General features: G+C 72.3%; 150 protein-coding genes, 1 rRNA gene, 3 pseudogenes and 2 riboswitches. Of the genes and pseudogenes, 78 read left to right on the top strand and 76 right to left on the bottom strand.

The features are described from left to right. The first annotated feature begins 164 nt into the window (after positions 1-164). Positions 165-806, top strand: coding sequence for a DUF6328 family protein (locus tag ACZ3I3_RS30635; RefSeq protein ID WP_467370369.1), 642 nt, complete (start codon positions 165-167; stop codon positions 804-806). Here ACZ3I3_RS30635 and ACZ3I3_RS30630 read toward each other — a convergent pair. Further along, positions 742-1,362 (bottom strand): LysE family translocator, encoded by a 621-nt coding sequence (locus ACZ3I3_RS30630; protein WP_467370367.1) that lies wholly within the window; start codon positions 1,360-1,362, stop codon positions 742-744. The genes ACZ3I3_RS30635 and ACZ3I3_RS30630 overlap by 65 nt on opposite strands. 92 nt (positions 1,363-1,454) lie before the next feature. On the opposite strand from ACZ3I3_RS30630, the pseudogene ACZ3I3_RS30625 reads away from it, so the two are divergent. After that, positions 1,455-2,382, top strand: a pseudogene (locus tag ACZ3I3_RS30625) (LysR family transcriptional regulator). Between the two features lie 2 nt (positions 2,383-2,384). On the opposite strand, the gene ACZ3I3_RS30620 reads toward ACZ3I3_RS30625, so the two are convergent. Beyond that, complete coding sequence (locus ACZ3I3_RS30620; RefSeq protein ID WP_467370366.1) at positions 2,385-2,843, bottom strand: ATP-binding protein; 459 nt, start codon at positions 2,841-2,843, stop codon at positions 2,385-2,387. A gap of 213 nt (positions 2,844-3,056) precedes the next feature. Here ACZ3I3_RS30620 and ACZ3I3_RS30615 point away from each other — a divergent pair, with 213 nt between their 5' ends. Together ACZ3I3_RS30615 and ACZ3I3_RS30610 are read left to right on the top strand one after the other, a co-directional pair. Further along, positions 3,057-3,917 carry a helix-turn-helix domain-containing protein gene (locus tag ACZ3I3_RS30615; RefSeq protein WP_020270790.1) on the top strand — a complete coding sequence of 287 codons (861 nt, stop codon included), beginning with the start codon at positions 3,057-3,059 and terminating at the stop codon, positions 3,915-3,917. Between the two features lie 9 nt (positions 3,918-3,926). Then, complete coding sequence (locus tag ACZ3I3_RS30610) at positions 3,927-4,157, top strand: DUF397 domain-containing protein (RefSeq protein ID WP_467370364.1); 231 nt, start codon at positions 3,927-3,929, stop codon at positions 4,155-4,157. 74 nt (positions 4,158-4,231) lie between these two features. Here the strand turns inward: ACZ3I3_RS30610 and ACZ3I3_RS30605 are convergent, their stop codons facing one another. Next, positions 4,232-5,359: an 8-amino-7-oxononanoate synthase gene (locus ACZ3I3_RS30605; RefSeq protein ID WP_467370363.1), complete on the bottom strand. Its 1,128-nt coding sequence runs from the start codon at positions 5,357-5,359 to the stop codon at positions 4,232-4,234. Positions 5,360-5,509: 150 nt separating this feature from the next. Between ACZ3I3_RS30605 and bioB the strand changes: the two genes are divergently transcribed. The 6 genes from bioB to ACZ3I3_RS30575 all read left to right on the top strand — a co-directional run bounded on the left by bioB (position 5,510) and on the right by ACZ3I3_RS30575 (position 11,421). After that, positions 5,510-6,706 carry a biotin synthase BioB gene (gene bioB / locus ACZ3I3_RS30600; RefSeq protein WP_467370361.1) on the top strand — a complete coding sequence of 399 codons (1,197 nt, stop codon included), beginning with the start codon at positions 5,510-5,512 and terminating at the stop codon, positions 6,704-6,706. Then, entirely contained in the window at positions 6,699-7,994 is a 1,296-nt protein-coding gene (locus tag ACZ3I3_RS30595) for an adenosylmethionine--8-amino-7-oxononanoate transaminase (protein WP_467370360.1), read from the top strand. Before bioB ends, ACZ3I3_RS30595 begins: the two co-directional genes overlap by 8 nt. 1 nt (position 7,995) lies before the next feature. Further along, complete coding sequence (gene bioD / locus ACZ3I3_RS30590) at positions 7,996-8,721, top strand: dethiobiotin synthase (protein ID WP_467370359.1); 726 nt, start codon at positions 7,996-7,998, stop codon at positions 8,719-8,721. Between the two features lie 107 nt (positions 8,722-8,828). Further along, the gene (bla, locus tag ACZ3I3_RS30585) at positions 8,829-9,728 is read left to right on the top strand and encodes a class A beta-lactamase (RefSeq protein WP_467370357.1); all 900 of its coding nucleotides are present in this window, start codon (positions 8,829-8,831) and stop codon (positions 9,726-9,728) included. A gap of 10 nt (positions 9,729-9,738) precedes the next feature. Next, positions 9,739-10,668: an endonuclease/exonuclease/phosphatase family protein gene (locus ACZ3I3_RS30580; protein WP_467370356.1), complete on the top strand. Its 930-nt coding sequence runs from the start codon at positions 9,739-9,741 to the stop codon at positions 10,666-10,668. Positions 10,669-10,737: 69 nt separating this feature from the next. Then, positions 10,738-11,421: a class I SAM-dependent methyltransferase gene (locus tag ACZ3I3_RS30575; protein ID WP_467370354.1), complete on the top strand. Its 684-nt coding sequence runs from the start codon at positions 10,738-10,740 to the stop codon at positions 11,419-11,421. Positions 11,422-11,430: 9 nt separating this feature from the next. Here ACZ3I3_RS30575 and ACZ3I3_RS30570 read toward each other — a convergent pair whose 3' ends face one another. After that, positions 11,431-11,805 (bottom strand): hypothetical protein, encoded by a 375-nt coding sequence (locus tag ACZ3I3_RS30570; protein ID WP_010041116.1) that lies wholly within the window; start codon positions 11,803-11,805, stop codon positions 11,431-11,433. 4 nt (positions 11,806-11,809) lie between these two features. Then, complete coding sequence (locus ACZ3I3_RS30565; RefSeq protein ID WP_003988727.1) at positions 11,810-12,049, bottom strand: hypothetical protein; 240 nt, start codon at positions 12,047-12,049, stop codon at positions 11,810-11,812. Positions 12,050-12,183: 134 nt separating this feature from the next. Between ACZ3I3_RS30565 and ACZ3I3_RS30560 the strand changes: the two genes are divergently transcribed. The 3 genes from ACZ3I3_RS30560 (at position 12,184) to ACZ3I3_RS30550 (ending at position 16,079) form a co-directional block, all read left to right on the top strand. Further along, entirely contained in the window at positions 12,184-12,999 is an 816-nt protein-coding gene (locus tag ACZ3I3_RS30560) for an ABC transporter ATP-binding protein (protein WP_467370379.1), read from the top strand. A gap of 3 nt (positions 13,000-13,002) precedes the next feature. Continuing rightward, the gene (locus tag ACZ3I3_RS30555; protein ID WP_467370352.1) at positions 13,003-15,570 is read left to right on the top strand and encodes an ABC transporter permease; all 2,568 of its coding nucleotides are present in this window, start codon (positions 13,003-13,005) and stop codon (positions 15,568-15,570) included. Positions 15,571-15,653: 83 nt separating this feature from the next. Next, positions 15,654-16,079, top strand: a complete 426-nt coding sequence (locus ACZ3I3_RS30550; protein WP_467370351.1) for a GNAT family N-acetyltransferase — start codon at positions 15,654-15,656, stop codon at positions 16,077-16,079. On the opposite strand, the gene ACZ3I3_RS30545 is transcribed toward ACZ3I3_RS30550, so the two are convergent. The 3 genes from ACZ3I3_RS30545 to ACZ3I3_RS30535 all read right to left on the bottom strand — a co-directional run bounded on the left by ACZ3I3_RS30545 (position 16,069) and on the right by ACZ3I3_RS30535 (position 18,496). Continuing rightward, positions 16,069-16,611, bottom strand: a complete 543-nt coding sequence (locus tag ACZ3I3_RS30545; protein ID WP_467370378.1) for a TetR/AcrR family transcriptional regulator — start codon at positions 16,609-16,611, stop codon at positions 16,069-16,071. The genes ACZ3I3_RS30550 and ACZ3I3_RS30545 overlap by 11 nt on opposite strands. Before the next feature lie 267 nt (positions 16,612-16,878). Next, positions 16,879-18,270: an amidase gene (locus ACZ3I3_RS30540; RefSeq protein WP_467370350.1), complete on the bottom strand. Its 1,392-nt coding sequence runs from the start codon at positions 18,268-18,270 to the stop codon at positions 16,879-16,881. Then, the gene (locus ACZ3I3_RS30535; RefSeq protein WP_467370348.1) at positions 18,257-18,496 is read right to left on the bottom strand and encodes a hypothetical protein; all 240 of its coding nucleotides are present in this window, start codon (positions 18,494-18,496) and stop codon (positions 18,257-18,259) included. The genes ACZ3I3_RS30540 and ACZ3I3_RS30535 overlap by 14 nt, the downstream gene beginning before the upstream one ends. Before the next feature lie 102 nt (positions 18,497-18,598). Between ACZ3I3_RS30535 and ACZ3I3_RS30530 the strand changes: the two genes are divergently transcribed. From ACZ3I3_RS30530 to mug, 6 genes are all read left to right on the top strand, one after another. Next, complete coding sequence (locus tag ACZ3I3_RS30530) at positions 18,599-19,489, top strand: MBL fold metallo-hydrolase (RefSeq protein ID WP_467370346.1); 891 nt, start codon at positions 18,599-18,601, stop codon at positions 19,487-19,489. A 156-nt stretch (positions 19,490-19,645) separates the two neighbouring features. Continuing rightward, complete coding sequence (locus ACZ3I3_RS30525) at positions 19,646-20,986, top strand: hemolysin family protein (RefSeq protein ID WP_467370345.1); 1,341 nt, start codon at positions 19,646-19,648, stop codon at positions 20,984-20,986. Then, on the top strand, positions 20,983-21,996 hold the full coding sequence (locus tag ACZ3I3_RS30520) for a hemolysin family protein (protein ID WP_467370343.1): 1,014 nt from the start codon (positions 20,983-20,985) through the stop codon (positions 21,994-21,996). Before ACZ3I3_RS30525 ends, ACZ3I3_RS30520 begins: the two co-directional genes overlap by 4 nt. 88 nt (positions 21,997-22,084) lie before the next feature. Further along, positions 22,085-22,864, top strand: coding sequence for an SGNH/GDSL hydrolase family protein (locus ACZ3I3_RS30515; RefSeq protein WP_467370341.1), 780 nt, complete (start codon positions 22,085-22,087; stop codon positions 22,862-22,864). 156 nt (positions 22,865-23,020) lie between these two features. Further along, positions 23,021-24,463, top strand: coding sequence for an adenylosuccinate lyase (gene purB, locus ACZ3I3_RS30510; protein WP_467370340.1), 1,443 nt, complete (start codon positions 23,021-23,023; stop codon positions 24,461-24,463). Between the two features lie 13 nt (positions 24,464-24,476). Continuing rightward, entirely contained in the window at positions 24,477-25,022 is a 546-nt protein-coding gene (gene mug, locus ACZ3I3_RS30505; protein ID WP_399414949.1) for a G/U mismatch-specific DNA glycosylase, read from the top strand. Between the two features lie 85 nt (positions 25,023-25,107). Here mug and ACZ3I3_RS30500 read toward each other — a convergent pair whose 3' ends face one another. The 3 genes from ACZ3I3_RS30500 to ACZ3I3_RS30490 all read right to left on the bottom strand — a co-directional run bounded on the left by ACZ3I3_RS30500 (position 25,108) and on the right by ACZ3I3_RS30490 (position 27,253). After that, positions 25,108-25,539, bottom strand: a complete 432-nt coding sequence (locus tag ACZ3I3_RS30500; RefSeq protein WP_467370338.1) for a hypothetical protein — start codon at positions 25,537-25,539, stop codon at positions 25,108-25,110. A gap of 65 nt (positions 25,540-25,604) precedes the next feature. After that, positions 25,605-26,330, bottom strand: coding sequence for an ABC transporter permease (locus ACZ3I3_RS30495; RefSeq protein WP_467370336.1), 726 nt, complete (start codon positions 26,328-26,330; stop codon positions 25,605-25,607). Between the two features lie 2 nt (positions 26,331-26,332). After that, complete coding sequence (locus ACZ3I3_RS30490; protein ID WP_467370334.1) at positions 26,333-27,253, bottom strand: ABC transporter ATP-binding protein; 921 nt, start codon at positions 27,251-27,253, stop codon at positions 26,333-26,335. A 108-nt stretch (positions 27,254-27,361) separates the two neighbouring features. Between ACZ3I3_RS30490 and ACZ3I3_RS30485 the strand changes: the two genes are divergently transcribed. The 3 genes from ACZ3I3_RS30485 (at position 27,362) to ACZ3I3_RS30475 (ending at position 30,453) form a co-directional block, all read left to right on the top strand. Continuing rightward, positions 27,362-28,531, top strand: coding sequence for a sensor histidine kinase (locus ACZ3I3_RS30485; protein ID WP_467370333.1), 1,170 nt, complete (start codon positions 27,362-27,364; stop codon positions 28,529-28,531). A gap of 14 nt (positions 28,532-28,545) precedes the next feature. Then, positions 28,546-29,208, top strand: a complete 663-nt coding sequence (locus tag ACZ3I3_RS30480; protein WP_467370332.1) for a response regulator transcription factor — start codon at positions 28,546-28,548, stop codon at positions 29,206-29,208. Positions 29,209-29,295: 87 nt separating this feature from the next. After that, positions 29,296-30,453, top strand: a complete 1,158-nt coding sequence (locus ACZ3I3_RS30475; RefSeq protein ID WP_467370330.1) for an ROK family transcriptional regulator — start codon at positions 29,296-29,298, stop codon at positions 30,451-30,453. A gap of 91 nt (positions 30,454-30,544) precedes the next feature. Here the strand turns inward: ACZ3I3_RS30475 and ACZ3I3_RS30470 are convergent, their stop codons facing one another. Together ACZ3I3_RS30470 and ACZ3I3_RS30465 are read right to left on the bottom strand one after the other, a co-directional pair. Continuing rightward, positions 30,545-31,306 carry a GntR family transcriptional regulator gene (locus tag ACZ3I3_RS30470; RefSeq protein WP_467370329.1) on the bottom strand — a complete coding sequence of 254 codons (762 nt, stop codon included), beginning with the start codon at positions 31,304-31,306 and terminating at the stop codon, positions 30,545-30,547. A gap of 169 nt (positions 31,307-31,475) precedes the next feature. Further along, positions 31,476-32,360, bottom strand: a complete 885-nt coding sequence (locus ACZ3I3_RS30465) for an RNA polymerase sigma-70 factor (RefSeq protein ID WP_467370327.1) — start codon at positions 32,358-32,360, stop codon at positions 31,476-31,478. Between the two features lie 164 nt (positions 32,361-32,524). On the opposite strand from ACZ3I3_RS30465, the gene ACZ3I3_RS30460 reads away from it, so the two are divergent. The 4 genes from ACZ3I3_RS30460 to ACZ3I3_RS30445 all read left to right on the top strand — a co-directional run bounded on the left by ACZ3I3_RS30460 (position 32,525) and on the right by ACZ3I3_RS30445 (position 37,995). Beyond that, the gene (locus ACZ3I3_RS30460; RefSeq protein ID WP_467370325.1) at positions 32,525-33,355 is read left to right on the top strand and encodes an alpha/beta fold hydrolase; all 831 of its coding nucleotides are present in this window, start codon (positions 32,525-32,527) and stop codon (positions 33,353-33,355) included. Between the two features lie 57 nt (positions 33,356-33,412). Continuing rightward, a complete protein-coding gene (gene pdxR / locus ACZ3I3_RS30455) occupies positions 33,413-34,870 on the top strand; it encodes a MocR-like pyridoxine biosynthesis transcription factor PdxR (RefSeq protein ID WP_467370323.1) in 1,458 nt (485 codons plus the stop codon). Positions 34,871-35,011: 141 nt separating this feature from the next. Beyond that, positions 35,012-36,586 (top strand): alkaline phosphatase D family protein, encoded by a 1,575-nt coding sequence (locus ACZ3I3_RS30450; protein WP_467370321.1) that lies wholly within the window; start codon positions 35,012-35,014, stop codon positions 36,584-36,586. A 107-nt stretch (positions 36,587-36,693) separates the two neighbouring features. Then, positions 36,694-37,995: a GNAT family N-acetyltransferase gene (locus tag ACZ3I3_RS30445; protein WP_467370320.1), complete on the top strand. Its 1,302-nt coding sequence runs from the start codon at positions 36,694-36,696 to the stop codon at positions 37,993-37,995. 9 nt (positions 37,996-38,004) lie between these two features. Here ACZ3I3_RS30445 and ACZ3I3_RS30440 read toward each other — a convergent pair whose 3' ends face one another. Then, the gene (locus ACZ3I3_RS30440) at positions 38,005-39,216 is read right to left on the bottom strand and encodes a trans-sulfuration enzyme family protein (RefSeq protein WP_467370318.1); all 1,212 of its coding nucleotides are present in this window, start codon (positions 39,214-39,216) and stop codon (positions 38,005-38,007) included. 59 nt (positions 39,217-39,275) lie between these two features. Between ACZ3I3_RS30440 and ACZ3I3_RS30435 the strand changes: the two genes are divergently transcribed. Then, entirely contained in the window at positions 39,276-39,767 is a 492-nt protein-coding gene (locus tag ACZ3I3_RS30435; protein ID WP_391107621.1) for an Lrp/AsnC family transcriptional regulator, read from the top strand. A 32-nt stretch (positions 39,768-39,799) separates the two neighbouring features. Beyond that, positions 39,800-41,491 carry a DUF885 domain-containing protein gene (locus tag ACZ3I3_RS30430; RefSeq protein WP_467370316.1) on the top strand — a complete coding sequence of 564 codons (1,692 nt, stop codon included), beginning with the start codon at positions 39,800-39,802 and terminating at the stop codon, positions 41,489-41,491. 23 nt (positions 41,492-41,514) lie between these two features. Here ACZ3I3_RS30430 and ACZ3I3_RS30425 read toward each other — a convergent pair whose 3' ends face one another. From ACZ3I3_RS30425 to asnB, 5 genes are all read right to left on the bottom strand, one after another. Beyond that, on the bottom strand, positions 41,515-42,360 hold the full coding sequence (locus ACZ3I3_RS30425; RefSeq protein ID WP_467370314.1) for an SDR family oxidoreductase: 846 nt from the start codon (positions 42,358-42,360) through the stop codon (positions 41,515-41,517). Positions 42,361-42,482: 122 nt separating this feature from the next. Then, positions 42,483-42,995, bottom strand: coding sequence for an immunity 21 family protein (locus ACZ3I3_RS30420; protein ID WP_467370313.1), 513 nt, complete (start codon positions 42,993-42,995; stop codon positions 42,483-42,485). Between the two features lie 58 nt (positions 42,996-43,053). Further along, positions 43,054-46,050 carry an AAA family ATPase gene (locus ACZ3I3_RS30415; RefSeq protein ID WP_467370312.1) on the bottom strand — a complete coding sequence of 999 codons (2,997 nt, stop codon included), beginning with the start codon at positions 46,048-46,050 and terminating at the stop codon, positions 43,054-43,056. Continuing rightward, the gene (locus ACZ3I3_RS30410) at positions 46,047-47,210 is read right to left on the bottom strand and encodes an exonuclease SbcCD subunit D (RefSeq protein WP_467370310.1); all 1,164 of its coding nucleotides are present in this window, start codon (positions 47,208-47,210) and stop codon (positions 46,047-46,049) included. The genes ACZ3I3_RS30415 and ACZ3I3_RS30410 overlap by 4 nt, the downstream gene beginning before the upstream one ends. A gap of 185 nt (positions 47,211-47,395) precedes the next feature. Further along, the gene (gene asnB, locus ACZ3I3_RS30405; protein WP_467370309.1) at positions 47,396-49,249 is read right to left on the bottom strand and encodes an asparagine synthase (glutamine-hydrolyzing); all 1,854 of its coding nucleotides are present in this window, start codon (positions 49,247-49,249) and stop codon (positions 47,396-47,398) included. Between the two features lie 437 nt (positions 49,250-49,686). Here asnB and ACZ3I3_RS30400 point away from each other — a divergent pair, with 437 nt between their 5' ends. The 10 genes from ACZ3I3_RS30400 to ACZ3I3_RS30355 all read left to right on the top strand — a co-directional run bounded on the left by ACZ3I3_RS30400 (position 49,687) and on the right by ACZ3I3_RS30355 (position 61,091). After that, complete coding sequence (locus ACZ3I3_RS30400) at positions 49,687-51,042, top strand: phenylacetate--CoA ligase family protein (RefSeq protein ID WP_467370308.1); 1,356 nt, start codon at positions 49,687-49,689, stop codon at positions 51,040-51,042. Next, on the top strand, positions 51,039-52,823 hold the full coding sequence (locus tag ACZ3I3_RS30395) for a prenyltransferase/squalene oxidase repeat-containing protein (protein ID WP_467370307.1): 1,785 nt from the start codon (positions 51,039-51,041) through the stop codon (positions 52,821-52,823). The genes ACZ3I3_RS30400 and ACZ3I3_RS30395 overlap by 4 nt, the downstream gene beginning before the upstream one ends. 78 nt (positions 52,824-52,901) lie before the next feature. Next, positions 52,902-53,330 (top strand): hypothetical protein, encoded by a 429-nt coding sequence (locus ACZ3I3_RS30390; protein ID WP_467370305.1) that lies wholly within the window; start codon positions 52,902-52,904, stop codon positions 53,328-53,330. Between the two features lie 56 nt (positions 53,331-53,386). Further along, entirely contained in the window at positions 53,387-53,698 is a 312-nt protein-coding gene (locus ACZ3I3_RS30385; protein WP_467370304.1) for an acyl carrier protein, read from the top strand. Positions 53,699-53,700: 2 nt separating this feature from the next. Next, on the top strand, positions 53,701-54,717 hold the full coding sequence (locus ACZ3I3_RS30380; protein ID WP_467370302.1) for a class I adenylate-forming enzyme family protein: 1,017 nt from the start codon (positions 53,701-53,703) through the stop codon (positions 54,715-54,717). Beyond that, complete coding sequence (locus tag ACZ3I3_RS30375) at positions 54,710-56,104, top strand: amidase (RefSeq protein ID WP_467370301.1); 1,395 nt, start codon at positions 54,710-54,712, stop codon at positions 56,102-56,104. Before ACZ3I3_RS30380 ends, ACZ3I3_RS30375 begins: the two co-directional genes overlap by 8 nt. A gap of 57 nt (positions 56,105-56,161) precedes the next feature. Then, a complete protein-coding gene (locus ACZ3I3_RS30370) occupies positions 56,162-57,829 on the top strand; it encodes an aromatic amino acid lyase (RefSeq protein ID WP_467370299.1) in 1,668 nt (555 codons plus the stop codon). Between the two features lie 125 nt (positions 57,830-57,954). Beyond that, the gene (locus ACZ3I3_RS30365) at positions 57,955-59,142 is read left to right on the top strand and encodes a 3-deoxy-7-phosphoheptulonate synthase (RefSeq protein WP_467370297.1); all 1,188 of its coding nucleotides are present in this window, start codon (positions 57,955-57,957) and stop codon (positions 59,140-59,142) included. Between the two features lie 83 nt (positions 59,143-59,225). Further along, entirely contained in the window at positions 59,226-60,218 is a 993-nt protein-coding gene (locus tag ACZ3I3_RS30360; protein WP_467370295.1) for an aldo/keto reductase family protein, read from the top strand. A gap of 57 nt (positions 60,219-60,275) precedes the next feature. Continuing rightward, entirely contained in the window at positions 60,276-61,091 is an 816-nt protein-coding gene (locus ACZ3I3_RS30355; RefSeq protein ID WP_467370293.1) for an SDR family NAD(P)-dependent oxidoreductase, read from the top strand. A gap of 89 nt (positions 61,092-61,180) precedes the next feature. Here ACZ3I3_RS30355 and ACZ3I3_RS30350 read toward each other — a convergent pair whose 3' ends face one another. After that, complete coding sequence (locus tag ACZ3I3_RS30350; protein ID WP_467370291.1) at positions 61,181-61,768, bottom strand: MarR family winged helix-turn-helix transcriptional regulator; 588 nt, start codon at positions 61,766-61,768, stop codon at positions 61,181-61,183. A gap of 92 nt (positions 61,769-61,860) precedes the next feature. Between ACZ3I3_RS30350 and ACZ3I3_RS30345 the strand changes: the two genes are divergently transcribed. Beyond that, on the top strand, positions 61,861-63,525 hold the full coding sequence (locus tag ACZ3I3_RS30345; RefSeq protein WP_467370289.1) for an MFS transporter: 1,665 nt from the start codon (positions 61,861-61,863) through the stop codon (positions 63,523-63,525). 73 nt (positions 63,526-63,598) lie between these two features. On the opposite strand, the gene ACZ3I3_RS30340 is transcribed toward ACZ3I3_RS30345, so the two are convergent. The 6 genes from ACZ3I3_RS30340 to ACZ3I3_RS30315 form a co-directional block, all read right to left on the bottom strand. Beyond that, positions 63,599-64,225, bottom strand: coding sequence for a YigZ family protein (locus ACZ3I3_RS30340; protein ID WP_467370287.1), 627 nt, complete (start codon positions 64,223-64,225; stop codon positions 63,599-63,601). A gap of 48 nt (positions 64,226-64,273) precedes the next feature. Continuing rightward, a complete protein-coding gene (locus tag ACZ3I3_RS30335) occupies positions 64,274-64,816 on the bottom strand; it encodes a SixA phosphatase family protein (protein WP_467370286.1) in 543 nt (180 codons plus the stop codon). After that, on the bottom strand, positions 64,813-65,718 hold the full coding sequence (locus tag ACZ3I3_RS30330) for a hypothetical protein (RefSeq protein WP_467370285.1): 906 nt from the start codon (positions 65,716-65,718) through the stop codon (positions 64,813-64,815). Before ACZ3I3_RS30330 ends, ACZ3I3_RS30335 begins: the two co-directional genes overlap by 4 nt. A gap of 495 nt (positions 65,719-66,213) precedes the next feature. Continuing rightward, positions 66,214-67,014, bottom strand: a complete 801-nt coding sequence (locus ACZ3I3_RS30325) for an ABC transporter ATP-binding protein (protein ID WP_467370283.1) — start codon at positions 67,012-67,014, stop codon at positions 66,214-66,216. Next, a complete protein-coding gene (locus tag ACZ3I3_RS30320) occupies positions 67,011-68,024 on the bottom strand; it encodes a FecCD family ABC transporter permease (protein WP_467370281.1) in 1,014 nt (337 codons plus the stop codon). The genes ACZ3I3_RS30325 and ACZ3I3_RS30320 overlap by 4 nt, the downstream gene beginning before the upstream one ends. Further along, on the bottom strand, positions 68,021-69,037 hold the full coding sequence (locus tag ACZ3I3_RS30315; RefSeq protein WP_467370279.1) for an ABC transporter substrate-binding protein: 1,017 nt from the start codon (positions 69,035-69,037) through the stop codon (positions 68,021-68,023). Before ACZ3I3_RS30315 ends, ACZ3I3_RS30320 begins: the two co-directional genes overlap by 4 nt. A gap of 70 nt (positions 69,038-69,107) precedes the next feature. Then, a riboswitch (cobalamin riboswitch) is annotated at positions 69,108-69,297 on the bottom strand. An 81-nt stretch (positions 69,298-69,378) separates the two neighbouring features. On the opposite strand from ACZ3I3_RS30315, the gene ACZ3I3_RS30310 reads away from it, so the two are divergent. Together ACZ3I3_RS30310 and ACZ3I3_RS30305 are read left to right on the top strand one after the other, a co-directional pair. Further along, a complete protein-coding gene (locus ACZ3I3_RS30310; RefSeq protein ID WP_467370278.1) occupies positions 69,379-69,807 on the top strand; it encodes a CoA-binding protein in 429 nt (142 codons plus the stop codon). Between the two features lie 134 nt (positions 69,808-69,941). Next, on the top strand, positions 69,942-71,582 hold the full coding sequence (locus ACZ3I3_RS30305; protein WP_467370276.1) for an APC family permease: 1,641 nt from the start codon (positions 69,942-69,944) through the stop codon (positions 71,580-71,582). A 12-nt stretch (positions 71,583-71,594) separates the two neighbouring features. Here ACZ3I3_RS30305 and ACZ3I3_RS30300 read toward each other — a convergent pair whose 3' ends face one another. Both ACZ3I3_RS30300 and ACZ3I3_RS30295 read right to left on the bottom strand, forming a co-directional pair. After that, the gene (locus ACZ3I3_RS30300) at positions 71,595-75,935 is read right to left on the bottom strand and encodes a hypothetical protein (RefSeq protein ID WP_467370274.1); all 4,341 of its coding nucleotides are present in this window, start codon (positions 75,933-75,935) and stop codon (positions 71,595-71,597) included. Then, complete coding sequence (locus tag ACZ3I3_RS30295; RefSeq protein ID WP_467370273.1) at positions 75,932-76,462, bottom strand: hypothetical protein; 531 nt, start codon at positions 76,460-76,462, stop codon at positions 75,932-75,934. The genes ACZ3I3_RS30300 and ACZ3I3_RS30295 overlap by 4 nt, the downstream gene beginning before the upstream one ends. Before the next feature lie 91 nt (positions 76,463-76,553). On the opposite strand from ACZ3I3_RS30295, the gene ACZ3I3_RS30290 reads away from it, so the two are divergent. Next, a complete protein-coding gene (locus tag ACZ3I3_RS30290) occupies positions 76,554-77,777 on the top strand; it encodes a 4-hydroxybenzoate 3-monooxygenase (RefSeq protein ID WP_467370272.1) in 1,224 nt (407 codons plus the stop codon). A gap of 1 nt (position 77,778) precedes the next feature. Here ACZ3I3_RS30290 and ACZ3I3_RS30285 read toward each other — a convergent pair whose 3' ends face one another. After that, positions 77,779-78,138, bottom strand: a complete 360-nt coding sequence (locus tag ACZ3I3_RS30285; protein WP_467370270.1) for an ArsR/SmtB family transcription factor — start codon at positions 78,136-78,138, stop codon at positions 77,779-77,781. A 62-nt stretch (positions 78,139-78,200) separates the two neighbouring features. Here ACZ3I3_RS30285 and ACZ3I3_RS30280 point away from each other — a divergent pair, with 62 nt between their 5' ends. Further along, positions 78,201-79,307 (top strand): cation diffusion facilitator family transporter, encoded by a 1,107-nt coding sequence (locus tag ACZ3I3_RS30280; protein ID WP_467370269.1) that lies wholly within the window; start codon positions 78,201-78,203, stop codon positions 79,305-79,307. A 9-nt stretch (positions 79,308-79,316) separates the two neighbouring features. On the opposite strand, the gene ACZ3I3_RS30275 is transcribed toward ACZ3I3_RS30280, so the two are convergent. Then, positions 79,317-79,874: a YbaK/EbsC family protein gene (locus ACZ3I3_RS30275; RefSeq protein WP_467370267.1), complete on the bottom strand. Its 558-nt coding sequence runs from the start codon at positions 79,872-79,874 to the stop codon at positions 79,317-79,319. 42 nt (positions 79,875-79,916) lie between these two features. Beyond that, positions 79,917-80,489 carry a helix-turn-helix domain-containing protein gene (locus tag ACZ3I3_RS30270; RefSeq protein WP_086602319.1) on the bottom strand — a complete coding sequence of 191 codons (573 nt, stop codon included), beginning with the start codon at positions 80,487-80,489 and terminating at the stop codon, positions 79,917-79,919. A gap of 97 nt (positions 80,490-80,586) precedes the next feature. Here ACZ3I3_RS30270 and ACZ3I3_RS30265 point away from each other — a divergent pair, with 97 nt between their 5' ends. Beyond that, entirely contained in the window at positions 80,587-81,444 is an 858-nt protein-coding gene (locus ACZ3I3_RS30265; RefSeq protein WP_467370265.1) for an EamA family transporter, read from the top strand. Positions 81,445-81,459: 15 nt separating this feature from the next. Here ACZ3I3_RS30265 and ACZ3I3_RS30260 read toward each other — a convergent pair whose 3' ends face one another. Further along, a complete protein-coding gene (locus ACZ3I3_RS30260; RefSeq protein WP_467370263.1) occupies positions 81,460-82,257 on the bottom strand; it encodes an acyltransferase in 798 nt (265 codons plus the stop codon). Between the two features lie 113 nt (positions 82,258-82,370). On the opposite strand from ACZ3I3_RS30260, the gene ACZ3I3_RS30255 reads away from it, so the two are divergent. The 4 genes and pseudogenes from ACZ3I3_RS30255 to ACZ3I3_RS30240 all read left to right on the top strand — a co-directional run bounded on the left by ACZ3I3_RS30255 (position 82,371) and on the right by ACZ3I3_RS30240 (position 87,678). Next, positions 82,371-82,898: a gamma carbonic anhydrase family protein gene (locus tag ACZ3I3_RS30255; RefSeq protein ID WP_467370261.1), complete on the top strand. Its 528-nt coding sequence runs from the start codon at positions 82,371-82,373 to the stop codon at positions 82,896-82,898. Between the two features lie 131 nt (positions 82,899-83,029). Continuing rightward, entirely contained in the window at positions 83,030-83,335 is a 306-nt protein-coding gene (locus tag ACZ3I3_RS30250) for a trypco2 family protein (protein WP_467370259.1), read from the top strand. Next, positions 83,332-83,865: pseudogene (locus tag ACZ3I3_RS30245) on the top strand (trypsin-like peptidase domain-containing protein); the annotation flags it as partial. The gene ACZ3I3_RS30250 and the pseudogene ACZ3I3_RS30245, both read left to right, overlap by 4 nt. Before the next feature lie 93 nt (positions 83,866-83,958). After that, positions 83,959-87,678 (top strand): NB-ARC domain-containing protein, encoded by a 3,720-nt coding sequence (locus ACZ3I3_RS30240; RefSeq protein ID WP_467370376.1) that lies wholly within the window; start codon positions 83,959-83,961, stop codon positions 87,676-87,678. A gap of 32 nt (positions 87,679-87,710) precedes the next feature. On the opposite strand, the gene ACZ3I3_RS30235 is transcribed toward ACZ3I3_RS30240, so the two are convergent. The 5 genes from ACZ3I3_RS30235 to ACZ3I3_RS30215 form a co-directional block, all read right to left on the bottom strand. Next, complete coding sequence (locus ACZ3I3_RS30235) at positions 87,711-88,349, bottom strand: DedA family protein (protein WP_467370258.1); 639 nt, start codon at positions 88,347-88,349, stop codon at positions 87,711-87,713. Positions 88,350-88,419: 70 nt separating this feature from the next. Beyond that, the gene (locus ACZ3I3_RS30230) at positions 88,420-90,807 is read right to left on the bottom strand and encodes a phosphoketolase family protein (RefSeq protein ID WP_467370256.1); all 2,388 of its coding nucleotides are present in this window, start codon (positions 90,805-90,807) and stop codon (positions 88,420-88,422) included. Positions 90,808-90,917: 110 nt separating this feature from the next. Continuing rightward, the gene (locus tag ACZ3I3_RS30225) at positions 90,918-93,428 is read right to left on the bottom strand and encodes a beta-glucosidase (RefSeq protein WP_467370254.1); all 2,511 of its coding nucleotides are present in this window, start codon (positions 93,426-93,428) and stop codon (positions 90,918-90,920) included. Between the two features lie 156 nt (positions 93,429-93,584). After that, positions 93,585-95,447, bottom strand: a complete 1,863-nt coding sequence (locus ACZ3I3_RS30220; RefSeq protein ID WP_467370252.1) for an RICIN domain-containing protein — start codon at positions 95,445-95,447, stop codon at positions 93,585-93,587. A 309-nt stretch (positions 95,448-95,756) separates the two neighbouring features. Next, positions 95,757-96,209: a DUF4442 domain-containing protein gene (locus tag ACZ3I3_RS30215; protein ID WP_236711722.1), complete on the bottom strand. Its 453-nt coding sequence runs from the start codon at positions 96,207-96,209 to the stop codon at positions 95,757-95,759. 151 nt (positions 96,210-96,360) lie between these two features. On the opposite strand from ACZ3I3_RS30215, the gene ACZ3I3_RS30210 reads away from it, so the two are divergent. Further along, positions 96,361-97,374, top strand: a complete 1,014-nt coding sequence (locus tag ACZ3I3_RS30210; RefSeq protein ID WP_467370251.1) for a DUF8017 domain-containing protein — start codon at positions 96,361-96,363, stop codon at positions 97,372-97,374. A 112-nt stretch (positions 97,375-97,486) separates the two neighbouring features. Continuing rightward, positions 97,487-98,800: an MFS transporter gene (locus tag ACZ3I3_RS30205; RefSeq protein WP_467370250.1), complete on the top strand. Its 1,314-nt coding sequence runs from the start codon at positions 97,487-97,489 to the stop codon at positions 98,798-98,800. Here the strand turns inward: ACZ3I3_RS30205 and ACZ3I3_RS30200 are convergent. Together ACZ3I3_RS30200 and tuf are read right to left on the bottom strand one after the other, a co-directional pair. Beyond that, positions 98,762-99,607: a spermidine synthase gene (locus ACZ3I3_RS30200; RefSeq protein WP_467370248.1), complete on the bottom strand. Its 846-nt coding sequence runs from the start codon at positions 99,605-99,607 to the stop codon at positions 98,762-98,764. The genes ACZ3I3_RS30205 and ACZ3I3_RS30200 overlap by 39 nt on opposite strands. Positions 99,608-99,694: 87 nt before the next feature. Then, positions 99,695-100,864, bottom strand: a complete 1,170-nt coding sequence (tuf, locus tag ACZ3I3_RS30195) for an elongation factor Tu (protein ID WP_467370246.1) — start codon at positions 100,862-100,864, stop codon at positions 99,695-99,697. Between the two features lie 352 nt (positions 100,865-101,216). Here tuf and ACZ3I3_RS30190 point away from each other — a divergent pair, with 352 nt between their 5' ends. Next, positions 101,217-102,008, top strand: a complete 792-nt coding sequence (locus tag ACZ3I3_RS30190) for a TVP38/TMEM64 family protein (RefSeq protein WP_467370245.1) — start codon at positions 101,217-101,219, stop codon at positions 102,006-102,008. A 71-nt stretch (positions 102,009-102,079) separates the two neighbouring features. Here ACZ3I3_RS30190 and ACZ3I3_RS30185 read toward each other — a convergent pair whose 3' ends face one another. Further along, positions 102,080-103,249 (bottom strand): thiolase family protein, encoded by a 1,170-nt coding sequence (locus ACZ3I3_RS30185; protein ID WP_467370243.1) that lies wholly within the window; start codon positions 103,247-103,249, stop codon positions 102,080-102,082. Positions 103,250-103,342: 93 nt separating this feature from the next. On the opposite strand from ACZ3I3_RS30185, the gene ACZ3I3_RS30180 reads away from it, so the two are divergent. The 5 genes from ACZ3I3_RS30180 to lnt all read left to right on the top strand — a co-directional run bounded on the left by ACZ3I3_RS30180 (position 103,343) and on the right by lnt (position 107,285). Further along, a complete protein-coding gene (locus ACZ3I3_RS30180) occupies positions 103,343-103,813 on the top strand; it encodes a winged helix-turn-helix transcriptional regulator (protein WP_399414904.1) in 471 nt (156 codons plus the stop codon). A gap of 162 nt (positions 103,814-103,975) precedes the next feature. Then, positions 103,976-104,851 (top strand): undecaprenyl-diphosphate phosphatase, encoded by an 876-nt coding sequence (locus ACZ3I3_RS30175; protein ID WP_467370241.1) that lies wholly within the window; start codon positions 103,976-103,978, stop codon positions 104,849-104,851. 97 nt (positions 104,852-104,948) lie between these two features. Beyond that, positions 104,949-105,128, top strand: a complete 180-nt coding sequence (locus ACZ3I3_RS30170; RefSeq protein WP_082319952.1) for a hypothetical protein — start codon at positions 104,949-104,951, stop codon at positions 105,126-105,128. Positions 105,129-105,180: 52 nt separating this feature from the next. After that, positions 105,181-105,651, top strand: a complete 471-nt coding sequence (locus ACZ3I3_RS30165) for a nuclear transport factor 2 family protein (protein WP_467370240.1) — start codon at positions 105,181-105,183, stop codon at positions 105,649-105,651. A gap of 68 nt (positions 105,652-105,719) precedes the next feature. After that, positions 105,720-107,285 carry an apolipoprotein N-acyltransferase gene (gene lnt / locus ACZ3I3_RS30160; protein WP_467370238.1) on the top strand — a complete coding sequence of 522 codons (1,566 nt, stop codon included), beginning with the start codon at positions 105,720-105,722 and terminating at the stop codon, positions 107,283-107,285. Here the strand turns inward: lnt and ACZ3I3_RS30155 are convergent. Both ACZ3I3_RS30155 and ACZ3I3_RS30150 read right to left on the bottom strand, forming a co-directional pair. Beyond that, positions 107,209-108,114 (bottom strand): Gfo/Idh/MocA family protein, encoded by a 906-nt coding sequence (locus ACZ3I3_RS30155; protein WP_467370237.1) that lies wholly within the window; start codon positions 108,112-108,114, stop codon positions 107,209-107,211. The two genes, lnt and ACZ3I3_RS30155, sit on opposite strands and share 77 nt — an antisense overlap. 13 nt (positions 108,115-108,127) lie before the next feature. After that, positions 108,128-109,312, bottom strand: coding sequence for an FAD-dependent oxidoreductase (locus ACZ3I3_RS30150; RefSeq protein ID WP_467370236.1), 1,185 nt, complete (start codon positions 109,310-109,312; stop codon positions 108,128-108,130). Positions 109,313-109,417: 105 nt separating this feature from the next. On the opposite strand from ACZ3I3_RS30150, the gene ACZ3I3_RS30145 reads away from it, so the two are divergent. From ACZ3I3_RS30145 to ACZ3I3_RS30135, 3 genes are all read left to right on the top strand, one after another. Further along, complete coding sequence (locus tag ACZ3I3_RS30145; protein ID WP_467370234.1) at positions 109,418-110,008, top strand: TetR/AcrR family transcriptional regulator; 591 nt, start codon at positions 109,418-109,420, stop codon at positions 110,006-110,008. A gap of 43 nt (positions 110,009-110,051) precedes the next feature. Next, complete coding sequence (locus tag ACZ3I3_RS30140) at positions 110,052-110,564, top strand: DinB family protein (protein ID WP_467370233.1); 513 nt, start codon at positions 110,052-110,054, stop codon at positions 110,562-110,564. A 294-nt stretch (positions 110,565-110,858) separates the two neighbouring features. Further along, positions 110,859-111,218: a hypothetical protein gene (locus ACZ3I3_RS30135; protein WP_467370231.1), complete on the top strand. Its 360-nt coding sequence runs from the start codon at positions 110,859-110,861 to the stop codon at positions 111,216-111,218. A gap of 545 nt (positions 111,219-111,763) precedes the next feature. Here ACZ3I3_RS30135 and ACZ3I3_RS30130 read toward each other — a convergent pair. The 5 genes from ACZ3I3_RS30130 to fabG form a co-directional block, all read right to left on the bottom strand. Then, on the bottom strand, positions 111,764-112,279 hold the full coding sequence (locus ACZ3I3_RS30130; protein WP_467370230.1) for a hypothetical protein: 516 nt from the start codon (positions 112,277-112,279) through the stop codon (positions 111,764-111,766). A 97-nt stretch (positions 112,280-112,376) separates the two neighbouring features. After that, positions 112,377-113,060: a uracil-DNA glycosylase gene (gene ung, locus ACZ3I3_RS30125; RefSeq protein ID WP_356923864.1), complete on the bottom strand. Its 684-nt coding sequence runs from the start codon at positions 113,058-113,060 to the stop codon at positions 112,377-112,379. A 135-nt stretch (positions 113,061-113,195) separates the two neighbouring features. After that, on the bottom strand, positions 113,196-114,782 hold the full coding sequence (locus tag ACZ3I3_RS30120; RefSeq protein ID WP_467370228.1) for an ABC transporter substrate-binding protein: 1,587 nt from the start codon (positions 114,780-114,782) through the stop codon (positions 113,196-113,198). A gap of 200 nt (positions 114,783-114,982) precedes the next feature. Continuing rightward, a complete protein-coding gene (locus tag ACZ3I3_RS30115; protein WP_467370227.1) occupies positions 114,983-115,735 on the bottom strand; it encodes an SDR family oxidoreductase in 753 nt (250 codons plus the stop codon). 21 nt (positions 115,736-115,756) lie between these two features. After that, positions 115,757-116,518 carry a 3-oxoacyl-ACP reductase FabG gene (fabG, locus tag ACZ3I3_RS30110; protein ID WP_020270157.1) on the bottom strand — a complete coding sequence of 254 codons (762 nt, stop codon included), beginning with the start codon at positions 116,516-116,518 and terminating at the stop codon, positions 115,757-115,759. A 230-nt stretch (positions 116,519-116,748) separates the two neighbouring features. On the opposite strand from fabG, the gene ACZ3I3_RS30105 reads away from it, so the two are divergent. Next, positions 116,749-117,207: an excalibur calcium-binding protein gene (locus ACZ3I3_RS30105; protein ID WP_467370225.1), complete on the top strand. Its 459-nt coding sequence runs from the start codon at positions 116,749-116,751 to the stop codon at positions 117,205-117,207. Between the two features lie 17 nt (positions 117,208-117,224). Here the strand turns inward: ACZ3I3_RS30105 and ACZ3I3_RS30100 are convergent, their stop codons facing one another. Together ACZ3I3_RS30100 and ACZ3I3_RS30095 are read right to left on the bottom strand one after the other, a co-directional pair. Further along, positions 117,225-117,638, bottom strand: coding sequence for a DUF3037 domain-containing protein (locus ACZ3I3_RS30100; protein ID WP_467370224.1), 414 nt, complete (start codon positions 117,636-117,638; stop codon positions 117,225-117,227). Then, entirely contained in the window at positions 117,635-118,390 is a 756-nt protein-coding gene (locus ACZ3I3_RS30095; RefSeq protein ID WP_467370223.1) for a HipA family kinase, read from the bottom strand. Before ACZ3I3_RS30095 ends, ACZ3I3_RS30100 begins: the two co-directional genes overlap by 4 nt. A 196-nt stretch (positions 118,391-118,586) precedes the next feature. Between ACZ3I3_RS30095 and ACZ3I3_RS30090 the strand changes: the two genes are divergently transcribed. Further along, a complete protein-coding gene (locus tag ACZ3I3_RS30090) occupies positions 118,587-119,048 on the top strand; it encodes a Rieske (2Fe-2S) protein (protein ID WP_467370221.1) in 462 nt (153 codons plus the stop codon). Here ACZ3I3_RS30090 and ACZ3I3_RS30085 read toward each other — a convergent pair. Further along, entirely contained in the window at positions 119,035-119,685 is a 651-nt protein-coding gene (locus ACZ3I3_RS30085) for a cysteine hydrolase family protein (RefSeq protein WP_467370220.1), read from the bottom strand. The genes ACZ3I3_RS30090 and ACZ3I3_RS30085 overlap by 14 nt on opposite strands. 140 nt (positions 119,686-119,825) lie before the next feature. On the opposite strand from ACZ3I3_RS30085, the gene ACZ3I3_RS30080 reads away from it, so the two are divergent. Then, positions 119,826-120,296, top strand: a complete 471-nt coding sequence (locus ACZ3I3_RS30080) for a pyridoxamine 5'-phosphate oxidase family protein (RefSeq protein ID WP_467370218.1) — start codon at positions 119,826-119,828, stop codon at positions 120,294-120,296. Positions 120,297-120,311: 15 nt separating this feature from the next. Here ACZ3I3_RS30080 and ACZ3I3_RS30075 read toward each other — a convergent pair whose 3' ends face one another. Next, the gene (locus tag ACZ3I3_RS30075; RefSeq protein ID WP_436727707.1) at positions 120,312-121,214 is read right to left on the bottom strand and encodes a LysR family transcriptional regulator; all 903 of its coding nucleotides are present in this window, start codon (positions 121,212-121,214) and stop codon (positions 120,312-120,314) included. A gap of 75 nt (positions 121,215-121,289) precedes the next feature. Here ACZ3I3_RS30075 and ACZ3I3_RS30070 point away from each other — a divergent pair, with 75 nt between their 5' ends. Then, positions 121,290-122,228, top strand: coding sequence for a DMT family transporter (locus ACZ3I3_RS30070; RefSeq protein ID WP_467370217.1), 939 nt, complete (start codon positions 121,290-121,292; stop codon positions 122,226-122,228). Positions 122,229-122,258: 30 nt separating this feature from the next. On the opposite strand, the gene ACZ3I3_RS30065 is transcribed toward ACZ3I3_RS30070, so the two are convergent. Beyond that, on the bottom strand, positions 122,259-123,590 hold the full coding sequence (locus tag ACZ3I3_RS30065) for an aminotransferase class I/II-fold pyridoxal phosphate-dependent enzyme (RefSeq protein ID WP_467370215.1): 1,332 nt from the start codon (positions 123,588-123,590) through the stop codon (positions 122,259-122,261). A gap of 35 nt (positions 123,591-123,625) precedes the next feature. On the opposite strand from ACZ3I3_RS30065, the gene ACZ3I3_RS30060 reads away from it, so the two are divergent. Next, a complete protein-coding gene (locus ACZ3I3_RS30060; RefSeq protein ID WP_467370213.1) occupies positions 123,626-124,309 on the top strand; it encodes a pyridoxamine 5'-phosphate oxidase family protein in 684 nt (227 codons plus the stop codon). Between the two features lie 45 nt (positions 124,310-124,354). On the opposite strand, the gene ACZ3I3_RS30055 is transcribed toward ACZ3I3_RS30060, so the two are convergent. The 3 genes from ACZ3I3_RS30055 to ACZ3I3_RS30045 all read right to left on the bottom strand — a co-directional run bounded on the left by ACZ3I3_RS30055 (position 124,355) and on the right by ACZ3I3_RS30045 (position 127,249). Then, the gene (locus ACZ3I3_RS30055) at positions 124,355-125,302 is read right to left on the bottom strand and encodes a DMT family transporter (RefSeq protein WP_467370212.1); all 948 of its coding nucleotides are present in this window, start codon (positions 125,300-125,302) and stop codon (positions 124,355-124,357) included. 262 nt (positions 125,303-125,564) lie between these two features. After that, positions 125,565-126,578 carry an EamA family transporter gene (locus ACZ3I3_RS30050; protein WP_467370374.1) on the bottom strand — a complete coding sequence of 338 codons (1,014 nt, stop codon included), beginning with the start codon at positions 126,576-126,578 and terminating at the stop codon, positions 125,565-125,567. An 86-nt stretch (positions 126,579-126,664) separates the two neighbouring features. Beyond that, positions 126,665-127,249 (bottom strand): Clp protease N-terminal domain-containing protein, encoded by a 585-nt coding sequence (locus ACZ3I3_RS30045; protein ID WP_467370211.1) that lies wholly within the window; start codon positions 127,247-127,249, stop codon positions 126,665-126,667. 223 nt (positions 127,250-127,472) lie between these two features. Here ACZ3I3_RS30045 and ACZ3I3_RS30040 point away from each other — a divergent pair, with 223 nt between their 5' ends. Then, the gene (locus ACZ3I3_RS30040; protein ID WP_467370209.1) at positions 127,473-127,901 is read left to right on the top strand and encodes a type II toxin-antitoxin system Rv0910 family toxin; all 429 of its coding nucleotides are present in this window, start codon (positions 127,473-127,475) and stop codon (positions 127,899-127,901) included. Between the two features lie 82 nt (positions 127,902-127,983). Here the strand turns inward: ACZ3I3_RS30040 and ACZ3I3_RS30035 are convergent, their stop codons facing one another. Continuing rightward, on the bottom strand, positions 127,984-128,613 hold the full coding sequence (locus ACZ3I3_RS30035; protein WP_467370208.1) for a PadR family transcriptional regulator: 630 nt from the start codon (positions 128,611-128,613) through the stop codon (positions 127,984-127,986). 100 nt (positions 128,614-128,713) lie between these two features. On the opposite strand from ACZ3I3_RS30035, the gene ACZ3I3_RS30030 reads away from it, so the two are divergent. Beyond that, the gene (locus ACZ3I3_RS30030; RefSeq protein WP_467370207.1) at positions 128,714-129,685 is read left to right on the top strand and encodes a S66 peptidase family protein; all 972 of its coding nucleotides are present in this window, start codon (positions 128,714-128,716) and stop codon (positions 129,683-129,685) included. A 114-nt stretch (positions 129,686-129,799) separates the two neighbouring features. On the opposite strand, the gene ACZ3I3_RS30025 is transcribed toward ACZ3I3_RS30030, so the two are convergent. Then, positions 129,800-130,255: a winged helix-turn-helix transcriptional regulator gene (locus ACZ3I3_RS30025; RefSeq protein WP_467370205.1), complete on the bottom strand. Its 456-nt coding sequence runs from the start codon at positions 130,253-130,255 to the stop codon at positions 129,800-129,802. Positions 130,256-130,342: 87 nt separating this feature from the next. Between ACZ3I3_RS30025 and ACZ3I3_RS30020 the strand changes: the two genes are divergently transcribed. Further along, entirely contained in the window at positions 130,343-131,539 is a 1,197-nt protein-coding gene (locus tag ACZ3I3_RS30020; protein ID WP_467370204.1) for an MFS transporter, read from the top strand. A 63-nt stretch (positions 131,540-131,602) separates the two neighbouring features. Continuing rightward, positions 131,603-132,421: a PhzF family phenazine biosynthesis protein gene (locus tag ACZ3I3_RS30015; protein WP_467370202.1), complete on the top strand. Its 819-nt coding sequence runs from the start codon at positions 131,603-131,605 to the stop codon at positions 132,419-132,421. Between the two features lie 18 nt (positions 132,422-132,439). Here ACZ3I3_RS30015 and ACZ3I3_RS30010 read toward each other — a convergent pair whose 3' ends face one another. Further along, the gene (locus ACZ3I3_RS30010) at positions 132,440-133,243 is read right to left on the bottom strand and encodes a CPBP family intramembrane glutamic endopeptidase (RefSeq protein WP_467370373.1); all 804 of its coding nucleotides are present in this window, start codon (positions 133,241-133,243) and stop codon (positions 132,440-132,442) included. A gap of 222 nt (positions 133,244-133,465) precedes the next feature. Beyond that, positions 133,466-134,983, bottom strand: a complete 1,518-nt coding sequence (locus ACZ3I3_RS30005; RefSeq protein WP_467370201.1) for a glutamate-cysteine ligase family protein — start codon at positions 134,981-134,983, stop codon at positions 133,466-133,468. 554 nt (positions 134,984-135,537) lie between these two features. Between ACZ3I3_RS30005 and ACZ3I3_RS30000 the strand changes: the two genes are divergently transcribed. From ACZ3I3_RS30000 to ACZ3I3_RS29990, 3 genes are all read left to right on the top strand, one after another. After that, positions 135,538-136,122, top strand: a complete 585-nt coding sequence (locus tag ACZ3I3_RS30000) for a hypothetical protein (RefSeq protein WP_467370199.1) — start codon at positions 135,538-135,540, stop codon at positions 136,120-136,122. A gap of 397 nt (positions 136,123-136,519) precedes the next feature. Further along, positions 136,520-136,726 (top strand): DUF5999 family protein, encoded by a 207-nt coding sequence (locus tag ACZ3I3_RS29995; RefSeq protein ID WP_467370198.1) that lies wholly within the window; start codon positions 136,520-136,522, stop codon positions 136,724-136,726. A 200-nt stretch (positions 136,727-136,926) separates the two neighbouring features. Beyond that, complete coding sequence (locus tag ACZ3I3_RS29990; protein ID WP_467370196.1) at positions 136,927-137,961, top strand: LacI family DNA-binding transcriptional regulator; 1,035 nt, start codon at positions 136,927-136,929, stop codon at positions 137,959-137,961. 441 nt (positions 137,962-138,402) lie between these two features. Here the strand turns inward: ACZ3I3_RS29990 and ACZ3I3_RS29985 are convergent, their stop codons facing one another. The 4 genes from ACZ3I3_RS29985 to ACZ3I3_RS29970 form a co-directional block, all read right to left on the bottom strand. Continuing rightward, positions 138,403-139,467 carry an endo-1,4-beta-xylanase gene (locus ACZ3I3_RS29985; protein WP_467370195.1) on the bottom strand — a complete coding sequence of 355 codons (1,065 nt, stop codon included), beginning with the start codon at positions 139,465-139,467 and terminating at the stop codon, positions 138,403-138,405. Positions 139,468-139,520: 53 nt separating this feature from the next. Next, positions 139,521-140,285, bottom strand: a complete 765-nt coding sequence (locus ACZ3I3_RS29980; RefSeq protein ID WP_467370371.1) for a carbohydrate ABC transporter permease — start codon at positions 140,283-140,285, stop codon at positions 139,521-139,523. A 71-nt stretch (positions 140,286-140,356) separates the two neighbouring features. After that, positions 140,357-141,355, bottom strand: coding sequence for a carbohydrate ABC transporter permease (locus ACZ3I3_RS29975; protein ID WP_467370193.1), 999 nt, complete (start codon positions 141,353-141,355; stop codon positions 140,357-140,359). Between the two features lie 6 nt (positions 141,356-141,361). Continuing rightward, positions 141,362-142,654, bottom strand: coding sequence for an extracellular solute-binding protein (locus ACZ3I3_RS29970; protein ID WP_467370192.1), 1,293 nt, complete (start codon positions 142,652-142,654; stop codon positions 141,362-141,364). A gap of 586 nt (positions 142,655-143,240) precedes the next feature. Between ACZ3I3_RS29970 and ACZ3I3_RS29965 the strand changes: the two genes are divergently transcribed. Further along, on the top strand, positions 143,241-145,220 hold the full coding sequence (locus ACZ3I3_RS29965; protein WP_467370190.1) for an APC family permease: 1,980 nt from the start codon (positions 143,241-143,243) through the stop codon (positions 145,218-145,220). 1 nt (position 145,221) lies between these two features. Here ACZ3I3_RS29965 and ACZ3I3_RS29960 read toward each other — a convergent pair whose 3' ends face one another. Next, a complete protein-coding gene (locus tag ACZ3I3_RS29960) occupies positions 145,222-145,818 on the bottom strand; it encodes a DUF1707 SHOCT-like domain-containing protein (protein ID WP_467370189.1) in 597 nt (198 codons plus the stop codon). Positions 145,819-145,946: 128 nt separating this feature from the next. Here ACZ3I3_RS29960 and ACZ3I3_RS29955 point away from each other — a divergent pair, with 128 nt between their 5' ends. From ACZ3I3_RS29955 to ACZ3I3_RS29935, 5 genes are all read left to right on the top strand, one after another. Next, a complete protein-coding gene (locus tag ACZ3I3_RS29955) occupies positions 145,947-146,342 on the top strand; it encodes a TOBE domain-containing protein (protein ID WP_467370187.1) in 396 nt (131 codons plus the stop codon). Positions 146,343-146,534: 192 nt separating this feature from the next. Further along, positions 146,535-147,338 (top strand): molybdate ABC transporter substrate-binding protein, encoded by an 804-nt coding sequence (gene modA, locus ACZ3I3_RS29950; RefSeq protein ID WP_467370186.1) that lies wholly within the window; start codon positions 146,535-146,537, stop codon positions 147,336-147,338. Further along, complete coding sequence (locus ACZ3I3_RS29945) at positions 147,335-148,165, top strand: ABC transporter permease (protein WP_467370184.1); 831 nt, start codon at positions 147,335-147,337, stop codon at positions 148,163-148,165. The genes modA and ACZ3I3_RS29945 overlap by 4 nt, the downstream gene beginning before the upstream one ends. Positions 148,166-148,205: 40 nt before the next feature. Then, on the top strand, positions 148,206-149,291 hold the full coding sequence (locus ACZ3I3_RS29940; protein ID WP_467370183.1) for an ABC transporter ATP-binding protein: 1,086 nt from the start codon (positions 148,206-148,208) through the stop codon (positions 149,289-149,291). Positions 149,292-149,317: 26 nt separating this feature from the next. Continuing rightward, a complete protein-coding gene (locus tag ACZ3I3_RS29935; protein WP_467370181.1) occupies positions 149,318-149,737 on the top strand; it encodes a TOBE domain-containing protein in 420 nt (139 codons plus the stop codon). Between the two features lie 51 nt (positions 149,738-149,788). Here ACZ3I3_RS29935 and gcvP read toward each other — a convergent pair whose 3' ends face one another. Further along, positions 149,789-152,674 carry an aminomethyl-transferring glycine dehydrogenase gene (gcvP, locus tag ACZ3I3_RS29930; protein WP_467370180.1) on the bottom strand — a complete coding sequence of 962 codons (2,886 nt, stop codon included), beginning with the start codon at positions 152,672-152,674 and terminating at the stop codon, positions 149,789-149,791. A 177-nt stretch (positions 152,675-152,851) separates the two neighbouring features. Further along, a riboswitch (glycine riboswitch) is annotated at positions 152,852-152,947 on the bottom strand. Between the two features lie 113 nt (positions 152,948-153,060). Here gcvP and ACZ3I3_RS29925 point away from each other — a divergent pair. Continuing rightward, positions 153,061-153,435 carry a PRC-barrel domain-containing protein gene (locus ACZ3I3_RS29925; protein ID WP_467370178.1) on the top strand — a complete coding sequence of 125 codons (375 nt, stop codon included), beginning with the start codon at positions 153,061-153,063 and terminating at the stop codon, positions 153,433-153,435. On the opposite strand, the pseudogene ACZ3I3_RS29920 reads toward ACZ3I3_RS29925, so the two are convergent. The 11 genes and pseudogenes from ACZ3I3_RS29920 to rrf form a co-directional block, all read right to left on the bottom strand. After that, positions 153,354-154,859 (bottom strand): annotated as a pseudogene (locus ACZ3I3_RS29920) (DNA polymerase IV). The gene ACZ3I3_RS29925 and the pseudogene ACZ3I3_RS29920 sit on opposite strands and share 82 nt — an antisense overlap. Before the next feature lie 134 nt (positions 154,860-154,993). Next, complete coding sequence (locus ACZ3I3_RS29915; RefSeq protein WP_467370176.1) at positions 154,994-155,677, bottom strand: MerR family transcriptional regulator; 684 nt, start codon at positions 155,675-155,677, stop codon at positions 154,994-154,996. A gap of 316 nt (positions 155,678-155,993) precedes the next feature. Next, positions 155,994-156,467 (bottom strand): bifunctional nuclease family protein, encoded by a 474-nt coding sequence (locus ACZ3I3_RS29910; RefSeq protein WP_003988851.1) that lies wholly within the window; start codon positions 156,465-156,467, stop codon positions 155,994-155,996. An 84-nt stretch (positions 156,468-156,551) separates the two neighbouring features. Further along, entirely contained in the window at positions 156,552-157,286 is a 735-nt protein-coding gene (gene ftsR / locus ACZ3I3_RS29905) for a transcriptional regulator FtsR (protein ID WP_467370175.1), read from the bottom strand. Between the two features lie 51 nt (positions 157,287-157,337). Next, positions 157,338-158,285 carry an FHA domain-containing protein gene (locus tag ACZ3I3_RS29900; protein ID WP_467370174.1) on the bottom strand — a complete coding sequence of 316 codons (948 nt, stop codon included), beginning with the start codon at positions 158,283-158,285 and terminating at the stop codon, positions 157,338-157,340. A 61-nt stretch (positions 158,286-158,346) separates the two neighbouring features. Continuing rightward, positions 158,347-159,327, bottom strand: a complete 981-nt coding sequence (locus tag ACZ3I3_RS29895) for a DUF881 domain-containing protein (RefSeq protein ID WP_467370172.1) — start codon at positions 159,325-159,327, stop codon at positions 158,347-158,349. 5 nt (positions 159,328-159,332) lie between these two features. Continuing rightward, positions 159,333-159,665: a small basic family protein gene (locus ACZ3I3_RS29890; RefSeq protein ID WP_003988855.1), complete on the bottom strand. Its 333-nt coding sequence runs from the start codon at positions 159,663-159,665 to the stop codon at positions 159,333-159,335. Then, complete coding sequence (locus tag ACZ3I3_RS29885; protein WP_399414858.1) at positions 159,662-160,576, bottom strand: DUF881 domain-containing protein; 915 nt, start codon at positions 160,574-160,576, stop codon at positions 159,662-159,664. The genes ACZ3I3_RS29890 and ACZ3I3_RS29885 overlap by 4 nt, the downstream gene beginning before the upstream one ends. A 97-nt stretch (positions 160,577-160,673) precedes the next feature. After that, positions 160,674-163,169: a sugar phosphate nucleotidyltransferase gene (locus ACZ3I3_RS29880; protein WP_467370170.1), complete on the bottom strand. Its 2,496-nt coding sequence runs from the start codon at positions 163,167-163,169 to the stop codon at positions 160,674-160,676. Between the two features lie 115 nt (positions 163,170-163,284). After that, positions 163,285-163,893, bottom strand: a complete 609-nt coding sequence (locus ACZ3I3_RS29875; RefSeq protein WP_037668019.1) for a CDP-alcohol phosphatidyltransferase family protein — start codon at positions 163,891-163,893, stop codon at positions 163,285-163,287. Between the two features lie 109 nt (positions 163,894-164,002). Further along, a 5S ribosomal RNA gene (gene rrf / locus ACZ3I3_RS29870) occupies positions 164,003-164,097 on the bottom strand; the annotation flags it as partial.

The raw sequence follows: 164,097 nt of genomic DNA, 5'->3' as shown, positions 1-164,097 counted from the left end.
CTCCCTCCCGGCGGCAGCGGCGGGGGGGGGGGGGGGGGGGGGGGGGCCCCCCGGGGGGGGGCCGGGGGGGGGGGGGGGGGGCCCCCCGGGGGGGGGGGGGCCCCCCCCCCCCCCCCCCCCCCACGCCGGAGCGTGACACGGCCTCAAGTGGTTACCCGTCCCCCATGGCCGAGCACCGTCCCTGCACCGCACGCGGCGAGACCCCGCTGCAACGCGCCGACCGGAACTTCGTCGAGCTGCTCCAGGAGCTCCGGGTCACCCAGACGGGCGTACAGATCCTGTTCGCGTTCCTGTTGTCGCTCGCGTTCACCTCGCGCTTCACGTCCCTCGACACGGTCCAGCGCGTCACCTACGTCATCACGCTGCTCCTTGCGGTCCTGGCCGCGGCGCTGTTCACCGCGCCGGCCGCGCTGCACCGCTCGCTCTTCCAGCAGGGCGCCAAGCCGCGCATCGTGCAGGTCTCCTCACGACTGGCCACGACCGGCCTGGTCGTGCTGGTGTTCGCCTTCAGCGGTTCCGTGCTGCTGGTGGTGGATGTGACGACCAGTCGGGCCGGTGGCATCGCCGCGAGCGCGGCGACGTTCGTGGTCTGCGTCGGCCTGTGGGGGCTGCTCCCCCGGCTGGTGCGGCGGGCGGGGCTGCGCGAGGAGACGGACGCCGGCCCCGAGCGATCTGAAGCCACCGTCGAGGAGCCCGCGCCCCAGGGCGCCGTCCGGATCCCCGCGCCGCTGCGCGGCACCATCAGGCAGCCCTCAGGGGCTCGAGAAGGAGCAGCACACCGAGAAGCGTCAGCGCGGCGCCGGTGACCCCCTCGACGGCCCGCGCGGCACGCGGCTCCCGCAGCCACCGGCCGAGCCGGTCCACCAGCAGTGCCACGGCCGGGAACCACAGCAGGGCCAGGACCACCACGATCAGCGCCAGCAGCAGCGTCCGGGACAGCGCCGGACTGCCCGCGGGCACGAACTGCGGCAGCAGGCTGAGGAAGGTGATCGGCGCCTTCGGGTTCAGGGCGTTCGTGACGAAGCCCTGCCGCAGGGGACGCGCGGCGGACGCGGCGGTCCCGGCGGCCACGGCACGGGGCCGCCGCAGCGACCACAGCGTCCGCATTCCCAGGTACAGGACATAGCCGCCGCCCACCAGCTGGAGCGCGCGGAACAGCGCGGGCACGGCGGCCAGGACCGCGGCGACCCCCGCCACGGCCAGCGCGGTGTGCAGCAGCAGCCCGCCGGCGACACCGAGGGCGCAGGCGATGCCGGCCCGGCGGGAGACCAGGGCGTTGCGCACGACGACGGTGAAGTCGGCGCCCGGCATGGCGACCATGCCCGCGGCCACCCCGGTGAAGGCGATGAGTTGTCCGTCCATGCGGCCAGCCTGCCGATCCGGAGCCTTCAGCAGGTACTTCGAATATCCTGGGTCGGCCTTAAGCATCTCTTTGGTCTGCGGAGGTCAGCGGCATGTACGACCCGACCCGGCTCGCGGCGCTCGTCGCCGTCGCGGAGGCCGGGTCCATCACCCGGGCCGCCGAGCGCCTCGGCTACACCCCGCCCGCGCTCTCCCAGCAACTGGCGAAGCTGGAGCGGGAGGCGGGCTCGGCGCTGCTGGTCCGGCACCACCGCGGGGCACGGCTGACGGCCGCGGGAGAGCTGCTGGTGGCACGGGCCCGGCGCGTGCTCGACGAGCTGGAGCAGGCCCGTCACGAACTGGCCCGGCTGGCCGGCCTGTCGGGCGGCGTCCTCAGGCTCGGCACGTTCCAGACGGCGGGCATCCATCTGCTGCCGCCGGTGCTCAGCGCGTTCCGCCGGGCTCATCCGGATGTGGAGCTGTCCGTCGCCGACTACGAACCGCCGAAGGGTGTCACGGCCGTGGCCGCCGGTGAGGTCGACCTGACGCTGACGCACACGTACGAGCCCGCCGGCGCCATGGCGCTCCCCGCCTCCGTGCGCATGGAGCCGGTCCTGATCGAGGAACTGGTGCCGGGTGACCGCCCCGGGTCATGCCCTCGCCGACGGCGTGTCCAGGCTTCCCCTGACGGAACTGGCGGGTCAGCCGCTTATCAGCATGGCGCCGGAGCATCCGTCCCGGCAGGGTGTGGAGGCGGTGCTGGCCGGGGCAGGGGCCGGCCCGTCGGTCCTGGTGGCGACACCCGGATACGCGCTGGTGTGCGCGCTGGCCAGCGCGGGGCTCGGAGTGGGCGTCGTACCGGAGATGGTGGCGCGGACGTCGGTCACGCCGGTCGGGGTGCGTCCGCTCGGTACGGGCGAGCTGCGTCGTACGATCTCGGTCGCCTACCGGGGGGACGAGGCGGCGCCGGCCGTGGAGGCCTTCCGGGCCTTGCTGCGCGGAACATTCGGCCGCACGCGGCACACGTCAGAGACGCGGTGAGCTCACGGCTCCTGCTGTCCCGCCGCCGTCACGGGCTGGGCCGGGACGGTCCACGGGAGTTCGATCGAGATGGTCTTGCCGCCCTCGCGGGTGGGGCGGATCCGGAGCCTGCCGCCGCATTCCGCGGTCAGCCAGCGGATGATGACGAGGCCGCGGCCGTTGTCCTGCTGGACGGCGGCGGGCAGGCGTCTGGGGAACCGCGGGTGGCTGTCCGTGACACCGATGCGCAGGTGTTCGTCGCGGTCGAGTGCGACGTCCACCGTGAAGGTGGGGGACTGTCCGAAGGTGTGCTGGACGGCATTGGTGGCGAGTTCGGAGATGATGAGCCGGATGGAGTCGGACACGTCCGTGTCCGCCGGCAGGCCCCACTCCGCCAGCGTGCCCACGACGTAGGCGCGCGCCGCGGAGACCGAGGCGGGATCGCTCGGCAGAGTGACGGATGCTTCCAGATGGTCTGCCATGGCGACGTCGTCCCTTTCCCACGGGACCGCAGTCCGACACGGAGCGGAAGGTTCGAGTACGGTCCCGGACTGGTGCTTCGTCGCCAGAGTGCCACCAGAACACCCCTCAAGGGCGGCGATCCACCAAGATATGCATATATCTGTCGCTCAAAGCGGTGAACTCTACGACGCGAGACCGTATTTGGGTGGCTCGGAAGGAGTAAGGAGTAGCCCATGCAGCACGGTCCCGCGGTGCGCCGCCGGAAACTGGGCGCCGAACTTCGCGCGCTGCGCACCTCGGCGGGGCTCACCAGTGGTGAGGCGGCCCGGCTGGTGGGCTGGCACCAGTCGAAGGTCAGCCGTATCGAGACGGGCACGAGCGGGGTGAAACCGGCCGATGTGCGGTTACTTCTCGACGCGTACGCCGTGGCGGACAGACAGCTGCGCGAGTTGCTCATGGTGCTGGCGGGGTCCGAGGACAGCGGCGGCCGGACCCACTGGTGGCACGCCTACCGCGGGGTGCTGCCGCCCACCTACCGGGACTTCATCAGCCTGGAGTCGCAGGCCGGCGCGATGCGCACGCTGGAGACCACCGTCGTCCCGGGGCTGCTCCAGACACCCGAGTACGCGCGCGCGGTGACGAAGGCCGCGGTGGAGGGCCTGCCGGAGGACCGGCTCGACACGCTGGTCGAGGTGCGGCTGGCCCGGCAGGACGTGCTGCGCGCGGATCCGCCGCTGGAACTGAGCGCCGTCCTGGACGAGGCGGTGCTGCGGAGGGAGGTGGGCGGGCCGGGGGTCATGGCCCGGCAGCTGGAGAGGCTGGTCGAGGCGGCGCGGCTGCCCCAAGTGCGGCTCCAGGTGCTGCCGTTCGCCGCCGGGGCGCACATCGGCGTTACCGGCCCTTTCGTTATCTTCTCATTTTCGAGCACATCTGATCTGGATGTGGTTGTTCTCGACCACTTGACGAGTAGCCTCTACCTCGAACGGAAAGAAGACCTCCAGGCCTACACGGAGGCCTTCAACGCCCTTCAGATCCACGCCCTTTCGCCCGAGGACTCGTTGGATTTCATCGCCGGGACAGCCGCCGGCGCGTAAGGAGGCACCATGCGTGCACTGCCTCGTCACGTCCCCTCAAGCATCGAACTGCACGGTGTGCGGTGGTTGCGCAGCAGCTACAGCACCGGCGCGAACAACTGCGTCGAGACCGCGCGTCCGGACGTCCCGCCCTGGGCCGGACTGCTCGCCGTGCGGGACTCCAAGGACCCGGCCGGGCCCGCGCTGCTCTTCTCCGCGAGGAGCTGGGCGCAGTTCACGGCCGCTGTCGACCGCATCTGAGCCGCAGCCGAGCCCCGTCCGAACCACCCCCGATCAGTCCCTTGTCGAGCGACGCACGGCCGTGTCACGCCGACTCATGGCCGCGTCTCGCCGATCAGTCGTACAGCGCGTTCGATCTGTTCACCGGTCAGGTCCGCGCGGGCGGTCAGCCGGAGCCGTGAGATGCCGTCGGGTACGGAAGGAGGACGGAAGCAGCCCACGGCCAGGCCCGCCGCGCGGCACTCGGCCGCCCAGCGCACGGCGTCCTCGGGGGAGGGCGCCCGCACCGAGACCACCGCGGCGTCCGGACGTACCGCTTCCAGACCCGCGGCGGTCAGGCGTGCGTACAACTCGCCCGCCACCGCGCGGGCCCGCGCCGCGCGCTCCGGCTCGCGGCGCAGCAGCCGCAGGGCCGACAGGGCCGCCCCCGCCGCCGCGGGGGCGAGCCCCGTGTCGAAGATGAACGTCCGTGCCGCGTTGACCAGGTGGTCGATCACCCGGGCGGGGCCGAGGACGGCTCCGCCCTGGCTGCCGAGCGACTTGGACAGCGTGACCGTCACGACGACGTCGTCGGCGCCGGCGAGTCCCGCCGCGTGCGGGGCGCCGCGGCCGCCGTCGCCGAGGACGCCCAGGCCGTGGGCGTCGTCGACCACCAGTCCGGCGCCGTGCTCCCGGCACGCCTCGGCGAGCGCGGCGAGCGGGGCCGCGTCACCGTCGACCGAGAAGACCGTGTCGGACACGGTGATCGCCGGGCCTTCGTGCGTGTGCAGCGCCTTGCGCACGGCGTCCGGCTCGGCGTGCGCCACCACCTGGGTCGTGCCGCGGGCCAGCCGGCAACCGTCGATGAGCGAGGCGTGGTTGCCCGCGTCGGAGACGATGAGGGAGCCGTGCGGGGCCAGCGCGGTGACCGCCGCGAGGTTGGCCGCGTAGCCGGAGGAGAAGACGAGGGCCGCCTCGGCACCGCAGAAATCTGCCAGTTCCTGTTCGAGTTCGGCGTGCAGTTCGGTGCTGCCGGTCACCAGCCGGGAGCCGGTCGAGCCGCCGCCCCAGAGCCGCGCGGCACGGGCCGCGCCCTCGGTGACCTCGGGGTGGTGGGCCAGTCCCAGGTAGTCGTTGCTCGCCAGATCCAGGAGCGGGGAAACGGCCGGACGGGGGCGCAGAGTCCGTACGAGTCCGGCGTGGCGGCGCAGCCGCGCCTGCTCGTCGATCCAGCCGAACGCCATGGGTGGTCCTCCGGGGAATTTGTAGGCAGTGCACAGACACTAGCGGGAGCTCCAGCAGGTCAGTGTGTGGCAATACCCACACCTCGAAGCGACTCTGTTGTCCGAAGTCTCCTTGGCCCGGGGCACCTCCGTAGGACAGGATCGGCTCCCATGGACCTGCTGAACACGCTGGTGGACAAGGGGCTTCGGCGCGAGCTGCCGAGCCGAGAAGAGGCACTGGCCGTCCTCGCGACATCCGACGACGACCTGCTCGATGTGGTGGCCGCGGCCGGGAAGGTGCGCCGGCACTGGTTCGGCCGGCGGGTGAAACTCAACTATCTCGTCAACCTCAAGTCCGGCCTGTGTCCCGAGGACTGCTCCTACTGTTCGCAGCGGCTCGGCTCCCAGGCCGGGATCCTGAAGTACACGTGGCTCAAACCGGACCAGGCCTCCGACGCCGCGGCGGCCGGGGTGGCCGGAGGCGCCAAGCGGGTGTGCCTGGTGGCCAGCGGGCGCGGTCCGACGGACCGGGACGTGGACCGGGTCTCCGAGACGATCAGGGCGATCAAGGAGAACAACGAGGGCGTCGAGGTGTGCGCCTGTCTCGGGCTGCTCTCCGACGGACAGGCCGAGCGGCTGCGCGAGGCCGGCGCCGACGCCTACAACCACAACCTCAACACCTCCGAGGCGACGTACGGGGAGATCACCACCACGCACACCTACGCCGACCGCGTGGACACCGTCGAGAAGGCCCACGCGGCAGGGCTGTCCGCCTGCTCCGGGCTGATCGCCGGCATGGGCGAGACGGACGAGGACCTGGTCGACGTCGTCTACTCGCTGCGCGAACTGGACCCGGACTCGGTTCCGGTCAACTTCCTGATCCCGGTCGAGGGCACCCCGCTGGCCAAGGAGTGGAACCTCACCCCGCAGCGCTGTCTGAGGATCCTGGCCATGGTGCGCTTCGTGTGCCCGGACGTCGAGGTGCGCATCGCGGGCGGCCGGGAGGTCCATCTGCGCTCGATGCAGCCGCTCGCCCTGCACCTGGCCAACTCGATCTTCCTCGGCGACTACCTCACCACCGAGGGCCAGGCGGGCAAGGCCGACCTGGAGATGATCGCGGACGCCGGGTTCGAGGTGGAGGGCACCGACCAGGTGACGCTGCCGGAGCACCGGGCGGCCGGGGGCTGCCACGACGGCGGTGGAGTGTGCGGTTCCGAGGGAGGTGGCGGCGTCTGCGGTTCCACCGCCGCTCCGGAGGCCGCCGAGCCCCCCACGGCCGCCGAGCCCCGCACCGCCGCGGAGCCCCGTACCGACCTGGTCGCCGTCCGCCGCCGGGGCGCCGGAACGGACCTCGCGCCCAATGCCTGACGTGACCGTACCCGAGCTCACGGTGCCCGAGTTGCTGGAGCTCGACCGGCGGCATGTGTGGCATCCGTACGGCCCGATGCCCGGTCGGCAGGAACCGCTCGTCGTGGAGTCGGCGAGCGGCGTGCGGCTGCGGCTCGCCGACGGCTCGGGAGAGCTGGTCGACGGCATGTCGTCCTGGTGGTCGGCGATCCACGGCTACAACCACCCGGTGCTCAACGAGGCGGCGCGCGGGCAGCTGGAGCGGATGAGCCACGTGATGTTCGGCGGGCTCACCCACGAGCCCGCCGTGCGGCTGGCGAAGCTCCTTGTCGACATGTCGCCCGAAGGTCTGGAGCATGTGTTCCTCGCCGACTCCGGGTCCGTGTCGGTCGAGGTCGCGGTCAAGATGTGCCTCCAGTACTGGCGCTCGCTGGGCCGCCCGGGCAAGCAGCGGTTGCTGACCTGGCGCGGCGGCTACCACGGCGACACCTGGCAGCCGATGTCGGTGTGCGATCCCGAGGGCGGGATGCACGAGCTGTGGAGCGGGGTGCTGCCGCGTCAGGTGTTCGTCGGTCCGCCTCCGGCCGCGTACGACGAGTCGTACGCCGAGCAGCTGCGCGCGGCGGTCGAGCGGCATGCCGACGAGCTGGCCGCGGTGATCGTGGAGCCGGTGGTGCAGGGCGCGGGCGGGATGCGGTTCCACTCCCCCGCCTATCTGCGGGTGCTGCGCGAGGCGTGCGACGCGCACGACGTGCTGCTGGTGTTCGACGAGATCGCGACCGGCTTCGGCCGCACGGGCGCGCTGTTCGCGGCGGAGCACGCGGCCGTGACACCGGACGTGATGTGCGTGGGCAAGGCGCTGACCGGCGGTTACCTGACCATGGCGGCGACGCTGTGCACCCCGCGGGTGGCGGACGGCATCTCGCGCGGCGAGGTGCCGGTGCTCGCGCACGGCCCGACCTTCATGGGCAATCCGCTGGCGGCTGCGGTGGCCTGCGCCTCGATCGAGCTGCTGCTGGGCCAGGACTGGCGTACCGAGGTCAAGCGGATCGAGACGGGGCTGCGGGACGGGCTCGCGGCCGCCTGTGACCTGCCGGGCGTGAAGGACGTGCGGGTCCTCGGCGCCATCGGGGTCGTCCAGCTCGACCACGAGGTGGACATGAAGGCGGCCACGGCGGCGGCCGTACGCGAGGGCGTGTGGCTGCGGCCGTTCCGCGATCTGATCTACACCATGCCGCCGTACGTCACGGGCGACGCGGACGTGGCGCGGATCGCGCGGGCGGTGTGCGCGGCGGCGCGGGAGGGATGACATGTCGGTACTGGTGATCACGGGCACGGGCACGGAGGTCGGCAAGACGGTCGTGACCGCCGCGGTGGCCGCGACGGCGCTGGCGTCCGGCCGTTCGGTGGCCGTGCTGAAGGCCGCGCAGACGGGTGTCCGGCCGGACGAGCCGGGTGACGCCGCCGAGGTCGCGCGGCTCGCGGGTGCCGTGACGACGGCGGAACTCGCCCGCTATCCCGAGCCGTTGGCGCCCGCCACGGCCGCCCGCCGGGCCGGTCGCGCCCCCGTGCACCCGCAGGAGGTCGCGGAGGCCGCCGCCAAGCTGGCCACCGAGCACGACCTGGTGCTCGTCGAGGGCGCGGGCGGACTGCTCGTACGGTTCGACCCGGCCGGCGGCACCCTGGCGGACGCGGCCCGCCTGCTGTCGGCGCCGGTGCTGGTGGTGGTGTCGGCGGGGCTCGGCACCCTGAACACGACGGAGCTGACGGCGCGTGAGCTCCGCTCCCGGGGCCTGCAGCCGGCGGGGATCGTGATCGGGAGCTGGCCCGCCGCGCCGGATCTCGCCTCGCGCTGCAATCTCGCGGACCTGCCGGACGTGGCCGGGGCGCCGCTGCTGGGTTCCGTTCCCGCCGGGTCGGGAGCCCTCGCCCCCGCCGCCTTCCGGGCGGCCGCGCCGCACTGGCTGGCGCCGCGCCTGGACGGTATGTGGGACGCGGAGGCGTTCCAGGTCCGTCAGGCGCCCCCGGCGTTCTGAGGGTTCCGGGCGGGAGTTCTGAGAGTTCCGGGCGGGCGCGCGGTGAAACCGCCGCGGACGTGATCGCGTGTTGAACTACGTATGTGATCACCTCCGAAGGGAACACCGTGCACAGCACACACCCACGCCCGTCCCGCCGCACGGCCCTCGCGCTGGGCGCCGCCGCCGCTCTCTCGCTGGGCGGCGGCACGGCCCACGCCTTACCGGCTACGGGCGGCGTCACCGCCCGGCTGAGGGAACTGGAGCGGGAGCACACCGCCCGGCTCGGCGTGTACGCGCGGAACACGCGTACGGGCCGGACGGTGGCCTACCGGGCCGACGAACGCTTCCCGATGGCCTCGGTGTTCAAGACGCTCGCCGCCGCGGCAGTCCTGCGCGACCTCGACCGCGACGGCGAGTTCCTGGCCCGGCGCATCCGGTACACCCAGGACTACGTCACGAAGTCGGGGCACTCCCCCGTCACCAAGGACCACGTCGCGACCGGCATGACGGTCGGCGAGCTGTGCGACGCCACCATCCGCTTCAGCGACAACACCGCGGGCAACCTGCTGCTGAAGGAGTTGGGCGGACCGACCGCCATCACGCGTTTCGCCCGCTCGGTCGGTGACGGTGTCACCCGGCTCGACCGGTGGGAGCCCGAGCTCAACTCCGCGGAGCCCTGGCGCGTCACCGACACGACGTCTCCCCGCGCGATCGGCCTGATCTACGCCCGTCTCGTGCTCGGCAACGCGCTGGAGCCCCGGGACCGGGCACGGCTCACGGACTGGCTGCTGCGGAACACCACGAGCGACGACAGGTTCCGCAAGGGCCTGCCCGCCGACTGGCTGGTCGCCGACAAGACGGGCGGCGGACAATACGGCGGCTCCAATGACGTGGGCCTCACCTGGCCGCCGGACGGCGCCCCGATCGTGCTGTCGGTCCTGACGACCCAGCCCGAGGAGGACGCCCCGGCCGACAACGCGCTGGTGGCGAAGACGGCCGAGTTGCTGGCCGCGGAACTCGGCTAGGCCGGTGCGGGTGAGGGGCGGACGGTCGTGGGACGCCTGGCTCGTCGCGGGCGGCCTCGGTGTCGCCGGTCTGCTCGCCCTGCACTCCGCCGTGCCGGGCGGTGCCGGGCGTCTCGGGAGCCTGCTGGAGACGTTCCTGCCGTGGCTGGGGGTGGCCGTGCCTCTCCTCACCTGCCTCGCCGTGCTCAGACGGTCGGCGGCGGGGCTGCTCGCCTGCCTGGTGCCCGTGGCCGTCTGGCTCTGGATGTTCGGCGGGCTGTGGTTCTCCCCGTCGCCGGAGTCGTACGACCTGACCGTCGTCCAGCACAACGTGGCCGACGACAACGCCGACCCGGCGGGCACCGCGCGGGCGCTGCGAGCGGCTCGCGCGGACCTGGTGGCCGTGCAGGAGCTGACGCCCGCGCTGCGGCCCGGGTTCGAGGACGTCCTGGGGGCCTCCCACCCGCACCGGGCGCTCCACGGCACGGTCGGGCTCTGGTCGGCCCACCCCTTCTCGGACGTGCGGCCCGTGGACATCCGGCCCGAGGGGTTCCCGGGAAGCTGGCAGCGCGGTCTGCGGGCCACGGTGTCCGCGCCCGGCGGGGAGATCGCGGTGTACGTGGTCCATCTGCCGTCCGTCCGGCTGGGTCCGACGGGGTTCGCCTCGGCGGCCCGCGACGAGAGCGCGGCACTGCTCGGGGCCCGGGTCGCGGACGACCCGGCGGGCCGGCTCCTGGTCGTGGGCGACCTCAACGGCACCGTGCAGGACCGGGGGCTCGGGCCGCTCACCTCCCGGCTCGACGCTCCGGTCTCGGGGTTCGCGTTCAGCTGGCCGGCCGCCCTGCCGGTGGCGAGGATCGACCAGGTGCTGGGGCGGGGTGTCGAGGTGACGGAGGTGTCGGCACTGGAGGCGACGGGGAGTGACCATCGGCCCGTGCTGGGCCGCGTACTCCTGCGGTAGACGGCAGGGGTGGGCCGGGCTCTGCGGGGGGACAATCGCCGTAAGGCCCGCCTCGTCAGGAGGTCTCTCATGCCGCTCAGGCCCGCCCGCTCCGGCAGGGTGCCACGGGATGCCGTGCACCATCCGGTGTTCGCCCGTTGCTACGCCCGGGTCAGTGCCACCGCCGAGACACGGATGGGCGTGGGCAGAGTCCGCGAGAGGCTGCTCGGCGGGCTCTCGGGGCGGGTGATCGAGATCGGCGCGGGCAACGGGCTGAACTTCGCGCACTACCCGGGCACCGTCTCCGAGGTCGTGGCCATCGAGCCGGAGCGGCGGCTGCGGCAGCTGGCCGTGGAGGCCGCCCTGCGCGCGGAGGTGCCGGTCGACGTGGTGCCGGGCGCGGCTGAGGCACTGCCGGTGAAGAGTGAGGGCTTCGACGCGGCCGTGGTGTCGCTGGTGCTGTGCAGTGTGCGGGACGTGCCCCGGGCGCTCGGGGAGCTCCGGCGGGTACTGCGGCCGGGCGGTGAGGTGCGGTTCTTCGAGCACGGCCGGGGCGGCGGCCGGGTGATGACCTTCAGCCAGCGCGCCCTGGACCGGACGGTGTGGCCGCTGGTGAGCGGGGGCTGCCATCTGGCGCGGGAGCCGGTGCGGGCGCTGCGGGACGCCGGGTTCGAACTCGGCCCCTACCGGCAGGTGATGATGCCGGAGGAGGGGCCGGCGCTGCCCATCTCGTTCTGCGTGCTGGGCACGGCGTGGCGCCCGGTCAGTTCGTAGTCCGCGAGGTCACAGGCTCCACTGCCGCAGTTCCTGCTCGATGTCACGTACGGACGCCTCGCCGCTCTTGACCAGCCGGGCGAGGTCGCGGACCTGCTCGGGTGAGGTGACGACCTTGGCGCCGCTGGCGACGAGGTACGCATAGGCGACGGCGGAGGCGAACAGGGCATTGGAGCGTTCCAGCGCGGGGACGTGGATCAGGAGCTGGAGGAGCGCGGCGGCGCGGGCGTGCGGGCTGTCGTAGACGGGGACGTCGAATATGGCGGCCTGGTGGCGTGCGACGGCGGCGACGAGCGCTCCCCAGTCGGTGACCTGGGGGTCTCCCGGGGTTTTCTGCTCGGCGAGCATCAGCAGCCAGGCGAGGTCGATCTCAAGGTTGTTCAAGGGTTCAGTGGCGACCTTCGCGCGTGCCCTCACGGTCCGGGCCGAACTCCTCGGCGAAGACGGACTCGTACTGCTTCATGAAGTCGGCGGCGGCCTCCACGAACGTGTGGCCCACCTCGCCGGTGTCCTGTCTGACCAGCTCCTCGATGTAGCGGTTGACGCTCATGCCGCGGGCCAGGGCGCGCTCGCGGGCGGCTCGGGCGGTGCCCTCGTCGACTCGCACGTTCAGCTGGGTCTTCGCCATACCTCGAAGCTAGCGCGGAGGTGCTAGCACCGGCAAGGGCGGAACTCCGACCCGAGGAGGATACGAGTGTGGGCCGCGTCACATTACCCTCGGGCAAGGTGACGAAATCCGGCGTCCACCACGAGGAGGCGGCCTTGTCCACACCTGCTGCGCAGCACGTCCCCGGCCTCGCGCCGGCCGACGGGATCGCGGCCCGGGCCCGCGGTCTGACCAAGGCGTACGGCTCGGGCGAGACGACCGTGCTCGCGCTCGACGCGGTGGACGTCGACATCGTCCGCGGCCGGTTCACCGCCGTGATGGGGCCGTCGGGTTCCGGGAAGTCCACGCTGATGCACTGCCTGGCGGGGCTCGACACCGTCTCGGCCGGCCAGGTGTGGCTCGGCGACACGGAGATCACAGGTCTGAGGGAGCGCGACCTGACGCGGCTGCGCCGCGACCGGATCGGGTTCATGTTCCAGTCGTTCAACCTCATCCCGACCCTGAACGCTCTGGAGAACATCACCCTGCCCATGGACATCGCGGGCAAGAAGCCCGACGAGAAGTGGCTGGACCAGGTGATCGACACCCTCGGCCTCAGGGACCGCCTCGGGCACCGGCCGTCGCAGCTCTCCGGCGGCCAGCAGCAGCGGGTGGCCTGTGCGCGGGCGCTGGCCTCCCGGCCCGAGCTGATCTTCGCGGACGAGCCGACCGGCAACCTCGACTCGCGCGCCGGCCTGGAGGTGCTCGGCTTCCTGCGCGAGGCGGTGGACCAGCTCGGGCAGACCGTCGTCATGGTCACCCACGACCCGGGCGCCGCCGCCCACTCCGACCTGGTGCTCTTCCTCGGGGACGGCCGGATCGTCGACGAGATGCGGCGGCCGACGGCGGAGTCCGTCCTGGAACGCATGAAGCGGTTCGACGTGACCCGGACCCGCTTCGACGACGCCCCGGCGGCGTCCGAGGAGAACTGACCCGTGCTCAAGGCGACCCTGAGGAGCTTCCTGGCGCACAAGGGGCGGCTGCTGCTCTCGGCACTCGCCGTCCTGCTGTCCGTCGCGTTCGTCACGGGCAGTCTGATCTTCTCGGACACCGTCAGCCGTACGTTCGACCGGCTGTTCGCCTCCACCGCGGCCGATGTCACCGTCAGCCCGAAGGAGGACCTCGACGAGGCCGTCCCCTCCGGCCGGACGGCCACCCTGCCGGCCGCGCTCGCCGAACGCGTGCGGCGGGTCGACGGGGTCGCGGCGGCACGCGCCGAGGTGGACGTAGACGGCCTCACCGTCGTCGACGAGGACAACGAACCGGTCGGCCCGACCACCGGCGCTCCCACGCTCGGCACCGCCTGGAACCCCAACGAGCGCAGCCCCGTCGAACTGACCTCCGGTCACGCCCCGCACGGCGACGGGCAGGCGCTGCTCGACTCGGAGACCGCCGACCGCAAGGACGTGACGATCGGCGACACCCTCACCGTGATCGCACCGCCCGGGTCGTTCAAGGTCCGGGTCGTCGGCATCGCCACGTTCACGACCACCAACCCCGGCGCCGCACTGGTCTTCCTCGACCCCCGCACCGCGCGGACGCAACTGCTGGACAGCCCGCGGGCCGCCACCAGCATCTCGGTCGACGCCGCCGACGGGGTCAGCGACGAGCAGCTCAAGCAGCGCGTGGGCGCGGCGCTCGGCGCCCGCACCTACGACTTCAGGACCGCCGACGAGCAGGCGAAGTCGGACGTCGAGCAGCTGGGCGGATTCCTCGACGTCATCAAGTACGTGATGGTCGGCTTCGCCGGGGTCGCCGTGCTGGTCGGGGTGTTCCTGATCGTCAACACCTTCTCCATGCTGATCGCCCAGCGCACCCGCGAGCTGGGGCTGCTGCGCGCGCTCGGTGCCGACCGGCGCCAGGTCCGCCGCTCGGTGCTCACCGAGGCGCTCCTGCTCGGTCTGGCCGGCTCCACGCTGGGACTCGCCGCCGGCGTCGGACTCGCGGCCGGGCTCATCGAGCTGATGGGCCTGCTCGGCATGAACATCGCCGCCGGCGAGATGGTCATCGGCTGGGTGACGCCCGTGACGGCGTACGTCGTCGGTCTCGGGGTCACCTTCGTCGCCGCGTACCTGCCGGCACGGCGGGCCGCCGGGGTGTCACCGATGGCCGCGCTCTCGGACGCCGAGGTCGCCGGAGTGGGCCGGCCCCTGCGGGTGCGCGCGGTGGCGGGCGCTGTCGTCGGGGCGGCCGGTGCGGCGGCGCTCGTGGGCTGCGTGGTGGCGGAGCGGACGTCGTCGGCGGCGTCCCTGCTGGGGCTCGGCATCCTGCTCACCCTGATCGCGACCGTGATCGCGGGGCCGCTGCTGGTGCGACCGGTGATCCGCGTCCTAGGCGGGGCCTTCCCCGCCCTGTTCGGGTCGATCGGCCGGATGAGCCAGCGCAACGCCCTGCGCAATCCCCGCCGTACCGGAGCCACCGCGGCCGCGCTCATGGTGGGCCTCGCCCTGGTCGGCGGGATGTCGGTGGCGAGCGAGTCGATGACCGCCTCGTTCGACCAGCAGATCGACAAGACGCTGGGTGCCGACTTCGTGATCCAGAACACCAACTTCCTGCCGTTCCCGAAGGAGGTCACCGACAAGGTGCGCGGCACCGAGGGCGCGGGCCTCGTCGTGCGGGGGCGGTTCACGCCCGTCGGGGTGCGGCTCCCGGACGGCGACCGCGTGGAGACGACCGCCGCGGGTTACGATCCGCGGCTCGACGAGGTCGCCAACATCACGTACGTCCAAGGGGATTCGGCGGCGGCACTCGCGGACGGGCGTCTCGCCATGGACCGGGACTTCGCGCGCGACCACGGCGTGCGGGTGGGCAGCACGGTCCCGGTGGAGTTCCCGGGCGGACGCAGGGCCGAGATGACCGTCGGCGCCCTCACCGACCAGGACTCCGCCGAGGGGTTCGGTACACAGGGCGGGCTCTACTTCGGGCTCGCCACCCTGGAGCGGTACGCGCCGGGCGGGCAGGACTCCGCGCTGTACGTCAACGCCGCCACCGGCACCGGCGACGACGACCTGCGCGCGAACCTGGAGCGGACCCTGGACCCCTACCCGCAGGTGCAGGTGCGGGACCTGGCCGACTACAAGCAGCTGGTGCACGACCAGATCGCCGTCCTGCTGTACCTCGTGTACGCGCTGCTGGGGCTGGCGATCATCATCGCGGTCCTCGGCGTGGTCAACACCCTGGCGCTGTCGGTCGTCGAACGCACCCGGGAGATCGGGCTGCTGCGGGCGATCGGGCTGGCCCGGCGGCAGCTGCGGCGGATGATCCGGCTGGAGTCGGTGGTGATCGCCGTGTTCGGGGCGGTCCTCGGGCTCGCGCTGGGGCTGGTGTGGGGCGTGTGCACCCACGAGGTGCTGGCCCTCCAGGGCATGACGGCCCTCGCGATCCCGTGGACCACGATCGTCGCGGTCGTGATCGGCTCGGCGGTGGTGGGGGTCGTCGCGGCGCTGCTCCCGGCGTTGCGCGCCTCCCGCATGAACGTACTGGCGGCCATCGCGCACGAGTGAGGGTGACCGGCACCGCGCGGGGTCTGAGGTCCGGATACTGAAATCCGTGCGCCCAGGGTGACCGTATGTGATGTGATCATGGCATGACCGAGCTGCGCATCCGGGCCGCGACGCCCGAGGACCTGGACACCGTGCTGGCCTTCTGGAAGGTGGCCGCCGAGGGCACGAGCATCAGCGACGACCGCGGTGGCGTGGAGCGCCTGGTCGCACGCGACCCCGAGGCCCTGATCCTCGCCGAGCGCGGCGGCGAGCTGGTGGGCACGGTGATCGCGGGGTTCGACGGCTGGCGCTGCCACCTCTACCGGCTGGCCGTGCATCCGGACCACCGCCGCCAGGGCATCGCCTCCGCGCTGCTCGCCGCGGCCGAGGAGCGGTTCGTCACGCTCGGCGGGCGGCGCGCGGACGCGATGGTGCTCACGCGCAACGAGACCGCGCACCACGCGTGGGGAGCCGCCGGGTACGCGCCCGAGGAGCGGTGGCGACGCTGGGTGAAGCCCCTCACCGACTGAGGACTCCTGCCGCGAGCCGGTGGGCATAGGCGGTGTCGAGTCCGTCCGGGCGGAACAGGATGCGGTACATCAAGGGCGCGACGACCTCGTCGACGACCGTCTCGACATCGGGTGCCGGTTCCCCCCGCTCGGACGCGCGACGGACGATGACGTCGATCTGGTCGGCGGCGTAGGCGGAGCACTGGCCCGCGTTGCTGCCGTCGGGGTCGCCGAGCAGGGCGTCGCGGATGTAGGCGCGACCGGCCGGCGAGGCCATCTCGTCGAGGAACTCCTCGGCCCAGGCCGTCAGGTCGGACGCCAGGGTGCCGTGATCGGCGGGCTCGGTGTCGGGCCGCAGCCGCTCCACCGCCACGTCCGACAGCAGCGCCTGCAGGTCTCCCCAGCGGCGGTAGATCGTGGACGGCGTCACGCCCGCGCGCTGGGCGACCATCGGCACGGTCAGGGCGTCCCGGCCGACCTCCGAGGCGAGTTCGCGCACGGCGGTGTGCACCGCCTCCTGGACCCGCGCACTGCGCCCACCGGGGCGCACCATCTGCCTGCTCACGGAACCCACCTTAAAGCGAACCCGTTGCTTCTAGGCCCTGTCGTCAAATTCCCGTCGTCCGCCCGAAGGGCGGGCCCCGCGGCGTCAGGTGCGTGCTCTCGCCGTGCCGGGCGCAGGCCCGCGTACTGGTTGTACGTGGGTCTGTGCCCGGTGCGGCGAGTGGGGGCACCTCCCACGCCCTTAAGGCAGTGGGGGAGCGTGCATGGCGTCGCGGGGCAGACGGGAATTTGACGACAGGGCCTAGCGCCGGGCCGCTCAGGCCGCGGGCGCGAGAGCGCGGGCCGGCCGGGTCTGTTCGTCGGCGTGTCCGACCCGCAGCAGCAGGCTCTCCCCGAGCGGCGGGCCGATGAGCTGCATGCCGATCGGCAGGCCCGCCGTGTCGTGGCCGACCGGGACGGACAGGGAGGGCAGGCCGGTGATGTTGGCCGGGGCCGAGAGCCGCACATAGGCGTCGGAGACGCCCTCGACGGTGCCGTCGGCCCAGGTGACCGTGGACTGACCGGCCGGGACGGCGGTCATCGGCACGGTGGGGGCGGCGATCAGGTCGACCTCCCGCAGCAGGCTCGCCCATTCCCGCCGCATGAGGGTGCGCGAGCGCTGGGCGCGCAGGTAGTCCCCCGCGGGCATCAGCTCACCGGCTTCGAGGAGGATCCGGACGTCCGCCTGGTAGAGCTCGGGGACCGTGCGCAGGCTGCTCTCGTGGTAGGCGGTGGCCTCCGGCACCATCAGGCCCCACTGGGTGGCCTGGATGTAGCGGGTCATGGGGATCTCGACGTCGACGAGGCGGGCACCGAGTGCCTGGAGCCGGCCGGTCGCGCTCCGGACGGCGGCCGCCACCTCCGGGTCGACGTGGTCGAAGTAGTAGGTGCGCGGCACACCAATCCGCAGGCCGGTCAGGTCCGGGTCCGGGCCCGGCCGGTAGTGCGCCGGGGGTGCGGTCAGTGACGCGGGGTCGCGGGGGTCGTGGCCGGCCAGGGCCGCGAGGACCAGGGCCGCGTCCTCGGTGGTGCGGGCGATCGGGCCGACATGGTCCAGGGACCAGGACAGGGAGGTGACGCCGTGGCGCGGGACGAGGCCGTAGGTCGGCTTGAGGCCGACGACCCCGTTCAGCGCGGCGGGTACCCGGATGGATCCGCCGGTGTCGGTGCCCAGGGCGAAGGTGGCGGCGCCGGCGGCGACGGCGACGGCCGATCCGCCGCTGGAGCCGCCCGCGACCCGGCCGGGGTCCCAGGCGTTGTGGGTCTGCGGGGTGGTCAGCCCGTACGCGAACTCGTGCGTGTGGGTCTTGCCGAGCAGGATCGCTCCGGCCGCCGACAGGCGTGCGGCGACGGTGCTGTCGGTCTGCGCGCGGTGGCCGGACCGTACCCGGGAACTGGCCGACGTGGTCGCACCGGCGACATCGATGAGGTCCTTCAGGCCCATCGGGATGCCGTGCAGCGGACCGCGGTGGCGGCCGGCCGCGATGTCGTTCTCGGCACGGCGCGCGGCACGGCGCGCGCCCTCGGCGTCGACGGTGACGTAGGCCCGCAGGTGCGGCTCCACCTGCTCGATGCGCTCCAGTACGGAGTCGGTCAGTTCGACGGGGGACAACTCACGTGCCCCGATCGCGTCGGCGGCGGCAGCGAGCGTCAGTTCACAGGGCTCCATCGTGCGTCTCCTTCGCGGCTGCGTCGTGCGTGTCCTGCACGGCTGCCATGCGGTAGGCCGGGGCGGGCGGGGTGTCTCCGAAGTCCAGTTCCCTCAGGACCGCCACGACGGAGTGGATGTGGTCGGCGGTGGCCGCGACCGCCGCGTGACGGTCGGCGGGCAGGTCGAGCCCGGCGCGGTGGGCCCAGCGGGCCGCTTCGGACGGGGTGAGTGCGGGGTGGGACATGGGGCTCCCCAATAAAAGCTAACTGTTTGCGTTAGTGGGACCCTAGGGTCTACCGTCGCCTTAACGCAAACGGATTGCTTTAAGCATGCCGAGGAGGACCCCTTGACCACACCCGTTTCCTGGACCGTGGGCGACATCACCGTCCACCGCATCGACGAGATCCCCCTGCCGCCCGCCATCGGAGCCTGGCTGCTGCCCGACGCCACCCCCGAGGTCGTCGCCGGGCAGGACTGGCTGCGGCCCCACTTCGCCGACGACGAAGGCGTCCTGCGCGCCGACAGCCACAGCTTCGCCTTCACGGCCGGCGGGCTGCGCGTCCTGGTGGACACCGGCATCGGCAACGGCAAGGAGCGGGCCGATCCCGCCTGGCACGGCCTGGACACCGACTACCTTCAGCGCCTCACCGCCGCCGGTTTCCCCCCGGACTCCGTCGACCTGGTGATCCTCACCCACCTGCACGCCGACCACGTCGGCTGGAACACCCGGAAGGTGAACGGCGCGTGGGTGCCCACCTTCCCGAACGCCCGGTACCTAACCTCCCGGACCGAGCGGGAGTTCTGGGCCGGGTACGCCATGGACGAGGCGCGTCGGCAGATGTTCCGCGACTCCGTGGTCCCGGTGGAGGAGGCGGGGCTGCTCGACCTCCTCGACGTCCCCGCCGAGGGCCTCGACGTCGCCCCGGGACTGCGTCTGGTGCCGACCCCCGGGCACACCCCCGGCCATGTCGCCGTCGAGCTGACCAGCCGGGGGCGGACGGCGCTGATCACCGGCGACTGTGTCCACCACCCCGTCCAGCTCGCCCACCCCGGTATCGGCGCCTGCGTCGACATCGACTCCGGACAGGCGGAAGCCTCGCGCCGCGAACTGCTCGGCGCGCTCGCCGGTACGGACACCCTCCTCCTGGGCACCCACTTCGCACCGCCCACCGCCGGCCGAGTCGTCGCACACGAGGGCGCGTACCGGCTCGCTCCCGTGCCCGCCGAGCCCCGCTGAGCACCCGAGCCACAGGACTTTGCCCATCCTTTACCCTTGGATGGCCACTCGGTTCTGCATGAAAGGTTGTGAGCGTCCGCCCATGGGCGAGCCTCCCAGTACGCGACACCGCGCGTTCCGCCCCGTCCTGGAGAACCATGGAACGGGGGTGAACCGATGACCGAAGTGCTCCTCCTCCTGGCGGCGATCCTGCTCTCGCTCGCCTGTGGCGCCTTCGTGGCGGCCGAGTTCTCCCTCACCACGGTCGAGCGCGCCGAACTGGAGCAGGCGGTGGCGCGCGGCGATCGGGGCGCGCAGGGCGCCCTGAAGGCCGTACGGAACCTGACGTTCCAGCTCTCCGGTGCGCAGCTCGGCATCACGGTGACGAACCTGGTCGTCGGCATGCTCGCCGAGCCGTCGATCGCCGCCCTGATCGCCGGGCCGCTGGAGGACATCGGTGTGTCACGGTCGGCGTCGCACAGCTTGGCGCTGGTGCTGGGCACGGCGCTGTCGACGGTGTTCCTGATGGTCGTCGGCGAGCTGGTGCCCAAGAACTGGGCGATCTCGTCGCCGCTGGCGGTCGCCAAGACCGTGGGCAACGCCCAGCGCTGGTTCAGCGCCGCGTTCCGGCCGTTCATCACGCACCTCAACAACACGGCCAACCGGATCGTGCGCCGGATCGGTGTGGAGCCCGCCGAGGAGCTGGCGTCCGCGCGCGGGCCGCAGGAGCTGGCGGCGCTCGCCCGGCACTCCGCCAAGGAGGGCGTCCTGGAGGCCGACACCGCCGAGCTGTTCGTACGGACACTGAACCTCGCCGACCTGACCGCGGAGAACGTCATGACGCCCCGGGTGCAGGTCGTCGCCCTGGAAGTGCAGGCGACCCTGGAGGACGTGGCGAACGCGACCCGGGCGACCGGCCTGTCCCGGTTCCCCGTCTACCGCGACACCCTCGACTCGGTCGTCGGGACGGCACACGTCAAGGACGTGCTGACGGTCCCGGCGGAGCGCCGGACCCGGATCTTCGTCTCCGAGCTGATGCGTGAGCCGCTGCTGGTCCCGGAGACCCTCACCGTCGACCGGCTCCTGGACCGGCTCTCCGGCAAGCGCACGATGGCCGTGGTGATCGACGAGTACGGCGGCACGGCGGGCGTGGCCACCCTGGAGGACATCGTCGAGGAGGTCGTCGGCGAGGTGCGCGACGAGCACGACCCGCACGAACTGCCCGACCTCGCACCGGCCGGCACGGACGAAGCCGGGCACGCCCTGTACTCGGCCGACGGCTCCGCGCGCGTGGACCACCTCGAACGCGTCGGGCTGCGTGCCCCGGAGGGGCCGTACGAGACGCTCGCCGGGCTCGTGGCGACGGTGCTCGGCCGGATACCGGCCGCCGGTGACACCCTCGAGGTCGCCGGCTGGCGGATGGAGGTCCTGGACGCCACCGGACGGCGGGCCGCCCGCGTCCGGCTGCGCGCGCCCCTCCACGACGAGAAGCCCGACGAGAAGGGAGCGGAGCTGTGACCGCCGTCCAGCTGCTGATCGGTCTGGCGACGCTCGTCGTCAACGCCTTCTTCGTCGGCGCCGAGTTCGCGCTGATCTCGGTGCGCCGCAGCCAGATCGAGCCCTACGCCGACCGGGGCGACCGGCGCGCCAAGAGCGTGCTGTGGGGCCTGGAGCACGTGTCCGCGCTGATGGCGGCCGCCCAGCTCGGCATCACGCTGTGCACGCTGGTGCTGGGTGTGGTGGCCGAGCCGGCGATCGCGCACCTGCTGGAGCCGGTGTTCCACGCGATGGGCGTGCCCGAGGGCGCGGGACACGCGGTGTCCTTCGTGATCGCGCTGGCCCTGGCCACCTATCTGCACATGCTGCTCGGCGAGATGGTGCCGAAGAACATCGCGCTCGCCGAGCCGGTGCGCAGCGCGCTGACGCTCGGCCCGCCCCTGGTGGCGCTGTCCCGGGCGCTGCGCCCGGTGATCTTCACGGTGAACGCGTTCGCCAACACCCTGCTGAAGCTGCTGCGCGTGGAGGCGCGCGAAGAGGTCGCCGCGTCGTACTCGGACGCCGAGATCGCGCAGATCGTGAAGGACTCCAGCGAGGCCGGGCTCATCGACGACCGCGCCCAGGAGCGGCTGCACGACGCGCTGGAGTTGGGCCGCCGGCCGGTGCGCGACGTGGTGCTGCCGCTGGAACGCGTGGTGGTGGCGCGCGTGGGCGTCACTCCGGACGAGCTGGAGCGGCTGTCGGCGGAGTCCGGGTTCTCCCGCTTCCCGGTGGTGGACGAGGGGCGGCGGATCGTCGGCTATCTGCATGTGAAGGACGCGCTGGAGGCCGCCGGGCGCGATGTGCCGTTCCGGCTGCGGGACATGCGGCCCATCGCGCGCGTGCGGGAGCACACGCCGCTGGACGACGTCCTCACGGCGATGCGGGGCAGCCGTACGCACCTGGCGGCCGTCCTCGGAGCGGACGGCCGGATGGCCGGCCTCGTGACCATGGAGGACGTCCTGCGGGAGCTGTTCGGCCAGCGGGCGTGAGGGAGCGGGCAGGAAGTCGCCGGTCGTCGATGCTTCGGGACGGGTGACCGACTGCTGGGTATGTGCACGGGATACTATTTCCGCCGCCATGGACACGAACCCCACCTACAGCAGCCTCGTCGCGGTCGGCGACTCCTTCACCGAGGGCATGTCGGACCTGTTGCCCGACGGCACCTACCGGGGCTGGGCCGATCTCCTCGCCGCGCGGATGGCGGCCCGCACGCCCGGCTTCCGCTACGCCAACCTCGCCGTGCGCGGCAAGCTGATCCGGCAGATCGTCGACGAGCAGGTGGACGTGGCGGCGGCCATGGAGGCCGATGTCGTCACCCTGGTCGGCGGGCTCAACGACACGCTGCGGCCGAAGTGCGACATGGGCCGGGTGCGCGGACTCCTGGAGGAGGCCGTGGAGCGGCTGGCCCCGTCCTGCAAGCAGCTCGTGCTGATGCGCAGCCCGGGCCGCCACGGTCCCGTCCTGGAGCGGTTCCGGCCACGCATGGAGGAGCTGTTCGTCTGCGTCGACGAGCTCGCTGCCCGGCACGACGCGATCGTCGTCGACCTGTACGGCGCCCCCTCGCTCTCCGACCCGCGCATGTGGGACGTGGACCGGCTGCACCTGACGGGCGAAGGCCACCGCCGGGTCGCGGAAGCGGTGTGGCAGGCGCTCGGCCACGAGCCCGAGGACACCGAGTGGCGCACCCCGATGCCGACGACGCTGCCGCCCGGCTGGGTCATGCGCCGGGCGGCGGACCTGCGGTTCGCCCGGCAGCACCTGCTGCCCTGGATAGGCCGCCGCCTGACCGGCCGCTCCTCGGGCGACGGCCTCCCACCGAAGCGGCCCGAGCTGCTGCCGTACGAGGACCGGCCGTAGGCGGTTCCCGCGGTGACGCGAACCGGCAGTAGGCGGTCCCCGCGGCGGCGCGCGTGAGCTGCGGGCCCGCGGCGGGGGCGCCGACACACTCTTGTAGGTTCCCACGAACGTACCCGTCGCGCCGGCCTGCAGGAACCGCCAGTAGAATCCGTCCACGTGACTTCCGCTCCCGCCAAGCCCCGCATCCCGAACGTCCTCGCCGGACGCTACGCCTCCGCCGAGCTCGCCACGCTCTGGTCGCCCGAGCAGAAGGTGAGGCTGGAGCGGCAGCTCTGGCTCGCCGTGCTGCGGGCGCAGAAGGACCTCGGGATCGAGGTGCCGGACGCGGCGCTCGCCGACTACGAGCGTGTGCTCGACACCGTCGACCTGGCCTCCATCGCCGAGCGCGAGAAGGTCACGCGGCACGATGTGAAGGCGCGGATCGAGGAGTTCAACGCTCTCGCCGGGCACGAGCACGTGCACAAGGGCATGACCTCCCGCGACCTCACCGAGAACGTCGAGCAGCTCCAGATCCGCCTCTCGCTGGAGCTGATGCGCGACCGCACGGTGGCGGTCCTGGCCCGCCTGGGCAAGCTGGCCGGTGAGTACGGCGAGCTGGTCATGGCCGGCCGTTCGCACAACGTGGCCGCACAGGCCACGACCCTCGGCAAGCGCTTCGCGACCGCCACCGACGAGCTGCTCGTCGCCTACGGCCGGATCGAGGAGCTGCTGGGCCGCTACCCGCTGCGCGGCATCAAGGGCCCGGTCGGCACCGCGCAGGACATGCTGGACCTGCTGGGCGGCGACGCCGCGAAGCTCGCGGAGCTGGAACAGCGGATCGCCACGCACCTGGGCTTCTCGCAGGCGTTCACGTCGGTCGGCCAGGTCTACCCGCGCTCGCTCGACTACGAGGTCGTGACGGCGCTGGTGCAGGTGGCGGCGGCGCCGTCGTCGCTGGCGAAGACGATCCGGCTGATGGCCGGGCACGAGCTGGTCACCGAGGGCTTCAAGCCCGGTCAGGTCGGCTCCTCCGCGATGCCGCACAAGATGAACACCCGCTCCTGCGAGCGCGTCAACGGCCTGATGGTGATCCTGCGCGGCTACGCCTCGATGACCGGCGAGCTGGCGGGCGACCAGTGGAACGAGGGCGACGTGTCCTGCTCGGTGGTGCGCCGGGTCGCGCTGCCGGACGCGTTCTTCGCGCTGGACGGTCTGCTGGAGACGTTCCTGACGGTGCTCGACGAGTTCGGCGCGTTCCCGGCGGTCGTGGCGCGGGAGCTGGACCGCTACCTGCCGTTCCTCGCGACCACCAAGGTGCTGATGGGCGCCGTGCGCGCGGGCGTGGGCCGGGAGCTCGCCCACGAGGCGATCAAGGAGAACGCCGTCGCCTCCGCGCTCGCGATGCGCGAGCAGGGCGCCGAGCGCAACGAGCTGCTCGACAAGCTGGCCGCCGATGCGCGCATTCCGCTCGACCGCGCCGGGCTGGACGCGCTGATGGCCGACAAGCTGTCCTTCACGGGTGCCGCGGGTGACCAGGTCGCCGCCGTCGTCGCCCGGGTCGAGGAGATCGTGAAGCAGCACCCCCAGGCCGCGGGGTACACGCCCGGCGCGATCCTCTGACGCGCCGCACCCGATGCCCCGTTTCACGCCCGAGGAGTTGGAGGCCGCCCGCGACCGTGTCGTACCGGACGTGGTCGCGGACGGTCTGCGGGTGCTGTTCTGCGGCATAAACCCCGGGCTGATGACGGCCGCGACGGGCCATCACTTCGCCCGCCCGGGCAACCGCTTCTGGCCGGTACTGCACCGCTCCGGCTTCACGCCGCGGCTGCTGAAGCCGTCCGAGCAGCAGGAACTGCTGTCGTACGGGCTCGGCATCACCAACGTCGTGGCCAGGCCGACCGCTCGGGCCGACGAGCTGAGCGCCGAGGAGTACCGCGAGGGCGGGCGGCTGCTCGCGCTGAAGGTGGGGCGGCTGCGGCCGCGCTGGCTGGCCGTGGTCGGAGTGACCGCCTACCGCGCCGCGTTCGACGACCGGAAAGCCCGGGTCGGGCCGCAGTCGCGGTTGATCGGGGACACACGGGTGTGGGTGCTGCCCAATCCGAGCGGGCTGAACGCGCACTGGACGGCCGAGACGATGGCCGAGGAATTCGCACGGCTGCGGGAAGCCGCCGAGAGTTGATCGCTCACAGGGGATCCGTCTTCGTTACGGCGGGCTCGTCTTCGGTACGGCGGGCTCGTCTCCGTTACGGCGGCCCCTCTCCGCGTTACGGCGGGTCCGACTCCGTGACCAGGGCCAGCAGCCGCACCCCGCGCGAGGTGTCGCGGTCGGTGACCGCCACGGCGACCCAGCGGCCGGTGCCCTCCACCTCCCACACGTACGCGACGCTCGCGCACGCGCTCAACTCGGCCCACGGCCGGGGTACCTCCTCGCTCTCGGTGCGCAGCAGGACGGTCTGCAGGTTGTAGGGGGGCGTGTCGCCCCAGCGTGAGGCGAGAAGTTCGTAGACGGCGTCCCGGTCCTTCTCGTACTGGTCGATCGTCACCGCGTGGAGCGCCGGGTCGTCGTCGGGCGCGGCCTCTAACACCGCGGTGTGCCGGCCGGGCCCGGAGACGCCGACGTCCGACGGGCCGTGCTCCGCCGGAAAGGGGCGGTAGCACAGCTCGTCGATGAGGGCGATGTGCTGTGCGATGTTCATGCGTCCAGTAAACCCGGCGCCACTGACACTTGGCGGGGCGTCAACCTGTTCCCGCCGTTTCGCCGTCAGGCATCGCGGCGGCGCAGGCTCCACCCTCCGGCCAGCAGCGCGGCCGCCGCCCAGAGCGCGGTCACCGCGAGCCCCGACCACGGGCCGAGGGTGCCGTCGTAGGTCTCCCTCAGGACCAGTTGTCCCGCCTTGTCGGGAAGGAAGTCGGCGACGGTGCCCGTCGCGTCGCCGATCACGAACGACACGACGAGGATGAACGGGATCAGCAGCGACAGCGTGGCCACGCCACTGCGCAGCAGGGCGGCGAGTCCGGCGGCGAACAGGGCCATCAGCATGAGGTAGACACCGCAGCCCACGACGCCGCGCACCTGCTCGCCGGTGTCGAGTCCGTCGGCCGCCGGGCCGAGCCCCGCCCGGGCCACGAGGAGGGCCGCGAGGGCGGTCACCAGCCCTGTCAGCAGGGCCGGTACGGCGATGACGGCCGCCTTGGCCGCGAACCACCGGCCGCGCCGCGGAACCGCGGCCAGCGAGAGCCGCAGCGCGCCCGACTGGAACTCCGACGACACGGCCATGGCCCCGAAGGAGACGGCCGCGATCTGCCCCGGCACGACACCCGACAGGGCCATGAACAGAGGGTCGAAACCGGGGTCCGACGTCTCGGAGACACCGGCGATCGCGGAGAACGCCGTGGTCGAGGCGAACAGGGCCAGGAGGGCTCCCGGCAGCGAGCGGAGCGTACGGATCTTCAGCCACTCGGAGCGGAGAACGGGGGCGAGTTCCATGGTCAGGCCTCCTGGGGCTGGGTGGTGAATTCCGCTTCGGCCGACGTGAGGTCGAAGTAGGCCTGTTCCAATGTGCCTTCCTCGGCGGCGAGTTCGAGGACCGGCACACGTGCTTCGGAGGCGATGCGGCCGACGTCGTCCACGCGTGCGTGGTGCACGGTCCAGTGACCGTCCACGTGTTCCACGGCGTCATGGCCGTGCCGGGCCAGGGCGCTGCGGAGGGCGGCGGGGTCGGAGGTGCGGATGCGGACGCTGGGCTGCACGCGCGCGTGGATGAAGTCCCGCATCGGGGTGTCGGCCAGCAGCCGGCCCCGGCCGAGGACGACGAGGTGGTCCGCGAAGGACGCGGTCTCGTTCATCAGGTGGCTGGAGACCAGGACGGTGCGGCCCTCCCCCGCGAGCCGGCGCAGCAACTGCCGGATCCACACGATGCCCTCGGGGTCGAGTCCGTTGGACGGCTCGTCCAGCATGACCACTTCGGGGTCGCCCAGCAGGGCGGCGGCGATGCCGAGGCGCTGGCGCATGCCCAGGGAGTACGTCCGCACCCGGCGCCGGGACACCGACGCCAGGCCCGTTTCCTCCAGTACCTCGTCGACCCGCCGGTCCGGGATGCGGTTGCTGCTCGCCAGGACACGGAGGTGATCGCGGGCGGTGCGGGAACCGTGCGCGGCCTGCGCGTCGAGCAGCGCGCCCACATGGCGCAGGGGTTCGCGCAGCGTCGTGTAGGAACGGCCGCCGAGGGTGGCGGAACCGGCGGTCGGCCGGTCGAGGCCGAGCACCAGCCGCATCGTGGTGGACTTCCCGGCGCCGTTGGGGCCGAGGAAGCCGGTGACGCGGCCGGGCAGCACGCGGAAGGTGAGGCCGTCCACGGCCCGTTTGCCGCCGTACTCCTTGGTGAGGTCCTGGACTTCGATGCTGGTCATGGCAACAGCGTGGCCGGTCGGCCGGGGTGCGGGCCTCCCCCGGCGGTGGAGATCGTCTCCCCCGTGCGGGGGAGGCCCGCTGTCAGTGGCGGCTGGCACGATGACGCCATGGTCCGCATGCTGCGCCCGTTGACGCGGGCGGTGACGTACAAGCGGTGGCTGCACATCGTCGTGGCCGTCGTGTGGCCGTCGCTGTGGATTTTCATCGAGCAGGCGTGGTGGACACAGGCCACGGCCGCGGTGCTGCTCGGATTCGCGGGCCTCGTACCGGTCACGCGAGTCGTGGAGGGGTTTCAGGCCCGGCTGCTGCTGACCGGCCCTCGGCAAGGCGGTGCGGCCGCGGAGATCGTGACCACCCCGTCGGCCACCTGGGCCGATCGCGGCCGGACGGTGGTGTGGCTGGAGGCGCGGCTGGTCCTCGGCTGGGTCGTGGCCCACCTCTCCGCCCAATTACCTCTCCTCGCGGTCGACTTGCTGACGACGGGGCTGGGTCACGAGCCGGCCGCCGACGGATACGTGAGCGTCGAGGAGCACCACTGGTGGCACACCCTGCTCGCACCCGTGCCGCTCCTGCTGTTGGCCGTGGTCGTGGTCTGGTCCGGCCACCTCGTCACCGCGCTGGCCGTGCGGCTCCTCGGCCCGTCATCCGCGGAGCGTCTCGCGGCCATGGAGGAGCGCACCGAACAGCTTCTGGAACGCACGCGCATCGCCCGCGAGTTGCACGACTCCATCGGCCACGCGCTCACGGTCGCCGTCGTGCAGGCGGGCGCCGCGCGGGCGGCCGGTGACCCGGAGTTCACGGACCGGGCGCTCGTCGCCATCGAGGAGACCGGCCGGGCCGCCCTGGAGGACCTGGAGCGGGTGCTGGGCGTGCTGCGTGAGTCGCGGAAACCCGTGAGCAGCGGACCCACCCTGGTGGACGCCGACCGGCTGCTGGAGTCCGCGCGTGCCTCCGGGGCGAAGGTCGACGCCGAGGTGACCGGCCCCGTGGACACCCTGCCCGGGCCGGTGTCCCGGGAGGGTTACCGGATCCTCCAGGAGGCGCTGACCAATGTGCTGCGGCACGCCGGAGCCGTACCCGTCCGGGTCCGCGTGGACGTCACCGGCCCCATGCTCGTCCTCGCGATACGCAACCCGCTGACGGAGCCGGTACCCGGCCCCGGGCGGGGCAGCGGCCTGCGCGGCATACGCGAGCGCGCCGCCCTGCTCGGCGGGCTGTCCCGGACCGGCCCCGACGAAGGCGACTGGCAGGTTCATGTCGAGCTGCCGTTGAGTTGATCTACGCTGGTCCGATGCCGATCACCGTCCTCCTCGTCGACGACGAACCCCTGGTGCGCGCGGGTCTGCGGGCCGTGCTGGAGGCCCAGCCCGACATCGAGGTGGTCGGGGAGGCCGCGGACGGGGCGGCGGTGATCCCGCTCGTGCGGCAACTGCGGCCCGACGTGGTCGCCATGGACGTACGGATGCCGCTGCTGGACGGTATCGAGGCCACCCGGTCGCTGCTGCGGACGGTCGACGAGCCGCCGCGGATCCTCGTGGTGACGACGTTCGAGAACGACGAGTACGTCTACGAGGCGCTGCGGGCGGGCGCCGACGGGTTCCTGCTGAAGCGGGCCCGGCCGGCCGAGATCGTGCACGCGGTGCGGCTGATCGCCGAGGGCGAGTCGCTGCTGTTCCCGGCCTCGGTACGCCAGTTGGCCGCCGAGTACGGCGACGACGGCGGGAACCGGGCCGCGCGGGCGGCGATGGAGCGGGCCCAGCTGACCGAGCGGGAGGGCGAGGTCCTGCGGCTGATGGCGCGGGGCCTGTCGAACGCGGAGATCGCCACCCGGCTGGTCGTGGGCACCGAGACCGTGAAGTCGCATGTGAGCGCCGTACTGGCGAAGCTGGGAGCCAGGGACCGCACGCAGGCGGTGATCGCGGCGTACGAGTCGGGGTTCGTGGCGCCGGGGTGATCGGCGGGGCCCGTGCCGGCCCTCGCCGGGGTCCGCCGCGCCGAGTACGATCCGGCCAGACACGCGCACGAGCTGGGAGGACGGACGGTGGGGCGGCTGACCGGCGGGGATCCCTCGCTGCTGCGCAGGATCAACTCCGCGGTGGTGCTGCACGCGCTGCGTGCCACGGACGGCGCGACGCTGACCGAGATCACCCGGGTGACGGGGCTGTCCCGGCCGACCGTCGAGGGCGTCGTCGAAGGGCTCATCGAGGCCGGTCTCGTCGTCGAGAAGGCGGCCGAGGAGGGTGCCGCCCGCAAGCAGGGGCGGCCGGCGCGGCGGTTCCGGTTCCGGGCGGAGGCCGGGCATCTGCTGGGGCTGGAGATCGGCGCGCACCGGGTGGCCGCGCTGCTGGCCGACCTGGACGGCCGGGTGATCGGCTCCCAGGCCAAGGACGTGCCCGAGACGGCGGAGGCCGACGAGCGGCTGGAGCGGCTGCGGGGAACCGTCGCCGAGCTGCTGCGCCGGGCCGGTGTGGCACGCGGCTCGCTGCGGGCGGTGGGCGTGGCGACGCCCGGGATCGTCGAGGCCGACGGCACGGTACGGCTGGGCACGGCGCTGCCCGGGTGGACGGGGCTGCGGCTGGGCGAGCGGCTCAGCCGGTCGTTCAAGTGCCCGGTCCTGGTCGAGAACGACGCCAACGCGGCGGCCGTCGCCGAGCACTGGAAGGGCGCGGCCACCGAGTCGGACGACGTGGTGTTCGTGCTGGCGGGGCTCAGCCCGGGCGCCGGTTCACTGATCGGGGGCCGGCTGCACCGGGGCTACGGCGGGGCGGCCGGGGAGATCGGCGCACTGCATCTCCTCGGCCGGGAGGTGACGCCGGAGACTCTGCTGTCCACCACGAACGAGCCCCTTCACCCTCTCGACGAACAGGCCGTCGCCGAGGTCTTCGCGCGGGCCCGCGAGGGCGACCAGCGGGCCCGCGCGGCCGTCGACCGCTTCCTCCAGCGCCTGGTCCACGACGTGGCGGCCCTGGTCCTCGCCCTCGACCCGGAACTGGTCGTCATCGGCGGGTGGGCAGCGGGCCTGGACGGCGTCCTGGACCCCCTGCGCCAGGAGCTGGCCCGCTACTGCCTGCGTCCCCCGCAGGTCACCCTCTCCCGCCTGGGAGACGCGGCAGTGGCCACGGGGGCCCTGCGCCTGGCCCTGGACCACGTGGAGGAGCAGCTTTTCAGCGTGGAAGGCACGACCACATCACGCCGCTGAGTTCAACGCCCCTCAAGGGGCGCGGGGAACTGCGCGCTCAGCCACAACGCACCCGCAGCCCCCCATGCACCACACCCCTACGGCGCCAGGCTCAAGACGCCTGCCGCTCCGGCCCGTCGTGGATCTCCACACCCCCCGCATCCCCGAAGGTCAACCGACACGTGTCAGCGCGATACGTCGCGACGGACAACGCCGCCACACGCCCCGCGGCCACGAACCGCGTCGTCACCACCAGCACGGGCGCCCCCGGCAGCCGGTCCAGTTCCTTCGCGTCGTCGGCCCCGGCGGAGCCGAGCTCCACCGCGTTCTCCTGCCGGTCCAGCTCCAGCCGCTGCAGCTCGCGCAGCACCGCACGCGCGCGTGCCGACCCGGACGGCGCGTCGATGCCGGAGAGCTCGTGCACCGAGGACCGCGGGATGTAGAGCAGCTCGGCGGCGACGGGCCGGCCCTGCGAGACCCGGGAGCGCCGCACGATGTGCACGGACTCCTCCGGGCCGGTCTCGAGCGCCTCGGCGACCGCCGCGGGCGGCACCGCCGCCGTGCAGTCGACGGGCTGCCAGGCGTCCTCGGGGCCGCCCGGCCAGGTGTGCGGGCCGGTGCCGAGGGAGACGCCCATGCGGGGCGGCGCGACGGTCGTGCCGACACCGCGGCGGCGCTGCAGCCTGCCCTCCAGTTCGAGCTGCTCCAGGGCCTGGCGGAGCGTGGCCCGGGCGACGCCGAAGCGGGCCGCGAGGTCGCGCTCGTTGGGCAGGATCTCCCCCACGGAGAACTCCGAGTCGAGCGCTTCACTGAGCACGGTCTTGAGATGCCAGTACTTCGGTTCCGGCACCGATTCCAGCTGCGTGGTCCCCACCCTGTCCTCCGCGATCGCCGTGGTCGGCAGCGTTTTAGCGCCCTTGTTTTTTAAAGGTTGTTTCACTTCTCTGCGACCATAGGGCGGCCCTGATTCTTGGTCAAGACCAATGGCCGGGAACGTTCACGGGACGTTCATGCGAGGCCGTGGCAGGCTCCTGCGGCGCCGTCTAGAGGGCGGCCAGCGAGCGCAGCTTGTCGGGGTTGCGGACGATGTAGACCGCCTGGACGCGGCCGTCGGCGACGTCCAGCTGGAAGACGGAGTCGAGCTTGTCGCCGGACAGGACCAGCACGGCCGGGCCCCCGTTGAGCTCCACGAAGCGCAGGGAGAAGTCGGGGACGCCCTTCTGCGCGGCGCCGACGAGGAAGCGGCCCACCTTGTCCGCGGTCTGCAGGACCCGCAGCGGCGCCCGCGACTTGCCGCCGCTGTCGCCGACGAGCCGGACGTCCGGGGCGAGCAGCTCCATCAGCCCTTCGAGGTCGCCGTCCGCGGCGGCGGCGAGGAACCGTTCGGTGAGGTCGCGCCGCTGGACCGGGTCGACCTCGTAGCGCGGCCGCCGCTCCTCCACGTGCTTGCGCGCCCGCCCGGCCAGCTGGCGCACCGCCGGTTCGCCGCGGTCGAGCATGGCGGCGATGTCGGCGTACGGGAAGCCGAAGGCCTCGCGCAGCACGAACACCGCACGCTCCAGCGGCGACAGCGACTCCAGCACGACGAGGACGGCGAGCGAGACGGAGTCCGCGAGCACGGCCCGCTCGGCGGTGTCCGGCACGGTGTCACCGAAGTCGGTGAGGTACGGCTCGGGCAGCCAGGGGCCGACGTAGGTCTCCCCGCGGGCCTTGATCTGGCGCAGCCGGTCGATGGCGAGGCGGGTGGTGATCCGTACGAGGTAGCCGCGCGGCTCGCGCACGTCGCCGCGGTCGCTGCCCGACCAACGCAGCCAGGCCTCCTGGACCACGTCCTCGGCGTCGGCGACGCGGCCCAGCATGCGGTAGGCGACGCCCAGCAGGACGGGGCGGTGCGCTTCGAAGACGTCGGTCGCGGTCTCGGTGGTCACGGGTTCCATCCCAGCCCACCGGTCCGGCCCTGTCCAGGCGAAATCGCCCGTCCTCCGGCCGGCCGTGGCCGGGAAAGTGGCGCCGACTCGGGGCTACCCGCCGGTAGCAATTGCTGACAAGCTGTCTATCGCGTCCGTCAGCGAGTACAGCCTAGGAGCACCGCATGTCCGCCACCGTCTCCTTCAACGTCGCCTCCGCACACGGCGAGCAGAGCGTGACCCTGTCCTACACGCGTCAGGGCAGCGGCGAACCGTTGCTCCTGCTGCACGGCATCGGCCACCACCGGCAGGTGTGGGACCCGGTGATACCGGCGCTGGCCGCCGAGCGGGACGTGATCGCCGTGGACCTGCCGGGGTGCGGCGAGTCACCGGCGCTCCCGGACGGCATGGCTCACGACCTGCCGACCATGAACACCGTCCTCGCGGCGCTGTTCGGGGCGCTCCGGATCGAACGGCCGCACGTGGCGGGCAACTCGCTGGGCGGCCTGCTGGCCCTGGACCTGGCCCGGGCGCAGCTCGTCCGCTCCGTCACCGCCCTGTCCCCCGCGGGGTTCTGGAACGATGTCGAGCGCCGTTACGCCTTCACGGTGCTGATGACGATGCGGCAGATAGCCCAGCGGATGCCGGTGCCCGTCGTCGAACGGCTGGCCCGCCCGGCGATCGGCCGCACCCTGCTGACGAGCACCATCTACGCCCGCCCGGGCCGCCGTTCGCCCGAGGCCGTGGTCGCCGAGACGCTCGCGCTGGCCCGGGCGCAGGGGTTCTCCGAGACCCTCCGCTCCGGCAGGACCGTGCAGTTCACCGACGACATCGTCGGCACGCCGGTCACCGTGGCGTGGGGCAGCCGGGACCGGTTGCTGATCCCCCGTCAGGGCGTGCGGGCCAAGAGCATCATCCCCCGCGCCCGGCTGGTACGGCTGCCCGGCTGCGGCCACGTCCCGATGAACGACGACCCGGCACTGGTCGCCCGGGTCGTCCTCGACGGCAGCCGCTGACCAGCGGGACACCCGGGCCGACCGAAAAGCCGGCCGCGGATCCGGCAGACTGACCGCATGGAGCGCATCGAGCGCGTGGACCGCGTGGACCGCGACGAGCCTGTGTCGCCCGCCTGGGAGCTGCTGCTTCCGGCCGCCTCCGCTCCGGCCCGCACCCGTGGCCGTTCCCTGCAGGCGGCGCTGCGCGAGGCGGTCCGCTCGGGCCGGCTCGCGCCGGGCACGCGGCTGCCGTCGAGCCGGGATCTCGCGGCGGACCTGGGGGTGTCGCGCGGGCTCATCACGGAGGCCTACGAGCAGTTGACGGCGGAGGGTTATCTGCGCAGCGGCCGGGGCGCCGGGACGTGGGTGGGCTCGGCCGTACGGGCCGCCCGGGCGCGGGCGCACGACCTCGCTCCCCGCTCCCGCGGTGCCCGGGCGGACTTCGTGCCCGGGACGCCGGACCTGTCGCTGTTCCCGCGCTCGGCGTGGGCCGCCGCGCAGCGCGGTGTGCTGGCGGAACTGCCGCACCAGGAGCTGGGGTACCCCGATCCGCGCGGGCTGCCCCGGCTGCGTACCGCGCTGGCCGGACTGCTCGCCCGCCGGCGGGGCGTGGTGGCCGACCCGGAGCGGATCGTGGTGGTCTCGGGGGTGACCCAGGCGGCGACGCTGCTGGGATTCGCGCTGCACGCGCGCGGGGTGCGCTCGGTGGGTGTGGAGGACCCGGGCAGCCCCCAGCACGACGCGCTGTACGCCTCGGCCGGGGTCACCGCCGTGCCGCTGCCCGTGGAGGGCGGGGGAATCGCCCTGGAGCCGCTGCGGGCGTCGGGCGTACGGGCGGTGGTGACGACACCGGCCCACCAGTTCCCCACCGGCATCGCCTACTCGGCCCGCCGTCGCGCCGAACTGCTGGACTGGGCGCGGTCCGTGGACGGCATCGTCGTGGAGGACGACTACGACGGCGACTTCCGCTACGACCGCGCTCCCGTCGGCGCGCTCCAGGGCCTCGACCCGGACCACGTCGCCTACACCGGCTCGGTCAGCAAGTCCCTCGCGCCGGGACTGCGGCTGGGCTGGCTGCTGGTGCCCGAGTCCTGGGCCGAGGAGATCGTCGAACGCAAGCGCACCATGGACCTCGGCCATCCGACCCTGGACCAGGCGATTTTCGCCCGGTTCCTGGAACGCGGCGACTACGACCGCCAGTTGCGCCGCTCCCAGCGCGCCTACCGCGAGCGCCGTGACGCCCTGACCGCCGCCCTCGACGAGCACTTCCCCGGCTCCCGGGTCTCGGGCATCGCCGCGGGCCTGCACATGATCGCCACGCTGCCCGAGCGCTACGGCCCCGAGGACCGTTTCCTCACCCGCGTGACAGCGGCCGGGGTGGCCGTACACCCCCTGTCGGCCTACGCGCACCCCGGCCCGGCGCGGGAGGAGCCCGACGGACCGAAGCGGGTGCGGCTCGTGCTGGGCTACGCCCACGTCCCTGCGGCCCGGATCCACGAGGGCGTACGCCTGATGGCGGAGGCGGCCACGAGGTGACGCCCCGGCGCAGTTCACGGGTTCCCGCCGGTTCCCCTCCCCCTGCGGTCAGTTGTTCACTTGGGGTTCGTGTGTGCGCCGCGGCGTGCCAGTAGGTGTGGCTGTGCACACTGGCCGGATCCCGTCCCTGGAGGCGCATCCATGTCACACCGTCCGTTCCCCGCGCGCCGCAGCGTCCTGCGGGGCTCCCTCGCCGCGTCGGCGGCCCTCACCCTGCCCACCGCTCTCGGCGCGGCACCCGCCTTCGCACGGTCGGGGCGTCCCCAGGCGGGGTGGGGTGTGCAGGCGGGAGACGTGACCCGCGACTCCGGGCTGGTGTGGGTGCGGTCCGACCGGCCCGCCCGGATGATCGTCGAGACGTCGGCGACCGAGTCGTTCCGCAACCCGCGCAGATGGCACGGCCCGCTGCTGGGCCCGGGCACCGACTTCACCGGCACGACCCGGCTGCACGGCCTGCCGTCCGGCGAGCAGATCCACTACCGGGTGCTGCTCGCCGACCCGGACGACCCGCGCCGCACCGGCGAACCGGTCACCGGCACCTTCCGCACGGCGTCCGACAAGCGCCGTGACGGCGTGCGGTTCGTCTGGTCCGGTGACCTGGCCGGCCAGGGCTGGGGTATCAACCCGGAACTCGGCGGCTACCGGATCTACGACGCGATGGCCGCCCTCGACCCGGACTTCTTCCTCTGCAGCGGCGACAACATCTACGCCGACGGCCCCCTCACCGAGACCGTGGCCCTGCCCGGCGGGCGCACCTGGCGGAACATCACCACCGAGGAGAAGGCGAAGGTCGCCGAGACCCTGACGGAGTTCCGCGGCAACTTCCGGTACAACCTGCTGGACGAGAACCTGCGGGCCTTCAACGCCCGGGTCCCCTCCATCATCCAGTGGGACGACCACGAGGTCACCAACAACTGGTACCCGGGCGAGATCCTCGGCGACACCCGGTACACCGAGAAGAACGTCGACGTGCTCGCCGCCCGCGCCCGCCGCGCCTTCTCGGAGTACTTCCCGATCTCCACGCTGCGCCGCCCCGACGGCCGCGTCTACCGCGTGCAGCACCACGGCCCGCTGCTGGACGTCTTCGTCCTGGACATGCGCACCTACCGCAACGCCAACTCGCCGGACGACCAGCCCACCGACCCGCAGGGCATCCTCGGCCGCGAGCAACTGGAGTGGCTCAAGCGCGAGCTGTCCCGCTCCCGCGCGGTGTGGAAGGTGATCGCCTCCGACATGCCGATCGGCCTGGTCGTCCCGGACACCGGCGACGGCAAGCCCAACATCGAGGCCGTCGCCCAGGGCGACCCCGGTGCCCCGCTGGGCCGTGAGCTCCAGATCGCCGAGCTGCTGCGTTTCGTGAAGCACCGCCGGATCACCGGCACGGTGTGGCTCACGGCCGATGTCCACTACACCTCGGCACAGCACTACCAGCCGTCGCGGGCCGCGTTCACCGACTTCGAGCCGTTCTGGGAGTTCGTGTCGGGCCCTCTCAACGCCGGTGCGTTTCCCGCGAACGCGCTCGACGGCACCTTCGGTCCCGACCGTGTGTTCCTGAAGGCGCCGACGACCGCCAACGTCTCCCCCGCCGACGGCTACCAGTTCTTCGGCGAGGTCGACATCGACGGCGGCAGCGGAGAGCTGACGGTCCGTCTGCGCGAGCAGGACGGCACCGTGCTGTTCACCAAGGTGCTCCAGCCGGGCCTGGTCGGCCAGTAGTCCGTAGCGCAACGTTTGAAGCGTCGATAAAGGGGGCAGACTGCCCCTTTACCCGCCGGTCACAAAGCGTTCGCGATCACGCAACACCATTCCGTCACAGTGGGTGCATGACGCGAAAAGTGACTGCAGCGACCGACCTGAAGAACGACTGCCGCTCCGCCACCTCCTGGCAGCGGGTCACGGCGGCCTTCCGGACCTGGCGAACACGACGCCACGAACACGCGCCGCCGTCGGGCGATACCGGGTCCCCGGCATCGGAGCCGGTGCCGGGGGCGAACACGCACGGGGCGAAAACGTCCGGGACGAACACGTCCGGGACGAACACGCTGTGGCGGATGCGGACCACGGTGAAGGACGAGCCGGGGTCGCTGGCGGCCCTGTGCACGGCACTCGCCGGGCAGCGGGTCGACATCCTCAGCCTCCAGACGCATCCGCTGGCCGAGGGCACGGTGGACGAGTTCCTGCTGCGCGGCCCGGGCGAGCTGCCGGCCTCCGGGATCGCCGCGGCGGTCCGGACGGCCGGCGGCACCGACACCTGGATCGAGCGGGCCGACGCCCACGACCTGGTGGACGCGCCGACCCGGATCCTCGGACTCGCCGCCCGGACCGCCCTGGACGCCGCGGAACTGCCCCTGGCGCTGCGCCAGTTGCTGGGCCGGTGCACGATCCGTTCCCAGCCCGCACCGGCCGGCGGCGGCCGGGCCTCCTTCGGTGTCCCGGTGGAGGGAGCCCTCGACGACACGGTGATGCGCCTGCGCGCCCCGGAGGGCGGCGTGATCACCGTGGAGCGGCCGTATCTGCCCTTCACACCGACCGAGTTCGCCCGGGCCAGGGCCCTGGTCGAACTGGACGCGCGGCTCGGGCCGCGCGTCCCGCACGGCCGGGACGTGCTCACGCTGGCCGAGGGCAGCGACATCACCGTGCGCCGCGCCGACACGCGTGACCTGGAGGCGGCCAGGGCGATGCACGAGCGGTGCTCGGACCGCACGCTCCGGCTGCGCTACCACGGGCCGGTCGGTGACGCCGACCGCTATCTCAACCACCTGCTCAGTCCGCGCTTCGGCCGGACCCTCGCCGTGCAGACGGCCTCCGGGCGGCTCGTCGGCCTCGGTCATCTGCTCTGGGACGGGGACGAGACGGAGGTCGCGGTGATCGTCGAGGACGCGTGGCAGCGGCGCGGTGTCGGCGGGGAGTTGCTGGGGCGGCTCGTCGCGATGGCCGCGGAGGGGGGTTGCAGGAGTGTGTATGCCGTGACGCAGTCGTCCAACACGGGGATGGTTGCGGCGATGCGAGGGCTGGGGCTTCCTCTTGACTACCAGGTCGAGGAAGGGACCCTGGTGATCACTGCGCGGCTGGGTGAGTCCGTTTCTGCAGGTGCGGGTGAGTTGGGGAGCGCCTCAGCGCCGTAGGGTCCGCGATCAGACGGCGGGTGCGGGTGCGTTGTGGCTTGTCGCGCAGTTCCCCGCGCCCCTGAAGCTCAGCGCCTGGTCGAGGTCTGACCAGAGGTCGTCCACGTCCTCCAAGCCCACCGACATCCTGAGCAAACGGTCGCTCACCCCGGCCCCCCTGCGGTCGTCCGCGTCCACGATGCGGTGGCTGATGGAGGCCGGGTGCTGGATGAGGGTGTCCACGCTGCCGAGGCTCACCGCCGGGGTGATGAGGCGGACGCCGGCGATGACCTCGTGGGGGTCGCCGTGTATCTCGAAGGAGACCATCGCGCCGCCGATGCGCGGGTAGTGCACGCGGGCCACGCGCGGGTCGGCGGCGAGACGGTGGGCGAGTTCGGCGGCGTTGGCGGAGGCGGCCCGTACCCGGACGGGGAGGGTGGACAGGCCGCGCAGCAGCAGATAGCCGGCCAGGGGGTGCAGGACACCGCCCGTGGCGAAGCGGACCTGCCGCAGCCGGCCCGCGAACTCCTCGTCGCAGGCGACCACGCCCGCCAGGACGTCCCCGTGGCCGCCGAGGTACTTGGTGGCGCTGTGCAGCACCAGCCGTGCGCCCTGTTCGGCAGGGCGCTGGAGCACCGGCGTGGCGAAGGTGTTGTCCACGAGCAGTGGCACCGAGCCGCAGGCGTGTGCGACGGCCCGGAGGTCGACCTCGGCGAGGGTGGGGTTGGCCGGGGACTCCACGATGACCAGCCCGGTGTCCGGACGCAGTGCCTCGGCGATGCCGGCCGGGTCGGTCCAGGTCACCTCCGAGCCCAGCAGCCCGGCGGTCAGCAGATGGTCGCTGCACCCGTAGAGGGGACGTACGGCCACCACGTGCCGCAGCCCCATGGAGGCGCGCACGAGCAGGACGGCGCTCAGGGCGGCCATGCCGCTGGCGAATGCGACCGCCGCCCCGGTGCCCTCCAGGCGGGCCAGCGCGGTCTCGAAACGGGCGACGGTCGGGTTGCCCAGCCGTCCGTAGACGGGCGGGCCGTCCGGGTCCGCGCCGGTGGCCGCGAACGCGTCGATCCGGGCCGCCTCGCCCTGGCTGTCGTACGACGGGTAGGTGGTGGACAGGTCGATCGGCGGGGCGTGCAGACCCTGCCGGGCGAGGTCGTCCCGCCCGGCGTGGACGGCCTCGGTGGCGAGTGCTCTCGGTGCGGTGCGTACGTCGGCGTGGGCGCCCATGCTCGCTGTGTCCATGACGGAAGGGTGAACAGCGGCCGGGCTCATGGGCGAGAACCCCGTGTTATGTTCGGCCGATGGCCGAATCTGTCGTACTGGACCCGGTGGATCTCCACCTGCTGCGGCTGTTGCAGAACGACGCCCGGGCGACGTACCGGGACCTCGCCGCGCAGGTCGGGGTGGCGCCGTCGACCTGTCTGGACCGGGTGACCCGGCTGCGCCGCTCGGGCGTCATCCTCGGGCACCGGCTGGAGCTGGACCCGGCGAAGCTGGGGCGGGGTCTGGAAGCGCTGCTGTCGGTCCAGGTCAGGCCGCACCGGCGGGAGCTGGTGGGGCCGTTCGTGGAACGGATTCGCGCCCTGCCCGAGTCGCGGACGGTCTTCCACCTGACCGGGCCGGACGACTACCTCGTCCATGTCGCGGTCGCCGACATGACCGACCTCCAGCGGCTCGTGCTGGACGAGTTCACCTCGCGGCGGGAGGTGGCGCGGGTGGAGACCCGGCTGATCTTCCAGCAGTGGGAGTGCGGGCCGCTGCTGCCGCCTTCGCCCTCGGCTCAATCCGCGTGACGTGCGCCGCACGTCGTACCAGGATGGACCGCATGTCTGAGATCAAGAGCCCGCTGCCCCGTGAGGTCGCCGACGCGTACGTCGACGAGCTCGTCGCCCTCGACCCGATCACCGGTACGTTCCTCGGCGTCGAGGAGAGTTCGAGCAGGCTGCCCGACACCTCTCCCGCGGGCCAGGAGGCGTTCGCGGAGCTGGCGCGCCGGACGCTGGCCCGGCTGGACGAGGCGGAGCGGCTGCCCGGCGCGGACAGTGACATCGAGCGGCGCTGCGGGCGGCTGCTGCGTGAGCGGCTCAACGCCGAACTCGGCGTGCACGAGGCCGAGGAGAGTCTGCGGTCCGTCAGCAACCTGAGCTCCATCGCCCATGCGGTGCGGCAGGTGTTCACCGTGACGCCGGCGCAGTCCGAGGAGGACTGGGCGGCGATCGCCGAGCGGCTGCGCGCGGTCCCGGCCGCGCTGGAGGGGTACCGCGAGTCCTTGGCGCTCGGCCTGGAGCGGAAGCTGTACGGCGGGCCGCGCGCCACGGCCACGTTCGTGGAGCAGCTCGGCGAGTGGGCGGACGCCGACGGCGAGGGCCGCGGCTGGTTCGAGACCTACGCGGCCGCCGGCCCCGAGGCGCTGCGGTCCGAGCTGGACACGGCGGCCCGCTCGGCCACCGAGGCGGTTCTGCGGCTGCGCGACTGGATGCGGGACGTGTACGCACCGGCGGTCGAGGGCGCGCCGGACGTGGTGGGCCGGGAGCGGTACGCGCGCTGGGTGCGCTACTACAACGGCACGGACCTCGACCTGGACGAGGCGTACGCGTACGGCTGGTCCGAGTACCACCGCCTCCTGGGCGAGATGAAGGCGGAGGCCGAGAAGATCCTGCCGGGTGCCGCCACGCCGTGGGTCGCGCTGGCGCACCTGGACGAGCACGGCACGCACATCGAGGGCGTCGACGAGGTCCGCGACTGGCTGCAGTCCCTGATGGACGAGGCGATCGACGCGCTCGACGGCACCCACTTCGACCTGGCCGAGCGGGTACGCCGGGTGGAGTCGCGCATCGCCCCTCCGGGCAGCGCCGCAGCCCCGTACTACACGCCGCCGTCGGACGACTTCACACGCCCGGGCTGCACCTGGCTGCCGACCATGGGCGAGACGCGCTTCCCCGTCTACGACCTGGTGTCGACCTGGTACCACGAGGGCGTGCCCGGCCACCACCTCCAGCTGGCCCAGTGGAAGCACGTGGCGCAGAACCTCTCCCGCTACCAGGCGAGTGTCGGCATGGTGAGCGCCAACGCCGAGGGCTGGGCCCTGTACGCCGAGCGGCTGATGGACGAACTGGGCTTCCTCACCGACCCGGAGCGCCGGCTCGGCTACCTGGACGCGCAGATGATGCGTGCCGTGCGCGTCATCATCGACATCGGCATGCACCTGGAGCTGACGATCCCGGACGACTCGCCCTTCCACCCGGGCGAGCGCTGGACGCCCGAGCTGGCGCAGGAGTTCTTCGGCTCGCACAGCAGCCGACCCGCGGACTTCGTGGAGAGCGAGCTGACCCGCTACCTCTCCATGCCGGGCCAGGCCATCGGCTACAAGCTCGGCGAGCGGGCCTGGCTGCTGGGCCGCGAGAAGGCCCGCGCCCGGCGCGGTGACGCCTTCGACCCGAAGGCCTGGCACATGGCGGCCCTCTCGCAGGGCTCCCTGGGTCTGGACGACCTGGTCGACGAACTGTCCCAGCTCTAGGGGAAGTCAGTCTCCAGGGGCAGTCAACGGCGGAAGCCGCCCTCGGAGTCGATGACCTGCCCGCTGACCCACTCCGCCTCGTCCGTGGCGAGCCATGCGATGAGGCGGGCCGGGTCGTCGGGCATACCCCACCGCCCGGCCGGGAAGCGCTCCGCGACGGCCTCGTAGTCCTCGCCGGTCATGTAGTCCGTGTCGACGGGTCCCGGGTTGACGGTGTTCACGGTGACGGCGTGGTCGGCGAGCGCCGTCGCCAGGGAGCGGGTGACGGAGGCGAGGGCACCCTTCTGGAGGGCGTAGGCGAGCTCCCAGGGCATGCCGCCCGCGATGTCCTGGCCGGAGGTCATCATCATCACGCGTCCGCCCGGGCTGCGCGGCGGCAGTGCGGACCGCAGTCGCGCATAGGCCTGGATCAGCAGGATGACGGAGCGGGTGTCGACCGCCCAGTGCCGGTCCAGCATCTCCGTGTCGATCTCGTCCAGGGAGCCGTCGAACCCGCTCTGCGCGTGGTTGGCGACGAGGATGTCGAGCCGCCCGCCGAGCGCCTCGGCGGCCCGGCCGACGAGTTCACCGGCCACAGCTGGATCGCCCAGATCCCCGGGCCCGGCGACGACCCGGGCCTCCGGATCCCCGAGCACCTCCCGCACGGACGCGACCACGTCCTCGGGGCGATCAGCGCCCCAGGGCTGACCGGCATCGTGCGGCACATGATGATGCAGATAGACACTGGCGCCATAGGCGGCAAGCCGCCGGGCCACGGCATGACCGATACCGCCGCGCCGGCTGGCACCGGTGACCAGGGCTGTGCGGCCGCGCAGGGGCAGGGGGTCGCGGCGCAGCTCTTCCGGGGTGGGGTGGGGAAGTAGAGGCATACCGATCATGGTGGCCCGGGCTTCTTGACCGACGCACGCGAATATCGCCCTCCAGGGGCGCGGGGAACTGCGCGATCAGCCACAAACAACCCGCACACGCCGACCGGTCGACAGCCCCACGGTCATCGAGGCGCAAGGAGCCTCAGTTGCACCAAGCCCAGCCACGTTTCGGGCCCGGGCTGCACCCGAGCCGCCCGAACCGCGTAGCGCCCCGGCTCCAGCCCCACCCGAACCCGCTCGCTCCCCGAAGACCCAGGCCACGCCGCATCGAACAGCAGCACAGCGCCCGGTACCTCCCAGACAACCTCCGGCTCCCACTCCGCCGCATCGACAGCCACCGGCACACTCGCCAGCAGCTCGTCCTCGGAATTCCCCGCGCACCACCGGACGAACATCCCCTGGTCGGGCAGATACGCCGTCGAGGCAGGCTCGTCGCCCAGCACCAGCGCCGTGCAGTCGCCGACCGGCAGGAGCCCGACGTGCCCGTCCACTTCACAGGCCCGGTCGTAGTCCGACGCCGTTTCCTCGCCGTCGGCACCCGCCCAGAACGGCAGAACCGTCTCCGGCACCGCTATCAGCGGCCCGCCGCCCGACTCCACCCACTCCACGACGCCCGGCTCCGCGTATCGCACCATGGCGCAAGAACCTACAGGGTCAACTTCCGCAAAAGTCCGGGGGGTCGGCAGGCTGATCTCAGCTCACGCCGCGCTGCCGCAGCACCGACCCCGACCTGCCCTTGACGACCTCCAGTTGCGCGTGGATCCGCCGCCGCAGGTCGGGCACGTGGCTGACGATGCCGACGCTGCGGTCGCGTTCGCGCAGGGAGTCGAGGACGTCGAGGACCTCGTCGAGGGTCTGGTCGTCGAGGCTGCCGAAGCCCTCGTCGATGAAGAGGGTGTCGAGGCGCACCCCGCCCGCCTCGTCCGTGACGACGTCCGCGAGGCCGAGGGCGAGGGCGAGCGAGGCGAAGAAGGTCTCGCCGCCCGACAGCGTCGCCGTGTCCCGCTCGCGGCCGGTCCAGGCGTCGACGACGTGCAGTCCGAGCCCGCTGCGGCCTCGTCCGGTGCGGTCGTCGGAGTGGACCAGGGTGTAGCGGCCGGACGACATGCGCCGCAGCCGTACGGTCGCGGCGGCGGCGACCTGTTCGAGTCGGGCCGCGAGCACGTACGACTCCAGGCGCATCCGGCGTTCGTTGTCGGCCGAGGTGCCCGCGGTGAGGCCGGCCATGCGGGCGACCCGGTCGTACTCCTCGCGCAGCGGCGCCAGCCGGCGGACGGAGGCGGTCGCCCGGGCGGAGAGCCGGTCGAGTTCGGCGCAGCGCCGGGCGGCGGCGTCGTGCGCGGAGGCGGCCTCGCTCAGCCGGCGGGCCGCGGTGTCGGCGGCGAGCTGCGCCGACGCGAGGTCGGCGGGCTGCTGCCGGGCTGCGGCCGCGGTGTCGGCCTCGGCGAGGACGGCCCGGACGGCGGCCTCCTCGTTCTGCCAGGCGTCCAGGCGGCGTTGCAGTTGGCGGTGGGCGGTGGCGTCGAGGAGGGCGGCGGCCGCGTCCCGGGGGGTGTCGAAGCCGGCGCGGAAGGCGGCGTCGGCGAGGCGGGCGTCGGCGTCCTTGAGCCGTTGGGCGGTGTCCTCGGCGGCGCGAGCGGCGTCGGAGGCGTCCGTGAGCAGCGCGGTCCGGCGTTCCAGTTGCGCGGCCCGGGCGGCGACGCTGTCCAGGGCGCCCCTCGCCCGGTTCAGTTCCTCCTCCAGGGCGGTGCGTTCGCTCTCCAGCCGCTCCCGGTGGCCGACCCGGGCGGCGCTGCGCACGGCGGCCTCCTGCCGGGCGGCGACGCGCCGTTCGTGTTCGTGCCCGGCCTGCCGCAGCCGCTCCTGCGCGGCGTGCAGCTCGGCGGCGCCCCGGCGGGCCTGCGCGTACTGCTCCTCCAACTCCTCGGCCTCACGGGCGAGTTGTTCGGTGGGGGTGTCACCGGCCTCGGCGGTGGCGGCGGCCAGGGCCTCCCGGACGACGCCGAGGTTCCGCTCGGCCTCGGCGCGCTGTTCGTCGGCGCGCTGGTAGGCGGCCAGGGCGTGTTCCTCGGCCTCGCGGTCGACGTGCCCCGCGACCTTGCGGGCAGGTGCGGGGTGTTCGGTGGCGCCGCAGACGGCGCAGGGCTCGCCGTCGGTGAGGTGCGCGGCCAGTTCGGCGGCGATGCCGGTCAGGCGCTGTTCCTTGAGGTCGAGCCAGTGCTGCCGGGCGCGCAGCGCCTCCTCCTTCGCGGTACGGACCTGCTCGACGGCCTGGTTCGTGTCCTCGGCGAGCTGGTCGCGCAGCCGGGCCGCCTTCAGCCGCTGCCGCGCGGGCTCCCGGCGCACGGCGAGCTGCTCGGCGAGGGAGGCGGCCTGCTGCGCGGAGTCGACACGAGACTGGAGGGCGGTGCGCGTCTCCTCCCAGCCGTCGAGCCAGGCGTCCGCCTCCTGAAGGACGTCGGCGTCGGCGCGTTCCTGGCGGTCCAGGCCGGCGCGTTCGTCGAGGAGTTCGGCCAGCCGCCGTTCGGCGCGGCGGGCCGAGTCCAGTCCGCCCAGTTCCTCGGCGGCCCGGCGAGCGGCGGCCGCGAGACCGGCCGCGCCCGCGTCGGAGTAGCTCTCGGGCAGCAGGGCACGCGCGCGTGACTCGGCGTCGGCCGCGCGCCGGTGTTCGGCCTCGGCGGTCTCCCGCAGGTCGAGGGCGGGCGCGACCGCCTCGGCCTTGCGGGCCCGCTCCATGAGCGCCTGCGCTTCCCGGTAGGCCCCGGCTCCCTCCTCCAGACGCGCCGCCCGCTCCCGCGCCTCCGTGAACCGCCGCTGGAGCCGGGCGAGTTCGCGTGCGTCGTCGAGCGCGCGGCCGACGGCGGCCTGCGCGGACTCGGCGGCGACGAGCGTGCACTCGGCGACGGTGAGCTGTTCGCGGGCGGCGCTGCGGGCGACGGCGGCGGCGCCCAGCACGGCCTCGGCGAGTCCCGGTTCGCCGGGGGCCAGGTCCGGCAGGCGCATGGCGTCGCCCGCGGCCTGCTGCATGCGGTGGGCGTCGGCCAGCAGTGCGGCGTCCCCGTCCCGGACCTGGGCCTCGGTGGCGCGGCGGCGCTCGGCCAGGCGCTTCTCGACGTCGGCGAAGCGGCGGGTGTCGAACAGGCGGCCCAGCAGCTTGCCGCGGGCCTCGGCGTCGGCGCGCAGGAACCGCGCGAAGTCGCCCTGCGGCAACAGCACGACCTGGCAGAACTGCTCCCGGCTCATGCCGAGCAGCTGGGTGATCTCCTCGCCGATCTCCTGGTGGGAGCGGCTGAGGTCCTTCCAGGTCCCGGCCGTGGTGTCGTACGCGCGGAGCCAGGTCTGGGCCTTGTCGAGGGTCGTGCCGGTGCCGCGTTTCTTGGGGCGTTCCCAGGGCGGCTGCCGGGTGATCTCCAGGCGGCGTCCGGCCACGGTGAGGTCGAGGGTGACCTCCGTGCGGGTCGTCGGCGCGGCGTGGTCGCTGCGCAGGGCCGCGCCTTGCCCGCCGCCCTGCCGGGCGCCGGGCACCGAGCCGTACAGGGCGTAGCACACGGCGTCGAGGACGGAGGTCTTGCCCGCGCCGGTGGGTCCGTGCAGCAGGAACAGCCCGGCCGCGGACAACTCGTCGAAGTCGACGGTCTGGGTGCCTCCGAAGGGACCGAAGGCGGTGACCGTCAGCCGGTGGAGCCTCACCCGGCGACCTCCCGTACGGTCTCGTCGGCCCGCACCGCGTCGAACGCGTCCCGCAGTACGCCCTGTTCGTGCGCGTCGGGTCCGGCGCCGCGCACGTGGGCGACGAAGTCCTCCGCGATCTGCTGGTCGCTGCGGCCGGCCAGGCGCCGGGCGTACGACACCTCGGGGTCGTCCTCGGCCCGGTCGGGGTCGAAGACGAGGCTGAGGGTGTGCGGGAAGCGCTCGGTGAGCCGGGCCATGGGGTCGGCCGGGCGGACCGGGTCGGTGAGCGTCGCCTCGACCCAGGCCTCCTCGTGCCGTGCCAGCTCCGGGTCGGCGAGCAGGTCCTCCAGGGTGCCCCGGATCCGGGCCAGGGCGCGCGGCACCGGGCAGTCGAGGCGCTCGGCGTCGACGGTGCCGTCGGCGGCCAGGTCGACGAGCCACATGCTCTTGCGGTGGGCGGCCTCGGAGAAGGAGTAGGGCAGCGGGGAGCCGGAGTAGCGGATGCGGTCGGTGAGGGTCTGGCAGCCGTGCAGATGCCCGAGCGCCACGTAGTCGACGCCATCGAAGACGCCGGAGGGCACCGCGGCCACGCCGCCGACGGTGATGTCCCGTTCGCTGTCGCTGGGTTCGCCGCCGGTGACGAAGGCGTGCGCGAGGACGACGGAGCGCGTGCCGGGCGCTCGCGCGGCGAGGTCGGCGCGGACCCGGTCCATGGCGGCGGCGAGCACGGCCTCGTGCCCGGCCTTGTCCACGCCGAACTCGTCCTTCACCAGGGCCGGTTCGAGGTAGGGCAGGCCGTAGAAGGCGACGTCCCCGTGGGCGTCGGCCAGCACCACGGGGGTGCCGGCCGCCGACGGCTCGGTCCGCAGGTGGATGCCGGCCCGTCCGATGAGGCCCGCGCCGACGCCCAGCCGGCGGGCCGAGTCGTGGTTCCCGGAGATCATCACGGTCGGCACGCCGAGGTCGGCGAGGCGGTGCAGGGTGTCGTCGAACAGCTCGACCGCGGCGAGCGGCGGAACGGCCCGGTCGTAGACGTCCCCCGACACGACCACCGCGTCCACGGCCCGCTCCCGCACGGTCGTGACGAGATGACCGATGAACTCGGCCTGGGCGGCGAGCATGTTCACCCGGTGGAACGACCGGCCCAGGTGCCAGTCGGACGTGTGCAGCAGTCTCACGACGCCGCTCCGACCCGCATGACTCCCCCTGCTACCGCTCCACGACCCGCACGAGCCGGCCCGGCTCGCTGTCAGCACCCACCACGCTAACCCGTGCGGGCCCCTGGTCCCTCACGAACCTCGGGATGGACCACGCATCGGGCGTCGATTCAGGGGAAATGTCCGTACGAATGCCATGGAAAAGGTCACTCCGGTGCGATGTCGTACTCCCGCATCCACCGGTCCAGGTACAGCGCGGTCTCCAGGCCGTTGCGGTGCAGCTGGGTGTGGTAGTGGCCCTGCGGGAGGTCGAGCATGCGGGCGAGCTCGCCCGCGTCGACGACGTCGAAGGCGGGTGAGGAGCGGTCGGCGAGCAGCGCCTGGGTGCGGGCCCGCAGGTCCTTCTCGTAGAGCTGGTCGGCGGTGGTCGGGTAGGGGCTCTTGCGCCGCTCCAGCACGGACCTGGGCACGATGTCGCGAGTGGCCCGCTTGAGGAGGCCCTTGGGGTCCCCGTCGGGTGTCTTGAGGTCCCAGGGCGTGTTGTGCACGTACTCGACGAGCCGGTGGTCGCAGAAGGGCACGCGGACCTCGAGACCGGCGGCCATGCTGAGCCGGTCCTTGCGGTCGAGCAGGGCGGGCAGCCAGCGGGTGAGGTGCAGGTGGCTGATCTCGCGCATGCGGCGTTCCCGCGGGGAGTCGCCGGGCAGGTGCTCGACCTCGCGGAGGGCCTCCTGGTAGCGGTCCACGCGGTACTGCTCGAAGCGGGTGGCCGTGCGGAAGGCCGGGGCGAGCAGCTCGGGGGTGATGAGCTGCATGCGGCTGAGCCAGGGGAACGCCGCCGCCTCGATGACCGCCGGGTCGTGGAACCAGGCGTAGCCGCCGAACACCTCGTCGGCCGACTCCCCGGACAGGGCGACCGTGGAGTGCTCGCGTATCCCGCGGAACAGCAGGTGCAGGGAGGTGTCCACGTCGCCGAAGGTGTACGGCAGGTCGTGGGCGCGCAGGACGGCGTCGCGGTTGGCGTCCCGGGTGAGCTCATCGGCGGAGAGTTCGATGAGGCGGTGGTCGGTGCCGATGTGCCGGGCGGCTTCGAGGGCGTAGGGGGAGTCGCGCTCGGGCCGGAACTCGCTGGCCTTGAAGTCGGCTTCGCTGCCGGTGAAGTCCACCGCGAAGGACCGTACGGGGGGTTCGCCGGCGCGGGCCTGCACCCGGGCGGCGAGCGCGGTGAGCACGGTGGAGTCCAGTCCGCCGGAGAGCAGGGTGCACAGCGGTACGTCGGTGACCATCTGGCGGGAGACGGTGTCCTCCAGCAGGGCCCGGACGGTGTCCGCCGTGGTGCCGGCGTCGTCCTCGTGCGGCTGCCGCCCGAGGCTCCAGTACCGCTCGACCCTGAGCCCGTCGCGGTCGTAGGCGGCGACGCAGCCCGGCGGCACTTCCTCGACGTCCCGGTAGGGGGTGACGCCCGGCGACTTCATCAGGCCGAGGAGGTCGGCGAGTCCCTGGCTGTCGAGCCGGGCCCGGAAGCGCGGGTGGGCGAGGATCGCCTTGGGTTCGGAGCCGAACAGGACACCGCTGCCGAGGCGCGCGACGTAGAGGGGCTTGATGCCGAGGCGGTCGCGGACCAGGAGGAGACGCTGGGCGCGCTCGTCCCACAGGGCGAAGGCGAACATGCCGTTGAGGCGCCCGACGAAGTCCTGGCCCCACTGGAGGTAGGCGCGCAGGACGACCTCGGTGTCCGAGCGGGTGCGGAAGGTGTGACCCAACCCACGGAGTTCTTCGCGGAGTTCGCGGAAGTTGTACACCTCGCCGCTGTAGCTGAGCACGACGGCCGGGCCTTCCCCGGCGGCCCGGTCCGCCTCCGCGGGGGCCGTCATCGGCTGCCGGCCGCCTTCGAGATCGATGATCGCCAGCCGGCGGTGTCCGAGGACCGCGTGCGTACCGGCGTGGATTCCGGCGGCGTCGGGGCCTCGGCAGGCCATGGTCCGCACCATGGGTTCGACGCCGTCCACCTCCGAAGTGAGGTCCTGGCCGACGTCGGCCCAGCCTGCGATTCCGCACATGAGAAAGCTCCAACCGGATTCGGATGAGGGTTGCGGACTGCCGGGGAAAACGGCGTGCGGTATGCGCTCCAACAGGGCACGAAACCCGCTGTTCGGGTTCGATTAACCGCGACTTCAAAACGCTGCCGGATTCACCTCGGCGCTCGTAGAGACTAGGCCCGGAAATCAACTCGGGCAACGTACTGAGGAGTAGGCGCATTACCTCACCACCGTGGCCGTCGATTTTCGGTCGCATATGGCTAGTTGAGCCCCCCAGGGGCGGTTGCACCGCCCACCTTTAGTGCTATACGTTCGCTGTGGGTCGGGCTTCCGGGCCCCGCCACAGAGCCTTGAGCTGTGGCTTCCCGACCCCTCGCAGGGCCGCCCGTCGAGACCTACGTCACGGGCCGCGCACGGTCCCCGTCCCCTCCCGGCTGTGCGCAAGCGATAAGCGATTAATGAGCGAGGTTCGTGTGATCCTGCACACCGAAAAACGCCAGGCATTACTCCGTGAGGCACAGGCCGAGATACGGGAGAACCAAGGCCGCATCCCGGTCGGCGACTTCTACGCCAGAAAGCTCTCCGCAGCCTGGCGACGCGCGCGCGGAACAAGGGCATACGGCCCCGGTGAGGACCGGGACGATATCGGGGAGTTCTCCCTGGAGCGTTTCCGGGACCTGCCCGTGACGCCGCGTGAGTCGCTCAAGGCGCAGCCCCTGCGCTATGCGGCCGTGTCGCCGACCGAGGCCTCGAAGTACTACGAGACCACCGGCACGACGGGACAGCCCACGCCCACCCCGCGCCTGGCCGAGGACACCATCTGGAACACCGTCTCGGTCGCCGAGGCCTGGCGTCCGCTCCTGGGAGCCGACGAGCGGGTGGTGATCCTCCTGCCGTCCGACGTCGTTCCGGTGGCGGATCTGGTCTCCGGGGTCTGCGAGTACCTGGACCTCGCGCACATCCGGGCCTACCCGTTCGCCACCGGCATCACCGGCTGGGACCGGCTGGAGGCGATGTGGCGGACCTTCCGCCCCACGACCGTCTTCGTCGCCCCCGGCGTGGCCCTGCAGTTCACCCGGCTGCTGGCGCAGCGCGGGCAGCTGGACGAGCTCAGCTCCTCGGTCGACCGGCTGATGCTGCTCGGCGAGGTCAACACCCCGCCCTTCCGCACCCGGCTGGGCCAGTGGTGGAACGCCGACGCCCACGACGCCAGTTACGGCAGCACGGAGACCGGCACGCTGGCCGCCGCCTGCGCGCACGGCCGCCAGCACCTGCTGCCGGCCGCCACCTACTTCGAACTCGCCACGCCCGAGGGCGTCGTCCCGCTGCACGACCGGGGCGGCCACGACCAGGGGCGGCTCGTCGTCACCCCCCTCAACGCACACGCCCGGCCCCTGCTGCGGCTCGACACCGGCGACGAGGTGTCCGTCGCGACGGACTGCCCGTGCGGCAGCGCGGCGCCCCGGATCACCGTCCACGGACGCGCCAGCGACGGCCTCCGGGTGCGCGGCGCACCGCTGTCGGTGCGCGCCGTGGAGGAGGTCGTCTACGGCGTCACCGACGCCACCGGCTACCTGCTGGAGGTGGACAGCGAGGGCACCTACGCCCGGCTCCTGCTGGAGCGCGGGGTCGGCACCGGGCGCGACCGCGAGCCCGAGGAGTGCCGGCGCGTCCAGGCCCGGTCCGAGGAACTGCTCGGACTGCGCTGGGACGGGGTGGTGTTCGTCAACTCCCTGCCCGCCAACACCAAGAGCGGCGCCTCGCAGAAGAGCTGGAAGCGGTCCAACATCCGGGAAGTGGAGGCCGTGCGATGACCGCCACCGTGACGACCGCCCCGCGCGCCCCGCAGGGCGAGGGCGTGTCCGGCGGGGAACCCGACCTGTGGTGCACCTACGCCGCCGTGCGGACCCTGGCCTGGCTGGACCGCACCGACAGCGTCGCCGACCCGGACGGCACGGCCGCCTACCTGAGCGGCCGGCGCAACGCCGACGGCGGGTACGCCTGGAGCCGGGGCATGCTCTCCGACGCGTGGGCCACCTTCTACTGCACCCAGGCGCTGCGCGACATGGGCCGCCCGGTGCCCGCCGTCGAGGCCACGGCCCGCTGGGTGGAGCGCACCTGGTCCGGCGAGGCGTACGCGATGCTCCCGGGACAGGCCCCGGACGTGTGGGCCACCCACTTCTCCGCCCGCACGGCCGTCGAGCTGTGCGGCGGCCCGGTGCCCGACCGTGCCCGCCTGCTGGACTGGCTGAGCCGGCTCCAGTGCGCCGAGGGCGGTCTGAGCTGGTCCCCGGAGGACGCACGGCGCGGCAAGGCCGACGTACGGGCCTGCTACTACGGGGTGATGGCCTGGCGGGCCGCCACGGACAACGGTGCCTCGGGAGCACCCCCGTGGGACGTGGAGGCGCTCGCCGCCTGGCTGCGTGACCGCCAGGGCGAGGAGGGCGGCTTCCGTTTCGCGCCCGCCGCCGAGGTGCCCTGCCTGTGGGCCACGTACCGGGCCGTGGGCGCGCTCGCGGCGCTCGGCCGGGCGCCGCGCGATCCCGACGGCTGCCAGGCGTGGGTCATGGGCCTGCGCGGTCCCTCCGGCGCCTTCGTGCGCTGGGAGGGGTACGACGTCGAGGACGTGTGGGCCTCCTTCTGTGCCGTGGGCACGCTCAAGGCGCTCGGCGCGCCGCTCGCCCCGGTCGCCGACGCCGTCACGTCCCGCATCGCCGAACTCGCCTGTTCCGGGGGCGGCTACACCTACCGGGAGCCGCGGGACGCGGCGGACGCACTGTCCACCGCCGCCGCCGTGCTCTCGGCCGGCCCCGCGGACCCGCACCCGGACGGGGTGCGCTGGCTGGAGGGCTGCCAACTGCCCAACGAGGGCGGCGTGATGTACATGCCGGGCCGGGGCAGCGAGGTGCGCTGCACCCTGTGGGCCCTCGCGGCCGGGGCGTTCGCCGGCGACCGTGCCGCCCGGCACCGGATCGCCGACTGGCTGGCCGACCTCCAGAACGGCGACGGCGGGTTCGGCTACTGGGAGGGGCGCGGGTCCGACATGGTGTCCACAGCTGCGGCCGTGGAGACGGCGGCCCTCCTCGGCGGAGCGGACGAGGCCGGTCTCGACGGGCTCGGCCTGGACCTCGCCGGCGTCCTCTCCTTCGTCGAATCCTGCCGCAGCACCGGGGGCGAGCCGTTCACGCACGGCAACGTGCCGGGCGCCGAACCGGGCCTGCGCCCGGCGCTCCAGGCCCAGCGCGTCCGGCTGCTCCTGGGCCCCGGCTTCGCCCCGCGCGCCGAGGCCCAAGAGGCCGTCGGCGCCCTGCTAGACCGGCATCGCGTGCGCGGCGGCGGCTACGCGGGCGAGGGCAACCGGGTGCCCGACCTGCTGTCCACCTACGAGGCGGTCCTGGCGGCCGACCGGGCCGGACTCGCCCTCGACACCGGGCACGTCTCCGCGTTCCTCGACCGGGTGCGCGGCGCCGACGGCACCGCGTGGAGCCCGCTGGCACCCGGCAGCGGCGGACCGCTCGCCGACTGTCTCGGCAACCTGCTCGCCCGGCGCCTGACCGCGGGCCCCGGCGCGCTGCCGGCCCTCGCCCTGTCCTGAACGCCGAACCGGCCGAACCGCCGAACCGCCGAACCGGCCGAACCGGCCGAACCGGCCGAACCGCCAACCGGAGGCCTCGTGCCCACCATCACCATCCGTACCCCCGAACTCCCCGTCCCCCGCCGTCGCGCCGTGGCGCTGCGTCTCACCCGCTGGCTCACCGCCGAGGGCGTCCAGGCCGGTCATGTCGTCGTGCGCTTCGAGCCCACCGAGGACGGCACCGTCTTCTCGGGCGGGATGCCGGTCGAGGCCCTGCCGCACGAGACGGACGGCAGTGGCCCGCGCCACGCGTCCGTGACGGTCTGTGTGGGCCCCGACCGCGACGACGCCTTCCGCGACGGGCTCGCCCGGTGCATCACCGAGGCGCTCGGCGCCGACGCCCGAACTCCCTTCTGCTACCTGGAGTTCCGCCCCACCTCCCCCTCCGACGTCTACCTCGGCGCCGGCGAACGGATGCGCCGGGCCGACGGCACGGCCGTGGAGCCCGCGCCGGCCGCCGCCGTCTGACCACCCCGGGACGACACCGCACACCGCACCCCGCACCACCGGCAAGGAGTACGACCATGACCACGACCACGACCACGACCGTCCCCTCCCCCGAAGAGATCCACGACCGCACGCGCTCCGTCCTGGCCACGCGTATCGGCGACGCCTTCACCGACGTCCCCTCCGACGCCGACCTCCAGCAGGCCCTCGGCGAGCGCTACGACAGCCTCACCGCCATGGAGTGCATCTCCGCCGTGGAGAGCGAGTTCGGGATCGAGGTGGACTTCGTCGCCGACGACGTCCGCTTCTGGTTCTCCAGCGTGGAGCGAATGGTGCGCTTCACCCACGAGCGGCTGGAGGACACGGCGGCCCTCGGGCTGGGGAGCTGACCGTGCCGGACATCGCCTTCGCCACCTCCGGCAGCACCGGCCCGCCGGTGACCTGGCTGCGCACCGAGGAGCAGTTGCACGCCGAGGTGACCGTCGTGCACGAGGCGGTGCTGGGCTCCGCCCGGTTCGGCCGCATCGTGTCCTACGCGCCCCCCGGCCACCTCTACGGCCGGCTGTACGGGCGCGAGCTGCCCCGGCTCGCGGACGTCCCGGTGACCGGCCTGTGGGACGAGCCGCTCACCGTGCCGCCGCTCGACGACGGCGTCCCCACGCTGCTGGTCTGCCTGCCCTCCACCTGGCAGCTGCTGGCCCGGCACGTCCCGGCACTGGCGCGGCACGGCCGGGTGACGGCCCTGCACAGCACCGGCCCCGCCACACCGGCCGCCCACCACGTCGCCGGACGCCTCGCGGACACCGGCTTCCGGGCGCATGAACTCCTCGGCTCCACCGAGACCGGGGCCGTCGCCCACCGCCCCGTCGCCGGCGAGCGGACGGCCGGCCTCCCCTGGCGTCTGCTGCCCGACGTGGAGATGCTGCCCGGCTCCGCCGCCGACGGTGACGCGACGGCCCGGTGCCTGCGGGTCGCAAGTCCTCGGCTTGCCTGCCGGGCCGGTACCGAAGCAGCCCCGGTCGACTGGGAGTTGCCCGACCTCGTCGCACCGGCGGGCCCGCGCTCCTTCCACCACCTGGGGCGGGCGTCCCGGCTGGTCAAGGTGAACGGCGTGCGCTGCGACCTGGCGCGCGTGGAGGACCTGGCGCGCGCCCGCTGCCCCGGCCTGGACGTCGTCTGCGCGCCCGTCAGCGACCCCGTACGGGGAGAGCACTACGAGGTGTTCTACGCGGCGCCCGGACCGGTCGACCCGTCGGCCGTGCGCCGCAGTCTGGGCCGGCTCCCCTCGGGGCTGCCCGCGCCGCGCGCCGTGCACCGCGTTCCCCGCATCCCCCGCAGCTCCACCGGCAAGGTCCGCACCGCCGAACTCACCGCCGCACGCACCGCCCAGGAGTCCGAGCATGTCTGACGCCCCCGCCCCGCAGGACGCCATCACCAGCTACGCGCGGCAGGCGCGCTGGACCGCCGAGCCCCCGGCGCCGCAGCCCGGCGCACCGATGTCGCTGCCGTTGCCGGAGCGGGTGACGGCCCGCGCCCGGGACACGCTGACCGCCGAGGAGTGGCGCACCGAGGAGACCGCCTGGTCGGACCTGGCGGACGCCCGCTACCGGGCGTGCGTCCACCGCGCCCCGCTCGACGCGGACGCCGCACCGGTGCGCGTGGGGGTGAAGGACACCGTGGACGTGGCCGGCTTCCCCACCCGGCTGGGGCTGCGCGGCCACCGCCACCACGCCCGGGTCTCGAACCCGGCGATCGCCGCCCTGCCGTCACGACACGCGGCCGTGACCGCCAAGGTCGTCACCACCGAACTCAACATCGGGGTGGGGTCGGAGTGCGTCAACCCCTACGTTCCGCAGATCGACCCCGGCGGCTCCAGCACCGGCACGGCCGTGTCGGTGGCCGCGAACATCTGCGACATCGGCCTGGGCACGGACGTGCTGGGTTCGGTGCGCTGGCCGGCCGGGCAGTGCGGCACGGTGGGACTGCGGATGACGCAGCGCGCCTCGCTGCTGGAGGGCGTCTTCCCGCTCTCCCCGCCCATGGACGCCCTCGGCTGGGCCACCCGCAGCGCGGCTGACCTGGCGTACCTGTGGCCGCTCCTCGGACTCGACCGGCTCGGCGCCCAGCGCCCGGCCGCCGAAGGCCCGTACCGCATCGGCGTCGTCGCGAACGTCGACGGGCCCGAGGGGACCTGCGGCCCCGTCATGCGCCGGGCGCTGGAGACGGCATGCGGGCGGCTGGAGGCGAGCGGCCAGCGGCTCGACGCGGTCCGGCTCGACGACCTGTGGGCGCTGCGCGGCCCCGCCTGGGAGCTGTGCGCGCGTCAGGCCTGGGACGCCTACCAGGTGTGGCGGCCCTGGGTGCCCGCCGACCTGCACGAGACCACCCGCGGCGCGCTGGAGGTGGGTGCGAAGGTCCAGGACGACCGCTACGCCTGGATCCTGGAGCGGCTGGCCCACACCCGCGCCACGGTCGAGGGCGACTTCGACGCCGCGGGTGTCGACGCCTGGCTGCTGCCCCTGGACCCGGCCGCACCCCCGGACCTCGCCACCGCCGACGCCCGGGTGTCGACCATCCCCGCCCCGGGAGACCCCGACTACGACCTGCGCGTGGCCTACACCCCGCTCGCCAGCTTCGCCGGACTGCCCGCGCTCACCATGCCGGTCGCCCGGGACGAGCGCGGCGCGCCGCTGTGCGTCCAGCTGATCGCCCGCCGCGACCACGAACCGCTGCTGATCCGGCTGGCCGGGCTGCTGGAGGAGGCGGTCGGCCCGCTCGGCTTCCGGCCCAGCTGAAACGGGGGCCGCCCGAGGCCCGCACATCCGCCAACGCCAGGACGACGGAAGGCATGCATGCCCCTCCCCCGCTCATCCGACGACCGCCCGTCACCCGACACCCTGGTGCGTGACCTGCTGGACCGCAGCACCGCCCCGCTGGAACCGACGGCCGCCGAGCAGGACCGCATGGCGGCGGCCCACCGCACACTGGTCGGCCTCGACGGCTCCCGGCGCGTCTACGGGGTCACCCACGGCTTCGGCCCGCTGGTGGACCATGCGGCCGACCCCGACCCGGCCCGCCAGGGCACCGCGCTCATCTCCCACCTGGCGACCGGACAGGGCGACCCGCTGCCGCCGGACGTCACCCGCACCATGGTCTGGCTGCGGCTGCGCGGCATGGCGCTCGGGCACTCCGCCGTCGCGCCTGAGACCTGGCGGCGTCTGGCCGATCTGGTGAACGCGGGCTTCGTCCCCGTGGTGCCGGGCGAGGGCAGCCTGAGCGCGAGCGGCGACCTGGTGCCGCTGGCGCACGCGGCCCTGGCATTCTCCGCGGACGGCGCGGGGGTCGGTGCTCAGGCATGGCGCCGGGACGCCGGGGGCGGGTGGCGGCGCGAGGACGCGTCCGCCGTGCGGGCCGCCCTGGGGCTGCCGCCCGTCGAGTGGGAGGCGCGGTCCGCGCTCGCCTTCGTCAACGGCAGCAGTGCCTGCCTGGCCCGCGCCCTGCACACCCACCGGGAACTCGGCGCGCTCACCCGGGCCGCCGCGGCGGTCACCGGCCGTACGGCCGCGCTGCTCGGCGCCTCGGGCGAACCCTACGAGGACGCCCTGCAGCGGGTGCGCAACCAGGCCGGGCAGCGCACGGCCGCCGCGTGGATCCGGGCCGAACGCGCCGCCTCGGGCGCCGGGACCGGCACCGCGCCCGGCCCGGACCGCCCGCTCCAGGAACGCTATTCGCTGCGGTGCGCCCCACAGGTCCTCGGAGCCGTACTGGACCAACTGGACCTCCAGGGCTCGGTCCTGGCCGACGAGGCCGGGGGATGCAGCGACAACCCCGTGCTCGTCGACGGCACCGTGCTGCACGGCGGCAACTTCCACGCCGCGCCCGTGGCGTTGGCCTGCGAGACGCACGCCTCGTGCGCGCACCAGGTCGCCTATCTGCTGGAGCGGCAGCTCGCCCTCGTGCTGGACCCGGCCGTCAACGGCGGGCTGCCCCCGCTGCTGACCCCGCGGCCCGGGGCCGGGAGCGGCTTCGCCGGGGTGCAGATCGCGGCGAGTTCCCATCTGGGCCGGCTGCGTCAGCTGGGCCATCCGGCGTCCTTCACCGCCGTACCGACCAATCTGCACAACCAGGACCAGGTGCCGCTCGCCCTCAACAGCGCCAACGCCGTCGCCGAGATGACCGAACGGGCCTGGTGGATCCTCGGCTCCCTGCTCCTCGCGGTCAACCAGCTCGCCCACCTGACCGGGCACCGGGACCGGCCTGAGGGGCGGCTGTGGCGGGAGCTGCGGGAGGAGTTCCCGCCCGTGGACCAGGACCGGCCGCTCGCACAGGAGATCACCCGGGCCGCCGGACTGGCCCGGAGCCGCTTCCTGCCGCTCGCCACCGACTCCCACCCTGCCTCCGCCTCCGACACCGACGCCGACCCCGCCGCTCCCGGCGCCGACTCCGATCCCGCCGCCGCTCCCGGCGCCGCTCCCGATGCCGACGTCACGGACACCGGCCGCACCGTCGCCGCCGTGTGACGCCGTCGACCGCCGGCAAGGCCGGGGCCGCCGGGCTCTCCCCTGCTGCCCCAACCGCACACCACCGCCCATTACTTCGGTCCGGCCCCCGAGCCGGACGCCGCCCCGCCCGATGGAGGAAGACCATGACCGCCACGCGCCTGCTGCTGCCGGCCCGGGCCCTTCAACAGCCCGAGTGGGCCTCGCTCGACGAACTCAAGGACGTCCTGCTCTCCCTGGAGGCGAAACCTCCCCTGGTGGACACCACCGCCTGCACCGACCTCACCGCCGAACTCGGGCGGGCCGCCCGGGGCGAGGCCTTCGTGCTCCAGGCCGGGGAGTGCGCCGAACGGTTCGCCGACGCCAACCCCGAGACCGTCCTCGCCAAGGCGGACCAGCTGCACCGGCTGGCGGACGAGTTCACGGACGCCTGCGGTCTGCCCACCGTCCGGATGGGGCGGATCGCCGGGCAGTACGCCAAACCGCGCTCGAACCCGACCGAGACCCTCTCCGACGGCACGGCGCTGCCCGTCTACCGGGGGGACGCGGTCAACGCCCCCGAGCCCACCCCGGCGGCTCGCACCGCGCTGCCGTCCCGGCTGCTGCTCGCGTACCGGAACGCCGGCAACACCCTGAGCACCCTGCTCGAACGGGACCTGGGCCTGGCCGGGCGGACGGCGCCCCAGCGCACCTACGCGGGACACGAGGCGCTGCTCCTGGAGTACGAGCAAGCCCTCGTCCGCCCCGACGCGGACGGGGGCCGCTACGGCTCCTCCGGCCACTTCCTGTGGATCGGCGACCGGACCCGCCAGCCGGACCACCAGCACGTGCAGTTCGCGGCGTCGGTCAGCAACCCGGTCGGCGTCAAGATCGGCCCCAAGGCATCGCCCGAGGAGATCCGCACGCTGGTGCGGATGCTCGGTGACCGGCGCCGACCCGGCAGGCTCTCCCTGATCGTGCGCATGGGCCGGGAGCAGATCGTCCCGCGCCTGGCCTCCGTGCTGAGGGCACTCGGAGACGATGCCGCCGGTGTCGCCTGGATCTGCGATCCGATGCACGGCAACACCCGGACCAACGGCGCCGGTCAGAAGAGCCGTGCGGTCGACGACGTCATGACGGAGATCGAGGGCTTCGTGTCGGCCCTGCACGCCCACGGCCTGCGGCCGGCCGGTCTGATGCTGGAGACGGCCCATCGCCCCGTCACCGAGTGCGTCGACACGGCGGCGGAACTGGCCTCCCCCACGCCGCTGCCCCACTACGAGTCGGCCTGCGACCCGCGGCTGAGCCCGCGCCAGGCCCGCCAGGTGGTGGCCCGCACGGCGGCACTGCTGTGAGGCGCCGCGGCACCCAAGAACCTCCGAGGGAAACCCCCGGAGACAACCCCCGGAAAGAACTACCAGGAAAGAGGACACAGCACATGGAGTTCCGCCGGCTCGGCCAGAGCGGCCTCGTGATCAGCGAGATCGCCTACGGAAACTGGATCACCCACGGTGCCCAGATCGACGAGGAGGCGGCGCACGCCTGCGTGCGGGCCGCGCTCGACGCGGGCATCACCACGTTCGACACGGCCGACGTGTATTCCGAGACCCGCGCCGAGACCGTGCTCGGCAAGGCACTCGCCGGTCAGCGACGCGAGGGCCTCGTGCTCTCCACCAAGGTCTGCCACCCGGTGGGCCCCGGCCCCAACGACCGCGGCCTGTCCCGCAAGCACGTCATCGAGGGCTGCGAGGGATCGCTGCGCAGGCTCGGCACGGACTACGTCGACGTCTACTACGCGCACCGCTACGACCCGGCCGTTCCGCTGGAGGAGACCATGCTCGCCTTCGCGGACCTGGTCCGCTCGGGCAAGGTCCTCTACGTCGGGGTGAGCGAGTGGACCGCCGAGCAGATCAGCCGCGCGGCCGGCCTCGCCCGGGAGCTGCGCGTCCCGCTGGTCGCCAGCCAGCCGCAGTACTCGATGCTGTGGCGGGTCATCGAGTCGCAGGTCGTGCCCGCCTGCGAGCGGGAGGGCCTGGGGCAGGTCGTCTGGTCGCCCCTGGCCCAGGGCATCCTGAGCGGCAAGTACCGGCCGGGCACCGCGGCGCCCTCGGACTCCCGGGCGGGCACCGAGGCCGGCAAGGGCTTCGTCGACATGCTGGTCGGCCACTGGATGAAGGACGAGGGAGCCCTGCGGGCCGTCCAGGAGCTGGGCCCGGTCGCCTCGGACCTCGGCCTGACGATGAGCCAGCTCGCCATCGCGTGGGTCCTGCAGAACCCGTCCGTCTCCGCGGCCATCATCGGCGCGAGCCGTCCCGAGCAGGTCAAGGAGAACGCCGCGGCCTCCGGCGTACGCCTGGAGCAGGCCGTGCTGGACCGCATCGACGAGATCCTCTCGGCGTACATCGTGCGCGACCCCGCGAGGACGGGCTGAACACGGCGCCCCCCCAACGGGGAAACGAGAAGGGAGCCGGAACAACGAGGAGGCGATGTGAGCGACACGAGCGACCGGAACGGCGTACGGGAGTCCGGCGCGCCGAGGTCGGCCGGGCGGGCGGTGATCGTGACCGGTGGCAGCCGCGGGCTGGGGCGGGAGACGACGCTCCGGCTCGCCGCGCAGGGGTGTGACCTCGCCGTGTGCGGCCGCGACGCCGCCTCTCTGGAGGCGGTGGCCAAGGAGGTGCGTGCCCGGTACGGGCGCTCCCTCCACACCGCGCGGCTGGACGTGCTCGACGAGTCCGCCCTCGCGGCGTTCGTGCGGGACTCGGCGGCCCGGCTGGGCCGGTTGGACGGCCTGGTGGCCGTCGCGGGCGGCGCGCGCGGCGCGGATCTGCGCGGCACGGACGCGTCCGACTGGGACCTGACATGCCGGCTCAACGTCACCCATCCGGCGATCGCCCTGCGCGAGGCCGCCGATCACCTGGCCGGCACAGGGGGCAGCGCCGTGCTGGTCTCCTCCGTCTCGGGATGGAAGCCCGCTCCGCCCGCGCAGTACGCGGCGGCCAAGGCCGCGCAGATCCACATGGCCTCGTCCCTGGCCCGCGAGCTGGGGCCACGAGGTGTCCGGGTCAACTGTGTGTCGCCCGGTTCCATGCTGATCGAGGGCAAGGGCTGGGCGAGGCTCCGGGACGAGGACCCGCGGGCCTACGGCGAGTTCGAGAAGGAGTTCCCCGGCGGCCGCCTGGTCGATCCGCGGGACGTCGCCGAGGTGATCGCCTTCCTGCTCTCGGACGGAGCGCGGGCCGTCAACGGCGCGAACATCCCGGTGGACGGCGGCCAGAACGCGCCCAGCGCCTACGGATACTGAGGCGCACCGGACGCGGCACGGCTCCCCCGAGGACCCCCCGGGAGAGCCGTGCCGACGCGGTCCGGCTTGCCTGCCGGAGACGGTCCTGCTCAGCCCTGCACCGTGTGGTCGAGGCCCTCGTGCCCCACATGGGAAACACCCCGCACGTTCAGCTCGTCCTGCACGTCGTCGAGCAGTTCGCGCAGCAACTCGGCGAGTGCCTCGCGCCGCTTAGGGCCGAGGCGTTCCAGCAGCTGCGCCTCACGGGCGAGCACCTTGTCGACCGTGCGCTCCACCAACGCGTGTCCGGCCGGGGTCAGTTCGACCAGCACCGCGCGGCTGCGGCCGGGGGCGGGGCGGCGCGTGACCAGGTTGTCGCGCTCGGCGCGCGCGACCCGCTGGGAGATGGCGCCCGCGGTCACCAGGGAGTGCCCGGCGAGGTCCCGGGTGCTCAGGGTGTAGGGCGGCCCGCTGCGGCGCAGCACGCTGAGCAGATCGAGCGTGGCCGGATCGACTCCCGCCTCCGCGAGGACCCGTCGGCGGTCGTCGCCGAAGTGCTTGGCGAGCTGCCAGATTCTCGTGACCACGCCGATGGAGCCGACCGGGGTCTGGGGCCGCTCGCGGCTCCAGGCAGCCGCGATGGCGTCCGCCGGGTCCTCTCCCGCCGGCCGGCGATCGCTGTCCTCTGATGCCGTCATGGGCTCACCCTTCACACTGACCTGCTACATTTAGACCTGAATTTAGCACTAAACAAGCGCGCTTCAGCGCACGTTCGAAACCGAGTGGTGATATGCGCACAGAGACACGGAAAGCGAGTCCGACGGCAGGTGCCGAGGCCGGGGCCGCCACCGCGACCGGCCCGCCCCGAGCCTCCGGGCGGGACTGGGCGGGACTCACCGTGGTCCTGCTCGCGATGTTCATGAGCCAGATCGACATGTTCATCGTGAACGTCGCGGCTCCGGGCATCCAGGCGGACCTGAACGCCGGGTTCGGCCAACTCCAGTTCGTGATCGACGGTTACGTGATCGCCTACGCAGCGGGCATGGTAACCGGCGGCCGGCTCGGCGACCGGATCGGCCGCAAGCGCACCTTCCAGTACGGCGTGGCCACCTTCACCCTGACGTCCCTGCTGTGCGCGCTCGCGCCCAGCCCAGCCACGCTGATCGCGGCCCGGGTGCTCCAGGGCCTGTCGGCCGCGGTGATGACTCCGCAGGTGCTCTCGCTCATCCGGGCCGTCTTCGTGCACGAGCGCGACCGCGCCCGGGCCGTCGGCGCCTACGGTGCCTCCATCGGCGCCGGTGTCATCGCCGGTCTGGTCGGCGGCGGTCTGCTGCTCGACCTCGACGTGGCCGGCCTGGGCTGGCGCATGATCTTCCTGATCAACGTGCCGATCGGCGCGGCGATCCTGTGCGCGGCCGTACCCGCCGTCACCGAGAGCCGCAGCGCCGACCTGCCGCGGCTCGACATCACCGGCGCCGTCTTCACCGCCGTGCTGCTGCCCCTCGTGCTCATCCCGCTGATCCTCGGCGGTGAGCACGGCTGGCCCTGGTGGACGTACGTCTGCTTCGCCCTCAGCGCGGCCGGCACCCTGGCCTTCCTGCGGTGGGAGCGCCGGACGGAGTCCCGGGGCAACGACCCGCTGCTGCCGAGCCGGCTGCTGCGGGCCAGGGGCTTCCCGCTCAGCATGGGCACGGTACTGCTGTTCTTCTCCGGCAACGCCGGGCTGTTCCTGGTCCTCACCTACCACCTCCAGTCCGGCCTCCGGCTGACGCCGCTGGCCGCGAGCATGGTCTTCGTGCCGCTCGGCCTCGGCTTCATCGCCGCCTCCGCGGCCTGCCGCAGGCTCGCCGCCCGGTTCGGCATCGGGGTGTCGGTGGCGGGCGGCCTGGTCATGGCGGCCGGTCTCGCCGCCGTGCCCGCCGTCACCGGCCTGGAGAGCACGAGCCAGGCGATCGGGCTCGCCGCGGTGATGGGCGTCTCCGGATTCGGGCAGGGCCTGGTCGTCGCACCGCTGGTGGACACCGTCCTCTCCCGGGTCCACCCGGACGACGCGGGCGCCGGGTCGGGTGTGCTGAACACCGTCACCCAGGCGGGCATGGCCTTCGGGGTAGCCGTCATCGGGGCCCTGTACCGCGGCTTCCTGGGGACCAATCCCCAGGCACCGGGTCCGGACACCGGCATGGCGGACTTCGCGGACGCCTTCGACCTCACCGCCTACGTCCTCGCGGCACTCGCCGTCGGCACGGCACTGCTCGCCGTCCGGCTGGGCCGCGTCCCCGCGAGCGTGGAAACGGCGGGCGCGGGCGCCGAGGGCGGCCGAGGCCCCACCGGCGGGGAGAAGCCCGCCGGCGTGGAGGGTCCCTCCGGCGTGCGGGAGCCCACCGGCGTAGAGGGTCCCTCCGGCGTGCGGGACACCGGCGTAGAAGAACCCGCGGTCACCGACACCGGCCGATAGCCACCGCCCGCGGCAGCCGGTCCGGCACCCGCCGGGCCGGCTTCCGGGTGCCGTCTTCGAAGCCGACCGTGCCTCAGGCGTCGCCGTACGCTTCCCCGCCCGGTTCGAAGCCGGCCGTTCCGGCGGTCGCGTCGGCGAGCCACGCCCGGAAGGCCTCCACATCGGCGTCCGGAAGGGCGATCTCGATCGTGACCGCCTCCCCGTAGCGGACGTCCCGCACCTCGCGCCCCGTGGTCCGCAGGTCGTTCTCCACCTTGCCGGCCCGCTGGTGGTCGACGGTGACCGTGGCCAGCCGGAACCGGCGGCGGGTGCGCGTGCCGAGGGTGTCCAGGGCCTCGCCGACCGCCCCGCCGTACGCCCGGATGAGTCCGCCCGCGCCGAGCTTGACCCCGCCGAAGTAGCGCGTGACGACGGCGACGACGTACCGCATGTCGCGGCGCAGCAGCATCTGCAGCATGGGGACGCCGGCGGTGCCGCCGGGTTCGCCGTCGTCGCTCGCCTTCTGGACGGAGGCGTCGGCGCCGATGACGTAGGCCCAGCAGTTGTGGGAAGCGTCGGCGTGCTCCTTGCGGACCGTGGCGATGAAGTCCTGCGCCTCCCGCTCGGTGGCCGCCGGGGCGAGGGCGCACAGGAAGCGGGAGCGGTTGACCTCGGTCTCGTGCACGCCGGCGCGGGCGACCGTGCGGTATTCGTCCTGCATCCGGCCACCCTATGCGCGGTCCCGGGGACGGGCCGGACCGGCCCGGGGCTACTTCTTCTCGCCCCGCGGCACGGTCATGGACGTGAGCAGCGCGGTGCCCGGGGTGAGGGCCCGCCAGGACGTGCCGTACCAGGACAGGACGGCGACGGCCGACGTCGGGAACTTGGTGCGCACCCGCTCCAGCGTGTCGTCGAGGCCGTCACCGGCGAGCGCCAGGACGAGTTCTTCCAGGCCCGGGTTGTGCCCGATCAGCAGCAGTGTCTCCACCTCGGCGGACACCTCGTGCACGACGGCCAGCAGACCGGCGGGACTCGCGGCGTACAGGCGCCGGTCGAACCGGACCGGCGGGGGCGTGCCCCACTCGGCGGCGGCCAGTTCCCAGGTCCGGCGGGCGCGTACGGCGGTGGAGCACAGCGCGAGGTCGGGCAGGCGGTCGGCCTCGGCCAGGGCCCGCCCGGCCGCGGGGGCGTCACGGCGGCCGCGCGGGGCCAGCGGGCGCTCGTGGTCGGCGACGTCCAGGGGCCAGGCGGACTTGGCGTGCCGCAGCACGACCAGGCGGCGCAGCGGGCCGGCTCCGGCGCGCTCCATCATGACGGGGCTCCCAGGTCGCGGGTGAGTTCGAGGGCGAGGAGCCGGTCGGCATAGGCGTACGTCTCGAACCGGGCGCCGTCCGGCAGGTCCGGCTCGTTCTCCACGCCCCGCAGCACGTCCAGCACCCGTGGCACGTCCAGATCGTCGTCCCAGGCGTCGCGCAGCCGCCCGCGCACGTCGTCGGGCACGGGCCGGGAGGGCCGCCGGGCCCAACGGGCGACCGCGCCGCGCCACCGGGCGAGGGTGGCCTCGGCCTCGCGCAGGACGTCGGCCTCCAGCCGGACGGGGGCGTTGTGGTGCCGGGTGAACAGGGCGAGGCGCAGGACGGCGGGTTCGACACCGCCCAGCGGTCCCGGTCCCACCGACTGGCCGCTCGCCGGGTCCGGCTCCGCCGGCTCACCGGCCGACGGGCCCGACGTCACCGACTCGCGCGCCGCCGACTCGCTCAGCGGCAGGTCCGACGCCACCGACTCGCGCGTCGCCGACTCGCTCAGCGGCAGGTCCGAGCCCACCGACGCGCCGACCGACGTGGCCGGTCCGGTCGTCTCGACAGGCGCGACAGCGATCCGCACCCCGTCGGGGGTCGCCCCGCCCTCGGCGGTGACATGGACGACCTGGGCCTCGCCGAGTCCGGCGCTGACGTCGGGGCTGTCCTCGAAGGGGCGGATGCCGAGGGCCGTGGCGTCCGCGCGCAGCTCGGCCCGGCGGTGCCCGCCGGTCAGCAGGGCCCACACCGGTGTGCCGCCGAGCTCCAGCGCCCGCACGAGCAGGTCCGCCACGAGCAGCACCCGCAGATCGGTCAGCTCGGAGCCGGGCGCGTGCACCTCGACACGGGTCAGGCCCCGGCGGGCCGGGGCGGCGTCGACCGGCTCGCCGGTCCGGGCGTCGATGATGCGCAGCACGAGGCGAGCGTAGGCCGGGTGGGCGGGCACACGCAGGCATGTGCGGCTTTTTCCGGCCACCGTGGCGAGAACACCCCACCAATGGCGTGCCGTACGGACCAGGTCACCGGGGCGGGAATCACCCCGCGAACGGGGCGCCGGTCCGTCGGACCACACTGCCCGAAACCGGCCACCAACCACCGACCCGCGGGACCAGGCCACCACCGAGGCGCCCATCGAACCCGGCCACCGCGCCGGAAGCCACCCACCAACAGCCCACCCGCCAGGCCAGGCCACCACGGCGGAAGCCACCCTCACCGACGACCCACCCGCCGAACCCGACCACCGCGCCCAGACGTGCCGGCCAATGACACGCCGGCCGGTCCGGCCACCGTGACGCGACGCCCAGCCCACACGCACCGGCCTCGCACAGCCCGGCCGTCCGCCGTCCAGCCGCTCGAACCACCATGGCGTGAATCGCCCACCCCGCCCGCCTCCCGCCGGCCCGCCGGCCCCTCAGCCCATCGTCCCCAGGAACCGCACGTGCGGCCGCTGCTCGGGGCCGTCACGGGTGACGGCGGCCCGTACGCCGTACACCTCGGCGATGAGTTCCTCGGTCAGGACATCGCCGGGAGGGCCACCCGCCACGACCCGCCCCGCGCTCAGGACGACGACCTCGTCGCAGTACATCGCCGCGAGGTTGAGGTCGTGCAGGGCGACGACGGTGGTGACCGGCAGGCCGGTGACCAGGGCGAGCAGATCGAGCTGGTGATGGATGTCGAGGTGGTTCGTGGGCTCGTCCAGGAGGAGTTCGCGGGGTTCCTGGGCGAGCGCGCGGGCGATCTGCGCCCGCTGGCGTTCGCCGCCCGAGAGGGTGTGCCAGGGCTGGTCGGCGCGGTCGGCGAGGCCGGCGCGCTTCAGGGCCTCGCGCACGGCCCGTTCGTCGTCCGCCGAGCCGGGCGTCCAGGCGCGGCGGTGCGGCACACGGCCCAGCCGTACGACGTCCACCACCGTCAACTCGACCTGCGTGTCGGCCTGCTGCTCGACCACCGCGAGGCGGCGGGCGACGGTGCGGCGGGGCAGGTCGCCCAGCGGCGTGCCGTCGAGGGTGACGACTCCGGCGGTCGGCGTGAGCAACCCCGCCAGCAGCCGCAGCAGCGTGGACTTGCCGGAGCCGTTCGGGCCGAGGACGCCGACGGTGGAACCGGTCTCGGGCACGAGGACGACACCGTCGAGGATGAGACGCCCGTCGGCACGGCGACCGACCCGGTCGGCCCGCAGTCCGGCACCGCTCTTCGCCGCCCCCACCCCGCTCACCGCACCCTCCGCGTCCGGTACAGCACCACCACGAACGCCGGCACCCCGATCAGCGACGTCACGACTCCCACCGGCACCTCCTGGGGGTCCAGCACCGTACGGGCGAGGGTGTCCACCCACACCAGGAACACCGCTCCGGCGAGGGCCGTGACCGGCAGCAGCCGGGCGTGCCCGGGACCGGCCACGGCCCGCGCGGCGTGCGGCAGGACCAGTCCGACGAAGCCGATCGCCCCGGCCGAGCTGACCAGCGCGGCCGTGAGCAGGGCCGTGACGCACAGCAGCACCAGGCGGGTGCGGGCCACGGACACCCCGAGCGCCGCCGCCGCGTCCTGCCCGAAGGCGAAGGCGTCGAGGGTACGGGCGTACGACAGGCACACCACCAGCGCCACGGCCAGGACGCCCAGGCACAGCCACACGTCGGTCCAGCCCGCGCCGCCGAGCGAGCCGAGGAGCCAGAACAGCACGCCCCGGGTCGTCTCGGCGTCGGCGGCGGTCATCACGACGAAGGAGGTGAGCGCGGAGAAGAGCTGCATGGCGGCGACGCCCGCGAGGACGACCCGGTCGGTGGTGCCGCCGAGGGTGTGGCTGAGCAGCAGCACCAGCGCGAAGGACACCAGGGCGCCGAGGAACGCGCCCGCGGACACCGAGACGGCGCCGCCGCCCACGCCCAGGACGACGACCACGACCGCGCCGGTGGAGGCGCCGGAGGACACCCCGAGCACGAACGGGTCGGCGAGCGGGTTGCGCAGCAGCGACTGCATCACCGCCCCGCAGACGGCCAGTCCGGCCCCGCACACGGCCGCGAGCAGGGTGCGCGGCAGCCGCAGCTGCCAGACGATCCCGTCGCGGATCGGCGTCAGGTCCGAGCTGCCGAGTCCGAGATGGGCCGCGACGGCGGACCAGACGTCCGCGATCCGGATGTCGGCCGGGCCGACGGTGATCGCCAGGGCCAGGGAGACGGCCAGCAGCAGGACCCCAGCGGCACCGAACCCGAGCCCGCGGACGGTCACTTCACGAGCCCGAACTCGCGCAGTCCGGCGGCGACCTGTTCCACGCCCTCGACGGTGCGGATGGTCGGGTTCATGGCCTGCCCGCTGAGCAGCACGTACCGCTTGTGCCTGACCGCGTCCATGTTCCTGGTGACCGGGTTGGACTCCAGGAAGGCGATCTTCTTCGCGGCCGACTCGGCGGTCTGCGACTTGCGGGTGAGATCGCCGATGACGAGGACGTCGGGGTCGCGTTCGGCGACCGTCTCCCAGTTGATCTGCGGCCACTCCTCGTGCGTGTCGCCGAAGACGTTCTTCGCGCCGAGGGCCCGGGTGATGATGCCGGGCGCTCCGCAACAGCCCGCCATGTAGGGCGACTCGGAGTTGGCGAACCAGTACAGGAGGGTGACGTCGGAGGCCTGGATGCCCCGCGTGGCCTTCGCCGTGCGCCGCTGCAGGGAGGCCACGAGCTTGTCGCCCCGGTCCGGCACCCCGAACACGGTGGCCAGGTCGCGCACTTCGTCGTAGATGGTGTCGATGCCCAGCGCCTTGGCGCGTGCGCCGTCCCCGTCGCCGGAGTTGTCCTTGCCGGCGCAGTCCGACGGGGAGACGTACGTGGGGACGCCGAGCTTCTCGAACTGCTCGCGGGTGGCGACGCCGCCCTGGCCGAGGGTGGAGACGAAGGACGCCGTGACGAAGTCGGGGCCGGTGTCCAGGACCCGTTCGAAGGACGGGTTGTTGTCGGCGATGCGCGGCACCTTGGCGTTGGCTTTCGCCAGCCCCTTCATCACGGGGTCGGTCCAGGTGGCCGTGCCCGCGAGACGGTCGGCGAGGCCCAGGGAGAGCAGGATCTCGGTGGTGCCCTGGTTGAGGGAGACGGCGTGTTTCGGCGGGGCCTTCACGCGCACCTCGTGGCCGCAGTTGTCGAGCGTGACGGCGGCTTTCGCCGTGGTGGCCGGCGGGTCTCCGCAGCCGGCCAGGAGCAGGGAGCCGGCCGCGAGCAGGACGGCGGCACGGGCGGGTCGGGCGAGGGGCACGGGAAACCAGTCCTCAGTCGTCGAGGGCTCGATCGCGGAGCCCGGTCGTACGGTGCTCCCCCGCCGCGTACGGCCGCGGGGGCCGCCAGCAGGTCTTCGGACTCGGGTTCGTCCGGTGCGGAGCGCCTTCCCGGACGTCACACGCGACGTCCAGTGGCCGAGGCCCCGCCCGTCCCCCTCACCGCTGCGCGTCAGTTCCGGATTCGCACCGGATTCCCTGACCCACGTACATGGGTTCGACTGGCCTCGGCAAGCTATCACGGGGGGCGCGGGGGAATCACCGGGCACCGTACGTCGTTGTGCGGACAACAGTTCTTCCGCGACTCTTCAGGAGGCCACCGGTGTACGGCGACGAGGCAACGGTCCGCAGGATCCTCACCGAGCTCGGCGACACCTGGGCCGTGGTGGGCCTGTCGTCGAACCAGCGGCGCGCGGCCTACGGCGTGGCCGAGGTGCTCCAGCGCTACGGCAAGCGCGTCGTGCCCGTGCATCCGAAGGCGGAGACGGTGCACGGCGAGCAGGGGTACGCCAGTCTCGCCGACATCCCCTTCGACGTGGACGTCGTGGACGTGTTCGTGAACAGCGATCTCGCCGGATCGGTGGCGGACGAGGCGGTCGCCAAGGGCGCCAAGGGCGTCTGGTTCCAGCTCGGCGTCATCGACGAGGCGGCCTACGACCGGACCCGTGCCGCGGGCCTGGAGATGGTGATGGACCGCTGCCCGGCGATCGAGATCCCACGACTTCCTCATCACCGCGTACAGAATTCCTGAAGCGCTTTCCAGGAAATGCCCGCGCCCGGTCAAGGCTGCACAACGCGCCTTCTGCCGCCGGTTGACCGATTCCTAATCTGAGGCCTCTTGCTCGCAGAACTCACCGAGTTCTTTTACGAGAGGCCCCTTGATTCATGGTGAGCGTCGACCAGGCAGCAGCGGGGGTAAAAGGGGGTCCGGGCGGACTGCGCCGGGACGTCGGACTGATCGGGCTCATGTGGGCGTCGGTCGGTTCCATCATCGGCTCCGGGTGGCTGTACGGAGCCGAGAAGGCGGTCGTGGCGGCCGGCCCCGCGGCGATCCTGTCGTGGCTGATCGGCGCGGTCGCGATCGTGCTGCTGGCCCTGGTGCACGCGGAACTCGGCGGCATGTTCCCGGTCGCGGGCGGCACGGCGCGGTATCCGCACTACGCGTTCGGCGGACTGGCCGGCATGTCGTTCGGCTGGTTCTCCTGGCTCCAGGCGGCGACCGTGGCACCGATCGAGGTCGAGGCCATGATCGGCTACGCCGGGCACTGGCACTGGGCGCAGGGCTTCCAGCACGCCGAGGACGGGACGCTGACGACGAGCGGGTTCGTCGTCGCCGTGCTCCTCATGGCCGTGTTCGTCGTGATCAACTTCCTCGGTGTGCGGCTCCTGGCGCACACCAACAGCGCGGCCACCTGGTGGAAGGTGGCCGTGCCGCTGGCCGCGATCTTCATCATCGCGGCGGGCAACTTCCACCCGGGCAACTTCACCGAGCACGGCTTCGCCCCGTTCGGCGCCCACGGCGTGCTGAGCGCCGTCAGTTCCAGCGGCATCATCTTCGCCCTGCTGGGCTTCGAGCAGGCGATCCAGCTGGCGGGCGAGAGCCGCGACCCGGCCCGTGACCTGCCCCGCGCGACGCTCGGCTCGGTCGCCATCGGAGCCGGGATCTACGTCCTGCTCCAGGTCGTCTTCATCGCCGCCCTGCCGCTCGCCTCCTTCGCGCACGGCTGGACCAAGCTCGACTACCCCGGTATCAGCGGCCCTTGGGCGGGGCTGGCCACCCTGCTGGGGCTGGGCTGGCTGAGCGTGGTGCTGTACCTGGACGCGGTCGTCTCCCCCGGCGGCACCGGCCTGATCTACACCACCGCCACCTCCCGCGTCTCCTACGGTCTGGCCCGCAACGGCTACGCTCCGAAGATCTTCACGCGCACCGACGCGCGCGGCGTGCCGTGGTTCGGGCTGATCGTGTCCTTCGTGACCGGCGTGGTCTGCTTCCTGCCGTTCCCCAGCTGGCAGCAGCTGGTCGGCTTCATCACCTCGGCGAGCGTGCTGATGTACGCGGGCGCCCCGCTGGCGTACGGCGTCTTCGCCGACCGGCTGCCGCACCGCGCCCGGCCCTACCGGCTGCCCGGCGGGAACGTCGTCTCCCCGCTGTCCTTCGTGGTGGCCAACCTCATCATCTACTGGTCGACCTGGGACACCCTGTGGCGGCTGGGTGTGGCCATCGTCCTCGGCTACGTCCTGCTCGGCGGATACGCCTGGTACGCCACCCGCAAGGGCCTGCCCGACGCACCCCGGCTCGACTGGAGGGCCGCCCAGTGGCTGCCCGTCTACCTGCTGGGCATGGGCGTCATCTCCTGGCAGGGCGGCTTCGGCGGACAGGGACACATCGGACTGTGGTGGGACATCGCGGTCATCACGGTGTTCTCGCTGGCGATCTACTACTGGGCCAGGGCGTCGGCGTCCCGGCCGGAGGAGATCGAGCGGAGCATCGGGGAGGTGGCCGTCACTGGGGTGGCCGTCCACTGACCGCCTGCCCGGTCAGTCGCCGAGGGCCGTACGGACACCGTCGATCGACGACACGTCCGTGCGGCCCCGCGCCGACACGCAGGCCACGGCACGCCGCAGGGCCCGGTGGAGCAGCAGCGGAGCGTCCGGGCCCAGGGCATCGAGGAGCGGGGCGACGGCGTTCTCCAGCATCGCCGTCACCATGGCCCAGGCGTCGGCAGTCCGGTCGTACAGCAGGCGCAGTGCGGCCGCAGGAGACCTGGCCAGGAGGATGGCGAACAGCTCGCGCAGCGCCTCGTCACGCTCCACGCGTTCCCAGGGATCGTCGGAGAGGGCGAGCGTCCGCTCCAGCAGGTCCTCCGCGTCGACCAGGCCGGCCGTGGCCGGGGACCGGGCCAGTTGCAGCAACGTCACCACGTGCTGGGCGGGTTCGGCCCGCTCCGCCGCGGCCACGACGTCGGCGCACAGCGCGGCCACGGCCGGATGGTCCGCACCGTGGGTCTCGGCCGTGCGGGCCGCCAGCGCCGCCACGGCCGGAAGCCTCGGCGAGTCCAGCAGCGGCCGCACCCGTGCGGCTCCGGCCTCCGGGCCGAGGAGAGCCGTGTCCAGGTAGGCCGCGTACAGCTCGTCCTCCAGGACCGGCGGGGACTCGACGGCCGGGGGCGCGCCCAACGCGGTCGCGAGGCGCTCGTTGACGATGGCCGGGGCGAGCATCACACCGGTGAGCAGCGGCCCGTGGACGTCCAGGGGCATCCGGAGCAGGGAGCGGTGCACGTGGGCGAACGGCGGGTAGGGCTGCCGGCCGTTCAGCACGTCGAACGCGTAGCGGCGGGAGGCGTCGGCGCCGAAGGCGAATTGGAACATGGACAGCAGGTACGGAGTGCCGTCGGTGCCCAGGAAGGCCATGGCCGGGTCGGCCTCCCACGGCAGGAGCCGCACCCCGGCCTCGAATCTGCTGCGGTGGTCGGGGCGCACATAGGCCAGGGGCCCGTCCTGCTGCTGCGGCAGGTTCCACTCGTACCGGGGTATCGCGGCGTACGCCTGTCCGAACTCGGCCCACAGCCGGTCGGCCGCCGCCCGGTCCGCTCCGGCGGCGGCGATCCCGAAGAGCCCGGCGAGCCCGACGACCCGCTCGCCGGGATCGGTCAGGGCGTGCACGAGCGTACGGGCGCGGTTCAGGTCCCGTACGGCGACGGCCTCGGCGAAGCAGCGGATCGTACGGGCCCAGGAGTACGGGTGGCCGACCGACCAGGTGCTGGGCGTCATGGCGCGCAGGACGTCCGACGGGTCGCTGTAGAAGCGCTGTTCGACGAGCCGCTGCCAGTCGTTGGTGTGGTTCATCACCATGGGGATTTCGGCCATGGGGTCGCTGACGGCGTTTCCCCGGGCCGCGGCGCCCCCTTCCCCCGCAAGGTGGTAGAAGCCCCACAGCGGCGGGTCGGCCACGGGCGGAACCTCTTCGGCGGCGTGCAGCGCCTCGTCCAGGATCGCGCGGGCCATTTCGAGGTCGCCTGCGTCGACGCGCCGGTGGGCGACGAGCACGAGGGCCGAGTAGCGGTCCTTGGAGAGCGGCTGCCACTCGGCGGTGGCGATCGCGCGGGCGTAGGCCACGGCCCGATCCGGGGCGCGGTCGGCCAGGGCCTCGGCGAGCGTCTGCAGGTTCCCGTCGTGGCTCATCCGGGTGATCATGTCCCGCAACGACGGCTCGGGGGGAAACCGGGCGCAGGCGGCGTCGATCACCGCCGTCGCGGCCTCGCCGTCGAAGGTGGCGAGTACCTGCGCGGCCTTCTTCGCGTACCAGACGCCGTTGCCGAAGGTCAGGACCCGGTCGATCAGCCGGTGCGCGGCGGGGGTGTCGCCGAGGGCCGCCCAGGTGCGCGCGGCGTGGAAGAAGGCGTCGGTGACCAGGCCCGTCACCTCCACGGTGTCCAGACGGCGCAGCAGCTCTCGCGACAGTGCCGGGTACGGTCCTGCGGCGTGTTCGGCCGCCTCGGCCACCGCCTTGGCGAGCGCGCCGTCCTCCCCGGGCCAGGCTTCGGCCAGTTCGCGCCTCGCCTGCTCGGCGAGGCGGTCGGCGTGTTCGGGTCGCGTGGCCCGCAGGGTGCCGGCGAGGCGTACGAGGGACGTCAGCCGTTCAGCGGGAGTGGCGTGGCGCAGGGCGCGTCCGGTCCACGCCAGCAGCTCGTCCCGGTCACCGCCGTGGGCCCGGTCCGCGAGGTCGAGGTAGGCGCCGCAACGCCCGGCGGTCATCTGCGCCACGAGTTCGATGGCGTCGCCGTGGGCGGCCTCGTCGGCCGCGGCCCGCAGCACGTCGTCGGGCGGAGCCGGTTTCCAGGCCTCGTGCTGGGCCCGCTCCCAGAGGTGAAGGGCCAGCCGCAGGTCGTGGGGAGCGAGCCTGCGTGCCGCCTCCTCCACGAAGGGCCGCACCTTGCCATGAGGGCCGAGCGGCACCACGGACGCGGTCTCGCCCAGCAGTTCGCGCACGGCCGCCCGGCGCACCGGATGCGCGGTGTGGCGGTGCACCTCGAGCAGGGCGGCCACCTGCTGCCCGGACGGCGCCAGCGCGCCGAGCCGCGTCATGGCCTCGTCGACCCGGCCGAGCCGGGCCAGCAGTCCGTACACGGCGGGCGCCGCCATGGAGGTCGCCCGCCGCAACTGGCGCCGTACGGTGGCCAGGAAGAGCACCGTCGGGGTGTCCGACGGTGCGAGAGCGCCGTCGAGCACGTGGTCGGCGGCCGTCTCGACGACCCTGGTGAAGTGCCGGTCCGAGCCGAACGCGGCCCGGCCGGCCAGGCGCAGCCCCGGACACATCAGGTCCGGCACTTCGGCGGCGATCGCGGGCCGGCACTGTACGAGGTGGTGGGCGAGGTGGGCCAGGCCGTACCGGTCCACCGCCGGCCAGTCGACGTCCGCCCAGGACGGGGCCGCGGCGCGGTAGTGGCGCACGATGCGCTCGTGCCACTCCTGTTCGGCGACGCCCCAGTCGGGGTGCTCGCGGGCGACCTGGGGGTCCGTCAGGAACTGGGCGACGGAGGAGTGGTAGAAGGCGTACCGGCCGTCCCGGACGGACAGCAGCCAGCGGATCCGGCCCAGCACCGAGAGAACGGCACGCGGCCAGACCCGGATCCCGGCCATCGCGCGCAGTTGTTCGGGAGTCAGTGGCTCGCGCGCGACGGTCAGGACGCCGAGGAGGGGCTGGGCTGCTCCCTCCCAGGCGGGAGTGACCAGGTCGGTGGGGGTCAGCGGGTCGCTGATGTCGAGCATGCCGAGGCGTTCGAGCTCCGTGCGCGCGGTCTCGACGAAGAACGCGTAAAGGCCGTGGAGGCCGTCCGGAACGGCGTCGGCGCTGGTCAAGCGGATGGTGAGCGGTGCGTCGTCCTGGTCGATCGCCTGGCGCAGGGCCCGCAGATACATCGCCACGTACAGGAAGTTGCCGCTCGCCCGCCGGACGAGTGCGCGGGCGAACTCCACCGGGTCACGTCCGTTCGCGCGCAGCGCCTCGGCGACCGTCTCCGGGGCCAGTTCCTGGTCGGCGTAGGTGAGCAGGTCGTCCCGCACCTGCGGCGACGACGGGTCGATGGTGATCTCGGCGAGACTCGCGCCCCGGGCGGAGCGGAGCCGGTCGAGCGCGGCATGCGGGCGTGAGGTGACGACGACCCGTACGTTCGCCGGGAGTTGCGGACCCGTGGCGAGCCAGTCCAGCAGGGTCGCGCCGGGTTCGTGGGCGCCTTCGTCGAGGGCGTCGACGAGGAGCACGATCCGCTCGTCCGGCGCGTCGGACAGCAGCACCTGCGCGGGACCGATCAGCGCAAGGTGGGCGAGGACCGCCGGTTCGAGCAGTCGCGGCTCCACGGTCGCGGTCCCGATCTCGACGCCGAGGGCGCTGCCCGACACCCGGAGGACGTCCTGCTGGACGCGCAGGGACGCGGTCCGGTGGAACGGGGAGGCACGCAGGTCGTCGATGCGGATGCCGACCGCCCTGGCTCCCGCCTCCACCGTCCCGATGCGCTGGTCGACGGTGACCTCCAGCCGCTGCGGCTCGAACAACTCCGGCCGCGCGTGAGCCAGTTGGTGACCGATGGTGAGCAGGAACGACTGGAGGTCGCTGCCGGCGAGCGCGGTCCGGCTGTCCTTGCGGATGAAGTAGTGCTGCCACTCGGGGTGAGCGCGGGCCAGGCCGGCGAGCAGGCTGGTCTTGCCCGCCCCCGGTTCGCCCGTGACGAGCACGAGGCGTGTGGTGGCGTCCGACAGGCACCGCTCGATGTCGCCGGCCAGCCAGGGGCGCGGTACGAACGCCGTGGCGCGGTCCGTGATCAGGTCCTGGAAGTGCAGCCCGGGACCGCTGCAGCCGACGCCCGTGGCCGGGGCCGTCACCGCTGGTCGCGGAGGTCGACGCCGATCGCCTCGCCGCCCGCCTCGACCCGCCCGGCCCGGAGGTCACCCTTGATCCACCCGGAGGGCCGGTCGGCCCGGACGGCCGCGACGTAGCCGGCGACGGCGTCGACGTCGATCCGTCCGTGGGTGCGCGGCACGTCCTGCGATCCCGTCTCTCCGTCGAACGTCACGGCGATGCCGTACACGGCCTCCAGTACGCGGCGCAGGGCGTCGACGCGCCGGACCAGCGCCTCGTCCGTCGGGTCGATCTCGTCGATTCCGGAGGCGACTTCGTGCAGATCGGCGCGCAGCGCGCGCAGTTCCCCGGAGAACCGCTCCACGGCGGCGGGGTCGGCCGCGGGCAGGACGGCCGGTTCGGCGACGACGGCGGGGGTGTCGGCGGCGGACTGCTCCGCGCGGCGTTCACGGCGGGCTCTGAGCAGTTCGCCCGCCTGGTCGTAGAGGAATCTGACGCCCTCCGTGAGGGCTGCGGCGGACAGTGCCGCCAGGGGGAGCAGGTCCGTCATGGCGGCAACCGATCCTCGCTGTCGTCAGGGCCCACCACACTACCGCCGCGGCATCCTCCTCGCCGAGCGGTCGGATCGGCATAATGTGCGAGTGACCTCGACGGCCCCCGGCACCGACTCGCCGCCCCCGCACCGCGTTCCGGTCGTCGTCGTGGGCGCCGGTCCCGCGGGACTGACCGTCGGCAACATCCTGCGGGCCGCGGCCGTGGACTGCCTCGTGCTGGAGGCCGAGACCCGGGAGTTCGTCGAACAGCGGCCCCGGGCCGGAGTCATCGAGGAATGGGCCGTGCGGGGCCTGGAGAAGCGGGGCCTCGCCCGGAACCTGCTGGACCGCGCGGAGCTGCACACTGCGTGCGAGTTCCGCTTCGACGGCGAGCGGTACCGGTTCCCCTACGCCGAGCTGACGGGCAGTCACCACTTCGTCTACCCGCAGCCGTTGCTGGTGACGGACCTGGTGCGCGAGTACGCCGACGTCCGCGGCGGGCAGATCCGCTTCGGGGTGCGGGACGTGCGGGTGCACGACATCGACTCCGACCGGCCGTCGGTGTCGTACACCTGCCCGGAGACGGGTGAACACCGCGTCGTGCACTGCGACTTCGTGGCCGGCTGCGACGGGGCGCGCGGAGTGACCCGGGCCGCCCTGCCGCCGGAGCGGGTCCGTGTCGCGCGGCACGACTACGGCATCGGCTGGCTGGCCCTGCTCGCCGAGGCGCCGCCGTCCGCGGACTGCGTGCTGTTCGGCTGTCACGCCAAGGGGTTCGCCGGGCAGATGCCCCGCAGCCCGGAGGTGACCCGGTACTACCTCCAGTGCCCGCCGGGCGACGACCCGGAGAACTGGCCGCACGAGCGCGTCTGGGCGGAGCTCCAGGAGCGGCTCGGGGCGTCCGGTGCGCCGCCGCTGACCGAGGGGCGGCTGGTCGAGAAGCGCGTGCTGGACATGCACGACTACGTGGTCGAGCCGATGGTGTCCGGCCGGCTCTTCCTCGCCGGTGACGCGGCGCACCTGGTCGCCCCCATCGCCGCCAAGGGCATGAACCTCGCCCTGCACGACGCCTTCCTGCTCGGCGACGCGATGGTGGCCCACCTGACCGGCGGGGACGACAGCGGCCTCGGCGGCTACGCGCAGGCGTGCCTGCGGCGGGTGTGGGACTACCAGGAGTTCTCGCAGTGGCTGTCCGAGGTGTACCACGGCACGGCGGCGGGCGACCCGTTCCGCGCGGGCACCACGCTGGCCCGGCTGCGCCGCCTGTTCACCTCGCCGGCGGCCGCCGCGGCCTTCGCCGAGCAGTACCTGGGGACGGCCGCACGGTACTGACTCAGTCGTGGAGGGGCCGGTCGTTGAGCCGGTGGTCGGCCACGTTCAGCGCCTCGTCCACGAGCCGGCGCAGATGGCCGTCGCGGAGCGAGTAGATCACCCGGCGGCCCTCCTTCCGCGTGTTCACCAGCCCCGCGAGACGCAGTCGCGCCAGGTGCTGGCTGACGGCGGGCCGGGCCGCCCCGCACCTCTCGGTGAGGGTCGTGACGTCGGCCTCTCCCTCGGCCAGCGCGTGCAGCAGGGTGAGCCGGGTGCGGTCGCCGAGCAGGGCGAGGAGTTCGGCGGCGAGCGCGAACTGTTCCTCGCCGGGGCTGCGCGGATGCGCATCGTGCGCAGATGATAGGTGCATGCGTGCGCTCATACGCACATAATGACTCCAAGGGCGTGTGGACGTCCACTCGCGCGCACCGGAAGGAGCCCCACGTGAGCGACCGGCACGAGCACACCCGACCGCATGGGCACTCGGGACCGCACGAGCACCCCCACCCGCATGAGCACTCGGGACCGCACGAGCACACCCGCCCGCATGGGCACGGACACCGGCGCGGCCTGCTCCACCGGATGACCCACCTCCTCACCCCGCACTCCCACGAGACGGCCGACAAGGTCGACTCCGCCCTGGAGTCGTCGGCCCGAGGGATGCGGGCGCTCTGGGTCTCGCTCGCGGTGCTCGGCGTGACGGCCCTGGCCCAGGCGGTGGTGGTGGCCGTCTCCGGCTCCGTGGCGCTGCTCGGGGACACGGTCCACAACACGGCGGACGCGCTGACCGCCGTACCGCTCGGGATCGCCTTCGTGCTCGGCCGGCGCGCGGCCACCCGGCGCTTCACCTACGGCTACGGGCGGGCCGAGGACCTGGCGGGCCTGGTGATCGTGCTGACGATCGCCGCGTCCGCGGCCTTCGCCGGCTGGACGGCGTTCGACCGCCTGCTCGACCCGCGCCCGGTCCAGCACGTCCCGGCGGTCGCCGTGGCCGCCCTCGTCGGTTTCGCGGGCAACGAGTGGGTGGCCCGGTACCGCATCCGCGTCGGCCGTGCGATCGGCTCGGCCGCGCTGGTCGCCGACGGACTGCACGCCCGTACCGACGGCTTCACCTCACTGGCTGTGCTGCTGGGTGCCGGCGGGTCGGCCCTGGGCTGGCAACTGGCCGACCCGATCGTCGGGCTGGCGATCACGGCGGCGATCGCGCTGGTGCTGCGGGACGCCGCGCGGGAGGTGTTCCGCCGGGTGATGGACGCGGTCGACCCGGCCCTGGTGGACCGGGCCGAGCGGGCACTGGCCGAGGTCGCCGGGGTGCGCGCGGTCGGCGAGCTGCGGCTGCGCTGGATCGGTCACCGGCTGCGCGCGGAGGTCGCGGTCGTGGTGGACGGCGACGTGACCGTGCGCCAGGCCCACCGCATCGCCGTCGACGCCGAGCACGCCCTGCTGCATGCCGTGCCCCGGCTCACCGCGGCCCTGGTCCACGCCGACCCGGAACCCGCCCCTGGCGAGGCCGACCCGCACCAGCCGCTGGCCCACCACGCGGCGGCGTAGGGCTGCCCCTCAGGCGACGCCGAGTCCCTCCAGCACCACCGCGCCCGGCAGTTCCGCGAAGGCCTTGCCCGGCACCAGCAGCTTGCCGCGCCTCCTGCCGCTGCCGACCAGCACGTACGGCAGGTCGACGACGGCCGCGTCCACCAGCACGGGCCAGCCGCCCGGCAGTCCGAGCGGGGTGATGCCTCCGTATTCCATGCCGGTCTCCCCGGTCGCCGTGTCCATCGTGGCGAAGGAGGCCTTGCGGGCGCCGAGCTGGCGGCGCACGACGCCGTTGACGTCGACCCGGGTGGTGGACAGCACCACGCACGCGGCGAGCGTGGTCTCACCACCGCGCTTGCCCGCGACGACCACGCAGTTCGCGGACCGCTCCAGCAGGTCGCGGCCGTAGTGCTCCACGAAGGTGGCCGTGTCGGCCCACTCCGGGTCGGTGTCGACGTAGAGGATCTGGTCGGCGGGGACGCTGCCGTGCCAGTGGCGTACGGCGTCGGCGACCGGGCCGGTGAGCTCGTCGAGGCAGGCGGGGGCCGGACGGGCGTCGTCGAAGTGTCCGATGGGTGCGCGCATGCTCGCACGCTAACAACACCGGACGCCGTCGGACGGGGCGTCTCAGGTCACGGGCGGCACCGAGACGGCCATCATCATCTCCATCGGCACGTCGCCGGTGTTGCCGTACGTGTGCGGCAGGTTGGCCTCGAAGGACACGCTCGCCCCGGCGGGGACGCGATGCTCCACGCCGTCGACGGTGAGCGTCAGCTCCCCGGCCGTGACGTGGAGCAGTTCCATCGTGCCGGCGGGGTGCGGGTCGGACGGGCTGCTCTCACCGGGCATCAGCCGCCAGTCCCACATCTCCAGCGGGCCGGGCGCCTCGGTGCCCGCGAGCAGCCGGTTGTAGCTGCCGGCCTCGGTGTGCCACAGCCGTACGGCCTGTTCGGCGGGGACGATGCGGACCTTGGGGCCCTGCTCGTAGTCGAGGAGGGTGGTGATGCTGACGCCGAGCGCGTCGCCGATCTTGACGACGGTGCCGAGGCTGGGGTTGGTGCGGGCCTGCTCGATCTGGATGAGCATGCCGCGGCTGACGCCCGCCCGGGCGGCGAGCACGTCCAGCGTGAAGCCGCGCACCGCGCGCCAGTGCTTGACGCTGCGCGCCAGGGACTGGGTCAGCAGGTCGAGGTCCGACACATTCCGTCCAATATTCTGTATGACATAGTGCAACTGACTGCACTACGGTGTGGTTGACCTGATCGTTCACCGAACTGTACTGCGAGGCATCCGTCCCATGACAGCGCTCTTCGCCCTGGCCACCAGCCTGCTGTGGGGACTGGCCGACTTCGGCGGCGGACTGCTGACCCGGCGCACGCCCGCGCTGACGGTGGTCGTGGTCTCGCAGTCGATCGCGGTGGTCGTGCTGGGCGCGGTCGTGGTGGCGACGGGCGGCTGGAGCGAGGCGGGGCCGCAGCTGTGGTTCGCCGTGGCCGCCGGTCTGGTCGGCCCTGTGGCGATGCTCGCCTTCTACAAGGCACTCGCGCTGGGCCCGATGGGTGTGGTCTCGCCGCTGGGCTCGATCGGGGTGGCCGTGCCGGTCGGCGTGGGCCTGGTGCTGGGCGAGCGCCCCGGCGTCCTCCAGTTCGTCGGCATCCTGGTCGCCGTCGCCGGTGTCTGCCTGGCCGGCGGCCCCCAGTTCCGCGGCGCGCCCGTGCAGCGGCAGGCCATCGCCCTGACCCTCCTCGCGGCCTTCGGCTTCGGCGCGGTGATGGCCCTCATCGCCGAGGCGTCGACCACGCTGACCGGGCTGTTCCTCGCGCTGTTCGTGCAGCGGGTGACGAATGTCGCCGCCGGCGGACTGGCGCTGTACGTGTCGGTGCGGCGCGGGGCGCCCGCCCTTGCGGCGGACGGCTTCCCGTGGCGCTCCCTGCCGGCGCTGGCCTTCGTCGGCCTCGCGGACGTCGCCGCGAACGGCACCTACTCGATCGCCGCGCAGCACGGCCCGGTCACCGTCGCCGCGGTGCTCGCCTCGCTCTACCCCGTGGTGACCGCCGTGGCCGCGCGCGGTGTGCTGCGCGAACAGCTGCGGGCGGTGCAGGCCGCGGGTGCGGGGCTGGCCCTGGTGGGGACGGTCCTGCTGGCGTCGGGCTGAGCCGGCCGGGGCGGATCAGGATCCCGGCTTCGGCTCGGCCAGTCCGGCCGCCGCCTCCTCGTCCAGTTCGGCGAGCCGGGCCGCCGTCTCCTCGTCCAGGCCCGACAGGGCGCGCAGCTGCTCGGGGGTGACGCCCTCCGGTATCGGCACCGGCGGCGGGGTGCGCAGCGGTGGCTGCCAGCCGTCGGCCGGTGTCCAGCGCCGTACGACACGCGCCGGCGCGCCCGCCACCACGGAGTGATCGGGCACCTGGCCCCGGACGACCGCGCCCGCGGCCACCACCACGTTCCGCCCGATCCGGGCACCCGGCAGGATCACCGCGCCCGTGCCGATCCAGCAGCCGGGCCCGATCTCCACCGGCTCCATCCGCGGCCACTGCTTGCCGATGGGCTCGTGCGGGTCGTCGTAGGAGTGGTTCGTGGACGTGACGTAGACGTACGGGCCGAAGTAGCAGTCGCTGCCGATGGTGACCGTCGTGTCCGCGATGACGTGGCTGCCGCGGCCCAGGACGACGCCGTCGCCGATGCGCAGGATCGGGTCCGGGCCGAGATCGAGGTCGGGCATCAGGCCCGCGGTGAGGGTGACCTGCTCGCCGATGATGCAGTGGGCGCCGATGTGGATCCAGGGTTCGCCGAAGACCGTGCCGAGCGGGAAGGCGAGTCTGGTACCTGTTCCCATCGCGCCGAATCGGTAGCGCCCGGGATGTTCGGCGGTCACGGAGCCCGTGCGCTGCACCCAGGCCCAGCCCGCGTGGACGGCGCGCTGCGCGAGGCCCCGCCGCCAGGATGAGAACGTGTTCTTGCGCTTCGGCACGAAGTCACGGTACTCAGCGGTAGCTCACCCCGCGGCGCTGGAGGCCTGTGATCTTCGCCCCACCGGGTGTCGTACGGTTTGCGCGTTGTCTACGACGTTTTCTGGAGGCGGGCATGGGGCAGCGGGCGATGATCACGGGCATCGGGGGCAGGGAGCCGGAGATCGACGCAACGGCGTTCGTGGCGCCGACGGCTTCGGTGATCGGGGGCGTGACGCTGGGTGCGGGGGCGAGTGTCTGGTACGGGGCCGTCCTGCGCGGTGACGTCGAGACGATCTCCGTCGGCGCGAGCAGCAACGTCCAGGACAACTGCACCCTCCATGCCGACCCGGGGTTCCCTGTGACGGTGGGTGAGCGGGTCAGCATCGGTCACAACGCCGTGGTGCACGGGGCGACCGTCGAGGACGACTGCCTGATCGGGATGGGGGCGACGGTGCTGAACGGGGCGGTGATCGGGGCCGGGTCGCTCGTCGCCGCGCAGGCGCTGGTGCCGCAGGGCATGGTCGTACCGCCCGGGTCGCTGGTGGCGGGAGTGCCGGCGAAGGTCCGGCGGGAGCTGTCGGAGGAGGAGCGGCAGGGGGTCACCCTCAACGGCACGATGTACGCCGAGTTGGCTAAGGCGCATCGTGAGGTGCATGCGTAGGTTGGCGAGGATGAGGTGACCGAATAGGAGAATATGTTCGAACCCCGGGAATGCGGTTGGCTTTTACTACTTTCGGGAAGATGGATCAGAAAGCCGGCCGAGGTGCGGCCGTCATGTCCGGGGGGCCATAAATGCGGGTGGGACTTGCGGAGTTGATCGGCCAGTTGAGGGACGAACTGACTACCGCGATGAATGCGGGTGCGAACTCCGATCTCCGTTTCGAACTGGGTCAGCTGGAGCTGGAGTTGACCGTCGTGGTGGACAAGGAGAACGCCCCCGGGGCGAAAGTCAGGTTCTGGGTCGTCGAATTGGGGGCGGACGCCCGGTCCGCGACCAGCGCAACGCAAAGGATCAAGCTTACTCTCGACCCACGGCGGGCCGGTCAGCCTGATCGATCGCCGCTGATCTCGGATAAAGAGGTCCCGGGCGAGCGATGACCCCCAGAGGGCTCGACAGGGCTCGCGTGGCGGAGTTGATCGTGACGTGCACCGACGGGCCGCACCGGGCTTCGGGGTACCGCGTCAGTAGGGATGCGGTGCTGACCGCAGCGCATGTGGTGGAGAACGCGGTCTCGGTCCGCGTGCGGTTCGAAGCCGATCTCCCGGGTGAGTGGAGCACCCCGGGGAAGACCTGGTGGAGCGTTCCCGGCTGGGACATCGCGGTGGTGATGATCGACTCTCGGCCCGGTGAGCCACCGATCGTCGCCGCCCGGTGTGCGGAGGTGGGCGCACAGCCGACCGTGTTCGAAGCGCAGGCGGTGGGATTTCCGCTGTGGAAGCTGCGCAACGATGACGGCACCACACCCGTCGCACCTCTGCCACCCGTCCGGGGCAGTGAGCAGACGTTGTACCGGGATTACCACCATGCGATAGGGCGCGTGGCAGCGATATCGAACTCCCGTGAGGGAACCCTCGAATTGGAATTGGCCTCCCCACCCACGGGCTCGTGGAAGGGGATGTCCGGTGCGGCGCTCTGGCGCGGCGACCGCATCATCGGGGTCGTAACGCACCACCACAAGCAAGAAGGCGGCCGACTGACGGCGGTCCGGCTGGACCGTGTCATGGAACGCTCCGATCCGGCGGCGAGGGATCGGCTCCGGCATCTGCTGGGACCGATGGAGCGCCTGGAGCTGCCGGTCTCTGTCGTCGGCCCGTCGATGCGTCCGGCCGTCACGGGCCAGGAGGTGGCCCGCCCCGAGCTGTACGAGCCCCTCGTGGAGCACCTTGTCCCCCCGTCCGGCCGCGTGCCGGAGGTGGGGCAGGTGAGCTCCGTGCTGGAGGGTCCCGGCGGTTTCGGTAAGACCACCTTGGCTGCCCTCGCCTGCGCTGACGCCCGAGTCCGGGCCCGCTTCGGCGTGAGGGTCTTCTGGGTCACCCTCAGCGAGGGGGACCAGGACGCGGACATCCTGGCGAAGGTCAACGATCTCATTGCCGCTCTGTCCAGGTCTTCCAGCTACTTCACCACGCTGGGGCAGGCAAAGGGCGAGTTGGGGCGACTGCTGGGCGATGGGCAAGAACCCGAACACGAACCGGTTCTCCTGGTCATCGACGACGCCTGGCGTCCTGAGCAGCTCGACCCGTTCCTTGAAGGTGCCTGCACCCGGCTGGTCACCACACGGACGCGCGGACTGATCCGCGACACCTTCACCCTGGACATCGACGTACTGGACGACGGCCAGACGATGGAGTTGCTCACCCGCGGGCTGGAACGAGGCGACGAGGTTCGCTGGCAAGCACTGCTCCGGCTCACCGGCGGCTGGCCGATCCTGGTCGGCCTCGCCAACCGTGCGCTGATCCGGCGGACGCGTTACGGCGAACCACTCGCGGACGCGCTCCGCCTGGTTGAAGAAGACCTCACCGCCGGGGGCCCCACCGCACTTGACCCTGCCGACCCGAACCACCGGCAACAGGCCGTCTACCACACTGTCGAGGCCGGCCTACGGCTGCTCGGGTGGATGGACGCGCGATGGCCTGAGTTCTTCACGGACCTGGCTGTTTTCCCCAAGGGCGCCGCTGTCCCGGTGACTACTCTGGCCACGTTCTTGGGGATCCCCCACGGCGAGACCGAGGCGCTCTGCCTCGAGCTGGCCGACCTTTCCCTGCTCCAGCGGTTGGAACTGTCGAAACCGGCATCCGTCCGTCTGCACGACGTCATCCACCACTATCTCGTCCACCGTGCCCGGATCCGCCTACGTGAGCTGCACCGACGGCTGCTCGACATCCATGCCTCCACTCACCGTCTCGCCAACGCTTCCGGCCTCGCCCGGTGGTGGGAAATGGCGCCGACGGAGCCCTATCTCTGGGACTGGCTCGCCTACCACCTCGGCCAGGCCACCGACGGTGGAGCCGACTCGCTGCTCCGCGACCTCCGGTGGATTGAGGCCCGCGTACGGAACTCCGGCCCAGGCGTCATCGGACGGGATTTCGCCCACGCCACCGCCGACGACCGCGTGCTGCAGCTGTTGTGCGAGACGTTGACCAGGTCGATGCACCTGCTTGTTCCCGTCGATCAGCCGTCGGACCTGATGGCCACCATGGCCGGGCGGCTGCACGGCGTCGAAGGTCTGGCCGAGGTCGTCGAGCTCTACGAGCGCCATGCCCCGGGTCCCTGGTTGGCCCCGGCGTGGCCACTCCCCGATCAGCCACCCCGGGCATTCCGGGGAACACGGGCCGCACCTGATACGGCGGTCTTCGCCATGTCACCGGACGGGGCGCGGATGGCCACCGGCCACCGGGACGGAACAGTGCGCGTCTGGGATGTGGCCACAGACCGTGAGCTGTGCCGTACCAGGTTCCACACCGGGTGCGTGATGTCCATCGACATCACCGGCGACGGCAACCACGTGGTCGGGACCACAGTCGAGGGCCCCGCGTTCCTTTGGGAGTGGAAGGGCGAGGTGGGACGAGGCAGGGGGCCCGGGGGCGGCGTGGTGAAGAACTTGCCGGGCTCGCGATATGCGCGTGACGTCACGATCGGCCCCCGGAGTGCGGCCGATTCGCAGAGTGCGGCTGATCCGCGCAGCGTGCGTATCGCCGCGTCCGGTGGCGACTTGGGGGTCCGGTTCTTCGACGCGGACGGTCGGCCACGCCGACTCCGCCCTACCTGGGGACGACTGCTGTGGCCGCGGTCCAACCCCGCTCTTCCCGGCATCGTGCTCATCGGGCTGATCCCCATGCTGGTGCCGCGTCCGGCGGTCTCCGTCGCCTTGTTCGTGGCGATGGCCTTCACCGTGGCGATGATCGTGCTGCGTGAGCCCTGGTCACGTCGGTCGCCCAACCTTGTCGAGTACGAGGAAACCGTCTGCGCCGTCGCCTTCTCCCCGGACGTAGCGCTGCTGGCCACCGCCGGTACACGGGACCGGACCGTACGACTGTGGGAGCCGGTGAAGGGCCGACTCAAGGCGTCCTTTTCGATGAGCCTTGACCAAGTAAAGCCCGATTATTGGGGCTCCGTCGCGATCAGCGCGGACAACGACTGGCTGGCCCAAGCGGGCTCGCAGGGCGTGTTCCGGCTGTGGAACATCCGGACCCGCCAACTCCACGTGACCCAGAAGCTTCAGGTCCCCGCCGTCCGTTTCCCCGCGCCCTCGGTGGCATTCTCGGACGACGGGCGGTGGGTCGCGTGCGGCAGCGGCGGCGAACTCCGGGTGTGGCGGGTCACGGACGGTGTGCAGCGAGCACGCCTCGGCGGGCTGGCCACCGACGTGTCCGATGTGAAATTCACACCCGACGGCCAGGACCTGCTTTCCGCCCATATGACCTCGCACGTACGCGCGTGGCACGTGGCGGATCTGATGGGCTCGGCGCATCCGCCGGCCGGCTCGGAAAGGGAGCCGGGCGAGTCGGGTGAACGCTTGGTCATCGACGCCGCCTTCGCCCCGGACGGTTCATGGTTGGTGATGGCCGGAGCCGACCATCAGGTCAGCGCCCGGGCGATCGACGGGGGTGACCTGCGCTCCTTCACCGGACACACAGACGCGGTGTGGGCCGTCGCCGTCGCGCCGGACGGCAGTTGGCTCGTCGGCGGCGGCGACGACCACACCGTGCGGCTGTGGGCGCCCGACGGCTCGCTCCTCGGCTCACTGACTGGTCACGCGAACGCCGTCGTCGCGGTGGCGATCTCACCGGACGGCGGCCTCCTGGCCACAGGCGACGTCGACCGGTGCATCCGCGTCTGGGACAGCCGCCGCGGAGCGCTGGGCACAGCGTCCCCCCTCGCCAGTCTGGTCACCGGCTCAGGGGACAGCAGCGAGCAGCAGCTGGCGTTCACCGGCGACGGGCGGCTGCTCGCCGTGAGCTCGAACGGCCTCGTCCTCGGCTGGCACACCTGGGACTGGACGCCTGCCCCCACGTACGACCTCCGGGACCGAAAAGGGCGCCAAGGCGGCGGCCTGGGCTCGGACACGCTCGCGGTCTCGAACGACGGCAACCGGCTCGCCGCGTTCACGCGGCACAGCCCCTGCATCAAGGTGTTCGACCTGACCTCCCAGGATCTGCCGCCCCAACTGCATGGTGCTTCCTTGTCGCACGTGCGCGGATTGTGCTTCTCGCCGGACGACCGTTTCCTGGCCAGCGCGCACGCGGACGGGATACTGCGCATCTGGGCCACCGGACGGCCCGACTGCGTGACTGCGCTACGGGTGGACGGCATCCTCCGGAGGTGCGCCTGGTCGCCGACAGGCACTCACGTGGCGGCGGTCGGCACTGGCGGCATCTACCTCTTCACCCTGCGTTCGCCTCACAGCACTGATCAGGACTCACAAGGCGGACAGACCTGGTGATCGAGCAACCGAGATGACTCCGGAAGCGCCTGTCAAAGCGCCTGCGGTTCTGCCGCTTCCCGGTTCTGGCCCGCCTTCTTCGCCCTGCGCTTCAGCACCAGCATCGACGTGAGGCCGACCAGGACCGCTGCCACCAGGCCCAGCCAGGAGAAGCGCTTCAGCCAGGACTCGGCGACGATGCCGACGTAGTAGATGACCGCGGTCGTGCCGCCGGCCCAGAGGATGCCGCCGAGGACGTTGGCGATGGCGAACTTCCAGTACGGCATGCGCAGCACGCCCGCGAGGGGGCCCGCGAAGATGCGGAGGAGGGCGACGAAGCGGCCGAAGAAGACGGCCCACATGCCCCACTTCTCGAAGGACCGCTCGGCCGTGGCGATATGGCCCTCGCTGAAGTGCTTGGGGAACTTCTTGCCCAGCCAGGCCAGCAGGGGGCGGCCGCCCTTGCGGCCGATGGCGTAGCCGATCGAGTCGCCGATGATCGCGCCGGCCGTCGCGCTGGCGCCGAGGACGACGGGGTCGATGTGGCCGTGCTGGGAGGCCAGCAGCGCGGAGGAGACCAGGATGATCTCGCCCGGCAGCGGGATGCCCAGGCTCTCCAGGCCGATGACCAGTCCCACCAGTGCGTAGACGGCCACCGCGGGTACGGTTTCGAGCCACTCCTGGACGTGCAACGCCGGATCCTTTCCCTGTGCTTCCCTGGGGCACGGGAAGCCTACCGGGTGGCAAGACGTCCCCCGCGGCTCAGGCGTTCCAGTTCCACTCGGCGACCTCGGGCAGGTCGGTGCCGTGCTCACGGATCCAGGCGTGGTGGCGCGTGCGGGCGTCGGCCATGCGCTGGCGTACGGCCGTGGCGCGCACCGCGAGACCCGGGACGCGGTCGATGACGTCCATGACGAGGCGGTAGCGGTCGAGGTCGTTGCGGACGACCATGTCGAAGGGCGTGGTGGTGGTGCCGGCCTCCTTGTAGCCGCGCACGTGCAGGTGCTGGTGGCCGGCGCGGCGGTAGGCCAGGCGGTGGATCAGCCACGGGTAGCCGTGGTAGGCGAAGATCACGGGCTTGTCGGTGGTGAAGAGGCCGTCGTACTCGAAGTCGTTCATGCCGTGCGGGTGTTCCTCCCGGGGCAGCAGCCGGGCGAGGTCGACGACGTTCACCACGCGGACCGACAGCTCGGGCAGGTGCCGGCGCAGCAGGTGCGCGGCGGCCAGGGTCTCCTGGGTGGGGACGTCTCCGGCGCAGGCCAGCACCACATCGGGTTCGCGGGAGCCGTCCTCGGTGCCGGCCCACTCCCAGATGCCGGCGCCGCGGGCGCAGTGGACCCGGGCCTCGTCCATCGACAGCCAGTCGAAGCAGGGCTGCTTGCCGGCCACGACGACGTTGACGTAGTCGCGGCTGCGCAGGACGTGGTCCGCGACGGACAGCAGGGTGTTGGCGTCCGGCGGGAGGTAGACCCGCACGACCTCGGGGCTCTTGTTGAGGACGTGGTCGACGAAGCCGGGGTCCTGGTGGGAGAAGCCGTTGTGGTCCTGCCGCCACACGTGGGAGGTCAGCAGGTAGTTGAGGGAGGCGATGGGGGCGCGCCACGGCAGGCGCCGGGAGGTGCGCAGCCATTTGATGTGCTGGTTGACCATCGAGTCGACGATGTGCACGAACGCCTCGTAGCAGGAGAACAGTCCGTGCCGGCCGGTGAGGAGGTAGCCCTCCAGCCAGCCCTGGCAGAGGTGCTCGGAGAGGACCTCCATCACCCGGCCGTGCCGGTCGAGGTCCTCGTCGACGTCGAGGGTCCCGGCCTGCCAGGCCTTGCCGCTGGCGGCATAGACCGCCTGGAGCCGGTTGGAGGCGGTCTCGTCCGGGCCGACCAGACGGAAGTCACGACGGTCGGCGGTGTCCCGCATGACCTGGGCCAGGAGGTCGCCGAGGACACGCGTGGGCTCGTGCAGGGTCGTGCCCGGCTTGTCGACGGGGACGGCGAAGTCGTCCAGGGCCGGGACCGGCAGGTCGCGGACGAGCAGCCCGCCGTTGGCGTACGGGGTGGCGCCGAGGCGCCTGCCGCCCTCGGGGACGCAGGCCAGGACGTCCGCGACCGGCCGGCCCTCGGCGTCGAACAGTTCCTCGGGCCGGTAGGAGCGCAGCCAGTCCTCCAGTTGCCGCAGGTGGTCCGGGTTGTCACGGACACCGGCCAGCGGCACCTGGTGGGAGCGCCAGGTCCCCTCGACCGGCTCGCCGTCGACCTCGGCCGGGCCGGTCCAGCCCTTCGGGGTGCGCAGCACGATCACGGGCCAGCGCGGGCGCTCGGTCACGCCCTCCTCGCGGGCGGCGTGCTGGGCCTCGGCGATGCGGTCCAGCGCGGTGTCCATCGCCCGGGCCATCGCGCGGTGGACGGTGTCCGGGTCGTCGCCGCCGACGTGGATCGGCTCGTGGCCGTAGCCGCGCAGGAGCGCGTCGAGCTCGTCCTGGGGCAGGCGGGACAGCACCGTCGGATTGGCGATCTTGTAGCCGTTGAGGTGCAGGATCGGCAGGACGGCACCGTCGTGGACGGGGTCGAGGAACTTGTTGGCGTGCCACGATCCGGCCAGCGGGCCCGTCTCCGCCTCGCCGTCGCCGATCACGCAGGCGACCAGCAGACCGGGGTGGTCGAGGGCGGCGCCGTAGGCGTGGGCGAGGGAATAGCCGAGTTCGCCGCCCTCATGGATCGAGCCGGGCACCTCCGGGGCGACGTGGCTGGGCACCCCGCCGGGGAACGAGAACTGCCGCATCAGCAGCTCCATGCCCTGCGCGTCCCGCGTCACGTCCGGGTACTTCTCGCTGTAGCTGCCCTCCAGCCAGGAGTTGGCGAGCACTGACGGACCACCGTGGCCCGGGCCCCAGATGCACAGCGCGTCCAGCGCGCGGTTCCTGATCACCCGGTTGAGGTGCGTGTGGACGAGATTGAGCCCGGGCGAGGTGCCCCAGTGGCCCAGCAGCCGCGGCTTGATGTGCTCCGGCCGCAGCGGCTCGGTCAGCAGGGGGTTCGCCAGCAGGTAGATCTGACCGGCCGCCAGGTAGTTGGCGGCCCGCCAGTGGGCGTCCAGCGTGCGCAGTTCCTCGTCGGTCGGTTGCGTGCTGCTGTCCTGGCGCGGGGCCTCGGGCATGAGTGAACTCCCTGGGTTCTGCGACGGCCTCAGGAGGAGTACCAGTCTGTTCCGGTTCGATGCCAGGCGCCTGTCGGCCATGTGCCGTCGGCTGTGCGGTGCGCGCCGCGTCAGCCGCCCACGCGTGCGCTCGTCCGCAGCCGCAGGTCCCGTGACGACGCCCCGATCCACAGGGTGCGCGGGCCCGTGCCGAGCACCCAGTCGTGAGTCTTCGGGTCCCAGGAGGACAGGGTCCGCGGCTCGACGCGCACGGTGACCCGCCGCTGCTCCCCCGCCCGCAGGGTGAGCCGCCGGTAACCGGCCAGCACGCGGACCGGCTGGTCGAGCGGGAGATCCGGGGAGGGACCCGCGTACACCTGCGGCACGTCCACGCCGTCGCGCGGGCCGGTGTTGCGGACCGTGAAGGCGACGTCGAGGCCGTCGGCCGTCCAGCGCGCGTCCGGGTCCGCGTAGGCGAAGGAGGTGTACGACAGTCCGTGGCCGAAGGGGAACAGCGGCCGTACGCCCTCGGCGTCGTACCAGCGATGGCCGACGTGGATGCCCTCCGTGTACTCCTCGGTCCCGCCCACGCCCGGGTAGCGGCGGGGGTCCCCGGCGACAGGGTGGAGGTCGTCGCCGGCCGGGAAGCTCTGAGTGAGGCGGCCGCCGGGGTCGCGGTCGCCGAACAGGACGGCGGCGGTGGCGGCGGCGCCCTCCTGGCCCGGGTAGTACATCTGGAGCACCGCGCCGGTGCTCTCCAGCCACGGCATCGACGTCGCGGACGAGGTGTTGAGGACGACGGTGGTGCGGGGGTTGGCGGCCGTCACAGCCTCGATCAGCCGTTCCTGGTTGCCGGGGAGGGCGAGCGTCGTACGGTCCTGGCCCTCGATGGCGTCCTCGTAGGCGAAGAGGACGACGTCCCGGGCGGCGCGGGCGACGCGTACGGCCTCCGCGACGTCCTGGGCCCGGGTCGCGGCGGTGATGCGGCGCAGGCGGAACACCTGGCCGGTGTCCCCGCCCTGGGCGGTGATCGTCAGCCGGTGCGTCCCGCCGGCCGGCTTCAGGGTCGCGCGGCGCACGGACAGGCCGTCGGCCGCGTGGGTGAGCAGGCCGCCCATGAAGTACTCGCTCCAGCCGGGCGCCGGCGGGAACAGGTCCTCGCCGTCGAGGAGGACCTTCGGGCGGAGCGGGGGCGGGCCGGAGTAGTGCAGGACGAGGGTCCAGTCCTCGGATTCGGTGGTGGTGAGGGTGCCGTCGTAGGTCCAGGTGCGGCCGGGTTCGACGCGCTGGGCTTCGGTGTCGAAGGCGGGGTCGAGCGCGCCGGCCGGGACCGGCTTGCCGAAGGCGTCCTCGCCGAGGGCGTAGGTGACCCGTGCGGCGCGCGACCGGATGGCGTCGAGGGGGCTGTCGGCGTGCTCGGGCACGACGTGGGCGCTGCCACCGCCGCTGACCAGGGGCCGGGCACCGGTCGGGCCGATCACGGCCACGCTTCCGCCGCCGGCCAGGGGCAGGGTGCCGTGTGCGTTGCGCAGCAGGGTGGCGCCCGCCTCGGCGACCTCGCGGGCGACGGCCGCGCCGGCCTGTGCGTCACGGTCCGGGCGGTGCGGGACGGTGCCGTCTGCGTCCAGCAGTCCGAAGCGGTCCATGACGGCCAGGACGCGCCGCACGGCGCGGTCGATGTACCGCTCGGGCACGCGGCCCTCCCGCACGGCCGAGGTGAGCGCCGTGCCGAAGTGGGTGCCGTCGGGCATCTCCATGTCGAGGCCCGCGGTGAGGGCCTCGCGCGTGCTGTGCGTGGCGGACCAGTCGCTCATCACCCAGCCGGTGAAGCCCCACCGCTCGCGCAGGACACCGGTGAGCAGTGCCTCGCTCTCGCAGGCGAAGGTGCCGTTGACCTTGTTGTACGCGCCCATCACCGCGCCGGTGCCGGCGGCGACGGCCGCTTCGAAGCCGCGCAGTTCGGTCTCGTGCAGGGTCCGCTCGTCGGCCCGGACGTCGACCGAGGTGCGGTCGCGCTCCTGGTTGTTCAGCGCGAAGTGCTTGACGGTCGCGATGAGTCCCTCGCCCTGGATGCCCTCGATCTCGGCGGCGACCAGGTGGGCGGAGAGCAGCGGATCCTCGCTGAAGGTCTCGAAGTTGCGGCCGGCGTACGGGGTGCGGATCAGGTTGACCATCGGGGACAGCAGTACGTCCTGGCCGAGGGCGCGGCCCTCCCGTCCGATGACCTGGCCGTAGCGGCGGGCCAGGTCGGGGTCGAAGGCGGAGGCCAGCAGGACGGGGGCGGGCAGGGCCGTGGCGTGCCGGGTGACACGGACCCCGGCCGGGCCGTCGGCGAGCCGCAGCGGCGGGATGCCGAGCCGCGCCACCCCGGGGACGTAGCCGGCCTGGCCGAGCGGGCTCGGGTCGGTGGCGCCGTGCAGCAGGGAGACCTTCTCGTCGAGGGTGAGCCGCGCGAGCAGCCCTTCGACACGGGCGCGGGCGCCCTGTCGTGCTCCGGCGTCCGGGCCGTGTCCGTCCCGCGCCTGGGCCCGGGACGGCACGGCGAGACCACCGGTGGCCGCCGCGGCGACGACGATCGCTCCACCGAGCAGACGCAGGGCGGACCGCCGGGGGTGTCGGGGACTGGGGACGGTGTCGTTCATGCCACGCACTATGCGACAGCACGGACGGCCACCCCGCCGGACACCACCGACGGACCGCCCGAACCACTCCCCGGGGGCCGGGTCCGGCCCACCCGACCGGGTGACACGACGGGCGCCCCGGTGGGTGACGCCGGAGCCCCGCCCGGAGGGCCGGGTCTAGGGGAGCGCGGTGGAGTGGAGGGCCTTCGTCACCGCCGTCGCCACGGGGGCTGTCGCGGAACCGAGGGTGTCGGTGTGGGGCGCCGGGTCCAGTACGTCGGTACCGGGCGCGTCGGAGGCCCGTCCCGGTTCGGCCGCGTCGCAGCAGTCGGCCTGGGCGAACCGCGTCTCGTACCGTTCCTGCCTGCTCCCCGGGGGCTCGGGCCGGTGCCCGGGCGGGGCGTGGTCGTACGGTTCCTCCTCCCGGCGGCTCTCTTGCCGGCCTTGCCGCTCCCCCGACTCCGCCGGGTCCCCCGACTCCTGCGACTCCCCCGGCTCCTCCGACTCCCCCGACTTCTTCGCCGCGTCACCCCCGGGAGGTTCCAGCACCCAGCGTTGCGCCTCGGATCCGTCGCGACCGGTGACGACGACGTCCCGGCCGGTGCCGTGGGCGAGGGCCAGTCCCTTGCCGCCACGCGGCAGGAGTTCGCCGCGCACGGTCAGGTCGTAGCGCACGACTCCTGCGTGCACGAGGCAGCCGGCCAGGACGACCGAGCCCCGCGCGATGTCGGAGCCGAGGCAGAGCGTGGGGTCGGCCGCGCTGCGCAGCAGGCCGTCGTCCTGGTACGACCACGTCAGGGGCCCGGCGGCGGAGCAGGAGGTCAGCACGGCGCGGGCGTCGGCCCGGGCCCGGCCGCCCGGGACGCCGAGGCACAGGCCGGCGTCGAGGCTGCGCAGCCGCCCACGGCCCACCTCGACGGGGCGGCCGGCGGACGCGGCCGACGGGAGGCCGGCCGAGGAGGTCTCTGAGGATTCCGGGTCGACGGAGTGACCGCTGACCGCTCCCCAGGTGGCCTGAGGAGCGACGGTGCCGCCCTCCTCCGTCCAGCCCCTGGCGGCGAGCAGTGTCGCGAGCAGCACGAGGGACGTCACCCCGACCGCGGCGGCCAGCGCCTTCGTGTGTCTCCTCGACGGCCCGGGCCGGCCGCCCGCCGGCAGGGCGTGCGCCCGGAGCCGGTGACGGCCACCGGCGGGGCCCGCGGGCAGGGCGCCCCGGCCCCCGTCCCGGCCCGGCCGTGTCGCGAGGTAGCGGCGGGCGCCCCAGCCGAGCACGGTCTCGACGAGCAGGTCCTCCAACCCGCCCTCGAAATGGCTGAGTTGTTCGGCGGCGTGCCGGCAGTAGCGGCAGGTCATCAGATGCCGTTGCACATCCGGCAGCAGGGCCCCGCCGCGGCGCATCGGAACGTCCAGCAAACGGTTGTAAAAACGGCATTCCTGCGTCGGCGCGAGTTCCCGGTGGGCCCTGACGCATCCGGCACGGAATTGCTCACGCGCCTGTTCCAGCGCGGCCGACGCGGTTCGGACGTCAACTCCCAGCAGACCGGCCGGTACGGATATGGGCTCCGCCTCGACCTCCCTATGCCAGAGCAGGCATTGGGAAGCCCCCGGAAGGGCCCGGAATGCGCGCTCGGCGAGCCGCCGCCTTTCAGCTGTCTCGGACCGCGCGGCACGCAGCCCCCGGGCACCGACGGGTTTGCGGAGTTCCGGCAGTACGGCGGAAATGCCGTCGTCGGCGCCCCAATCCCGGACCGTGTCCCGGACGGCCGCGAGCAGCCGCGGCCGGAGGGCACCGCCGCCCGGCAGGGCGAGTTCCCGGCGGAACGCGGCGGCGGCCGCCATCGACGCGGAATCCTCGGACGAGGCCAGGCAGATCACGGCGTACTCGTACACCGCCCGCCAGTGCCGGGCGAGCAACAGCGCGGCGGCGCGCGGGCCTTCGGCGGGATCACCGACCCGGGCGAGGAGATTGCGATCGGAATCCGCGGGACCCGCTCCGGGGCGCGGCGGGTACGGCGGGCGTGGGGGGTAGGGGGATTGCACTGAACCATTTCCTTCCAGCCGCAGGACGGCATGCGAATTGCGCGTCCGTCGGAAAGCAGGTGCGTGATTGGTGCATACCTGTGCCGCGTCAGCTGCGGACTCGGCTGTGAGGCGGCTCACTTTCGCACATGCGACTGACAGGTAACAAGGAGTGCGGATGACGCAAGTTCAAAACGAGGGGAATTCAGATATGTTACCGGCGGTATCCGCACCGGCTTTCGAAAACACCGTGGCGGCACACGGGAGTTCGCGGCCCGACATGCGAGAGCCCCGGCACTCGGCCGGGGCCCCGCTCGTACGACAGCCGGATCAGCCGTTGGGACGCAGCGTCCACACGACCGTCATCTCGCCGGTCACCGCGCCGTCGGCCCGCTGGATGGCGATGGCGACCGGGAACTCGGGACGCTCACCGGCATCCAGTTCCGCGACGACCTCGGCGGCCGGACGGCCCAGGGTCGCCGTCGCGGTGACCGCGCCCATGGCCAGCTTCTTGTAGGAGATCTCGGCGCTGACGGCGAGCGGCACGGCGCGCGAGAGCTGGTCCCCGAACGCGGCCAGCACGATGGCCCCGCTCGCGGACTCGCCGAGCGTGAACATCGCCCCGGCGTGCGGCCCGCCCACGTGGTTGTGGTATTCGCCCTGGTCGGGCAGGGACACCACCGCCCGCTCCGGCGTCGTCTCGAGGAACTCGAGGTTCAGGGTCCGGGCCATGGGCACCGTGGCGGCGAGCATCTCGCCGATGGACATCTGGTCTGCGCTCATGGCCGCATGTTACTCACGAGTAGAGACGGGTGACCAGGCCCGTGTGACGACCGCCCCATCGGTGCGGCCCGATCCTCGTTCCCGGGTTGCTACGTCTCCGTCCACGGGCAGTGACCGAATCGTGTCCGGAGCGCGGCTAGGGTGGCTGCCCATGTGGCCAGGACAGCAGCCGCCCGGGGGCGAGCAGAACCCGCAAGCGAACAACCCGTATCAGCAGCCGGGTTACCAGCAGCCGAATCCGTACCAGCAGCCGGGCTATCCGCAGCAGCCCAACCCCTACGGACAGCAGCCGCAGTGGGGTGCCCCAGGCCCGGCCGGCGCCCCGCAGCCCCCGCAGGGCGGTGGCGGCGGCAACCGGACGAAACTGGTCGCGATCATCGCGGCCACGGCGGTCGTCGTGGCGGCCGGTGTCACCGGCTTCCTGGTGCTGGGCGGCGACAAGGACGACACCGCGGACGGCGACAAGGGCTCAGGCAAGAAGAACACGGCTCCGGCGAGCCCGTCCGCGGAGCCGAGCGCACCCGCCACGGGCGACAACCCGCGCGGCGGCGAGGAGGAGAAGGCCACGGTCAAGGGCTGGAAGGTCGTCATCAACCCCAAGTGGGGCACGGCCTTCGACGTCCCGGCGGACTGGGAGATCGCCTCCCCGACGTCGTCCGTCGGCTTCGAGGACGAGAAGTCCGACGACGCCAAGCCGCTCATCGTCATGTCGGCACCGGCCTTCTACAAGTCCGAGTGGTGCACGAGCGACGACAACAAGGACGGCAGGACCGAGAGCTCGTCCCTGGCCGGGGCCGGCACCAAGGGCGCGGACGGCGCGAAGAACACCGATGAGGTCGCGCTCAACCAGGTGGCCTGGTGGGTGTACGGCGGCTACACGCAGCCGGACAAGAAGAGCGTCACGACCGAGAAGAAGGCCAAGCCCTACACCACCGCCGCCGGTGTGAAGGGCAGCGTCGCCTGGGCGTGGTCGGAGAACACGCCCGACAAGGGCAAGTGCGCGAGCGACGGCAAGGCGGTCACCTTCGGCTTCAAGAACTCGGCGGGCGACTTCGTCGCGTGGAACTTCTACGGGGCCAAGGGCGTCAAGGGCGAGGTGCCCAAGGAGACCATCCTGAAGATCCTCAGCACGGTCCGGCTGCACGGGGAGCCGACCGGAGGCTGACGCGGACGCCGAACGGGCCCGCTCCGGCAGGAGCGGGCCCGGATGGCCGCGCCCACGGAACACCGCGCAAAGCGGTTTGGCAGGACGGGCTCCCGGCGGCGATAGTCGGCCGGTGACATCCCCCGCCACCCCGACCGCCTCCGCCCGGAGCCCCCGCCGGCCCGACTGGGCGGGACGTAACTACTCCCTGCTCACCGCCGCCGCGGTCGTCACCAACCTGGGCAGCCAGGGCGCCTTGGTCGCCGCGGCGTTCGCCGTTCTCGAAACGGGCGGCGACGGCGGGGACGTCGGCCTGGTCGCGGCGGCCCGGACGCTCCCCCTGGTGCTGTTCCTGCTGATCGGCGGCGCTGTCGCGGACCGGCTGCCCCGGCACCGCGTCATGGTGGCGGCCAACGCCCTGAACTGCCTCTCCCAGGCCGCCTTCGCCGCCCTCGTGCTGACCGGGGACCCCCGGCTGTGGCAGATGATGCTGCTCGCCGCCCTCGGCGGCACCGGCCAGGCCTTCTTCGGACCGGCCGCCGAGGGCATGCTGATGTCCTCGGTCTCCGGGGAGCAGGCGGGCCGCGCGTTCGCCGTGTTCCGGATGGCGATGCAGGGCGCGGCCCTGGGCGGTGCCGCGGTCGGCGGTGCCATGGTCGCCGCGATCGGGCCCGGCTGGGTGCTGGCGGCCGACGCCGCGGCCTTCGCCGTCGCCGGGGCACTGCGGGCCTTCCTCGACGTCGGCCACATCCCGCCGCGCGCACCGGGCGGCGGTCTGCTCGCCGACCTGCGGGAGGGCTGGCGGGAGTTCTCCGGCCGGGCCTGGCTGTGGGCCGTCGTCGTCCAGTTCTCGATCGCCAACGCGGTCGTCTCCGCCGCCGACGCGGTGTACGGCCCGCTCGTCGCCCGCGACCACCTCGGCGGCGCGGGCCCCTGGGGTCTCGCCCTGGGCGCGTTCGGGGCGGGCACCGTCGCCGGGGCCGTCCTGATGACCCGCTGGAAACCCCGCCGCCTGCTCCTCGCCGGCACCCTCTGCGTCTTCCCCCTGGCCCTGCCCTCGGCCGCGCTCGCCGTCCCCGTGCCGATCGGCGTCCTCTACGTGGTGATGTTCGTCGCCGGCGCCACGATCGAGGTGTTCGGCGTGTCCTGGATGACGGCCCTGCACCAGGAGATCCCCGAGGACAAGCTCTCCCGCGTCTCGGCGTACGACTGGTTCGGCTCGGTCGCCCTGGTGCCGCTCGCCACGGCCGCGGCCGGCCCCGCAGAGGAGGCGTTCGGGCGTACGGCCGCGCTGTGGGGCTGCGCCGGCCTGGTCGTCCTGGTCACGGCGGCCGCGCTGTGCGTACCGGACGTACGCAACCTGCGGCGCAGGACCACACCGGTGGCCCAGGGCGGCGCCGGGCACACGTCAGCCGATGCCGAACGCCCCGTCGGGGGGCTCGGGTGACGGCACGGCGTCCTCGTCCCGCACCGCCCTCGCGTCCCCGACGAAGTCCCGCAGGGCGGCGCCGTGTTCGACCCGGGCCGGGAAGGCGTCGGCGGCCGTGAGCCGGGCCAGGGCGGCGATGTCCACCGGCTCGCGCCCGGCCACGAGCACCGCGTTCCCGAACCGCCGCCCCCGCAGCACCCCCGGCTCGGCGATGAGCACGAGTTCCTCGAAGACGGTGGCCAGGGTGGCGAGTTGTGACCGCAGGAAGTCGAACGGCGCCGCATCGGGGAGATTGGCGAGGTAGACCCCACTCCCCCGCAGGACCCGCTCGGCCTCCCGCACATAGGCGACGGACGTGAGATGCGCCGGAACCCGCGAGCCGCCGAACACGTCGGCGACGATCACATCGGCCGAGTCCGCGGCAGCGTTCTCCAGCCACTTCCGCGCGTCCGCCGCGTGCAGCTCGACCCTGACCCCCTCCGGCAACGGCAGATGCTCGGCCACCAGCTCCAACAGCCCCCGGTCGACCTCGACGACATCCTGCCGGGACCCCGGGCGGGTGGCGGCCACGTACCGGGGCAGCGTGAGCGCGCCCCCACCGAGATGCAGCACGTCCAACGCGGCCCCCGGCTCCGCCACGACATCCAGCACGTGCCCGAGCCGCCGCGCGTACTCGAACTCCAGATGCGTCGGCGCGTCCAGATCGACATACGACTGCGGCGCCCCGTCGACGGTCAGCAGCCAGGCCCGTTCCCGGTCGATGTCGGGCATCAGCTTGGCAAACCCGTGATCAACGGACCGGGCTACGGGTACAGGCTCGTTCACCCCATCATTGTGCCTGTGCGACAACGCCCCCAAGGGGCGCGGGGAACTGCGCGACCAGCCACAACGGCCCCGCAGTCCCCCACCACCTCAACCCACCACGGTCACGGTCCCCGCCCCGACCGTCCTGCCACCCTCACGAATGGCGAACCCGAGCCCCGGCTCCAACGGCACCTCCCGCCCCAGCTCCACGGTCATGGCAACCGTGTCACCGGGTCGGGCCACCGCCACCTCACCGAGGTCGACCACCCCCACGACATCCGCGGTCCGGATGTAGAACTGCGGCCGGTACCCGCTGGAGACAGCCGTCGTACGACCTCCCTCACGCGCGGACAGCACATACACCTGCGCAGAGAAACGCCGCCGCGGCTTCACACTCCCCGGCGCGGCCACCACGTGCCCCCGCCGGACAGCGTCCCGGGGCACGCCCCGCAGCAGCAGCGCCACGTTGTCCCCGGCCTGCGCCTCCTCCATCGGCTTGCCGAAGGTCTCCAGCCCCGTGACCACCGTCTCGACGGCGGCCCCGAGCACCTCGACCTTGTCCCCGACCCGCACCGTGCCCCGCTCCACGGCGCCGGTCACCACGGTCCCCCGCCCGGTGATGGTCAGCACGTTCTCCACGGACAGCAGGAACGGCGCGTCCAGATACCGCTCCGGCATCGGCACATACGTGTCCACCGCGTCGAGCAGCGCCTCGATCGAGGCCGTCCAGCGCGGGTCCCCCTCCAGCGCCTTCAGTCCCGAGACGCGTACGACGGGTACGGAGTCACCGCCGTAGCCGTGCGCGGTGAGCAGGTCGCGTACCTCCAGCTCGATCAGGTCGGTCAGCTCCTCGTCCCCCGCGTCGGCCTTGTTGAGGGCGACCACGATGTGGTCGACGCCCACCTGCCGGGCGAGCAGCACGTGTTCGGCGGTCTGCGGCATGATCCCGTCGAGCGCGGAGACGACGAGGATCGCCCCGTCGAGCTGCGCGGCGCCGGTGACCATGTTCTTGACGTAGTCGGCGTGGCCCGGCATGTCGACGTGCGCGTAGTGCCGGGTGTCGGTCTCGTACTCGACGTGCGCGATGTTGATGGTGATGCCGCGCGCCGCCTCCTCGGGCGCCCGGTCGATCCGGTCGAACGGCACGAACGTGCCGGTGCCGCGCTCGGCGAGGACCTTGGTGATGGCGGCCGTGAGCGTGGTCTTGCCGTGGTCGACATGACCCATCGTGCCGATGTTGAGATGCGGTTTCGTACGGATGTAGGCCGTCTTGGACATGGCTGTACCTCGAAGCGTCTGATCAGCGAAGAAGAAACCGGGACCCCGAGAACCTGACCGACCCTCCCCTTGCGGGGTCCGCCGGACGAGCCGGAGAGGGTCAGCTTCGGGCGCCGTCCACGACGGCCGTGAGAACCACGACGGCAGCCTTCGGGGCATCCGTGACCACGGATGCTGCGAGGGTGAAGGCGTGCCGGAACATGTGTCAGATCATTGCCGACGCTTTACCGCACGTCGAATGGTTTTCGGCCCCGCCCCGTGGGTCCCGGGCGGCCGCTGTGCGAGGCCGCCTGTGACGCTCGTGAGACGAACCATACGGCGATCACACACATTTGTCGGTTAGTGTCACCGGATGCTCGATGCCACCACCCGCTCTGGGGGCACCGCCACGGCCTCTCCCCGGGCCAGCACCGCGGAGCTCGCCGTCGCCGCCCCCTCGGCAACGACCGCCTCGCCCGTTCCGTCCACCGGTTTCACCGCTCGCTGCACCAGAGTTCTGCTCTCCCCGTGGTCGAGGCTGTCCCTGCTCGTCGCGCTGCTCGCCGCGGGCGGGTGCGGCGTGCTGATGTTCGAGCCGCAGCGGCTGCTGACGCAGGGCTGGCCGCCGCAGCTCGGCGGCGCCATGGCGGCGCTGGTGTTCGCGGTGGCGTACGGCGTGTGCACCGTGGCGTTCGTACCGAGGCCGCTGCTGAACCTCGCGGCGGGAGCGCTGTTCGGTTCGCAGCTGGGCACCGGTGTGGCGCTGGCGGGCACGGTGCTCGGTGCCGGGATCGCCTTCTGCCTGGGGCGCGCGCTGGGGCAGGACGCCCTGCGGCCGCTGTTGCGGGGGCGCTGGCTGAAGGCCGCGGACGGCCAGCTCAGCCGGCACGGCTTCCGCTCGATGCTGGTGGTGCGGCTGTTCCCCGGTGTGCCGTTCTGGGCGTCGAACTACTGCGCCTCGTTCTCCCGCATGGGCCTGCTGCCGTTCCTCCTGGCGACGGGCCTCGGCTCGATCCCGAACACCGCCGCCTACGCCGTCGCCGGCGCCCGCGCCTCCACCCCGACGTCCCCCGCCTTCCTGATCGCCATGGCCTGCATCGCCCTGCCCGCGCTGGCGGGCGTGGTGGTGGCCTGGCGCAAGCGGCACCGCCTGCGCCAGCTCTGACGAACCGTTACACCCGCCGGGCTCACACCCCCGTTACATCCGCCGGGCTCACCCCCGTTGCATCGCACGGCTCACACGCGTTCCAGCACCATGGCGTTGGCGAGCCCGCCCGCCTCGCACATGGTCTGGAGCGCGTACCGGGCGCCCCGTTCCCGCATCGCGTGCACCAGCGTCGTCGTCAGCCGGGTGCCGCTCGCGCCGAGCGGATGGCCGAGCGCGATGGCGCCGCCGTGCACGTTGACCCGGGTGAGGTCGGCGCCGGTCTCCTGCTGCCACGCCAGGACGACGGCGGCGAACGCCTCGTTGACCTCGAACAGGTCGATGTCGTCGAGGGTCAGCGACGCCCTGCGCAGCACCTTCTCGGTCGCCGGGACGACGCCCGTGAGCATCAGCAGCGGGTCGGAGCCGGTGACGGCGAAGCTGTGCAGCCGGGCGAGCGGGCGCAGGCCGAGACGGGCCGCGGTCTCGCTGGAGGTGATGAGCACCGCGGAGGCCCCGTCGTTGATCGGGCTCGCGTTGCCCGCCGTGACGTTCCACTCGATCTGCGGGAAGCGTTCGGCGAAGCCGGGGTCGTGGTAGGCGGGCTTGAGGCCGGCGAGGATCTCGGTGGTGCTGCCGGGCCGTACGCACTCGTCGCGCGCGACGCCCTCGAGGGGTGCGACCTCGGCGTCGAAGAGCCCGCTGTCCCAGGCGGCCGCGGCCTTGTGGTGCGACGAGACGGCGAAGTCGTCCATCCGCTCGCGGCCGATCGACCACTTGGCGGCGATGAGCTCGGCGCTGATGCCCTGCGGGACGAGCCCCTCGGGGTAGCGCTCGGCGATCCCGGGCCCGAAGGGGTCCTTGCCCGCGGGCACGTTCGACCACATCGGCACCCGGCTCATCGACTCGACCCCGCAGGCCACGACGAGGTCGTACGCACCCGCGAGGACGCCCTGCGCCGCGAAGTGCACGGCCTGCTGGGACGAGCCGCACTGGCGGTCCACGGTGGTCGCGGGCACCGACTCCGGGAAGCCCGCGGACAGGGCGGCGTAGCGGGTGGTGTTCATGGCCTGCTCGCCGACCTGGTCGACGGTGCCGCCGATGACGTCGTCGATCAGCGCCGGGTCGACGCCGGAGCGTTCGACGAGGGTGCGCAGCGTGTGGGCGAGGAGCTCCACCGGGTGGACGTGCGCGAGGGCGCCGCCCGGCTTGCCCTTGCCGATCGGGGTGCGTACGGCTTCGACGATGACTGCGTCACGCATGGTGCGGCCTCCACGACTACCGGCGAGTAGGAAATCCAAACTCACCGTAGCCCGCCGGGTTGGAAATTCCAACCCTCTCCTAGACTGGGCCCCATGGCCGCCAGCAAAGACCCGCGCCCCTGCTCCATCGCCGACACCCTGGCCCTGGTCGGCGAGAAGTACTCGCTGCTCGTGCTGCGCGAGGTGTGCCTGGGCAACGGGCGTTTCGACCAGCTGGTGCGCAACATCGGCGCACCGCGCGACATCCTCGCCACGCGGCTGCGTCGGCTCGTCGACGCCGGGATCCTGGTCAAGCAGCTCTACAGCGAGCGCCCGCAGCGCTTCGAGTACCGGCCCACCCGGGCCGGGCTGGAACTGGAGCCCGTGCTGATGACCCTCATGGCCTGGGGCGACCGTCATCTGCGGACGGACGGCGACCGCCCGATGGTCGTGGAGCACTCCTGCGGCCGGGCGCTCACCCCGGTGGTCACGTGCCGGGCCTGCGGCGACGAGGTGCGCCACGAGGACCTCAGGGCCCACCCCCAGGCGCCCGGCTGGACGGTGACCGGACCCACGGTGGCCTGATCCCGCCCCTGCCGCGGGGCACCGGCCAAACCCCTGTGTCGGAGCGGACATCAGGGGGCGCTACGCTTCCCCCTCGGCACATCTGATCCCCCGGTCATCACACCCGGCGGCCCGGTGTGCCCGTCGTCCGTTCCACGATCGGCACTTGGACTCCGCTACCTCATGTCTTGGTTCGAATCACTCATCCTCGGACTCGTCCAGGGGCTGACCGAGTTCCTCCCCGTCTCGTCCAGCGCGCACCTGCGGCTGACGGCGGCCTTCTCGGGCTGGGAGGACCCGGGCGCGGCCTTCACGGCGATCACCCAGATCGGCACCGAGGCCGCCGTGCTGATCTACTTCCGCAAGGACATCGGGCGGATCATCTCGGCGTGGACGCGCTCGCTCACGAACAAGGAGCTGCGCAGCGACCCCGACGCGCGGATGGGCTGGCTGGTCATCGTCGGCTCGATCCCGATCGGTGTGCTCGGCGTGACGCTCAAGGACCAGATCGAGGGGCCGTTCCGGGACCTGCGGATCACCGCGACGATGCTGATCGGCATGGGCATCGTCCTGGGCGTCGCCGACCGGCTCGCGGCACGGGACGAGAGCGGCGGCAAGCACCGCGCGCCCAAGCAGCGCAAGGCCCTGGAGGACCTGGGCGTGCGGGACGGCCTGATCTACGGCGTCTGCCAGGCCATGGCGCTCATCCCGGGCGTCTCCCGCTCCGGCGCCACCATCAGCGGCGGCCTGTTCATGGGCTACAGGCGCGAGGCCGCGGCCCGCTACTCCTTCCTGCTCGCGATCCCCGCGGTGCTCGCCTCCGGCCTGTTCGAGCTCAAGGACGCGACGGAGGGGGGCCATGTCTCGTGGGGCCCGACGATCTTCGCGACGGTCATCGCCTTCGGGGTCGGCTACGCGGTGATCGCGTGGTTCATGAAGTTCATCTCGACCAAGAGCTTCATGCCGTTCGTCTGGTACCGGATCGCGCTCGGCATCCTCATCATCGCCCTGGTGTCGATGGGTGCGCTGAGCCCGCACGCGGCCGAGTCGGCGGGCTGACCCGGCGGTCTGTGACCCGCATCTCGTGACCAACCGCATAGCGCGGGGGTAGCCGTCCGGTAGCGGGCTGTCAGTGGCTGCCCCTACGCTTGTCGGCATGTCCCCCGATTTCGTGACCCCTGGTTCCGTGCGGTCCGCCGCCGAGGTCAACGAGGAGATCCGTGCGCTGTGGCGGCGCACGGGCGGCACCCTGTCGCCCGAGGAGCGCGCGGAGTACGAGCTGCTGGTCGTCGAGTGGGCGGCCGCGATCCGCGGCGCCGTCGTCAAGGCGGCCTGACACTCACCGCACACCCCTTGGCTCCGCGCCCCCCATGCCCAACACTGAGCCGATGACGCAGCGCGTGGAGCTCGCCACCGTGAGGGACCGGCTGGCCGTCGACGGCCTGATCACCGACTACGCGGTGGCGGTCGACGACGGCGACTGGGAGGGGTACCGGGGGCTGTTCGTCCCTCAGGGACGGGCGGACTACCGCTCGGCCGGCGGCATCGAAGGAGAAGTCTCGGCGGTCGCCGAGTGGCTCGCCGAGAGCATGCGGCTCTTCCCGATGCGACAGCACCTGATCGTCAACCGGCGGGTGCGCTTCGGCGTCTGGGAGCAGGACACCGGTGACACGGCCCAGGTCCAGGCCGACTACATCAACCCCATGGCCACCGAAGGGCCCGCGCCCGACTTCGTGTGCGGCGGCCGGTACGCCTTCGCGCTGCGGCGCACGGTCGACGGCTGGCGGCTGGCCGAGGTGGTCGTCCGGGAGAAGTGGCGGCGCCTTCCCGAGCGGCGGACGGCACCTGTGGTCAACTGACCCGGCGTCCTCTGTCCTAGATCGTCCTCAGGGCGCACACTGGAGGCACCCGCGGGTAGGAGGCGCCTATGAAGACGCTCGGCCACTGGCTCGCCTCCCCGTGGCGGCGCTCGGCCGCCGCCGTGATCGCGGGCGCCCTTCCCGTACTCGCCTATCCCGCCCCCTCCTTGTGGTGGTGCGCCTACGTCGCCCTGGTCCCCTGGATCCTGCTGATGCGCACCGCGCCGACCGGCAAACGCGCGGCGTACGACGGCTGGTGCGGCGGGTTCGGCTTCATGCTGGCCATGCACCACTGGCTGCTGCCCTTCCTGCACGTGTTCACGTTCGTCCTCGCCGCGCTGCTCGGCGCCCTGTGGGCCCTGTGGGGATGGCTCGTCCACCGGCTGCTCGCGGGCGTGCCCTCGCGGCGGCGGATCGCGGCCGCTCTCCTCGTCCTGCCGTCCGGCTGGCTGGCCGTCGAGCTGGTCCGCTCCTGGCAGGGCCTCGGCGGCCCCTGGGGCATGCTCGGCTCCAGTCAGTGGCAGGTCGAGCCGGCGCTGCGGCTGGCCTCGGTCGGCGGGGTGTGGCTGCTCAGCTTCCTGCTCGTGGCCGTCAACGTCGCGGTCGCCGTCCTCGTCGCGGTCCGTCAGGCCCGCCTGCCCGCCGTGGCCGGGCTCGTCGCCACGGCCGCCGCCACCTCCGCCGCCTGGTCCCTCTCACCCCGCCCCGACGTCGACGGCCAGGTCAGGATCGCCGTCGTCCAGCCCGGCGTCATCGACGGCCCGAGCAACCGGCTCGCCCGCGAGGAACAGCTCACCCGCCGGCTCGCCGGACAGGACGTCGACCTGATCGTGTGGGGCGAGAGCAGCGTCGGCTTCGACCTCGGGGACCGGCCCGACCTCGCCCGGCGGCTCGCGGACCTGTCCCGCGCGACCGACGCCGGCATCCTGGTCAACGTGGACGCCCGGCGCTCCGACAAACCCGGCATCTACAAGAGCTCCGTCCTGGTCGGGCCCGACGGCCTCACCGGCGAGCGCTACGACAAGATGCGGCTCGTCCCCTTCGGCGAGTACGTCCCGGCCCGCTCCCTGCTCGGCTGGGCCACCTCCGTCGGCAAGGCGGCGGGCGAGGACCGTATGCGCGGCTCCCAGCCGGTCGTGATGAACGTGGGGGACAGCCTGCGCGTCGGCCCGATGGTGTGCTTCGAGACGGCCTTCCCCGACATGCCCCGCCACCTCACCCGGGAGGGCGCCGACGTGCTGATCGGCCAGTCGTCGACATCCACGTTCCAGAACAGCTGGGCGCCCGAGCAGCACGCCTCGCTCGCCGCGCTGCGCGCCGCCGAGACCGGCCGCCCGATGGTGCACGCGACGCTGACGGGTGTCTCCGCCGTCTACGGCCCGAGCGGGCAGCGCGTCGGCTCGTGGCTGGGGACGGACGCGTCCGCCACGCAGGTCTACGACGTGCCCCTCGCCCACGGCACCACGCCGTACGTGCGCCTCGGTGACTGGACCGTGCACGCGGCCATGCTGATCCTCGCCGCGTGGGCCGCCGGCGACGGCGTACGGACGCTGCGGCTCAGGCGGCCCGCTCCTGAACCGCCCGCACCACCCGCTCGCACAGTTCGTGAGTCTCCAGCGCGTCCCGGGCGCTGAGCACCTTGCCCGCCCGCACGGCGTCCAGGAACGTCAGCACCGCCTGCTCGATGCCGCGCTGCCGGGCCACCGGCACCCAGTCGCCGCGCCGCCGCACGGTCGGCTGCCCCTTGTGGTCGACGACCTCAGCGAGGTTGATCACCTGCCGCTTGGTGTCCTGCCCGGACACCTCGAGGATCTCCTCGGCCGAACCGCTGAGCCGGTTCATCACGCCGAGCGCGGTGAAGCCGTCCCCGGCGAGCTGGAGCACGACGTGGTGCAGCAGGCCGTCCTGGACGCGGGCGCGCACGGTGACGTCGTCGACCTCGCCGGGCACCAGGAACCGCAGGGTGTCGACGACGTGGATGAAGTCGTCCAGGATCATCGTGCGCGGCTCCTCCGGGAGCCCGATGCGGTTCTTCTGCATCAGGATCAGCTCGCGCGGATGGTCGGCGCACTGCGTGTAGCCGGGGGCGTGACGCCGGTTGAAGCCGACCGCGAGACTCGTGTCCCGCTCCTCGGCGAGCGCCACCAGCCGCGCGGACGCATCGAGTTCGTAGGCGAGCGGCTTGTCGACGTACGTCGGCACGCCCGCCTCCAGCAGCCGGGTCACGATCTCCGGGTGCACGATCGTGGGCGCGTGCACGAAGGCGGCGTCGAGGCCGGCCGCGAGGAGGGAGTCGAGGGTGGTGTGCCGCCGCTCCCGCGGGACGTGGAGGCCGTCGGCGACCCGGTCGAGCGTGGCGGGCGTGCGCGTCTGGAGGTGCAGCTCCACCCCGGGCTGGAAGGCGAGGACCGGAAGGTAGGCCTTCTGCGCGATGTCGCCGAGTCCGATGCAGCCGACCTTCACGGGGTGTTCTCCTCTAGCGGTTGCCTGCCGGGGTCTGCTCGGAAGCATACGGCCGCTGAGGAGGCCGCCAGTCGGCGATGCCGTCGAAGCCTCGCAGGAACAGGGCAGGCCCGGCCTTCGACAGCGCGGCCAGGGCCGTGTCGCGTACGACTGCCCCGAGGCGGCCGGTCATGAGGCTGAGGCGGGCGACCCGCACGGCCTGGCGTGCGACGGCGGTCGTACGGGGCAGCCGGGCGGCGGTGTAGGCGGGGAGGTCGTCGCAGTGGTGCGCGAGGACGATCGCGTCCTCGATGGCCTGGTTGCCGCCCTGGCCGAGGGTCGGGGGCATGGCGTGCGCCGCGTCGCCGACCAGGGCGACCCGGCCGTGGTGGTAGGCGGGCAGGGGTTCGGCGATGTGGTGGACGTCGTGCCGCAGGACGTCCTCGGGTCGGGCGGCGGCGAGCACGGCGGGGATCGGGTCGTGCCAGTCGCCGAAGCGGCGCAGCAGCTCGGCCTTCTCGTCGTCGGGCGCGCGTCCTCCGGCGGGTGTCACGGCGGCGGCGTAGGCGTAGACGCGGCCGTCCTTGAGCGGGTGCGTGCCCCAGATGCGGCCCCTGCCCCACGTCTCGTGCGAGGCGAACTCGACGCCGGGGACGGGGATCACGACCCGCCAGGTGGTGAATCCGGAGTAGACGGGCCCCGGGTGGCCGGGGAAGAGCGCGCCGCGTACGGCGGACCGGACGCCGTCGGCGCCCACCACCAGGTCGGCCTCCAGCTCGCCGCCCGCGGTGGTGACGCGGGCGGGCCGGCCGGTGTCGCCGCTGTCGACGAGGGTCGCGGCGGCGTCCGTGCGGACCGCGTCCGGCGGGAGCAGTGTGGACAGGCGCTCGACCAGGGTGGCGCGGTGCAGCAGCACGAGCGGGCCGCCGAAGCGCTCGGCGGCGGCGTCGGCGGAAGAACGTGAGAGCCACCGGCCGGACGGTGTGCGCAGCCCGCCGTCCCCCGCCCAGGCGGCGAGGTCACGGATCTCGTCGCCGAGGCCGATGACGTCCAGCGCGCGCAGGGAGTTGGGAGCGAGGGAGATGGCGGCGCCGACCGGCTCCAGTGAACGGGCGCGCTCCAGCACGGTGACCTGCCAGCCGCGCCGGTGCAGTGCGGCCGCCGCGGTCAGGCCTCCGATGCCGCCGCCGATCACGACAGCTCGCCTCGCCTGTGTCATGGCTCCTCCTCGAACCGGCGGCCGGACCTGCCCGGCCTGGTGACTACACCTGTAGTTCACCGTCGAGCTTACTACGGGTGTAGTGAGACGGGTAGCGTGAGCTCCATGTCCGTACGCACCGCCGGTCCCTCCCGCTCCGACCTCGTCGCCGACACCGCCCTCGCCCTGCTCGCCGAGCGGGGGATGCGGGGCCTCACACACCGGGCCGTCGACGAGGCGGCCGGACTCCCCCAGGGCTCCACGTCGAACCTCGCGCGCACTCGGCAGGCCCTGCTGGAACTGGCGGTGCGGCGCCTGGCCGACCGCGAGGCGCGGGTACTGGCACTGCACGAGATGCCGGACCCCCGGGCCGGGTCCGGCTCCCTGGCGGACGCGCTGGCCCTGGCCACCCACCGCGCGCTGACCCGCAACCGCGAACTCACCCTCGCCCGCTACGAACTGGCCCTGGAGGCCACGCGCCGCCCGGAGCTGCGGGCGTACTTCGACGCGACGGGCGCCCGCTTCCGTGAGCAGTTGGCCGCCCTCGTCACCGGGATGGGCTCGACGGACCCGGCCCGGCACACGCTGTCCCTGATCTCCTGGGCGGACGGGCTGATGTTCAGTTGCGTGGCGGGGTCGTTCGGTGCCGAGGTGCCGAGTCTGGAGGAGGTGCGGGCCGGGCTGCGGGAGCTGCTGGACGGGATGCTCGGGGCCTGAAAAAGCCGTGGTGCGGCAGGGGGCGTTGGGAAAGGATGCGGGGATGACGACCGAACGCCGTGTTCCTGCCACGACCGCCGACGAACGCACCATGCTGGAGGGCTGGCTGGAGTTCCACCGGCAGACCCTCGCGTGGAAGTGCGAGGGCCTGACCGACGAGCAGCTCAGGTCCCCGGCCGTGGAGCCCTCCGACCTGTCGCTGCTGGGGCTGGTGCGGCACATGGCGGACGTGGAGCGGAGCTGGTTCCGCCGGGTGCTGACGAACGAGGACGTGGCGCCCCTCTACTTCAGCGACGAGGACCTGGACGGCGAGTTCCACCTGACCGAGGCGGACACCTACGCGGAGGCCCATGCCGCCTGGCAGGCCGAGATCGAGACCGCCCGGAGCAACGCCGCCCGCTTCGGTCTGGACGACATCTCCGAGGGCAAGCACCGCCGCACGGGCGAGCGGTTCAACCTGCGGTGGCTCTACACCCACATGATCGAGGAGTACGCGCGGCACAACGGCCACGCCGACCTGATCCGCGAGCGCATCGACGGCTCGACCGGCGACTGACACCGGCCGGGACCGGCCGACGACGTCACCCCGGACCGGCCGACTGCCTCCCTACGGGGAGCGAGATCACCCGTGCGGGGCATCCTCCACCCGTCCTCTGCCCTGCCGCGGGCCGGACGCACCAGAGTGGCGCGGGTGCATCGAACGACGACCACAGCGACGCTCCTGGTGACCGTGGCTGTCTCGGCCCTCACCGGCTGTACGACGGTCCGGCATCCCCCCGTTCCCGGGCCGGCTGCGGCCCCGTCCCGGCCGTCGGCGCCGCAGCCGGAGGGTCGGACGGAGACCCAGGTCGTGCAGGCACCGGCCCGCGAGGCCCTGCAGCTCATCGAGGAGTCCCGCCGTCCGGAGCCGGCCGCGTCCCCGTCGCGCCTGACGACGCCCCCGGCCGCCGCGCCGCAGCAGCGGCGGCAGCCGCCGCCCGGTCCCCCCGACGTCCGCCCGCGCCCCGCCCGCCCGGAACGCCCCGAGCCGGCCCCGCGCGGCCCACGGCGCCCGCACACCGGCCTGCCCCAGGTCCCGGAGTCGGTACGCCAGGACGTCCGACAGAGCGTCCCGGACAACACGGACGTGTGCGCACTGGGCAGACGCTACGGAGGCTGGCGGGCGGACAGCCCGGAGGCGACCATCTGCCGTGACACGTACGGTCGTTGAACCACGCCGGGGCGGTACCTTGGCCCGGCCCAACGCAGCCGGAACCCACCGCCTCGGCCACGCCCCGCCGGACGCCGCCACACCTGGGCCCTGCCCCGCGGGCCCTCCTCCGGCCGCCGCTCCGAGCGGCCCCGGACCCGCCGCCGGCGCCAGGCCGTGCCCCAAACGGCCCCCGGAACCACAACCGGCACCACGGCCACTGCCCGGGTAGCCGCCCAGCCATCTCCCCGCGCCACGGCGTGCAGGGCGCCGGCCTGCCGGCACAGCCGCCCCCACACCCGGGCCCTGCCGCGGGCCCTACTCCGCCCCCGCCACGACACCTGCCCGGGCGCCGCCCCGAGCAGCCCCGGAACCACAACCGGCACCACGGCCACTGTCCGCGTAGCGGCCCAGCCATCTCCCGGCGCCACGGCGGGCATGGCGCTGAACGCGCTGAACGCGCTGGGCGTCCGGGCCGACGACCACCTCGAACGGTCGATCACGTCCGGAGAGGCCCTCGCCCCTCCCGGCGCCACGGCCGATGCACGCAAGGCCCGCTCCGGGCGCTACGGGCGCTGCCTCGGTGGTGTCCACGTCCCTCCGCCGTCCTCGCCCAGCCGGGACTCGAGTCGGCTGATGGCCGCTCGGATGCCCTCGCCGTAGGGGCCGTCGGTGAGGGCCCTGGCCGCTCCCCGGGCCCGGCGCAGGTGTACGCGGGCGGCGTCGCGGTGGCCGAGTCTGTCGTAGTCGGCGGCCAGGTTGAGGTGCAGGGAGGGGTAGAACGCGCGGACCGCGAGTGCCCCCTCTCCCGAGGGGGCCCCGGCGTCGGTGAGTTCCTCCGCCGCCGTCAACGCGCGCAGGTCCCAGGCCAGTTCGTCGGCGGGATCGTCCTGCGTGTCGGCCAGGTAGTGGGCGAGGGTGCAGCGGTGCAGCGGGTCGCCGTGCTCCCCGATCTCCGCCCACAGGTCCAGGAACCGCTGCCGGGCCTCCTCCCGGTCCCCGGCGTGGTGCAGCATGACGACCTGCCCGATCCGCGTCGGCACGGCATCCGGCGCCGCCTGTCCCTGTCGCTCCACGACCACGCCCTCCGCACCGCTCGCCCGCTGTTCCTCCCGACGCTAACCGCAGGCCGGGAGGATCCGGCTGAGGCCGCTCCGTACGGCGCCGGGGCGTCAGCCGTCAGCCCAGGTTCGGAATCGTCCAGTCGATCGGCTCGTGCCCTTGCGCCGCCACCGCCGCGTTGATCTGCGTGAACGGACGCGAGCCGAAGAACTTCTTCGCCGACAGCGGCGACGGATGCGCGCCCTTGACCACCACGTGCCGCGACTCGTCGATCAGTGGGAGCTTCTTCTGCGCGTAGTTCCCCCACAGCACGAACACCGCCGGGTCGGGCCGGCCGGCGACCGCGCGGATGACCGCGTCGGTGAACCTCTCCCAGCCCCGGCCCTTGTGCGAGTTGGCCTCGCCGCCGCGGACCGTGAGCACCGCGTTGAGCAGCAGGACGCCCTGCTCGGCCCACGGCATCAGGTAGCCGTTGTCCGGGATCGGCGTGCCCAGCTCCTCGTGCATCTCCTTGTAGATGTTCCGCAGGGACGGCGGGATCCGCACACCGGGCCGGACCGAGAAGCACAGCCCGTGCCCCTGCCCCTCGCCGTGGTACGGGTCCTGGCCGAGGACCAGGACCTTGACCCGCTCGTACGGCGTGGCGTCCAGCGCGGCGAAGACCTCCTCGCGCGGCGGATAGACGGGGCCCTTCGCCCGCTCCTCCTCGACGAACTCCGTCAGCTCCTTGAAGTAGGGCTGCTGCAGCTCGTCACCCAGAACCCCGCGCCAGGACTCGGGCAGCATGGCGATGTCGGTCACGTCAACGTCCTCACGATGTGCGGTCACTTCCAGGCCACAGAACCTACCGGCGACCACTGACAACACACCGGGAAAGCCCGCTGCCCGACCCGCCCACCAGGCGCTCCTGCCCCCCTGCCAGGCAGTCTTGCCCGCCTACCAGGCAGTCTTGCGGTGCAGCTCCCACATCATCATGATCGTCGACGGGTCCATGGCCCGCTCCGCGCCCGAGACGTCCCGGCTGGCCGCCACGTACTGCCGGCCCTGCCACAGCGGCAGCAGCCGCGCGTCGTCCACGAGGATCCGCTGGGCCTCCTCGAACTCCTTCTCCACGTTCGCGCGGTCGCTCTCGCGGCGCGACCGGGGCAGCAGATCGCCGGTGATCTCGGGCGCCGGGTAGGGCGTACCGAGGGCGTTCTGCTCGCCGACGAACGGCGCGATGAAGTTCTCGGCGTCCGGGAAGTCGGGGAACCAGCCACGCCCGAACACCGGGTACTCGCCCTTCTGGTAGCCCTCGACGTACGTCTTCCAGGGGCGGCTCTTGAGGGTGATCTCGAACAGTCCCGAGTCCTCGAGCTGGCGCTCCAGTTCCTTGAACTCCGCGGCGGTCTCGGAGCCGTAGCGGTCGCTCGTGTACCAGAAGGTGAGCGGGACCCGCCGGTTGATGCCCGCGCCGGTGAGGATCTTGCGGGCCTTGGCGACGTCCGGGTCGCCGTAGTCGTCGAAGAAGCCCGTGGTGTGACCGGTGAGACCCTTGGGGACCATGGAGTACAGCGGGTCGACGGTGTCCTTGTAGACCTTGTGGGCGATCGCCGCCCGGTCGACGACCTGCGCGATGGCCTGGCGCACCGCCTTGCGGTTCGCCCAGGAGTCCTTCGGGTTGAACACCAGGTAGTTGATGTCGGTGCCGGTGCCCTCGACGAGCTGGATCTCCTCCTCGTTGGAGGTCTTGCTCTGGAGATCGACGACGTCCCCGGCGGCCAGACCGCGGTAGGTCACGTCGATCTGCTCGTCCCGCAGGGCCTTGACCATGGCGCCGGAGTCCTGGAAGTAGCGGATGGTCACCGCGTCGTTGCGGCGCTCCGCGTAGCCCTTGTAGGCCTCGTTGCGGACGAGGACGGCCTCCTTGCCCTCGTCGTAGGAGTCGAGGGCGTACGGCCCTGAGCCGACGACGTCGCTGCCCTTGCGCAGGGAGTCCTCCGGGTAGGTCTCCGGGGAGACGATCGACATGGCGGGGGTGGCCAGCACGAACGGGAAGGTCGCGTCGGGCTTGTTGAGGTGGAAGATCACCTCGCGCTCGTTCGGCGCTTGGACCCGCTCCAGGCTGCCGAGCAGACCGGCGGGGCCGCCGTTGACGTTGATCTTGCGGATCCGGTCGAACGAGTGCTTCACGGCCCGGGCGTCGAGCGCGTCGCCGTTGGAGAACTTCAGGCCTTCACGCAGCTCGCAGCGGTACACCTGGTTCGAGGAGTCGCTGAAGTCGCAGCTCTCGGCGGCGTCCGGCTGGGGCTCGCTCGCCCCGGTCGGGTAGCTCAGGAGCGTCTGGTAGATGTTGCGGAACAGCTCCCAGGAGCTGTCCCAGGAGGCGGCAGGGTCGAGCGTGCTGGGGGCACTGGTGGTGCCCACGACGATCGGCCCTTCGTCCTCCGGAGTGTCGGACGACAGCACGCCGCATCCGGCGACCAGGGACGATATGGACGCGATGGCCGCCACCCGCCGCAGGCATCGGTTCCGGTTGAACACGCGCACGCTCCTCGATCTGCCATACCAAGGGTCGGCAGACCATACCGCAGTGCCGCGCCCGCTGACCCGCCCCGGGACATGACTCCTTGATCGATAAACCTTTGACTACGTTGTCATCTCCCTTTGCGGCCCCTTTACGCCGGCACGGGCGCCGCCTGTCACCCAAGAGGCGCCCGTGCCGAGCCGCGTACGCGCCTGTGTCAGCCCGTGCCGGCGTTGAGGAAGATGCCGCCGTCCACGACGAGCGTCTGGCCGGTGACCCAGTCGGACTGCTCGGAGGTGAGGAACGCCGCCGCGCCGCCGATGTCGGAGGGCACGCCGAGCCGGCCGAGCGGGTAGGCGGCCGCGGCCTCCTCCTCCCGGCCCTCGTACAGGGCGGTGGCGAACTTGGTCTTCACGACGGCCGGGGCGATCGCGTTGACCCGGACCCTGGGCGCGAACTCGTGCGCGAGCTGCACGGTCAGGTTGATCATCGCCGCCTTGCTGACGCCGTACGCGCCGATGAACGGCGAGGGCGAGAGACCCGCGACGGAGGCGATGTTGACGATCGCGCCGCCGTTGTCCTTCTGCCAGGCGTGCCAGGTCCTCTGGGCGAAGCCCAGCGCCGAGACGACGTTGGTCTCGAAGACCTTGCGGGCGACGTTCAGGTCCAGATCGGCGATCGGTCCGAACACCGGGTTCGTGCCGGCGTTGTTGACCAGGTAGTCGACGCGGCCGAAGGCCTCCATCGTGCGCTCGACGGCGGCGGCCTGGTGGGCCTCGTCGTGCGCCTTGCCCACCGCGTAGACCACGCGGTCGGAGCCGAGCTTCTCGACGGCCTCCTTGAGGGCGTCCTCGGTACGGCCGGTGATGCACACGCGGTCGCCGCGTGCGACGAAGGCCTCGGCGACGCCGTAGCCGATGCCGCGGCTGGCGCCCGTGACGAGCGCGACCTTGCCGGAGAGTTCAGTCATGTCCGTGAGCTCCTGTGATCCCTAGTCGAGCGGTCCGCCGGCCACGTACAGGACCTGGCCGGAGACAAACCCGGCCGCCTCGCCCGTGAAGAAGGCGATGGCGTTGGCGATGTCCTCCGGCTCGCCGACGCGCGCCACCGGGATCTGGGTGGCGGCGGCGGCCTTGAAGTCCTCGAAGCCCATGCCGACGCGGTCGGCGGTGGCCTTGGTCATCTCGGTGGCGATGAAGCCGGGAGCGACGGAGTTGGCGGTGACGCCGAACTTGCCGAGCTCCTTGGCGAGGGTCTTGGTGAAGCCCTGGAGGCCGGCCTTGGCGGCCGAGTAGTTGACCTGCCCGCGGTTGCCCAGCGCCGAGGACGACGACAGGTTGACGATCCGGCCGAAGCCCGCGTCCACCATGTGCTTCTGGCAGGCCTTGGACATCAGGAAGGCGCCGCGCAGGTGCACGTTCATGACGGTGTCCCAGTCGGAGACGCTCATCTTGAACAGCAGGTTGTCGCGCAGCACGCCGGCGTTGTTGACCAGGATGGTCGGCGCGCCGAGCTCCTCGGCGATCCGCGCGACGGCCGCCTCGACCTGCGCCTCGTCCGAGACGTCGCAGCCGACCGCGATGGCCTTGCCTCCGGCGGCGGTGATCTTCTCGACGGTGTCCTTGCAGGCCGCCTCGTCGAGGTCGAGCACGGCGACCGCGCGGCCCTCGGCGGCCAGCCGTACGGCGGTGGCGGCGCCGATCCCGCGCGCGGCACCGGTGACGACGGCGACCCGCTGCTCAGTGGTGGACATGGCTGCTTCTCCTCAGGTGAGCGACCGCTTAGTACCTTCAGTGGGTGTGACGCTAGAAGCCCTGGCACCCGGTGTCAACGGGCACGCTCGCGGTGTGATCCATTACCCGGACCCACCCTGCCCGACGGCGCCCTGCGGAACACCCGATCGGCCCACGGCCGCGCGCCGCGGTGTCGCTGCGCGCCTAGCGTCGGAGAGCGAGTCACTCGGGTCCGAAAGGGAGGCACTCCATGCGCCGTCGTACCGGTGTCATAGGCACGCTGTTCGCGATCGCCGCGATCGTGCCGTTGGCCGGCCCCGCTCACTCCCGGCAGGACCTGGACTGCCGCGACTTCTCCTTCCAGGAGGACGCGCAGGCCGTCTTCGACGCGGATCCGAGTGATCCCAACAGGCTCGACGAGGACCAGGGCCCGGACGACGGCATCGCGTGTGAGGCCTTGGCCCGCCGCGGTGTCATTTCCCCGACCACCTCCCCCACCACCTCCCCCAGCGTCTCCGTCAGTCCCTCCGTCAGTCCCTCCGCTCCCGTGACCGTCACTCCCACCGGTGCCCCGACGCGAGGCGCGCGAGGCGGGCTCGGGGGTGCGGTGGCTTCCGGGCCGAGCGACTGGGACGTCGCCGTCGGCCTGGTCTTCGCGGCGGGTGCCGCCCTCGCCGCCGGTTACGCGGTGAAGCGCCGCCGGCGCTGACGGCCGGGGCGCGGCGGTCATCTCACCAGCAGGTCCAGCAAACGGTCGGTCTCCGCCGCCGGGTCCGTGGTCAGGCCGGTGTGGACGGGGCCGGGCTGGACGATCGTGGAGCGCGGGGCGACGAGCCAGCGGAAGCGGCGGCCCGGGTCGTCGGAGGCCGCCTGGCCGGCCGCTGCCCCGCCCGCGCATACTCCCTCCACGGCCCTCAGGGCGGCTCGGACCCCGGCCACGTCGGCGCGGGGGTCGAGGGCCAGCAGGCGGGCCTCGTCGAGGTGGGTGCGGGCGCCGACGTAGGACTCGGCACGGCAGTAGACGAGCACTCCGGCGTTGATGCACTCGCCGCGCTCGACGCGCGGGACGACGCGCAGGACGGCGTACTCGTAGATCTGGCGGTCACGCGGCCCGCCCTTGATGATGTGGCGGTCGCTCACTTGACCCCCTGGATGCGGTCGTGGATGACGGCGGCCCGGGCGAGCAGGGGTCGCGCGTAGGCCTGTCTCAGGTCGTCCGGCGTGTCGAAGCCGGGCTCGCCCGTCAGCCAGGCGTCCGGGATCTGCGCGGTGACGTCGGCGAGCAGTTCCTCGGTGACCCGGGGCGCCAACTCGGCCGCGGCGGCGGCGACATCGGGTGCGAAGGGCGCGAGGGCATGGTCGGAGGCGTCGTACGGGCGGGCCGCGGAGGTCTGCGCGCCGGGCCAGTTGTGGTGCCAGATCATGGTCGCCCCGTGGTCGACGAGCCACAGCTCGCCCCGCCACATCAGCAGGTTGGGGTTGCGCCAGGACCGGTCGACGTTGTTGACCAGCGCGTCGAACCAGACGATCCGCCCGGCCTCCGCGGGACCGACCGGGAAGGCGAGCGGGTCGAAGCCGAGCGCGCCGGAGAGGAAGTCCATGCCGAGGTTGGTGCCGCCGCTGGACCGGAGCAGGCTCTGCACCTCCTGGTCGGGTTCGCCGAGCCCCAGCTCCGCGTCGAGCTCGACCGTGACCAGGCGCGGCACGCGCAGCCCCAGCCGGCGGGCGAGTTCCCCGCAGACCACCTCGGCGACGAGCGTCTTGCGTCCCTGTCCCGCGCCGGTGAACTTCAGGACGTACGTCCCGAAGTCGTCGGCCTCGACGAGTCCCGGCAGCGAACCGCCCTCACGCAGGGGCGTGATGAAACGGGTCGCGATCACTTCCTTGAGCATCGCCCCAGGTTACTGACGCACACGGGCCTGCGGGCGCCGGCCTCGCTGGGGCGGCTCGGAACCCGACAGCGAACTGACAGCCCCGCTTTACCCACACCGCTCCGCGCACAGGTCAGGATTTCGGCACCGTCTGAACAGCCGGTCCCCAGGGGCCGTACCTCTCGGCAGATCAGGAATCCCCGGAAGGAACGTCAGCATGACCAGCGAATCAGTTCAGCCGAAGTCGGGACCGAGCCGCCGTACGATCGTGGCGGCGGCGGGCGCGGCAGGGCTCACCGTGGCGCTGACGGCGTGCGGATCGGAGGACAAGGCGTCCGATCCGTCCACCGAACAGGGCGCCGGCGGCGGCGCGACGAACGAGGGAGCCGGTGGTGCGGCGCTCGCCAAGACCTCCGAGATCCCCGAGGGCAGCGGCAAGATCTTCAAGGACGAGAAGGTCGTGGTCTCGCAGCCGGCGGCGGGCGACTACAAGGCCTTCTCGACGCTCTGCACCCACCGCGACTGCCCGATGGTGGACCTCAAGGACGACATCATCTCCTGCACCTGCCACGGCAGTCGGTTCTCCGTGCTCGACGGGAGCGTGAAGAAGGGGCCTGCGGTCGAACCGCTGGCGGCCAAGCAGATCAGCGTGAACGGCGACTCCATCACCCTCGCTTGAGCCCTCGCGGGCGCTCCAGACACGCCAGCACCTCGTCCGTGGTCGCGACCGTGGCGACCAACGCGAGAGTGTGGCGGATCACCGCGCGGGTGTAGTCGGACGGCACTCCGGCGATGGCGTCCGCCGGGACGACGGCGGTGTAGCCGCGGTTCACGGCGTCGAACACGGCATTGGGAACGGCCACGTTGGCCGAGACCCCGGTGACGATCAGCGTGCGGCAGCCGAGGTTGCGCAGCAGCGGGTCGGCATCGGTGCCCTGGAGGGGCGACAGCCCGTGCAGGCGCCGTACGACGAGGTCTTCCTCGGCGACCTCGATCGGGGCCGCGACCCGCACCGCCGGCGTGCCGGACACCTGCTGGACGGGCAGACGTTCGGCGGCCCGGAACAGAGGGGCGTTGCGGCTGGCCCCGCGGCCGTCGGGGCGGCGCTCGGCGATGGCGTGGACGACCTGGACACCGCCTGCGTGGGCGGCGGCCACCAGCCGGGCGACGTTGGCGAGCACCCCGCCCTCGCGTGCCTGCTCGGCGAGTTCGGGCAGTGCGCTGCCCTCTCCGACGACGCCCTCCTGGCACTCGACGGTGAGCAGCACGGTGGTCCGCGGATCGAGGAGTTCGCTGAGCTCTGCGTACGCGGGCACGGTCCCTCCTGGGCGCCGGCGGCTGGGCGCGCGAGCGTAGCCACCATTGCGCACGGAGGGAAGAGAACCCATTCTTTTCTGACGTGATGTCAGAGGATCTCCTCTGACACGACGTGAGAGAAGAAGGAAAGAGGGGGAGCATGACCGTCACTCAGCAGCGCCGGGGCCGGAAGATCATGATGACGCCTGGCGAGCTGGACGATTTCCTCACCACGCAGCGCACCTGCCGGGTCGCCACGGTGTCGGCCGACGGCGCCCCGCATGTGAGCACGCTGTGGTTCGCCTGGGACGGCATCTCGATGTGGCTGTACTCGGTCGTGCGCAGCAAACGGTGGACCGACCTGCGGCGCGATCCGCGGGTGGCGATCGTGGTCGACACCGGCGAGGAGTACGACGAGCTGCGCGGCGTCGAGCTGTCGGGCACCGTCGAGTTCGTGGGCGAGATCCCGCGCACCGGCGAGCTGCGCGCCGAACTGGACGTCCCGGAGACGTTGTTCGCCAGGAAGAACTTCCGCCTGGAGGAGATGCCGCACGACGGCCGGCACGCCTGGATACGTCTGACGCCGCAGAAGATCGTCTCCTGGGACTTCCGCAAGCTTTCGGCGCAGTAGCGCCGCGGCCCGGGTTCAGCCGAGGCTCTCCCCCGCCGCCTGGAGGGCCTTGACCGCGGCCCGGATCGACGGACGGCGGTCGGCGTCCGCGCGCCAGACCACGTACACATGCCGCCGGACCCGCTGTCTGACGGGGACGGTCACGACCCCGGCGGGCACGGGACGGCGGCCGAGCAGTGGGGCGACGCACACGCCGAGGCCGGCGGCGACCAGCGCGAGCTGGGTGTGGGTCTCGGCGGCGCGGTGGCCGATGAGCGGCTCGATGCCCTTCGAGCGGAGCGTGAACATCAGCCACTCGTGGCAGAACTCCCCCTCGCCCCAGGTGATCCACTCGTCGTCGGCGAACTCGGCGAGATCCACCTCGTCCCGCCCGGCGAGCCGGTGGTCGGCGGGCAGGGCGACATCGGCGGGGTCGTCCATGATCGACGCCTTGACCAGCCCGTCGGGCAGCGCCATCGGCTTGTTGTACCAGTCGAGCACCACGGCGAGGTCGAGGTCGCCGCGCACCACCCCGGCGAGGGCTGCTTCCGGTTCCAGCTCGCAGGAGCGCAGCCGGAGCGCGGGATGCCGCTCGCGCAACTCGGGCAGCGCGAGCGGGAACAGGCCGCGGGCGGCCGTCGGGAACGCCGAGAGTCTCAGCTCGCCGACGACCTGCCCGCGCTGCGCCTCCAGGTCGGACTGGGCGAGTTCGACCTGGGAGAGGATGCGCGCGGCGTGTTCGGCGAGCAGCCGGCCCGCGTCGGTGAGCCGCACGCCCCGGCCGTTCTTGGCGAGGAGCCGCTGGCCGACCTCCCGCTCCAGCTTGGACATCTGCTGGGAGACGGCGGACGTCGTGATGTGCAGCCCCTCGGCCGCGCCGCTGACCGAGCCGTGCCGGGCGAGGGCGTCGAGGGTACGCAGGCGCTCCAGGTTCAACATATAAGCAATGCTACGCAATACCGGGCTGGAAATCTCGATTGTGCTACGAGGTTCCGGCCCGGCATCGTGTTGTCCATGAGCACCGTCACCGCCCCCAGCCGGGTCGCCACCCCTTCGGGCGACCGCCCCCGTCGCCGCCTCGACTGGCGTCTGCGCTTCGCCGCCCTCTCCCTGATCTGGGGCTTCAGCTTCCTCCTCATCAAGGTGGGCACCGGGGGATACGCGCCGTTCCAGGTGACGCTCGGCCGGCTGGTGTTCGGTACGGCGGTGCTGGCCGCCGCGATGGCGGTGCGCCGGGAGCGACTGCCGCGCGGGGCGCGCACGTGGGGGCATCTGGCGGTGGCCGCGTTCCTGCTCAACGCCCTGCCGTTCTCGCTGTTCGCCTACGCCGAGCTGACCATCCCGTCCACGCTCGCGGGCATCTGCAACGCGACCTCGCCGTTGTGGGGCATGGCGCTGTCCCTGGTCGCCCTGTCGGAGGACCGTCCGACCCGGGTGCGGGTCGCCGGGCTCGGGCTCGGCTTCCTGGGAGTGCTCACGGTGCTGGGCGCCTGGCAGGGCTTCCACGGCCTGGACGCCACCGGCACGGCGCTGGCCCTGCTGGCCTCCCTGAGCTACCCGATCGGCTGGATCTACGTCCGCCGCACCCTGGCCGGTATCAGCCACTCGCACCTGTCGATGACGGGCGCGCAGTTGCTGCTCGCGACGGCCCAACTGGCCGTCGTCACCCCGCTGTTCACGACCCTGCCCACCAGCCTGTCCGTCGGCCCGCTGCTGGCGATCGCCGCCCTGGGCGCACTGGGCACGGGCCTCGCCGTCCTCCTCCAGTACGGCCTGGTCGCCGAGGTCGGACCGACGACCGCCCAGATGGTCACGTACTTCATCCCGGTCATCGCCACGGCCGCGGGCGTCGCCCTCCTCGGCGAGTCGCTCACCTGGTCGACACCGGTCGGCGCGGTGATCGTCCTGATCGGCGCGGCCCTTACACAGGTACGGCCGAAACCTCGGGCGTGAGGGAGCCCCGCCCACCGGGGCCGGGAAGCCTCAGACGTAACTCCGTGCCGGAGCCGGTCCCAGGGCCGAGGCGATCGCGTCGGCCAGAGGCTCGATCTCGCTCTCGGTGAGCGTCGAGACGGTGACCCGGATGCCGGGCGGTGCGCTCAGCCGGAAGCGGGCGCCGGGGGCGACGGCCCAGCCGGCGTGCAGCAGCCGGGCGACGGCGCCGGTCTCGTCCGGCACGGGCACCCACACGTTCATACCGCTGCGCCCGTGCGCCACGACACCGCGCCGGCCGAGCGCGCCGATCAGCGCCTCCCGGCGCACCCCGTACGCCGCCGCCACCGCGCGTGTGTCCACCGCCCCGTCGGCCCACAGCCGCGCCAGCGCCCGCTGCATCAGCCGGCTCGCCCAGCCGGGCCCGAGCCGCTGCCGGCCGCGGACCCGGTCGACGGTGACGGCGTCCCCGGTGAGCAGGGCGAGGCGCAGATCGGGTCCGTAGGCCTTGGCGGCCGAGCGCACGAACGCCCAGTGGCGGGTGGCGCCGGCCAGGGGATGCAGGGGCACGTCGACGATGCCGTGGCCGTGGTCGTCCTCGATGAGGAGGGTCTCCGGGTGCTCCCGGAGCACGGACCGCAGGGCACGCGCGCGCGGGGCGCTCACCGCGGCGCCGGTCGGGTTCTGCGCCCGGTCCGTGACGATCAGCGCCCGTGCCCCGGCCTGAAGCGCCCGCCGTACGTCGTCGGCCCGGGGTCCCTCGTCGTCGACCCCGACGGGTACGGTCCTGAGCCCGAGCGCCGGCACCAGGTCGAGGGTGCGGCCCCAGCCGGGGTCCTCCACGGCGACGGTGTCCCCGGGCTTGAGGTGGGCCGCGAGCACCCGTTCGACTCCGTCGAGTGCCCCGGAGAGCACGGCGAGCGGCCCGTCCGGCACCCCGTCGGCGGCGAGACCGGCGCGGGCGAGCCGGGCCAGCTCCGGCTCCAGCGGATCGGCCCCGTACAGCACGGGCGCGCGGTCGCCCTCGGCGGCTGCCGCCGCGAACGCCCCGGCGAGCGGCGGCAGCAGGGCCGGATCCGGATTGCCGTTCGACACGTCGCGCACGCCCTCGGGGACGTCCACCCTGATGTGGTCCCGCCCGGTCGTCGCGGGCGCGGGCCGCACCCGGCTGCCTCGCCGGCCCGCGGTCTCGATGACCCCGCGCTCGCGCAGGGTCCGGTACGCGGCCGCGACCGTGTTCGGGTTCACCCCCAGATGCTCCGCCAACTCCCGCATGGGCGGCAGCAATTGACCTGGTGACAGCTCACCGCTCCCCACCGCCCGCTCGATGCTCGCGGAAATGTCCGCTGCGCGACGCCCGCTGATCCGATACTCTCCTAGCACAAAGCCAAGTATGCACTAATACAATGGAGACGCCAATGCAGGGGACCACGCAGACGCCGTCGCAGCCCGCCGCCTACACCCCGACCGACCGCACCGTCCCCACCCGCTCGCCGGACCGGGCCTCGTACGACAAGGACCTGGTGCACTCGATACTCGACGAGGCCTACGTCTGCCATCTGGGCTTCGTCCGCGACGGCGCGCCGGTCGTGCTGCCCACGCTGTACGCCCGGGTCGGCGAGCGGCTCTATGTGCACGGCTCGACGGGCTCGCGCCCGCTGCGGGAGGCCGGCCAGGCCGACCCGGGTCTCCCGGTCTGCCTGACCGTCACGCACGTCGACGGGCTGGTCCTGGCCCGCTCGGCCTTCCACCACTCGATCAACTACCGCTCCGTGGTGGTGCACGGCGTCGCCCATGACGTGACGGACCCCGAGGAGAAGCGGCAGGCCCTCGACGCCCTGGTCGACCACGTCGTACCGGGCCGCTCCGCCGACTCACGGCCGGCCAACAAGAAGGAGCTGGCCGCCACCGCGGTGCTCCGCCTGGACCTGGACGAGGTCTCGGCCAAGCTCCGCACCGGCGGCGCGAACGACGAACCCGAGGACCTCGCCCTGCCCCACTGGGCCGGCGTCGTCCCGCTGCGCAAGGGCTACGACGCCCCGGTCGCCAACCCCGACCTGGCCCCCGGCACCGAACTGCCCGACTACCTGACGGCACGGTGATGTCGGGCCGGTGATGTCGGGCCGGTGTCCGAGAGCCCGGTGATGTCACACCGGCATCACCGGCTCCCTGGTCCTGGCACCCCGCGCCTCCCCCACCGCGAGCCCCACGACCGAGCCCAGCATCAGCACGGTGCCGGCCAGCGTCGCCACCGTGAGGTGCTCACCGAGCAGGACGACGGCGAGCACCGCCGCGCTCACCGGCTCCAGCAGCATGATCACCGAGACGGTGGCCGACCGTACGACGGCCGCGCCCGCGAAGTAGAGGCCGTAGGCGAGGGCCGTGGGGACGGCGGCGACGTACGCCAGCAGGACCAGGACCCGGCCGGGTTCCTCGGTGTGCGGCAGCAGCCCCTCGGCCAGGGCGAACGGCAACAGGCACACGCTCGTGACGGCGAACGCCCCGACGGTCGTCCGGGAGGCGTCGGCCTCGCCGTCGCGGCCCCACCGGCGGGTGAGCAGCGTCATCAGGCTGTACCCGGCCGCCGACACGAGCGCGAGCAGCACACCCCACGGGCGCACGGTCGCGTCCCCGCCGCCGAGGACGAGGACCGCGAGTCCGGCGAGGGCACCCACGACGGCGGCGGTTCCGCCCCGGCCGAGGCGCTCGGCGAGCATCAGCCGGGCGCCGAGCGCGATCAGCACAGGCCCGGCGCCGAGGGTGACGACCGTGGCAACAGCAAGGCCGGTGGCGGAGACGGCCGCGAAGTAGGCCGTCTGGAACACCGCGAGCCCGAGTCCGGTGACCCCCACCCTCAGCGCCCGGCGGCCGAGCGGCCCGCGTGCAGCGGCCCGGGCGCGCGGCCGGACGAGGCGGACGGCGAGCAGCAGCGCGAGACCGGCGGCGCAGCGCCAGAAGGAGAGGGCTACGGGCCCCATGTCGCTGGCCCGGTAGACCAGTGACGCGGCCGCGCCCGCGGTGCCCCAGGCGGCACCGGCGACGATCAGATAGAGGAGGCCTCGCCCGACGGGCAGGCCGGAGGAAGTGTTCGACACGTGTTCTCTCCGCAGACGCGCACGGCACGCCGCGCGCGATCGGCGGCGGCTGGTGCGCGGAAGTTCGGGAAGGACCCCGGATCAGTCGGATCTGCGGATCAGTCGGATCTGCGGATCACGTCGGATCAGCGGGGTCCACGGACTTCGTCTGCGGGCAGCACCGTTCGGCCCGGCGGTGACATGCCGGGCGCGGTTTCCGGAGGGCCCGCCTCAGGCGGCCGGAGGCGGAAGAACGAGTGCGTTCGAAGGCATGATCGGCACCTTATGCGGCCGTTCCGGGCCGGGACAACTTCCTTTCCGGGCCGCCGCTCGCCACCGGCTGTCCGGACCCCTTGGCGGGCGTCGAGGACTGCGCGATGAACGCGCCCACCAGCACGATCACGCCACCGGCGAGCTGCGGTGCCGACAGGTGCTCGCCGAGCAGGATCCAGGCCAGGACCGTGGCGATGACCGCTTCGAGACAGGCCACGACACCGGCGACCTGCGGGGAGAGCCGGCGCACGGCGAGCACGCCGGTCACGTACGCGACGACCGTGGCGACGAGGACGATCCAGGCCAGCAGGGCGACCGCGGAGACGGGCGAGCCGTCCATGCGCGCGGTGCCGGTGAGCACGGACCAGTCCAGGCTCCAGGGCCGGGCGACGACGGTCAGTACGGCCGCGCCGACGAGCAGGCCGTAGGCGATGACGCCGAGCGGGTCGGGCGCCTCGTCCCCGGCGTCGCTGCCCTGGTCGGAGAGGACGAAGTAACCGACCTGGCAGCAGGCCGCGCCCAGGGCGAGCAACAGCCCCAGGGCGTCGAAGCGGAGCCCCGACCACACCTCGACGACACACGCGAGCCCGCCGACCGCGAGGACGACACCGACCGCCGCCGCGCGCGTCACGGGCCGCCGCTGCACGAACCGCACCCAGCCCAGCACGAGGGCGGGCGCCAGGTACTCGATGAGCAGCGCCACTCCGACGGGGATACGGGAGAGCGAGGCGAAGTAGAAGGCCTGGACGCCGGCGACGGCCAGCAGCCCGAACCCGGCGAGCAGTCCGGGGCGACGGCGCAGCAACGCGCGATGGCGCACCGCGAGCGGCAGCATCACCAGGGCCGCCCCGGTCACGCGCAGCCACACCACGTGCAGGGGATCCAGGCCCGCCTCGATCAGCGGCTTGGCCGCGACACCGGATCCGCCGAAGGCGACCGCGGACAGGAGCGCGAGGCCGAGCCCGACGCCCTTGCCGTGCCTGCTGGGGTTGCTGTGGCTGCTGTCAGACGTACGCACCGGCACATGATGGCAGGCCATGACAGGAGCGTCACCCCCTATGGCACCTGTCTCACTGCCTGGACGGGGCGAGCGGCTCCGCGAAGGCCCGGTCAGTAACCGGCTTCGCCACCTCGGACGCACTCCTCGGACGCGCACTCCTGGGGCCGGCCGGTCCGGCCGTCGATCCGTGCGTCGATCCGTGCGAGCACCGCGTGCGGGTCGATCCCGGCGCGTCGGAGCACCTCGACCGCGCGCGCCTGCGGGTCGACGACGATCGCCGCGAGCAGATCGACTCCCCGGGCCGGACCGCCGTGCCGCGCGGCGCGTTCGCAGGCGTACTCCATCGAGGCCGCGGCCAGCGGCGAGAAGCCCGCGGTCTCCGTGACGACGGGGACGGCACCGGAGTCCTCGACGCCGTTCTGCCAGCGCAGGCCGTAGCCGATGCTGCGCTGGACGAGGTAGCCGAGCAGCCGCGCGATCTGCGGCCCCTCGCCGAAGACGGCACGCGCCTGCGGGTCGGACTCCAGCAGCGAGTGGAGCAGATGGGCCGTGTCGATCTGCCGGTCCGCATCCCTGACCGCTCTGCGGCGGGCACCGGTGACCACCGATGCCAGCTCGTCACTGAGCCTGGCATCGCGCTCCGCGCGGTGGATGCCGTGCTCATGGGCCGACTGGCGGGGGATACGGGGTTGCACATCCTCCACCCCATCAGTCCCGGACGCCCGGGTCATCCCCGGAGGGGAGCATTCTCGCGTCCCACGGGAAGTGGACATCGTCGGCCGGAATCTCCTCCTTGCGGAGGACATCAGGCTCTTTCGCACTGCGATCGCAGCACACCTGACAGTTCGTCAGTATTGAACATTGCGACCGTCGCGGCTACGTTCCGCGACATCCAGCCCGACGTGAAGAGGTGGTCGCATGGCCGAAGTCAGCGCGGAGGCACGCATCGGGGCGCCGGCCGAGAAGGTGTGGGCCAGGCTCACGGACTGGTCCTCGTACGGCGAGTGGAACGCGACCCACACGAGTTTCCCGGAGGGCGGCCCCGACCCCCTCGACGTGGGCGCGACGTTCCGGGAGAACATGCGGCTCATGAACTTCCCGGCCGAGGTGGAGTGGACCGTCGAGGCACTGGAACCGGCCAGGGTGCTCGCCATCCGCGGCAAGGGCCCGATGGGCGTGACCGTGGCGACGCGCTACACCCTCACACCCGACGGCGACGCGACGACGGTCCGCATCGACGGCGAGTTCACGGGCGCGACGGTGTCACTGATGGCGGGCAAGCTCAGGGACTCGGCCACGGCCGCCCTGAACGAGTCGCTGCGCAGGCTGGACGGGCTGATGGCCTGACACACCCCGGGCGGGCGGTCCGGCGCAAGCGGAAGCGCCCCGTGGATCACTCCACGGGGCGCCTGCGCCGAGCACCTGATCGTCAGTCCTCGTCGGCGAGGATCAGATACAGCTTCTTGCGGGCTTCGTTGATGACGCCGAGCGCCTTCTCCCGCTGCTCCTTGCTGCCGGTCTTCCAGACCTGCCCGAAGGCCTCCATGAGACCGAAGCCGGCCTGGCGGATCTCCCCGAGAGCCTCCCAGTCGACCCCGCGGGAGGCCTCCTCCCAGGGAGCCTCGGGCCCTTCTTCGACCGCGGCGCGACCCGCCTCGGTGAGCGAGAACAGCTTCTTGCCGCCCTCGGACTCACTCGTGATCAGACCCTCGTCCTCCAGCAGCTGCAGGGTGGGGTACACCGAGCCGGGGCTGGGCTTCCACGCCCCGCCGCTGCGCTCGGCGATCTCCTGGATCATCTCGTAGCCGTGCATCGGCCGGTCCTTGAGCAGGGCCAGGATCGAAGCCCGCACGTCACCGCGCCGCGCCCTCCCCCTCGGCCCACCGCGCCCTCGTCCGCCCCAAGGTCCGGGGCCGAAGCCCGGACCACCGGGCCCTCCCCAGCCGGGACCGCCCGGCCCGAAGGGCCCGAAGGCGGAACGCAGCGCCTCGAAACCACCCCGGCCGCCGTGACGGGGTCCGCCGTGGCCATGCCCGTGCTCGAATCCGTGAGTATGCATCGCAAACACTCTCCATTCCATCGTTGATCTGTCGCGACGCCTCAACGATATATCGGTAGTGTTCGGATGGCAAGGCCGCTTCGGGCGCCCTCGGGCCCTCGTGCCCGGAGACCTTGTCGTCGTCGCGGCGCTGTCCGGGCCGCTCGATGCCACATACGCGCCCGATCTCAAGCGGGCGGTGGCCGAGATCGAACGGATGGGGTTCCGTGTGCGTCTCGCGCCGCTCCTCGAAGCCGGACGGCACCGCTGGTGGAGCGCGGCGCGGCCGGACGAGATCGCCAAGGAGCTCAACGATCTGCTGCGTGACCCCGAAGTGCGCGTGATCGTCGCGCACGACGGTGGCCAGACGGTGTTCGGATACCTCGACCTCTTCGACGCGATCAGGGCCGACCCCAAGCCGATCCTCGGCTACAGCGACATCTCCCTGCTGCACCTGGTGCTCTACGCGCGCACGGGTCTCGTCGGGTTCCATGCCGACGTGGCCACGCCCGGTCTCGGAGGGCACTGGCAAAGAGCGTCCGCGGCCCGCCGGGAAGAGCTGGGGAAGCTGTACTCGACGCTGCTGACCGACACGGAGCCGATCGGTGCGCTGCCCGCCGGTCCGTCATGGGAGTGCTGGCGTGCCGGGCGTGCCGAAGGTCCGCTGATCGGCGGGGTCATCAACCGCATCGTGCTGGCGCAGGCGACGCCTTTCGCGCTGCCGCTCGAATGCTTCGACGGCGCGATGCTGTTCTGGGAGGAGGTGGGCGGCCACGCCTCGCACGTGTGGAGCTATCTGCAGATACTGCGGCACAGCGGGATTCTCGATCGGATCTCCGGCATGGTCGTGGGCGTTCCGGAGGCGATCGACGGACTCGGCTCGCCCGACGGCTCTCCGACTCTGGCCGAGATCGTCCTCGACGTCCTCGGTGACCGCGACATCCCGGTCCTGGGCAACGTCGAGGTCGGGCACGCAGGCCCGAATCTGCCGATGCCTGTCGGCATCCGCGTCGCCCTTGACGCGGAAGAGAGGACGTTGTCGCTGCTCGAACCGGCAGTCCGTGCCGCCCATGGCGACGGGACCGGTCGGTGAGCCGGTAACACTTCATGGAGCACCAGCGCCGGTCCTTGCCGTCGGGCTAGTCCGACCAACTGTTGAGGAGTCATGTTCGGGCCCGGCCAGGTAAATCCAGGTCAGGCAAAGCCGTCAGACCTTCCGCACCTGGGTCGTGTCGACGCCGAGGACCGTGCCGTCGGCGCCGGTCGGGACGATCTCCGGCACGGGGGTGCCGTGTTGGTCGACCAGCGTGGAGTGAGCCTCGCCGGGAGCGAAGGCGTGACGTTCTCCCCACTGCCGCAGGGTGACGATCACCGGGAAGAGGTCACGGCCGGCGTCGGTGAGGACGTATTCCCGGCGGCGGCCCGAGGGTGCGGTGCGCTGCGCGAGGACCCCGTGAGCGGTGAGCTTGCGCAGGCGGTCCGTGAGGATGTTGCGGGCGATGCCCGTCCGCCGCTGGAACTCGGTGAACGATCGCGCCCCGTCCATCGCGTCGCGAACGACGAGCAGGCTCCACCTGTCGCCGACGAGATCGAGCGTCCGGGCGACGGGGCAGTCGCGGTCGGTCCAGTCGGGGGCCGGGTCCAGCGCGGCGGTGCGCTGCATGACACCTCCCAATGAGTTGCGGATCGAAACCATTCTGCCGTACGTTCAAATCAGTTGCAATCTGCTACTGATTGGAGTGGGAGCACGATGGACGTGTGGCGGCGGTCGCTGCTCGCGGTGGTGTGTGGTGTGGCCGTGGCGAGCATCTACGCCGCGCAGCCGGTTCTGGAGCCGATGGGACGCGACCTCGGTGTGCCGGCGGAACTCACCGGGTGGATCGTCGCGGCAGGCCAGCTCGGCTATCTGGCGGGGCTGGTGCTGCTGGTGCCGCTGGGCGATGTGGCCGACAGGCGCCGGCTCATCGCCGTGCAGCTGGCGATCACCGCTGTGGGCATGACCGTCACGGCCTCGGCGTCAGCCGCCTGGGTGGCGTTCGCGGGGCTCACGGCGGCTGGGGTGTTCGCGGTCGTGGTGCAGACCACGGTGGCCTACGCCGCGTCGCTCTCACCGCCTGCCGAACGCGGCCGGAACATCGGCGTCGTGACCTCGGGCGTCGTGGTCGGCATCCTCGGGGCGCGGGTCGTCACCGGCACACTCGCCGAGATGTGGGGCTGGCGGAGCGTCTACGCGATGCTCGCGGTGCTGTGCCTCGGGCTCGCGGCTCTGGTCCTCGTGGCCCTGCCGTCCGAGGAGCGCCTCGCCCCACCCGCGGGGTACACGCGGGCCGTCACCTCACTCGGCGGACTGTTCGGGCAGCGGGTCTTCCTCACCCGCGGGCTCATCGCCTTCTTCCTGTTCGCATCGTTCGGGTCCCTGTGGAGCGGGCTGTCCCTGCCGCTGGCGGACGCGCCGTGGCAGCTGAGCGAGAGCCGGATCGGACTGTTCGGCCTCGCCGGACTCGCCGGCGCGCTCGGTGCGGCCCGCGCGGGACGGTGGGCGGATGCCGGGCGGGCGGCCCCGGTCACCGGTCTCGCGCTCGCCCTGCTCATCCTGTCGTGGGCGGCGATCGGGCAACTGCCGTGGTCGCTGTGGCTCCTCGTCGCCGGAATCGTGGCTCTCGACTTCGCGGTCCAGGCCGTGCACGTGAGCAACCAGCACGTGCTCACCACCGCGTATCCCGACCGCGTCAGCAGCGTCATCGGCGGCTACATGGTCTTCTACTCCCTCGGCTCCGCCTTCGGCGCGGCCGCGACCACCGCCGCCTTCACCGCCTACGGCTGGGCGGGCTCCAGCCTCCTCGGGGCGGGATGCGCGGCCTGCGCCCTGGCCGTACGGGCGGCCGACAGGCGACTGCTCCGCGTCGGCCTCGGTGAGCGCCCGGCGAGAGGAGAGGCTCGTGAGTGAATCGGTCCAGGGCTCGCCGATTGGCCTTGGTCCGCTGCTGCGGCGAGCCCCTAGCGTTCGGGCATGCGGATTCGAATCGTCGACGCCTTCACCGATCGCCCCTTCTCCGGCAACCCGGCCGGGGTCGTCCTCCTGAACGACGCGGACGCCTTCCCGGACGACACCTGGCTCCAGAACGTCGCACTGGAGGTCAACCACGCCGAGACGGCCTTCGCCCATCCCCTCCCGGAGGGCGGCGAGGCCGACTGGGCGCTGCGCTGGTTCACCCCGGCCACCGAGGTCGCGATGTGCGGCCACGCGACCCTGGCCACCGCCCACGTCCTGCACACCACCGGCACCCACGAGGGCTCGGTACGGTTCGCCACCCGCAGCGGCGTCCTCGCCGCCACGCCCGCCGAGGGCGGCTCCGTCACGCTCGACTTCCCGACCGCGCCGCTCACCCGGATCGACCCGCCGGACGGCCTCGCCGAGTCGCTGGGCACCGGGCCGCTCACGGTCCTCGACACCGGCCCGGACATCGGCGACCTGCTGGTCGAGGTCGCCGACGAGAAGACGGTGCGCGGCCTCGCCCCCGACCTCAAGGCCCTCGCCGCCCAGTCCGAGCGCGGCGTCATCGCCACGGCGCGCGCGGACGACCCCGGCCAGGGCTACGACTTCGTCTCGCGCTGCTTCTTCCCGAACGTCGGCATCGACGAGGACCCGGTGACCGGCAGCGCCCACACCGCGCTCGCCCCGTTCTGGTCCGAGCGTCTCGGCAGCCCCCGCCTCACCGGCCTCCAGGCCTCGCCCCGCTCCGGCCGCGTCCGCACGGAGCTGCGCGGCGACCGCACCCTGCTGTCCGGCAGGGCGGTCACCGTCATCGAGGGCGAGCTGCTGGCCTGAGGCAAAACCCCCCGTCTCTTACGCCGTCGGCAGCCAGCCGACCTTGCCCGCCAGCAGGGCGTACCCCACGAAGGCACCGATGTCGAGCAACGAGTGGGCCACCACCAGCGGGCCCACCCGGCCCCAGCGTCGGTACAGGTAGACGAACACCACGCCCATGACCATGTTGCCGATGAAACCGCCGATGCCCTGGTAGAGGTGGTACGAGCCGCGCAGGACCGAGCTGCCCACCAGCGCGGCCACCGGTGTCCAGCCCAGCCGGCCGAGGCGGCGCAGCAGGTAGCCGACGACGATCACTTCCTCCAGCACCGCGTTCTGGATCGCCGAGAGGATCAGCACCGGGTACTTCCACCACACGTCCGGCAACGCCTCGGGCACCACGGTGAGGTTGAAGCCGAGGCCGCGGGCGGCCAGGTAGAAGGCGATCCCGGTGCTGCCGATGACCGCCGCGATCGCCGCCCCGCGGCCGAGGTCGGGCCAGGGGCGGGTGCGGTCGAATCCGATGGTGCGCAGGCCCGCGCCCTCGCGCAGCAGGAAGTGCGCGACGAGCACGACGGGCACGAGGGCCGTGGTGATCCCGAAGAGCTGCCAGGCCAGGTCGAGCCAGGGACGGCCGGGCGCGGCCGAGGCGTTCATCGTGGCCGCCTGGTCCTTCAGCCCGCCGGGCTTGGTGACCGAGCCGATGAAGCTGATCAGGGCGGAGACTCCGCTCGCCCCCAGCGAGAGCGCCAGCACGAGCAGCGTCTCGTTGCGGAGCATCCGCCGCGAGAGCCGCTGCTGGGGAATGGAATCGTCGGCCACCGGGCTCGCCTCCGCCTGCACACCTGCCTCCACTTCACCGACCTGTCGGATCAGTATGAGGGCAGCGGGACATCGGCCGGGCGCCGCATCAGCTCCACGGCACGGGCCCCGGCAGACGCAGCGGCACCGTGCACCTCGCAACCCGACGGGGCAGGCTCCGGCAGGCGGCACACTGTGCCCACCGGCGCTGCACCCAGCAGGTACCGGCTCCGGCGCCGGCGGCCGGATGACGCCGGCGACCCATCAGCCCAGCGGCACGGGCTCCGGCGACCCCACCGGCCAGGTGTGCACCGGTTCCCCCTTGTGCATCAGCTCCCGGTAGCGCCGGGTCGTGGCGGCCAGCGCGGCGTCCCTCGGGTGGCCCGCGTCCAGTGCCTTGTGGAAGGTCGCGGCCTGCCAGCTCGCCCCGTTCATCCGGCGCCGGCACCGCTCCTCGATCACACCCAGGTACAGATCGCGGTCCGCCGGCTCCACGCCCCACGCGTCCAGCCCGGCCTCGGCGAGCGGCAGCAGTTCGTCGCGGACCAGGCTCACCGCGTCGACCTGCCCGGTGCCGCCGTAGCGGCCGCGCCGGGGCCAGGTGAAACGGGCGTCGATGCCGTCCTTGCACGCGGCGTCGAAGTTGGCGGCGGCGGCCTCGAACGGCAGCCGGTTCCACACCGGCCGGGCCTCCTCGGCGAGGGCCCGGATGAGGCCGTAGTAGAACGCGGCGTTGGCGACGACGTCGATGACGGTGGGTCCGGCGGGCAGGACGCGGTTCTCCACGCGCAGGTGGGGGACGCCGTCGGCGATGCCGTAGACCGGGCGGTTCCAGCGGTAGATGGTGCCGTTGTGCAGGACGAGCTCGGCGAGGGACGGTGCGCCGCCCTGGTCGAGCACCTCCAGCGGGTCCTCGTCGTCGCAGATCGGCAGCAGTGCCGGGTAGTAGCGCAGGTTCTCCTCGAACAGGTCGTACGCCGAGGTGATCCAGCGCTCCCCGAACCAGGTGCGCGGCCGCACGCCCTGGGCCTGGAGTTCGGGCGGGCGGGTGTCGGTGGACTGCTGGAACAGCGGGGGCCGCGACTCGCGCCACAGCTCACGGCCGAAGAGGAACGGCGAGTTGGCGCCGACGGCGATCTGCGCGGCGGCGACGGCCTGGGCCGCGTTCCACACGTCGGCGAAGCGGGCCGGGGTGACCTGGAGGTGCAGTTGCACGGAGGTGCAGGCGGCCTCCGGCGCGATGGACTTGGACGTGCAGCGCAGGTGCTCGACGCCCGCGATGTCGAGGGTGAACTCCTCGCCGCGGGCGGCCACGATCTGGTCGTTGAGGAGGGTGTAGCGGTCGACGTCGGAGAGGTTCGACGACACCAGGTCGTCCCGGTCGAGGGTCGGCAGAATACCGATCATCACGATTCCGGCGTCGACTTCGCCGGCTTTCCGGTCGGCATATGCCAGTGACGTACGGAGTTCCTCCGCGAGACGATCGAATACCCGGCCACCCAGACGGTGTGGGGGAATGTTGACTTCCAGGTTGAACATGGCGAGTTCTGTTTGGAAATCGCGGCTCGCGATACGTTCCAGGACTTGCGCGTTCAACATTTTCGGCATGCCGTCGGTGCCCGCGAGATTCAACTCGATCTCCAGCCCCATGAGGTTCTTGGGGCGATCGAACCGCTTCTCCGCCAGGAGTCGCTCCAAGCCCGTCAGGCACCGACGGAGCTTGTCGCGGTAGCGCTGGCGATCGGACAGGTCGAACCCGCCTGCCACGACCTTCTCCCCCATCGAAGCGTCCCTCCTCGGATGATGCGGGCCGAAGATCCGGCCGCCGGGGTCCCGGTCAGGTGGAGGATGCCCAGCGGAAGCGATCGATAACGTCCCGGACGGGCCCGTCGGCCGCTACGCTGGTCATGGATGACCGGTGGCACATTCACTCGGCATGACGCAGCGGCCCGGGTTTCGGGGTTGCGCGAACTCGTGAAAAACGCCGACGAGAATAGGCCGACCGCCGCGGGAGCATTCGCCGAGGTCATCGCCGTGCAGCCCCGCGCGGAATCGGGATAATTCTCGCGTATCGCCGACCGAATGTACCCTTGTTCTACTCACCGGAAACGGCTAGACGAAACATAGTCTCAACCCGTGTCGTATAAACTCCGCGAACAAGGCAGAAGGTTGGCGCCCACGGTCGATGGGTCCTGCCGTCGAGGCGATGTTCGGCGGACCCACCCCCCTCTCGTTCTTGAGACCCCGGCCCCTGCCTGTCTGAACCCCGTGAGCTGACAGCGCCGTCCGCCCCCGCCCTCGTGCCACCGTGCCTTTGAACTGAGAGGCGACCCACCATGCCGCTGCATGTCCCCCCGGCTCCCGCGCCCGCACTCCGTTCCGTCCTGACTGCGCTCTCCTCTCCCACCGTGGTCCGCGAGGCCCGAACTCCCTCCCTGCTCCGCGCACAGGGACCCGCCACTCCCGAGCTCCCCCTGCCCGTCCACGTCCTCGACCGCGTCACGGCCGAGGGGGTGTCGGCCACCCGGCTGGCCGGGTGGCGCTTCCTGATCCGCTGCGGCGACCGTGCCGTGGCCGCGGCGGAGACCATGCTCACTCCCGACGGCTGGGCCTTCTCGCGCTTCTTCGAGGGCCCGTACATCGCCTCCACCGAGCGTGCCCTGCGCCAGGCCGAGACGATGTCGCAGCCGTACCAGCCCCGCCTGCTGTCCGTGCCCGGCCTGTACATGCTGACGCTCTGGCTGCACGAGGACTGCACCGCCGACGGTGCCGCCGGCCACCCCGCCGCCACCGACCTGCTCGTCCCGCTGGCCCCCGCACCCCCCGGCATCGCGGCCCACCGCCCGCACCGCGTCGCCGAACTGCTCCCGGTCCTGACCCACCGGGTGACTCCCACGCGGCTGCTCGGCTCACCCGCCTGAAGCACCGCGCCCGAAGCTCTCCGCGCCCCGTCGTCGAAATGCAGGCGACGGGGTCACGTTTTTTCATTCCGCCACCCTTATTCGCTCGTACGAGCACTCAATAGCTCGTACGAGCCGGAATGGATCACCTGCCCGACCGGACTAGCCCTATTCGGCCCCCACGAACCATCCGAAGTGACAGCCCAGTTGGGATGAACCGTCCGCGCGGGTGATGCGTCATGAACCTGTGAGAAGCGGTGCCGCGAAATCCCTGCGGATCGACGCCCGTGGGGCAACACTGGGTTCCGACGACTTATCACAACGGGGGGCGGCCATGAGCGATACTTCCAGCCGCGGAACAGACACGACAGCCGACTCAGCGATCCCATCCACCACGACCCAGCGAGAGATCCCACCCATGTGCCAGCACCAGACTCCGTGCCCGTCAGCCGACTCCGCCGACCGGGAATCCGCCCGTCTCGTGGCGCACCACCCGGAGCAGGGTTGGAGCCTGCTGTGCAACGGCGTGCTGCTCTTCGAGGACACCGGCGAGCTCCTGCCGGACGGCCGGGTCATCGCCCCGCACCGTCCGCTGGCCTCCAGCAAGGTCATGACGGCCGCCTGAGGCCGCCGGGCGGCGTGACCTCCCGCCCGCAGACATGAGGGGCCGGCCGCAGGAGATCCTGCGAACCGGCCCCGACGCGTGTCCGGGTGCCGTCACTCACCGTCACAGCCACGAACGGGACGGTACGCCTTCCCACGGATGCCCGTTTTCCGGAAGACTCCTGGAAGTTTCGGGGTCGCCCGTCGACGGAGGTGGGGCAAGTGGCAGCACATGAGGCCGGAGCCGGGGGAAAGGTCACGATCACGGAGATCGCCCGGCAGGCCGGCGTGTCCGTACCGACCGTGTCCCGCGTCGTCAACGGCCGGTCCGACGTGGCGCCGCAGACCCGGGCCCGCGTCGAGGACCTGCTGCTTCGGCACGGCTACCGCAAGCGTCCCGCGGCCCCGGGCACCCGGGCCGGCCTGCTCGACCTGGTCTTCAACAACCTCGACAGCCCCTGGGCCGTGGAGATCATCCGCGGGGTCGAGGAAGTCGCGCACGCGGCCGGGGTCGGCACGGTCGTGTCGGCCATCCACGGACGTTCGGGCGATGCCCGCGAGTGGATGCGCAACCTCCGGGCCCGGGCCTCGGACGGCGTCATCCTCGTCACCTCGGCCCTGGAACCGACGCTCCACGAGGAACTGCGCATCCTCGGCGTCCCGCTGGTCGTCGTCGACCCGGCGGGCTCGCCCGCCCTGGAGGCTCCCACCATCGGTGCCGCCAACTGGTCGGGCGGCATGGCGGCCACCGAGCACCTGCTCTCCCTGGGCCACCGCCGCATCGGGCTGATCGCGGGGCCGCCGCGGCTGCTGTGCTCCCGGGCCCGCCTGGACGGCTACCGCGCGGCTCTGGAAGGCGCCGGCATCGCGATGGACGAGTCCCTCGTCGTCGCCGGCGACTTCCGCCCCGAGTCCGGCTTCACCGCCTGCGAGGCCCTGCTCGGCCTGCCCGAGCCGCCGACCGCCGTGTTCGCGGCCAGCGACCAGATGGCACTCGGCGCGATCGAGGCACTGCGCCGACGCGGGATGCGGGTGCCGCAGGACATGAGCGTGGTCGGTTTCGACGACCTTCCGGAAGTCCGCTGGTCGGCTCCGCCCCTGACCACGGTCCGCCAGCCCCTGGCCGACATGGGCAAACTGGCCGTCCGCACGGTGCTCCGCCTGACCCGCGACGAACAACCGGCCTCACCGCGAGTCGAGCTGGGAACGGACCTGGTGGTGAGGGCGAGCACGGCGCCTCCGGCGGGGCGGGCCTGACAAACCTGCCCGACTGGGCGGAGGCCGACGAGGTACGTCGGGACCCATGGAAGAAGCGCTGCCGAGCTCAGAGTCGCTGCCGCAAGGCGGCAGGGCGTGGCGGCGGGGCGCCCCCGGCTGCGGGTGTCATGCGGCCAGCTCTGCCGGCCCGACACTCCCACGGCGCCCGGCCCCCTCGGCACGGCGCGTCGCCTCGACCACTGGCCGGCGCGAATCGCAGCCGCGGCACACCAGGCGTAACCCGAGGCGGCCGGGTCCTGCCGCCACGCCGTCTCCCGCCACACGCCGCCCGCCACATGCCGTCTCCCGCGCGCCGCCCGCCACCCCCCGCGCCCGCCAGCCCGCCGAAGCAACGCGCTGCGCCCGGCCGCAGGCAACTCGGCTCCCCGGCACGGTCAGGAAATGGCGCCCCGCCCCCACAGCGGGGCGCCACCCCTCCCCCTACCTCCCCCCGAGCGCCTCACGCAGTGCGAAGTACGCCGGTTTTGGGGCCAGTTGCTCGTCCCACGGCAGGGCCGCGCCCTCGCCCGGGAAGAAGGCCGGGATCCACGAGTACTTGTCCGTGTAGTCCCAGAGGGTGACACCGACGCAGCGGCGCACCGCCAGGCAGGCCTCGGTCACGTCCCGGTACCACTCGGCCTGCTGGGTCAGCTTCTCCTCGGTCGCGGGCAGCTGCATCCGTATGTCGACCTCGGTCAGCGCGGTGTCGAGGCCGAGCCGGGAGAAGCGGCGGAGATTGTCCTCCAGGGTGGTGGGATAGCCGTACTGGAGAGCGAGGTGGGCCTGGAGGCCGATGCCGTGCAGCGGGACGCCCTTGGCCTTCAGTTCCTTGGCCAGCTTGTAGTACGCGTCGCTCTTCGGGCCGATCGCTTCGATGTTGTAGTCGTTGAGGTACAGCCTGACCCGCGGATCGGCCTGGTGCGCCCAGCGCAGCGCGTCGGCGATGTAACCGGGCCCGAGGGTCTTGTAGAAGACCGACTCGCGGTACGTACCGTCCTCGTTGAACGCCTCGTTGACGACGTCCCAGGCGAAGACCTTGCCCCGGTAGTGCCGTACCTCGGCCTGGATGTGCTTCTTCAGCACGGCCCGCAGCTCCCGGGCGGTCCACTCCCGCTCCGTGAGCCACTCGGGCAGCTGGCTGTGCCAGACGAGGGTGTGGCCGCGCACCTTCTGCCGGTTGGCGCGGGCGAGGTTCACGATCTCGTCGCCCTGGGAGAAGTCGAACACGCCCTGCTGGGGCTCGGTCGCGTACCACTTCATGCCGTTGCCGGGGGTGATCTGGTCGAACTCGCTGCCGAGCAGGGCCGTGTAGGGCGCGTCACCGAGCTCGGGATTGTCCGTCGCGCTGCCGAAGTAGCGGCCGTGCCGCTGGGCGAGGTCGGCGAGGGTCGGTTCCTTGCCGTGCCGCTCGTCCGCCTGTGCCGTCGGCCCGGTGGCGAGGCCTGCGAGCATCAGCGCGGCGGCGAGGGCCCCGGCGAATCTGAGCCGTGGAGCGGTCTTGCGCATGGTGCGACTCCTCACGATCGGTGGGTGGGTGAGCCGTACGTCCGCGGCGCGTGTCAGCCCTTCGTCGCGCCGGCGGTGAGGCCGCCGACGAGCTGACGCTCGGCGACCGAGTAGAAGGCGAGGGCGGGGACCATGGCCAGCACGAGATAGGCGAAGACCTTGGCGTACTCCGCGGAGTACTGCCCCTGGAACTGCTGCACGCCGATCGGCAGGGTCCACCACTGCGAGTCGGTGAACACCAGCAGCGGCAGGAAGAAGTTGTTCCAGCTGGTGACGACGGCGAGCACGGACACGGTGCCGAGCGCGGGCCGCGCCATGGGCAGCAGCACCCGCCAGAAGAAGCCGAACGAGCTGCATCCGTCGAGCGTCGCCGCCTCCTCCAGCTCCCCGGGGATCTGCCGGAAGAAGCCGCGCAGGATGATGATGGTCATCGGCAGTCCGAAGGCCGCCTGCGGGAGGATCACGCCGAGCGGGTTGTCCAGCAGGTCCAGGGAGCGCAGCAGCAGGAACAGCGGCAGGGCCGCCACCGCGAAGGGGAACATCAGCCCCATCGTGAACAGCGTGAACAGCATCTCCCGGCCGCGGAAGGCGAACCGCGCGAAGGAGAAGGCCGACAGCGCGGAGACCGCGACGACCAGGACGGTCGTGCCCACCGCGATCAGCGTGCTGTTTCCGATCAGCCGCCAGAAGTCCCCCGAGCCCAGAATCTGGGTGTAGTTGGAGGTCACCCACGACTCGGGCAGACCGACCGGGTTGCGGGAGAGCTCGTCGGTGGTCTTGAAGCCGGACAGCGCGGCGTAGAGCAGCGGGACGGCCATGACCGCGCCGACGAGGACCAGGATCAGGTGCAGAGGAAACGTTCTGCCCCTGCGGGATGTCCGACTGTGCGTCACTTTCCGTCTCCCCGCATGGTGGTCGTGGCCCCTTCCAGGTCGCGCCGGAGCACGAACCGCTGGTAGGCGAGGGCGAAGACGAGACTGATGCCGAACATGACCACGCTGATCGCGCTGGCGTAGCCGACCTGGTAGCGCTTGAACCCGTATTGGAACATGGTCACGGCCATGGTCTCGGAGTGGTGGTCGGGTCCGCCCGCGGTGGTCACCCAGACCAGGTCGAAGAGCTGGATGGCTCCGATGACCGACAGGAAGACGCTGATGCGCAGGGTGGGTGCGAGCAGCGGCAGCGTCACGTTGCGGAAGCGCTGCCAGGGGCCGGCCCCGTCGATGAGCGCCGCCTCGGTCAGCTCCCTGGGGACGGCCTGCAGCCCGGCCAGGTACAGCATCATGTGGAAGCCGAAGTACTTCCAGGTCATGACCAGGAACAGGGTCGCCATGACGGTGGACGGATCGGCGAACCACTCCCCGCCCAGCCCGTCCAGGCCGACCTTGCCGAGGACCTGGTCGGCGAAGCCGTCGTCCGGGGCGAAGATCATGCCGAAGAGAATTCCGGTGATGGCCTCGGACAGGACGTACGGGGCGAAGAACAGCATCCGGTACACCGCCCGGCCGCGCATCCGCTGGTTGAGCAGGACGGCCATGGCGAGCGCGAACGGCAGCTGGACGACGAGCGACAGCACGAGCAGGACCAGGCAGCGCCACAGGTCGCCCAGGAAGACGTCGTCCTGGAAGAGCCGGGTGAAGTTCTCTCCGCCGATGTAGTCGGTGGGCATGCCGAAGCCGCCCCAGCGGAAGAACGCGGCGTACAGCGCGAACAGCATCGGCAGCAGGACGAGCCCCAGGAACAGCACCAGGGCGGGCAGTTGGAAGCCGGCCGCGGTCAGCCAGTTCAGCGTCCGCCGCCGGGCCCGGCTCCGGGCCCGGTCCTTGGCCGGGGGTGGCGGGCCGGCGTCGCGGCCGGTCCGTTTGTCCGGCAGGTACGTGGAGGTCATCGCCGGTTACTGCTCTTCCTTCGTGGTCTTCGTGATCGACTGGGCGACCTGCTCCGGCGACCGGGAACCGGCGATGAGCGCGGCGACGCTGTCGTTGACCTCCTGGCCGACGGCGGGCGCGTACGCCTGGTCGAGGTAGAGCTGGAAGCCGGTGGCCTTCTTCAACTGCTCCTGTACGGCCTTGATGTTGGGGTCGACGATGGCTTTCTCGGCCGCCGGGACCACGGGCAGGGTGCCGGTCTTCTTGACCAGTTCCAGATCGGTGGCCTCGGACGCGAAGAACTTCAGGAAGTCGACGGCCGCCTGCGGGGCGCCCCGGCGCAGGGCGTGTCCGCCGCCTCCGCCGAACACCTCGGTGAGGGACCCCTTGCCGCCCTCGACCGCGGGGAACGGGAAGAAGCCGAGGTCCTTGCCGAGGCCCTTGCCCGCGTCGGCCTGCACCACCGGCGCCCACTGGCCCATGAGTTCCATGGCCGCCTTGCCGTTGCCGACGGCGGCGGCCTGGCCGGTGGGGCTGTTGTAGGCGGCGCCGAGGAAGCCCTTCTGGAACGGCTGGAGGCCGACGAGTTCCTCGAGGTGCTCGCCCGCCTCGACGAAGGGGGCGCCGGTGAAGTCCTTGTCGGCGTAGGCCTTCTCCAGCGCCTCGGCGCCGGCGGTGCGCATCGCCAGGTAGGCCCAGTAGTACATGCCGGGCCACTTCTCCTTGCCGGCCAGCGCCAGGGGCGTGACACCGGCGGACTTCAGCTTGCGCACGGCGTCGAGGAAACCGCTCCAGGTGGTCGGGGGCGCACTGATGCCGGCCTTCGCGAAGAGCGCCTTGTTGTACCAGAAGCCGATCATGCCGATGTCGAACGGGATGCCGTAGACCTTGTCGTCGATCAGGTACGGCTCCTTGGCGACCGGGAGCAGGGCGTCGCCCCAGGGCTTGGTGCGGTCCGTGAGGTCCTCGACGAGTCCGGCGTCGACCTGCTGCTTGAGCACGCCGCCGCCCCAGGTGTGGAAGATGTCGGGGAGCTCCCCGGAGGAGGTGAGGGCCGTCATCTTCGACTTGAAGGCCTCGTTCTCCATCTGGACGATCTTTATCTTGACCTTGGGGTTCTGCGCCTCGAACTTCCGGGCGAGGGCGGCCCAGACGGTCTTGGCCGGCTCGGTGGTGGAGATGTTCCACCACTCGATCGTGGTCGTCCCCGACGACCCTCCGTCCGAGTCCCCGCCGCATGCGCTCAGTGTCGTCATTCCGAGACCGGCCGCGGCGGAGGCCGCCAGGAAGCCGCGGCGGGACAGTGCCGGGTCGCCCATCATGCGCTCCTTGGGTACGGGACGGCGCTCCCGCGTCCGTCCACTGGATCGAAAGTTTCGGAAGAGATCCAGAAAAGATTCGTTGATGCCGCACCCTAGAGACAGGCGTCAAACGCTGGCAACCCCTTGTGCACGGTCAATCTCCCGTCGGCGCACGGACCTTGACCGGCAACAGCCTCCCCAGCGCCGCCAGCCCCTTCGATGAGAGTCGGCGAAGGGTGCGAATGTTTCGGCTGGCCTGGCGAACGTTACGAAGGTGCACTGTAGAGTTCACCGCCTCCGGCGACAAGAAGGCCGGAGTCCCACGACCCGCGCGGTCGCGACCACGGAGCGTGTTCAAGCTCCGGCGGGCGCTCGCCCCTCGCCCGCAGGCGTGCTGCGGGGCTCGACCGGCAGCCCCGTGGGCCCTCAGCACGCGTTTTGACGCCCCACGCCTCCCCGCGACCGCCCCCGCCGCCAGTCTTAACGGAAGCTTGACGCGCTCAGTGACCTCATCCACAGGCCAGCGCATCACGCTCCGCTTACGCTGATCGGGCCGTCCAGTGATGGCCGGAACCACGCTGAACCGCACATCGGGAGCACGTCGATGGCCACCACTGAGCACTCGCCCCTCAGCCGTACGGACCCCGCTCCCTCCGGTCGCCTGCGCGCCTGGATGCTGGAGGGCCTGTCCGACATGGGCAAGGGCGGCGGCCACACCGGACCCCATGCCGCACCGGAGCCCCCGCACAAGGGCCGGCCCTGGTGGCGGGTGATGTGCCTGACCGGCGTCGACTACTTCTCCACGCTCGGCTACCAGCCGGGCATCGCGGCGCTCGCCGCCGGACTGCTGTCGCCGGTCGCGACGATCGTGCTGGTGATCGTCACCCTGGCGGGCGCCCTGCCGGTCTACCGCCGGGTGGCAGAGGAGAGCCCGCACGGCGAGGGCTCGATCGCGATGCTGGAGCGGCTGCTCTCCTTCTGGCAGGGCAAGTTGTTCGTGCTGACCCTGCTGGGCTTCGCCGCCACCGACTTCCTGATCACCATCACGCTGTCGGCCGCCGACGCCTCCACCCACCTCGTGGAGAACCCGCATCTGACCGGCGTCCTGCACGACAGGCAGCTGCTGATCACGCTCGTCCTGGTGGCGCTGCTCGGCGCGGTGTTCCTCAAGGGCTTCCTGGAGGCGATCGGCGTCGCGGTCGCCCTGGTGGGCGCCTACCTCGCGCTCAACGTGGTCGTGGTCGCCGTCGGCCTCTACCACGTGGTCACAGCGGGCCATGTGGTCACCGACTGGGCCGGCGCCCTCACCACCCAGCACGGCAATGTGTTCGTCATGATCGGCTTGGCCCTGCTCGTCTTCCCGAAGCTGGCGCTCGGCCTCTCCGGTTTCGAGACCGGCGTGGCCGTGATGCCGCACGTCAAGGGCGACCCGGACGACACGGAGGCACGGCCGGCCGGCCGCATCCGCGACACGAAGAAGCTGCTCACCACGGCCGCCCTCGTCATGAGCGGCTTCCTGATCACCACCAGCTTCATCACCACCCTCCTCATCCCCGAGAAGGAGTTCCAGCCGGGCGGCCAGGCCAACGGCCGCGCGCTGGCCTATCTGGCGCACGACTACCTGGGCAACACCTTCGGCACCGTCTACGACGCCTCGACGATCGCCATCCTGTGGTTCGCCGGCGCCTCCGCGATGGCAGGCCTGCTCAATCTGATGCCGCGCTACCTCCCCCGCTACGGGATGGCCCCGCACTGGGCCCGTGCCGTCCGCCCCATGGTCATCGTCTTCACGCTGATCGCCTTCCTCGTCACCTGGATCTTCGACGCGGACGTCAACGCGCAGGGCGGCGCCTACGCCACCGGTGTGCTGGTCCTGATCAGCTCCGCCGCGATCGCGGTGACCATCGCCGCACGCAAGGCCCGGCAGCGGAACTGGACCATCGCCTTCGCGGTCATCTCCGCGGTGTTCCTCTACACGACCGTCGCCAACGTCATCGAGCGCCCGGACGGTGTGAAGATCGGCGCCTGCTTCATCGCCGGCATCATCCTGGTCTCCCTGCTCTCCCGGCTGGCCCGGTCGTTCGAGCTCCGCGTGACCAGCGTGACGCTGGACGACATGGCGGAACGCTTCGTCCGCGACATGGCCAGCCGCCGGATGCGGTTCATCGCCAACGAGCCGGACCGGCGTGACATCGCGGAGTACCGCGACAAGATCGAGCAGATCCGGCACGACAACGACGTACCCGGACAGGAGGATTTCGTCTTCGTCGAGGTGACGGTCACCGACCCGTCCGAGTTCGAGGCGGGCCTGACCGTACGCGGCGAGGTGCTCCACGGCCGCTACCGCGTTCTGACCCTGGAGTCCTCCTCCGTCCCCAACGCCCTGGCCGCGCTCCTGCTGTACGTCCGCGACATGACCGGCCGCACCCCGCACATCTACTTCGAGTGGACCGAAGGGGGCCCCTTCGCCAACCTCCTGCGCTTCTTCCTGTTCGGCCAGGGCGAGGTCGCGCCGGTGACCCGCGAGGTCCTGCGCGAGGCGGAACCGGAGCGCAAGCGACGGCCGAAGGTGCACGTGGGCTGAGTCAGCCCTTGGTTCTGCGCCGGCCGAAGCCCCTGCGGGGCGGACGCACCACGATCTGCCCGTAGTCGATCTCGCCGGTGATGCGCACGCGCAGCACGACCGGGGCGTCTGCCGCCCCACGCGCCTTGATCTGGGAGTAGTTCGTCACCAGCGCGCCGGTGTCCACCACGACCCCCGGCCGGGTCAACAGCTTCAGGGCGCCGGCCCGCATGTCCAGGTCGATGTCCAGGGTGTCCTGGGTGATCACCGCGTCGGTGAAGTCGAGCGTCACCTCGCCCCACGCCGACCGGATCTCCAGCCGCCGCGGCACCACCCAGCCGTCACCGCGCCGGGTCGAGGACCCCTCCTGCTCGATCCGGACGACCTCCTGCGCCTCGACACCCCTCCCGCCCGTCTCTTCGGGCAGATCCGCGGTCAGCACGGCGAGCTCGCCCACCGTACGGGCGGACAGCGCGGCCTCCAGCCGCTCGTCGAGCTCCTCCAAGGTCAGCCGGCCGTCCCCCGCGGCGACGCGCAGCACGTCCACCACCCGGTCCCGGTCCGCATGCGAGGCCCTCACCTCGGGTGGTCCACCGGTACGCGAGAGGTCCCCCGCCATCACATCACCCCGATCTCCCCGGGCACGGCACGAGGCCCGCCCACTCGACGACTAACGCTATATCGCGTTATACCCAACGGCCAACCCCGCATCCCCCGTTCCCGCCACGCGCCCCTATCGTGACCGGCATGCAGTCCTACACGATCGGCCAGGCAGCACGACTGCTCGGCGTGAGCCCGGACACCGCCCGGCGCTGGGCGGACGCGGGCCGCATCACCACCCACCGCGACGAGGCCGGGCGGCGACTCGTCGACGGGCGGGACCTGGCCGCGTTCTCCGTCGAACTCGCCAGGTCCGACGCCGCCGAGGAGGACGCCCCGTACACCTCGGCCCGCAACGCCTTCCCCGGCATCGTCACCGCGATCAAGCTCGGTGACGTCGCCGCCCAGGTGGAGATCCAGGCCGGCCCGCACCGCCTCGTCTCCCTGCTCACCCGCGAGGCCGTCGAGGAACTGGGCCTGGAGGTCGGCATGGAGGCGACGGCCCGCGTGAAATCGACAAACGTCCATATCGACCGGGTCTGAGGCCGCCTGAGGCCGTCCGAGGCCGTCCGAGGCCGTCTGGGACCGTAGAAACGCACATACGCACCCAGCAGCCCACTCCCCCTGGCTCATGCGAACCCACAGCGCACTTTCCGCTCGCAGATGCGTCAGTATGATCGGCGTATCGAGGAGCCTGCGGGCTCTTGCGCCGCACACCGAGGGAGTGGCCCCCTGATGACCCGTTCCGCGCACCGGACACGCCGGATCCTCCAGGTCGCCGGTGCGTCCGCAGCCGCGCTGCTGACTCTGAACGCCTGCTCCTCCGCCACGGGCTCGGACAAGGGCTCCTCCTCCGCGAAACCCTCCGGCACGGTCACCGTGTTCGCCGCCGCTTCCCTGGAGGAGAGCTTCGAGGCCCTGGGCAGGAAGTTCGAGAAGCAGCACCCGGGCACGAAGGTCACCTTCAACTTCGGCGGCAGCGACACCCTCGCCGCGAGCATCACCGGCGGCGCCCCGGCCGATGTCTTCGCCGCCGCCAGCACCAAGACCATGGCGACCGTGACCGCCAAACAGGACGCGACGGGCACGCCGGTCACCTTCGTCCGCAACCAGTTGGAGATCGCCACGCCGCCGGGCAACCCCGACCGGATCTCCTCCCTGAAGGACCTCACCGAGCCCGGCCTCAAGGTCGTCCTGTGCGACAAGACCGTGCCGTGCGGTGCCGCCGCCCAGAAGGCACTGGACACCGGCGGCCTGAAGCTGACCCCCGTCTCGTACGAACAGGACGTCAAGAGCGCCCTGACGAAGGTCGAGCTGAAGGAGGCCGACGCGGCCGTCGTCTACCGGACCGACGTGCGGGCGGCGGGTGACAAGGTGGACGGCGTGGACTTCCCCGAGTCGGCCGAGGCCGTCAACGACTATCCGATCGCCCTGCTCAAGAACGCGCCCAACCCCAAGGCCGCGAAGGCGTTCGTCGCCCTGGTGCGGTCCCCCGAGGGCCAGAAGGTGCTGTCCGGGGCCGGGTTCCTCAAGCCGTGACCGACACGCTGGAAAGCCGACCCCGCCGCGATCGCCACCGCGGCCGGACCCGCTCGGTGCCGGTGCCCCTGCTGGTGCCCGCCCTGATCGGCCTGGCGTTCCTGCTCCTGCCTCTGATCGCCCTGCTCGTACGGGCGCCGTGGCGCAGCCTCCCCGAGCAGCTGACGAGCGCCGAGGTGTGGGAGGCACTCCGGCTGTCGCTCGTCTGCGCCACGGCGGCGACGGGCCTGAGCCTGGTCGTCGGCGTGCCCCTGGCCTGGCTGCTGGCCCGTGCACGGTTCCCCGGCCGGGGGTTCGTACGGGCTCTGGTGACGCTGCCGTTGGTGCTGCCGCCGGTGGTGGGCGGTGTGGCCCTGCTGCTCGCCTTCGGGCGCAACGGCGTCATGGGGCAGTGGCTCGACTCCTGGTTCGGGATCACCCTGCCCTTCACCACGACGGGTGTCGTCCTCGCCGAGACGTTCGTGGCGATGCCGTTCCTCGTCATCAGCGTGGAAGGCACCCTGCGGGCCGCCGACCCGCGCTACGAGGAGGCGGCCACCACCCTGGGCGCCTCCCGCTTCACCGCGTTCCGCCGGGTCACCCTGCCGCTGATCGCGCCGGGCATCGCGGCCGGTGCCGTACTGGCCTGGGCCCGGGCCCTGGGCGAGTTCGGCGCGACGATCACCTTCGCGGGCAACTTCCCGGGCCGCACCCAGACCATGCCGCTGGCGGTGTACCTGGCCCTGCAGAACGACCCGGCGGCGGCGATCGCCCTCAGCCTGGTCCTGCTGGCGGTGTCCATCGCGGTCCTGGCGGCCCTGCGCGACCGCTGGATGACGGCGTCGTGATGTCCCGGACCGGCCCTTCGACACCCTGGACGTGGCTCTCATGACCGAGACGACCGGCCGCGACGGCACGGCACCCGCCCTCCTCTCGGAAGGCCTCGACGCCCATCTCGTCGTCGACCGCGGCCCCTTCCGCCTGGACGTCGCACTCACCGCCGCCCCCGGGGACGTCGTCGCCCTGCTCGGCCCGAACGGCGCCGGCAAGACCACGGCCCTGCGCGCCCTCGCAGGGCTCACCCCTCTCACATCGGGTCATCTACTGCTGGACGGCATCCCGCTGGACGCCACGCCACCCGAGTCCCGCCCGGTCGGTGTCGTCTTCCAGGACTACTTGCTCTTCCCTCATCTGACCGCCCTGGACAACGTCGCCTTCGGTCCGCGCTGCCGGGGTGCGAGCAAGGCCGAGGCCCGTGCCCAGGCCGCCGAGTGGCTGGACCGGATGGGTCTGGCCGACCACGCCGGTGCCAAGCCCCGCCGTCTGTCGGGAGGCCAGGCGCAGCGCGTGGCCGTGGCCCGGGCCCTGGCCACCCGGCCCCGGCTGCTGCTGCTGGACGAGCCCCTCGCCGCGCTCGACGCCCGTACCCGTCTTGAGGTGCGCGCCCAACTGCGGCGCCACCTCGCCGAGTTCGAGGCCGTGGCCGTCCTGGTCACGCACGACCCGCTGGACGCCATGGTGCTGGCCGACCGTCTGGTCGTCGTCGAGGACGGCCACGTCGTCCAGGAGGGCACGCCCTCGCATATCGCCCGCCACCCCCGCACGGACTACATCGCCCGGCTCGTCGGCCTCAACCTCTACCGGGGAAGGGCCGAGGGCCACACCGTCCGGCTCGACGCGGGCCCGGCCATCACGACCACGGAAGAGCTCTCCGGCCCGGCCTTCGTGGCGTTCCCGCCCGGCGCCGTGACGCTGTACCGCGACCGCCCCACGGGCTCCAGCGCCCGCAACCTCTGGCACTGCGAGGTCGCCGGACTGGAGACGCACGGCGACCAGATCCGCGCGGACCTCACCGGCGAACTCCCCCTGACCGCCGACCTCACCACGGTCGCCGCGGCCGAACTCGACCTGCGTCCCGGCGCCCCGGTCTGGGCGACGGTCAAAGCGACGCAGACTCACGCATACCCGGCATAGGGAACTCGCCGGGCTACCGTGCCCCCATGAGCCTGAGCATCCGCAACCAGCTTCCCGGCACCGTCATCGCTGTCACGCCCGGCGGGGCCATGGCGACGGTCAGGGTCCGCCTCACCGGCGGCCAGGCCCTCACCGCGGCGATCACCCGCGAGGCGGCCGACGACCTCGGCCTTGCGCCGGGCGCCGCCGTGCGGGCCCTGGTGAAGTCGACGGAGGTCTCGCTGGCCACCGCCCCCGTCGAGGGCCTGTCCATCCGCAACCGGCTCCCCGGCACGGTCACGGACATCGCGACCGGCGACGCCATGGCGTCCGTGCGGGTCACCGTCGACGGCGGTGAACTGACCGCCGTGATCACCAGGGACGCCGCGGACGACCTCGCCCTCTCGGCCGGAACCCCCGTCATCGCCCTGATCAAGTCGACCGAGGTGTCCCTCGCCGCCGAATGACGGGAGGGGCCCCGCACCGCGGAGCCCCTCCCGTCCGACCTGTCCGGTCGGTCAGTCCTCGTACGCGTCCAGCGGCGGGCAGGAGCAGACCAGGTTCCGGTCGCCGAAGGCCTGGTCGATGCGGCGCACCGGCGGCCAGTACTTGTCGGCGACCGAGACCCCGGCCGGGAAGACGGCCTCCTCACGGCTGTAGGCGTGCTCCCACTCCCCGGCGAGCGTCCCGGCGGTGTGCGGGGCGCCCCGCAGCGGGTTGTCGTCCGCGGGCCACGCACCGGAGCCGACGTTCTCGATCTCCGCGCGGATGGCGATCATGGCCTCGCAGAACCGGTCCAGCTCGATCAGGTCCTCCGACTCGGTCGGCTCGATCATCAACGTCCCCGCCACCGGGAACGACATCGTCGGCGCGTGGAAGCCGTAGTCGATCAGCCGCTTGGCGACGTCGTCGACGCTCACCCCGGTCGCCTTGGTCAGCGGCCGCAGGTCGATGATGCACTCGTGTGCGACGAGCCCGCCGGGGCCGGTGTAGAGCACCGGGTAGTGCGGCTCCAGGCGCTTGGCGATGTAGTTGGCACTGAGCACCGCCACCTGCGTGGCCCGCTTCAGCCCCTCGCCTCCCATGAGCCGGACGTAGGCCCAGGAGATCGGCAGGATGCCGGCGGAACCCCACGGCGCCGCGGAGATGGGGCCGACACCCGTCTCCGGGCCCGCCTCGGGCTGGAGCGGGTGGTTCGGCAGGTACGGCGCGAGGTGCTCACGCACCGCCACCGGACCGACGCCCGGGCCGCCACCGCCGTGCGGGATGCAGAAGGTCTTGTGCAGGTTCAGGTGCGAGACGTCACCGCCGAAGTGCCCCGGCTTGGCGAGCCCCACGAGCGCGTTGAGGTTGGCCCCGTCGACGTAGACCTGCCCGCCCGCCTCGTGCACCTGCGCGCAGATCTCGGAGACGTGCTCTTCGAACACACCGTGCGTGGACGGGTACGTGATCATCAGCACCGACAGCTCGTCGCGGTACTGCTCGATCTTGGCCCGCAGGTCCTCGACGTCGATCTCGCCGTCGTCGGCGGTCTTCACGACGACGACCTTCATGCCCGCCATCACGGCGCTCGCGGCGTTGGTCCCGTGCGCGGACGACGGGATCAGGCACACGGTGCGCTGCTCGTCCCCGTTGGCCCGGTGGTACCCGCGGACGGCGAGCAGACCGGCCAGCTCGCCCTGCGACCCGGCGTTGGGCTGGAGGGAGACCTTGTCGTACCCGGTGACCTCGGCGAGACGGTCCTCCAGTTCACGGATGAGCTTGAGGTACCCCCCGGCCTGCTCGGCGGGCGCGAAGGGGTGCAGCTGCCCGAACTCGGGCCAGGTGACCGGCTCCATCTCCGTGGTCGCGTTGAGCTTCATGGTGCAGGAGCCCAGCGGGATCATGCCCCGGTCGAGCGCGTAGTCGCGGTCGGCCAGCCGGCGCAGGTAGCGCAGCATCGCCGTCTCGGAGCGGTGCTGGTGGAAGACGGGGTGCGTCAGGTACTCGTCGGTCCGCAGCAGACCGTCCGGAAGCCCGTCTTCCGTGGTCGCGTCCAGCGCCTCGATGACCCCCTCGACCCCGAAGGCGGCCCACACGGCACGCAGCTGGGCCCGCGTGGTCGTCTCGTCGCAGGCGATCGAGACGTGGTCGGCGTCGACGAGACGGAGGTTGACCCCGTTCTCCCGCGCGGCGGCCACGACCTCGGCGGCCCGGTCGGCGACGCGTGCGGTCACGGTGTCGAAGTAGGAGCCGTGCACGACCTCGACCCCGCCGTTCGCGAGCCCGGCGGCGAGAACCGTGGCGTACCGGTGGGTGCGCCGCGCGATGCCCTTCAGGCCCTCCGGGCCGTGGTAGACGGCGTACATGCCCGCCATGACGGCGAGCAGCACCTGGGCGGTGCAGATGTTGCTGGTGGCCTTCTCGCGGCGGATGTGCTGTTCACGCGTCTGGAGCGCCAGTCGGTAGGCCTTGTTCCCGTCGGCGTCCACGGACACGCCGACGAGCCGCCCGGGCAGGCTGCGCGCCATCTTGTCCTTGACCGCCATGTAGCCGGCGTGCGGACCGCCGAAGCCCATCGGCACACCGAAGCGCTGCGTCGTCCCGACGGCGATGTCCGCGCCGAGCTCACCGGGCGACTTCAGCAGCGTCAGCGCGAGCAGATCGGCGGCGACGGTGACGAGCGCCCCGAGTTGGTGCGCCTGGTCGATGACCGGCTTGATGTCGCGCACGGCTCCGGAGGCGCCCGGGTACTGGATCAGCACGCCGTTGATCTCGCGCTCGGCGATCTCGGCGGGGATGCCCTCGCCGAGGTCGGCGACGACGACCTCGACGCCGGTCGGCTCGGCCCGGGTCTGGATCACGGCGATGGTCTGCGGCAGCGCGTCCGCGTCGACCAGGAACAGACCCTTCTTGTTCTTGCCGAGCCGCCGCGACAGCGCCATGGCCTCGGCGGCCGCGGTGCCCTCGTCGAGCAGCGAGGCACCGGAGGTGGGCAGTCCGGTGAGGTCGGCGACCATGGTCTGGAAGTTGAGCAGCGCCTCGAGCCGTCCCTGCGAGATCTCCGGCTGGTACGGCGTGTAGGCCGTGTACCAGGCCGGGTTCTCCATGACGTTGCGCATGATGACCGGCGGCGTGAACGTGCCGTAGTACCCGAGTCCGATCATGGAGCCGAGGACGTGGTTGCGGTCGGCGAGGGAGCGCAGCTCGGCGATCACCTCGGCCTCGCTGCGGGCGCCCGGCAGGTCCAGCGCCTCGGCGCTCTTGATCACGGCCGGGACCGCGGCGGCCGTGAGCTCGTCCAGCGAGCCGTAGCCGACCTGCGCGAGCATCTTGGCGCGGGCCTCGTGGTCGGGGCCGATGTGACGCTGCTCGAAGGGAACTGCCTCTTCGAGTTCGGAGAGCGGGATGCGATGGGCGGTCATTTGCGGAGGCCTCCTGGTCTGACACGACCTTCGAGGGGCACCACGGCACGGGTACCCGAACGGCCTCCCCCTCTGTCATCTCGACCTGAGAGCTTCACCGGATCGCCCGAAGGCCTCCGGTTTTCACCGTCGGTGAGAGCGGAAGCCGTCGACACCCGCCCTGCTTTCCAGAGTGACCTCGTCCGTGCGGTACGTGTGCCTGAGAGATTCCGGGGAGGATTTGCTCCTTCGGCGCCTCCGATGGTGTCTGGAGGACTCTCCCGCACGGGGTCAGCAGCCGCTGCCAGCGTACCAGCGCGGTCAACGCACGAACCTTCGAGTGGCCGCCTCCCCGATTGTGCCGTTTTGTAGTGTTCACGGATGAGTTGCGACTACGTGGAGGGCCCGTGCGAACCGATACCGATCCGCGCAACCTGATCGGCCGCAAGGCGTTCGACCGCAACGGAACCAGGATCGGCACGATCGACGAGGTCTACCTCGACGACGCCACCGGTGAGCCGGAGTGGGCGGCCATACGGACCGGCCTGTTCAGCAGGGACGCTTTCGTCCCGCTCGAACCGAGTGAACTGATCGACGGCGCCCTCCACGTGCCCTTCGACCGCGCCCTGATCAAGGACGCCCCCGACTTCGGCGTGGGCCGGCACCTCTCCCCCGAACAGGAACTGCAGCTCTACCACCACTACGGCCTCGACGTCGCCGCGCCTCCCCCGCTGCCCGACCACGACTTCGGCAAGCTGGCGGGCACGGACGAGACGGCCTGAAGCCCCGACCGGCCGGTCTAGGGGGCAGCGGACCCCACCCCCACAGCCCCGGCCCCACCCTCCGGCCCACCACCACTCTCCCCCGGGCTTGATAACACCAGCGGCAACGGATCCGCCGGCTCCAGGTCCGGATCGTCGACCCGGAAGGTCCGCACCCGCCCGGGCTCGGAGCCGGGCGTCTCGAACCGCACGGTGACCCGCCCCAGACCGCTTCCCTGCACCCATCCGTGCCCGAACAGGGCGTGCCGTACGTCGTGCCCGGCGGGCCACCGCCGCTCGGCGAGCGCCGGCTGCTCCTCGGCCGGCGCCACGGCGTCCTCCTCGAGCGGTCCCTGCGCCTCCGGCCGCTCCCCTGCCGCCTGCGCGAAGAGATCCTCCTGGGTGTAGTCGGCGAGCCCGCTGACGCCCACCCCGAGCAACCGCACACCGCCCGTCGTGTCGACCGAGTCGAGCAGCCGGGCCGCCGCCTCACGGATCACCCCGGGATCGTCCGTCGGCCCGCGCAGCGTCTCGGACCGGGTGAGCGTCGAGAAGTCGTACCGCCGCACCTTCAGCACGATCGTCCGCCCGGACAGCCCGGCCCCGCGCAGCCGCCGCACGCACCGGTCGGCCAGTCGCTGCACCTCGAGACCGACCCGCACCCGGTCGTGGATGTCCACGTCGTAGGTGTCCTCGACCGACACCGACTTCGTCTCCCGCTCCGCCACGACAGGCCGGTCGTCCCGCGCGAGCGCCATGGCGTACAGGCCGTGCCCGTGCGACTTTCCCAGCAGCCGGACCATCTCGTCCTCGCCCGCCTCGGCGATCTCCTCGATCGTGGTGATCCCGGCCCGCCGCAGATGATCGCCCGTCGCCGGCCCGACCCCCGGCAGCGTCCGCACCGACATCGGCCCGAGCATCGCCCGCTCGGTCCCCGGCTCGATCACCACCAGCCCGTCCGGCTTGGCCTGCTCCGAGGCGATCTTCGCGAGCATCTTGGAGGCGGCGAGCCCCACCGATCCCGTGAGCCCGGTGACGGCCCGTATGTCCGCGCGCAGCTGCCCTCCGACGAGCCGCGCCGACTGCTCGTCCCACGCCGCTCCCCCGGCTTCCAGGTCCACGAACGCCTCGTCCAGGCTCAGCGGCTCCACCAGCGGCGACAGCGCCCGCAGCAGCTCCATCACCCGCTCGCTGATCGCCTTGTAGAACCCGAAGCGCGGCACGAGGTACGCGGCGTTGGGCGCCAGCCGCCTGGCCTGCCCCATCGGCATCGCCGAATGCACACCGAAGACCCTCGCCTCGTACGATGCCGTGGCCACGACGCCCCGGGGCCCGAGCCCGCCCACGACGACGGCCTTTCCGCGCAGGCTCGGCTTGGACGCCTGCTCCACCGAGGCGAAGAAGGCGTCCATGTCGAGATGCAGGATCGTGGGCGCGGTTCTCACATCTCCGATGCTGCCCTACGCCACTGACAACGCCCCGGGCAACCACCCTGACACCCCCGGGAGAAACCGCTTGCGGCCCGGCGCGGAAACGTCCCGCCTCCAACGGCCAGGGGGGCACCGCACTGCCGGACGGTTCAGACGGCCCGGTTCCGCCGACGCGCCAGCTCGTCCGCCGGGTTGGACCCGACCAGGGTCTCGCCGGTGTCGATCCGCTCGCCGTGCAGCTGGGACAGCGCGCTCTCCACGTCCCGCCACACCACGCCCACGGCGATCCCGAAGACGCCCTGGCCCCCTTGGAGCAGCGCGTGAACCTCGTCCGGCGAGGTGCACTCGTAGACCGTCGCCCCGTCACTCATCAGCGTCATGCGCTCCAGATCGCGGAAACCGCGTTCTCTGAGGTGCTGGACGGCCGTGCGGATGTTCTGGAGCGACACCCCGGTGTCGAGGAACCGCTTGACGATCTTCAGGACGACGACGTCCCGGAAGCTGTACAGCCGCTGCGTCCCCGACCCGTAGGCGGGACGCACACTCGGCTCGACGAGGCCGGTGCGGGCCCAGTAGTCCAACTGCCGGTAGGTGATTCCGGCGGCCGCGCAGGCCGTGGGGCCGCGATAGCCGATCTGCTCGGACGCCATGGACGCCGTCCCTCCGCTGCTCGGCACAGCCGTCGGTCGCTGCGGAACGTGATCAGCCACCCCGCCGGGCTGGGGACATCCCCCGCTCGGGCGGAGCCGTGAGCCCGGGGGAGGGTACGGACCGCTCGCCCTGAGACTGCGCTCGGGGCCACCCCCAGCCGTACCGTCGCCGCTGCTTCTCACGCCGACCTCCGTCCTTGACCTGCCTTCTCGACGGTAGGCAGTCACCCGGGGTGCGTCAACGATCGCCACACTCGCCACGCCGAGTGATAATCACCCTAAGAGTGGTTTCCCGTGCCCCACCGCGGGGAAAGGCTAGCCGAATGCCCCCGATACGGGCCGCGTGACGCTCTCACTCGCCTCCGGCACATGCGGGCATTTCACCCGTCACACACAGGGCGGGCGACCCTGCCGCGGACCACATCGTCCGCCGGGCCGCCCACGCGCCTCACTGGCCTCCGGCACTCCCCGCCGTCCGGCTCTCACCGGATTCCGGAGCTCACTGGCTGCTGCTGCCGAAGTCCTCCGGGGAGATCTGGTCGAGGAACTCGCGGAATTTCTCCACCTCGTCCTCCTGCTCGTCCGGGATCGCGATACCGGCGTCGTCGAGCACCGTGTCACTGCCGTAGATCGGCGTTCCGGTGCGCAGGGCCAGCGCTATGGCGTCGGACGGACGGGCGCTCACCTCGACGCCGCTGGCGAAGACCAGCTCCGCGTAGAAGACGCCCTCACGCAGGTCCGTGATGCGCACTTCCGTGAGCTCCTGACCGACGGCCTCCAGCACGTCCTTGAACAGATCGTGGGTCAGCGGCCGCGCAGGAGCCATGCCCTGCTGGGCGAAGGCGATCGCCGTCGCCTCACCCGGTCCGATCCAGATGGGGAGGTAACGGTCGCCTCCCACTTCACGCAGCAGCACGATCGGTTGGTTGGAGGGCATTTCCACCCGGACACCTACGACATCGAGCTCGTTCACACAGCAACCCTAGGCCGTGCTCGGGATGTTTGGGTAGTCGGGCCGGGAACGGGCGCCTGTTCCGGTCGCCCGCGACCGGCCGTCTCAGGGCAGCCGCACACCCAGCGCCGTCTGCACCAACGCGGCATGCAGCCTCACGGTGAGCCCCGCCAGCTCCTTGGCACGGGCTTCCGCGTGAGCCCTGGTCTGCGGGTTCCGGTGCCGCTTCAGCGGGGCCACCACCTGGTCCACGAGCCCGGCCTCGCGGTCGGCGGCGGCCTTCATCACCCGCAGGTGCCGCGGCTCGATCCCGAACCGCCCCAGCTCGGCGATCAGCGAGGCCACCGTGACCGCCTCCGCGTCGTAGACCCCGTCCTCCAGGGGGGTGACGAGCCCGTACGACTCCCACTCCCCGAGTTCCTCCTCGCCGACGCCGGCGGCGGCGAGGAGCTCCTCACGCCCGATCCTGGCCGCCGTGGGCACCTCGGGGGACTCGGGGACGCTCTCGCCGTCACGCTGACGGCCCAGCGTCGGCAGCTGGACGGCCTCACCGCGCTCCATGGCGTCCAGATGCTCGCGGATCACCTTCAAGGGCAGATAGTGGTCCCGCTGCATCCTCAGGACATGGCCGAGGCGCTCGACGTCATGGGCGCTGAACTTGCGGTACCCCGACGGGGTCCGCTGTGGCTCGATGAGCCCCTCCGCCTCCAGGAAACGGATCTTGGAGATGGTGACCTCGGGGAACTCGTCGCGCAGCACGTTCAGCACCGTGCCGATGCTCATCAGCCTGTCCGTGGCGGCGGCGCCGTGCCCGGCACCGCCGCTCGGTGTTTGCAGCATGGACCTTCCCTGACGGACGGACCTTCGCGGGCTTCCCCGGACGAAATCCGGTCAGTAGCCCCGCTGGCTGGCGTAGAAGACCAGCCGGTACTTGCCGATCTGCACCTCGTCGCCGTTGTTCAGGGCGACCTGGTCGATCCGCTCGCGGTTCACGTACGTGCCGTTCAGGCTGCCCACGTCGGCCACCGTGAACGAGCCGTCCTGACCTCGGCGGAACTCCACATGGCGCCGGGAGACCGTCACGTCGTCCAGGAAGATGTCGCTCTGCGGATGACGCCCGGCCGTGGTCAGATCGCCGTCCAGCAGGAAGCGGCTGCCCGAATTCGGCCCGCGGCGCACGACCAGGAGCGCGGAGCCCAGCGGCAGCGCGTCGACGGCCGCCTGCGCCTCCGGGGACAGCGTCGGCATCGGCGTCTGGCCGGTGGTCTCGCTGTCGTAGGCCTCAAGACCGGAGATGGAGATCGTGGAGGTCGTCTCGGACGGACGCTCCGCCGCCGCTCCCGCCCGCAGCGGCGCGCCGCAGTTGGAGCAGAAGCGGCTGTTCTCCGCGTTGCGGTTACCGCACCTCGTACACACCAGGGCCGACATCGGATCCTCCTGCCGCGGCTGCCCACCGGGGGCATTGGACGCATACGGGTCGGAAAACCCTCCACCCGCACTTGAGGGTTGCCCGAAACCTATGCCGCCAGGCTGCGCAGGGTCAACCGACGGCGCGCCCTGACCTCCGGAAACGTCGCCGCCCGGGCCACCGACCTGGTCCCGGAACAGCGGCCGCTGGCCCTCCGCGTCAGGCTGTGCGCGATGGCGAGCGGTCGCATTGTCGCTGCCTTCTCGCGCGCTCTTGCCGAACAACTTCGCAAACAACTTCACGGGCGATTCCCCTTGACCGAAACAGACCCGCCCGTGGGGCAGGACGAACCCTGACTGAACACTCTGGCCGACCCGGACATCCTGACAACGTCCGTCTGCACCAGACAGTTTCCACCACGCACCACCCATTCGGTGCGCCGACCCCCCGCAACCTCATGCCCTCGCCCGACCTCGCCCATGCACCCCCGGTTCACTGGGAGGACGACCGAGCGTAGTCAGGCCGCTTCACCTGCCGCAAGGCGTCCACGACGATCTTGGTCGACCGCTCGATGGTGACCGTGGCCTGTTCCTTCTCGAGAGTCTGCACCACGCCTCCGGGGATGTTGAGCGCCGGCTCGAGATCCTGCGGCTTGCCGATGACCTTGAAACGATAGGGCGCGTTGATCTTGTTCCCGTCGACGCCCACGCCCTTGCCGGAGTCCGCCAGGTACGTGCCCGCGACGACCCGCACGCCGTTCACCTGAATCGCCTCGGCACCCGCCGCGCGCAGCTCCTGCACCGCGTCGAGCAGCATGTCCGCCTCTACCGTGCCCTTGGTGTCCTCGATGGTCACGGTGATGCCGGGCCCCTGCGCGGCCACGGTTCCGGCCAGGATGCCGAGTTGCCTCTCCTTCTCGACCGTCTGCTTCCGGGCCTCCTCGGCCTGGTCCGAGCTGTTCTCCAACTCGTCGCGCTGCTTCTCGAGGCCCTGCTTCTCGTCCTCAAGACGCTGCGTACGGTCGTCCAGTTCATCGAGGATGCGGACGAGATCTTCCTGACGCGCACCGCGCAGCGCGCTGTCACCGTCGCTGTGCGAGGCCACCTGCACGGCCAGCCCGAACCCGAGGCCGAACAGCAGCAGCGCGACGATGAGTTGGGCCCGTGAGACCCGCGGCGGCCACAGCCCCTTCACCAGCCGCTGCCGACCGGTCAACCGCGGCTCGGTCTCGGGGCCGGGCCCGGCAGCCGTCTGCGGTTCGGGCTCCGGTTCCGGTTCCGGTTCTGGTTCCCGTTCTGGTGCTGGTGCTGGTTCTGTTTTTGATTCAGGAGCGTCCTGGGCGGCAGGAGCCGGCGCGGACACCTCCTGGGGCAGTTCCCTGCGCAGCCGGTTCCCGGACTCGCCGTTCCCGTCGCGCTGGTCCGCGCGCGTGCCGCCGTTGTCCTCGGGGCGCTTGTCGTCGTGCTCGCTCATCGGCCTCACGCCCGGAACACGTGCCGGCGGATCGCCGCGGCGTTGGAGAAGATCCGGATACCGAGGACGACCACCACACCGGTGGACAGCTGGGCACCCACGCCCAGCTTGTCCCCCAGGAACACGATCAACGCGGCCACCACCACGTTCGACAGGAACGACACCACGAAGACCTTGTCGTCGAAGATGCCGTCGAGCATGGCCCGCAGGCCGCCGAAGACGGCGTCGAGCGCCGCCACGACAGCGATCGGCAGATAAGGCTCGACCACCGCCGGAACCTCAGGCCGGACCAACAGGCCGGCCACGACTCCCACGACGAGGCCCAGTACGGCGATCACGATGTGCCCTTCTCGCTCTTCTCAATGCTCGGCTGTGCTGTACGTACGATCACACTCGGCGCGGCAGGCAGCCGCAGGTCGTCCTCCACGGAGATGCCTGTCCTGATGCCGTAACTCTCCTGGAGCGCGTTCAGATAGAGCCCGTCCGCGCTGTCCTGGAACCGGGTGCTCAGCCGCTGTCCGTCCCCCACCGCGAGCACCGTGTACGGCGGCACCAGCGGCTTGTTGTCGACCAGTATCGCGTCCCCCGCGGCCCTGATCGCGGACAGGGCCGTCAGCCGCTGCCCGTTGATGGAGACGGCCTCGGCGCCCGACTCCCACAGCCCGTTGACCACGCGCTGCATGTCCCGGTCGCGCACTCGGCCCGTGTCGGAGAACCCGGTGGTCTCACGCGGGTCTCCGTCACCGCCCGAGCCGGCTTCCTTGGCGTCGTTGACCACGAGCTTCACGCCGGGGCCGTGCACCGCTGTGGCGCCCGACAGGATGCCCACGATGTCGGACTCGGCGCTTCCACCGCTGTGCTTCAGCGCCTCCCGCTGGCGCGCGCTCACGTCCTCGCGCAGCCGGTCGACGGAGTCCTCCAGCTTGTCCGCCGCCTCGGTCTCCCGGTCGATCCGGTCGACCAGTTCCTCCCGCTCCTTGGCGACGACCGGAGCGGCGACGCGCGCCTGGGCCGCTCCCAAGGTCACGACGAGGGCCGCCAGCACCAGGCCGGCAGCGAGTCCCAGCTTCGCCCTGAGCGTCCTCGGCATGCCACCGTCGCCCGCGGCCTTCTTGCGCGCGGCGGCCTCGGCGTAACCGTCGTCGAGGCTGTGGTCCATGACGTTGGTGATCAACGACATGGACGCGTCCGGGCGCCGGGGCCGCGTCGGTGTGCTCCGAATGGGGGGTTGCTGCGGCATGCCGCACATCGTCGCACGTCGCGGCCACTACCTCCGAAACGGCCCCACGGCGTGCCGGACAGGCCCCGTTGGGGACACTTGTCCGGCACGCACGCGTGCAGCCCGTTTACCGGCCGGCGCTGTCCACGACCGCCGACCACTCGTCCAGCAGGGCCTGCGCGGAGGCGTCGTCCGGCCCCTCGGCCCACAGGTGGGTGACGGCCTCGGCCGGGTCGGGCAGCACCATCACCCAACGACCGTCGGTCTCCACCACCCGCACACCGTCCGTGGTGTCCACGAACCGGTCTCCGGCCGCCTCGACGACCCGCCGCATCACGAGTCCCTTGACGGCCCACGGAGTCGCAAGGTCCCGCTTCAGGACGTGCGCCCGCGGGATCCGCGCGTCGATCTGGCTGAGCGTGAGCTGCGTCCGCGCCACGAGCCCGATGAGCCGTACGAAAGCCGCGGTGGCGTCGTACACGCTGCTGAACTCCGGGACGATGAACCCGCCCTTGCCGTCACCACCGAAGATCGTCCCTTCCTCACCACCCACGCGCGTGAGGTCGTCGGGAGACGTGGTCGTCCACTCGACCTGGGTCCCGTGGTACGCCGCCACCTGCTCGGCGATCCGGGTCGTGGTCACCGGAAGCGCGACCCGGCCGCTGCGCCGCTCGGCCGCGATGAGGTCGAGCAACACGAGCAGCGCCCGGTCGTCCTCGATGATGCGGCCCTTCTCGTCGACGAGGGACAGCCGCTCACCGACGGGATCGAACCGCACTCCGAACGCGGCCCCCGAGGACGCCACGATCTCTCCGAGACGCACCATCCCCGACCGCCGCATGTCGGCCGTCTCCGTCGGCCTGGACTCGTCGAGACCTGGATTGATCGTCAGCGAGTCGACACCGAGCTTCCCCAGCAGACTGGGCAGGACGAGTCCCGCACTACCGTTGGAGGCGTCCACGACGACCTTCAGGCCGGAGTCCGCGATCCCGGTGATGTCGACGTTCCGCAGCAGCGACCCCGTGTACGAGTCGAAGACACTCGCCGGGAAGTGGAGGTCACCGATCTCGCCGGGGAACGCACGCCGGTACTCCTGCCGCGCGAACACCCGGTCCAGCTTCCGCTGGCTGCCCTGCGACAGGTCGGCGCCCTGCCCGTCGAAGAACATGATGTCGACGGAATCCTGCACCCCGGGCGTCGTACGGATCATGATCCCGCCCGCGCTGCCGCGCGCCGTCTGCTGCCGGGCCACCGGCAGCGGCACGTTCTCCAGGTCCCGTACATCGATGGCGCTGGCCTGCAGCGCAGAAATCACCGCTCGCTTCAGCGCGCGCGCACCACGCGAGTGGTCGCGGGCCGTGGTGACGGTCGAGCCCTTCTTCAGGGTGGTCGCATAGGCACCGGCCAGCCGCACCGCCAGCTCCGGCGTGATCTCCACGTTCAGGATTCCGGACACACCCCGGGCGCCGAAGAGGTGCGCCTGCCCCCTGGATTCCCAAATGACGGAGGTGTTGACGAAGGCACCGGCTTCGATGGTCTTGAACGGATAGACCCGCACATTGCCCTGAACGATCGATTCTTCACCGATCAGGCACTCATCACCGATGACCGCGCCGTCCTCGATCCGCGCCGCACGCATGATGTCGGTGTTCTTCCCGACCACGCAGCCACGCAGGTTGCTGTGGGGCCCCACGTAGACGTTGTCGTGAACGACGGCCTTGTGCAGGAAAGCGCCGCTCTTGACGACCACGTTGGAGCCCACGACGGTGTGCTCACGGATTTCGGCGCCGGCTTCGACCTTGGCGTAGTCCCCGATGTACAGCGGCCCTCGGAGCACGGCGTCGGGGTGGACCTCGGCCCCTTCGGCCACCCACACCCCGGCGGAGATCTCGAACCCGTCGATGTCGACGTCGACCTTGCCCTCCAGGACGTCGGCCTGGGCCTTCACGTAGCTCTCGTGCGTACCGACGTCCTCCCAGTAGCCCTCGGCGATGTAGCCGTAGATGGGCTTGCCTTCCTTCATCAGCTGCGGGAAGACATCACCGGACCAGTCGACGGGCACATCGGGCTCGACGTAGTCGAAGACCTCGGGCTCCATCACGTAGATGCCGGTGTTCACGGTGTCGGAGAAGACCTGGCCCCAGGTGGGCTTCTCGAGGAAGCGTTCCACCTTGCCTTCCTCGTCGACAATGGTGATACCGAATTCCAGCGGATTGGGCACACGCGTCAGACAGACCGTGACGAGCGCACCCTTCTCCTTGTGGAAATTGATGAGCTCGGTGAGGTCGAAATCCGTCAGGGCATCGCCCGAGATGACGAGGAAGGCATCGTCCTTCAACGCCTCTTCGGCGTTCTTGACGCTTCCGGCGGTACCGAGTGGCTTCTCCTCATTGGCATAGGTGAGCTCCATACCGAGCTCTTCGCCGTCGCCGAAGTAGTTCTTGACGAGCGAGGCCAGGAACTGGACAGTTACGACTGTTTCGTTGAGCCCATGCCTTTTGAGCAGCCGCAGCACATGCTCCATGATCGGGCGGTTGGCCACGGGCAGGAGCGGCTTGGGCATGCTTGAGGTCATGGGGCGAAGGCGCGTGCCTTCGCCTCCGGCCATCACGACGGCCTTCATGTCGGAAGCGTCCTCCTCGAAGAGACGACGGTCTAGCCGACTTCCCCCGCGAGGATTGTCCCGCACTTTTCCACCACGGGCCATCGCACCGCTTCTGTGGGAGCAATCCGCGAGTTCAATCGGGCATGGCGTCCGCACGGACCAGGCGGCGGACTTGTACTACGTAGAGGACTCCTGCCCACCAGTACAGCGTTGTACCCCATCCGGCGAACGCCCATCCGAAAATAGCAGCCAGTGACGAGATCCAACCACTTCCGTCGCTGAGCAGGAGCAGCGGGAAGGCATACATCAAGTTGAAGGTAGCGGCCTTGCCCAGGAAGTTCACCTGGGGCGGCGGATAGCCGTGCCGGCGGAGGATGCCCACCATCACCAGCAGAACCAGCTCCCGCGCCAGAAGTACAGCGGTCAACCAGAGGGGCAGAATCTCGCGCCAGGTGAGGCCGACCAATGTCGAAAGAATGTAGAGCCGGTCGGCCGCGGGGTCGAGGAGCCGGCCGAGGCTGCTGATCTGGTTCCAGCGCCGCGCGAGCTTGCCGTCAAGGTAGTCACTGATGCCGCTCAGAGCCAGCACCAGAAGTGCCCAGCCGTCACTCTTGGGCCCACCGAACTCAGGCCGCAGAATCAGCCACAGGAAGAGGGGCACGCCGACGAGGCGCGCCATGCTGAGGATGTTCGGGATGGTGAGCACACGGTCCGTCTGGACGCGAGTCTCCTGAACCTCCACCCGGGGGCCTCCTGTGGGAAACGTGCCAACGATGCTCCCTGACCTTACCTCAACGCAAAAAAGCTCTGGCTCTCGGGCTGAGTGCCCAAGAGCCAGAGCTCTAAAGGGAGTTCGGCGGCGTCCTACTCTCCCACAGGGTCCCCCCTGCAGTACCATCGGCGCTGTAAGGCTTAGCTTCCGGGTTCGGAATGTAACCGGGCGTTT

Source organism: Streptomyces sp. NPDC016851, assembly GCF_055562795.1.
The sequence above is the reverse complement of the archived record's forward strand: the minus strand, read 5'-3'. Positions and strand labels throughout refer to the sequence as shown.

Coding starts and splice junctions, on each gene's coding strand:
- ACZ3I3_RS30635 (WP_467370369.1), top strand. CDS start 165: ATGGCCGAGCACCGTCCCTGCACCGCACGCGGCGAGACCCCGCTGCAA.
- ACZ3I3_RS30630 (WP_467370367.1), bottom strand. CDS start 1,362: ATGGACGGACAACTCATCGCCTTCACCGGGGTGGCCGCGGGCATGGTC.
- ACZ3I3_RS30620 (WP_467370366.1), bottom strand. CDS start 2,843: ATGGCAGACCATCTGGAAGCATCCGTCACTCTGCCGAGCGATCCCGCC.
- ACZ3I3_RS30615 (WP_020270790.1), top strand. CDS start 3,057: ATGCAGCACGGTCCCGCGGTGCGCCGCCGGAAACTGGGCGCCGAACTT.
- ACZ3I3_RS30610 (WP_467370364.1), top strand. CDS start 3,927: ATGCGTGCACTGCCTCGTCACGTCCCCTCAAGCATCGAACTGCACGGT.
- ACZ3I3_RS30605 (WP_467370363.1), bottom strand. CDS start 5,359: ATGGCGTTCGGCTGGATCGACGAGCAGGCGCGGCTGCGCCGCCACGCC.
- bioB (WP_467370361.1), top strand. CDS start 5,510: ATGGACCTGCTGAACACGCTGGTGGACAAGGGGCTTCGGCGCGAGCTG.
- ACZ3I3_RS30595 (WP_467370360.1), top strand. CDS start 6,699: ATGCCTGACGTGACCGTACCCGAGCTCACGGTGCCCGAGTTGCTGGAG.
- bioD (WP_467370359.1), top strand. CDS start 7,996: ATGTCGGTACTGGTGATCACGGGCACGGGCACGGAGGTCGGCAAGACG.
- ACZ3I3_RS30575 (WP_467370354.1), top strand. CDS start 10,738: ATGCCGCTCAGGCCCGCCCGCTCCGGCAGGGTGCCACGGGATGCCGTG.
- ACZ3I3_RS30565 (WP_003988727.1), bottom strand. CDS start 12,049: ATGGCGAAGACCCAGCTGAACGTGCGAGTCGACGAGGGCACCGCCCGA.
- ACZ3I3_RS30550 (WP_467370351.1), top strand. CDS start 15,654: ATGACCGAGCTGCGCATCCGGGCCGCGACGCCCGAGGACCTGGACACC.
- ACZ3I3_RS30545 (WP_467370378.1), bottom strand. CDS start 16,611: ATGGTGCGCCCCGGTGGGCGCAGTGCGCGGGTCCAGGAGGCGGTGCAC.
- ACZ3I3_RS30540 (WP_467370350.1), bottom strand. CDS start 18,270: ATGGAGCCCTGTGAACTGACGCTCGCTGCCGCCGCCGACGCGATCGGG.
- ACZ3I3_RS30535 (WP_467370348.1), bottom strand. CDS start 18,496: ATGTCCCACCCCGCACTCACCCCGTCCGAAGCGGCCCGCTGGGCCCAC.
- ACZ3I3_RS30525 (WP_467370345.1), top strand. CDS start 19,646: ATGACCGAAGTGCTCCTCCTCCTGGCGGCGATCCTGCTCTCGCTCGCC.
- ACZ3I3_RS30515 (WP_467370341.1), top strand. CDS start 22,085: ATGGACACGAACCCCACCTACAGCAGCCTCGTCGCGGTCGGCGACTCC.
- mug (WP_399414949.1), top strand. CDS start 24,477: ATGCCCCGTTTCACGCCCGAGGAGTTGGAGGCCGCCCGCGACCGTGTC.
- ACZ3I3_RS30500 (WP_467370338.1), bottom strand. CDS start 25,539: ATGAACATCGCACAGCACATCGCCCTCATCGACGAGCTGTGCTACCGC.
- ACZ3I3_RS30495 (WP_467370336.1), bottom strand. CDS start 26,330: ATGGAACTCGCCCCCGTTCTCCGCTCCGAGTGGCTGAAGATCCGTACG.
- ACZ3I3_RS30490 (WP_467370334.1), bottom strand. CDS start 27,253: ATGACCAGCATCGAAGTCCAGGACCTCACCAAGGAGTACGGCGGCAAA.
- ACZ3I3_RS30485 (WP_467370333.1), top strand. CDS start 27,362: ATGGTCCGCATGCTGCGCCCGTTGACGCGGGCGGTGACGTACAAGCGG.
- ACZ3I3_RS30480 (WP_467370332.1), top strand. CDS start 28,546: ATGCCGATCACCGTCCTCCTCGTCGACGACGAACCCCTGGTGCGCGCG.
- ACZ3I3_RS30460 (WP_467370325.1), top strand. CDS start 32,525: ATGTCCGCCACCGTCTCCTTCAACGTCGCCTCCGCACACGGCGAGCAG.
- pdxR (WP_467370323.1), top strand. CDS start 33,413: ATGGAGCGCATCGAGCGCGTGGACCGCGTGGACCGCGACGAGCCTGTG.
- ACZ3I3_RS30450 (WP_467370321.1), top strand. CDS start 35,012: ATGTCACACCGTCCGTTCCCCGCGCGCCGCAGCGTCCTGCGGGGCTCC.
- ACZ3I3_RS30445 (WP_467370320.1), top strand. CDS start 36,694: ATGACGCGAAAAGTGACTGCAGCGACCGACCTGAAGAACGACTGCCGC.
- ACZ3I3_RS30440 (WP_467370318.1), bottom strand. CDS start 39,216: ATGGACACAGCGAGCATGGGCGCCCACGCCGACGTACGCACCGCACCG.
- ACZ3I3_RS30435 (WP_391107621.1), top strand. CDS start 39,276: ATGGCCGAATCTGTCGTACTGGACCCGGTGGATCTCCACCTGCTGCGG.
- ACZ3I3_RS30430 (WP_467370316.1), top strand. CDS start 39,800: ATGTCTGAGATCAAGAGCCCGCTGCCCCGTGAGGTCGCCGACGCGTAC.
- ACZ3I3_RS30425 (WP_467370314.1), bottom strand. CDS start 42,360: ATGCCTCTACTTCCCCACCCCACCCCGGAAGAGCTGCGCCGCGACCCC.
- ACZ3I3_RS30420 (WP_467370313.1), bottom strand. CDS start 42,995: ATGGTGCGATACGCGGAGCCGGGCGTCGTGGAGTGGGTGGAGTCGGGC.
- asnB (WP_467370309.1), bottom strand. CDS start 49,249: ATGTGCGGAATCGCAGGCTGGGCCGACGTCGGCCAGGACCTCACTTCG.
- ACZ3I3_RS30400 (WP_467370308.1), top strand. CDS start 49,687: ATGAGCGAGGTTCGTGTGATCCTGCACACCGAAAAACGCCAGGCATTA.
- ACZ3I3_RS30395 (WP_467370307.1), top strand. CDS start 51,039: ATGACCGCCACCGTGACGACCGCCCCGCGCGCCCCGCAGGGCGAGGGC.
- ACZ3I3_RS30385 (WP_467370304.1), top strand. CDS start 53,387: ATGACCACGACCACGACCACGACCGTCCCCTCCCCCGAAGAGATCCAC.
- ACZ3I3_RS30375 (WP_467370301.1), top strand. CDS start 54,710: ATGTCTGACGCCCCCGCCCCGCAGGACGCCATCACCAGCTACGCGCGG.
- ACZ3I3_RS30370 (WP_467370299.1), top strand. CDS start 56,162: ATGCCCCTCCCCCGCTCATCCGACGACCGCCCGTCACCCGACACCCTG.
- ACZ3I3_RS30365 (WP_467370297.1), top strand. CDS start 57,955: ATGACCGCCACGCGCCTGCTGCTGCCGGCCCGGGCCCTTCAACAGCCC.
- ACZ3I3_RS30360 (WP_467370295.1), top strand. CDS start 59,226: ATGGAGTTCCGCCGGCTCGGCCAGAGCGGCCTCGTGATCAGCGAGATC.
- ACZ3I3_RS30350 (WP_467370291.1), bottom strand. CDS start 61,768: ATGACGGCATCAGAGGACAGCGATCGCCGGCCGGCGGGAGAGGACCCG.
- ACZ3I3_RS30345 (WP_467370289.1), top strand. CDS start 61,861: ATGCGCACAGAGACACGGAAAGCGAGTCCGACGGCAGGTGCCGAGGCC.
- ACZ3I3_RS30340 (WP_467370287.1), bottom strand. CDS start 64,225: ATGCAGGACGAATACCGCACGGTCGCCCGCGCCGGCGTGCACGAGACC.
- ACZ3I3_RS30335 (WP_467370286.1), bottom strand. CDS start 64,816: ATGATGGAGCGCGCCGGAGCCGGCCCGCTGCGCCGCCTGGTCGTGCTG.
- ACZ3I3_RS30305 (WP_467370276.1), top strand. CDS start 69,942: ATGGTGAGCGTCGACCAGGCAGCAGCGGGGGTAAAAGGGGGTCCGGGC.
- ACZ3I3_RS30295 (WP_467370273.1), bottom strand. CDS start 76,462: ATGACGGACCTGCTCCCCCTGGCGGCACTGTCCGCCGCAGCCCTCACG.
- ACZ3I3_RS30285 (WP_467370270.1), bottom strand. CDS start 78,138: ATGAGCGCACGCATGCACCTATCATCTGCGCACGATGCGCATCCGCGC.
- ACZ3I3_RS30275 (WP_467370267.1), bottom strand. CDS start 79,874: ATGCGCGCACCCATCGGACACTTCGACGACGCCCGTCCGGCCCCCGCC.
- ACZ3I3_RS30265 (WP_467370265.1), top strand. CDS start 80,587: ATGACAGCGCTCTTCGCCCTGGCCACCAGCCTGCTGTGGGGACTGGCC.
- ACZ3I3_RS30255 (WP_467370261.1), top strand. CDS start 82,371: ATGGGGCAGCGGGCGATGATCACGGGCATCGGGGGCAGGGAGCCGGAG.
- ACZ3I3_RS30250 (WP_467370259.1), top strand. CDS start 83,030: ATGCGGGTGGGACTTGCGGAGTTGATCGGCCAGTTGAGGGACGAACTG.
- ACZ3I3_RS30240 (WP_467370376.1), top strand. CDS start 83,959: ATGGAACGCTCCGATCCGGCGGCGAGGGATCGGCTCCGGCATCTGCTG.
- ACZ3I3_RS30230 (WP_467370256.1), bottom strand. CDS start 90,807: ATGCCCGAGGCCCCGCGCCAGGACAGCAGCACGCAACCGACCGACGAG.
- ACZ3I3_RS30225 (WP_467370254.1), bottom strand. CDS start 93,428: ATGAACGACACCGTCCCCAGTCCCCGACACCCCCGGCGGTCCGCCCTG.
- ACZ3I3_RS30215 (WP_236711722.1), bottom strand. CDS start 96,209: ATGAGCGCAGACCAGATGTCCATCGGCGAGATGCTCGCCGCCACGGTG.
- ACZ3I3_RS30210 (WP_467370251.1), top strand. CDS start 96,361: ATGTGGCCAGGACAGCAGCCGCCCGGGGGCGAGCAGAACCCGCAAGCG.
- tuf (WP_467370246.1), bottom strand. CDS start 100,864: ATGTCCAAGACGGCCTACATCCGTACGAAACCGCATCTCAACATCGGC.
- ACZ3I3_RS30190 (WP_467370245.1), top strand. CDS start 101,217: ATGCTCGATGCCACCACCCGCTCTGGGGGCACCGCCACGGCCTCTCCC.
- ACZ3I3_RS30185 (WP_467370243.1), bottom strand. CDS start 103,249: ATGCGTGACGCAGTCATCGTCGAAGCCGTACGCACCCCGATCGGCAAG.
- ACZ3I3_RS30180 (WP_399414904.1), top strand. CDS start 103,343: ATGGCCGCCAGCAAAGACCCGCGCCCCTGCTCCATCGCCGACACCCTG.
- ACZ3I3_RS30175 (WP_467370241.1), top strand. CDS start 103,976: ATGTCTTGGTTCGAATCACTCATCCTCGGACTCGTCCAGGGGCTGACC.
- ACZ3I3_RS30170 (WP_082319952.1), top strand. CDS start 104,949: ATGTCCCCCGATTTCGTGACCCCTGGTTCCGTGCGGTCCGCCGCCGAG.
- ACZ3I3_RS30165 (WP_467370240.1), top strand. CDS start 105,181: ATGACGCAGCGCGTGGAGCTCGCCACCGTGAGGGACCGGCTGGCCGTC.
- lnt (WP_467370238.1), top strand. CDS start 105,720: ATGAAGACGCTCGGCCACTGGCTCGCCTCCCCGTGGCGGCGCTCGGCC.
- ACZ3I3_RS30150 (WP_467370236.1), bottom strand. CDS start 109,312: ATGACACAGGCGAGGCGAGCTGTCGTGATCGGCGGCGGCATCGGAGGC.
- ACZ3I3_RS30145 (WP_467370234.1), top strand. CDS start 109,418: ATGTCCGTACGCACCGCCGGTCCCTCCCGCTCCGACCTCGTCGCCGAC.
- ACZ3I3_RS30140 (WP_467370233.1), top strand. CDS start 110,052: ATGACGACCGAACGCCGTGTTCCTGCCACGACCGCCGACGAACGCACC.
- ACZ3I3_RS30115 (WP_467370227.1), bottom strand. CDS start 115,735: ATGACTGAACTCTCCGGCAAGGTCGCGCTCGTCACGGGCGCCAGCCGC.
- fabG (WP_020270157.1), bottom strand. CDS start 116,518: ATGTCCACCACTGAGCAGCGGGTCGCCGTCGTCACCGGTGCCGCGCGC.
- ACZ3I3_RS30105 (WP_467370225.1), top strand. CDS start 116,749: ATGCGCCGTCGTACCGGTGTCATAGGCACGCTGTTCGCGATCGCCGCG.
- ACZ3I3_RS30095 (WP_467370223.1), bottom strand. CDS start 118,390: ATGCTCAAGGAAGTGATCGCGACCCGTTTCATCACGCCCCTGCGTGAG.
- ACZ3I3_RS30090 (WP_467370221.1), top strand. CDS start 118,587: ATGACCAGCGAATCAGTTCAGCCGAAGTCGGGACCGAGCCGCCGTACG.
- ACZ3I3_RS30080 (WP_467370218.1), top strand. CDS start 119,826: ATGACCGTCACTCAGCAGCGCCGGGGCCGGAAGATCATGATGACGCCT.
- ACZ3I3_RS30075 (WP_436727707.1), bottom strand. CDS start 121,214: ATGTTGAACCTGGAGCGCCTGCGTACCCTCGACGCCCTCGCCCGGCAC.
- ACZ3I3_RS30070 (WP_467370217.1), top strand. CDS start 121,290: ATGAGCACCGTCACCGCCCCCAGCCGGGTCGCCACCCCTTCGGGCGAC.
- ACZ3I3_RS30060 (WP_467370213.1), top strand. CDS start 123,626: ATGCAGGGGACCACGCAGACGCCGTCGCAGCCCGCCGCCTACACCCCG.
- ACZ3I3_RS30040 (WP_467370209.1), top strand. CDS start 127,473: ATGGCCGAAGTCAGCGCGGAGGCACGCATCGGGGCGCCGGCCGAGAAG.
- ACZ3I3_RS30035 (WP_467370208.1), bottom strand. CDS start 128,613: ATGCATACTCACGGATTCGAGCACGGGCATGGCCACGGCGGACCCCGT.
- ACZ3I3_RS30025 (WP_467370205.1), bottom strand. CDS start 130,255: ATGCAGCGCACCGCCGCGCTGGACCCGGCCCCCGACTGGACCGACCGC.
- ACZ3I3_RS30020 (WP_467370204.1), top strand. CDS start 130,343: ATGGACGTGTGGCGGCGGTCGCTGCTCGCGGTGGTGTGTGGTGTGGCC.
- ACZ3I3_RS30015 (WP_467370202.1), top strand. CDS start 131,603: ATGCGGATTCGAATCGTCGACGCCTTCACCGATCGCCCCTTCTCCGGC.
- ACZ3I3_RS30005 (WP_467370201.1), bottom strand. CDS start 134,983: ATGGGGGAGAAGGTCGTGGCAGGCGGGTTCGACCTGTCCGATCGCCAG.
- ACZ3I3_RS30000 (WP_467370199.1), top strand. CDS start 135,538: ATGCCGCTGCATGTCCCCCCGGCTCCCGCGCCCGCACTCCGTTCCGTC.
- ACZ3I3_RS29995 (WP_467370198.1), top strand. CDS start 136,520: ATGTGCCAGCACCAGACTCCGTGCCCGTCAGCCGACTCCGCCGACCGG.
- ACZ3I3_RS29985 (WP_467370195.1), bottom strand. CDS start 139,467: ATGCGCAAGACCGCTCCACGGCTCAGATTCGCCGGGGCCCTCGCCGCC.
- ACZ3I3_RS29980 (WP_467370371.1), bottom strand. CDS start 140,285: ATGGCCGTCCCGCTGCTCTACGCCGCGCTGTCCGGCTTCAAGACCACC.
- ACZ3I3_RS29975 (WP_467370193.1), bottom strand. CDS start 141,355: ATGACCTCCACGTACCTGCCGGACAAACGGACCGGCCGCGACGCCGGC.
- ACZ3I3_RS29970 (WP_467370192.1), bottom strand. CDS start 142,654: ATGGGCGACCCGGCACTGTCCCGCCGCGGCTTCCTGGCGGCCTCCGCC.
- ACZ3I3_RS29965 (WP_467370190.1), top strand. CDS start 143,241: ATGGCCACCACTGAGCACTCGCCCCTCAGCCGTACGGACCCCGCTCCC.
- ACZ3I3_RS29960 (WP_467370189.1), bottom strand. CDS start 145,818: ATGGCGGGGGACCTCTCGCGTACCGGTGGACCACCCGAGGTGAGGGCC.
- ACZ3I3_RS29955 (WP_467370187.1), top strand. CDS start 145,947: ATGCAGTCCTACACGATCGGCCAGGCAGCACGACTGCTCGGCGTGAGC.
- modA (WP_467370186.1), top strand. CDS start 146,535: ATGACCCGTTCCGCGCACCGGACACGCCGGATCCTCCAGGTCGCCGGT.
- ACZ3I3_RS29940 (WP_467370183.1), top strand. CDS start 148,206: ATGACCGAGACGACCGGCCGCGACGGCACGGCACCCGCCCTCCTCTCG.
- ACZ3I3_RS29935 (WP_467370181.1), top strand. CDS start 149,318: ATGAGCCTGAGCATCCGCAACCAGCTTCCCGGCACCGTCATCGCTGTC.
- gcvP (WP_467370180.1), bottom strand. CDS start 152,674: ATGACCGCCCATCGCATCCCGCTCTCCGAACTCGAAGAGGCAGTTCCC.
- ftsR (WP_467370175.1), bottom strand. CDS start 157,286: ATGCTGCAAACACCGAGCGGCGGTGCCGGGCACGGCGCCGCCGCCACG.
- ACZ3I3_RS29900 (WP_467370174.1), bottom strand. CDS start 158,285: ATGGGTGGTGCGTGGTGGAAACTGTCTGGTGCAGACGGACGTTGTCAG.
- ACZ3I3_RS29895 (WP_467370172.1), bottom strand. CDS start 159,327: ATGAGCGAGCACGACGACAAGCGCCCCGAGGACAACGGCGGCACGCGC.
- ACZ3I3_RS29885 (WP_399414858.1), bottom strand. CDS start 160,576: ATGTGCGGCATGCCGCAGCAACCCCCCATTCGGAGCACACCGACGCGG.
- ACZ3I3_RS29880 (WP_467370170.1), bottom strand. CDS start 163,169: ATGAAGGCCGTCGTGATGGCCGGAGGCGAAGGCACGCGCCTTCGCCCC.